The organism is Thalassotalea sp. LPB0316, from assembly GCF_014898095.1.
Classification (GTDB): domain Bacteria; phylum Pseudomonadota; class Gammaproteobacteria; order Enterobacterales; family Alteromonadaceae; genus Thalassotalea_G.
On sequence record NZ_CP062946.1, the window covers coordinates 1,903,155 to 2,133,840 of the forward strand.

At 41.2% G+C, this 230,686-nt stretch carries 191 protein-coding genes, 7 tRNA genes and 2 riboswitches (2 of these 200 only partly in view); of the genes, 98 read left to right on the forward strand and 100 right to left on the reverse strand.

Annotated features, from left to right (window positions below; translation table 11 throughout):
* From LP316_RS08475 to galE, 30 genes are all read left to right on the forward strand, one after another.
* Positions 1–303, forward strand: the 3' portion of a protein-coding gene (locus LP316_RS08475) for a DVU3141 family protein (protein ID WP_193020577.1). Its footprint begins 84 nt before the window's first position; the window shows 303 of its 387 coding nt (coding positions 85–387); its start codon lies off the left edge, out of view; it ends in the stop codon at positions 301–303.
* Entirely contained in the window at positions 293–2,098 is a 1,806-nt protein-coding gene (locus LP316_RS08480; RefSeq protein WP_193020578.1) for a polysaccharide biosynthesis/export family protein, read from the forward strand. The genes LP316_RS08475 and LP316_RS08480 overlap by 11 nt, the downstream gene beginning before the upstream one ends.
* Positions 2,098–2,883 (forward strand): ABC transporter permease, encoded by a 786-nt coding sequence (locus LP316_RS08485; RefSeq protein ID WP_193020579.1) that lies wholly within the window; start codon positions 2,098–2,100, stop codon positions 2,881–2,883. Before LP316_RS08480 ends, LP316_RS08485 begins: the two co-directional genes overlap by 1 nt.
* Positions 2,880–3,530 carry an ABC transporter ATP-binding protein gene (locus LP316_RS08490; RefSeq protein WP_193020580.1) on the forward strand — a complete coding sequence of 217 codons (651 nt, stop codon included), beginning with the start codon at positions 2,880–2,882 and terminating at the stop codon, positions 3,528–3,530. Before LP316_RS08485 ends, LP316_RS08490 begins: the two co-directional genes overlap by 4 nt.
* 2 nt (positions 3,531–3,532) lie before the next feature.
* Positions 3,533–4,984 carry a lipopolysaccharide biosynthesis protein gene (locus LP316_RS08495; protein WP_226960699.1) on the forward strand — a complete coding sequence of 484 codons (1,452 nt, stop codon included), beginning with the start codon at positions 3,533–3,535 and terminating at the stop codon, positions 4,982–4,984.
* Between the two features lie 17 nt (positions 4,985–5,001).
* Positions 5,002–6,126: a non-hydrolyzing UDP-N-acetylglucosamine 2-epimerase gene (wecB, locus tag LP316_RS08500; protein ID WP_193020581.1), complete on the forward strand. Its 1,125-nt coding sequence runs from the start codon at positions 5,002–5,004 to the stop codon at positions 6,124–6,126.
* Between the two features lie 26 nt (positions 6,127–6,152).
* Positions 6,153–7,421 (forward strand): UDP-N-acetyl-D-mannosamine dehydrogenase, encoded by a 1,269-nt coding sequence (gene wecC / locus LP316_RS08505; RefSeq protein ID WP_193020582.1) that lies wholly within the window; start codon positions 6,153–6,155, stop codon positions 7,419–7,421.
* A 154-nt stretch (positions 7,422–7,575) separates the two neighbouring features.
* Entirely contained in the window at positions 7,576–11,634 is a 4,059-nt protein-coding gene (locus tag LP316_RS08510; protein ID WP_193020583.1) for a glycosyltransferase, read from the forward strand.
* A 17-nt stretch (positions 11,635–11,651) separates the two neighbouring features.
* The gene (locus LP316_RS08515) at positions 11,652–13,793 is read left to right on the forward strand and encodes a heparinase II/III family protein (protein ID WP_193020584.1); all 2,142 of its coding nucleotides are present in this window, start codon (positions 11,652–11,654) and stop codon (positions 13,791–13,793) included.
* Between the two features lie 4 nt (positions 13,794–13,797).
* Entirely contained in the window at positions 13,798–15,864 is a 2,067-nt protein-coding gene (locus LP316_RS08520; protein ID WP_193020585.1) for a heparinase II/III family protein, read from the forward strand.
* 81 nt (positions 15,865–15,945) lie between these two features.
* Positions 15,946–19,515, forward strand: coding sequence for a glycosyltransferase (locus tag LP316_RS08525; protein ID WP_226960700.1), 3,570 nt, complete (start codon positions 15,946–15,948; stop codon positions 19,513–19,515).
* Positions 19,505–21,544 carry a DUF6270 domain-containing protein gene (locus LP316_RS08530; protein ID WP_193020586.1) on the forward strand — a complete coding sequence of 680 codons (2,040 nt, stop codon included), beginning with the start codon at positions 19,505–19,507 and terminating at the stop codon, positions 21,542–21,544. Before LP316_RS08525 ends, LP316_RS08530 begins: the two co-directional genes overlap by 11 nt.
* A 54-nt stretch (positions 21,545–21,598) precedes the next feature.
* A complete protein-coding gene (locus tag LP316_RS08535; protein WP_193020587.1) occupies positions 21,599–22,336 on the forward strand; it encodes a DUF6270 domain-containing protein in 738 nt (245 codons plus the stop codon).
* A 56-nt stretch (positions 22,337–22,392) separates the two neighbouring features.
* Positions 22,393–23,148: a hypothetical protein gene (locus LP316_RS08540; protein WP_193020588.1), complete on the forward strand. Its 756-nt coding sequence runs from the start codon at positions 22,393–22,395 to the stop codon at positions 23,146–23,148.
* Between the two features lie 330 nt (positions 23,149–23,478).
* Complete coding sequence (locus LP316_RS08545; protein ID WP_193020589.1) at positions 23,479–25,383, forward strand: glycosyltransferase; 1,905 nt, start codon at positions 23,479–23,481, stop codon at positions 25,381–25,383.
* The gene (locus LP316_RS08550) at positions 25,373–26,557 is read left to right on the forward strand and encodes a glycosyltransferase family 2 protein (RefSeq protein WP_193020590.1); all 1,185 of its coding nucleotides are present in this window, start codon (positions 25,373–25,375) and stop codon (positions 26,555–26,557) included. Before LP316_RS08545 ends, LP316_RS08550 begins: the two co-directional genes overlap by 11 nt.
* A gap of 24 nt (positions 26,558–26,581) precedes the next feature.
* A complete protein-coding gene (locus tag LP316_RS08555; RefSeq protein WP_193020591.1) occupies positions 26,582–27,691 on the forward strand; it encodes a glycosyltransferase in 1,110 nt (369 codons plus the stop codon).
* Positions 27,688–28,872 (forward strand): hypothetical protein, encoded by a 1,185-nt coding sequence (locus tag LP316_RS08560; RefSeq protein WP_193020592.1) that lies wholly within the window; start codon positions 27,688–27,690, stop codon positions 28,870–28,872. The genes LP316_RS08555 and LP316_RS08560 overlap by 4 nt, the downstream gene beginning before the upstream one ends.
* Before the next feature lie 30 nt (positions 28,873–28,902).
* Entirely contained in the window at positions 28,903–30,126 is a 1,224-nt protein-coding gene (locus LP316_RS08565) for a glycosyltransferase family 4 protein (protein ID WP_193020593.1), read from the forward strand.
* 99 nt (positions 30,127–30,225) lie between these two features.
* Positions 30,226–31,125 (forward strand): UTP--glucose-1-phosphate uridylyltransferase GalU, encoded by a 900-nt coding sequence (gene galU / locus LP316_RS08570; RefSeq protein ID WP_193020594.1) that lies wholly within the window; start codon positions 30,226–30,228, stop codon positions 31,123–31,125.
* 428 nt (positions 31,126–31,553) lie between these two features.
* Positions 31,554–32,585: a dTDP-glucose 4,6-dehydratase gene (gene rfbB / locus LP316_RS08575; protein ID WP_193020595.1), complete on the forward strand. Its 1,032-nt coding sequence runs from the start codon at positions 31,554–31,556 to the stop codon at positions 32,583–32,585.
* 360 nt (positions 32,586–32,945) lie between these two features.
* The gene (locus LP316_RS08580) at positions 32,946–34,355 is read left to right on the forward strand and encodes a mannose-1-phosphate guanylyltransferase/mannose-6-phosphate isomerase (RefSeq protein WP_193020596.1); all 1,410 of its coding nucleotides are present in this window, start codon (positions 32,946–32,948) and stop codon (positions 34,353–34,355) included.
* 3 nt (positions 34,356–34,358) lie between these two features.
* Positions 34,359–35,777 (forward strand): phosphomannomutase, encoded by a 1,419-nt coding sequence (locus LP316_RS08585; protein WP_193020597.1) that lies wholly within the window; start codon positions 34,359–34,361, stop codon positions 35,775–35,777.
* Positions 35,778–37,545: 1,768 nt separating this feature from the next.
* Complete coding sequence (cysD, locus tag LP316_RS08590) at positions 37,546–38,445, forward strand: sulfate adenylyltransferase subunit CysD (protein WP_193020598.1); 900 nt, start codon at positions 37,546–37,548, stop codon at positions 38,443–38,445.
* A gap of 108 nt (positions 38,446–38,553) precedes the next feature.
* Positions 38,554–38,955: a four helix bundle protein gene (locus LP316_RS08595; protein WP_193020599.1), complete on the forward strand. Its 402-nt coding sequence runs from the start codon at positions 38,554–38,556 to the stop codon at positions 38,953–38,955.
* 1 nt (position 38,956) lies between these two features.
* Positions 38,957–40,372: a sulfate adenylyltransferase subunit CysN gene (gene cysN / locus LP316_RS08600; protein ID WP_193020600.1), complete on the forward strand. Its 1,416-nt coding sequence runs from the start codon at positions 38,957–38,959 to the stop codon at positions 40,370–40,372.
* Between the two features lie 127 nt (positions 40,373–40,499).
* Positions 40,500–42,242: an SLC13 family permease gene (locus LP316_RS08605; protein ID WP_226960701.1), complete on the forward strand. Its 1,743-nt coding sequence runs from the start codon at positions 40,500–40,502 to the stop codon at positions 42,240–42,242.
* A gap of 119 nt (positions 42,243–42,361) precedes the next feature.
* The gene (cysC, locus tag LP316_RS08610) at positions 42,362–42,970 is read left to right on the forward strand and encodes an adenylyl-sulfate kinase (protein WP_193020601.1); all 609 of its coding nucleotides are present in this window, start codon (positions 42,362–42,364) and stop codon (positions 42,968–42,970) included.
* Positions 42,970–43,926 (forward strand): DHH family phosphoesterase, encoded by a 957-nt coding sequence (locus LP316_RS08615; RefSeq protein ID WP_193020602.1) that lies wholly within the window; start codon positions 42,970–42,972, stop codon positions 43,924–43,926. The genes cysC and LP316_RS08615 overlap by 1 nt, the downstream gene beginning before the upstream one ends.
* Before the next feature lie 587 nt (positions 43,927–44,513).
* Positions 44,514–45,524, forward strand: a complete 1,011-nt coding sequence (gene galE / locus LP316_RS08620; protein ID WP_193020603.1) for a UDP-glucose 4-epimerase GalE — start codon at positions 44,514–44,516, stop codon at positions 45,522–45,524.
* A gap of 609 nt (positions 45,525–46,133) precedes the next feature.
* Here the strand turns inward: galE and LP316_RS08625 are convergent.
* Positions 46,134–47,174, reverse strand: coding sequence for an IS110 family transposase (locus LP316_RS08625; RefSeq protein ID WP_193020570.1), 1,041 nt, complete (start codon positions 47,172–47,174; stop codon positions 46,134–46,136).
* Positions 47,175–47,827: 653 nt separating this feature from the next.
* On the opposite strand from LP316_RS08625, the gene LP316_RS08630 reads away from it, so the two are divergent.
* The 5 genes from LP316_RS08630 to LP316_RS08650 all read left to right on the forward strand — a co-directional run bounded on the left by LP316_RS08630 (position 47,828) and on the right by LP316_RS08650 (position 52,870).
* Positions 47,828–48,343 (forward strand): sigma-70 family RNA polymerase sigma factor, encoded by a 516-nt coding sequence (locus LP316_RS08630; protein WP_193020604.1) that lies wholly within the window; start codon positions 47,828–47,830, stop codon positions 48,341–48,343.
* A complete protein-coding gene (locus LP316_RS08635) occupies positions 48,336–49,049 on the forward strand; it encodes a DUF3379 family protein (protein ID WP_193020605.1) in 714 nt (237 codons plus the stop codon). Before LP316_RS08630 ends, LP316_RS08635 begins: the two co-directional genes overlap by 8 nt.
* Positions 49,050–49,144: 95 nt before the next feature.
* Positions 49,145–50,608, forward strand: a complete 1,464-nt coding sequence (putP, locus tag LP316_RS08640; RefSeq protein WP_193020606.1) for a sodium/proline symporter PutP — start codon at positions 49,145–49,147, stop codon at positions 50,606–50,608.
* 103 nt (positions 50,609–50,711) lie between these two features.
* Entirely contained in the window at positions 50,712–51,938 is a 1,227-nt protein-coding gene (locus LP316_RS08645; protein WP_193020607.1) for an EAL and HDOD domain-containing protein, read from the forward strand.
* A gap of 38 nt (positions 51,939–51,976) precedes the next feature.
* Complete coding sequence (locus tag LP316_RS08650) at positions 51,977–52,870, forward strand: DMT family transporter (protein ID WP_193020608.1); 894 nt, start codon at positions 51,977–51,979, stop codon at positions 52,868–52,870.
* A gap of 188 nt (positions 52,871–53,058) precedes the next feature.
* Here the strand turns inward: LP316_RS08650 and LP316_RS08655 are convergent, their stop codons facing one another.
* Genes LP316_RS08655 through LP316_RS08680 form a run of 6 tightly spaced genes read right to left on the reverse strand, consistent with a single transcriptional unit; the run spans position 53,059 to position 60,059 of the window.
* Positions 53,059–54,753, reverse strand: coding sequence for a BatD family protein (locus LP316_RS08655; protein ID WP_193020609.1), 1,695 nt, complete (start codon positions 54,751–54,753; stop codon positions 53,059–53,061).
* Positions 54,747–56,651 carry a vWA domain-containing protein gene (locus LP316_RS08660; RefSeq protein WP_193020610.1) on the reverse strand — a complete coding sequence of 635 codons (1,905 nt, stop codon included), beginning with the start codon at positions 56,649–56,651 and terminating at the stop codon, positions 54,747–54,749. Before LP316_RS08660 ends, LP316_RS08655 begins: the two co-directional genes overlap by 7 nt.
* Positions 56,644–57,651: a vWA domain-containing protein gene (locus tag LP316_RS08665; protein WP_193020611.1), complete on the reverse strand. Its 1,008-nt coding sequence runs from the start codon at positions 57,649–57,651 to the stop codon at positions 56,644–56,646. The genes LP316_RS08660 and LP316_RS08665 overlap by 8 nt, the downstream gene beginning before the upstream one ends.
* Positions 57,644–58,102 carry a DUF4381 domain-containing protein gene (locus LP316_RS08670; protein ID WP_193020612.1) on the reverse strand — a complete coding sequence of 153 codons (459 nt, stop codon included), beginning with the start codon at positions 58,100–58,102 and terminating at the stop codon, positions 57,644–57,646. The genes LP316_RS08665 and LP316_RS08670 overlap by 8 nt, the downstream gene beginning before the upstream one ends.
* Positions 58,090–59,073 carry a DUF58 domain-containing protein gene (locus LP316_RS08675; protein WP_193020613.1) on the reverse strand — a complete coding sequence of 328 codons (984 nt, stop codon included), beginning with the start codon at positions 59,071–59,073 and terminating at the stop codon, positions 58,090–58,092. The genes LP316_RS08670 and LP316_RS08675 overlap by 13 nt, the downstream gene beginning before the upstream one ends.
* Before the next feature lie 29 nt (positions 59,074–59,102).
* Positions 59,103–60,059 carry an AAA family ATPase gene (locus LP316_RS08680; protein ID WP_193020614.1) on the reverse strand — a complete coding sequence of 319 codons (957 nt, stop codon included), beginning with the start codon at positions 60,057–60,059 and terminating at the stop codon, positions 59,103–59,105.
* Positions 60,060–61,387: 1,328 nt separating this feature from the next.
* Here LP316_RS08680 and fadI point away from each other — a divergent pair.
* The 3 genes from fadI to LP316_RS08695 all read left to right on the forward strand — a co-directional run bounded on the left by fadI (position 61,388) and on the right by LP316_RS08695 (position 65,207).
* The gene (gene fadI / locus LP316_RS08685) at positions 61,388–62,695 is read left to right on the forward strand and encodes an acetyl-CoA C-acyltransferase FadI (protein ID WP_193020615.1); all 1,308 of its coding nucleotides are present in this window, start codon (positions 61,388–61,390) and stop codon (positions 62,693–62,695) included.
* Positions 62,695–64,824: a fatty acid oxidation complex subunit alpha FadJ gene (fadJ, locus tag LP316_RS08690; RefSeq protein ID WP_193020616.1), complete on the forward strand. Its 2,130-nt coding sequence runs from the start codon at positions 62,695–62,697 to the stop codon at positions 64,822–64,824. The genes fadI and fadJ overlap by 1 nt, the downstream gene beginning before the upstream one ends.
* Positions 64,825–65,006: 182 nt before the next feature.
* Positions 65,007–65,207 carry a hypothetical protein gene (locus LP316_RS08695; protein ID WP_193020617.1) on the forward strand — a complete coding sequence of 67 codons (201 nt, stop codon included), beginning with the start codon at positions 65,007–65,009 and terminating at the stop codon, positions 65,205–65,207.
* 239 nt (positions 65,208–65,446) lie between these two features.
* On the opposite strand, the gene LP316_RS08700 is transcribed toward LP316_RS08695, so the two are convergent.
* The 3 genes from LP316_RS08700 to LP316_RS08710 all read right to left on the reverse strand — a co-directional run bounded on the left by LP316_RS08700 (position 65,447) and on the right by LP316_RS08710 (position 73,377).
* Positions 65,447–65,776, reverse strand: a complete 330-nt coding sequence (locus LP316_RS08700; protein ID WP_193020618.1) for a hypothetical protein — start codon at positions 65,774–65,776, stop codon at positions 65,447–65,449.
* A 194-nt stretch (positions 65,777–65,970) separates the two neighbouring features.
* Complete coding sequence (locus LP316_RS08705) at positions 65,971–70,431, reverse strand: EAL domain-containing protein (RefSeq protein WP_193020619.1); 4,461 nt, start codon at positions 70,429–70,431, stop codon at positions 65,971–65,973.
* 159 nt (positions 70,432–70,590) lie between these two features.
* Positions 70,591–73,377 (reverse strand): insulinase family protein, encoded by a 2,787-nt coding sequence (locus tag LP316_RS08710; RefSeq protein WP_193020620.1) that lies wholly within the window; start codon positions 73,375–73,377, stop codon positions 70,591–70,593.
* Positions 73,378–73,623: 246 nt separating this feature from the next.
* On the opposite strand from LP316_RS08710, the gene sixA reads away from it, so the two are divergent.
* The gene (gene sixA / locus LP316_RS08715; protein WP_193020621.1) at positions 73,624–74,100 is read left to right on the forward strand and encodes a phosphohistidine phosphatase SixA; all 477 of its coding nucleotides are present in this window, start codon (positions 73,624–73,626) and stop codon (positions 74,098–74,100) included.
* A 40-nt stretch (positions 74,101–74,140) separates the two neighbouring features.
* Here sixA and smrB read toward each other — a convergent pair whose 3' ends face one another.
* Positions 74,141–74,680 (reverse strand): endonuclease SmrB, encoded by a 540-nt coding sequence (gene smrB / locus LP316_RS08720; protein ID WP_193020622.1) that lies wholly within the window; start codon positions 74,678–74,680, stop codon positions 74,141–74,143.
* A gap of 83 nt (positions 74,681–74,763) precedes the next feature.
* Between smrB and prmB the strand changes: the two genes are divergently transcribed.
* Together prmB and aroC are read left to right on the forward strand one after the other, a co-directional pair.
* The gene (prmB, locus tag LP316_RS08725) at positions 74,764–75,699 is read left to right on the forward strand and encodes a 50S ribosomal protein L3 N(5)-glutamine methyltransferase (protein ID WP_193020623.1); all 936 of its coding nucleotides are present in this window, start codon (positions 74,764–74,766) and stop codon (positions 75,697–75,699) included.
* A gap of 3 nt (positions 75,700–75,702) precedes the next feature.
* Positions 75,703–76,788, forward strand: coding sequence for a chorismate synthase (gene aroC / locus LP316_RS08730; protein ID WP_193020624.1), 1,086 nt, complete (start codon positions 75,703–75,705; stop codon positions 76,786–76,788).
* Between the two features lie 74 nt (positions 76,789–76,862).
* On the opposite strand, the gene lipA is transcribed toward aroC, so the two are convergent.
* The 13 genes from lipA to leuS all read right to left on the reverse strand — a co-directional run bounded on the left by lipA (position 76,863) and on the right by leuS (position 90,075).
* Positions 76,863–77,831, reverse strand: coding sequence for a lipoyl synthase (gene lipA, locus LP316_RS08735; RefSeq protein ID WP_193020625.1), 969 nt, complete (start codon positions 77,829–77,831; stop codon positions 76,863–76,865).
* Positions 77,821–78,486: a lipoyl(octanoyl) transferase LipB gene (gene lipB / locus LP316_RS08740; protein ID WP_193023854.1), complete on the reverse strand. Its 666-nt coding sequence runs from the start codon at positions 78,484–78,486 to the stop codon at positions 77,821–77,823. The genes lipA and lipB overlap by 11 nt, the downstream gene beginning before the upstream one ends.
* Positions 78,487–78,562: 76 nt before the next feature.
* Positions 78,563–78,826 (reverse strand): DUF493 family protein YbeD, encoded by a 264-nt coding sequence (gene ybeD, locus LP316_RS08745; RefSeq protein WP_193020626.1) that lies wholly within the window; start codon positions 78,824–78,826, stop codon positions 78,563–78,565.
* A 175-nt stretch (positions 78,827–79,001) separates the two neighbouring features.
* Entirely contained in the window at positions 79,002–80,105 is a 1,104-nt protein-coding gene (locus tag LP316_RS08750; RefSeq protein ID WP_226960844.1) for a serine hydrolase, read from the reverse strand.
* Between the two features lie 182 nt (positions 80,106–80,287).
* The gene (locus tag LP316_RS08755) at positions 80,288–81,127 is read right to left on the reverse strand and encodes a septal ring lytic transglycosylase RlpA family protein (protein WP_193020628.1); all 840 of its coding nucleotides are present in this window, start codon (positions 81,125–81,127) and stop codon (positions 80,288–80,290) included.
* Between the two features lie 50 nt (positions 81,128–81,177).
* A complete protein-coding gene (rodA, locus tag LP316_RS08760; protein ID WP_193023855.1) occupies positions 81,178–82,296 on the reverse strand; it encodes a rod shape-determining protein RodA in 1,119 nt (372 codons plus the stop codon).
* Between the two features lie 11 nt (positions 82,297–82,307).
* Positions 82,308–84,275, reverse strand: coding sequence for a penicillin-binding protein 2 (gene mrdA, locus LP316_RS08765; RefSeq protein WP_193020629.1), 1,968 nt, complete (start codon positions 84,273–84,275; stop codon positions 82,308–82,310).
* Between the two features lies 1 nt (position 84,276).
* Positions 84,277–84,747 carry a 23S rRNA (pseudouridine(1915)-N(3))-methyltransferase RlmH gene (gene rlmH, locus LP316_RS08770; RefSeq protein ID WP_193020630.1) on the reverse strand — a complete coding sequence of 157 codons (471 nt, stop codon included), beginning with the start codon at positions 84,745–84,747 and terminating at the stop codon, positions 84,277–84,279.
* A 49-nt stretch (positions 84,748–84,796) separates the two neighbouring features.
* Positions 84,797–85,114 (reverse strand): ribosome silencing factor, encoded by a 318-nt coding sequence (rsfS, locus tag LP316_RS08775; protein WP_193020631.1) that lies wholly within the window; start codon positions 85,112–85,114, stop codon positions 84,797–84,799.
* 73 nt (positions 85,115–85,187) lie between these two features.
* Entirely contained in the window at positions 85,188–85,835 is a 648-nt protein-coding gene (nadD, locus tag LP316_RS08780) for a nicotinate-nucleotide adenylyltransferase (protein ID WP_193020632.1), read from the reverse strand.
* Entirely contained in the window at positions 85,835–86,881 is a 1,047-nt protein-coding gene (gene holA / locus LP316_RS08785) for a DNA polymerase III subunit delta (RefSeq protein ID WP_193020633.1), read from the reverse strand. Before holA ends, nadD begins: the two co-directional genes overlap by 1 nt.
* 2 nt (positions 86,882–86,883) lie before the next feature.
* Entirely contained in the window at positions 86,884–87,408 is a 525-nt protein-coding gene (gene lptE / locus LP316_RS08790) for an LPS assembly lipoprotein LptE (RefSeq protein ID WP_193020634.1), read from the reverse strand.
* Between the two features lie 87 nt (positions 87,409–87,495).
* On the reverse strand, positions 87,496–90,075 hold the full coding sequence (leuS, locus tag LP316_RS08795; RefSeq protein WP_193020635.1) for a leucine--tRNA ligase: 2,580 nt from the start codon (positions 90,073–90,075) through the stop codon (positions 87,496–87,498).
* 209 nt (positions 90,076–90,284) lie between these two features.
* Here leuS and LP316_RS08800 point away from each other — a divergent pair, with 209 nt between their 5' ends.
* The 6 genes from LP316_RS08800 (at position 90,285) to hppD (ending at position 98,198) form a co-directional block, all read left to right on the forward strand.
* Entirely contained in the window at positions 90,285–90,770 is a 486-nt protein-coding gene (locus LP316_RS08800) for a zinc ribbon-containing protein (protein ID WP_193020636.1), read from the forward strand.
* Between the two features lie 186 nt (positions 90,771–90,956).
* Positions 90,957–91,292, forward strand: a complete 336-nt coding sequence (locus LP316_RS08805; RefSeq protein WP_193020637.1) for a transposase — start codon at positions 90,957–90,959, stop codon at positions 91,290–91,292.
* Between the two features lie 5 nt (positions 91,293–91,297).
* Complete coding sequence (locus tag LP316_RS08810; protein ID WP_226960845.1) at positions 91,298–92,131, forward strand: IS3 family transposase; 834 nt, start codon at positions 91,298–91,300, stop codon at positions 92,129–92,131.
* Positions 92,132–92,360: 229 nt separating this feature from the next.
* Complete coding sequence (locus LP316_RS08815; protein ID WP_193020638.1) at positions 92,361–94,751, forward strand: Lon protease family protein; 2,391 nt, start codon at positions 92,361–92,363, stop codon at positions 94,749–94,751.
* Positions 94,752–95,071: 320 nt separating this feature from the next.
* Positions 95,072–96,835, forward strand: coding sequence for a DEAD/DEAH box helicase (locus LP316_RS08820; protein ID WP_193020639.1), 1,764 nt, complete (start codon positions 95,072–95,074; stop codon positions 96,833–96,835).
* Between the two features lie 319 nt (positions 96,836–97,154).
* The gene (gene hppD / locus LP316_RS08825) at positions 97,155–98,198 is read left to right on the forward strand and encodes a 4-hydroxyphenylpyruvate dioxygenase (RefSeq protein WP_193020640.1); all 1,044 of its coding nucleotides are present in this window, start codon (positions 97,155–97,157) and stop codon (positions 98,196–98,198) included.
* A gap of 612 nt (positions 98,199–98,810) precedes the next feature.
* On the opposite strand, the gene can is transcribed toward hppD, so the two are convergent.
* A complete protein-coding gene (can, locus tag LP316_RS08830) occupies positions 98,811–99,413 on the reverse strand; it encodes a carbonate dehydratase (protein ID WP_193020641.1) in 603 nt (200 codons plus the stop codon).
* 132 nt (positions 99,414–99,545) lie between these two features.
* Here can and LP316_RS08835 point away from each other — a divergent pair, with 132 nt between their 5' ends.
* Positions 99,546–99,824, forward strand: coding sequence for a peptidylprolyl isomerase (locus LP316_RS08835; RefSeq protein ID WP_193020642.1), 279 nt, complete (start codon positions 99,546–99,548; stop codon positions 99,822–99,824).
* 225 nt (positions 99,825–100,049) lie between these two features.
* On the opposite strand, the gene LP316_RS08840 is transcribed toward LP316_RS08835, so the two are convergent.
* On the reverse strand, positions 100,050–100,220 hold the full coding sequence (locus LP316_RS08840) for a DUF2897 family protein (RefSeq protein ID WP_193020643.1): 171 nt from the start codon (positions 100,218–100,220) through the stop codon (positions 100,050–100,052).
* A gap of 199 nt (positions 100,221–100,419) precedes the next feature.
* On the opposite strand from LP316_RS08840, the gene LP316_RS08845 reads away from it, so the two are divergent.
* Positions 100,420–101,580 (forward strand): methyl-accepting chemotaxis protein, encoded by a 1,161-nt coding sequence (locus LP316_RS08845; RefSeq protein ID WP_193020644.1) that lies wholly within the window; start codon positions 100,420–100,422, stop codon positions 101,578–101,580.
* A gap of 67 nt (positions 101,581–101,647) precedes the next feature.
* Here the strand turns inward: LP316_RS08845 and LP316_RS08850 are convergent, their stop codons facing one another.
* Positions 101,648–102,691 carry an agmatine deiminase family protein gene (locus LP316_RS08850; protein WP_193020645.1) on the reverse strand — a complete coding sequence of 348 codons (1,044 nt, stop codon included), beginning with the start codon at positions 102,689–102,691 and terminating at the stop codon, positions 101,648–101,650.
* Between the two features lie 10 nt (positions 102,692–102,701).
* Positions 102,702–103,298 (reverse strand): PilZ domain-containing protein, encoded by a 597-nt coding sequence (locus LP316_RS08855; RefSeq protein WP_193020646.1) that lies wholly within the window; start codon positions 103,296–103,298, stop codon positions 102,702–102,704.
* A gap of 203 nt (positions 103,299–103,501) precedes the next feature.
* Here LP316_RS08855 and LP316_RS08860 point away from each other — a divergent pair, with 203 nt between their 5' ends.
* Genes LP316_RS08860 through LP316_RS08870 form a run of 3 tightly spaced genes read left to right on the forward strand, consistent with a single transcriptional unit; the run spans position 103,502 to position 106,674 of the window.
* Positions 103,502–104,728 (forward strand): lipoprotein-releasing ABC transporter permease subunit, encoded by a 1,227-nt coding sequence (locus LP316_RS08860; protein ID WP_193020647.1) that lies wholly within the window; start codon positions 103,502–103,504, stop codon positions 104,726–104,728.
* Positions 104,721–105,413: a lipoprotein-releasing ABC transporter ATP-binding protein LolD gene (gene lolD / locus LP316_RS08865; protein WP_193020648.1), complete on the forward strand. Its 693-nt coding sequence runs from the start codon at positions 104,721–104,723 to the stop codon at positions 105,411–105,413. The genes LP316_RS08860 and lolD overlap by 8 nt, the downstream gene beginning before the upstream one ends.
* Positions 105,414–105,417: 4 nt before the next feature.
* Complete coding sequence (locus LP316_RS08870) at positions 105,418–106,674, forward strand: lipoprotein-releasing ABC transporter permease subunit (protein ID WP_193020649.1); 1,257 nt, start codon at positions 105,418–105,420, stop codon at positions 106,672–106,674.
* A 5-nt stretch (positions 106,675–106,679) separates the two neighbouring features.
* On the opposite strand, the gene LP316_RS08875 is transcribed toward LP316_RS08870, so the two are convergent.
* A complete protein-coding gene (locus tag LP316_RS08875) occupies positions 106,680–107,198 on the reverse strand; it encodes a DUF2062 domain-containing protein (RefSeq protein WP_193020650.1) in 519 nt (172 codons plus the stop codon).
* Between the two features lie 23 nt (positions 107,199–107,221).
* On the opposite strand from LP316_RS08875, the gene LP316_RS08880 reads away from it, so the two are divergent.
* From LP316_RS08880 to LP316_RS08915, 8 genes are all read left to right on the forward strand, one after another.
* Complete coding sequence (locus tag LP316_RS08880) at positions 107,222–109,741, forward strand: DNA internalization-related competence protein ComEC/Rec2 (protein WP_226960702.1); 2,520 nt, start codon at positions 107,222–107,224, stop codon at positions 109,739–109,741.
* Positions 109,742–109,799: 58 nt separating this feature from the next.
* The gene (gene msbA, locus LP316_RS08885) at positions 109,800–111,584 is read left to right on the forward strand and encodes a lipid A export permease/ATP-binding protein MsbA (protein ID WP_193020652.1); all 1,785 of its coding nucleotides are present in this window, start codon (positions 109,800–109,802) and stop codon (positions 111,582–111,584) included.
* A 5-nt stretch (positions 111,585–111,589) separates the two neighbouring features.
* Positions 111,590–112,603 carry a tetraacyldisaccharide 4'-kinase gene (gene lpxK / locus LP316_RS08890; RefSeq protein ID WP_193020653.1) on the forward strand — a complete coding sequence of 338 codons (1,014 nt, stop codon included), beginning with the start codon at positions 111,590–111,592 and terminating at the stop codon, positions 112,601–112,603.
* A gap of 73 nt (positions 112,604–112,676) precedes the next feature.
* The gene (locus LP316_RS08895) at positions 112,677–112,856 is read left to right on the forward strand and encodes a Trm112 family protein (RefSeq protein WP_193020654.1); all 180 of its coding nucleotides are present in this window, start codon (positions 112,677–112,679) and stop codon (positions 112,854–112,856) included.
* 2 nt (positions 112,857–112,858) lie between these two features.
* Entirely contained in the window at positions 112,859–113,629 is a 771-nt protein-coding gene (kdsB, locus tag LP316_RS08900; RefSeq protein WP_193020655.1) for a 3-deoxy-manno-octulosonate cytidylyltransferase, read from the forward strand.
* A 29-nt stretch (positions 113,630–113,658) separates the two neighbouring features.
* On the forward strand, positions 113,659–114,324 hold the full coding sequence (locus LP316_RS08905) for an SDR family NAD(P)-dependent oxidoreductase (protein ID WP_193020656.1): 666 nt from the start codon (positions 113,659–113,661) through the stop codon (positions 114,322–114,324).
* Position 114,325: 1 nt separating this feature from the next.
* Complete coding sequence (locus LP316_RS08910) at positions 114,326–114,676, forward strand: MGMT family protein (protein ID WP_193020657.1); 351 nt, start codon at positions 114,326–114,328, stop codon at positions 114,674–114,676.
* Between the two features lie 135 nt (positions 114,677–114,811).
* The gene (locus LP316_RS08915) at positions 114,812–116,989 is read left to right on the forward strand and encodes a S46 family peptidase (RefSeq protein WP_193020658.1); all 2,178 of its coding nucleotides are present in this window, start codon (positions 114,812–114,814) and stop codon (positions 116,987–116,989) included.
* A 459-nt stretch (positions 116,990–117,448) separates the two neighbouring features.
* Here LP316_RS08915 and LP316_RS08920 read toward each other — a convergent pair whose 3' ends face one another.
* The 7 genes from LP316_RS08920 to LP316_RS08950 all read right to left on the reverse strand — a co-directional run bounded on the left by LP316_RS08920 (position 117,449) and on the right by LP316_RS08950 (position 124,365).
* Positions 117,449–118,807 carry an FAD-dependent oxidoreductase gene (locus LP316_RS08920; RefSeq protein ID WP_193020659.1) on the reverse strand — a complete coding sequence of 453 codons (1,359 nt, stop codon included), beginning with the start codon at positions 118,805–118,807 and terminating at the stop codon, positions 117,449–117,451.
* A 2-nt stretch (positions 118,808–118,809) separates the two neighbouring features.
* The gene (gene kynU / locus LP316_RS08925) at positions 118,810–120,081 is read right to left on the reverse strand and encodes a kynureninase (RefSeq protein WP_193020660.1); all 1,272 of its coding nucleotides are present in this window, start codon (positions 120,079–120,081) and stop codon (positions 118,810–118,812) included.
* A gap of 4 nt (positions 120,082–120,085) precedes the next feature.
* The gene (locus LP316_RS08930) at positions 120,086–120,943 is read right to left on the reverse strand and encodes a cyclase family protein (protein WP_193020661.1); all 858 of its coding nucleotides are present in this window, start codon (positions 120,941–120,943) and stop codon (positions 120,086–120,088) included.
* A gap of 5 nt (positions 120,944–120,948) precedes the next feature.
* Positions 120,949–121,485 carry a 3-hydroxyanthranilate 3,4-dioxygenase gene (locus tag LP316_RS08935; protein ID WP_193020662.1) on the reverse strand — a complete coding sequence of 179 codons (537 nt, stop codon included), beginning with the start codon at positions 121,483–121,485 and terminating at the stop codon, positions 120,949–120,951.
* Positions 121,486–121,488: 3 nt separating this feature from the next.
* Positions 121,489–121,914: a RidA family protein gene (locus tag LP316_RS08940; RefSeq protein WP_193020663.1), complete on the reverse strand. Its 426-nt coding sequence runs from the start codon at positions 121,912–121,914 to the stop codon at positions 121,489–121,491.
* A 221-nt stretch (positions 121,915–122,135) separates the two neighbouring features.
* Entirely contained in the window at positions 122,136–123,581 is a 1,446-nt protein-coding gene (locus LP316_RS08945) for an aldehyde dehydrogenase (RefSeq protein WP_193020664.1), read from the reverse strand.
* A 7-nt stretch (positions 123,582–123,588) separates the two neighbouring features.
* Positions 123,589–124,365 (reverse strand): SDR family oxidoreductase, encoded by a 777-nt coding sequence (locus LP316_RS08950; protein ID WP_226960703.1) that lies wholly within the window; start codon positions 124,363–124,365, stop codon positions 123,589–123,591.
* A 210-nt stretch (positions 124,366–124,575) separates the two neighbouring features.
* Between LP316_RS08950 and LP316_RS08955 the strand changes: the two genes are divergently transcribed.
* Together LP316_RS08955 and LP316_RS08960 are read left to right on the forward strand one after the other, a co-directional pair.
* A complete protein-coding gene (locus tag LP316_RS08955; RefSeq protein ID WP_193020666.1) occupies positions 124,576–125,361 on the forward strand; it encodes an alpha/beta fold hydrolase in 786 nt (261 codons plus the stop codon).
* Between the two features lie 4 nt (positions 125,362–125,365).
* Positions 125,366–126,301: a tetratricopeptide repeat protein gene (locus tag LP316_RS08960; protein WP_193020667.1), complete on the forward strand. Its 936-nt coding sequence runs from the start codon at positions 125,366–125,368 to the stop codon at positions 126,299–126,301.
* 69 nt (positions 126,302–126,370) lie between these two features.
* Here LP316_RS08960 and LP316_RS08965 read toward each other — a convergent pair whose 3' ends face one another.
* The gene (locus tag LP316_RS08965; RefSeq protein ID WP_193020668.1) at positions 126,371–126,817 is read right to left on the reverse strand and encodes an Hsp20 family protein; all 447 of its coding nucleotides are present in this window, start codon (positions 126,815–126,817) and stop codon (positions 126,371–126,373) included.
* 342 nt (positions 126,818–127,159) lie between these two features.
* Entirely contained in the window at positions 127,160–127,828 is a 669-nt protein-coding gene (gene tpx, locus LP316_RS08970; RefSeq protein ID WP_193020669.1) for a thiol peroxidase, read from the reverse strand.
* 147 nt (positions 127,829–127,975) lie between these two features.
* Between tpx and LP316_RS08975 the strand changes: the two genes are divergently transcribed.
* Both LP316_RS08975 and LP316_RS08980 read left to right on the forward strand, forming a co-directional pair.
* Positions 127,976–129,034, forward strand: coding sequence for a response regulator (locus LP316_RS08975; protein WP_193020670.1), 1,059 nt, complete (start codon positions 127,976–127,978; stop codon positions 129,032–129,034).
* A 35-nt stretch (positions 129,035–129,069) separates the two neighbouring features.
* Positions 129,070–130,035, forward strand: coding sequence for a diguanylate cyclase (locus tag LP316_RS08980; protein WP_193020671.1), 966 nt, complete (start codon positions 129,070–129,072; stop codon positions 130,033–130,035).
* Positions 130,036–130,155: 120 nt separating this feature from the next.
* On the opposite strand, the gene LP316_RS08985 is transcribed toward LP316_RS08980, so the two are convergent.
* The 8 genes from LP316_RS08985 to LP316_RS09020 all read right to left on the reverse strand — a co-directional run bounded on the left by LP316_RS08985 (position 130,156) and on the right by LP316_RS09020 (position 141,000).
* Positions 130,156–131,793, reverse strand: coding sequence for an amidohydrolase (locus LP316_RS08985; RefSeq protein ID WP_193020672.1), 1,638 nt, complete (start codon positions 131,791–131,793; stop codon positions 130,156–130,158).
* A gap of 134 nt (positions 131,794–131,927) precedes the next feature.
* Positions 131,928–133,457, reverse strand: a complete 1,530-nt coding sequence (gene lnt, locus LP316_RS08990; RefSeq protein WP_193020673.1) for an apolipoprotein N-acyltransferase — start codon at positions 133,455–133,457, stop codon at positions 131,928–131,930.
* Between the two features lie 14 nt (positions 133,458–133,471).
* A complete protein-coding gene (locus tag LP316_RS08995; RefSeq protein ID WP_193020674.1) occupies positions 133,472–134,350 on the reverse strand; it encodes an HlyC/CorC family transporter in 879 nt (292 codons plus the stop codon).
* Between the two features lie 44 nt (positions 134,351–134,394).
* Positions 134,395–134,886 carry an rRNA maturation RNase YbeY gene (gene ybeY, locus LP316_RS09000; RefSeq protein ID WP_413470652.1) on the reverse strand — a complete coding sequence of 164 codons (492 nt, stop codon included), beginning with the start codon at positions 134,884–134,886 and terminating at the stop codon, positions 134,395–134,397.
* Positions 134,858–135,961 (reverse strand): PhoH family protein, encoded by a 1,104-nt coding sequence (locus LP316_RS09005; protein WP_413470653.1) that lies wholly within the window; start codon positions 135,959–135,961, stop codon positions 134,858–134,860. The genes ybeY and LP316_RS09005 overlap by 29 nt, the downstream gene beginning before the upstream one ends.
* Before the next feature lie 36 nt (positions 135,962–135,997).
* A complete protein-coding gene (gene miaB / locus LP316_RS09010; protein WP_193020675.1) occupies positions 135,998–137,443 on the reverse strand; it encodes a tRNA (N6-isopentenyl adenosine(37)-C2)-methylthiotransferase MiaB in 1,446 nt (481 codons plus the stop codon).
* A 322-nt stretch (positions 137,444–137,765) separates the two neighbouring features.
* On the reverse strand, positions 137,766–140,525 hold the full coding sequence (locus LP316_RS09015; RefSeq protein WP_193020676.1) for a triple tyrosine motif-containing protein: 2,760 nt from the start codon (positions 140,523–140,525) through the stop codon (positions 137,766–137,768).
* 22 nt (positions 140,526–140,547) lie between these two features.
* On the reverse strand, positions 140,548–141,000 hold the full coding sequence (locus LP316_RS09020; RefSeq protein ID WP_226960704.1) for a hypothetical protein: 453 nt from the start codon (positions 140,998–141,000) through the stop codon (positions 140,548–140,550).
* 438 nt (positions 141,001–141,438) lie between these two features.
* Here LP316_RS09020 and LP316_RS09025 point away from each other — a divergent pair, with 438 nt between their 5' ends.
* Both LP316_RS09025 and LP316_RS09030 read left to right on the forward strand, forming a co-directional pair.
* Entirely contained in the window at positions 141,439–142,137 is a 699-nt protein-coding gene (locus LP316_RS09025) for a 2OG-Fe(II) oxygenase (RefSeq protein WP_193020678.1), read from the forward strand.
* A gap of 90 nt (positions 142,138–142,227) precedes the next feature.
* Positions 142,228–143,400 carry an FAD-dependent oxidoreductase gene (locus LP316_RS09030; protein WP_193020679.1) on the forward strand — a complete coding sequence of 391 codons (1,173 nt, stop codon included), beginning with the start codon at positions 142,228–142,230 and terminating at the stop codon, positions 143,398–143,400.
* Positions 143,401–143,657: 257 nt separating this feature from the next.
* Here LP316_RS09030 and LP316_RS09035 read toward each other — a convergent pair.
* The 12 genes from LP316_RS09035 to LP316_RS09090 form a co-directional block, all read right to left on the reverse strand.
* Positions 143,658–143,732: transfer RNA gene (locus LP316_RS09035), tRNA-Gln, on the reverse strand.
* A 54-nt stretch (positions 143,733–143,786) separates the two neighbouring features.
* Positions 143,787–143,871 (reverse strand) — tRNA-Leu (locus LP316_RS09040).
* Between the two features lie 9 nt (positions 143,872–143,880).
* A tRNA-Met gene (locus LP316_RS09045) sits at positions 143,881–143,957 on the reverse strand.
* 66 nt (positions 143,958–144,023) lie between these two features.
* Positions 144,024–144,098: transfer RNA gene (locus tag LP316_RS09050), tRNA-Gln, on the reverse strand.
* 51 nt (positions 144,099–144,149) lie between these two features.
* Positions 144,150–144,224, reverse strand: a tRNA-Gln gene (locus tag LP316_RS09055).
* A 40-nt stretch (positions 144,225–144,264) separates the two neighbouring features.
* Positions 144,265–144,349: transfer RNA gene (locus LP316_RS09060), tRNA-Leu, on the reverse strand.
* A gap of 10 nt (positions 144,350–144,359) precedes the next feature.
* Positions 144,360–144,436: transfer RNA gene (locus LP316_RS09065), tRNA-Met, on the reverse strand.
* 239 nt (positions 144,437–144,675) lie between these two features.
* Complete coding sequence (locus tag LP316_RS09070) at positions 144,676–145,023, reverse strand: DUF3718 domain-containing protein (protein WP_193020680.1); 348 nt, start codon at positions 145,021–145,023, stop codon at positions 144,676–144,678.
* 190 nt (positions 145,024–145,213) lie between these two features.
* Entirely contained in the window at positions 145,214–146,305 is a 1,092-nt protein-coding gene (gene ychF, locus LP316_RS09075) for a redox-regulated ATPase YchF (RefSeq protein WP_193020681.1), read from the reverse strand.
* A 20-nt stretch (positions 146,306–146,325) separates the two neighbouring features.
* The gene (gene pth, locus LP316_RS09080; protein ID WP_193020682.1) at positions 146,326–146,916 is read right to left on the reverse strand and encodes an aminoacyl-tRNA hydrolase; all 591 of its coding nucleotides are present in this window, start codon (positions 146,914–146,916) and stop codon (positions 146,326–146,328) included.
* A gap of 17 nt (positions 146,917–146,933) precedes the next feature.
* Positions 146,934–147,551, reverse strand: coding sequence for a 50S ribosomal protein L25/general stress protein Ctc (locus LP316_RS09085; protein WP_193020683.1), 618 nt, complete (start codon positions 147,549–147,551; stop codon positions 146,934–146,936).
* 171 nt (positions 147,552–147,722) lie between these two features.
* Positions 147,723–148,490, reverse strand: a complete 768-nt coding sequence (locus tag LP316_RS09090) for a substrate-binding periplasmic protein (RefSeq protein WP_193020684.1) — start codon at positions 148,488–148,490, stop codon at positions 147,723–147,725.
* A gap of 148 nt (positions 148,491–148,638) precedes the next feature.
* Between LP316_RS09090 and LP316_RS09095 the strand changes: the two genes are divergently transcribed.
* Positions 148,639–149,874, forward strand: a complete 1,236-nt coding sequence (locus tag LP316_RS09095; protein WP_193020685.1) for a sterol desaturase family protein — start codon at positions 148,639–148,641, stop codon at positions 149,872–149,874.
* Here LP316_RS09095 and LP316_RS09100 read toward each other — a convergent pair.
* The 5 genes from LP316_RS09100 to lolB all read right to left on the reverse strand — a co-directional run bounded on the left by LP316_RS09100 (position 149,867) and on the right by lolB (position 154,583).
* Positions 149,867–150,874, reverse strand: coding sequence for an AraC family transcriptional regulator (locus tag LP316_RS09100; RefSeq protein WP_193020686.1), 1,008 nt, complete (start codon positions 150,872–150,874; stop codon positions 149,867–149,869). The two genes, LP316_RS09095 and LP316_RS09100, sit on opposite strands and share 8 nt — an antisense overlap.
* Positions 150,875–151,558: a lysoplasmalogenase gene (locus LP316_RS09105; RefSeq protein ID WP_193020687.1), complete on the reverse strand. Its 684-nt coding sequence runs from the start codon at positions 151,556–151,558 to the stop codon at positions 150,875–150,877. It lies immediately after the preceding gene.
* Between the two features lie 436 nt (positions 151,559–151,994).
* Positions 151,995–152,942, reverse strand: a complete 948-nt coding sequence (locus tag LP316_RS09110; protein WP_193023858.1) for a ribose-phosphate pyrophosphokinase — start codon at positions 152,940–152,942, stop codon at positions 151,995–151,997.
* A 171-nt stretch (positions 152,943–153,113) separates the two neighbouring features.
* Positions 153,114–153,965 carry a 4-(cytidine 5'-diphospho)-2-C-methyl-D-erythritol kinase gene (gene ispE / locus LP316_RS09115; RefSeq protein ID WP_193020688.1) on the reverse strand — a complete coding sequence of 284 codons (852 nt, stop codon included), beginning with the start codon at positions 153,963–153,965 and terminating at the stop codon, positions 153,114–153,116.
* A gap of 3 nt (positions 153,966–153,968) precedes the next feature.
* Positions 153,969–154,583 (reverse strand): lipoprotein insertase outer membrane protein LolB, encoded by a 615-nt coding sequence (gene lolB, locus LP316_RS09120; RefSeq protein ID WP_193020689.1) that lies wholly within the window; start codon positions 154,581–154,583, stop codon positions 153,969–153,971.
* 189 nt (positions 154,584–154,772) lie between these two features.
* On the opposite strand from lolB, the gene hemA reads away from it, so the two are divergent.
* The 7 genes from hemA to kdsA all read left to right on the forward strand — a co-directional run bounded on the left by hemA (position 154,773) and on the right by kdsA (position 161,440).
* A complete protein-coding gene (gene hemA, locus LP316_RS09125) occupies positions 154,773–156,056 on the forward strand; it encodes a glutamyl-tRNA reductase (RefSeq protein ID WP_193020690.1) in 1,284 nt (427 codons plus the stop codon).
* A 26-nt stretch (positions 156,057–156,082) separates the two neighbouring features.
* Positions 156,083–157,174, forward strand: coding sequence for a peptide chain release factor 1 (gene prfA, locus LP316_RS09130; RefSeq protein ID WP_193020691.1), 1,092 nt, complete (start codon positions 156,083–156,085; stop codon positions 157,172–157,174).
* Between the two features lie 5 nt (positions 157,175–157,179).
* Positions 157,180–158,031 (forward strand): peptide chain release factor N(5)-glutamine methyltransferase, encoded by an 852-nt coding sequence (prmC, locus tag LP316_RS09135; protein WP_193020692.1) that lies wholly within the window; start codon positions 157,180–157,182, stop codon positions 158,029–158,031.
* A gap of 40 nt (positions 158,032–158,071) precedes the next feature.
* A complete protein-coding gene (locus LP316_RS09140; RefSeq protein WP_193020693.1) occupies positions 158,072–158,437 on the forward strand; it encodes a SirB2 family protein in 366 nt (121 codons plus the stop codon).
* Positions 158,438–158,509: 72 nt separating this feature from the next.
* Complete coding sequence (locus tag LP316_RS09145) at positions 158,510–159,310, forward strand: tetratricopeptide repeat protein (RefSeq protein ID WP_193020694.1); 801 nt, start codon at positions 158,510–158,512, stop codon at positions 159,308–159,310.
* A gap of 12 nt (positions 159,311–159,322) precedes the next feature.
* Positions 159,323–160,567 (forward strand): DUF819 domain-containing protein, encoded by a 1,245-nt coding sequence (locus LP316_RS09150; RefSeq protein ID WP_193020695.1) that lies wholly within the window; start codon positions 159,323–159,325, stop codon positions 160,565–160,567.
* Positions 160,568–160,597: 30 nt separating this feature from the next.
* Positions 160,598–161,440: a 3-deoxy-8-phosphooctulonate synthase gene (gene kdsA, locus LP316_RS09155; protein ID WP_193020696.1), complete on the forward strand. Its 843-nt coding sequence runs from the start codon at positions 160,598–160,600 to the stop codon at positions 161,438–161,440.
* 663 nt (positions 161,441–162,103) lie between these two features.
* On the opposite strand, the gene LP316_RS09160 is transcribed toward kdsA, so the two are convergent.
* Complete coding sequence (locus LP316_RS09160) at positions 162,104–162,382, reverse strand: hypothetical protein (protein WP_193020697.1); 279 nt, start codon at positions 162,380–162,382, stop codon at positions 162,104–162,106.
* Between the two features lie 318 nt (positions 162,383–162,700).
* On the opposite strand from LP316_RS09160, the gene LP316_RS09165 reads away from it, so the two are divergent.
* From LP316_RS09165 to rlmM, 4 genes are read left to right on the forward strand one after another with little or no spacing between them, the layout of a single operon-like run.
* The gene (locus tag LP316_RS09165; RefSeq protein WP_193020698.1) at positions 162,701–163,624 is read left to right on the forward strand and encodes a transcriptional regulator GcvA; all 924 of its coding nucleotides are present in this window, start codon (positions 162,701–162,703) and stop codon (positions 163,622–163,624) included.
* Complete coding sequence (locus LP316_RS09170) at positions 163,617–164,267, forward strand: alpha/beta family hydrolase (protein ID WP_193020699.1); 651 nt, start codon at positions 163,617–163,619, stop codon at positions 164,265–164,267. Before LP316_RS09165 ends, LP316_RS09170 begins: the two co-directional genes overlap by 8 nt.
* On the forward strand, positions 164,264–164,656 hold the full coding sequence (locus LP316_RS09175) for a DUF423 domain-containing protein (RefSeq protein WP_193020700.1): 393 nt from the start codon (positions 164,264–164,266) through the stop codon (positions 164,654–164,656). Before LP316_RS09170 ends, LP316_RS09175 begins: the two co-directional genes overlap by 4 nt.
* Positions 164,653–165,741: a 23S rRNA (cytidine(2498)-2'-O)-methyltransferase RlmM gene (gene rlmM, locus LP316_RS09180; protein ID WP_193020701.1), complete on the forward strand. Its 1,089-nt coding sequence runs from the start codon at positions 164,653–164,655 to the stop codon at positions 165,739–165,741. Before LP316_RS09175 ends, rlmM begins: the two co-directional genes overlap by 4 nt.
* Positions 165,742–165,795: 54 nt before the next feature.
* Here the strand turns inward: rlmM and LP316_RS09185 are convergent, their stop codons facing one another.
* The 6 genes from LP316_RS09185 to LP316_RS09210 form a co-directional block, all read right to left on the reverse strand.
* Complete coding sequence (locus tag LP316_RS09185; protein WP_193020702.1) at positions 165,796–167,937, reverse strand: diguanylate cyclase; 2,142 nt, start codon at positions 167,935–167,937, stop codon at positions 165,796–165,798.
* Positions 167,938–168,074: 137 nt separating this feature from the next.
* Positions 168,075–169,082: an isocitrate dehydrogenase gene (locus LP316_RS09190; RefSeq protein ID WP_193020703.1), complete on the reverse strand. Its 1,008-nt coding sequence runs from the start codon at positions 169,080–169,082 to the stop codon at positions 168,075–168,077.
* Between the two features lie 245 nt (positions 169,083–169,327).
* Complete coding sequence (locus tag LP316_RS09195) at positions 169,328–169,705, reverse strand: DUF3192 domain-containing protein (protein WP_193020704.1); 378 nt, start codon at positions 169,703–169,705, stop codon at positions 169,328–169,330.
* Positions 169,706–169,780: 75 nt separating this feature from the next.
* Complete coding sequence (gene xni, locus LP316_RS09200; protein ID WP_193020705.1) at positions 169,781–170,593, reverse strand: flap endonuclease Xni; 813 nt, start codon at positions 170,591–170,593, stop codon at positions 169,781–169,783.
* Between the two features lie 3 nt (positions 170,594–170,596).
* Positions 170,597–171,955, reverse strand: a complete 1,359-nt coding sequence (gene ppnN, locus LP316_RS09205; RefSeq protein WP_193020706.1) for a nucleotide 5'-monophosphate nucleosidase PpnN — start codon at positions 171,953–171,955, stop codon at positions 170,597–170,599.
* 45 nt (positions 171,956–172,000) lie between these two features.
* Positions 172,001–173,581: a GGDEF domain-containing protein gene (locus tag LP316_RS09210; RefSeq protein WP_193020707.1), complete on the reverse strand. Its 1,581-nt coding sequence runs from the start codon at positions 173,579–173,581 to the stop codon at positions 172,001–172,003.
* 203 nt (positions 173,582–173,784) lie between these two features.
* On the opposite strand from LP316_RS09210, the gene LP316_RS09215 reads away from it, so the two are divergent.
* The gene (locus tag LP316_RS09215) at positions 173,785–175,602 is read left to right on the forward strand and encodes a M61 family metallopeptidase (RefSeq protein WP_193020708.1); all 1,818 of its coding nucleotides are present in this window, start codon (positions 173,785–173,787) and stop codon (positions 175,600–175,602) included.
* A gap of 460 nt (positions 175,603–176,062) precedes the next feature.
* On the opposite strand, the gene queF is transcribed toward LP316_RS09215, so the two are convergent.
* Entirely contained in the window at positions 176,063–176,914 is an 852-nt protein-coding gene (gene queF, locus LP316_RS09220) for an NADPH-dependent 7-cyano-7-deazaguanine reductase QueF (protein ID WP_193020709.1), read from the reverse strand.
* Positions 176,915–176,969: 55 nt separating this feature from the next.
* On the opposite strand from queF, the gene syd reads away from it, so the two are divergent.
* Complete coding sequence (syd, locus tag LP316_RS09225) at positions 176,970–177,536, forward strand: SecY-interacting protein (protein ID WP_193020710.1); 567 nt, start codon at positions 176,970–176,972, stop codon at positions 177,534–177,536.
* Between the two features lie 9 nt (positions 177,537–177,545).
* Here the strand turns inward: syd and LP316_RS09230 are convergent, their stop codons facing one another.
* The gene (locus LP316_RS09230; protein ID WP_193020711.1) at positions 177,546–177,863 is read right to left on the reverse strand and encodes a hypothetical protein; all 318 of its coding nucleotides are present in this window, start codon (positions 177,861–177,863) and stop codon (positions 177,546–177,548) included.
* Positions 177,864–178,040: 177 nt separating this feature from the next.
* Here LP316_RS09230 and LP316_RS09235 point away from each other — a divergent pair, with 177 nt between their 5' ends.
* The gene (locus LP316_RS09235; RefSeq protein WP_193020712.1) at positions 178,041–178,403 is read left to right on the forward strand and encodes a DUF3192 domain-containing protein; all 363 of its coding nucleotides are present in this window, start codon (positions 178,041–178,043) and stop codon (positions 178,401–178,403) included.
* Positions 178,404–178,423: 20 nt separating this feature from the next.
* Here the strand turns inward: LP316_RS09235 and LP316_RS09240 are convergent, their stop codons facing one another.
* Positions 178,424–178,654 (reverse strand): DUF2789 domain-containing protein, encoded by a 231-nt coding sequence (locus tag LP316_RS09240; RefSeq protein WP_193020713.1) that lies wholly within the window; start codon positions 178,652–178,654, stop codon positions 178,424–178,426.
* Positions 178,655–178,783: 129 nt separating this feature from the next.
* On the opposite strand from LP316_RS09240, the gene LP316_RS09245 reads away from it, so the two are divergent.
* From LP316_RS09245 to LP316_RS09255, 3 genes are all read left to right on the forward strand, one after another.
* Complete coding sequence (locus LP316_RS09245; RefSeq protein WP_193020714.1) at positions 178,784–179,425, forward strand: GNAT family N-acetyltransferase; 642 nt, start codon at positions 178,784–178,786, stop codon at positions 179,423–179,425.
* A 10-nt stretch (positions 179,426–179,435) separates the two neighbouring features.
* Positions 179,436–179,741, forward strand: coding sequence for a DUF962 domain-containing protein (locus tag LP316_RS09250; protein WP_193020715.1), 306 nt, complete (start codon positions 179,436–179,438; stop codon positions 179,739–179,741).
* Positions 179,742–179,883: 142 nt separating this feature from the next.
* A complete protein-coding gene (locus LP316_RS09255) occupies positions 179,884–180,696 on the forward strand; it encodes a tetratricopeptide repeat protein (RefSeq protein WP_193020716.1) in 813 nt (270 codons plus the stop codon).
* A 157-nt stretch (positions 180,697–180,853) separates the two neighbouring features.
* On the opposite strand, the gene yfbR is transcribed toward LP316_RS09255, so the two are convergent.
* Both yfbR and LP316_RS09265 read right to left on the reverse strand, forming a co-directional pair.
* On the reverse strand, positions 180,854–181,450 hold the full coding sequence (yfbR, locus tag LP316_RS09260) for a 5'-deoxynucleotidase (protein WP_193020717.1): 597 nt from the start codon (positions 181,448–181,450) through the stop codon (positions 180,854–180,856).
* The gene (locus LP316_RS09265) at positions 181,437–182,672 is read right to left on the reverse strand and encodes a pyridoxal phosphate-dependent aminotransferase (protein ID WP_193020718.1); all 1,236 of its coding nucleotides are present in this window, start codon (positions 182,670–182,672) and stop codon (positions 181,437–181,439) included. The genes yfbR and LP316_RS09265 overlap by 14 nt, the downstream gene beginning before the upstream one ends.
* Before the next feature lie 154 nt (positions 182,673–182,826).
* On the opposite strand from LP316_RS09265, the gene LP316_RS09270 reads away from it, so the two are divergent.
* On the forward strand, positions 182,827–183,414 hold the full coding sequence (locus LP316_RS09270; protein ID WP_193020719.1) for a hypothetical protein: 588 nt from the start codon (positions 182,827–182,829) through the stop codon (positions 183,412–183,414).
* A gap of 379 nt (positions 183,415–183,793) precedes the next feature.
* On the opposite strand, the gene LP316_RS09275 is transcribed toward LP316_RS09270, so the two are convergent.
* Positions 183,794–185,503, reverse strand: a complete 1,710-nt coding sequence (locus LP316_RS09275; protein WP_193020720.1) for a proline--tRNA ligase — start codon at positions 185,501–185,503, stop codon at positions 183,794–183,796.
* 178 nt (positions 185,504–185,681) lie between these two features.
* A complete protein-coding gene (locus LP316_RS09280) occupies positions 185,682–186,665 on the reverse strand; it encodes an ion channel (RefSeq protein ID WP_193020721.1) in 984 nt (327 codons plus the stop codon).
* A 49-nt stretch (positions 186,666–186,714) separates the two neighbouring features.
* Here LP316_RS09280 and LP316_RS09285 point away from each other — a divergent pair, with 49 nt between their 5' ends.
* Complete coding sequence (locus LP316_RS09285) at positions 186,715–187,200, forward strand: GNAT family N-acetyltransferase (protein WP_193020722.1); 486 nt, start codon at positions 186,715–186,717, stop codon at positions 187,198–187,200.
* Between the two features lie 7 nt (positions 187,201–187,207).
* On the opposite strand, the gene LP316_RS09290 is transcribed toward LP316_RS09285, so the two are convergent.
* Positions 187,208–187,606 (reverse strand): RNA-binding S4 domain-containing protein, encoded by a 399-nt coding sequence (locus LP316_RS09290; protein ID WP_193020723.1) that lies wholly within the window; start codon positions 187,604–187,606, stop codon positions 187,208–187,210.
* A 149-nt stretch (positions 187,607–187,755) separates the two neighbouring features.
* A riboswitch (cyclic di-GMP riboswitch) is annotated at positions 187,756–187,840 on the forward strand.
* A gap of 59 nt (positions 187,841–187,899) precedes the next feature.
* On the opposite strand from LP316_RS09290, the gene LP316_RS09295 reads away from it, so the two are divergent.
* Positions 187,900–188,244 (forward strand): DUF3718 domain-containing protein, encoded by a 345-nt coding sequence (locus tag LP316_RS09295; RefSeq protein WP_193020724.1) that lies wholly within the window; start codon positions 187,900–187,902, stop codon positions 188,242–188,244.
* A 62-nt stretch (positions 188,245–188,306) separates the two neighbouring features.
* Here LP316_RS09295 and LP316_RS09300 read toward each other — a convergent pair whose 3' ends face one another.
* From LP316_RS09300 to LP316_RS09310, 3 genes are all read right to left on the reverse strand, one after another.
* A complete protein-coding gene (locus tag LP316_RS09300) occupies positions 188,307–189,311 on the reverse strand; it encodes a LacI family DNA-binding transcriptional regulator (RefSeq protein WP_193020725.1) in 1,005 nt (334 codons plus the stop codon).
* A gap of 67 nt (positions 189,312–189,378) precedes the next feature.
* On the reverse strand, positions 189,379–190,707 hold the full coding sequence (locus LP316_RS09305; protein ID WP_193020726.1) for a glycoside-pentoside-hexuronide (GPH):cation symporter: 1,329 nt from the start codon (positions 190,705–190,707) through the stop codon (positions 189,379–189,381).
* Positions 190,708–190,740: 33 nt separating this feature from the next.
* Complete coding sequence (locus LP316_RS09310; protein WP_193020727.1) at positions 190,741–192,072, reverse strand: GH1 family beta-glucosidase; 1,332 nt, start codon at positions 192,070–192,072, stop codon at positions 190,741–190,743.
* 340 nt (positions 192,073–192,412) lie between these two features.
* On the opposite strand from LP316_RS09310, the gene LP316_RS09315 reads away from it, so the two are divergent.
* The 3 genes from LP316_RS09315 (at position 192,413) to LP316_RS09325 (ending at position 197,466) form a co-directional block, all read left to right on the forward strand.
* Positions 192,413–193,567 carry a sugar MFS transporter gene (locus LP316_RS09315; RefSeq protein ID WP_226960846.1) on the forward strand — a complete coding sequence of 385 codons (1,155 nt, stop codon included), beginning with the start codon at positions 192,413–192,415 and terminating at the stop codon, positions 193,565–193,567.
* A 9-nt stretch (positions 193,568–193,576) separates the two neighbouring features.
* Positions 193,577–196,165 (forward strand): glycoside hydrolase family 3 protein, encoded by a 2,589-nt coding sequence (locus LP316_RS09320; protein ID WP_193020729.1) that lies wholly within the window; start codon positions 193,577–193,579, stop codon positions 196,163–196,165.
* Positions 196,166–196,287: 122 nt separating this feature from the next.
* Complete coding sequence (locus tag LP316_RS09325; RefSeq protein WP_193020730.1) at positions 196,288–197,466, forward strand: hypothetical protein; 1,179 nt, start codon at positions 196,288–196,290, stop codon at positions 197,464–197,466.
* Positions 197,467–197,501: 35 nt separating this feature from the next.
* Here the strand turns inward: LP316_RS09325 and LP316_RS09330 are convergent, their stop codons facing one another.
* The 6 genes from LP316_RS09330 to LP316_RS09355 form a co-directional block, all read right to left on the reverse strand.
* Positions 197,502–198,200, reverse strand: coding sequence for a DUF6445 family protein (locus LP316_RS09330; RefSeq protein WP_193020731.1), 699 nt, complete (start codon positions 198,198–198,200; stop codon positions 197,502–197,504).
* 3 nt (positions 198,201–198,203) lie between these two features.
* Complete coding sequence (locus LP316_RS09335) at positions 198,204–199,694, reverse strand: tryptophan halogenase family protein (RefSeq protein WP_193020732.1); 1,491 nt, start codon at positions 199,692–199,694, stop codon at positions 198,204–198,206.
* A 9-nt stretch (positions 199,695–199,703) separates the two neighbouring features.
* A complete protein-coding gene (locus LP316_RS09340) occupies positions 199,704–200,720 on the reverse strand; it encodes a cupin-like domain-containing protein (protein WP_193020733.1) in 1,017 nt (338 codons plus the stop codon).
* A gap of 46 nt (positions 200,721–200,766) precedes the next feature.
* Positions 200,767–201,495: a SapC family protein gene (locus LP316_RS09345; RefSeq protein WP_193020734.1), complete on the reverse strand. Its 729-nt coding sequence runs from the start codon at positions 201,493–201,495 to the stop codon at positions 200,767–200,769.
* 38 nt (positions 201,496–201,533) lie between these two features.
* Entirely contained in the window at positions 201,534–203,099 is a 1,566-nt protein-coding gene (locus tag LP316_RS09350; protein ID WP_193020735.1) for a tryptophan halogenase family protein, read from the reverse strand.
* Between the two features lie 190 nt (positions 203,100–203,289).
* On the reverse strand, positions 203,290–206,274 hold the full coding sequence (locus LP316_RS09355; protein WP_193020736.1) for a TonB-dependent receptor: 2,985 nt from the start codon (positions 206,272–206,274) through the stop codon (positions 203,290–203,292).
* A 370-nt stretch (positions 206,275–206,644) separates the two neighbouring features.
* Between LP316_RS09355 and LP316_RS09360 the strand changes: the two genes are divergently transcribed.
* Positions 206,645–207,886, forward strand: coding sequence for an acyltransferase family protein (locus LP316_RS09360; RefSeq protein ID WP_226960705.1), 1,242 nt, complete (start codon positions 206,645–206,647; stop codon positions 207,884–207,886).
* A gap of 296 nt (positions 207,887–208,182) precedes the next feature.
* Here the strand turns inward: LP316_RS09360 and LP316_RS09365 are convergent, their stop codons facing one another.
* The 6 genes from LP316_RS09365 to soxR all read right to left on the reverse strand — a co-directional run bounded on the left by LP316_RS09365 (position 208,183) and on the right by soxR (position 211,321).
* Entirely contained in the window at positions 208,183–208,413 is a 231-nt protein-coding gene (locus LP316_RS09365) for a DUF1289 domain-containing protein (protein WP_413470674.1), read from the reverse strand.
* Positions 208,359–208,694, reverse strand: coding sequence for a PQQ-binding-like beta-propeller repeat protein (locus LP316_RS09370; protein ID WP_193020737.1), 336 nt, complete (start codon positions 208,692–208,694; stop codon positions 208,359–208,361). Before LP316_RS09370 ends, LP316_RS09365 begins: the two co-directional genes overlap by 55 nt.
* Before the next feature lie 51 nt (positions 208,695–208,745).
* Positions 208,746–209,363, reverse strand: a complete 618-nt coding sequence (locus LP316_RS09375) for a LysE family translocator (protein ID WP_193020738.1) — start codon at positions 209,361–209,363, stop codon at positions 208,746–208,748.
* A 130-nt stretch (positions 209,364–209,493) separates the two neighbouring features.
* Positions 209,494–209,961 (reverse strand): c-type cytochrome, encoded by a 468-nt coding sequence (locus tag LP316_RS09380; RefSeq protein WP_193020739.1) that lies wholly within the window; start codon positions 209,959–209,961, stop codon positions 209,494–209,496.
* A 28-nt stretch (positions 209,962–209,989) separates the two neighbouring features.
* Complete coding sequence (locus LP316_RS09385; protein ID WP_193020740.1) at positions 209,990–210,682, reverse strand: cytochrome b/b6 domain-containing protein; 693 nt, start codon at positions 210,680–210,682, stop codon at positions 209,990–209,992.
* A 168-nt stretch (positions 210,683–210,850) separates the two neighbouring features.
* Positions 210,851–211,321, reverse strand: coding sequence for a redox-sensitive transcriptional activator SoxR (gene soxR / locus LP316_RS09390; RefSeq protein ID WP_193020741.1), 471 nt, complete (start codon positions 211,319–211,321; stop codon positions 210,851–210,853).
* 111 nt (positions 211,322–211,432) lie between these two features.
* On the opposite strand from soxR, the gene LP316_RS09395 reads away from it, so the two are divergent.
* The 3 genes from LP316_RS09395 (at position 211,433) to lysC (ending at position 214,202) form a co-directional block, all read left to right on the forward strand.
* The gene (locus tag LP316_RS09395) at positions 211,433–211,855 is read left to right on the forward strand and encodes a VOC family protein (RefSeq protein ID WP_193020742.1); all 423 of its coding nucleotides are present in this window, start codon (positions 211,433–211,435) and stop codon (positions 211,853–211,855) included.
* On the forward strand, positions 211,848–212,381 hold the full coding sequence (locus tag LP316_RS09400) for a flavodoxin family protein (RefSeq protein WP_193020743.1): 534 nt from the start codon (positions 211,848–211,850) through the stop codon (positions 212,379–212,381). The genes LP316_RS09395 and LP316_RS09400 overlap by 8 nt, the downstream gene beginning before the upstream one ends.
* Before the next feature lie 117 nt (positions 212,382–212,498).
* Positions 212,499–212,670, forward strand: a riboswitch (Lysine riboswitch).
* 176 nt (positions 212,671–212,846) lie between these two features.
* The gene (lysC, locus tag LP316_RS09405) at positions 212,847–214,202 is read left to right on the forward strand and encodes a lysine-sensitive aspartokinase 3 (protein WP_193020744.1); all 1,356 of its coding nucleotides are present in this window, start codon (positions 212,847–212,849) and stop codon (positions 214,200–214,202) included.
* 180 nt (positions 214,203–214,382) lie between these two features.
* On the opposite strand, the gene LP316_RS09410 is transcribed toward lysC, so the two are convergent.
* Positions 214,383–215,579 carry an IS4 family transposase gene (locus LP316_RS09410; RefSeq protein WP_193020745.1) on the reverse strand — a complete coding sequence of 399 codons (1,197 nt, stop codon included), beginning with the start codon at positions 215,577–215,579 and terminating at the stop codon, positions 214,383–214,385.
* Between the two features lie 144 nt (positions 215,580–215,723).
* Positions 215,724–217,397 carry an asparagine synthase B gene (asnB, locus tag LP316_RS09415; protein ID WP_193020746.1) on the reverse strand — a complete coding sequence of 558 codons (1,674 nt, stop codon included), beginning with the start codon at positions 217,395–217,397 and terminating at the stop codon, positions 215,724–215,726.
* A gap of 345 nt (positions 217,398–217,742) precedes the next feature.
* Here asnB and LP316_RS09420 point away from each other — a divergent pair, with 345 nt between their 5' ends.
* Entirely contained in the window at positions 217,743–218,915 is a 1,173-nt protein-coding gene (locus LP316_RS09420; RefSeq protein WP_226960706.1) for a hypothetical protein, read from the forward strand.
* A gap of 114 nt (positions 218,916–219,029) precedes the next feature.
* Here LP316_RS09420 and LP316_RS09425 read toward each other — a convergent pair whose 3' ends face one another.
* Positions 219,030–220,664: a LysM peptidoglycan-binding domain-containing protein gene (locus LP316_RS09425; RefSeq protein ID WP_193023862.1), complete on the reverse strand. Its 1,635-nt coding sequence runs from the start codon at positions 220,662–220,664 to the stop codon at positions 219,030–219,032.
* 65 nt (positions 220,665–220,729) lie between these two features.
* The gene (gene gloB / locus LP316_RS09430; protein ID WP_193020747.1) at positions 220,730–221,521 is read right to left on the reverse strand and encodes a hydroxyacylglutathione hydrolase; all 792 of its coding nucleotides are present in this window, start codon (positions 221,519–221,521) and stop codon (positions 220,730–220,732) included.
* A gap of 112 nt (positions 221,522–221,633) precedes the next feature.
* Between gloB and LP316_RS09435 the strand changes: the two genes are divergently transcribed.
* Together LP316_RS09435 and LP316_RS09440 are read left to right on the forward strand one after the other, a co-directional pair.
* Entirely contained in the window at positions 221,634–222,383 is a 750-nt protein-coding gene (locus tag LP316_RS09435; protein WP_226960707.1) for a class I SAM-dependent methyltransferase, read from the forward strand.
* A 453-nt stretch (positions 222,384–222,836) separates the two neighbouring features.
* On the forward strand, positions 222,837–225,650 hold the full coding sequence (locus tag LP316_RS09440) for a M16 family metallopeptidase (protein ID WP_193020748.1): 2,814 nt from the start codon (positions 222,837–222,839) through the stop codon (positions 225,648–225,650).
* Positions 225,651–225,788: 138 nt separating this feature from the next.
* On the opposite strand, the gene LP316_RS09445 is transcribed toward LP316_RS09440, so the two are convergent.
* A complete protein-coding gene (locus tag LP316_RS09445) occupies positions 225,789–228,401 on the reverse strand; it encodes a TonB-dependent receptor plug domain-containing protein (protein WP_193020749.1) in 2,613 nt (870 codons plus the stop codon).
* A gap of 275 nt (positions 228,402–228,676) precedes the next feature.
* On the opposite strand from LP316_RS09445, the gene LP316_RS09450 reads away from it, so the two are divergent.
* Positions 228,677–229,435, forward strand: a complete 759-nt coding sequence (locus tag LP316_RS09450; RefSeq protein ID WP_193020750.1) for a Nif3-like dinuclear metal center hexameric protein — start codon at positions 228,677–228,679, stop codon at positions 229,433–229,435.
* Positions 229,436–229,582: 147 nt separating this feature from the next.
* Here the strand turns inward: LP316_RS09450 and LP316_RS09455 are convergent, their stop codons facing one another.
* Positions 229,583–230,341, reverse strand: a complete 759-nt coding sequence (locus tag LP316_RS09455; protein WP_193020751.1) for a YdcF family protein — start codon at positions 230,339–230,341, stop codon at positions 229,583–229,585.
* A gap of 84 nt (positions 230,342–230,425) precedes the next feature.
* A protein-coding gene (locus LP316_RS09460; protein ID WP_193020752.1) for a CaiB/BaiF CoA transferase family protein crosses the window boundary here: on the reverse strand, positions 230,426–230,686 show its 3' end. Its footprint extends 918 nt past the window's final position; the window shows 261 of its 1,179 coding nt (coding positions 919–1,179); its start codon lies off the right edge, out of view — the gene reads right to left on this strand; its stop codon occupies positions 230,426–230,428.

A 230,686-nucleotide genomic window follows, 5' to 3' on the forward strand; every position in this document is an offset into this window, starting at 1 on the left:
TCACAACCTTTAGTCTCCGAAATCAAGACAGAGCCTAATGTTATCTCAAAACAACAAGCTTCAGTGCTAGATGGCTTAAACATAGGTGATTCGCGAACAGTTAATAATTACAGTTTTGTGGTAGAAGCTAAGTATTTATCGGCCTTAGGTGAAGAGTGCATGAGGTTGAGTATCAATCACTCGAACGTCAATAAACGCATCGTATGTAAAGCGCCGCTTGATGGTTGGAAGTTAGTGCCTCATATTGTGGTTGAGCAGTCACCTAGCGTTTTATTCGAAACGGAGGCTCAATATGCGCAATAAAGCTTACTTGTTTATTCTCTCAACATTGTTTTGTGGCGCTGTAAATGGCCAAAGCGTTGAAGAGCTGCTTCAACTGCAGGAACAGCAAAAAGCAAATGAACAGGCTGGAAGACAAATTAATGTACCTCAGTCTCAAATATTTGCTAATGCCGATGCCAATGTCATAGGTAGTCAACAAGCTAGTGGCTTGCCTTCACAAGGGCAGTACAATTTGCAAGCAAGACAAGGCATTTTATTACCGGGTGAAGCGGATATTCGCCAACTACTTCCTCAGATTGACGACGAATTGTCTCCTCCTTATGGTGCTAATATTTTTGCCGGCGGTTATGAAACGGAGCGCAGCGATGGCTTGAACGACAATTACCTCATTGCTGCGGGCGATAAAATAAATATCTGGATGTGGGGGGCGGTTAGTTTCTCAAATGTGGTAACCGTTGATAATCAGGGCAATATATTTATCCCCAATATTGGCCCTGTTAATGTACTCAATGTACCGGCAAGCCAAGTTAATGCCTTAGTTACCTCAAAAATTAAATCGGTTTATAAGAAAAACGTACAAGTTTACGTTAACTTACTTACTGCAACACCTGTTTCGGTGTTTATTGCTGGCTCAGTCATAAGACCTGGTCAGTATGCAGGCATGGCTTCCGACAGTATTCTTTACTATTTAAAACGCGCTGGCGGTATTGACTCAGATCGCGGCAGTTACCGTGAAATCAATGTGATCAGAAACGGTGAAACAATCCATAGTGTTGATTTATACGATTTTGTAAAAAATGGCCGACTAGCTAACATCAGTTTTAAAGATCAAGACGTGATTTTTGTCTCTGAACAAAAGGCGGTGATCAGCGTGTCGGGTAAAGTTCGCAACCCGTTTAGGTTCGAATTTGGTGATAACACTATCACCGGTGAGCAACTCATCGACTACGCTAAGCCACTCACTATAACGAGTCACGTAGCGGTAATGGGTAAACGCAACAACGAGCCATTTTCAATATATTTACCATTAGCTGATTTTACTAATTACCAATTAGCAGATGGCGACAAACTATTTTTTAACGATGATCTACACGCTCAAATTTACGACATTGAAATTATGGGCAGTTATTTAGGGCCATCATATTTTGCCGTTAATAAATCAACAAAACTTCACGATTTGCTGAGCCATGTAGAAATAGATGAAGCATTAGCTGATTTTGAAAACATTTATATCTTGCGTGAAAGCGTAAAGCTAGAGCAAAAAGAAATCTTAGATAAGTCGCTTGATAGACTAGAGCGTTCAGTATTTTTCGCACCAACAGGATCAACAGGTGAAGCAAGTATCCGCACCCAAGAAGCGCGACTAGTTTCAGAGTTTGTTGAGCGCGCGCGTGAAGTTGAGCCACTAGGGCGGGTAGTTGTTGCCGACAATGGCAAAATCGCCAATATCGCACTTGAGCAGGGCGATAAAATCGTTATTCCGGCAAAAACAGACTTAATTCAAATCGGTGGTGAAGTATTAATGCCACAAGCGGTAGTTTACAACGCACAAGCAACGTTAGAAGATTATATTGCCTGGGCAGGTGGCTATTCAGATAGAGCCGATTATGAAAAGCTGGTTGTTATTCACGCCAATGGTTTGTCAGAGTTTATCGACTTAGAAAGCAACTGGTATGGCTCTTCAGGAGAAACAAAACTGGTTGCTGGTGATAAAATTCTCGTACTACCGAAAATAGAAACCAAAACCATGCAAACGGTTAAAGACATCACTCAGATATTATACCAAATTGCAGTAACGGCAAACGCGATTAACTAATGGCTTCGGTTCAGCGCAGAAATAACTTCCAAATATGGTGTGATGTTGTTTTCGCTTTATTTGTTCGAGAAATAAAAAGTCAATTTAATGACAAAGTGGGTATTAGTTGGGCGGTGATAAACCCATTAATATTTATTTTCTTTTTATCTTACTTTCGAAGCTTAATTAGTGGAAATATTACCCATTACATGCCAACACTGGTGTTTATGATTTATGGCATGTTAATGGTGAGGATGTTCTTATCAGTTTTTGATAGTACAGCAAGTGCAATAAATAAAAATAAGGCTCTATTTGCGTTTAGACAAGTCCAACCTATCAGCACTATTATTGCAACAGCTGTTTTTGAACTGTTAACAATCGTCTTTGTTGTAATCGTCTTAATGTTAATATTGTACTTATTAAATATTGGTATTCACATATCAGATCCGATAACTATTTTGCTCTGTATAGTAAATGTATGGTTGTTAGCAGTAGGTTTAGGTTTGGCTTTTGCTGTAGCAAGAGCCTTTGTTCCTGAAATAGAAAAGTTGAGAGCATTAATTCAACGACCGTTATTCTTTATGTCAGGTATTTTCTTTAGCTTAAAAGACATCCCCAAAGAATATTGGTATATCTTTGATTGGAATCCAATTTTACATGCGGTTGAATTATCTCGTGATGCCGCATATCCGATGTTTAATGCACAAGGTGTTTCTCTGAGTTATATGTACTTATGTACGCTCGTCTTAGTAGCTTTTTCACTGTTTGCCTACCAAGCCTGCTGGAAAAGGGTGCTAAGTAGATGATTAGGTTGAATAATATTACTAAATATTACCCTTCTAAACTCGGTAATCAGTATGTATTTGAAAACCTTTCTTTTGATATACCATCTAAAAGAAATATCGCTATTCTTGGTAAAAACGGAGCCGGTAAGTCGACACTTTTTCGTCTCATCGCTGGCAGTGAATATCCAGAAAAGGGCAACATTATTTCAGAAGTTAGTATTTCATGGCCTGTAGCTTTAGCTACTGGTATTCATCCTGAAATGACAGGTAGAGAAAACACGCGGTTTATTGGGCGTGTTAATGGTGTTAAAGAACTGGCACGCTATGAGCGCAAAGTAGAGTTGTTCTCAGAGCTCGGTATTAAGTTTAACTTACCGGTAAAGAGTTACTCGAGTGGGATGCGTTCTCGTTTAGCGTTTGCTTGCTGTATGGCTATTGATTTTGATATCTACTTAATTGATGAGGTCACTTCCGTTGGTGACCCTAAGTTTAAAAGAAAAGCCAAACAAGCACTCACGGAAAAGAGCCAAAGTGCTAATGTGATTATGGTGAGCCATGATATGATAGAAATTCGAGAGTTTTGCGACAGTGCGATTATTCTGGATAATGGCCAACTTAGCTATATCGATGACATTGAAGAAGCGATTAAAGTTTACCAAGAATTATAAAAATGACAGATAAAAAAGCTGAATTAATAGAACAAAAGTTTAACCGCATAAAGGCGGGGTTAACGGCTAGCCAAATCAAAGATCCGTATTACTTTATTGAATTGTCGAAAACCTATGAAGGCGATGACCTTGATTTAGCCTATAGGTTGGCTCTTCATGCATATCGCTTAGATAACAAATCTGTATCAATCAAAGCAAGAATGACTCAATTAAGAAGACTAATTAATGATGGAGATAACCAGCTATCGCTTTCAAAAATTGACTCTATTATTGAACAAGAAGAGCAACAAAATTCGACTGAAGAGCTTATCGTTAAAACTAACGTTACAGAAGCTGATAAAAGCGATAACAGTATACTGGATACGCTAAAGGCATATAGTAAACAACCCATATTCCTCTTTGTTTTTTTTCCATGGCTCTTATATGCTTTTTACTTAAGTGTATGGGCTAGCCCTAGGTATGAGAGTCATGCAAAAGTAATAATCGAGCAACCTAATGGTATGGCGACAATGGATCCAGCTATGGCTATGCTAACAGGGTTAGGAGTTCCAGGGGGAAGTACAGATAATCATTTGGTGAGAGCATATATATTATCTGCTGATATGCTCAATTATTTAGATGAAAACCTAAGGTTAAGGGAACATTATACGTCTACCAATGTTGATATATTTAGTCGCTTGGCAAGTGACAATACAGCAGAAGAATTTTTAGAGTACTATCAAAACCATGTAAGCGTTGAGGTTGATGATCTCTCCACTATTATTAGTATCAATATTCAGGCTTTCGAACCACAGTACGCACAACAATTGAGTACGTTACTCATTAAACGTTCAGAGTGGTTTATTAACAGTATTGGGCATAAATTAGCCAAAGAACAAATGGCTTTTATTAACGGTGAGCACGATATAGTTGTCACTAAATTACAAGATGCAAAGAAAAACTTGCTTGATTTTCAGCGCGAAAATAAGTTACTTGACCCTGCCGCTGAAGGGGCTGCCTTACAACAAATAGCCTATTCATTAGAAAGTAATATTTCGGTAAAAAAAGCTGAGCTAAAATCGTTGCAACTTACAATGGCAGAAAACTCACCAGAGATTATCGCCACAAAAGATATGATTGCAGCACTAGAGAAGCAACTGGTCGAAGAAAACAAAAGAATATCAGGTGATTATAGTGCAGATAATGTCGCCACTAAATTAGCTGCGTTTTCTGATTATAAGATAGAGCTAGAGCTTGCTTTACAAGCTTATAGTTCTTCTTTAATATCCCTCGAAAAATCACGGATAGAGGCCTATAGAAAGCTACAGTATTTAGTAACTGTCGAGTCGTCGACACTGCCCGATGATAATCAGTATCCCAAGGTTGTGTACAACCTAACATTATTTGCGATTATCTTATTACTACTTTTCGGTATTGTTAAAATATTAATCGCTACCATTAAAGAATTAAATTAATTTTAGGACTTATTTAAATGAAAGTACTTAGTGTATTTGGTACTAGACCAGAAGCCATTAAAATGGCGCCATTAGCTATTGCTCTTAACAATGACGAGCGCTTTGAACATAAAGTTTGTGTAACAGGCCAGCATAGAGAGATGCTTGATCAAGTTCTAGAGTTATTTAAATTAACACCTGATTTTGATTTGAATATTATGAAAGCAGGGCAAGATCTATACGATGTTACTAGCCGTATTTTACTAGGGTTACGCGATGTATTTAATGAGTTCACCCCAGATATGGTGCTCGTGCATGGCGATACAGCAACAACGATCTCTACAAGTTTGGCCGCATATTACAAGCAAGTACCTGTTGGCCATGTTGAAGCTGGATTGCGTACTGGTAATTTACTCTCTCCTTGGCCAGAAGAAGGCAACCGCAAACTAACAGGAGCGATTGCAAACTTGCACTTTGCACCCACACAAACATCAGCCAACAACTTGTTACAAGAAAATGTAGCACAAAGCTCTATTGTTATTACAGGTAATACAGTCATCGATGCATTGCTTAACGTTGTTGACTCAATAAGTAATAACGATGAACTTAGTGCTGAAATTTCTAAAAAATTCGAATTCCTTTCACCACACCGAAAAATTGTGCTGGTAACAGGCCATAGACGAGAAAGTTTTGGTGGTGGTTTTGAACGCATTTGTGAAGCTTTAGCAAAAGTTGCGAGAGAATTCCCTGATATTGATGTGGTTTACCCTGTTCACCTTAACCCTAATGTAAGGGAGCCAGTTGAAAGGTTATTGTCAGAAACCTTAAACGTACATTTAATTGAACCACTTGAGTACTTACCATTTGTTTATTTAATGAATCGCTCAAATATTATCTTAACTGATTCTGGTGGCATTCAAGAAGAAGCACCATCATTAGGTAAGCCAGTACTTGTTATGAGGAATACAACCGAGCGACCTGAAGCATTAGAAGCCGGTACGGTTAAGCTCGTTGGCACAGATGTTGAAGTTATTTTTAATGAAATATCAACATTATTAACGAACCAAGAGGCATATGATGCAATGAGTTTTGCACATAACCCTTATGGTGACGGTAATGCTTGTCAGCGTATTATCGACGCACTTATCCGGTTTAATAAGTAAGTTTTAAAAGTTTAGTAGGAAAGAAAATGAGTTTTAACACTATATCTGTAGTTGGTTTAGGTTATATAGGCTTACCAACGGCCGCTGTATTTGCATCGCGCAAAGTTAACGTAATAGGCGTGGATGTAAATGAACATGCAGTAAAAACGATTAATAATGGTGATATTCATATCGTTGAGCCTGAATTGGATATTGTTGTACATGCTGCTGTTACCGAAGGGTATTTAAAAGCAACGACCACACCAGAACCTGCAGACGCATTTTTAATTGCCGTTCCTACCCCCTTTAAAGGCGATAATCATGAGCCTGACTTGTCTTATATTCAAGCCGCTTCAAATGCAATAGCACCCGTATTAAAAAAAGGCGATTTAGTTATTCTTGAATCTACATCACCTGTTGGTGCAACAGAGCAAATGGCTGAATGGTTAGCGCAAGCTCGGACAGATTTAACATTCCCACAAAATGCTGGTGAAGAATCAGATATTCGTATAGCACACTGTCCGGAGCGAGTGTTGCCGGGCCATGTTATTCGTGAGTTGGTTGAAAATGACCGCATCATTGGTGGCATGACGGTTAAATGTTCTCAAGCTGCTGTTGAGCTTTATAAAATCTTTGTTGAAGGTGAGTGTGTTATTACGAATGCTCGCACGGCTGAAATGGCTAAACTTACAGAAAATAGCTCTCGTGATGTCAGTATTGCTTTTGCTAATGAGCTATCTGTTATTTGTGATAAATTAGACATTAATGTTTGGGAGCTGATTCGACTAGCTAACCGCCATCCTAGAGTTAATATTCTTGAACCTGGTTGTGGTGTTGGTGGTCACTGTATCGCGGTTGATCCTTGGTTTATCGTGAGTAAAACACCCGAAGAAGCACGCATTATTCGCACTGCGCGAGAAGTGAATGATAACAAGCCGAAATGGGTGGTTGAACAAGTTAAGCTAAAACTTGCTGAATACTTGTTAGCACATCCTGAAAAGTCAGCTTCGGATGTCACCATTGCTTGTTTTGGTATCGCCTTTAAGCCTGATATCGACGATTTACGAGAAAGCCCAGCATTGCAAATTGCGAAAGATATTGAAACGCTGCATGCAGGCAATTTGCTCATCGTTGAGCCAAATATTGAAGCATTGCCAACTAACGTTCTTAAAAAAAGTGATTTAGTCTCTTTTGATAGTGCAATTATGCAGGCAGATATTTTAGTGCAGTTAGTAAACCATAAAGAATTTGCCAGTAACGTAGTTACAGACAACCCGAGTAAGTTGGTTATTGATACCAAAGGTACTTGGGGCTAAGTCCCCCTCAATACTTTAAAAACTTCTGTATTAAATTTGTTATTGATGCAGGAGTTTTTGTTCTGCTTTGAGGAGGAAAAGTAGTAACACTCTCCTTAAATTAATTTAGATTACAAAACAAAAAAAGCACAAAGATAGAAGAATTGCAAACCTTATGAAATCTTTACTCAACAAGCCTAATTTGGCTTCAGTTCGAATGGCAGTAATAATGGACGACTTTACTTACCATTCATATTCTCCTGAATGTCGTTTAATGCAGTTATCCCCAGAAAACTGGCAGAAAGAGCTTGAGGATTTTGAGCCCGATTTATTATTTATAGAATCAGCTTGGCGCGGTAAAGATGAAAAGTGGAAAAATAAAATTGGCCATATTTCTAGAGAGTTAGTCGGGATTGTTAATTGGTGCAAAAATAATAGTATCCCCACGTGCTTTTGGAATAAAGAAGATCCTGTTCATTTCTCTACTTTTTTGAATGTAGCGACACTGTTTGACTTTATTTTTACAACAGATATCGATTGTGTTTCTCAATATAAAAAGCAATTAAAGCATGATAACGTGTTTCTTCTCCCGTTTGCATGTCAACCACTCGTAAATAATCCTATTGAACTTCCTGATGAACGAAAAGATGCTGTGTGTTTCGCAGGGGCATATTACGAGCAATACCCAGAGAGAAATGCTAACTTCAATAGCATGATTGACAATTTACAGTCGTTCAAATCTATCGATATTTTTGATCGTAATTTTGGCAAAGATATGCCCGGTTACATGTTTCCAGATGAATATTCTCACCTTATTAGAGGTACATTGCCGTTCGATCAAATCGATAAAGCTTATAAGGGATATTATTATTCTATCAACCTTAATTCAGTTAAAAACTCTCAATCTATGTTTGCTCGAAGAGCATATGAATTAATGGCGTCAAACACCTTAGTATTGAGCAACTTCTCTAAAGGATTAAGGCTGATGTTCGGTGATATAGTGGTTTGCTCCGATAGTGGTGAAGGTATTGCTGATAAGGTCAAGTCTTTTGATCGTGATTCTGATTATAGGGATAAAGTAAGATTGCTTGGATTGCGCAAAGCCATAGAGCAACATACATATAAAGAAAGATTACGGTTTATCGTTGAAAAACTAACTAATAAAGCCTGTGAAATAGAAAAGCCTGAGGTTGTTGTTATCTCAGTTACAAGTAATGAGCTAGAGACAAGAACTATAATGGATATGTTTGCGGCTCAAGTTTATCGAGACAAAAAGCTCATTATATTTGCAAACTATCGCTCTACAATTCCCAATACCGATAGAGTTTCAATAATATCTAAAGGTCGTTTTTCACTTAAAAATCATGATACTAAGCTAATAGCAAACTACGTTAATCAAGAGCAATGGCTTGCAATTTTTGATGTGAATGATTTTTATGGGGGTAATTATCTAAGAGATCTGATGAATGCGACACATTATTCGAGCGCTAATGTCATTGGAAAGGGGACAATGTATCAATATGATAATGGTACGCTAGCGTTGTCAAACACTGGGCTTGAATATCGATATATCAATTCAATTTCATTACGTCAGGCTATCGTTAAATGCAGTTATTTAAGTGCTAACAATTTAAAGGAGCTACTTTTACTTCCTCAGTATTTATCTGAAAATAAACAAGATATACTTTCGATTGATCGGTTCAATTATTGCCAAAACGGTCGCTTAGCAGCCCCTGAAAAATTAGCAAAAATACAAGACCCTCAACAATATAATATTGGTCTTTCTTTAGATGAAATCTTAAGTATTGACTGCCCAGGTGGAGATGCAAATAAACACTCAATAAGCGCAAAAAATCTATGTAGTTCGTTTGCACACCATCGTACAGGTGCGCTTAGGACGCAGAAAACAAATAAAGCATTAATTCTAAACTCAACACTTGACAAAAACAGTTACAAATATATTCACGCCGACAAGCCGTATTTGATCTCTGAATTTGCTCTTCAGCAAAATACTCTAAATAAGGTGTTGTTAAATGGAGCAAGTCAAGGAGACTGTAGAGTTGTAATTTCGCTTTTAAACAAAGAAGAACAAGAAATTTCTAAAAGTATTATAGTGTTAAATGAGGAATCTACTATAGATATCCCTTTTGGGACTGAATATATTGATTTAAGTATACGAGTAAGGCACCCAGGTAAGACTACAATTTTTTCTATTGACTTTGAGCCTCTTTTTAATCGCACATTAGAGTCAGAGGATAGTAAAAATGAAATCAGTTTGGCAACTTTGTTTAAAAGTAAAAAAGAAGGTGAGCTTTCTCTTTCGTCATGTGATGGAGTAGTTTATTTAAAATCGACACTACCAAGTGATAAACATCAATACATATATTCAAATGAACTAATTAAACGCTCTGAATTTTTTGCTAAAAATAAACAAACCCATTGCGTATTTGTTAAAGCTTCAGAAGCAAGTGATAACGCAAACTTAGTGCTGATTTATTTAGACGATGATAATAATCGTTTAGACCATGACATTTTAACTTGTAACCAAAATAATTCGATTAGTATACCTGAATATACAGAGAATATTCGACTAGGTTATAGAATGAGAGGCCCTGGTGGCGCTAGTTTTGAATATATCAGAACGAAAGTTAAACAAACTTATAATAAGTCATCCGAAGCGATTATCGATATTTCGGCATTAAAGAACATGTTTGCTAAATGCAAAACGACCAATGTAGAGCTATATTTTGAGGATGATAAACTGCGATTAGTGTCTTCATTGTCAGATCAAAAACATGAATATGTAAACTCTCCTATAAAACAAGACATTTCGTTATTAAAAGATAATTGTTTGCAAGATTCAAACGAACTTGATATTTACCTTCAAACAACTTCTGGACTCTACCTTAATCTAGTTGTTTATTATTACGCTAGTGACAATGCCAGAATTGCACATGATATGGTACCGACAAACAAAAACTTCAAATTAACAATTCCCGATAGCGCATCGAGTTTCTCCTTAGGTTTTAGAGCTTTAAATAGCGGAAATTGTACAATTGAAGAGATCGCTTTTGCTAAACGAATCCTGCTTCCTTCCAAAATTATTGGCAGATCAGATACGTTAGTACTGACAAATCATTACCCTTCATACGACAATCTTTACCGAAACGGATTTGTACACAGTCGAGTGAACTCGTATAGAGAAAAAAATGTTAATGTTGATGTCTTTAGGTTTTGGCCTGATACTAATATATCACATCATGAATATGACAATGTTGACGTAGTGACTGGTGGTGGGGATGTTTTAGAACACTTATTGAAGTATCACAAATACAGCAATGTTTTAGTCCATTTTTTAGATGCAAAAATGTGGGAAGTACTTAAAAATTTTCCTGATATTAACGTTACGGTATGGGTTCATGGTGCTGAAATTCAGCCTTGGTGGAGGAGGCTTTATAATTATAGTGATGAAGCTTCTTTAGAAATTGGTAAACGTGAAAGCGCCGAACGTATGGCTTTTTGGCAACCATTGTTCAAGGACCTACCTAAAAACTTGAAGTTTGTTTTTGTATCTCAATATTTTGCTAATGAAGTTATGGAAGATGTAGGTATATCGTTGCCTTCGAAATCCTATGTAATAATTCACAACCCTGTAGACACTCAGCTTTTCTCGTATCAAGAAAAAGGTGAAGATCAGAGGCTGAAAGTATTATCCATTAGACCATATGCATCAGCGAAATATGCGAATGATCTGAGTGTGAAAGCTGTTGAATTGTTGTCTAGAAAGTCATATTTTTCTGAGTTTGAATTTCATTTTGTTGGTGACGGTATACTATTTGATGAGCTGCTGGCTCCACTTAAGAAGTTTAACAACGTAAAGATTTCAAAGGGGTTCTTGAAGCAAAAAGAAATAGCCCAGATGCACAAACAATATGGTGTATTCTTGTGTCCAACTAGAATGGATGCACAAGGCGTTTCAAAGGACGAAGCGATGTCATCTGGCTTGGTAGTTATTTCCAATGCTGTAACCGCTATACCTGAGTTTGTCGACGAAAAATCAGGGATGTTAGTTGAAGGAGAGGATTACCAAGGAATGGCTGATTGTTTAAGTAAACTTTACGAAGAAAAAGCTTTATTTAATACACTTTCAAAAAATGCGTCACAAAGAGTTAGGCGTCAAACAGATTTAAATATTATTGTTGAACAAGAGCTTGCTCTTTTTTCACATAAGTAACTGTATTTTGGTTCAATATGACATTATTCTTTTCTGACACCAACTCTTATCTAACGGATAACTACTGCTATCAGTTATGGGGTTATGCAAAGCAAAACAATACAGAAACGAATACCTTTCAAGGGGGAAAATACTTTGATAGGTCAAATTTTATTGGTCATTACGTAACGACCTCACTAGAAGATTCTCTATGCTTTCAGTTTTCAGGGGAGCTGGGCTCTTATCAAATTAATTTTGATTTAAATAAAGCATATTTGGTTCAAGGACTTTTATTTAACTTGAGGTTAGATGATTGGGAGGAGATCAGTTATTTAGCTTTAGGTTTTACAGATGAACATGGGTTTGCTCATGTCAAGGTTGAAAATCCATCGCAAGGACTTCAAATCCCCGTTGATCTAAATTTTGAGTCTTTAGCTTGGAAATTATATCAAACGCACAATGTTGCAAATATTAATGACATTCGTATTTACTTAAGGGGTAAACCTGGACTAAAAGGTGCATCTATAAAACTATATGAAATTGGGTATATAGAGTCGATTAAAGTTCTGGAAACAGCAGAAAACACTCATTTAAGTGATAGTACTTCTACCTCATTATTCGAGTATTTAAAGTATATTTTTCCTAATTATCACAATCAAGCAAAGATTTTTCTGGCGAGTGGGAAATGCCCATTAATAAATAATGTAAATATAGAATGGGATGAACAGCATGTTAAGCCCATTTTTGAAGACGAAAACAACACCCTAAGGTATTCCTGGTTTGCCTTACATCCCGCTCTGATTTTATTGTTAGATTACCATTACCATGACAACAACAATGCTCTGCAAGCTGCTTTTGATATTTTTCTTCACTGGTATAATGAAAGCTTTATCAAACCAGAGTTAGATATTAAGTATAATTGGTATGATCACGGTGTCTCGGAACGCCAAATTGCCACAATTTTATTGAAACAAGCACTGATTAGAGCGGATCAATTACCGACTAATCGGCTCAAAAAACTTGATTATGTTATTCGTCAGCAGGGTGAGTTACTCGCGAGTGAAGTTTTTTACTGTAGAGATCAAGTCGATAGATATCATAATCATGGCTGTTTTCAAGACTTAGCGTTATTAATAAGCTCTGCGCTAAATATTAAAGGCAAAAAAGAGCTTTTTTGGTCAAAGGTGGCATTAACTAGGCTAGAAGATCAAATAACAAATATTGTCTATCAAGTACCTAATTACGCTATTTCACTAGAAAACTCTCTCGGTTATCAATATGTTTTGTATCGCATTTTAGATATGTTTGCTGGTATTTTGTTTGACAATAAAAAATTCTCTGAAATACCTCTTATTGCAAGAGGTATGAAAAACTTTTTAAGGTTGTACAAATATCCAAATGGTGAACTTCCAGCCTTTGGAGACACCTTCAAGTATCACATGGATGATATAGAACCATTACCGTTTAATTCTGGAGTATACAACTTTACAGAAGCTGGTTATGTTCTGTTAAAAGAACTTTTCTATCAAAAAGAATTCTATTTCGCATTTTTTGCAACTAGCTTAGGTAAAGTGCATAAGCACCAAGACAATCTTTCATTTACGCTGTTTTTTGATGGGGTAGAATGGTTTAATGACCCTAGCTTTTATTCTCATGAGTATAGTGACGATGTACCAAAATACTTAAGAAGTGCAAATGCTCATAATAATGTAGTTGTGTTAGATCGTGACTACGACTTAAGTGCTGGTACAGCGAGTATTTCCAATGTTCACTCTGGTGATGCAAAGTTTCATGTATCGGCTTCTCATTCTTGTTACAAACATATTGAAGTAAAACGCGATGTTGATGTGTGTTACAACAATGCATCGCTATTAATTTCAGATGTAGTGAAACGCCTAAAGCGCTCTATTAAAAATCAACCATATATAGTTTTTCAATTAGGTATAGGTGTAGAAGCTAGCCATCAGAATAGAGAAATCAAATTAACTCATCCTAGCACTAATTTCACATTAGTGATTGAGATGAATAGCGAAAATTTCCAAATTGTTAAGGGGCGTGAAAAAAGTTCGCCTTTTCATGGTATATCTGGAGAACGTTTTTTACAGACTAAGGATACCATTTGTATTGTCCATCCCATTCAATTTGAGAAAAAAATTGAAACAAAAATTTCGATAAGGTAACGCTTTGAATAATACAGACTTTAATTCGCTTAAATTACAACACTTTTCAGGGAACTGTAAATGTGAGATCTACAGTGACAATGTTTTAGTGAGTTTTTCTGGTGAGGCAGGGGTTCACTCTTTTACTTATAATTTTACTGAATCTAACATTGTTAATCGGTTTAATATTGAACTAGAGCTAATTGACTGGGAAAGTATCGATTATTTAGCTGTAGGAGTAGAACTTGATGGTAAATTTGAACATATAAAAATTAATCATGTTAGACAGGAAACAAAGTTTAATGTTTCTTTTTCAACAAGCGACCTGTTCTTTTTAATCCAAAATAAAAAACAAAAAAGTGCATTCGAACTGAGCAAACTTAAAGTTTTTGTTAAGGGAAAGCTATCTAAACAGGGTAGTCAAATAGTTTGGTCAAATCTAACTGTTTTTGAAAAAGCGCCACATACTCTAACGGTCGACCAGTTTGATATGTCAGGGCCTGTAGAAGAGTTTCTTTTTGAGCATATGAAGAAATGCTTCAGAGACTATACAGATTATGCTGAAACTTTATTAACACATGGTTGTTATCCAATGCCAGGAGGAAAAAAGCTGAACTGGAAGATCAATGAAAAGTATCCTGAAGGAATCAGTGATGTTAATACGTTTCGCTTTTCTTGGCATGCAATGCACGCAGCCATTTGTCTAATGATTTATGCACGTGAAAACAGGGATACAGAGGCGCTATATTTAGCCAAGTCTTTGATTACCTCTTGGCTTAACGACCATTACTTTCAACAAACTGACGATGTGAAGTTTGCATGGTACGACCATGGGACTTCTGAAAGATTAATCAGCTTTTTAATGCTTTTGTCTTTCGGTTCTGCGGTAAGGTTTGATAAAAGATTTAACGATCAGTTGTTAGATGCGATTTCACAACATTGTGAGTTATTGGCCCATGAAGGCTTTTATGCATACAATCAAAGAGAAATTTACCATAATCACGCATGGTTTCAAGACATCGCGTTAATGCTTTCTTCATTATGCTTTGCTTCAATAAAACAGAGTGAGCACTGGGAAAAGGTAGCTGTTTTTCGTCTTCAAGATCAAATAGATAAGTTGATAGTTCGCGATAATGGATATTCGATTTTCGTGGAAAACTCTATTGGTTATCATCAAGGAATACAGCGTATTTGCTTGTTTGCAGGTCAGTTAGCAAGCCTCTCGAAAATCAAAAATGATATTGCTGATGTGTCGGTGGAACTTGATAAATGGTCGGCATTCTTAAGATACCCTAATGGAAGAAGTCCATCACAAGGGGATACATTTCGACTTGATTCCCTAATCGGAGAAAATATTTTCCAAGGTAAAGCTTACCCTGAAGTAAAAGAAGTAGTTCTACAAAAAGCTGGTTACGCTGTTTCGAAAGGGAATATTGATGAGATACCATATATGTTCTGTTTCTTTTCAACGGCCTTATCCCAAACTCATAAACATGAGGACAATCTTTCGTTTACTTTTTTCTTTGATGGTATTGAATGGTTTATCGATCCAAGCTTTTATTCTCATGAATATGAACAACCTATCCCTAAATTTTTAAGAAGTGCTTGGGCACATAATACCGTGGCAATTGAGAATGAAGAGTTTTCTATTGCTCCAGGTAAAACTGCAATAACTAAGTTTGTTAACAAAGAACAAGTATTGAAAATAAATGCGTTTAGTGATGGTTATCCTACAAGAGTGGAACGAAGAGTTGAATTAAAATTACAGCAATCTAAATTTAATCTAGTTGATAAAGTAGATAATAAAGACTGTAATGCTTTTCAGATGTTTCATTTAGGCCATAAAGTCAACTCGGTAGTTGACGGGAAAAAAATAACTTTGTCTCATCCAGACTCTAAATACTGTATCGTTATGACAGTTGATAGCATTTCAAAAATTGAAAAAGTTATAGATTTTGATGAAGAACGACTTATCAATGCCATTTCTGGTCTTGGTTTTATGGCTACTGAAGAAACTTCAGTTCTAGCAATACCAATAAATGGCACCGAAGCCAAAGTTGAGTTTGAAATCATAGCCAACGTTAACTTATAGATTATTAATACTAACCTACTGCTCATAAATTAATGGATAAATCTGTTTTACTGATGCAGATGGGTATTCAAGTAAAAAACAATGACAGACAAAAAACAAGAAACTAGCAAAGAGCAGCTTGAGCAAGAAATTAAACAACTTAAGCTAGAAAACGCTAAATTACGGCACAGTATTAGGTATCAAATTGGATATCATATTGTTAATGCGAAAACATTAAAGGGCTTTATACGCTTACCTTTAGCTCTATTTCGTGTATACAAACAATATAAAGCGAAACCGAATCAACATGACAACAAACAGTCTAAAAAGTTGTCACCAGTTAAGAACACTATTAATCTGAAAACTGTAGGTGAGCTTGCAGTTTTGGATAGCGATAAAGAATGTTTAAGAATAAAAACGCTGCAAAGTTTATTTAAACAAGCAGGAAAAAAACTGCAAAGTAAATTAAAAGTTGCAGGGGTTATGGATGAATTTACCTTTCATTCATATGCCCCAGAATGCGAGCTTTTAGCTTTAGAACCAAAAAACTTAGCACGCCAATTGAAAACATTTTCACCTGATTTTGTTTTTATAGAGTCTGCTTGGAAGGGCAAAGATGACTTATGGAAAACAAAAGTTAGTAACTTATCAAGCGAAGTGATCGAACTTATTGAATGGTGTCGAAAAAATAACGTTCCAAGTGTTTTTTGGAACAAAGAAGATCCTGTACACTTTTCTACGTTTTTGCCTTTGGCTAAGCTTGTTGACTATGTATTTACGACTGATATTGATTGTATTGCGAAATACAAAAAAGAAATAGGCCATGAGCGTGCCTATTTATTGCCTTTTGCTGCTCAACCTAAAAAACATAATCCAATCGAAATTTTTGAAAGAAAAGACAAATTCTGTTTTGCCGGCTCGTATTACCTGAGGTACCCTGAAAGACAAAGAGACTTTGCTTCAATCATTAACGCGTGCAACGAATTTAAACCTGTAGATATTTACGATAGAAATCATAATAACCCTCACCCTCACTATATTTTCCCTGAGCAGTATAAGGACTTTATCTTAGGAGCTTTGCCATTTTCTGAAATTGATAAGGCATATAAAGGTTATAACTTTGGTATTAACATGAATACCATTAAGCAATCTCAAACAATGTTTGCTAGGCGTGTTTATGAATTATTAGCATCGAATACTGTTGTCGTTAGCAATTATTCGCGCGGTGTTAAGTCTACATTTGGGGACTTGGTTGTTTGCTCTGATTCAGAGCAGGAAATAAAGAAGCAGTTAGCATCAATATGTTCAAGTGAGCAACGATATAAAAAATATAGATTACTTGGGCTACGTAAAGTAATGCTAGAGCACACCTATGCTCATAGGTTGTCCTTTATCGCAAGTGTTTTATCTGATAAGGAATATAAATCTCATTCGCCTAACTTACTTGTATTAGCGTCTGTTAAAAACGGTAATGAGCTTGAAAATGTAATTGAAAACTTTGGCCGTCAGTCCTTTGTTAATCAATCTTTAGTTATACTATGTGAGGAAAAAATTGATAACTGTTCTGTTAAAGGAGTTACGCTTTGTTTATCACATACCGATTTTATTAAAGAAGTAAAAAAACAGGCCGAGCATAATGACTTTATTAGTGTAATGTCGAGCAAAGATTTTTATGGGAAGCAATATTTTACGGACTTGTTGTTGGCAACTAACTACTCAAGCTATCATGGTTTTGGAAAAAAGAGCTTTTATTTGGCTGAGGAAAAGAGCGTTAAGCTTATAAGTAACGGTAAACAATACAAACAGACATCATCATTGATGCTACGACAGGCTGTTATAAGGTTGTCGGAAGATATTTTGAATTATGTCATATCAAACTTGAGTGAACTAGATGAATTGTCGATAGCTAGGCCTACCATGTTAGCTATTGATGAGTTTAATTACTGCCGAAATGGAATGAAGCACTTTGATAGTTCTTTAGTAGAAGAAGTTTCTGATACCCCTCTTACAACAAAAGGTGTTCACTACATTAAAAATTTGGCCTTGTTATCGAAGAGGATAGAACCTAGCAGTCCAGAGTTTAAAGATAGTGACTCAGTAGTTACTATATCAGCAAAGTCCTTTTTCGAATTATTTGAGCAACCAAAAACATCAAAAGTAGATATTTCATTTGATAATAATAAATACCTACTAACCTCAAAATATGCGCCTGATGAATATGCATATTTTTATGCTCGAAAGGCCTTTAATCGAGCAGAACTAAACCTTGAATTGAATAGCTTAGTCAAATTTGTAGCTTATAGTAACTTGGCCGATGTTCGCACTGTATTTGAATTTCAGGATAAATCAGGTAAAAAAATCTCTCATGCAATGCCAAAAGGGGTTGGTGAGCAACATAGTTTGGCAATACCTGAAAATTGCTACTTTATAAGAATTGGTTTGCGTATTCAGGGTAAAGGCAGGTTGGTCATTAATAGAGTGACCTTTGGAGCGCAGGTAGAATTGCCAACGACTGTAATTGGGCAATCTGATACGCTAGTTTTAACAAAACAGTATCCTTCTTATGCTGATTTATACAAATATGGATTTTTGCACAGCAGAATAAGAGCTTATAGAGATCAGGGTACGCAGGTTGATGTATTTCGAATTACAAACGAACCTGGCTGGAATTACAGGGAGTTTGAAGGCGTTGATATTGCTCAAGGTAATGCCGCTTTACTTGATAGAACATTATCAACAGGTCAATATCGCCACGTTCTTGTGCACTTGCTAGACAAAAATATGTGGCAAGTTCTGAATAAATACCTAGACACGGTAAAAGTGACTATATGGGCTCATGGTGCCGAGATTCAATTGTGGCAACGACGAACCTTTGAATTCGAGCTCATGGAAGATAAAGAAGTTGAACGCCAAAAAAGGTTGAGCGATCAACGAAAGACATTTTGGCAAGACGTTCTAGAAAAACCACATAAAAACCTGCATATGGTCTTTGTTTCTAAATACTTTAGGGACGAGGTATTTGAGGACTTTGGTATAACCCTGGCTCCTGAACAATACAGTATTATTCCAAACATAATCGACAGTAATGTTTTTCCATATGTTGAAAAACAGCCGGAAAAACGCCTCAAAATCTTGTCTATAAGACCATATGCAAGTCGAAAATATGCTAACGACTTAACGGTTAAAGCTATCTTGGCATTAAAAGATAAAGCATTTTTCAATGAGCTCGAGTTTACCTTGGTTGGCGATGGTGTTTTGTTTGAAGAAATTACCAAACCACTATTAGGATTGAAAAACATCAAACTCGTTCGAGGGTTTAAGTCTCAGAAGGAAATAGCAGAGCTTCATAAAGAGCATGGAATTTTTCTTACGCCCACAAGAATGGACTCTCAAGGTGTTTCTAGAGACGAAGCGATGTCTTCTGGTTTGGTACCAATAACAACTAATGTTGCAGCTATACCTGAGTTTGTAGATAACTCATGTGGTTATGTTTCCCCAGCTGAAGATTTTGAAGCAATGGCAAGCTCAATTGAGGAATTGTATTATTCACCTGAAAAGTTCCTATCTCTATCAAAAGCAGCATCGGCTCGTGTTAAAGCAACACTTTCTTTTGAACACACGATTAATAAAGAGTTAAGTCTTATCATGAACGGACTAGGTAATGAAGAGTAAGGTTTTAGTTTTTGGTAGTAATGTATCTGCAGATATTGTTAATCATCATTCAGGTGAAGGAAAGTTTGAATTAGTTGAGCACTATACTCGCTCTTCTCTTGCCTCAGTTACAAGTGAGCCTATTAGGAAAAAACCGTCTTTAGAGGGGCTCAGCTCATCGCAAAAACGAGCACTTAAAAGAGACTTCTCTAAGGAGTTTATTCAGCAAGCGGTTTCAAAAGCTAGTTATCATTTATTACTTATCGACTTTCTTGATGAAAGGTTTCACCTTTTGGAAAACAATGATTTTATTGCAACTAGAACTGTTGAGTTTGTTTCCTCTAAGTCACGATTAAATGGCTTTAAACTCATCGAAGCCTATAGTGAAGAGTACTTTCAAATGTGGCTTAAGGGGTGGCATAAGTTTTTAGAAACTATGAAACGTTTAAAGCTTTTAAACCGAATAAGGTTAAATAAAATCTTTAGGGTTTTGCCAGAAACGAAAGTTGATGAAGAAAAATCTGCAGTTGTTAAGCATAATCAATTTCTAGCTCGTCTTTATAAAGAGGCTGAGAAGTCTCTTAATGCCAATCAAGTTTATAATTATCCTGAGAAATTCTTTGATAGAAAAAGCTACGCAAGTGAAAGTCAACTTGGGGATTATTCGGAAGAGTTTTACTTAAAAGGAAATAGGCAGTTAGTTCACGATAAAGGTTTAGCGGATTTGTTGGATAATATTATTACGTCAACACCTAAATTGAAAATGTCGTTTAAAGAAAAAGTCTTAAAGTACATATCACAGGATCTTCCATTTACTCTGTTAAAAAAAAATGCGATAAAAAAACTAAAAACAAGTCACAAAAAAGAGATTGCTACTTTTGTAAAGAGCGAAATATTTAACCCTGGAGTTAATTCACTGTCGTTTGGAACCGGTCAAGTAATAGAGTTTTTGTACAATAATCCCAACAAACTTAATACAAAAGATAGAAAACTACTGGTTTGTTTTAATGCTGCAGTTGGTCAAAGAGATGTTAAGTGTGGACCTTTTTTTTCAGGTATAGGTTTATCTGATGAATTAGGATTGCCTATCTTGAGTATTGCTGACCCTTTAGTATCTCAAAATGAGAATATTGGTCTAGCATGGTATGCCGGAGGAGAGAACTCAAATGGTCTACAATTACAACTGACCGAGTTACTTGAGCAGGTTTATAAGCAACACGGCTTAGAGCTTATTATTTTTGGTGGCTCTGGTGGTGGTTTTGCGTCATTAGTTCAAGCTACTAGATTAACTATTCCAGCCACTATTGTAGTTTGGAATCCACAGACGTCAATTCTTAATTATTTAAAAGAGCCTGTTAGCGATTATGTAAATACAGCATTTAGAGAATTTAGGGCAAAAGCTGATTTTTCCTACAAGCAAACTCTCGATTGGTTTGGTATTCAGCATGAAGTATTTGCTGATCAAGTAAAAGAACAAATAAAATTGGTCTATTTACAAAATCAGAGTGATAACCATAGGAATATACACGCTATTCCGTTTATGAAAGCTGAATGTTGGACTCGAATTGGAAGTGCATCTTTTGAAAGCTCGAATCAAAAGCTTTTGATGTGTTTTGGGAATTGGGGAAGAGGACATGTAGCTCCGAGTAAACCATTACTTACTGCTCTGTTTAATGGTATTGTTTTTGACAAACATCAAAGCCATGTTATCCATAGCTTAGCTGATATAGGTCCATTAATTGATGATCGTTTAGTGCCATATATAAATGTATCTGAATTTTCTCCTAACGTTAAAATAAAATTAAATACATGTAGGAGCGGTGAAACGATTAAATGTTGGGCCGATATAGCAGGAAATGAACTAGATATAAAGTTGCTCAAATACTCTTTCAGATTGCATGTAAATGGTAAACCTATATTGGGATGTGAATATCAAAGTGACTCTAATTATAGTTTTGAATATGACAAAGATTTGAAGAACCTTAGAGTTGAACTTCGAATACAAGATAAGCTTGGTACTATTTTAAGGCTTTATGCTGACGTTAAATAGATATAGTACTCTAGTATATATTAACAAAAAAATTGAGAAAAGAAGTATATTAATATGGTTAAATCATTAGCAATATTAGGTAGTTGTGTTTCTAGAGATGCATATGAGCTAGTAAAAGGGTTAGCTCGACTAGATTTTTATGCTGCTAGATCATCGCTTGCAAGTATTTACGGTGGAAGTTCACTAAATATAAGCGAGGTAGATCTCGAGATTCCTGGTAAGGGAAAATTTGAAATTAGAATGCTTAGTTATGATATCAATAAATATTCAAAGAGATTGATCTTGGAGTCTGATACTCAGTATATCATGTATGACGGTATCGATGAGCGATTTGATTTATTAGAGGTTGGTAATACATTAATTACGAGATCAAATTATCTTGTAAACACTGATTTTGGTAAGTCACTGGAAAGTTCCAAAATAATAAAGAGGAATAGCCCAGATATTTTGTCTATTTGGAAGAGCGCGGCTGATAAATTTTGCCATGATGTAGCTGATAAAAAAGTTATTATTCATAAAGCATTGTGGTCCACTTCGTACAAAAATCATGATTCTAATGAAGTAATAGAGTTTGATGATGAAGAAAGACGTATGGCTGAACAGCAAAATTTAATATTGAACGATTACTATGATTATTTAGAAAGTAAGCTTGATAATGCTTTTGTTATTGATGTTCCTAAGGAACTCGTTTATTCAGATTATGCCCATAAATGGGGCCGTGATTTTTTCCATTATGGACAAGAATACTATGATTATGTTGCGAAAGAGTTAAAAAAAATATTGGGAGATTAGACTTTTTTAGGTTAGCTCTAAAATATAGTTGAATTTAAAAAGGTAATTAAATAAGTATGAGCTTTAATGATGTAAACCCACAAGAAGATAGGTTATTTAAATCTAAGAACCGATATTTAATTTATTCTATTAAAAAAAGAACAGCGTCTAACAAACTAGTTTTCGTTTTTTCTGGAGTAGACGCTACACCAGGGTTCTGTCGAATGTCATATTATTCTCTACACGAAGAATTAAATGAAAATACTGTACATGTAATGGATAATTACGGAACTCATGGCTGTTATCTGCTGAATGTTTCTGGTGATGCTCAAATTAGAAATGTGACTATAAGTTTAATAAAAGAACTACAACAAGAACTCAATATATCATTAGAGAATACGTATTTTGTAGGGACGTCTAAAGGCGGTACTACTGCGCTACTGTACTCGCTAATGTTAGGTGGTGGTAATGTGTTAGCTGGTGAACCACAAATCAAACTCGGAGAATTTATTTATGGTGATAGGTGGGAAGATCTAGAACAGTTTAGAGCGTTAGCTTATGCGATTTTAGGTAGAGTGGACGTTGATGACAAAGAAAAATTAAATCAACTAGTTTTCGAAATTATTGAAAGATATGGCCCTCGATATAAAGGTAAAATAGAGATTATTTACGGAAGTAATACCGGATATGGCCCAACTCATATTTTTCCTTTCTATGAGTTGTCTCAAAAAGTAGAAATTGATGGTCGTATTAAGCTTTTTGAGCAAGAGTTTTCTGATCATGGAGAAGTCGTTCAGCCATTCTTAGATAGACTAACAAAGATTTTTGACTAGCTTTACACTTTTTTCTATTTTTGAGTATAAAGTTTTATTTGCTATTAGGTTTATTGGTATCAATATGGCGAGAAAGCCTATTTATTACGATAATTTTCAATCTGAACTATCGACAAGTAGCTTTAATATTAGGGGACCATTGAGCTTATATATGAATGACTATTTTAAGCAGCCGAATAAACTGTTACTTTTTTCGAGCATTATGGTGAAACATCGTTATCGAAAGCTGAAGAATGTAAAAGAGGTTTTGATTGCTTTTTGTCACAACTTTAGTTTGTATACCAAGCAAATATTTATGAATTTTACTACTCTTTACAGCGTGACATCAAATTGAATGTAAATAACCAAACAGTGGAATGTGAAGATAACCAATCAGATCTTGAAGCTGAGCTAAGAGGTTTGCAAAACGAAAATGACTTTCTTACGCAAAGGCTCAAGGAGCTAAAACACAGTACTACTTATCAACTGAGTTACCACATTAATAAAGCGGGGACGCTTAGAGGCTTTTTACGATTTCCATTAGCTTTTTACAAAGTACTCAAGCAATACAAGCAAAAAGCGGATGCAAAGAAAGCTAAAGAACAAGCCGATAACGCACTATTTATCGAGTTTAAAGGAGATAAGCACGCTGAGCAACTCCGTATAGAGCAAGTAAGGGCAAAGTTTAAACAGTGTTTGGCTAGTGAAAATAAATTAAAGGTAGCCTCAATTCTTGATGAATTTTCATTTGGTTGTTTTGCGCCAGAATGTGAACTTTTTCAACTTTCTGCTGTTAATATTCAAGATCAGCTAGACGAATTTAAACCAGATTTAATTTTTATTGAGTCTGCATGGCAAGGCAAGAATGGTGAATGGTTTAAGAAGGTGCGCCATGTTTCAAAAGAGCTGATCGAAGTATTGAGGTGGGCAAGGGCAAACCATGTACCAACGGCTTTTTGGAATAAAGAAGATCCTGTACATTTTTCAGCATTTTTACCTATTGCTCGATTAGTTGATTTTGTTTTTACTACCGATAGCCGTTGTTTAGAACGGTATAAAGAGGCGCTTCAACATGAGCGGGTGAGTGTTTTACCGTTTGCAGCTCAACCACGTATACACAACCCGATAGAGCAATTCGAGCGTTGGGATAAGGTTTGCTTTGCCGGTTCGTATTATAAAAACTACCCACAAAGGCAGTTGGACTTTGAGTCATTATTCAATGGTGTAACTAAACTTAAGGGTATAGACATTTATGATAGAAATTTTAATGTCGAAAATTCACAAAACGTTTTTCCTGAAAAATTTCAAAAGTACATTAAAGGCAGTTTACCATTTGATCAGATAGCTAAAGCCTACAAAGGTTATAATTTTGGCCTTAATATGAATACTATCAAAGACTCACCAACAATGTTTGCGCGAAGAGTTTATGAGTTGATGGCTTCAAACACTATAGTCGTGAGTAATTACGCTAAGGGTATAGAGGAAGTGTTTGGTGATTTGGTTATAAATAGTGATGATGCAAATGAAATAGCCGATCAGTTAAGAGCTTCTTGTAATGATGTGAGCCAATACCGAAAAATGCGCCTGCGAGCACTGAGGGAAGTTATGAGTAATCACACTTATTTTCATCGCGTGTTATTGCTTCAATCATTGATCGCCGGCCAAGCTATAGAAAGTAAAATACCGTCGGTGATTGTTGTTTGTTTTGCTTCCAAGCAAGAAGAGTGTATGTCGGTAATAGAGCAATTTAGTCATCTTAGTTATAAAAATAAAAGACTTGTCTTTATAGCTACAAGTCATATTGAGCTCGAAGGGTATAATGTCATTAATATTGAGCACGGATGTGAACAATTATTATCGACTATTCAAGAGCACGATTATGTCGCTTTTATGAGTAAACAAGATTGGTATGGCAAAGCATATTTAACGGATCTTACTTTAGCTTTTCAGTATGCCGATATTTCCTGCTCAGGAAAGAACGCTCGGTATGTTAACGAAAACAACCATCTTTCTTTAGTAGAAGAGCATACACAGTATCGTCCTATTGAGCGACTACCTGCTCGATCATCAATGATTGACACAAAAAAGGTGTCATTAAATTGGCTCGACCAAAATATTCAACAAATCGAACAGGCAAGCTTCTCAACTGATCAGGCTCTTGCTATTGATGAATTTAATTATTGTCAACATGGGGCTGAAATTAGTAGCGTAAATGCACGCGATAATAATATCGTGGAGGCAATCAATGTTGAGTAAAAACGAACTAGCAAAAGAGATCAAGCGACTAGAGGCAAAAAATAAATCGCTAAAATCAGAAATATCAATGATTAAAATAAGCGCTAGTTACAAATTGGCTCAGCAAATTGTTGAACGCTGTAAGAGTAAAGTAGGGCTGCTTACGTTACCATTTTTTATTGTTAATCAATTTTTGGTTCGTAAACTGAAAAAATTCATTAAATTTAATGGCCATATACCTAAGCACTTTTCTGAAGAAGATTTGGGTATTGATATTACTACTCAAAGCTACAAACAAGGTGTATCGGTATTAATTCCTTGTTACAACGGAGAGGTATTTGTTAATCGTTGCCTCGATTCATTGGCCAAACAAAGCTTACCTAAAGCGCTTGTTGAAGTGATTATTATCTTAAATGGTAGGTTAGATAACTCACTTAACATAATTAATTCTTTTCAGGAAGAGCACCCAGAGTTATTAATTCGCGTAGAGTCTCTTGAAGAAGCGAATGTCAGCCGAGCGAGAAATCAGGCAATTGAGTCTGCAACCAGAGAGTTCTCAATTTTTTTAGATATCGATGATGAAATATCCGCTAATTATCTCAAAAATTTGCTAGATATGGCGAAGTTAAATACCGTGGTTTTCGCAAATATAAAAGATGTATTAATTTATAGTGACGAAGCTAAAGGCGATTCGGGTAAACTTGAATTAAGTAACCAAAATCATAAGCTGAGCTTTGATGATGTCATGCCATTGGTTAGTAAAAACGCTTGTAAACTTATCCCAACCCAGTTACTAAAGCAGTTAAAATATAATAAGACATTAAAAAGTGGTGAAGACGTAGTATTTATGAGTGAGCTTTTTGCGAAACTAAAGCCACAAATAACTTTATGTAAACACTTTAATGAAACATTTTACATTCGTCATGTAACGGATAACTCAGTTAGTCGTAAAGCGAGTAGTTACGAGTTTTGTGTGAGTCAAAGGCTTGAGGTTATAGCGCAACTCGATAGCTTGTTATCACAACAAACTAATAAATTATCTAAATACTTGTTGCTAAATTTTATTAATTTTCAATTAAACTTTGTTGCTGATTATATTTTAAATAACCAGGAGTCATATAAAATATTGTTGCAAGATAAGCGACTCAATACCATTAACTTTGATATTGAAACGGCGATCAACAGGAAAATATAACGTGACGATGTTGTTTGTTTAAATATGTGTAAGTTAACCATTATTGCTCCTGTCCACAAAGCAACTGATATTAGAGTTGTTAAGAAGCAGTGCGTAACGGCGGTAAAAGCTGGCTTATCTGTCACATTATTCGCGCGAGGTGCGTTAGACCCTGCTTTAGTAGGAAAAGTTGAATACAATGAACTTAAATACAACTCTCGCTTTCAACGCTTTTTGCTACAACCCTCGTTATTTAGACATGCATTAAAAACAAACGCTGATATTTTTCATATTCACAACCCTGATACTTTACTTATAGGTTTGTTGTTAAAGCTCAGTGGTAAGAAGGTTGTTTATGATTCTCATGAGTTTTTTAAAGAAAAAATTATGCTCAGGCAATGGGTCCCTTTAATTGTTAGGCCTCTCTTGGCCTCATTTGTCGACTCTCTCGAAAGATTAAGCTCCAAGCTGTTCGATGCAACTATAGTTACCCAATTACGACAATTAAACCGTTTTCATAACACTGTATTAATTGGTAATGCGCCAATATATAGTGAAAAAGTTTTGCCCCCCAAGCCGCCTGTATCTTCTAAATTAGCATTAGTCTACTTGGGAGGAGTTAGTCAGGATAGGGGGGTCAATTATATGCTTGAGTTAGTAACGAACATGAACAAGCAACAACCGACTCATCTTTATATCATTGGCCCGATTATCAATGAAAAAAATAGCAGCCAAATTTTACATAGGATTCAACAAAATCAATATTCTGAATACTTGGGAGAGTTAGAGCAAAAACGTGCTTTTGACTATGTCCAAAAAAGTCATTTCGGCTTGGCAGTTTTAAAAGATGTGGCCGATTATAAATATTCTGACCCTAATAAGCTTTATGAATACATGATTAATGGTACGTTGTATATTGCTTCATCGTTTAAAAGCTGGAGAGAAAAATTAGAAAAAGATACCGATGGAATATTTGTCGATGTAGCGGATATTAATTCTGAACTTGTTAGTAAGTTGATTAATATTGCTGAATCAGAAGAGCAATATCGCTTAAGCGTTGAGAAAAACCAAAAGTTTATTAAAGATAAGTATAATTGGCAGCTAATTGAAGCCCCTAAATTAATAGCGTTATACGAAGAGTTAATATCACAATGACGAAGCAAGTTTTGTACGTCGCTACATTATTTCGCAAGAAAAACTGTTCTGCATCTATTAGGAACGTCGCATTGGTAAATGCATTACTGAATAGTGGGGTTGCGGTAACGGTTGTCACAGTAAAATACCCACGAGAAGTATTGGATGACTATTTAGTTGAGCAAGTTGATAAAAGAGTGACCTTAATCGAGCTTGATGCGGGCGCTCTTTCAAATTATATCCCCACTAACAGAGCTGTAATTACTACAAATAATAGTTTTAGTGCTCGCGTTAAATCGTTGTTAAAACAAATCTATTATTTCCCAAGTATAGATAAAGGAATATTAAAGCACCTAAATCAGGTTTCACTTGCGCAAATAGACTTGGTTATAAGCTCATCTGACTCAAAAACCTCACATGTTTTCGCTGCACGATTAATAAAAAGCTCTACTGTTGTATGGGCACAAATATGGGGTGATCCATGGGAGCATGACATAGCAATCAAGTCTAATTTTAATAAGTGGAGAATTAGGCTTTTAGAAAAAAAGCTACTTACGAAAGCTAACTATATTTTTTATGTTTCGTTGCCTACGTTAAAACAAATGCAAAAAAAGTATCGTGAGTTTGCTTCAAAAATGACTTTTCTACCACGAAGCTACTTTAAAGAAATTAACTCAGAGATTACCTATAAATGTGGCAATTTAAAACTACTTTATACGGGAGGTTTGAATGGTCGAAATATTATGCCAATTATTCAGTCGATAGTTAGACATAACACAAAGCATGACATAAAAATTGAGTTGACCATACTTGGTAAAGTCACTGATGAACAGCTACGCGAGTTTAAATTGCATCAATGTGTTCGTTATGGTGGTAGCGCCAGCTTGCAAACAACCCTAAAGGCTTATGAAGCAACGGATAGTTTGCTGTTTATCTCTAATTCATCAGGAGCAAATCAAATACCAGGGAAGCTATTTGACTATTTTGGTACCAATAAACCAATACTTGCACTTCTAGAAAATGATGCTGATGAGGTTGGTTGTTATATTAAATCGACTAAACGCTGTTTGGTGTTTAAAAATGATACGACTAGCATTGATTTAGTACAATTTATTGAGAGGTCTCGACTAAAACATGATATATTGACGCAATTCTCTCCAGAAACAGTTGCGCAAAAACTAATAGATATCGTTGATTTTTAATTGTCAGCGTTCAGCAGTTTACATTTTTACATGCATATCCTTTTTTTTACTGATAATTTCCCTCCAGAAAGTAACGCTCCAGCATCCAGAACTTTTGAGCATGCAAGAGAGTGGGTGAACTCAGGACATAAAGTTACCGTTATTACCGGTGTTCCTAACTTTCCTGAGGGCAAAGTCTATGAAAATTACCAAAACAAATGGTATCAAAAGGAGTATATTGAAGGGATAGAAGTACGCAGAGTAAAAACCTATATAGCTGCTAATGCCGGCTTTTTTCGTCGTATCTTAGATTTTACTTCATTCATGGTAACAAGCTTTATTGCTGGTTTCTTTGTTAAGAAAGTCGATGTGGTCGTGGGAACTTCGCCACAATTTTTTACCACTGTTAGTGCTTGGGGTTTGTCGGCGTTAACAAAAAAGCCGTTTGTCTTTGAATTAAGAGATATTTGGCCAGCTTCAATTAAAGCAGTTGGCGCGGTGAATCGTTCATGGGTTGTTAACTGGCTCGAAAAATTAGAATTATTTTTATACCGTAAAGCCGACTTAATTATTGCGGTAACAAATAGCTTCAAGGAAAATTTAATTAACCGTGGTATCGATGGTGAAAAAATAGAGGTTGTATTAAACGGCGTTGATGACAGTAAGTTCAAGCCAGTTAGTGAAAAAAATAGTTACTTTATTGATAAACTCAGCTTAGACGATAAGTTTGTCGTGGGGTATTTGGGCACTCACGGTATGGCTCACGGATTGCCGAGTGTAATAGATGCAGCTGAATTGTTAAAAGGCTATAAAAACATTCACTTTTTGTTTGTTGGTAGTGGTGTGGTAAAGCAACAGTTAATTGCCTTAGCAAAGGAAAAGGAACTAGAAAATATTACGTTTATTCCTAGGCAACGCAAAGAGATGATGCCACAGTTTTGGGGGTTATGTGATGTCTCTTTGATTAGTTTAAAAAAGGATGACTTGTTTACTACGGTAATACCTTCGAAAGTGTTTGAGTCGATGGGGATGGGGTTGCCTATGATAACCTCTGCACCTCCTGGGGAAGTTACTACATTAGTTAAGACCTCAGGATCGGGTATAGTTATTTCACCAGAAAATAGCGAGGAATTAGCGGCGGCTATCTCTAAACTGCACTCAAACAAATCGCTTACAACGAGCTACGCAAAAAGCAGTTATTTAGCATCTAAACTTTATTGCAGAAGAGCATTGGCGAAGGATATGCTTGAAGCTATGGTTAGGCTCATAAAATAAATAAGGCGATTAATAAACTAATTCTTTTCACCTATAAAACCCATGACATCTGAATAAACAACCAATACAATGAGGTAAAAAAGTTGTTAAAGGATGAATATGGTTAGTCAAATTAAAAAAGCAGTAATTCCCGTAGCTGGGCTAGGAACACGAATGTTACCAGCGACAAAAGCCATTCCCAAAGAAATGCTTCCGATCGTTGATAAGCCACTTATTCAATATATTGTCAATGAGTGTATTGATGCCGGTATTACTGAGATCGTTTTAGTAACCCACTCCTCAAAAAATGCGATTGAAAATCATTTTGATAAATCCTTTGAGTTAGAAACTACGCTTGAGAAGCGTGTTAAGCGTCAATTGTTGGAAGAGATCCAAGCGATAACCCCCAAAGATGTAACGATATTACATGTGCGTCAAGGGGAAGCTAAAGGCCTTGGCCATGCGGTATTAAAAGCCCGTCCAATTATTGGTAATGAGCCATTTGCAGTAGTTTTACCTGATGTAGTGTTAGATGATGCTTCTTCTGATCTTAAGTCTGAAAACTTGGCGGCAATGCTTGATCGTTACAGCGAAGTTGGTGGTTACAGTCAGATTATGGTTGAGCCAGTTCCGATGGAACAAGTAAGTAGCTATGGAGTTGTCGACTGTGGCGGTGAAGAGTTAGTTCCAGGTCAATCAACACCGATGACGGCTATTGTTGAAAAACCAGCTATTGAAGATGCTCCATCAAATTTGGCCGTTGTAGGGCGTTATGTTTTAACGGAAAAAATTTGGGATTTACTTGAGTTTACGCCACCGGGCGCAGGTGGTGAAATACAGTTAACTGATGCTATTGCCAGCTTAATGAAGTTGGAAATGGTTGAAGCTTTTCATATGAGTGGTAAATCACATGACTGTGGCTCAAAACTCGGTTACATGAAGGCAAATGTAGAGTATGCATTACGTCATCCGCAATTGGGTGAGGAGTTTAGGGAGTATTTGAAAGGGATGGAACTATAAAGCGCTAGAAGGCTGTAATGCGATAAGGCGGTAATGAAGTTAGGACGACTGTTTTAGGTAAGTTATCGAGATTCCGGCCTAAGCCATCGCCGGAATGACGCCTCATTTATTTACCGCCGGAATGACTTAATTTTAGCTGCTCGTTTGGAGCTTTTAATTTTTAGTGAAAAAGTGTTTTAACGCGATAATGCTTTAATGAAGTTGCTATGGCTGTTTTGGGGTGGTTAATGATGTACAGGCCTAAGCCACCGCCGGAATGACGCCTGGAGCGAGCTCAGGATCTCCCCAGGTTAGAGTGAATAGTAGATAAGAGATTCCGGCCTAAAACACCACCGGAATGACGTCCAATATATTAATTGCCGGAATGACGATTACTATAACATTAGGTTTGTTGCAAACTTTACTCAATTTGTGTCTATTGAGGTTACATGAAAAAAGTTATCTTAGTGACAGGTGGAGCTGGTTTTATTGGTTCAAACGTAGTCCGATTTTTGATAAATGAAACCTCAAACATAGTTATTAACCTCGATAAACTTACCTATGCAGCTGATTTATCTTGGCTAGCAGAAGTAGAACAAAATGATCGATATCATTTTGTTCATGGTGATATTTGTGATCGTGAGCTTGTTAACCGTATATTTGTAAAATACCAACCTAATTATGTAATGCACCTTGCTGCTGAAAGCCACGTTGATCGATCTATTTCTAGCAGTGATGAGTTTATTAAAACCAATATTATCGGTACGCATAACCTACTTGAATGCAGTTTGGCTTATTTTTTAGCGCTTTCAACACAACAAAAATACGACTTTAGATTTCATCACGTATCTACTGATGAGGTTTTCGGTGATTTGGACGTTAATAGTAGCGCAAATGAAATGTTTCCTTATCGTCCTAGTTCACCGTATTCTGCTTCAAAAGCTTCAGCAGATCATTTGGTCAGGTCTTGGTATAGAACTTATGGTTTACCGATAATAGTCACCAATTGTTCAAATAACTTTGGGCCGAATCAATTGCCAGATAAGTTGGTTCCTAAAGTAATTACTCGTGCGCTAGAAGGTAGGGAAATTCCAATATATGGTAATGGATTACAAATTCGTGATTGGTTATATGTTGAAGATCATGTTCGAGCACTTTATTTGGTGATGTCCAAGGGAAAAGTAGGGCAAACTTATAACATTGGTGGTGATTGTGAAAAGCAAAATATTGAAGTGGTTAAGTTTATTTGTCATTACCTCGATGAGGTAATAACCTCAAAGCCTGAAAAACTTAAAAGCTTTTATGAGTTGGTGTCATTCGTTGATGATCGACCAGGTCATGACATAAGGTACGCAATTGATACGAGTAAAATTAAAAAAGAGCTTGGCTGGACCCCTGTAGAGTCATTTGAAACAGGCATGATAAAAACAATTGATGGGTATTTGGATTCCGGTCTAAGCCACCGCCGTAATGACGCCTGATTTATTAATCGCTTGAACGCATCACTTTTCGTCATCCTTAGGAGTAGAGCGAGCCTGGGTTCTCACTGGGATACAGTCATAGTCGATAAGAGACTCCGGCCTAAAACACCGCCGGAGTGACGTCTAGTTGATTCATCGCCGGAATGATGTCTCATATATTAATTGCCAGAATGATGCCTGATTTATTAATCGCTGAAATGACGTGCTATTTTTAATACCCCCATGAAGGTTTTGCTATTAGCTAGCAGTTGTACTTAATAATATTTAGCTACATAATGTCAGGCATTTAGTTTTATTGGTTCGTGAAAGTAATCAGACGCTCACTTAGCAATAAAATCTTCCTAATTTAAAGGTTTATGTATGTTAATTCCTGTGATCATGGCTGGTGGCTCAGGCACTCGTCTTTGGCCGCTTTCTCGTTCTTTATATCCTAAACAATTTTTAGCGCTAAACAGTAAACAAACCATGCTTCAAGAAACGCTAGCACGTTTAGCTGGGCTCGATACCTGTGAGCCTATTACGATATGTAATGAAGAGCATCGTTTTATTGTTGCCGAGCAGTTACGTGAACTTGATAATATTGGCTCTATTATTCTTGAGCCTGCTGGCAGAAATACTGCGCCTGCTATCGCGCTGGCGGCTGAGGTGGCATCACTGAACGCTGGCGGTGATCCGTTGATACTTGTACTTGCCGCTGATCATGTTATTCAAGATGAAGCTGCATTTGTTGAAGCTATTAACCGCGCAACGCCCCTTGCCGAGCAAGGTAAGTTGGTAACCTTCGGTATTGTGCCACAATCTGCCCACACTGGTTATGGCTATATCAAAAGAGGCGTTGAAAGAGGGGATGGTTTTGATGTGGCGAGTTTTGTTGAAAAGCCAGATGGAGAAACTGCTGCAACGTATATTGAAAGTGGTGAATATTATTGGAACAGTGGCATGTTTTTATTTAAAGCATCTCGCTATTTAGAAGAGCTTACGAAGCATCGTCCTGATATAGCGAGTGTTTGTAGTAGTGCGCTAGAAAATAGTTCACGCGATCTCAATTTTATCCGATTAAATGAAGAGGTATTTTTAACCTGTCCTGAAGACTCTATTGATTATGCGGTGATGGAAAAAACAACTGATGCGGTAGTTGTGCCGTTAGATGCTGGTTGGAATGATATTGGTTCTTGGTCGGCACTTTGGGAAATAGATCAAAAGGACGAGCAAGGTAATGCATTGCGCGGTGATGTAATAGCCTTAGATAGTAAAGGTTGTTTACTCCATGGCGGTGAACGCTTGATTGCAACGATTGGCCTTGAAGATATCGTTGTTGTTGATACTAAAGATGCTGTGCTTGTTGCTCATAAAGATAAAGTACAGGATGTTAAAAAAGTCGTAGGGCAACTTAAATCTCAAGGGCGCAGTGAACTGCAACTGCATCGTGAGGTTTATCGTCCGTGGGGTAAATATGACTCCATCGATAGTGGTGAGCGTTATCAAGTAAAACGCATTACAGTGAAACCTGGCGCAAAACTTAGTGTTCAAATGCATCATCACAGAGCTGAACACTGGATAGTGGTTTCAGGTACCGCGAAAGTAACCAATGGCGATAAGACGTTCTTAGTAACAGAAAATGAATCGACCTACATTCCTGTGGGTATTGTTCACGCACTTGAAAATCCAGGTAAGGTGCCACTTGAGTTAATTGAAGTGCAATCGGGCTCTTATTTAGGTGAAGACGATATTGTGCGTTTTGAAGATCGTTACGGTAGAGCAGGAGAATAAGCAATGCTCGTCAGCAATAAGGTAATTAACGCTAGTGGTGTCGCTTTTGGTACGAGTGGTGCTCGAGGGTTAGTGACTCAGTTTACTAACGATGTTTGTGCTGCTTTTACTCATGCTTTTATCGATGTCATGTTAACGCGCTTTTCTTTTGAGCGCGTAGCACTTGGTATTGATAATCGCCCAAGTAGCCTCGCCATGGCGAAGGCTTGTGCTACAGCGTTACAACAAAAAGGCATTGAACCCGTTTATTGTGGTGTACTACCTACGCCAGGGCTTGCCTATATGGCAATGCAACAAGCTATTCCATGTATCATGGTAACCGGCAGCCATATTCCTTTTGATCGCAATGGCTTAAAATTTTATCGCCCTGATGGTGAAATTAGTAAAGGCGATGAACAAGCGATATTAAATGCTCAAATAACTTTCGATAGCATCGAAGAGCTTGTTGAGTTAACAACGGATAGCTGTGCAGCGAACATGTATGTTCAGCGTTATACGTCAATGTTTGAAAATAATCTCTTGCAAGGTAAACGCATTGGTATTTATGAGCATTCAAGCGCTGGCCGAGAGCTTTATGCCGATCTTTTTTCTGCGTTAGGTGCAGAGGTTGTCTCGCTCGAGCGAAGCGATGAGTTTGTGCCGATTGATACCGAAGCTGTTGCAGAGGAAGATTTTGTAAAAGCAAGAAAGTGGGCTGGCGAATATAAACTCGATGCAATATTTTCAACAGACGGCGATGGTGACAGGCCGTTAATTTCAGACGAACATGGCGAATGGCTGCGTGGTGATGTTCTCGGCTTGTTATGCGCACAAGCACTAGGTATTGAAGCACTTGCTATACCGGTTAATTGTAATACTGTGATTGAAGCAAGTGGTAAGTTTACTCATGTTACGCGCACTCGAATTGGCTCACCATACGTTATTGCTGAATTTGATAAATTAACTGCCAAATACATTGCTGTTGCTGGCTTTGAGGCTAATGGCGGCTTTTTACTGGGTAGTGATGTTACTGTTAACGGCAAGGTGTTAAAGGCATTACCTACACGTGATGCGGTATTGCCCGCTATTATGTTACTTGCTTTAGCTGGTGATAAGTCAATATCAGCGGTAGTTGAAACCTTGCCTAAGCGCTTTACCAGTAGTGATCGTATTAAAAACTTTGCTACTGAGAAGAGTAAAAAAATCTTGGCAAGCGGTACTAATGAACCAGAAGTATTGCTTGCAAAATTAGGGTTTAACACTGAGCTACAAAGTGTTGATGTAACAGATGGACTACGAATGACTTTTATGGATGGGCGTATCATTCATTTGCGACCGTCGGGTAATGCGCCTGAGTTGCGTTGTTACGCTGAAGCTGATGAACTTTTGACAGCTCAACGATTGGTGAAACAATCGTTGGATAATGTTCAAAAGCTTGGTTAAGGCTTATACGCTTTAAGGCGTGTAAGCTCGATTGCTCGAAGGGTTTAGGAAAGAGCTGTTAGCTGGCATACTCATCTATACTTTCATTCCCGAGTAGTCAGGAATCTCTCTATAACCCTGTCATTCCCGAGCAGTCGGGAATCTGAAGTCTAAACACTGCTGTACATTTATGAGATTACCGCATTCGCGGCAATGACGTTAAGTGTTGGAGATTACCGCATTCGCGGCAACGACGTTACGGGTTCGAGATTACCGTCTCGATAATTGCTCCTGCATTATTCTACTTACCTATATCCATGTAGGAATACGCGGTAATGACGAGCAGCCTAATACGGGAATCTCTCTATAACCCGGTCATTCCCGAGCAGTCGGGAATCTCAAGTCTAAACACTGGTGTGTATTCATGAGATTACCGCCTACGCGGTAATGAGGTTAAGTACTGGAGATTAGCGCTTTCGCGGCAACGACGTTAAGTGTTGGAGATTACCGCTTTCGCGGTAATGACGAGTAGCCTAATACGGGAATCTCTCTATAACCCAGTCATTCCCGAGCAGTCGGGAATCTCAAGTTTAAACACTGCTGTACATTCATGAGATTACCGCCTACGCGGCAATGACGTTAAGTGCTGGAGATTACCGCTTTCGCGGCAATGACGAGTAGCCTAATACGGGAATCTCTCTATAACCCCGTCATTCCCGAGCAGTCGGGAATCTCAAGTCTAAACACTGCTGTGTATTCATGAGATTACCGCATTCGCGGCAATGACGTTAAGTGTTGGAGATTACCGCTTTCGCAGTAATGATGAGTAGCCTAATACGGAAATCTTTCTATAACTCGGTCATTCCCGAACAGTCGGGAATCTCAAGTTTAAACACTGCTGTATATTTATGAGATTACCGCCTACGCGGCAATGACGTTAAGTGCTGGAGATTAGCGCTTTCGCGGCAACGACGAGTATCCTAATACGGGAATCTCTTTATAACCCCGTCATTCCCGAGCAGTCGGGAATCTCAAGTTTAAACACTGCTGTATATTCATGAGATTACCGCTTTCGCGGCAATGACGTTAAGTGTTGGAGATTACCGCTTTCACGGCAACGACGTTAAGGGTTGGAGATTACCGCTTTCACGGCAACGACGTTAAGGGTTGGAGATTACCGTCTCGATAATTGCTCCTGCATTATTCTACTTACCTATATCCATGTAGGAATACGCGGTAATGACGAGCAGCCTAATACGGGAATCTCTCTATAACCCGGTCATTCCCGAGCAGTCGGGAATCTCAAGCCTAAACACTGCTGTACATTCATGAGATTACCGCTTTCGCGGCAATGACGTTAAATGTTGATGATTACCGCCTTTGCGGCAATGATGCTAAGTATTGGATATCTAAAAGTGGGGGGGGATAAAACAGAGGTGACCTTCCTTGCTCACTAACACTCCCTGTTTTAACCACAGCTCCCTGCCATAGTACGTTTTCCGTAACGTATCCCTAAGTTCACTTCCTGCGAACTGCTGTTGTCAGCAACCATAAAACTAGTAGACGTTTTTTAATTGTGCAAATTATTTTTTGTTTTTAATTTATTGACCGAAACAATTTTAGACAAAGTGGCGTTATAACGTAGAGATTTCTTGGTTGTGATTTGGAGTTAATGAAACAAGGTTTTCTTATTTTAAAATGTTATAACTAGGTTTTTTCTTATATGGAATTATCTTAATGGATGTGGCAAAATCGAGCTTAATTGTTAAACCTATGATGAAAATTAAGCATGAATCTTACGCATTTAAAACAGCTTGAAGCTGAGTCTATTCATATTTTTCGCGAGGTAGCTGCTGAGTTTGATAATCCGGTCATGCTTTACTCTGTTGGTAAAGATTCTGCCGTGTTATTGCACTTGGCGCGCAAAGCCTTTTATCCTGGTAAAATCCCGTTCCCACTACTGCATGTTGATACGACATGGAAATTCAAGGAAATGATTGAATTTCGCGATCGTATGGCGAAAGAGTACGGTTTTGATTTACTCGTTCATATTAACCAAGAAGGTGTTGATATGGGCGTAGGACCATTTACTCATGGCAGTGCTAAGCACACTGATATCATGAAAACCCAAGCGTTGAAGCAAGCGTTAAACAAATACGGTTTTGATGCTGCATTTGGTGGTGCTCGCCGTGATGAAGAGAAATCTCGTGCCAAAGAACGTGTGTACTCATTCCGTGATAAAAACCATCGTTGGGATCCTAAGAGCCAACGTCCTGAGTTATGGAACATATACAACGGTAAAGTGAATAAAGGTGAAAGCATTCGTGTGTTTCCACTGTCGAACTGGACAGAATTAGATATTTGGCAATATATTTACATGGAAAATATCGAAATCGTGCCATTATACCTTTCTGAAAAGCGCCCCGTAGTTGAGCGTGATGGCACGTTAATTATGGTTGATGACGAGCGTATGCCGCTAGAAGAAGGCGAAGAAGTGATGATGAAAGATGTTCGCTTCCGCACACTTGGCTGTTACCCGCTAACCGGTGCTGTTGAGTCAACAGCAAAAACACTCCCTGAAATTATTCAAGAAATGCTATTAACCAAAACATCTGAGCGCCAAGGTCGTGTGATTGACCACGATTCAGCCGGCTCTATGGAGAAGAAGAAGATGGAAGGTTATTTCTAAAGCGGAGCTTTAAAAACAACCTAGCCTTAAGGTTCGAATGCTTTAAGGCTCTAAGGCACTGAGTTTGATGCTACACTGAAGATCTTAAGTTATTTATCAGGGATTGATATGAATTTTGAAAAATTAAACGTATGGAAAGAATCTGTCACGTTATCTTCTCAAGTGTATATTTACTTTGCTCAGTGCCGAGACTTTGGTTTTAAGGACCAGATAACGCGCTCTAGCCTTTCTGTACCAAGTAATATCTCGGAAGGAATGGTTAGAGAAAGTGATAAAGAAAAGTGCCATTACATAAATATAGCCTTAGGGTCATGTGCTGAGTTACGCACACAAATTTATGTTGGTTTAAATATAAATTACATTGATGATACTCAAGCACAAATTTGGGTTAAGCATACAAAATATATTGCAGCGATGTTAATCGGTTTGCGCAAGTCCATAAGGGGAAATATGAATACCTTAAAGCATTCAAGCCATAAAGCCTTACAGCGCAGCATCAAACGGAGTTAATATGTCTCACCAATCAGAATTAATCGATACAGATATTATTGGTTACCTAAAACAACATGAAGAGAAAGAGCTCGTTCGCTTTTTAACTTGTGGTAGTGTAGATGATGGCAAAAGTACCTTAATTGGTCGATTATTGCATGACTCTAAAATGATTTTCGAAGATCAGCTAGCGGCTATTGAAAAAGACAGCGTTAAATCAGGCACTACAGGTGAAACCGTCGATTTAGCTTTACTTGTTGATGGTTTACAGTCTGAGCGAGAGCAAGGTATTACTATTGACGTTGCTTATCGTTATTTCTCAACAGAAAAGCGCAAATTTATTATTGCCGATACCCCAGGCCATGAGCAATACACGCGTAATATGGCAACAGGTGCATCGACTTGTGATTTAGCGATTATTCTCGTTGATGCTCGTCATGGTATTCAAACACAAACGCGTCGCCACTCGTTTATCTGTTCATTATTGGGCATAAAGCACGTGCTGGTTGCGGTTAATAAAATGGACTTAGTTGATTACAGTCAAGACGTATACCAGACGATCAAAAAAGAATACCGTGAATTTGCTGATTCTTTAAATTTTACCGATGTACGCTTTGTGCCTATTTCGGCATTAAAAGGTGACAATGTTGTAGAAGAAAGCAGCAACATGAGTTGGTATCCTGGTTCTACCTTAATGAAGCTTCTCAATGCGATTAATGTTGATGCTGAAGAAGAGTTTGCCGAATTTCGTCTGCCTGTGCAGTATGTAAATCGTCCTAATCTTAATTTCCGAGGTTTTGCCGGTACTGTTGCTTCTGGTCATGTTCGTGTTGGTGATACCATTGTTGCTCTTCCTTCCGGTAAAGAAAGTAAGGTGAAATCGATAGTTACCTTTGACGGCGAGGCAGAAACAGCTGATAAAGGCATGGCGATTACTTTAACCTTAGAAGATGAAATTGACATTAGTCGCGGTGAAATGATCGTGCGCAAAGATATGTTGCCGCATTCATCTAAAAATATATCCGCAACCGTCGTTTGGATGCATGAAGATGCATTAGAGCTCGGCCGTGAATACTATATTAAGCAAGGTTCAAAACTTACAACTGGCTTTGTGAGCAAGTTTAATCACAAGATTAATGTTAATACCCTTGAGACTTCAGATACTCAAGAATTAGGGCTTAATGAGATCGGCCAAGCATCTTTTGCGATGGCTGAAGAGTTACACTTTGACGCTTATCAGCAAAATCGCTTCACTGGCAGCTTTATCGTTATCGATCGCTTAACTAATATTACCGTTGGTGCAGGTATGATAGATACTATTGGTGAAGGTGCGAGTGAACAGCAAATATCTCAGTTCGAGTTAGAATTTAACGCGCTTGTTCGTAAGCACTTCCCGCACTGGGGAGCCAGAGATATTGGCAAATTGTTAGGTCAGTAGCATCTAACTGGTGTAAAACGCCTGCAATAGCAGGCGTTTTTAATATTGATAGTAGATCTGAAAAGAGTATGTATTTACGTTCAATAGTTTTACTATCAATGTTAAAAGATATGGAAAATAAAAATAAATGATGTCAAGCATTGCTAGTCAAAGCCATGTATTAATGCTGCTTATTTTTATTGGCACTTTTATCGGCTTAGTGAAGTATCAAAAAGCCCCTGAGAAGGTTTTTGCTAGCTCATGCTTAATCATGCTACTTTTTTCTTTAACAAACACGGAAAAGTTGTTTCAAAATGCCGTAAACCCTGGTTTAGTAACGCTGATCCTGCTTATTATATGTTCGTTTGCGCTTGAGCGAACAACCTTACTTGCTAAGCTATCTAGTCAATTATTTAACGGCTCTAAGATTAAGTCATCCGTTAAAACGTTAACATTAACGGCTTTGTCTTCTGCACTATTGAATAATACGGCTGTTGTCGCCGCATTATTAAATTCGATCAAAAACAACAAGGTGATAAACCCAGGTAAAATTTTATTACCGGTATCTTATGCCGCCATACTAGGTGGCACACTAACTTTGGTGGGTACATCAACCAACCTTATTGTTAATTCATTAGTTATTGAGCAGGGACTACCTTCTTTAAACTTTTTTGATTTCACTTTAGTTGGGCTGTTTGTCTTATCAACGTGCTTTGTCGTTATCGCATTAACCATGATGCGTTTACCTGATATGGCTAAAGTAGAAGTATCTACCAATGAATATTTTGTTGAAGCGAAAGTGTTGGAAGACTCCAAGCTTATCGGCAGAAGCGTAGAAGATAACGGTTTGCGAAACCTAGACTCGCTGTTTTTGGTTGAAGTTATTCGAAGGGGGCGATTAATTTCGCCGGTTGCTCCAGATGAAGTATTAGAGCAAGGCGATAAATTGATCTTCACCGGTGATGTTTCGAAAGTTTTAACCCTGAAACAATTTGATGGTTTGTCTACGTTCGCTGAAATTGATGGATTATTACAAAACAACCTAACTGAGGTGATGATAAAGCCTGGTGCTACTGTTATTGGTAAAACGCTGAAATCAGCTGGTTTTCGGGCAAGATTTGATGCCGCTGTCGTTGCGATAAGAAGAGACGGTGAAAGGTTGTCGGGCAAGTTAGGTGAGGTGGTTATTAAAGAAGGCGACTTCTTTGTTTTAGCAGTAGGTAATGACTTTAGTTCTCGAACAAACTTGACTAAGAATTTCTATATTTTATCCGGCCACGAGGCTGATAATATGTTAGTTGGTAAGAAAAGTTGGTTAACTTTCATTGGTTTTGTTGGGGCAATTGCGATTTCTGTATTGACTGAAATTTCGTTATTAACCTGCCTCATTTTTTATTTGGCTGCGCTGATCTTTTCTAAGTCACTGGCATTAAACGAGATAAAAAGACGCTTTCCGATTGAAATATGGATCATCGTTTTGAGTGCGTTAACGCTAGCAGACGGGCTCAATAACTCGGGGTTATCAGACATTATTGCCAGTAATGTTGAAGCATTATTAAATGGCCATGATGTTTATTTCGCTTTTATTGCGATATTTATCATTACCTTAATTACCACAGAGTTAGTGACTAACAATGCCGCTGCTGCTTTAGTTTTTCCTATCGCCTATAACATCGCGATTGGTTTAGGCGTTAATCCTATGCCGTTTATTATGGCAGTAGCTTTTGGTGCCAGTGGTAGCTTTATTAGCCCATATGGCTATCAAACCAATGTTATGGTGTATAACGCAGGCAACTACAAATTAACTGATTTTGTTAAGTTTGGGTTACCTGTATCAATTGTTTATAGTGCGTCGGTGTTGTTTATGATACCGCGTGTATTCCCATTTTAAAGATGGGTTCAGAGTAAACATTATTGGAGGGGTCAGAGTCAATTGACTCTGACCCCATTAAAATTTAGCGGGGGGGCAGAGTTAAATGACTCTGACTCCAAAGTTTTTTGGAACGTAGAATGAAAACTGAAAATACGGTTTGGCATACGCAAGTTGTTTCGAAAGAGCAACGCAGTGCACAAAAGCAGCAAAAGCCTTGTTTGCTTTGGTACACGGGGTTAAGTGGTTCAGGTAAGTCAACTATTGCTAATGCGGTTGATGCTTTGTTGTTTGAAAAGGGGTGTCACTCTTATCTGCTTGATGGTGATAATGTTCGCCATGGCTTAAATGGCGATCTCGATTTCAGTGATGAAGCACGTGTTGAAAATATTCGCCGTATTTCTGAGGTTGCCAAGCTTTTTACTGATGCTGGACTTATTGTTTCAACCGCATTTATTTCGCCATTCGCTAGCGATCGTCAAATGGCAAAAGATAAACTTGCCGAAGGCGAGTTTATTGAAGTGTTTATCGATACACCGATTGAGGTTTGCGAATCGCGTGATCCTAAGGGGTTATACAAAAAAGCGCGAGCGGGTGAAATAAAGCATTTTACCGGCATAGACTCAGCTTACGATGTTCCTCAATCACCGAACCTCCATGTGAAAACGGCTGAACAAAGTATTGCAGCGTGCGCAGAGCAAATTGTTGGATATTTAGTTGAACACGGCTTTATTAAGGAAAGTAAATAATGCATTTTGATGTGTTTAACGGTGATGCTGACGGCATTTTAGCCCTTGTTCAATTGAGATTAGCTCAACCAATGCATAGTGAATTGATCACCGGCGTGAAACGCGATATCTCTTTAGTTAAACGAGTCGATATTGATACAGCAACGAGTGTTACCGTGTTAGATGTGTCGATGGAGAAGAATATCGAAGGATTAAACGCACTATTGGCCAAAGGTATTTCAGTTGACTATATCGATCATCACCGCCCTGGTGATATTCCTCAAGCTGAAAACTTAAGTGTGACCATAGATATCGACCCAAATACCTGTACTAGCTTACTGGTTAATGAAAGACTTAACGAACAGTATGTCTACTGGGCTATTGCCGCGGCTTACGGTGATAACATGACCGCTTCAGCTGATACCTTGGTAGCAAAGCATGGCTTGTCTTCTAAGCAAGCTGAGCAGTTGAAGTCTTTTGGTATTTATATTAATTACAACGGCTATGGCCGTGATGTTGAAGATTTACACTTTGCCCCAGATCAATTGTTCAAGTTGTTAGTTCAATTTGACAATCCATTTGATTTAATTAATCAGCCGGATTCGGTATATCATCAATTAGCGAAGGCATATCAAGAAGATATGGCTAAAGCGAAGGCATCTCCGGTGTTATTTGATTCTGATATTTTGTCGGTTGTCGAGCTTATTGATGAGCCTTGGTCACGTCGAGTTAGTGGTGTTTATGGTAATGAATTGGCAAACCAAGCACCGCATAAAGCGCATGCCGTATTCACGTTAAATGCTGATGACACTTACACGGTAAGCTTGAGGGCGCCATTAAATAACAAACAAGGTGCCGGCGATATTTGTGCTCAGTTTGAAACAGGTGGTGGGCGAGCTGCAGCGGCTGGAATTAATAATTTACCAAAAGATCAGTTAGGTAAATTTATTGACGTTGTTGCTGAGTATTACCGCTAAAAAGTTGTAAGGTGTTAAGGCGGAAAGGCTAGAAGGTTGGAAGGTTGGAAGGCGTTAATGTATTCGTTAATAACCTAGTCAAAAATATCACGCCGTCATACCGGTGAATCTCTACATGGATGCAGGTAATTAGAACAATGCAGGAGCAATTGTCGAGGCCGGTATCTCCTGAACAAGTTCTGCAACTACCAAATTCTCAATAAAAACATTTGGGAAAGTCGGTAAAACGCACAGCGATTAAAGTACTCGCAAGGCCAGATAAAACGATAATGATTAAAAAAATGAGATCAGGGTAGGGAACTACTGCTGATCTCCAATCATTAGTTCAAGGACTATGGAAAAAGAGAAAAGCAGAGATAATCATCCATGATTTGTACTACTCCCTGTACGCTTCTTCCCTAAGTAGCATCATGCTACTGTGACTACATTAGCTTAAGCTCCCTGCCTAAAATGTTGGTCACGCGAGTAATAATAGAATACAATTTTGAAAATGCTAAATATAAGATATAACTATTGCTTATAACTTATTCTCTATAGTTGTAAAGTGTTCTGCTTTACAGTCAAACGTGAAATAAAAAGGACTCTTCATGAGCTTATTAATTACTGGTGGAACGGGCTATATTGGCAGCCATACTGTCGTGGAACTTCTGAATTTGGGCGAAGAAGTTGTGATTGTTGATAATCTTTCAAATTCATCAACCAAAGTACTTGATCGTATTAAAACCATCACCGGTAAAATGCCTACTTTTATCAAAGCTGATATTTGTGATGAGCAGGCGATGAATGACGTTTTCGAGCAACACGATATTAGTGCCGTTGTTCACTTCGCTGGCTTAAAGGCGGTAGGTGAGTCTAATGAAATACCACTGAGTTATTATCACAATAACGTATCAGGCTCGGTCACCTTATTTCAAGTGATGGCTAATCACGGCGTCAAGAACCTTGTCTTTAGCTCTTCAGCTACGGTTTACGGCGATAAAAATACATCGCCGCTTGACGAATCAATGCCGACATCGGCAACTAATCCCTATGGCCAAACTAAGTTAATGATTGAGCACATTTTGTTTGATTTAGCTAAAAGTGATAGTGAATGGTCAATAGCTTGTTTGCGTTACTTTAACCCAATTGGCGCGCATCACTCAGGTTTAATTGGTGAAAACCCTAATGGTATTCCAAATAACTTATTACCTTATGTTGCTCAAGTTGCTGTCGGCCGATTAAAGCAACTACAAGTGTTTGGTGATGATTATGATACACCAGATGGTACAGGTGTGCGCGATTACATCCACGTGGTTGATTTAGCGCTTGGCCATGTAAAGGCGTTACAAAAAATTGACGCGATAAAAGGTTGCCAGCCGATCAACTTAGGTACGGGAAATGGCACCTCAGTATTAGAGATTGTGAACACGTTTAAATCGATTAGTGGTCAAGACATTCCATTTGCAATTGCACCGCGCCGTGCCGGTGATATCGCAACAGTTTATGCGAATGCTGACATTGCCAATAACTTGCTAGATTGGCAAGCCGAGCGTGACTTAACGGCGATGATAGAAGACACATGGCGTTGGCAGTCTCAAAACCCTAATGGGTTTGAGTAGGCTTATTTAATATTTTTCGTCATTCCCGCCGAGGCGGTAATCTGTTGTTGTGAGATACCCGACGACTCGGGCATGACGACTTACTTTTCTCTTTCGGTTTTTTCGTCATTCAACCGCTCAAGAATATCCGTCACTCCCGCGGAGGCGGTAATCTGTTGTTGTGAGATACCCGACAGCTCGGGTATGGCGACTTACTTTCTCTTTCGTTTTTTTCGTAATTCAACCGCTCAAGAACATCCGTCATTCCCGCGGAGGCGGGAATCTATTGTTGTGAGATACCCGACAGCTCGGGTATGACGACTTACTTTTCTCTTTCGGTTTTTTCGTCATTCAACCGCTCAAGAACATCTGTCATTCCCGTATATGGACTCCCGGATAATTACAACCTATTTTTTGCAATGTTAAGTAGGAAAGGTGCGTCCGTATATTCGGGCTCTATTTGAGTAGCGAACTCTGGCCCCTGATGTATTCGCACCTCCATGCCTCATCGAGGTGACGGTATTTTATACCGAGGGAATGAGCAGGCTCTTGGAGGTCGGTCTTACCTATTTTTTAATCGCATTAAATAAAGATGTAATTTCCTATAACTTAATTGATGGGTTGTCTAATTTAGTGGTGTAGCTCAGCTGGTTTTTGATATTGACTATCATGGCTTAACATCGCCCAAGCGGTTCGAACCGTTTTGTTGGCTAATGCTACCGCCGCTTTTTTAAGACTACCTTTTGCTATCAACTGTTTAATCCATATTTCTTTGTTGTTTTTAGGTTGCCGTTTATCCACGACTTTCACATAAGCCAAAGCACCTTGGATTAACGTTGAGCGTAGCCGTTTGTTACCACACTTTTTACCTATGGTACCGAGTACAATATTTCCTCCGGTACTATATTGCTTCGGTGTAAGGCCTATACAAGCCGAGGCTTCTCGCCCATTTTTAAAACTACTACCTTGATTTCCAAGGGCAATATAAAGGCCAAGCGCATTAACCGGCCCGACACCTTCTAGTGCCATTAGAGACTGGCATTGCGCTTGCTGTTTAATCAGTAAGCCTAGTTGTTTTTCAATGTGTTGCTCTTGCGCTTCGATAACTAAATACAGTTGATACATATTGCTTATTTGCTCTCGAAAAGCAAAAGGCAGCTCGTTTTCTCCATCCTCGAGTATTTCAGGAATGCGCTTTTTAAATGCCGAAATACCTTTGGGGATGGTGATGCCAAATTCAGATATTAACGCCCTAAGCATATTACTCATTGCTGTTAACTGGTCACTCAGATGTTGACGCATTCTTTCTATCGACTGTAAACCTTGTTGCTCAACGGTTTTGATGGCTACAGACTTTACTCTCGGTTGTTTTGAAGCTACGCCTATTGCCAAGGCGTCGTTCTTATCGGTTTTATGGCCCTGGCGAAAGGGGGTAACGGATTTGGTCGGGATGATTTTTGCCTTGTGACCGTGTTGCTCTGCAAATCTAGCCCAGTAATGTGAAGAGCCACAGGCTTCCATGACAACGGTCGCTGGTTTCTGCTTAATTAACCAATTAGTTAATGATGCCCTAGTAAAACTTCTATCTGTGAGCACTTTGTTTTTATCTGTTATAACACAGGCATGAAAAGAAGACTTTGCTAAATCGATGGCAATAACGTTATTATTCATTTGTATGGACTCCAAGGTAAAAGTTTAGGCACTTATTACGTTACTCCCCCAGAGGGAGGGAGTCCATACATCGCGGAGGCGGGAATCTATTGTTGTGAGATACCCGACAGCTCGGGTATGACGACTTACTTTTCTCTTTCGGTTTTTTCGTCATTCAACCGCTCAAGAACATCTGTCATTCCCGCGGAGGCGGGAATCTATTGTTGTGAGATACCCGACTGCTCGGGTATGACGACTTTCTTTTCTCTTTAGGCTTTTTCGTCATTCAACCGCTCAAGAACATCCGTCATTCCCGCGGAGGCGGGAATCTATTGTTGACAGGCATCAGTTATGGGCACAAAGGGGATCTTTTCCGACTTCGGCGAAATAGCGGGTTAAAGAGGTTTGGGGTCAGAGTTCGCTAACTCTGACCCCGATTAGTACGATTGCTCGGGCATGACGACTTACTTTTCTCTTTCGGTTTTTTCGTGATTCAACTGCTCAATAACATCCGTCATTCCCGCGAAGGCGGGAATCTATTGTTGTGAGATACCCGACAGCTCGGCTATGAATCGTACTGGGTAATCCTTTGCTTTTTCCTTCCTTTGATAAAAATTTGTCATAAAATGAAAATTATCAGAAATTTTTTCTAATGCGCTCAGGTCTATTTCAGCATGACGACAAAACAACACAGATACGAAGCTTTAGTACAGGCTTGGAGTGGTGATTTATATCGCTATGCCTACTGGCTTTGCAAAGACAAACACGTTGCTGAAGATGTCGTGCAAGAAACGTTTTTGCGCGCATGGCGTTCGCTCGACTCGTTAAAAGACGAAAAGGCGGCCAAATCTTGGTTGATTACGATTTTACGTCGAGAGAATGCGAGGCGCTTTGAGCGCAAGCAATTTGATATGGGTGAATATGAAGAATCAGCCATTGATGATACCCGTGCAACATCGAATGAGCAGCAAATAGAAAATCACTGGCTACGAGAAAAAATAGCCTCATTACCCGAAGAGTATCGCGAACCTTTAGTATTGCAAGTACTCGGTGGATTTAGTGGTGATGAAATCGCAAGTATTTTGTCATTAAATAAAAATACGGTAATGACTCGGCTTTTTAGAGCCCGTAATCAGTTAAAAGAATTAGTAGATGAAGAGCCAAAATCAAGAGGTTTTTACAATGGATGATTTGCAATTTAGACGTAATGTATATGCAGATCCGTCTAACCTAGATGAAGAAACACGCCAGGCGATCAAAGAAGATGCTTCACGAGAGCAGTTTGTTAATGAATTAACTGATCTTGATCGCGATATTAAGCAGGCGTTAGCGATTGATGTACCCAGTGACTTAACGCAAAAGCTCATTTTAAAGCAGACTTTTGTCAGTCACAGGCAGCAACAAAAGAAAAAGCGCGTGCATCTTGCCTTAGCAGCATCTGTGGCGTTTGCGCTTGGTCTTAGCCTGAATGTCTTACAGTTTTCTTCGGCGTATAATTCATTGTCGGATCATGCGCTTGCTCACATTCATCACGAAGATGGTGAATTCGCCAATACTATGCCCGCTAATGTCACGCTAGCGTCGTTAAATAACAAAATGGCGACCTTTAACGGCAGCTTTTCAGACCATATTGGTGAATTAATTTCAGCGGAGTATTGCCGGTTTGACGGTATGAAAAGCCTACATTTAGTCTTTAAAGGTGAAACTAGTCCAGTAACTGTGTTTGTTATTCCGCAAAATGACAAACTTACCATTGAATCACAATTTGCTGATGAAAAGTTCAGAGGCCGCGCCGTTGCTTATCAACGTTCAAATATTGTCATTATTGGTGATGAAAATGAAGAATTAACAAAGTGGCAAGAAAGTGTTGAAACGAGTGTGCGTTGGTCAACTTAGCTGAAAATTACCGCAAACCATCTAATAACACTAGAGAGTACAAGCTAAGTTCATTATGATAAATTAACACAAATTATTATAATTAACTTAGCGGTATGACATTCGAACTTCCTACAATTATTACCTTTATCGGTTACCTTTTCGTTACCCTCGGTATTGGCTTCTTTGCCTATAAAGCGACCGATACTTTAAGTGATTACATTCTTGGTGGCCGTCAATTAGGGCCTGCTGTTACCGCTTTGAGTGTCGGTGCGTCAGACATGAGCGGCTGGTTGTTACTTGGCTTACCCGGTGCAGTCTATTTATCTGGGGTCAGTGAGGTATGGATTGGTGTTGGCCTAGTTGTTGGTGCCTTTTTTAACTGGTTGTTAGTTGCGCCAAAATTAAGAAGCTTTACTGAAAAAGCAAGTGACTCCTTAACTATTCCTGAGTTTTTAGAGCGTCGCTTTAACGATACATCACACACACTGCGATTTGTTTCAGCGCTGACCATTTTAGTGTTTTTCACCTTTTATGTTTCGTCTGGCTTAGTTGGCGGAGCTATTTTATTTGAAGAGGTTTTCGGGCTTGATTACTTAAATGCCTTGTTTATTGGTGCGCTAGTCATTGTGTCTTACACCTTTTTAGGCGGCTTTTTAGCCGTGAGTTGGACGGACTTTTTCCAAGGTTGTTTGATGTTACTTGCGCTGATCATTCTTCCGATTGTTGCGATCAACGATTTAGGTGGTCTCGATAACACCACTGCGATTTTAAATGAAATTAACCCCGATTATGCTTCACTGACCAAAGGTTTTACTTGGTTAGGCTTTATTTCGTTATTGGCATGGGGATTGGGGTATTTTGGTCAACCGCACATACTTTCGCGTTTTATGGCTATTCGCTCAACTAAAGATATTCCTAAATCTCGTAATATAGCGATGAGTTGGATGATTATCTCACTTATTGGTGCATTAGGTGTCGGCCTTGTTGGTTCGGCTTATTTTGCTCAAGCGCCGTTAGCTAATCCTGAAACCGTATTTATATTCCTCACACAGGCGGTATTGAACCCTTGGGTAGCAGGTGTGCTAATCGCTGCTATTTTATCTGCGATCATGAGTACAATCGACTCACAATTATTGGTTTGCTCCAGTGTTATTGTGGAAGATTTTTACAAAAATATCGTTAAAAAACCGGCGAGTGATAATCAACTTGTTTGGTTAACGCGCTTTTCTTTATTAGCGATTGCACTAATCGCAACATGGGTGGCAACTAACCCTGACAGTTCGGTACTTGATCTTGTCAGTTATGCGTGGGCTGGTTTTGGGGCTGCGTTTGGCCCAGCCATTTTATTTAGCTTATACTGGCCGAAGTATACAAAACAGGGCGCATTAGCAACAATTGTTAACGGCGCGTTAATCGTTATTATTTGGAAACAGTTATCAGGCGGCATTTTCGATTTATATGAAATAGTTCCTGCATTTATCATGGCAAGTATTGCTGGTTATGTAGTAAGCTTGTTAACACAAGGTGATAATCCAGCGGAAGCGGTTTATCATCAATTAAACGAAAAACAAGAATAAATAGTGTATTTGCAGCAGCTCTAATTAGGCTGTTGCAACTTAAACTTTAATGTAGTACTTGTTCAATGTAGATAAGTTTTAAGGTCAATAGGTTTAACAATTCATGTATTTTTACGCTGCCAGGCAACCCATTTTAAATAAAGAGAAAGAGCTTTATGCCTATGAGTTGCTATTTCGTGAAGGCTTAGACAATGTGTTTCCTGAGCACATCGACGGTGATGAAGCCACCACTAAAATGATTGAAGCGAGTCGTTTTAACGCTGGCGTTGTTGAGTTTACCCATGGTAAACCTGCTTTTATCAACTTCACTTTAGATACCATTTTAAAAGGTTATGCGACTATGCTCGCTACCGATGAAGTGGTGATAGAAATTTTAGAAACGGTTAAACCTGGTAAACGCTTGTTGGCTGAATGTCAAAAATTAAAAGAGCTCGGTTATACCTTAGTACTCGATGACTATAAGCACCAAAAAGTTTGGGCGCATTTCTACCCTTATGTCGACATTATCAAAGTTGATATGCTCGAAACTAGCGTTGAAGAAATTCACGAGATTAAAAATGCCATCCAATCATTCCCTCAAATTACCTTATTAGCTGAAAAAGTTGAAACACCAGAGCAATATCAACAGTGCGTTGACCTTGGCTTTGAGTTGTTCCAGGGCTACTTCTTTTCAAAACCTGAAGTGGTTAAAGCAAGAAATTTATCGCCATCTCAATTGGCTATGGCAGAGTTATTGTACGAAATGTCTAAGCCAGAGTTAGATCTCGTTGCCATTACATCGGTATTTGAACGCGACGTGACCTTATCGTATAAATTATTGCGTTACGTTAACTCGCCATTGTTTAGACGCAGAACAGAAATTTCAACAATTAAGCAGGCTCTGGTTATTTTGGGTATTGCAGAGCTGAAGAAGTTTCTGGGCTTGTTATTCGCATCAAATATGAACCCAGACAAACCATCTGAGTTAGTCAAATTATCAATGGCGCGAGCTAAGTTCTGTGAGAATATTGGTGCGATAATGCCTGATAAAGTGGATACGTCTACTACCTTTTTAATTGGCTTGTTGTCATTGATTGATGCCATCCTTGACGAAGAGATAGGGGTTGTACTCGATAAATTACCACTTGCACAAGAAATCAAAGCGCCATTGATTACGGGCAAAGGTGTTATGGCTGCATTGATTTTATTATCTGAAAAAATCGAAAAAGCGGAATTTGACGCGGTGCAAACGATTATCGATAAATTAGGGCTTAACAAAGAAGATGTGGTTAAAGCGTATCACGATGCTGTAGTTTGGGCAGATGAACAAACACAAATGGCAAATGGATAAGCTAACACGCTTCAATAAGTTGAAATAACAAGCCTTGTATGGAAAAAAATCAACAATCAGCCATCAAGTTTGGTTTGGCGGCTGTGCTACTTTGGTCAACGGTTGCTACCGCGTTTAAGCTGGCATTAGCCCATTTAAGTCCAACCCAGTTACTATTTTATGCTTCGCTGACAACATGGCTGTTATTGTCTTTAATCTTGCTTAAACAAAACAAGTTAAACCAAATACTGCCAAGTTTTAAGTCTGCCCCATGGCGCTTTACTCAACTAGGTCTAATCAATCCAGCGCTGTACTATATGGTGTTGTTTGAAGCTTATGATTTATTACCCGCCCAACAAGCACAAACCCTTAATTATACGTGGGCAATTACCCTGAGTTTATTGGCGGTACCGTTGCTTGGTCAACGTTTAACTAAGTTTGATGGGTTAGCACTCGTGTTAGCTTATTTTGGCGCGGCCGTAATCTCAACGCAAGGCAACTTTACCGAATTGAATTTTACCAGTGGTTTAGGTGTTTGTTTGGCCCTTGCCTCAACCGTACTGTGGTCGTTTTATTGGATTATTAATACTAAAAACAATGCTGATCCCATTGTTAGCTTGTTTTTGTGTTTTAGTATTGGCTTACCGGTTATTGCGGTGATCATGACAGTACAAAACCAATGGCAAATGCCTTCGACGTATGGTTTATTGAGTGCGATATACGTTGGTTTGTTTGAGATGGGCATCACGTTTGTATTGTGGTTATTTGCCCTGAAAAAGGCGACAAATACCTCACAAATAAGTATGTTGATATTCATCTCGCCATTTCTTTCTTTGTGTTTTATTTATCTATTTCTCGGTGAAGCGATTCACCCAGCAACTATTGTCGGCTTGTGCTTCATTGTTATTGGTTTGGTTAGCCAACAAGTGATGAATAAGAAACTACAACGCTAGCAAAAGGTTAACAGGACTTGAATGCTAAAAGGTTGAAAGGCTAGAAGGCTCGAAAGTTTGACGCTCGAAGTTAGCTAGCATTACAGCTTTCGAGCCATACCGCGTACAGCCTGCCTGCTCTCCCGCTTTCCAACCCTACAGCATTAAGACCTTAAAACCTTTAAACCTTGTAACCCTGCAGGGGGCAGCTATGGATTCAAGCTGATCTTTGACTTGGCATTAACACCTAACTTCGTTTTTTGAACCTGTTGTATTGCGCCAAACAATGCTTTGCCATTCCATGGCTTTTGCGTTTTGCTGTAATAACTTTCTTGGAGCTCGTTAAACGCTTTAGTAAAGCGATCATCGTTAATTAATTCACACGCTTGAGCGGTATTACTAATCGTTGCGTGTTGATACCCTTCGTGTGTTATTTTGAGGTTTAACCAAGGCACAAGTAAAGTTTGAACTTTCGCCCCGTCGCCTTGCTTACATGCTGATAAGAGTTGTAAGTAGTATTCATTAACTGTGCTAGCTTGGCTGTTTTCAACCTTGTTTTTGCGTTTACCTAGGTAAGTTGTTAAAGCCCACAGTGCCATCGTCAGTAGCCATAAACCTAAGAATAGCCATTGCAACCACGGCGTCTTTTCTACGGTGACAATTTGCGTTTCAACAGCTGGCGCTGGCATTGGTTGGGTTAATTGCGTGTTATCAGTAATCGCTGGAGCGGCGGGCAGGCTAGCGCTAGCATTTGGATTGGGTTTTACCGTGATAGTTTGGCTAGCAATTTTTGCAACTTCTTGACGATTAGTGACCGTATTCCACCATGGAATTTCAAACGCAGGAATTGTATATTCACCGGGTTTTGACGCTACAACTGCAAAGCTCTGAACTTTTTGTGAAACCAAGCGCGATTGCTTCAGTGACGTATGTAAATTCGCCTGATCTGGATAAAGCTTGAGATCAGCAATTTCAGCTAATTCGATTATTGGCAATTGTTCTTGGCTCAAACCTGCTGCCGTAATAGTGATAGTTCGGGTAATCGGTTCGCCAACAACAAACGCTTGCGGATCAGGTTGCCATTCGTCATGGACTGTCAATAATTCAGCGGGTAACCATGCACCGTAAACCCCCTCTGGAATCGGTTTAACCGCTAGATTGATGTCTTCACCTATCACACTAACCGATTTCGTTTCGCCAAACGAGAAAAAGCTTGAGCGGCCACCGGACGTTTGCAACTGGATTTCACCTGAAAAGAGGGGGGACTTTAACGTAAAGTTGCCACTTTCTTGCGGGCTGATGGTATAGGTGCGCTCAATTACCCGAAAACGTCGGCCGTTGATAATGGCGTCAGACTCTTGATCTTGGCCAATTTGTTTGATGATTGCATTTTCTAACTGCGGTTCAGATAAACTGCCGCGTTTGAGGTTGGCAGCAAAGTGTAATTTAACCGTTAACGTGATATTTTGCTGAACATAAAGCTCGGTATTAGATATTTCATTGGTAATAAACAAGTCGCGATTGTTACTCGCTGAGCTATCTTGCGGCGAATGTACTTTTATCGTAATTGGCTGAGTGTACTTGTCTTCAATTTTTAACGCAGGGATCACAAATTCGCCGGTTCGCTTGGCGATTAACACCGTACTCCATCTGGTTGAACGGGATGTTTTAAAGTTGATCATGCTAGTTTGCGAGCTTACTGACGTTCTGCCAACAATAAAGTCAGTTAATAGGGCTGAAGTGTCCAGGGCATCTGAGTCAACCTCGTCATCGGCAACGACTTCTAAAATAAAAGATTCACCTTTAAATACAGGGTTGCGATCAACGGTTGCTGTAACATTATCGAGTGCATAGCTCGCTATGCAGGTAAACGTAAAAAGAAACGCTGTTAAAAACCTTACCACTTTTTCTTCGCTCCTGAGTTTTGATGACGTCGTTTTTGATATTCCAGTTGCATTTTATTGCGCAACAATAAGTGAGGATCGTCGGTAACTTTATTGAGTAATTGCATGTGCTTTTGCTCGAGCTCTTTTTGTTTTTGCTCGTCAAGTTGAGCTTGTGCCTGACTCATTTGTTGAGCTTTCTGCTCTTGCTCGTTTTGCTGAGCTTGAGCGTTTTGCTCTTGCTGCTCTTGTTGTTTGTCTTGCTGGCTCTGCGACTCTTGATTTTGGTTATTTTGCTGTTGATCTTGTTTGTCGTTCTCTTGCTGTTCTTGGCTTTGCTGGTCTTGTTGCTGACTGCCTTGCTGATCTTCTCTTTGGTCACTATTTTGCTCAGACTGCTCTTGATCACCTTGCTGTTGACCTTGTTGGTCTTGTTGCTGGTTATTCTGGTTGCCTTGCTGCTGAGACTGATCTTGTTGTTGATTCTGCTGCTCTTGTTGATCTTTTAATTGCTCCAACAACTTTTTGTTATTGCTGGCTTGCTCAAAATCGGGTTGTTGTTCCAATGCTTGTTCGTAAGCTGCTATGGCATCATCAAATTTACCTAACTTGGCTAAGGCATTGCCTTTGTTATACAGTGCGCTAGGGTTATTAAGCCCCTCGAGAGCATCGACAGACGCTTGATAGTTACCCGCGCGATAGTGGGCACTGGCTTGCCACATCGGATCTTCAAATTGTTGAGCTGCTTGCGCAAATTGTTGGTTGTTATATTTTTGCTGTGCTTGTTGATTTTGCGTTTGCCACAGGTTTTGCCAGCTTTGTTCTATAGCTGAAGGCTGCTGTGGTGCTGTTGCTTGTGTTGATTGTTCCGGCGCATTTTGCGCAATTGCAGGGGCATTTGGCATAATCAAAAACGCGAGCGGCGCTAAGCTGAGAATAACGCCACGTCGAAAATAACTCAGTACTAAAGGTAAAATTAATAACACGAGATAAGGGCCAAGTTCTTGCCAGCTATCGCCAAGCTGGGATTGCTCTTCATCTTGCTCTTTGGAATCACTTGGCAGCTGATAGCTTGTTAACGCTTCAATATCGCTATTGTTATGACTTATTGTTCGATACTGCCCGCCACTTTGGCTGGCTAGGCCGTTAAGTTTTCCTACAGGTAACTTAGGGATAACGATTTGGCCGCTATCGTCTTTTAATAATTCACCATTTGGCAGGGTGATTGGTGCTCCTTCGGTGCTGCCAATCCCTAAAATATTCAAGCGATGTGGATAATCTTTAATGAATTCTTGGATAGCTTCAAGATCAAAGCGATCAACATCGTCGGTTAGCCAATAAATATCGCCCTTTAAATGGCCGGCATTCACTAACATATCGTTTGCTGTTAATAGGGCAGGAAACGGGTCGCTGCCTACTTCGGGCATGATTTCTGGCGTTAAGCTTGGCAGTAACAGTTTGATATTATTAATATCTTGTGTGAGTGGGCTAATAATAAACGCTGCACCGGCATAGGCCACTAAGCCGATATCACCTTCGTTAATGTTATCGAGAATATCGATGGCTTTAAAACGAGCTCGGGTGAGTCGATTTGGCGCGATATCGGTTGAATACATTGAATAAGACATATCCATTACGATCACTGAGCCGCGCTCTACGTTAAATACTGGTTGCGGCAATTTTTGATAGGTTGGCCCTGCAAGTGCCGTGATCACGAGTAGATAGATAACAACCGGCAAAACCGCAGAGGTTTGCTGTTTGTTGCTATTGTTTGCCATAAGCACTTGTTGTAAGTGCGCTGGAATAACTTGCTGCCAGCCAGAGTATTGATAGCTGAGCTTTTTTAGCAACCAAATGATCAGTGGCAGGGCGAGTAGGGCAATAAACCACAGCGGACGTAAAAAGTGAAAATCAGCCATTGCTCTGCTCCTTTGTTTGGTAGCCGAAACTTGGCAGTGCTTTTAGGATAAGTGCAAGCATAGCAATCGCTAAGGCGGCTGCTAATGAGTAGAAGAATAGTGCAGTACGCGGACGCATTTGCTGCTGCTCTTGCTCGACCGGTTCAAGGTTGTCTAATTGCTGATAAATTTCATTCATGCTTTGGCTATCGCGGGCGCGAAAATATTGGCCACCGGTTTGCTCAGCAATATTTTTCAGTGACTTTTCATCAAGCTCTGCCGATGGGTTAACTTTACGGGTACCGAAAATGGTGCGCTGGAGCATTTCATCAGCGCCAATCCCTATGGTGTAAATTGTCACATTTTGCGCAACCGCTAATTCGAGTGCTTGCTCGGGTGTTATTTTACCTGCGGTATTTTGCCCGTCAGTGACTAATAACAAGACGCGGTTTGACTGATCCTTTTGATTGAAGCGCTTTACTGCCAGTGCCATAGCATCGCCGATTGCTGTTTTCTTACCGACTAGGCCAATCACTGCTTCGTCAAGCATTTGGGCTACCGTTGCTCGGTCAAATGTCATCGGGGTTTGCATGTAAGCGTCATCGGCAAAGAGGATCAAACCTAACCTATCGCCCACGCGACGTTTAATAAAGTCGCCTAACACTTCTTTTAGCATGTCTAAACGATTGACGTTAGCACCGTGTAGTGACATGTCTTCAATTTGCATTGAGCCCGATAAATCAACGGCGATCATCATTTCCCGTGATTGGTTAGGAATATTAATCGGCTCTCCTAACCATTGTGGCCTTGCGGCTGAAACAACTAATAACAGCCAAATAATTATTAGCGTGAAAAGTGATACTTTTGAGCGACTTGGCGCTGTGGTTTGGGTATTCAAGCCATCGAGCTTGATCGGTACTCTTAATGCACTTTGCGTACGAGTGCCTTTACTCGGCAACCAATAAACCAATAGCGGGAGTACACTAAGCGTGAGTAACCATGGCCATTCAAAGCTAAACATCGCTCACTCCTTTAGCTGGCAACGCATGTTTTAACCAAAATGTGGCAGCTGCTTGAAGCGAATTGTCGTCTTGGTTATTGCGTTGGTAAAGGGTTTCAAAGTTGTTTTTAGCTAAGCTTTTAAACTGGCTTTGCTTGTTCGCCGGTAATGTTTTACTGAGAAACTCAAACAAGGCATGGCCGTATAGTTTCGCGACTTGTTGACGAGGAAAATAGGCCAGGGCTGCCCACTTTATTATTTCAATAACCTCTTGATTATTGTTAGTTTGTGCTAGCGCAAGCATGGCTTGTTTTTGCTGTTTACGACGTTTTCTTGCCAGCCAAATAACGCGGGTAATCGCCACTACAGCAACAATCGCTAGTACGATTAGAATATACCAACCGATTGCTAGCGGAAAGCTACCAATGGGCTCTGGTGTTTGAATATCGTGTAACTGTGCTAACGGGTCCACGCGTTAACCTCTGCTTTTATTTGTTCTTCGAGTAATTGCGCCGCCGAAATATTAAGCACGCGCCCGCCCGATCTTTTTAATAGTGCTAATCGCTGTTGGTATAAATTACTCGCCATTGCGTGATATTGCTTGGCTGACGCTTGATCGCCTAACACCATTTGTTGTTGGTTCTCGCCATCAGATAGGGTAACCGCTTGCTTGTTATTCGTTTGCGGCAGCTCTAACTCTAACGGATCTGAAATCAAACAGATCACTAATTCGCAGTGGCGAGAGATCATCATTAAATCGTTAATGTTATCTTGATTTAACTGATGGCCATCGGTGATCAAATAAACGAGTGCCCCAGGCTTAGCTAATTGCCGTAAACGGCGGCAGTTGTCTTGGAAATGGTTTTCTAAGTGAGGTGAAGATAGTGGTTGCTGGATTTCACACAGCGCATGTAAATAATGTAAAACACCTTGTTGACGCGAGCGAGGTTTTAGCTCGATATGCTGTGCTTCATTAAAGACAATACCACCGATGCGATCACCACGTGATTTGGCATGCCAAGCAAGCAATGCGGCTAAATGGCCAGCCTGGACTGATTTAAACAATAATTGACTACCAAAATGCATACTTTGGCTAAAGTCGGTGGCAATCAGTACTGGTCGCTCAACTTCTTCGCGAAATAATTTGGTATGGGTTTCACCAGTGCGAGCGGTTACGCGCCAATCAATGGTCCGAATATCGTCACCGGTTTGATAGTGACGAACTTCATCAAACTCCATGCCACGCCCTTTACTGCGCGCGAGGTAGTTACCTGACATTTTGCCATGTAATTGTTGACGCGGCGCTAAATTTATCAGCGCAGACTTGGCTTGATAAGCGATCAGCTCGTCAATTGATAACGCAATACCATTGGTGTTGGCTGCTTTTAGTTGTTGCTCAACACTTTGTATATTACCGGCAGATGCTTTTTTGTTAAACCACATCAGACTCACCTTTAGCACTCACTCGGTGTTTATCCAACCGCGACTAATGATAATAAGTGATCGAGAATTTGGTTGGCTGTTAGGCCTTCAGCTTCAGCTTGGTAGCTCAATAAAATGCGGTGGCGCAAAACATTGTGAAAAACAGCTTGAACGTCTTCTGGGCTGACGAAGTCACGACCGTGTAACCAAGCTCTAGCACGGGCACAGCGATCGAGGGCAATGGTTGCACGCGGGCTAGCGCCAAAGGCGATCCATTGTTTTAGTTTGTCGTCGTATTTCTCAGGGGTTCGCGTGGCGATAATTAAATCAACAATGTATTTTTCTACTGCATCGGCCATGTGAATACTGAGCACTTGCTCACGCGCTGAAAAGATATCGGCTTGAGTTATTTCTTTAACCGGCGCGGCGGTTTTGTTTAATGCTTCACCACGGTTAAGCTTTAAAATTTCTAATTCACTGGCTGCATCTGGGTAGTTGATATCAAGGTGCATGAGAAAACGGTCAAGTTGGGCTTCTGGTAACGGGTAAGTTCCTTCTTGCTCAATGGGGTTTTGGGTTGCCATGACAAGGAATAAGTCGGGTAATTTATAGGTGTTTCTACCGACAGTAATTTGCCCTTCGGCCATTGCCTCTAATAACGCAGATTGTACTTTAGCTGGCGCACGGTTAATTTCATCGGCTAAGACGAGGTTGCGAAATAGTGGGCCTGCTTGAAATTTGAAACTGCCATCTTCTGGACGATAAATATCGGTACCTGTTAAGTCGGCAGGAAGTAAGTCAGGGGTGAACTGAACGCGGTGGAAGTCAGCTTCTAACCCTTTAGCTAGTTCGTTAACCGCACGGGTTTTGGCTAAGCCCGGAGGACCTTCAACGATAAGGTGGCCATCAGCAAGTAAGGCAATAAGTAAATTTTCAACGAGAGATGATTGGCCAATGATTTGGCTTGCTAAATGCTGTTGCAAGGTATTAAAAGCTTGTAATGACATATCTATTTTAAATCTTATTATTTGTTAATGGCTACGTTACCATTTTATATGGGGCAATTGCGTTTAAACACAAGTATTTGAGCATATTTTTTGGTTAATTTGTAAAGAAAAATGAATCGATTACGTTTTATTTGTAAGTGAAGTGGAATATATCAGCTACCCGATTACTCGGTATGACGAAGTTGGTGTTACTTCCGCTTAATACATTTCGTCATTCCCGAATGTTGTTATCGGGAATCTCTTGGATGGGGGCTATTGTTTTGAGATACCCGACGACTCGGGTATGACGGTGTTTTTTATTTGGTAATGACGGTGTCCATACAATACATTTCGTCATTCCCGAATGTTGTTATCGGGAATCTCTTAGATGGGGGCTATTGTTTTGAGATACCCGACGACTCGGGTATGACGGTGTTTTTTATTTGGTAATGACGGTGTCCATACAATACATTTCGTCATTCCCGAATGTTGTTATCGGGAATCTCTTAGATGGGGGCTATTGTTTTGAGATACCCGACGACTCGGGTATGACGGCGTTTTTTATTTGGTAATGACGGTGTCCATAAAATACATTTCGTCATTCCCGAATGTTGTTATCGGGAATCTCTTGAATGGGGGCCGTTGTTTTGAGATACCCGACGACTCGGGTATGACGGCGTTTTTTATTTGGGTATGAGGGTGTCCATAAAATACATTTCGTCATTCCCGAATGTTCTTATCGGGAATCTCTTGAATAGGAGGCTATTGTTTTGAGATACCCGACGACTCGGGTATGACGGTGTTTTTTATTTGGGTATGACGGTGTCCATACAATACATTTCGTCATTCCCGAACGTTGTTATCGGGAATCTATTGGATGGGGGCTATTGTTTTGAGATACCCGACGACTCGGGTATGACGGTGTCCATAAAATACATTTCGTCATTCCCGAATGTTGTTATCGGGAATCTCTTGAATAGGAGGCTATTGTTTTGAGATACCCGACGACTCGGGTATGACGGTGTTTTTTATTTGGGTATGACGGTGTCCATACAATACATTTCGTCATTCCCGAATGTTGTTATCGGGAATCTCTTGGATGGGGGCTATTGTTTTGAGATACCCGACGACTCGGGTATGACGGTGTTTTTTATTTAAGTATGACGTTGTTTTTTATATGAAGATTGCATTGGCTATTTCAAAGGTTTTGCTTGCTTGACCAGATATTGACTATGCTTGAATGTTAGCTAGTCACTATTGTGTTGTAACAACGAGATTGAAAATTTTTCTCAAGTAAGTAGAATCAAGCTATCTCGACAGAGGTCAGACCTCTTTATTAAGGAATGAGTATGACAAAAAATACATTAACAACTCGCAATGGTGAGCGTATCGCAATTGTTGCCGGTTTGCGTACACCTTTTGCTAAACAGGCAACGGCTTATCACGGCGTACCTGCTGTAGACTTAGGTAAGATCGTCGTTAACGAATTAATTAAAAAACACGACTTAGACCCTAAAATTGTTGATCAATTAGTGTTTGGTCAGGTTGTGCAAATGCCAGAAGCACCAAACATTGCGCGTGAAATAGTCTTAGGTACGGGAATGAGTGTCCACACTGATGCCTATAGTGTTTCTCGTGCCTGTGCTACAAGCTTTCAGTCAACCGTTAACGTTGCAGAGTCTATTATGGCGGGTACGGTTGATGTGGGTATTGCTGGTGGTGCTGATTCATCATCGGTTGCGCCAATTGGTGTCTCTAAAAAGCTTGCTAAAACATTACTTGATTTATCGAAAGCGAAAACGTTTGGTCAAAAGTTTGGCCTAATCAAGCAGTTAGGCTTGAAAGATTTGTTACCTGTACCGCCGGCGGTTGCAGAGTACTCAACAGGATTATCAATGGGCCAAACAGCTGAGCAAATGGCGAAAACCCATAATATTTCTCGCGCTGATCAAGATGAATTAGCCCATCGCTCTCATACTTTAGCGACAGAAAACTGGGCTAAAGGTAATTTAGACGGTGAAGTGATGACCGCGCACCCTGAACCTTACAAATTATTTATCGATAAAGATAACTGCATTCGCGAAAACTCAGTACTTGAAGGTTACGCTAAATTGCGCCCGGTATTTGATCGCAAGCACGGCTCTGTTACGGCGGCTAACTCAACACCATTAACCGATGGCGCGGCGGCGATTTTATTAATGCGTGAAGGCCGTGCAAAAGAGCTTGGTTATCAACCGCTTGGTTATATTAAGAGCTTTGGATTTGCCGCTATTGACGTATGGGAAGATATGCTCATGGGGCCAAGTTATGCGACACCGTTAGCACTTAAACGCGCGGGTATGGAGCTTAAAGATTTAGATCTCATTGAAATGCACGAAGCATTTGCCGCACAAGCATTGGCGAATATGAAGATGTTTGGTTCGAAAAAGTTTGCCAATGAGAAATTAGGCCAAGATCACGCGATTGGTGATATCGATATGAGCAAGTTTAACGTGATGGGCGGCTCACTAGCTTATGGTCACCCATTTGCCGCGACCGGCGCGCGTTTAATTACTCAAACACTTAACGAATTAAATCGCCGTGGTGGCGGTGTTGGTTTAACCACAGCATGTGCAGCAGGTGGTTTAGGTGCAGCTATGATTGTGGAGACAGCATAATGACAGAACAAAAACAAAGTGCATTTGAGTTAATCAAACAAGACTCCGGTATTGCGCATCTCGTTATGGATGTGAAAGGCGATACGATGAATACGCTAAAAGCTGAATTTGGCGATGAAATTTCACAAGTATTAGCCGATATTAAAGCCGATACTTCACTAAAAGGTATTGTCCTTGTTAGTGGCAAGCCTGATTCGTTTGTCGCTGGCGCCGATGTCAACATGCTTGCAGGTTGTCAGTCAAAAGAAGAGGTGTTAGAAATTGCCCTTCAAGGCCACGCCATTTTTGATCAGTTAGTTAATTTACCTATTCCAATTGTAGCTGCTGTCCACGGTGCATGTTTAGGCGGTGGCTTAGAGCTTGCCTTGGCCTGTCATGGTCGTGTTGCTTCTGATAGCCCGAAAACAGTGATGGGCTTGCCTGAAGTTCAACTTGGTTTATTACCAGGTGGTGGCGGTACTCAGCGTTTACCTAAGTTAGTAGGGATCCAAAAAGCGCTTGATATGATGCTTACCGGTAAACAACTACGCGCAAAACAAGCGTTAAAAGCCGGTATCGTTAACGATGTAGTGCCTCAATCAATCTTGCTTCGCACGGCTGAAGAGATGATCTTATCAGGTAAAGTTAAACCTGCTCCGCGTAAAACATCATTGATGGATAAAGTACTTGAAGGCAATGCTTTAGGCCGTAAAGTTGTTTTTGATCAAGCTAAGAAAACGGTGTTAGCGAAAACTAAAGGTAATTACCCTGCGCCGCTTAAAATCATTGAGTGTATTCGTGCGGGCGTTGAGCAATCGCCGGCGAAAGGTTTTCAAGTGGAAGCGAATAACTTTGCTGAGCTTGTGATGACAGCTGAATCTGAGCAATTGCGCAACATTTTCTTTGCTACTACTGAAATGAAAAAAGAGCAGGGCGTTGAAGGTGTTGAACCCGCTAAAGTAAAACAAGCCGGTGTACTTGGCGGTGGCTTAATGGGCGGCGGTATTGCGTTTGTTACAGCAACTAAAGCTAAAGTACCGGTGCGTATAAAAGACATCAATCATCAAGGTATCAGCAATGCGCTTAAATACAGCTTTGATATTTTGAATAAGAAAGTAAAGCGACGCTTTATGCGTCATAGTGAAATGCAGAGCCAAATGGCTCAAATTACAGGTACACTGGATTATTCAGGCTTAAAGAACGCTGACATTATTGTTGAAGCGGTTTTTGAAGACTTATCATTGAAGCAGAAGATGGTTGCTGACGTTGAAGAAAATTGTAAAGCGTCGACAATTTTTGCTAGTAATACCTCGAGTTTACCGATCGGCCAAATTGCTGCAAATGCTAAGCGTCCTGAAAATGTTATCGGTTTACACTATTTTTCGCCGGTAGATAAAATGCCATTGGCTGAAATCATCGCCCATGAAGGGACGAGTGACGAGACGATTTCAACAACCGTTGCCTTCGCCAAAAAGCAAGGGAAAACACCGATTGTTGTTAAAGATAAAGCGGGCTTTTACGTTAACCGTATCTTAGCGCCTTATATGAACGAAGCGGCCATGTTACTGCTTGATGGTGAGCCTGTTGAGAAGTTGGATAAAGCCCTAGTAAAATTTGGTTTCCCTGTAGGGCCTATGCAGTTACTAGATGAAGTGGGTATTGACGTTGGTTCTAAAATTGGCCCTATCTTACAGGCTGAATTAGGCGATCGCTTTGCGCCACCTGCTGCTTTTGACAAGTTAATTGCCGATGGCCGTTTAGGTAAAAAAGCGAAGAAAGGCTTTTACCAATATGGCAGTGGTAAAAAAGGCAAGCAAGTAGATGAGTCTATCTACAACTTATTGGGCATTCAACCACAAGCGAAAATGGGTGAACTTGAAATGGCTAAACGCTGTGTGTACATGATGCTTAACGAAGCTGCGCGTTGTTTAGACGAAGGGATTGTTCGCAATGCACGCGATGGCGATATTGGTGCGATTTTCGGTATTGGCTTCCCGCCGTTCTTAGGTGGGCCATACCGCTATATAGACACCATTGGTGCTAAAAATTTAGTTGCTCAGTTAAACCAGTGGGCGGCAGCTCATGGCGAGCGATTTACGCCTTGTGACGCGTTAGTGAAAATGGCTGACGAAGGGAAAACCTACTATTAAGTTTTTACATTAAAGCGGCAATTTATTGCCGAGCGGTAAATCTTGTATAAAAAAGAGGCAATATTTGCCTCTTTTTTTATTGGGTAACTTTTAACCAGTTAAGACATTTGCTATTATACTCACCCCTTTGGTAGAGCTGTTGCTCTAATTTTTTTGTTGTTCGAAAAGGTTAAGTAGAAGTTATGTTGTTGCTTGTTGTTTTGGTTAGTCTTTTAAGTGCGAGTTATTTTTATGTTCAAGCGGTATGTAATGGCTTAGGTAAAAAGCGCTGGGCGTTCGCCGGCTTGGTTTTTGGTCCTTTATTACTACCCATGTTTAACATGCAAAAACGAATGAAAGCATACCGTCAATACGGCATTCCTGGACTTTTATTTAACGCATAGAGGTGATTGAGCCTTCCGTGATATAGAGGCGCTAACGTCCATGTAGCGTTTCTAGACTTTTGATTTTGGTTGCTTAATAGAGAGCTATTAAGTCTTTTGTTAGCTCCACCAAGTGGTAGCTGATACTTCTTTGATTTCAATTCGAGCTGCAATAGGATTTTCTTTAATCTCTGTTACAAATAAGCTTTTAATAAATTTAATCATAATACTGCCTTATGGATTAATTAAAACGACTTGATTTAAACTTTGATACCGCGACCTTTGGCCACTTTGATTCCACGGCCTTTAGCTGCTTCTTGAAAGTCATTAACTTTGATGCCACGACCTTTAGCTGCTTCTTGAAAGTCATTAACTTTGATACCACGACCTTTAGCTGCTTCTTGAAAGTCATTAACTTTGATGCCTCGACCTTTAGCTGCTTCTTGAAAGTCGTTAACTTTGATACCACGACCTTTGGCTGCTTGTTGAATGGTAGAAATAGTACCTGTATTTGCGATCTCACTTTGTTCTTGAATATCTGATACTGGAGAAGTTGCTAAACCAAGTGCTAATACTAGTGAACTGATCATTTTTATTATTCCTATTAATTGAAAGTCACAATCTATTAAGCAGAAATAATGCCAAAGTGTTAACGCTAGGTAAGTTAAGTGTTCTAGCGATGTTTGGATTGTTTTACATTTTTTTGACGCGGACAATTTTTAGTAAAAAAAAGCGCTGACAAAATATTGTCGGCGCTTTTTACTGGTCTGACTGTTGAAAACAATTAGCTAGTGAATTTAGTCGATTTATCAGTGATACGATACGATAGTAAATAGTTTTGGAAGTCTTTTTCTGATAACGGTTTACTGTATAAGTAACCTTGCATTTGCTCACAGCGTAAACCTGATAGGAAACTCAGCTGTGGCTCTGTTTCAACGCCTTCAGCTACAACGTTTAAGCCAAGGTTATGGGCAATAGTCACAATAGTGGCAACCATATTTCGTCCTTGATCTGAGTGTTCTATGTCGTCGACAAAGGCTTTATCGATTTTTAAGGTATTGAGTGGGAATTTCTTCAGGTAGGCAAGCGAAGAGTAACCGGTACCAAAGTCATCGAGTGATAAGTGAATGCCCATCGAGCGAATTTGTAACATCGTATCGATTGCTTCTTGCGGTGAATCCATAACCGTACCTTCAGTGATCTCGAGCTCTAAATATTTCGCCTCTAGTCCTGTTTCTTCTAGGATACCACTTATCATCTTCACTAAGTTAGGTTGAGTAAATTGCACCGCTGATAAATTGACGGCAATACGGCCTTTAAACAAACCAGCGTCAACCCACTTTTTAGTTGCAACACAAGATTTTCGTAATACAACTTCACCGATGTCAATGATTTGACCCGTCTCTTCTGATACTGGAATAAATACGCCAGGGCTAATTATCCCTTTGGTTGGCGTTTCAAAGCGGACAAGCGCCTCCATACCTGATACTTTGCCTGTACTAATTTCAATCTTGGGTTGATAAAAGACAGAGAAGAAATCTTCTTTTAGACCGTGGCGAATTAGGTTTTCAATTTGCAAGCGCTTAACCGCTTGTTTATTCATTGATTCACTGAAGAATTGGTATTTATTACCACCGAGGTCTTTGGCGTGATACATGGCTGTATCGGCATTTTTGAGCAGTTCCTGCGGCGATGCACCGTCTTCAGGGAACAAAACAATACCAATACTACTGTACAACACTAACTCTTGGTTTTTTAATTTGAGCGGCTGTGCAATGGTTTTTAGGATATCTTTTGCAATACTCGTAATGGTGTGAATATCGTTAGTATTCTCGATTATCAAACTGAATTCATCACCACCTAATCGGTATACCGAATCTTGTTTTCTGCCGATATTCAGAATTCTATCGGCAACTTTACAGAGTAAGACATCACCAACTTCATGTCCCATTGAGTCATTAATTTTTTTGAAGTTATCTAAGTCAAAAACGAGTAGGGCATGAGGGGTTTTGTTGTTAACTAACTTAGCTTGATGTGCCTGAAAATAAGAACGGTTTGGCAAGCCGGTCAAGGTATCTGAGTTGGCAAGCTTACGCAGTTCCGCTTCTGTTTGCTTACGCTCTGTAATATCTGAGAATACGCCAACAAAATGAGAGATGTTGTTGTTTTCGTCACGGATTACGTCAATATTTAAATCGGCTAAGTATAGCTCGTTGTTGTTGCGTAAACTTTCAACTTCACCGTGCCATGAGCCTTTGGTAATCAAATGCTTTTTAACGTTTTGGTTAAAAGCTTCAGAGTAACGAACAAACTTCATTGAGGTGCCAAGCATTGCTTGACGCGATGCCCCCGTAATCTTTTGGTACGCCTTGTTAACGTCGACGGTGATAAATTGACGATCGTAGATGATTACCGCATCTGATATGTTTTCAATACACTTGGCAAAGAGTTTCAGGCGTTCTTCTGCCGTTTTAATGTGGCTAATATCTTTTAATGTGCCCGTCATACGGGTTGGTTCATTATTTTTATCACGCTCAACTATCTTGCCTCTATCGAGGATCCACATCCATTTGTCGTTTTTCCCTTTGACTCGATAGGTTGCCTCAAAGTGTGTTGAGTCGTCGGCAAAATGCTCGTTAAGCGCATCTCTAACTCGCGGAATGTCTTGCGGGTGGATGTTTGTTTGGTCGGTCCCTAAGTTGCGTCGTCCATCTTGTGGAAAGTCTAATATTCCCCAAATATTCGAGCGATAAATTTTTCCTGTTGATATATTCCAGTCCCACATTTCATCGCCACTACCCCATAAAGAGATCTTTAATCGTTCTTCACTTTTTTTAATTTGTAAGTTGTATTGACGCTTGTAGCGAGCTTGCTGAATAAAGTAAGCAACAATGGCCATTGCCATAATCACATATACAAATATTGCTTTAGCTGATAACCACCATGGGGGAAGGATATTTAACTTTATGGAGTTAAATTGTCTAATTTCAGGGTGATATTTATCAAAAGCTTCAACTTTAAATGTGTATAAACCAGCACTTAAGTTTGTATAAGTTGCTCGTTTATTTGTTCGATCTGTCTCTATCCATTCTTCGTCAAGTCCTTCCAATTTGTATCTGTAAACTAACTGCTCTATCAGAGGGGCGTTTGGTGAAACAAACTCAAAAGTAAAGGGGGAATCTTTGTGGTTTAAAGTGAAGATATCTGTTTCACTTAACTGAAACTTTAAAATAGAGTTTGGTTTATTCGATGGCTTAATGTTTTTATTCAACACCCGCAAATTACTTAGAATAGGCTGTTTTATCTCCTGTTTAATCGATAAACCTAAGTCTGTATCCACTTTGTGGATTCCATTTAGCCCACCATAGTAAAACTGTTGGTCTGACGAGATGATGGCTGACGAGTACATTGCTTCATTTGTTTGCAACTTATAATCGGTATAAAAATTAAATATCTTACCATTAGCAGGGTGTAATATACTTACTCCTTTAGTTGTAGTTACCCAAGCATTATCTTTGTTGTCTAATACTAGGGAACTTATCATGTTATTGATCAAGCCAGTTTGAGTATTAAACTCAATACTTTGGCCATCTGTATGGATCAAAAGAACGCCAGTATCTGATGAAGTAAGCCAGATATGGCTATTACCAATAACGATTTTTTCGTAATCAGAGAGGGCGTTTGAAACCTTTGTGTTTAATGTTATCTCTTCAGGCACACTGCCTTTTACAGGTAGGGTATAGATCGCATTGTTATTTAGAACCCAAAGTCTATTCTCACTGTAATAAATGGACTTGCCCACAACAGGGTCTTGATAATAAATAGGCTCTTCTGTATCTAGGCTTATTGCGTTTAAGGTGTTTTCATTATCTAAATACCAAATGACTTCGTCATTCACCGCAATTTGGCTAGATGTTAAGTACGATGGTTGAACATTTATTTTTCCAAGCGATTTGTAAGAAAAGTTATTGGAATTGACTTTGAATAGTTCGCTTTGGTAGGTGACTGCTATAAAAAAATTGTCATCTACTCGTTTTAAAGTATTTATCTCAGATGCAAACGGTACATCTATTTTAGACACTCTATCACCTATTAGCCTATTCAAGCCCTCTGATTCAGAACTCAATAAAATCGAACCATCGGGTAGCTCAAGTAATTTCTCAATAGATGCCCCCCCTTCACTAAGACCAATCGGAACGTGTTCGAATAAAGCGTACATTGGACTAAACACTGAAAGGCCTTTGTATGTGCCAACATACATTTTACCTAAGCTACTTTTTAATACTTTCCTTGTGTTGTTGCTTGATAATGAGGAATTAACAGCAGAGGAACTTTGTAAACTCAATGACTGTGTATTGGCATTGAAGATTAATAATCCGTCAGCACTTGCAAGCCACAATGTGTTTTCGTCATATACAGATATTGATCGGATAGGAAAACCTGAGTTCAGTCGGTTTACTTCTGAGATTGGAGTCAAAACGGTTAACGCATTATTTAATTTAAATACACCTAAGTTTGTGGCTAACCAGTAGTGTTCATCAAAATATTTTATATCGAATAAACTATCTGCATTGAGATGAATACCATATTTATTCGAGTTATCATTCAGTGAAAAAGTAAAAGATAAGCTTTCATTCGAGATGAAAATTCCATTTCCATATGTACCAAACCAGTAATTACCTTTGTGGTCTTGGTATATGTTGATGACTTCTTTAAGTTTGTGCTCGAAACCTCTAATTCTTATTTTTCTGAAGTCATTATTCTCTTTGTCGTACTTGTGAATACCTTCAAGTGTAGACACCCAAATCTCGCCGTTGTTATCTTGATATATATCCCAAACTTCACTATCGATAAGCGAACTGGGTTCATCTTTTATATGATAGTAATTATCAAAGTTGTCGAATTTTCTGTTGTATCTACTTAATCCATTGCCAGTACCAACCCAAAGCGTATTAGTTTTATCAACTAATATTGTTCTAATAAGGTTATCGGCTATCGAATTTGGGTTGTTTTTGTCTTTTTTATAGACGTGAAAATTTTCACCATCGAATCTATTCAAGCCTTCTTCTGTTGCTAACCAGATAAAACCTTGTTGATCTTCAACGATATCTATTATTGTACTTTGTGAGAGTCCATGCTCAGTTAAAAAGCGATCAAACTTCAACTCTTGGGAAAATGTAGAGGCAAAACTCAGGGGTGATAAAACGAGTAACAACGAAAGTTGCAACAAAAAAACGAAACTCAAATTGTTTCTAAAACGGGAAAACAGCACTAATACTACCTTGCTAAACAACAGGAAATTGCAACATCACATCATTGTTATTTTTTTGTAAATGTATATGCCATTAAATGTGATGCGTCGACCTAAGTCAATAAAAATGGCCGATATTATCTTATCGGCCACCTAAAACTTTATTTTACCTGTTTTTTGGAGTTTTTTGCTAACTTCTTGTAAGTCTCTGTCAGTGTTAGATAATACTGATAAATCGAGGTCTTTTGCGGTCATCAAACAGATGTGATCTGCGGCAATGTTTTGTCCTGATTCATCGAGTAAACGTTCACTGACAAAGGCTTTTATTTCATCAAGTTCCATATTACTGATAGCATTTATCAGTTTTGCTTTATTGTTAAACTCGGTATCGTGGCTAGTGATTGAGCCCCAAAAGCGCTGACTTTTAATCCGCAGCGTTGCATCTTTTTCGAGTAACTGACCAGCTAGCCCTGAACGCAAAGCGTACCATTCTTGTTCCGTCAATTGGCTAATTAAACTGTTACTGGTGCTAACAAATTGCTCAATCGCTTCGAGTAATTTTATCGAGTTGGTATGCGGTGATTGAATATATAGCGCCATGCCGGGGTAATAACCCGTGGGTACGTAACCTACGCCTACGAGGTAGCCGAATTGCTTTTCAGTGCGCATTTGTTCAAAAAAGTGCGGTGACAACAACTGACTGACGATCATCGCATAGGCCATGGTCGTCACCGATTTGTCGGCAAAATTGAAGTAAACAATCGTTGCATGATCGTGCTCGTGCAACGTCAAGAAGTGGGTTAAGGTTCCAGCTCCTTGAGTATCAATAACTGGAATTTCTTGTTGCGCGTTATCATGTGTAGAACCATTAAACGCTGTTTTAACAACTGTTGTTATCTCTTCGGCGTGTGAGCGTTGCCAGTTGCCGTGAATAAATAATTCAAGATAGATTTTTTCAAACAAGCGTAGATAGAATTGTTGAAAGTGCTCAAAGGCAACGTTTTCTAAAGCCTTAATATAGGCTTCAGCATCTAGTTTTTGTGGTTGTAACAAGCTGCTGACAGCTGAAAATAGTTGCGATATTGATTTACTATCCTGCGTGTTTTTAATGTGTTTAATTAACTGTTGCTTGAACAAATTAAACTTGTCTTGGCAAAACACTTGATTGGTAAGCGAATGTAGTAGCTTCTCAAGTAATAATGGCTGCTTTTCACTTAAGCCGGAAATTTGCAACGTCATACCACTTTGGTGCGGATATAAGTGGTAGTGCATGCCGGCTAACTCAGCATTGTAATGAGCTTCTGTTACGTTGTCGGTAAATAAGTTGACGAATAGTCGGGTCATCGCGATGGTTTCGTCGCTACTGACACAATACGGGCTGTCTATGTTGAGATAAATATAACCCTTTGGAATGTTAAAGCTTTGGTCCTGTTTAAACCACACGGTTAAACCATTTTCTTTATTAATGATTTCCGGTTGGGTTTGCTCTTTTTCTTTAACGACGATTTCAGGCGCTTTGACAATGTAAGGGTTTTTCTCGGGCAAATGCAATGGTGCTAGCTCAGGCGGGTTTTGCCAAAGCGTCTTTTGCTGTTCGTTAAATGCGCTAACCTTGTATGGAACCTGATACCACTGGCTGGTTTTATCAAAGTTCAATTGTTTTGATACATGCATTACCCGTAGGTTATCAGGCGATAGATAAGCTAATATTTCAGATAAATACTGGTGATTCATGGCGGCCATTATATAGTCGCCGTATATATAATGCTCACTCGGGTAATAGTGCATATTCATTACCAGGTGACTCACCGACTCTATAGGCTTTACTTGCTCTTGAAAATTAAATGACAATGAAGCAATCGCCTTTTTTTCGTCGAAATAAATTTCATCAATTGGCTTTGCTTTTAACAGCTCGATATAACTAAAACAGGCAGCGATAATCTCATCGACATGCGCTTCTCCTTTCTCGGTCAAGGAGATTGAAATGTTAAAGTCTTTAAAATTTGAGCCGTGAATACCTGAGCCGGCACTTAATCTTAATGCCCAGTGTTGCTGTTTGAGGTATGACAATAAGCTACCAGGCCCTTCATGACCAAGTAAATAAGCAATGAGTGCTTCAGGCTTGTGCTGATAGTACCCGTCTAAACATGGCATCGCGAAGCTGACGATTAATTGTCTGTCATCTTTGACAGGGCAAACGTCAATTTTGATGCCCTGATGCTGCTTTTGATAGATTGGCTGTGCTATTTCGGCTTTTGGCGCGTTATTCGAAACAATAGGGCTAAAGTATTGCGTTGCAAGCCGCTCTAGCTCAGCTAGTGGTATTGGCCCCTCGAGCGCTAACGTCATATTTTGTGCATAGTAATGACGCTGATAAAAACTCACCAGCTCGTCGCGCACATTGCTGTTTTCTCTATCGGCTAAGGTGTCGATGTTGCCAACACTAAATTGAGAAAACGGGTGTTGTTGATTTATCGTTTCTTTGTGAACGTCGTAAAGCCTGCGAATATCGTCTTTTAATTTCAGCTTAAACTCGGCGTCGATATTCTGACGCTCTTTTTCGATAAAAGATTGCGATAACAATGGGTTGATAAAAAAGTCACTAAAGCGCTCAAGGGCTGCTTCAAACTGTTGATAAAAAATATCTAAGAAATAACAGGTGTGTTCTGTTGCGGTCCAAGCGTTATGATGGCCACCATTTTTAGCGATAAATTGCTGATACTCGTTGCCATCTGGAAAGTGCTTAGTACCGAGAAAAAGCATATGCTCGAGAAAATGTGCCATGCCTTGGCGGTCAATTGGATCGCTAAAGTGACCAACGTTGACGGCTAGGGCCGCAGCTGCCTTTTGGCTTTCGGTGTTTTCAATCAGCAAAACTCGTAAGCCATTAGCTAGCGTGAGCGAATGATAATTTTTATTGTCATTGGGGCTTTTTATCAAGCGTTTCTCCGAATTGAACTCTTCAATAACCGCTAACCAATTGGTATTAAATATAAAACTATACTAATTCTAGCTTAGTTCAAGCACTAATGTGTATCTAAATTGCTACTATTTGTTGAATAAAAAATTGACAAAAACTTCAAATAGACTTGAAACTACACGAAATCTGGTTACATTCAATTACACTATAGGTAATAATCGCAATTACCGAGCTAAAGCCTCTGGAAAACGCAGTTAGAGAGAAGTATGCATATATTCATCATGCGCCATGGTCACGCGATTGATCAAGCAGCATCAGATTCCCAACGACCGCTAAGTGAGAGTGGTCGTATTGAAGTGGCAAAAATGGCCGCGTTTTTACAAGAGCAGCAGCAATCTTTTGATGTGATTTATCAAAGCCCGTACACAAGGGCACAGCAAACGGCTGCCATTGTTGCTGAGCAGCTTGGTCTTACTGAAAAGTTACAAACGTTAGACATGATTACGCCAATGGGGCGGGCGAAAGATGTTCATGATTTTATCGACGGTACACTAAGTGAAGCGCCGTTCAAGAACATGCTTTTTGTTTGTCATATGCCAATCGTTAGTTACCTGGTTGAGTCGTTAAGTGCTGGTGCGAGCTCGCCGATTTTTCAAACGGCTGAAATTGCAAAAATAGCTTATGATCCCAGGGCTTGCTTAGGTGAGTTAGTCGCGACTTATTCGCCGTCGTCGAATCGTTAACCTAGCTCGGCCCAGTTAGCATTGGTGTTAGTGAAACTGACTAACGGACAAATTTATCTTTTAATTCCACTAGCACCAAAAGCGCGCCGTCACCGCCAAATTCGAGGGGCGCTTGATGGAAAGCCATAACATCAGGGTGTTGAACAAGCCAATGTGGTACTTTATTTTTAAGTATGCGAGAGCCAATACCGTGAACAATACATACACATTGGGCATGTTCTTTTTGGCAGGCGTAAAGTAGCGCTGCAATTTCTTTTTTCGCTTGGTGTTGGTCTAGCCCGTGCAAGTCTAAAATTAAGTCTGGCGGATATACGCCGCGACGCAAATTTTTAGCTTCAAAGCTATCAACATCTTCACGAACATACTTCATTGGCCCTTGTTGATTCAAATTGGGCTCAAATTCGTCGCTAAAGTGGAACTCAGCAAGCTGTTTTCTCGACTTATTTGTGCCGATTTGTGATTTGGGCTTGATGGTTCTTTTCGCTGGGTGTATCTTGTCTTGCACCATAGGCTTTATCTTGCCTATAGCGTCTTTAAACAACTGTTTTTCTTGTTCAGACAAAAGATCTTTAAATTTCATAGGCGCAGTCTAAATCATCTGGCTAAAATAACAAGAATTCAAACACAAGATATAACACAACGTATTTTCACAAGGGGTTTTCGGTGACAGACCAATTAAATGATCAACTACTCTCTGAGCTTTTTACGATCAATGATTTTGTAAGGTTTGGCGCAAGTGCGTTTAATCAGGCGGGGCTCTATTTTGGTCATGGTACCGACAACGCATGGGATGAAGCCGTTTTTCTGACCATGTTTACCTTAAATTTACCTGACAATTTATTTGCTCAAGTAGGTGATTGTAAATTAACCAAGCAAGAAAAGGTTGAGCTAGTTGCTATTTTTAAACGTCGCATTGATGAAGAAATTCCAGCGGCTTATCTCACCAATCAAGCTAACTTTGCTGGTTTGCCTTTTTATGTTGACGAGCGTGTTTTAGTGCCGCGTTCACCAATTGGCGAACTCATTCAGCAACAATTTAAGCAGCAATTACCTAAAGGTTTAAAACCTGAGCGTATTTTAGATTTATGTACCGGCAGCGGTTGTATTGCAATAGCTTGTGCTTATCAGTTTCCCGATGCTGAAGTCGATGCAGTTGACTTAAGTATTGATGCCTTAAACGTGTGTCAAATTAACATTGAAAGCCACGGTTTGATGGAACAAGTTATTCCAATTCAATCTGATATTTTCTCTGGGGTTGAAGGGCAGGTTTATGATTTAATTGTGACTAATCCACCTTATGTTGACCAAGAAGATGTCGATGCGCTTCCCAAAGAGTTTCTTCACGAGCCTGAAATGGGCTTGGGCAGTGGCAGTGATGGCTTAGACATCACCCGAAAAATACTGGCACAAGCGTCAGCGCATTTAACTGAGCAGGGCGTGTTGATTTGTGAAGTCGGTAATTCACAAGTCCACCTACAAGTTGAATATCCAGAGGTTGACTTTACTTGGTTAACTTTTGAAAAAGGTGGCCATGGGGTGTTTATGTTAACCAAAGCACAATTAGAACAACATTTAGCAATTTTTCGAGCAAGAGCGTAATTCATGTCAGGTAATACATTTGGAAAGTTATTCACCGTTACAACTTTTGGTGAGAGTCACGGCTTAGGTTTAGGCGCAATTATCGACGGTTGCCCGCCGGGGATTGAATTATCTGAAGCTGATTTACAACTTGATTTAGATCGCAGAAAACCCGGAACTTCAAGGTATACAACGGCGCGCCGTGAAGCAGACGAAGTTAAGATTATGTCTGGTGTTTTTGAAGGTAAAACCACAGGAACGCCAATTGGTTTAATCATTGAAAATACCGACCAACGCTCAAAGGATTACGGTAATATTGCCCAATCATTTCGCCCAGGGCACGCCGATTATACCTATAGCCAAAAATATGGCTTTAGAGATTATCGCGGCGGTGGCCGCTCGTCTGCCCGTGAAACGGCGATGCGCGTTGCAGCAGGCGCGGTCGCTAAAAAATATTTGAAACAAAAACTCGGTATTGAAATTCACGGTTGTGTCAGTCAAATTGCTGATATTAAAGCAGAGCAGTTCGATTGGCAGCAAGTTGAAGAAAATGCGTTTTTCTTCCCTGATGCAACGAAACTTGAGCAACTAGATGAGTTATTGCGCGGTATTATTCGCCAGAAAGACTCGATTGGTGCCAAAGTGACGGTTGTTGCTAAGCACGTACCTGTTGGCCTTGGTGAGCCTATATTTGATCGTTTAGATGCCGATATTGCTCATGCATTAATGGGGATCAATGCTGTTAAGGGCGTTGAAATTGGCGATGGCTTTGAGGTTGTTAATCAAAAGGGCTCTGAGCACAGAGATGAATTAACGCCCGATGGTTTTGCGACTAATCACGCCGGTGGCGTACTCGGTGGTATTTCGTCAGGCCAAGATATCGTTGCTCATATGGCACTAAAGCCAACGTCGAGTATTGGCGTGAGTGGCAAAACGATTGATGTCGATGGTAAAGAAATGGATATTGTTACCAAAGGGAGACACGATCCGTGTGTGGGTATTCGCGCAGTGCCAATTGCCGAAGCGATGCTAGCACTAACCTTAATGGATCACTTTATGCGCAACCGAGGACAAAATGCTGACGTAAATTGTCAGACACCGAAAATTTAAAGGTTAAAAGGTTGAAAGGTCGGAAAGAAAAAAGGTTAAAAACCTTTAAACCTTCCGACTTTTATCATTGAAACCTATTTCACTTCTTCGCCAGCAGCTTGTTTGTCGGCGTGGTAGCTCGAACGAACAAGTGGGCCACACGCTGCGTGTTCAAAGCCCATTTTTTCTGCTTCTCGTTTAAACATTTCAAATTCATCTGGGTGAACGTAACGTTCAACCGGCAAGTGATGCTTGCTCGGCTGTAAGTATTGGCCAATCGTTAACATGGTGACACCATGGGCACGCAGATCGCGCATTACTTCTAAAATTTCTTCATTGGTTTCACCTAAACCCACCATTAAACCCGACTTAGTTGGTACGTTAGGGTTAGCCTCACCAAATTTTTTCAATAAATCGAGTGACCATTGATAATTTGCCCCAGGGCGAGCCTTAGTATACAAACGCGGCGCTGTTTCAAGGTTATGGTTAAACACATGTGGTGGATGCTGGTTTAAAATCTCTAAGGCTTTATCCATACGACCACGAAAATCTGGCACTAAAATTTCAACCTTAGTATTTGGTGCGTGCTTATCAATTTCTTTGATACATTCTGCGAATTGGCTAGCACCACCATCACGTAAATCATCACGGTCTACTGACGTGATAACCACATATTTTAACGCCATGTCTTTTAGGGTTAATGCGAGTTTTTCTGGCTCATTGGCATCGGGTGCTAATGGGCGACCGTGACCAACATCACAAAACGGGCAACGACGAGTACAAATGTCACCTAAAATCATAAAGGTTGCTGTACCGTGGTTGAAACACTCGGAAAGGTTAGGGCACGAGGCTTCTTCACATACTGAGTGGAGGTTGTGTTTTCTCAAAGATTGCTTGATGTGATCAATACGCTCAGAGCTGCGCGGTAGTTTTATTCGTAACCAGTCGGGTTTACGTAACATGGTTTCGCGCTCAGAAGGCACAACTTTGATTGGGATATGTGCCATTTTGTCGGCATCACGTAATTTAGTACCCGGTGTAATGCGTGAAGATTTAGTTGTCATATTCTGCTTTTAACCCTGATTCATAGCTAACATCTGTAGCTTTAAATAATGTAATGAGTTCTTCAGTCAGTGCTGTGCCTGCCTCTGAAACGGTTTGTGGGCCGTTTAAATTCTTTGTTTGGATCATTTCTAAGCCAGCGTAACCGCATGGATTAATGCGCAAAAAAGGCTCTAGATCCATATCAATATTAAGTGCTAGGCCGTGGAATGAGCAGCCTTTTCTAACTCGAAGCCCGAGTGATGCGATTTTCTTCTCGTCAACGTAAACACCCGGCGCATCAGGTTTAGCGTAGGCGGTAATATCGTACTTTGCTAAACACGCGATAATGGCGTTTTCAATTAACGTGACAAGCTCACGGACCCCCATTTTGCGTCGGCGCAGATTGATCATAAAGTAGATAACTTGCTGTCCTGGGCCGTGATAAGTGACTTGACCACCGCGATCGACTTGCACTACCGGAATATCGCCAGGCATTAACAGGTGTTCTTCTTTACCGGCTTGGCCTTGAGTGAACACTGGCGGGTGCTCTACTAACCATAATTCATCAGTGACAGTCTCGTCACGTTCGTCAGTAAACTTTTGCATAGCATGCCAAACCCGAGTGTATTCCATATCGGCAAGCTGTCGAATAATTAACGAATTTTGCAAGTTTATCTCTCGTTTATTTGGTTTTTGCTGATTATAGCGAAACTTTATATCAATATCATGGTAATTGATGAAGTGTTTGCTGTTATAAAACGTATCTCACTTGTTCGATATCATTAAGTGTTTTATAGATCAGCTCTATGTGCTCTTTTGACGTCACTGTTACGGGTACAGAAACTGAGTGGTAATTACCTTTCGAGCTAGGCTTGATCGTTGTCGTGTAATCGCCAGGCGTGTGTTTTTGCAATTCGGCAATAATTAAGTCAGGCAACTCGTCACAAGCTACCCCCATCACTTTAAAGTTCAATACGGTAGGGAAGTCTAAAAGTTCATCAAACTTAGTTTTCATTGCAGTACTCTTAATCAATCAAGCGTTGTTTACCCTTATATGCAGGGTAAAAATTCGCGATATTTTAACATGGATTGATAGATGGGGCTATGAACAAGTTTTTTAAAGACTGGCGATTGGTTATAAGGCAAAAAAAATCCCAGCTAAGCTGGGATTTTTAGAAAAGTTTTGGCGATTAGTTTTCAAATTGCAGCTTAATATAGTCGACAAACTGCGAGAACATACTACCTTCGTCAACTTCTTTTAACGCTACCAGTGGGTATGAGGCGATATCTTCACCTTCTAACTGTAGGAATAATTTACCAACTACTTGGCCTTTTTGAATTGGGGCGATAAGTTGCTCATTTAACTCAAAATTTGCTTTCAAATTTTTTCGTTGGCCACGAGGAATGGTAATAGGTGTATCCGTTAAAATGCCTAAGCCGACAGTTTCGACATCACCCATCCATACGCGGTGATCAGCAAATTTGTCACCTGCTTTATAAGGTGTAAATGTTTCGAAGAATCTAAAACCGTAGTTGAGTAACTTTTTACTCTCAACTTTACGAGCTCGCTCGCTTTCCGTGCCCATAACCACACTGACTAATCGCATGTCGCCTTTGGTTGCAGAGGTCACCAAGCTATAGCCTGCTTGTGACGTGTGGCCGGTTTTAATGCCATCGACATTCATGCTTTTATCCCACAATAAGCTATTGCGGTTATATTGTTTAATATTGTTGTAGGTGAATGACTTTTGCTTGTAAAGCACATATTCACTTGGTACATCGCGAATTAGTGCGATAGCAAGCGTTGCCATGTCACGTGGTGTTGTAACATGCTCTTGGCTGTCTAAACCATGGCTGTTTTCAAAGAATGAGCTTGTCATGCCCAGCTGTGTAGCATAGCTGTTCATCATATCGGCAAAAGCACCTTCACTGCCGGCAATATGCTCAGCCATGGCGACACACGCATCGTTACCTGAGGCCACAATAATCCCTTGATTTAGCTCATCTACAGTGACTTCAGTGCCGACTTCAATAAACATTTTTGACGACTCAGGAAAGTTTTTTGCCCAAGCCGCTTCACTGATCATGACTTTGTCTGTGGGGCTGATATTACCGAGCGCAATCTCTTTACCAATAACGTAACTTGTCATCATTTTGGTTAAGCTCGCTGGCGCTAATTGACTATCGGCATTACCTTCGGCAATGACTTTACCCGTTGTGTAGTCAATTAATATATGACCTTTAGCATTTACTTGCGGTGGCTCGGGAATAATTGCAGCTTGTGCAATCGACATTGCTGATAAGGTAACTGCGCTGATAAGTGAGAAAAGTGTAAAACGAGATTTTGGTGATTTTCTAGAGGCCAAAGCTTTGGTCATAGTTTACCTTTTTATGTCTAATCTTATGAGGAGTCAAAATTGCCAAGTAGTATATCACTTTTAGACGACTTGGCTATGTGCGATCCAGCGCGAATTTTCTACATTGTGACTTTTTTACTAAAAGCTTCTGGGTAGCCGGAAGATTTTATCATCGCAAGCAGTTCATCGGCTTCATCTTGTGTAGCAATTGGACCAAGCTGAACCCGAAAAATTCCATTTATTTCATCTGTTTGAACTGGTTTTTGATACAGTGAGGTCAAAGCATTGACCAGTGAATCTGCCATTGTTGGATTTTTGGTGGCAAAAATTTGAATTATGTAAGCATCTGTTACGGGCTCGCTAACAGTGGCTGTAACTTCGTTCGACTGTGGGTTTAGGCTAGGCAGTTTTTCTTCACTCGCCTTAACTTGAGCCGTTTGAGAGCGCTCAATAATATCAACGCGGACGTTAGCCGTACCATTTTTTAGCATGTCTAACTTGTAGGCAGCGCTAAAGCTTAAATCGATAACGCGACCCGGATGAAAAGGTCCACGGTCATTGACCCGAACTACAACGGTTTTGTTGTTATCAAGGTTGGTCACTTTAACATAAGACGGCAGTGGCAGGTGTTTGTGAGCCGCACTCATCGCGTACATATTATAAATTTCACCATTTGAGGTTAAATGACCGTGAAATTTTTCGCCATAATAGGACGCGATACCTACTTCCGAGAAATCTTTAGACGACTTCATTACCTTGTAGTGTTTACCCCTGACCGTGTAATCACGGTTGCCACCACGAGAGGGAGGCTCAAAGGTAGGAATAGCATCTTCAAGTTCACTGTTGGTTGGCAAGCGAGACGGTGTGGTGTCGTGTTTCTGACTATAGCGAGAGGTGCTAACACAGCCAGAGAGTAAGCTAGCGACTAGACCAAGAACTAAGACGTTTTTTACGAGCATGGCAACCTTTATCACTGGATTTGAAATCTCGCCGAGGTTTCACTGTTTCTTTAAGCAATAAAGCGTCGGCGCGTACCTATCGCCATAAGCATGCCAAATCCTGCCATCAATGTCACCATTGATGTACCGCCATAACTAATTAATGGCAATGGCACACCAACCACCGGCAACAAGCCAGACACCATACCGATGTTGACAAATACGTAGACAAAAAAGGTGAGGGTAATACTACCGGCAAGCAGTTTAGTAAAGGCATTTTGGGCTTTGACCGCTATCCACAATCCGCGCATCACAATAGCCAAATAAACTAACAGTAAGCCGATCACTCCGATCAAACCAAACTCTTCACTAAAAACCGCGAAGATAAAGTCGGTATGGCGCTCAGGTAAAAACTCTAATTGCGATTGAGTACCTTGTAACCAACCTTTACCCCAGATACCGCCAGAGCCAATTGCGATTTTTGACTGGATAATGTGGTAACCGGAGCCCAAGGGATCTTGCTCAGGATTTAAAAAAGTTAATACGCGTTGTTTTTGATAATCTTTCATCAAAAACATCCACATAATTGGTGTAAATGCTGAAGCAAGGCCAACACAGCTGCCAATTAGCTTCCAACTCGCTCCGGCTAAAAAAATAACAAAAAGCCCTGAACTTGCGATTAGCAAGGACGTGCCCAAATCAGGTTGTCGGGCAATGAGCAAGGTCGGGATTAGCACCAAAATAAAAGCAATTAAAATGCGACTGAGTTTAGCGGGCAAATCGTATTGGCTGATATACCATGCGATCATTATTGGCACGATAAGCTTCATAATTTCTGATGGTTGAAATTTCATAAAACCTAAGTCTAACCAGCGTTGAGCTCCCTTGCCGACATGACCAACAAGCAGCACGGCAACTAACATCAAAGCACCAATAATAAAAAGTGGCACGGCCCACTTGCGATAAATCAGCGGATTGATTTGCGCAATGGCAAACATGACTACCAATGAGATACCTAGCCGAGTTACTTGGCGCTTAACTAAGCCAATATCCTGTCCACCTGCGCTATAGACAATAAATAGCCCAAGTGACATCAATACCAACAGGCCAATAAGTAGCGGTAAATCAATATGGATCTGTTGCCAAAAGGTTGGTTTTTTGGCTTGGTCGTGACCAATTCTTGATGACATTCTTGACGACACTAATGACCACCTTGTCTTGGGTTCATGTGATAATGCTCACTGTGATGCGGATGAATCGCAATGTTTTGGCTTTCGATAACGCGATTGCCAAAGTATTGGTCCATAATTTGGCGGGCTACTGGCGCTGCGTTCGCTCCACCACCGCCTTTGGCGACGTTTTCTATCGCTACAGCAACAACTATTTCAGGGTTTTCATAGGGAGCAAAAGCAATAAACATCGCATTATCGCGTTTGTTTTCTTGAATTTTTTCCGCTTCGTATTCTTCGTCTTCACCTAGGCTAGCAACCTGCGCTGAGCCCGTTTTACCTGCCGCATCATATTGAGTACCAACAAAAGCTGGGTGAGCTGTTGCGCCGACTTTTTGCACCGTATTGTGCATAGCATCTAACACTTCATTCCAGTGTTGATGATTTTTAAGTTGTACCGGTGGCTTATCTTCTATTTGATAAGGGGTTTGCTCGCTAGCTTGATGATCTGTTGCAAATCCCGCCTCAACCTCCGTTGTCGCTCTCAATAGGTGTGGGGTTTTGATTTCGCCTTGATTCACCAATATCGAGGTTGCTTGTGCGAGCTGTAGTGGTGTTACTGTCCAAAAGCTTTGGCCAATACCGACAGATACGGTTTCGCCAGCGTACCAAGGTTGGTTGAAACGGCCGCGTTTCCATTCTTCACTTGGCAGGATCCCGCGCGATTCTTCGTGTAAATCAATGCCCGTGTACTCACCAAAACCAAACTTTGCCATCATAGTACTGATTTTGGTGATCCCGAGTTTGTACGCTAGATCGTAGAAGTAAACGTTACACGACTGTTCAATTGCGGTCGTTAAATCAACCCAACCATGGCCCCAGCGCTTCCAATCGCGATACTTCTTTTCAACACCTTCTATCTGATACCAACCAATGTCGTTAATTTTGCTTTCAGGTGTAATGATTTCATGTTCTAGGCCAGCTATCGCGACAAAAGGCTTGATTGTTGAAGCTGGCGGGTAACCTTGCACTGTTCTGTTGATCAGGGGCAAGTCTTTCGAGTTGAGTAGTTTTTTGTAATTTTTTGAGCTGATCCCGTGCACAAACAGGTTACCGTCGTAGCTTGGGTTTGAATACATGGCTAACACGCCACCATCGCGTGGATCAATTGCAACTACTGCGCCTCGTTTACCTGATAATGCACGTTTGGCGATCATTTGTAGTTCAATATCTAAGGTCAGTGTCAGATCTTTGCCAGGGATCGGCGGTGTTGAACTTAGCGTGCGAATTACGCGGCCTTTGTTATTGACTTCTACTTCTTGGTGGCCGATGGTGCCATGCAGAATGTCCTCGTAATAACGCTCTAAACCTAATTTACCTATATTGCGCGTAGCGGCGTAATTTTCACTCTTACCGGCTTCTTCTAGTTTTATTTCATCACGAGAGTTGATACGGGCAACGTAGCCGAGTGAATGGGTAGTTAAATCGGCAAATGGATAGTAGCGCTTGAGATAGGCTTCAATGGTGGCACCTGGGTATTTGTGCTGGTTGACACTAAATAGTGCTACTTGGTGATCACTTAACCGCGCAAACAGTTCGACCGGTTTGAAACGGCGATTACTGCGTAACCGATTAAAAAACTTGGCTTGGTGCTCTGGTGAAATGTTAAGTAATTCAGATAGTTCAGCGACAGTCGCTTTAATATCGTCAGTTTGCTCCGGAATAATTTCTAACGAGTAAACGGGCTTATTTTCTGCCAGTAAAACGCCATTTCTATCGTAAATAAGGCCGCGATTGGGCGCGACGGGGAGTAGTTTTATGCGGTTTGAATTTGACCGCGTTTTGTATTTTTCGTAGGAGTTAACTTCTAAGTCGTAAATGTTACTAAATAGAATCAAGAGCATGATGATTACGCCAATCAGTGCAATAAATGCACGGCGGGCAAATAAGTTTGCCTCGGCGCTGTGATTTCTGATAGTTACGCGTTTACGACGAGCCATCTCACTCTCTGTGATAAGGATGGTTGTTGTTTAAGCTCCACGCACGGTAGAGACTTTCCGCTAGAAAAATTCTGACCATAGGGTGGGGAAGCGTCAGGTTTGACAGTGACCATTTTTGTTCAGAAGCGGCAATGCAAGCCGGCGCAAGACCTTCAGGCCCCCCAACTAACAGCGCGACATCTCGGCCATCGTTTTGCCACCTGTCGAGTTGCTTAGCGAGCTCTGGCGTATCCCAAGCCTTGCCTAATACTTCCAAAGTTACGATGCGAGAACCTTTGGGAATGGCTGCTAACATTTGCTCACCTTCTTTTTCAAGAATGCGGGCTATATCGGCATTTTTACCGCGTTTGCCCGGCGGTATCTCAACTAAGTGAAACGACATATCTCTTGGAAAGCGCCGGGTATACTCGTTAAATCCTTCAGTAACCCATTTCGGCATTTTGTTGCCGACAGCGTAGAGGGTAATGCGCATAGTTAACTAACAGCCTGTTAAATGAAATGAGTGAGAGGATAATCTACTACTATGACCACAACTGCTCAAGCTGATATCTGTCACGCATTTCGTCAGTCATCACATGAACGATGATATCGCCCAAGTCAACGAGTGACCATTCACCGACATCATTACCTTCAAGGCCAAGTGGTTCATGACCTTCAGCGCGACACTCGATAACTACGTGATCGGCAATCGATTTCACATGGCGATTCGAGTTGCCCGAACAAATAATCATTTGTGAGGCAAAGCTGGCTTTTTCTTCAATATCAATAACGGTTATATCACGGCCTTTCATATCGTCAATTTTGTCGACGACAAATGCACTTAATGCGTCTAATTGCAAAGTTTGTATCCTGTATCGGGGAAAATAAGCCAGAGTTTACCACTTTTCCCCTGTGTTCGTCATCACATTGCCATTAGTTTTGTTGGTACAGTTTATGGGTGTCGATATATTGCTCTATGCTAGGTGGTACGAGCGAGTTTATCGATTTGTTTTGTTCGACTAGTCGGCGAATATCTGATGATGCAATAGCTAAGTTAACTTCTGGTAACAAAATAATGTGGCCGGTTTCATGTTGGTGGTTGGCAAGATACGCTTGATAACTGATTAACCGAGGCTTTAGTTCATCAATAACCTGGCTTAATTGGTAACCTGGTCGGGTGCTAACAATGAGGTTGGTCATCGCCAAAATTTCTTGGTAATCACGCCATAAATGAAAGTTAACTAATGAATCCATGCCAATAAAAAAATACAAGCGCTGGTTTGGCTGATGTTGCTTGAACGCTTTTAAGGTGTTAACGGTATACGAGGTTTCTGTCTGCTCTAGTTCATAAGGCTCGAGGTAAAACCTAGGGTTGTCCTGACAGACCAAGTTGAGCATGTTAACTCTGTGGTGATTGGCGATTGTCGGCTTGTCCTTATGGGGCGGAATATTGGCCGGCATCAAGGCGACTTTGTCTAGTGCTAGTAATTTTGCCCCTTGCTCGACGGTGTCAATATGGCCTAAGTGAATTGGATTAAACGTGCCGCCAAATAGCCCTATTCGTTGAAGTTTTTTGGTCATTATGACTGACTTGAATAATCGAGTGGTAGCTTATTGGTCACATCGCCGTGAAAAACACTAATGCAGGCATCGGTGAGCAAGAGCATGTCATCAAAGTCACTTGACGATTTGATTTGTTGGTCGATGTCGGCCAGTCGACCAAGGGCAATGTAGAGATTGTTCAATGCGGTGTTTTGTAGCGCTTGTTGGTAGACAGGTTTACGTTTCTCCCAAATGCGAAAATCTTTGCATAACTGAGCAAACGCAACGCCTTGCGCGATTTGTTCGTGCATTTGCGCAAGCTGACTGATTTCTTTGTGTAATATCCAAACCAGTTGGCTCGCATGGACACCATCGTGAGCAAGGCTTTCTAGCATTAAAATCAGTTTTTTAAAGTTACCTGTTAGCAGGGTATCAACTAATTGAAAAGGGTTGAATTTAGCTTGCTTGATAGTTAAGGCTTCGACTTGTTCAATATCGAGTTGTTGATTTGGGTAGAGCAGGGCAAACTTTTCTAGCTCTTGTGACATCGCTAATAAGTTGCCTTCCAAAATCGTCACCATATAGTGGTTAGCTTCAGGTGTTAACGATAAACCCAATTGCCTTGCTTGCTGCGTAAGCCACTGGCTTAAGTGGCGACCTTCTACGTCGTAAATAGCGACATAAATCCCTTGCTTATCTAAATGAGTAAACCATTTTTGTTTGGTAATACGCGCTTCTAATTTACCACCGTGAATGATCAGTAAATTATCTGGGGTTAGATCATTGGCTAGTTCGGTGAGTAATTTATTGCCAGCCTCAGACACTTTGTTGTTGGTCAGCTCTACTTCGATAATCTTGCGGCCTGAAAACAAGCTCATCGCGTAATACTCTGCGTGTACTTCTTGCCAGTCAAAGTTTGTATCGGCACTGAATTGGATAGTTTCATCAAAACCTTGGGCTTTGGCGTGCTGTTTTATTTGGTTTAGGCTATCAATTTTTTGCCATGGCTCATCACCAAACACTAAACAAACTAACGGTAATCCTTGGCTTAGAGATTGTGATAGTTTGTTGTGGTAAACCCGCATCGCTAAGCTCCGCTAACGTCTACGGAAGCGAGCTCGCGCAAAATTCTTTCGGCAGCGCGTTTGCGCATTTCACTTAGTAGCAAATTTAACTCGCGTGATTTTGCTAGTGCGAAATTAGGATCGTCTTGATATTCTCGGTATAAATCAAAGCGGAAATTTTGCACCTCTTGCTCAGGCATAGTGATCTGGTAATTGACGGTATAAATCAACTCGTATTCCGCCACCTGACCATTGGGAAATACCGATAAGGTCCTGCGATTTAATTGATCGCGCAGTATTCTCAGCTCTGGCGTGTTACTGGTTGCGCTTTCTAATACGGTTACATCGTTGATGGTCAAATGCTGTTTAACAAGGCGAGTAAGCTCGCCAAAGTTATCTTCCGAGCTGACATAAAGCGTTTGCAACTCTTCGGGTAACAGGTATTGGCCGCGTAATTGAAAGCCGCAACTAGCAATTGAACAAGTTAGAAAAAGTGTAAAAAATAGCTTTTGTAACTGCTTTACAGGCAGTGAAAATATCGTTGGCATATTAGCGTCAATATCCTGAGCAAGTGCTTCCAAATAAAATAAAAAGGAGCGTAAATTACGCCCCTTGTATCTTAGCTTAGTTTTCGTTTAGTTTGCTACTATGTTTAATAACTTACCTGGCACGAAAATAACTTTGCGGATGGTTTTACCTTCGGTAAATTTCGATACGTTTTCGTCAGCCATCGCCAGCGCTTGAACCGCATCTTGCTGAGCATCAGCACTCACGGTGATTTTTGCACGTAATTTACCGTTTACTTGCACGATAATCAGCTTTTCGTCTTCAACGAGTGCTGACTCGTCAACCGTTGGCCATAAAGTGTCTTCGATTGCGTTGCCGTCGCCAATCGCATTCCATACTTCATGAGCAAAGTGCGGTACGATAGGCGTTAACATTAAGATAATACCACGCACAGCTTCTTGCATAACCGCTCTGTCTTCTGGGGTCTCCATCGACTGTTTAGTTACGTGGTTCATTAACTCCATCACGGCAGCAATAGCGGTGTTAAAGGTGTTACGACGACCAATATCATCAGATACTTTCGCAATGGTTTTGTGTAACTCACGGCGCGTTGCTTTTTGCGCTGCGTTTAACGATAAACCGTCAAGTGCTGGCGCATCACCTGATTCGCTAAAGTCATGTGCTAGCTTCCATACGCGTTTTAAAAAACGGTGTGCGCCTTCTACACCTGAATCAGACCATTCTAAGGTTTGCTCTGGTGGTGAGGTAAACATGATAAATAAACGCACCGTATCTGCGCCGTATTGGTCGATAACCGATTGCGGATCAATACCATTGTTTTTCGACTTTGACATTTTGCTCATACCAGCAGAAATTACTGGCTCGCCATCAATTTTTGATTTGGCGGCGATAATTTTGCCTTTGTCGTCGCGTTCCACTTCAACGTCAGTTGGTGAAATCCACTCTTGGGCACCGTTTTCAGCTTCGCGATAGTAGGTATCGGCTAACACCATACCTTGACATAACAAGCTCTTGAACGGCTCGTCTGATTCTACTAAACCAACATCACGTAATAGTTTGTGGAAGAAACGAGCATATAATAAGTGCAAAATAGCGTGTTCAATACCACCGATGTATTGATCAACCGGTAACCAATAGTTGGCTTTTTCTGGATCTAGCATTTGGCCATCGTCTGATGGGCTACAGTAACGTGCGTAGTACCAAGACGACTCCATAAAGGTGTCGAAGGTGTCTGTTTCACGAAATGCTGCTTCACCGTTGTAAGTGGTTTTTGCCCACTCTGGATCGTCTTTGATTGGTGAGGTAACACCGTTCATCACAACATCTTCTGGCAATTCAACCGGTAATTGGTCAGCAGGCACAGGTACCGATTCACCGTTTGCCAAATTAATCATTGGAATTGGTGTCCCCCAATAGCGCTGACGCGAAACGCCCCAGTCGCGTAAACGGTAGTTGACTTGAATTTGACCTTTGCCTTCTTGTGACAACTTCCAAGCAATTTGCTTAAATGCTTTTTTGAAGTTTAAACCGTCAAATTCGCCTGAGTTGATTAACTTACCTTTTTCAGTAATTGCAGCAACACTGATATCGTCGTTTTCTGTGCCTTCAATAACTTGCTTGATTGCTAAGCCGTATTTAGTGGCAAATTCGAAATCGCGTTGGTCGTGACCTGGTACAGACATAACCGCACCTGAACCGTAATCCATCAGGACAAAGTTCGCCGCCCAAACAGGCACTAACTCACCAGTTAAAGGGTGGATCGCTTTAAGACCAGTATCAACACCTTTTTTCTCGATGTTAGCCATATCGGCTTCGGTGGCATTTTGTGCTTTACATTCACTGATAAAGTCAGCTAACTCAGTGTTGTTTTCTGAGGCTTTAATCGACAGTGGGTGAGTTGCCGCTAACGCAACATAAGTAACACCCATAATGGTGTCTGGACGCGTGGTGTAAATTTCAAAGCTGTCGTCTGAATCGGCAACTTGGAAGGTCATCTCGACACCTTCAGAGCGACCAATCCAGTTTTTCTGCATGGTCTTAACTTGTTCAGGCCAACCTTCAAGTTGATCTAAATCGTTAAGTAATTCTTCTGCATAGTCGGTGATTTTGATGAACCATTGTGGGATTTCTTTTTTCTCGACAATGGCACCAGAGCGCCAACCGCGACCATCGATAACTTGCTCGTTGGCAAGTACGGTTTGGTCAACGGGATCCCAGTTAACCGTTGCATTTTTCTTGTAAACTAAGCCTTTTTCATACAGCTTTGTGAAGAACCACTGCTCCCAGCGGTAATACTCTTTTGAACAGGTCGCTAATTCGCGATCCCAGTCGTAACCAAAACCTAGTGATTTTAGCTGATTGCGCATGTAATCAATGTTTTGGTATGTCCATTTAGCTGGCGCCGAATTATTCTTGATCGCCGCATTTTCTGCCGGTAAACCAAAGGCGTCCCAACCCATAGGTTGCATAACGTTCTTGCCTTGCATGCGTTGGTAGCGAGAAATTACGTCGCCGAGTGAGTAGTTGCGCACATGGCCCATGTGTAATCGACCACTTGGGTACGGAAACATTGATAAACAGTAAAACTTCTCTTGACCAGGCTTTTCTTGAGCTTTAAACGTTTTGTTTTCAGCCCAATGCTTTTGCACTTGTGCTTCAATCGCTTGCGGGTTGTAAATGGATTCCATTAAGACTTTCTCGAAATTAATCATTAAATGTCGTATTTAGCATGGTTTAGTATGAAATTTAACCAGTAAATACGGAATAAAATTATCCCGATAGAATACCTTATCTCGACAACTAAAACCAAGCATATTCAGTGAGAGATTTACAAAGCACCAACAAAAATTGTTGAACTATACTCAAAGCAAGAATGATAACTGCAAATGGAGCGGCCATGGCTGACTATAAACAAAAGTTTGAGCAAATTAATCAAAAGCTTGCTGATTGGCTTGAAGATGTTAAAACCCACGAATTAAAAGATTTGGTCGAGGTTGTTGATAAGGCAAAGGAATACTTAAAAAAATCGGAAGAGATGTCAGAAGAAAAGGCTGAACAATTTGTTGAAAACTTAAAATACGACTTAAAAGAGTTTCAAGAAAAGCAAAAAGTTGATATTGAAAACTCACCATCAGTTGATGTTTTTAACGAATCCCTGTGGTTAGCACTAGAAAAAGTGACGGATAAATCACAGGTAGAGTGGGCTGAATTGCAAGAAGACTTTGATCACGATGGCGTATATCACAGCGGTGACTTTATAGGTTTTGGTGTACTTATTTGTCGAGAGTGTGGTCACCCGCATCATCATAGTCATTTTAGTGAAGTGATAGATTGTTTAGCGTGCGGGCATTCGTCATTTACTCGCCAACCTTTGATGCCGTAAAAAGCTATAAGGTAGCAACGCGGTAAGGCTTGAAGGTGGGAAGGTAGGAAGGTAGGAAGGTAGGAAAGAGCGAAGGTAAGAAGGTAGGAAAGAGCGAAGGTAAGAAGGTAAGAAGGTAGGAAAGTAGGAAGTAGAGTGACCCCGTTTTAGTGGACACCTTTTTAAATTTAATATTTAGAGGTGTCTATGCGATACAAATCTCGAAAACAATACAGTGAATGCTGTAAGATGGATGTTGTAAGACAATCTGTTGAAAGCATTGAAACTCTCCCAGAGTTTGCCAAGCGAGTTGGCATAAATGTTCACATGATACAGCGGTGGCGTAAAAAATACCTTTCATCAGATCCAATAGTTCCAGTGGAGTTAAAAAAATTGAAAGGTCCTGATAAAAGCTACAAACAACTTGAAAAAGAAAATGAACGTTTAAAGAAACAACTTGAACGTGCGAATGAAGATATTGAAATCCTAAAAAAGGCGGAAGAGTTCTTCAAGGAAAAACGGCAGAAAAATTCGAGTTCATAGAGCAAATTCGAACGCCTGGAGATACTCTTCACTTGTGTAAACTGCTAGATGTATCAAGCTCTGGTTTTTATGCGTACTTTAAGCGTGGCACATCGAAAAGAGATGCAAGCAACGCTGAGTTATTACGTGCAATAGACAAGATAATTCAAATATCTGAAGGGGCATTTGGCTACCGGCAGATTCATGAGCAATTACTTGCTGAAGGCTATCAAGCAAGCCCTAATAGGGTTCAACGCCTATTACAGGCACAGCACTATCGTGCTGTTATGTCTCGAAAACAAAAGCGCTACCCTAAGGTTAGCCGTATTAACACACGGCCCAATTTATTAAACCGAGAGTTTTTACCTAAATCAGTAAATCAAGTTTGGGCGACGGATATTACGCAAGTTTATTGTCGTGAAGGTTGGCTGTATGTTTGCGTCATTATCGATTTATATTCTCGAGCTGTGCTTGGTTACAGTCAAGGGCGCGCAGCAACTTCGGATTTAGTTAAAAAGGCGTATTTGAATGCAAAGCGTTTTAGTAAGCTCAGTAACTTAAATGGTGTTCTTTGTCATTCAGACCAAGGCTCTCAATATAAAAGTGACTTGATCGTTCGGTGGCTAAATGCTCAAGGTGCTATAATTAGTATGTCTCGTAAGGGAAACTGCTGGGATAATGCTTGTGTTGAAAGCTTTTTCTCACTCATGAAACAACAATGGCTACACCCACAAGGGGTACAGCCATTGAAATACATGAGTCAAAGGGTTACGGGTTATATTGAAAATATTTATAACCGATTTAGAGTGCATGGCACTCATGGAGAAGTACCATTAGCTCGATACTTACGAGAAAGTTAAATGTGTCCATTATTATGGGGTCACACCACATAGAGCCATAGAGCCTTAGAGCCTTAGAGCCTTAGAGCCTTAGAACCTTATAACCTTATAACCTTATAACCTTTGAACCTTAAAACCTTTGAACCTTAAAACCTTTGAACCTTTCAGTATTCAAGTTTTGCGTTTTTCCGTGCTTGCGCAGTACAATAGCGAAAAAACAAGTATTTGTAGTACCTTAAAAGAGTTTTATATGCCTCAAACTGCCCAGAATAACAGGCTAAGTGCCGATCAATTAACGGCTTCGATATCATCTTCGATTTTTGACACCATTGATAATGACTCTATCAATGAGCAGTCGTTTATCGGTCATGAGCGAGCTAAAGAGGCATTGGAATTTGGCTTGTCTATGCCGTCTGTTGGTTTTAACGTGTTTGCCATGGGTGAGCACGGTACGGGCCGCCAAACCTTAATCAAGCAAATGCTGAATCGCTTTGCCAAAGAGCAAGAAACACCAAGTGAGTGGTGTTATACCAACAATTTTGATGATGGCCATGCGCCATTTGCTCTCTATTTAAATCCCGGTGAGGGCAAGTTATTAGTTAGCCGATTGAACACCTTTATTGATGATTTAATTGGCTTGTTTCCTGAAATTTTTGATAACCCAGGTTATCAAAGACAAAAGTCGGCAATTGATCGCGCATTTAATAAGCAATACGACGAAGCTATTGATTTAGTTGAACAACACGCATTTGATATGGGCGTTGCACTCTATGAAGACAAAGGTGAAGTTGGCTTTTCACCTATGGTTGACGGCAAGCCAATCAATGACAAAGAGTTTGCTTTGCTTACCGAGCAACAACGCAGTGACTTTTACCAACAGCTCGCCGAACTTGAGCACTTTTTAGCGGAGCAATTATTAGAATTGCCGCTGTGGAAACGCACTTCAGCTGAGCAGCAACGCAAGCTGCGCTTTGATACCGCCAAACAAAGTATCAAGCCGTTAATTAAAGAGATGGAGCACGAATTTGCCAGTAACTTAGGTGTGCTCAAGTATTTCAAAACAATAAAAAAATATATTGTTGAAGAAGTCCTAGAAGTTTTGGCGAATGAATCGACCGAAACCCGTGATGACAAAGAAACCCGTAAAATCATGGTTGAGCGCTTTGTGCCAAATTTATTGGTTGATCGCAGTAATGACCAAGGCGCACCCGTGGTTTATGAGCAAAATCCAACCTTTCAAAATTTGTTTGGTCAAGTCGATTTTGCCTCGTTCCAAGGCACTACCTATACCAGTTATAAATTAATTAGAGCGGGTGCATTACACAAAGCCAACGGCGGTTATTTGTTGCTAGATGCTGAAAAACTACTCAATCAGCCTTTGGTTTGGTCACGCCTAAAACTCGCGTTAAAAACGGGTCAAATTACCATAGAAAACCCTTACAGTGAGTTTTCTCCACCCAGTGTTTATAGTCTGCAACCAGAAAAGATCCCGTTAAAGGTTAAAGTGGTATTGTTAGGAGAGCCCGATCTCTACTATATGCTACAAGAATACGATCAGGAGTTTACTGAACTATTTCGCGTGTTGGCTGATTTCGATCGTCATTTAAATCACGACGACGAAAACTTAAAAGCCTATGGCACGATTGTTAGGCAACGGGCTCATAAACTCGGCTACCCGCCAATCACCAATCAAGCCTTGGCTGAAATGGTGCGCTATGCCTTGAGAAAAGCTGAACATCAGTCAAAAATTTCTGCCAACATTGTCGTGGTTAATGATCTATTAGATGAAGCGGTTTATTTGTCGAAAAAATCAGGTGATACCGAAGAAATAACCGCAGATCATATTCAACAAGCGCTTTTAGCGAAAAAACGCAGAACCGGCCGAATTAGTGAGACTTGGCTCTCTGACATAAAAGAGCGCCAAGTACTTATTTCAACCCAAGGTAAAGAAGTTGGTAAGGTTAACGGCTTAACGGTACTTGAAATTGGCGAAAGTGTTTTTGGCACCCCAGCCCGAATTACCGCAACGGTTTATGCGGGCTCTAATGGGGTTACTGACATTGAGCGAGAGGTTGATCTAGGCAAAGCGATTCACTCAAAAGGAGTCATGCTATTAACGGGTTATTTAGGCCACAAGTACGGTCAAAACTTTCCAGTATCGATATCAGCCAATATTGCGATTGAGCAGTCTTATGGTCATATCGATGGCGATAGTGCTTCAATGGCTGAGTTATGTGCATTAATTTCAGCGATTACTCACCTGCCAATAGATCAAAGCCTAGCTATCACGGGTTCGATTAACCAACATGGGCAGGTTCAGTCAATTGGCGGGGTTAATGAAAAAATCGAAGGTTTCTATCAGTTGTGTAATGATCGCGGCTTAACCGGCACGCAAGGTGTCATCATTCCACGTACGAATGTCATGAACCTAATGCTTAATGATGATGTGATTAACGCAGTTAAACGCGGTGATTTTCATATATATGCGGTTGAAGATATCGATCAAGCATTGGCTATTTTAATGTCGACAATGGCAGGTGAGATGAACTCAACGGGTCGCTACCCTCGAAAATCTATTCACGGTTTAGCCCTAGATAAACTCAAACAGTTTGCTGATATTTTAGAAGGCGAAGATGAATAATTAACCAGTGCGTTAACATTTAATCGTTAAGGGGTAATTGTAAAGCCAGTGTTAATATGCTGGCTTTTTTCTGGTTTTTGACGCTAATTTGGCGGTTTTACTTGCAATATTTGTAAATGTCAGTATGATTCGCGCCTCACTAATTAGCGCTCAGCAAATAAGCAATTGTTGGCAAGATGTTAATTAGTTATTCGTTGGGGTTAAATCCGCCAAATAGACTGTTCTACTAATCAATTCGAGATTAGTTCTTATCCGCGTGGTCTTCAAGGTGGTTTCCTCTTAGGTTTACGCAGGAAAATCCTGCCTTGAGAAGACAATTTATGACTGAATCAAACAATGCTCAAGTGAGCTTTGACGCTTTAGGCTTGCCTGAAGTTTTATCATCTGCTTTAAAAACAATGGGTTTCGAGAACCCAACACCGATTCAAGCGATGACTATTCCACCGTTATTAGCAGGCAAAGACGTATTAGGTGAAGCACAAACGGGTACCGGTAAAACTGCCGCGTTTGGCTTGCCGGCATTAGCGAGTATCGATACCTCGATTCGCAAGCCGCAAATGCTAGTGATTGCACCTACACGTGAATTAGCGATTCAAGTATCTGAAGCGATTGAACAGTTTGCTAAAAATATGAAAGGCTTGCGCGTGGCAACGGTATACGGTGGTCAATCTTATGGCCCGCAGTTTGCGCAAATTGAGCGTGGTGCCCAAGTGATCGTTGGTACGCCTGGCCGTATGATGGATCACTTACGTCGTAAAAGCTTGAAACTAGAGCACGTTAAATTTTGTGCGTTAGACGAAGCTGATGAAATGCTCAACATGGGCTTTTTAGAAGATATTGAGTGGATCTTAGATCACTTAAGCGACGATACACAAATGGCATTGTTCTCAGCGACAATGCCACCGCAAATTCGCAAAATTGCTAACCGATTCTTAAAAGATCCTGAGCACTTACGCGTAGCGCCTGTTAAGAAAGTTAAGGCAAATATTACACAGTTAGTGTGGAAAGTCAGTGTACTTAACAAGAAAACGGCACTAGAGCGTGTCTCTGAAGTACTAGATTACAAAGCGATGATCGTGTTTGTTCGTACCCGCAACGACACCGTTGAAGTGGCAGAGCACCTTGAGTCGAGAGGATTTGCTGCCGCGGCGATTAATGGTGATATGAACCAAGCGCAGCGTGAACGCACCGTTGATCAATTGCGCAATGGCGCATTAAAAATCTTGGTAGCAACAGACGTCGTTGCCCGTGGTTTAGATATTCCAAGTATCGATCTAGTCGTCAACTACGATTTACCTGACGACAACGAAGTTTACGTTCACCGCATTGGTCGTACTGGCCGTGCTGGCCGTGAAGGTACGTCGATTTCATTTATGCGTCCACGCGAAATGTACCGCATTCGTCATTACGAGCGTTTAACATCGGGTAAAGTTGAAGATTTTGAATTACCAACAATTCAAGAAATTGGTAAAGCGCGTATTGACCGCACTAAGCAAGAATTAGTGGATGTATTAGCCAATAACGATATTAGCCAAATGATGGAAATCGTTGAGAAAATGGCTGAAGAGTCGGAGATGTCGGTTGAGCACTTAGCTGCAGCGTTATTGCACCTTAAGCAGTTAAAACAGCCATTATGTCCGAAAGAAGATCCTAAACCGCGCCGTGAAGCGCGTGATAGAGATGACAGAGGCGGTCGTCGTGACGCCCGTCGTGGTGATAGAGACAATCGTGGTGACCGTGGTGAACGCGCTCCGCGCAAACCAAAAGCTGTGCGCAGTGATGTTGATTGGCAAACATACCGTTTAGAAGTGGGTAAAGAGCACGGTGCTAAGCCTGGTGATATTGTTGGCGCAATTGCTAACGAAATCTCATTAGACAGTAGCTACATCGGTCAAATCAACTTGTTTGAACGTCATAGCTTTGTTCAGTTGCCGAAGAATATGCCTTCAAATATCTACAAGAAGTTAAAAGGTGTTCGCGTACGTCGCCAACAGTTAGATATTTCATTATCTGAAGCGCCAGTGGTTACGCAAAAACGCAAACCTCGTGGTGAGCGCAGCGAGAGACCACGCCGTTACAACTAATAGCTTAGTTAATGTACATAATGAAAAGGAGCCTTAGGCTCCTTTTTTATGCCTTGAAATAAGGCTAATACCACTACTTGTTAAGTCGTCATATTTTGGCTGATTAAAAGTAATGATTACCTTAAAATAATCTGTGTAACTTATTCTTTACGTCGGTTGTCTAGGCATTGTATAGCCTAGCGAGCACTTGATTAATTTTTCGATAAAGGGCTTGTAAATTTAGTTATACAATCCACTCATTAATTGGATTGGCTCTAAGGCTTTTGCTATCGAATTTTCCCGTTAATAATGCAGTCATAATTATTATTAGGAAAAAGATATGACGACAGTGAATAATCCTTTAAAACTTTGCGGTATCGAATTTACCGAATATGCAACTCCAGATAGCGATTATATGGAGCAAGTATTTTACGGTTTTGGTTTTTCAAAAACGAAAAAGTTAAAAGGCCGTGATGTAGAATACTTTGGTCAAAACGACATTCACTTCTTATTAAACAAAGAACAGAAAGGCTTTTCTCGCGAGTTTGCTAAATCTCATGGTCCAGCCATTTGTTCAATGGGTTGGCGCGTAGAAGATGCTCAGTTTGCCTTTGAGCAAGCAATCGAGCGTGGCGCCAAGTCAGCAATGGACGCGGAAAATAAATTACCATACCCTGCCATTTACGGTATTGGTGATAGCTTGATCTATTTCGTTGATAAATTTGGTGACAAAGGTTCAATTTACAACGACGATTTTGAAGATTTAGCTGAGCCTGTGATCAACAAAGATAAAGGCTTTTTACGCGTTGACCACCTAACAAATAATGTTTACCAAGGAACGATGGAGAAGTGGGCTAACTTCTACAAAGACGTTTTTGGTTTTACCGAAGTGCGTTACTTCGATATCAAAGGTGAGAAAACGGCACTTGTGTCTTACGCATTACAATCACCATGTGGCCTGTTCTCTATTCCAATTAATGAAGGTAAAGGTACTAACAACAACCAAATCGACGAATACCTAGACGAGTACAATGGTCCAGGTGTTCAGCACTTAGCGTTTATTACGGACGATTTAGTTGGCTCTTTAGATCAATTAGATAAAGGTATTATTGATACCTTGAATATTGTCCCTGAATACTATGATGATGTGTTTGATCGTATTCCTTGGGTTAAAGAAGATAAGAAGCGTATTCAAGAACACCAAATCTTGGTGGATAGCCAAAAAGAAAATAGCTACTTATTACAGATTTTCACGAAGAATATTTTTGGCCCGATCTTTATTGAGATGATCCAACGCGTTGACGACAAAGGTTTTGGTGAAGGTAACTTCACTGCGTTATTCAAGTCGATTGAATTGAACCAAATGGAGCGTGGCGTTTTATAATCCGCTTGGAAAGCTGGAAAGCTGGAAAGCTGGAAAGCTGGAAAGCTGGAAAGCTGGAAAGCTGGAAAGCTGGAAAGCTGGAAAGCTGGAAAGCTGGAAAGCTGGAAAGCTAGGAAGCAGGAAAGTTATAGCGTACAAAAAAGGCTAGAGATTAAATATCCTAGCCTTTTTTTGATTTTGCTATCAAGCGTTTAAGTATGAGATTCCCGATTCAAACACCTCGGGAATGACGTATTTTTCAGCGTTACAGCCTTATTGCCTTACAGCGAAATTGAAAAGTTTTGCTTTTAAGTATGAGATTCCCGATTTAAACACCTCGGGAATGACGTATTTTTCAGCGTTACAGCCTTATTGCCTTACAGCGAAATTGAAAAGTTCTGCTTTTAAGTATTAAATTCCCGACTAAGACACTTCGGGAAAGACGTATTCTTTTCACCTTTCAGCCTTAAAGCATTACAGCATTTAACTCCTGACTGACAGCTAACAGCTCAAAACTCCAAAGATTCCCTACTAAAACACCACGGGAATGACGCCGTTAAGGGCTTGAATGCTTTAACGCTAGAACGCTTTAATTTACCGCGTTAACGCTTGAAAGAAGGTTTATTGCTATTGCTAACCTCGGCCAGCGCAAGAGACTTCGAGATCTTTTAAAACACCGTCGCCTAAGTTGTACACTACACCGTGTACAGTAACGTTTTGACCACGTTGCCAAGCATTTCTCAATATAGTTGTATTTGAAACATTCGCGACTTGTTCGATAACATTGTACTCACATAACAGATTTACTTTTTCAGTGTGATCAGTAACTTGCGCAAGTTTTTCTTTGTGAAAGCGCTGCACGTCTTTAATGTGTCTTAACCAATTATCAATTAGGCCAAAGTCTTTGTCTTCAAGTGAGGCAGCAACACCACCACAACCGTAATGACCACAAACAATAATGTGCTCAACTTTGAGTACTTCAACAGCGTATTGCAAAACCGATAAGCAGTTTAGGTCTGTGTGGATGACTTGGTTAGCGATATTTCGGTGAACAAAAATTTCACCGGGTGCTAATCCTAACAGTTGGTTTGCCGGTACGCGTGAATCAGAACAACCAATCCACAAATACTTTGGCGATTGTTGTTGGGCAAGGTTGGAAAAAAAATCGGGATTATCTTGTTTGATATTTTCAGACCATTCACGGTTCTGATCAAATAGGTGGCCAATAGAAGACATGTTAACCTTTGGTTTTATGATAAAGCGGTCATTCTAGGTAAAAACGCCTTGAAGTAAAGCAAAACCTAATTGGTCGGAGCAATTAAGGTTTGATAAAATATACCGATTCTTATTCGATGCAGAGATAATTTCATGGCGACAGCATGTGCTCGACACATTTTAGTTAAAACCCAACAACAAGCCCTAGATATTAAAAAACAACTCGATAAAGGCGCTGATTTTGGCTCATTGGCGAAAAAGTTTTCTACTTGTCCGTCAAAGAAAAAAGGCGGTGACTTAGGTGAATTTCGCCGCGGGCAAATGGTCAAGACTTTTGATGATGTCGTATTTAAAAAAGAAGTACTTAAGGTTCATGGGCCGGTAAAAACCAAGTTTGGCTTTCACTTAATTCAAACAATTTATCGCAACTAAGGGGGCATGCGGTAACGCGGTAGGGTTTAAAGGTGTTAAGGCCCTAATGTTTGAAGGCAGAGATAGAGTAGAGTGACTTTAGCATTAGGGCCCTTAAGCATTCGAGCGTTAAAACTTCCAGCAATCTTGTATGCCAGCCTTTTAGCATTCAAGCGCTAAACGGCGTTATGCTCGAGGTGTTTTAGTCGAGAATCTCTGCAGCGTTAATAGCGCTGACTTACCGGGTTAACTATCGTCTTTTTCTTCTTCTGCCTCGAGTGCTTTTTTACGAGCAGCCACTTTAGCTTTTTGCTCATCGGTTAAATGAAATTTAGTCGCCGATTGTTTAAGTAATAATATACCGCTAACAACAGTTCCTAATACGATGACAATTAACAGAATTTCTTGCCAAGTCATGTTCACCCCTCGAGTGTGTTTGTTTTTTTTTATATGTTTGCAACACTGACTAGTCAAATCAAAAAAAACCGCAATCAATTACTAATTATTGATAGCAAAATATCAATATTGCGTGTAACTTAGTCGAATAACTAATAATGATTACCTGATTATACGTTTAAAACAGGTAACAAAGATATAAGTTTCAACAGGATGAATTATGCTAGAACGCTTGAACCTTAAGCTTCTTTTACCACAAGTGATTGTTGGTGTTTTACTTGTCTTACTACTCTCTCTCTTTACCGATGCTTCGGCACTGATTATCAGTTTACTCATTGTGATGTTAATTGTGCAGTTTGTCGCCAGCTATATCTGCTCAAATATTTGGCTTGCTGTTCGTTTAGAGCGGTTAAAAACTTACTTAGATCAAGTCACAAGCACAGAAGAAGCGCCACAAAAGCCCCTGCGCGACGGTATTAATGACGAATTGGGACGTATCATTAATCAGCTCAGTGCGTTTATCGGCAATTTGTCTGATGTGATTAAAGAGATTCGCCAAGAGTCTGAATTGTTGAGTTCGGGTTCTACTCAGTTAGCCGAGCAAATGAGCGTTTCTTCAAATTCAGTGAATACGACGAGTCAACAGATAGAGCAGATGGCAGATTCGATTACTGAAATCGCTAGCACTTCATCGGTGCTGTCGGAAAGCGCTTCGCAGGTAAGTGAAACCACCAGCCAAGTGATGGATATTTTAATGCAGGGCACGCAATCGTCTAATACCAGCCAGCACACCATTGAAGCATTTGCCTCAGAAGTTAATGGTATGGCAAATGATATTGCACTATTACAAGAAGAAAGCGCGCGTATAGGCTCTGTCTTAGATGTTATTCGCGGTATTGCTGAACAAACCAACTTGTTAGCGCTAAATGCCGCGATTGAAGCGGCTCGCGCTGGCGAGCAGGGGAGAGGCTTTGCGGTTGTTGCCGATGAAGTTCGTGCACTTGCCCACCGAACACAAGAATCAACCGTAGAAATTCAGTCGATGGTCGAAGGGCTGCAATCGAAATCAACCAATGCCGTTGATGCGATTTCTCGAGGTCAATCGCTAACTCAAGAGAGTTTAACGCACTCGCAAGAAGTGGTTAGTGCGTTAGCGAAAATTGGTGACGTTTTTGCCGAAGTTGACAACCTAACATCACAAATTGCTAGTGGCACTGAAGAGCAGCAACGCTCAACGGCTTCTATTAACGATAATATGGCGGCAATTGTCGAACTATCGCGTGAAATTAACCACGGGTTAAGCTCGGTTAGCCAGCACGCTGAAATGCAACAAGCAACTGCAGCGGATGTTGATAAAACATTGAACAGAATTTGTGTTTAGGCTTTACTGTCTCAGATCTAAATAACCGTAAAGGCCGCAATTGATGCGGCCTTTTTTGTGCTTAACGTTAATTAAAATAGCCCTTTGGCAACTGCATAGTCAAGCAATGCAAACTGCCGTATTGTTCAATGATCGGTAAGCAGTTAATCGCGATGATTTCGTGCTCTGGAAAAGCTTTTGCCATTTGGCTTACGGCCAATGTGTCATTGATATCTTGATAAACAGGCACAAGTACTGCGTTGTTAATGATCAAAAAGTTAGCGTAGGTTGCTGGTAGGCGATCACCGCTTGCGTCAAATTTTGCTTCAGGTAGCGGCAGTGGCACTAGCTTAAATGGTTGCCCGTTTATCTGTCGAAAGGTTTTTAACTCAGCTTCCATTTTCGCTAGGTCTTGATAGTGTGCGTCTTCTTGGCGGTCACACTGGGTGTAAACAATTTGATTGTTTGGCGCAAAACGGCACAGGGTGTCAATATGCGCATCGGTATCATCACCGATCAAATCGCCGTGATTAAGTATTAGCGCTTTATTTAATCCCAGCAGTGTTAATAAACGCGTGGTCAGCTCCTCTTTAGCTAACTGAGGGTTTCTATTTTGATTAAAAATACATTGGGCTGTGGTCAGTAAATGGCCTTGACCATCGCTTTCTATACCACCGCCCTCTAGCACTAAATCAATAGTTTTACGCTCAATATGATTAAACGACGGGCTCGAAAAAAGCGCACTGTTGATCTGGTTATCGAGCGCCGCATCAAATTTGTTACCCCAACCGTTAAAGGTAAAATCAAGCGCTTTGATTTGATTTCCTGAAGATAAGGTTATAGGCCCGTGATCTCGAGCCCACGTATCATTGGTTGGTGCGATAATAAAAGTCACACGGTTAGTGTCGGCATTTACTTGCTCAAGTAAATTGATAACATGTGCTTTAATTGCTTGGTTGTGGCAAACAATGACTAAGCGTTCAAAGCGTAAAATTGCTTGGCAAATTTCAACAAAAACGGGCTCTACTTTCGTTAGAATTGGTTGCCAATCGGTATCTGGGTGAGGCCATGTTAACATCACCGCGTCTTGCTCTGCCCACTCAGCAGGTAGTGAAAAGTGTCGTGAATTCATTAATGTTTTATTACTCTTTGGCCGACTCACGGCGTTGCTTTGCTAACATTTGTAGCTCTTTAGCTTGAATGTGGAGGCTGGCGCGAACCAAAATATCTTGATCGAGCTCTCTAATTTGCTGAAATATGACGGTGTAACAAGTTTGCTCTGCTTGGCTGCCTTTTTCGATAATTTCTGCATGGCTGTAGATTGCAACATTCTCAACATCGAGAAAAATTTTCAGCTCGACCAGTTGACCAATTTGATAATCTTGCTCACTTAAAAATCTGATCCCGGAACCGCCAAACAGCACACCACTTGCTCGAGTTGATTCGTCGTCGTGTTGCTTGAGAATGTAACCCACAAGTAAGTCGATTTTTCTCGATTGGTGTTGTAAATAATCCGTGAGCTGATTCGACACGCCGCGCATTGACTGAATTGAGCGCAAGGCGCTTTGATCAATCGATGCATTATCTGATGACAGCAGAAAAGGCACGGGAATTAAGCTTTCAAAGGTCTCTTCACTGACGGCTTTTGCTAGTGGTATAACATTGACACTAAACTCGTGAGCGATGGCAAAAAACTCTTCAAATTGCGCTAGCTTTTCGGTTTGGCTTAACTGATTCATAACTGTCCTGCTGATGTTTTTGTTTATTATAATTAAGTATTAAAACAATCCTAGTATTTGTTTTAATTGAGTGGCGGGGAAACAGGTAGTACCGAGATAAAAATCTATGATAAGCTTGCTAAACAATAATAATACTCATTGATATAAGCTAGCATAGTAGTACAGCGCTAGTGAACACTGATAAATCGAGTCTGTTTAATTTCATGTTACAACCCGTAAGTTTATTCATCGGTTTACGATACAGTAAAGCGCGCGCTAAAAGTGGTTTTGTCTCGTTTATCACGTTTTTTTCTATTATTGGTATCCTGCTCGGTGTGAGCGCGTTGATCACCGTCGTATCTGTGATGAATGGCTTTGAAGGCGAGCTGAAAAAACGGGTTTTAGGTATCGTTCCGCATGTTGTTGTAAGCAGTGATCAAGCGATTGACAACTACCCAACACTCATCAACCAAGCTCACCAACACCCTCGGGTAAAAAGCGTCTCACCGATTGTAGAAAGCGAAGCGCTTATTCAATCGCCATCAAGCCTAAAAGGAATTTTGCTGACCGGTATCTTACCTGATTATGAAACAACAAATATGATCAGCGAACACACCGAATACGGCGATTTTAACGCGCTTAACAAAAATGCCTATCACATAGTTATCGGCCGCTCTCTAGCCCGTCAACTCAGTGTCAACTTGGGTGACGAAGTCAGGGTCGTCTTGCCCAATAAAACACGCTTTACGCCGATGGGGCGCGTACCTGTGCAACGCGTATTTAAAGTTGTCGGATTGTTTAACGTTGGCTCGCAAATTGATGATAGTGTCGCTTATATTCATCTTGCCAAAGCAAATAGATTACTAGGCCACCCAACAAGTCGGGTAAGCCAGTTGCGCTTTTACTTAGATGATGCCTTTGTTGCTCAGCAAGTGGTCGATGATTTTGCTGAGCAACTAAGTGACTATCAGGTTAAATATTGGCAGCAATCACAAGGCGCATTGTTTAATGCGGTGAAAATGGAAAAACGCATGATGTGGTTAATGCTAAGTTTGATCGTCGCGGTTGCCGCTTTTAATATTGTTTCGGCACTTGTGATGGTCGTTATCGATAAACAAGGCGAGATCAGTATCTTGCAAACACTTGGCTTAAACCGCCTCGATATTTTAAAGATTTTTATTACTCAAGGTATGGTTAATGGTCTTTGGGGCACGTTTTTTGGTACCTTACTTGGCTTACTCGTAACTTTTAATATCAATGATCTATTAGCTGTGATGAATATCAATTTGTTCGGCGCTGCTTATGGCGACCAACAGTTGCCCATCCTTTTTCAACTTAACGATTTAGCGACGATCATTGTTGGTGCTCTCGCACTGACCTTGCTCGCTACTTTATATCCCGCGTATCGCGCATCACGCACGATGCCAGCACAGGTACTAAAACATGAATAACGTATTAACTTGTCGAGCTTTGTCGAAAGACTATGTGCAAGGGCAAAATGTCACCTCGGTTTTAAAAGATCTCGATTTAACGGTATCGGCAGGTGAAATGGTTGCCGTTGTTGGTCGCTCGGGTTGTGGTAAAAGTACGTTTCTACATATAGCTGGTGCACTCGATAAGCCTACGAGTGGAACAGTGCAAATAAATGATGTTGATATTCATCAGTTAAGTGAAAAACAACAAGCAAAATTTCGCAATCAGCACATAGGTTTTATTTATCAATTCCATCACTTAATGATGGAGTTTAGCGCCGAAGAAAACGTGGCTATGCCGCTGTTGATCAAAGGACTATCGGTACAACAAGCCAGTGCTAAAGCTCGTGACATGCTAACCAAAGTGGGTTTGTCGCATCGGGTTAGCCATCGTCCAGCGCAATTATCGGGCGGTGAACGCCAACGGGTCGCTATTGCACGAGCCTTGGTCAATGAGCCTGCATTAGTCTTGGCGGATGAACCAACCGGTAATCTAGACGCTGAAAGTGCTGAACAAATTTATCAATTACTGCTGAGCTTGAATGAATCGCTTAAAACCAGTTTTGTTATTGTTACCCACGATTTATCGCTTGCCGGTAAAATGCATCGCCAATTAAGTCTCGAGCACGGTAAGTTAGCGCCGCTAACCTTATCTCAGGACTAACGCTATGGCGAGCTCGTTAAGTTTATTTTTAGCTAAGCGTTACTTATTTAGCCGCCACCAAAGTGGTTTTGCTGCGTTTATTTCTGCTTCATCTACCTTGGGTATTATGCTCGGTGTTTGCGTGTTAATTGTCGCGCTCTCTGCGATGAATGGCTTTGAGCGCGTGCTTGCTCAAAAGCTGCTATCGATAGTACCTCATGGTGAGTTAATCAATGTTGAAAGGCCGATGATCCAGTGGCAAGACAACATTAACCAAGCGCTTGAGCATCCGAGGGTATTAGCGGGCGCACCAGTCGTTAAATCGCAAGCGATGTTACAGAAAAAAGGCCAGTTAAAAGGCGTAGAGTTGCGCGGTGTTGATATCCGTCTAGAGCAACAAGTATCAGATATTGCACAGTACGTTAATTCGGGGAGTTGGCAGGATTTAAGCCAAGAAAATGCAATTATTATTGGCCAGGGCATTGCCAATAAACTTAGCCTATCGGTCGGTGATAAAGTACAGCTACTGTTACCTAAAATAGCTAAGCAGCAGTTTGGTCAATCCTTTCCTGCACCACAAGTGTTTAACTTAACGGTAGCCGGTACCTTTAAATTTGGTGGTGTTATTGATGATAGCCTGATTTACTTAAATTTATCGCAAGCCCAAACAATGCTTAATTTGTCATCGGAGCAAGTACAAGGCATTCGATTAAAAGTTGATAGTATTTTTTCAGCGCCACAAATTATGCGTGAAGTGGCTAATCAAATGACGCGAGATTACGTTTATATTTACGATTGGACACGTACGCAAGGTCATTTGTTTTCAGATATTCAGCTCGTGCGCGCAGTGATGTACCTAGCCTTGTCTATGGTGATAGCGGTGGCGAGCTTTAATATAGTGTCAACGTTAATTATGGTGGTTAATGAAAAGCGCAGTGACATTGCGATTTTATTGACCATGGGCGCAAGCCCTGCAACCATTATGAGTTGCTTTATCTTGCAAGGCTTAAGTAATGGTATTTTAGGGACACTACTCGGCACTGGGGTAGGGCTGTATTTGGCGGATAATTTAACTGAAATTGTGCGTTTGCTAGAGTCATTGTTTAACACCCAATTTTTATCGGGTGATGTCTATTTTATTAACTACATTCCTAGCCATATCGTTTCATCAGATATCATTTTTACCGTTGTTATCGCGCTTGTCATGAGTTTGATTGCGACAATTTATCCGGCGTGGCGAGCGACAAAAGTTCAACCTGCGCAGGTGTTAGGGCAGGCTTAACACCATTACTTCTTGCGAGTTGTCTGGCGTTTTTTCCACTCTTTTGATACCGAATGACGCCATAAACTGTGAATACCAAAATAACCAATCAAACTGAATAGCACTGCTAGGGCAGCACAGCCAACCAAAAAGGAAGGGCCAATTGTCGATAGGCTATCAATCACCCATTGCCACGATGCTTCGAATTTAAACGCTTGTTTGGGGGTGTTCAGTAACCAAGCGCCAACCACATAACAGGCGTAGAAAATGGCAGGCATGGTAATCGGGTTGGTGATCCAAACAATAGCGACGGATAACGGTAAATTTCCGTGTACTATAATGGCAGTACCCGCGGCTAAAATCATTTGAAATGGCACTGGGATAAACGCAAAAAATAAACCAATAGCAAATGCCCGAGCAACTGAACGACGATTTAAATGCCATAAGTTGGGGTTGTGTAAAAAGTCACCAAACACCTGCAAGTGTTTATTGTTGCGAATGGTTTGATGATCTGGCATGTAGCGCTTAATAGTCTTTTTGGGCATAAATAAAATGGATTTAAATCACTATGGATAGGTGGTTATTTTGTTTCATACAGGGAGCGTTATTCTCCCTATTTTTTACCGGACAACCAAGTGTTTTTTCACTTAGCTTTGTAATTATACTCAGTTTACTGTGTTTTTGTTTAAAAAAACTGCGGATATTTGGCGTGTTCGGCTTGGGCGTGTTTTGGCTTTGCCTACATGGCTATAGTTACCATGCGATCTTTGATGATAACCAGATTGATCGATTCACTATTCATCAAAGTAAAAGGCTCATTGAATTTGATGTCGTGGAAATTAGCCAACAAAAAGCCAGTCAACTCAAGATCACCGCTAACATTGTTAAGCTTGATGGCCGCCCTCTAGTCAAACCTTTCACTGCTCGATTAAATTATCGAATAACATCAGAAAATAACACTGTCCAGCCAACTTTTTTTCAAGGCCAGCGTTGGCAGGCTTGCGTTAAATTAAAGCCCGCTTATGGTTTTGCTAACCCCGTTGGTTTTGCTTATCAGCGTTGGCTAAGAGAAAAAAATATTCACCTTACTGGTTATATCTATAACAAAACACCAAATACGCTAAAAGCAATAAGTACAGGGCAAACCGTTCGCCAAAAGTTGTTTACCGATGTTGCCAGCTCTATGGCAGGTTCTGCGTATCAATCAATAGTGATGGCGCTAAGCTTTGGTGAACGCTATCAAATATCTCAGGCTCAATGGCAGGTATTTCAATTAACCAACACGAGTCACCTCATTGCCATCTCTGGATTGCATATTGGCTTAGTGTTTTGGTTGCTTGTCTGGTTATTGAGTAACAGTTTTCGGATCGTCAACCATATAGTGTCCTGCTGCTTTGCTAAAAGCTATCTCACTATCAATACTCGGTGGACTGTTTATCCTGTTGTTTTACTGCTCTCGCTTTTAGGCGCTGTATTTTACGCTTATTTGGCAAATTTCTCGATGCCGACAATTCGCGCACTTATCATGCTAGCCATTTATGTATTAGCCTTGGTGATGGCTATACACTTGAGTAAAACACGGCTTATCTTACTCACGGTGGCGGTGATTCTCTTGATTGAGCCGATGGCACTGATCAGCCCCAGTTTTTGGCTGTCGTTCTGTGCAGTGAGCTGTATCTTTTTTGTCTTGTGGCGAACGCAAGCCTGGCGAAACCGTACCAGTAAGTCGCTGCTGCTAAAATTTAATCAATTTGTCGGGTGGCGGTTAACCGATAAACAACAAGCCTATTGGCAAGTAAAACTCCACAGTGTGGTTACCTTAGTAGTGATCCAGTGTGCGCTTAGTACATTACTCGTTCCGATTACTGCGTTGTTATCACAACAAGTTTCTTTAAGTTCAGTTGCGGCTAATTTAGTCGCCGTGCCGTGGATGAGTTTTGTCGTGATCCCCTTGATTTTATTTAATGTTGTCTTGGTTATGTTAAATAGCCAGTGGCTTAATAAATGGGTTAGCCAATGGATCAGCGATACGCTCGATTTGCTTTGGCACTACCTAAGTTGGTTAGCTCAGCAAACGAGTTTAGTGTGGTCAATAAGTAATCTTCAGTGGTTATTGATCCTTAGCGCATTATTGATTTTGTTGGCAATAAGTGTGTTTTCATATAAACGCTGGCTGTTGGTTAGCTTGGTTGTGGTTGCCTCTTTACCTTTGTTATTGACCGAGTTAACACCATGGCATAAAGGTGATTGGCAAGTAAGAGTGTTTGATGTTGGGCATGGGCTAAGTGTGCTTGTCGAACAACAGTACGGGCAAGAGCGAAGAGCGGTGTTATATGATACCGGTGCGGGTAAACCGAATGGTTTTAGCTTTGCGCAAAGTTTTATTTTGCCCTATTTGAAATCGCGAGGGATAAAGCAACTCGATTATTTGGTATTAAGCCATAATGACAATGATCACAATGGCGGTTTTGCAGCGCTCATCTCTGGCATTAGCGTTCAGCAAGTGATTGCCTCTTATCCTGAAAAGTTGAGCTTTGCAGTGCTTGACCAAACAAAGTTAATTACCTGTGATAAAAATAAGCAGTTTGCGTGGCACGCGTTAAACATAGAGATGATCAGCCTTGCACCTAAACCTACAACAAACCCAACACTAACATCGAAAAATAAAAAGCGTAGTGACAATGACAAATCTTGTGTCATCAAAATAGGTGATGGTGAAAAGTCGATCTTATTGCCCGGTGATATTTCGAAAACGGTTGAGCTTGCGCTAGTCGAACAATATCACAATCAAGGCTTGTTAACTGCCAATGTCCTTATTGCGCCGCATCACGGCTCTAAAACCTCATCAACAACGGCATTTATCGAAGCTGTTACGCCAAATATTGTAATTTTTAGTACTGGCTATTTAAATCGCTGGAATATGCCCAATAAAGAAGTTATTAGCCGATATCAAATGTTCGACGTGGCGACATACAATACCGCTGAACTAGGAAGCATATTACTTGAGTTCGACACTCAGGCATACGCAACTAAGGTTAAGGTTAGTACGATGAAGCAAAACCTGCGGCCATATTGGCTTTTTAATTAGTTGGTATCGTTAGGATTTAACGTTAAAATAGCGCCGTATCGAAAAATTGAGAGTGTAAATGCGAACAACGTCAAAAGCTGCGCCCGACGCAGTTGAGCAATTAAACAGCAAAAGTAAACAAGTGCCCAAAGGAACCTTTAAACGCTTATTAGGCTATATGAAGGTCTATAAAAAAGGCTTTATCGCGGCGATTATTGGGATGATTGGTTACGCGTCGGTGGATAGCTTTGTCTTCTCTCAATTACAACCGTTAATCGACGATGGTTTAACAGGCAATAACCCTGACTTTATGAAATGGGCGCCGCTGTTTGTTGTGGTTATGTTTATTTTGCGTGGTAGCTTTCATTTTATCGGCAACTATTGTCTTGCATGGGTGGGTAATCACGTGGTTACCGATTTGCGACAAGAACTATTTCAGCACATTATCAAAATGCCAGTGAGCTATCACGATAAGCACTCTGCTGGTACGCTTATTTCTAAAATTACTTATGACACTGAACAGGTATTAACAGCTTCAAGTAAGGCTTTGTTAACGCTCGTTCAGCAAGGCGCTTTTGTTACCGGCTTATTGATTGTGATGTTTTATAACTCATGGCAATTATCGGCTATTTTTCTGTTGCTAACGCCGGTAATTGCGGTTGTAGTTAGTGCAGTATCTAAGCGTTTTCGCACCATTAGTAAAAACATGCAAGACACCATGGGGGAAGTTACAACCGCGTCAGAGCAAACCATTAATGGTCATAAAGTGGTGTTAACATTCGATGGTCACCAGCGAGAAAGTGAGCGTTTTGCTGAGGTTAATAAGCGCAATCGCCAGCAACGCATGAAAATGGTGGCAACCAAGTCGTCAAGTGTGCCGGTTATTCAAATCATTGCTTCATTTGGTTTAGCTTTTGTTTTGTACATGGCTAATTCTGAGATGATGCGTGAATCATTAACGCCGGGTAGTTTTACTACGGTTATTACCTGTATGGCGATGTTGTTGCGTCCCTTGAAGTTATTAACAACGGTCAATAGTGAATTTCAGCGAGGCATTGCAGCCTGTGCCAGTATTTTTGAAGTACTTGATAGAGAAACCGAAAAAGATACTGGGACAAAAGCACTGGTTCGTGCTCAAGGCAATATCGCCTTTGACCAAGTCAATTTCACCTATGATGGCGAAGAAAGGCCAGCGCTTAATAATATTTCATTCTCCGTTTCGACAGGCCAAACCATTGCTTTAGTTGGGCGCTCAGGTTCAGGAAAATCCACCTTGAGTTCATTATTGTTGCGTTTCTATCACGCCGACAGCGGTAAAGTGTTGATTGATGGCGAAGATATTAATCAATACAAGTTACACGATCTACGCCATCAGTTTGCTTATGTATCTCAGCAAGTGGTGCTATTTAACGACACAATCGCCAATAACATCGCTTATGGTAAACCAGATGCTAGCGAGGAAGAGATCATCGCAGCGGCGAAAAGCGCCCATGTTTGGGAGTTCGCTGAACAATTACCTGACGGTATTCACAGCAATGTTGGTGAAAACGGTGCTTTGCTCTCGGGCGGGCAACGCCAACGTGTCGCGATTGCACGAGCGATTTTATGTGATGCGCCATTCTTAATTTTAGATGAAGCAACGTCTGCTTTGGATACCGAGTCTGAGCGTCATATCCAAGACGCACTAAACACCTTACAACAAAACCGTACGTGTTTAGTTATCGCCCATCGTTTATCGACGATTGAAAATGCCGATAACATTTTAGTCCTAGAACAAGGTGAAATAATCGAGCAAGGCAATCACCAAACGCTAATAGCGCAAGACGGTGCCTATGCGCAATTACACAAATTGCAATTTGGATAATCTTAATGCGATTAATTGAACGGGTATGGTTTGATAAGCATCCAGCGCGCTTTGTGTTAGTGCCGTTATTATTGCCGTTCAGTGCGCTTTTTTATGTGATAAGCCGATTGAGAAAGTTTGCTTTTGATTGCGGACTAAAAGATAGTTTTAAGGCGAAAGTGCCGATTGTTGTCGTTGGTAATATCGGCGTTGGCGGTAATGGTAAAACCCCGATAGTCTTGTGGCTAGTCGAGTTATTGAGAGCACAAGGCTATCAGCCGGGCGTGATCTCACGCGGTTATGGCGGTAAAGCGCCACAATACCCGTATTTACTCGATGAAAACTCGCAAGTGCAATTCAGTGGTGACGAGCCGTTTTTGATTTATCAGCGAACAAAAGTGCCTGTTTGTGTTGGCGCAAATAGACGCGCGAGTGTCGAAAAATTACAACAGCTTGGCTGCGATATTATTGTCGCCGATGATGGTATGCAGCACTATAAACTTGGCCGAGATATCGAAGTCGCAGTTGTTGATGGCAAGCGGCGATTTGGCAATGGCTTACTTTTACCGGCAGGGCCACTTCGCGAATTACCGGCTCGTTTAACCTCTGTTGATATGGTGATTTGTAATTCAGGTCAGCCGCAAGCCGGTGAAATCGCGATGGACTTGCTCCCTAGCCAATTTGTTAACTTAGTAACAGGTGAAAAATGCTCGGTCGCTGAGTTTCTCGCAAAGCATAAAGCGGTTAATGCCATTGCCGGTATTGGCTCACCAGCGCGTTTTTTTAATACCTTAACCGCGTTAGGTTTAACCTTAAATCACAGCCAAGGCTTTGTTGATCATCACCATTATCAAATGGCTGATTTCGACCAATTACCTGAGCCACAGTTACCACTATTGATGACCGAAAAAGACGCAGTTAAATGCCAAGATTTTAATCTAGCACATGCTTGGTATCTGACGGTTGAGGCAAAATTAGATGAGCAGTGTGAACAATTGTTACTCAGCAAAATCAGCGATATTATGGCTAAAAAGGCATGATACTGTTTAACTAGAATTTAGTTGGCTTTACACCCAATAAGTCAATCGATTGTAAAAAGAGAAAGAGAAAATTATGGCATTTGATACACAACTAATGGATATTCTTGCTTGCCCCGTGTGTAAGGGCAAACTTGACTACGATAAAGAAAACCAAGAGTTGATTTGTAAGTTTGATCGACTAGCATATCCGATTGAAAAAGATATTCCCGTACTTTTAGAAAACGAAGCCCGACGCGTAAACCAAGAGGCTTAATTATGTCATTTATTGTTGTTATTCCTGCGCGCTATCAATCGAGCCGTTTACCGGGCAAGGTGCTTGCAGAAATTGCGGGCAAACCGATGATCCAATGGGTTGTTGAAAAAGCCAAGGCCAGTGGTGCACAGCAAGTGATTGTTGCCACCGATAACGACCAAGTCGCCAGCGTTGTTGAAGGTTTTGGCGCCGAAGTTTGCCGCACGCGAGCGGATCATCAATCAGGCACTGAGCGCCTTGCTGAAGTCGTAGAAACCTATCAGTTTAGTGATGATCAAGTGATCGTTAACGTGCAAGGTGATGAGCCGTTTATCCCTGTGGAAAATATCGCTCAAGTTGCTAATAATTTAGCTAATCAGTCGCAAGCGAGAATGGCAACACTTGCCATGCCAATAGATGCCGTTGACGAAGCCTTTAACCCGAATGCGGTAAAAGTGGTTACTGACAAAGACGGCTATGCCCTGTATTTTTCTCGCTCAACCATTCCCTATGATCGCAGTGCCTTTCTCGGCAAAGATACGGTTGAAAGCATTGGTGATTTTTATCTTCGCCATATCGGTATTTATGCTTATCGGGCTGGATTTATTAAAGATTATGTCAGTTGGCCAGCGAGTGAATTAGAACAAATTGAGTCGCTTGAGCAGCTAAGAGTACTATGGCAAGGCGAAAAAATTCATGTCGCGCCCGCGGCAAAACGCTTACCCGTTGAAGGTGTTGACACCCCAGAAGATTTAGAAAAAGCTAGAACGTTTGCCAAAACACTGAACTTATAAAGTCGTTAACAGTAAATAAGGGAAATATTATGACCAAGCACGTTGTTATCACTGGCGCCAATCGCGGTATTGGCTTAGCCATGGTGAGCTGTTTTAAATCACTGGGCTATCGGGTGACTGGCGTTTGTCGCCAAACCAGTGCTGAGCTCGCAAGTGCGGCAGATCAAGTCATTGAGCAGATTGATGTTGCTAAAACCGAAGATGTAGTAAAACTTGCCAACAGCTTAACCGGCCTGCCAATTGATGTCTTAGTGTGTAACGCCGGTATTTTGCGCGATGAAAGTTTAGGGGATTTAAATCTAGCCACTATTCGCGATCAATTTGAAGTCAATGCGTTAGCACCATTAAATATTGTTGATAAATTACAAGCATTGCTTGTGGATGGCGGCAAGGTTGCCATGATCACCTCGAGAATGGGCTCAATCGCCGACAATGGCTCAGGCGGACGCTATGGTTATCGCATGAGTAAAGCAGCATTAAATGCTGCGTCTATGTCACTTGCTCATGATTTAGCGCCACGTGAAATTGCCGTTGGCATTTATCATCCCGGTTATGTGCAAACCGATATGGTCGGTGGCCGAGGTGATATTCCAGCTAGTGAAGCGGCGATGCGTTTAGTCGGGTTAATTGATGGTTTAACTATGGCTGAAACTGGTGTATTTAAGCACTCTAACGGTCAGGTTCTACCTTGGTAAAATGAAAGAAAGTTATCAGCGCATCTGGCAAACCGTGCAAGCTATTCCACGAGGATGTGTTGCTAGCTATGGCCAAATCGCTGATTTAGCGGGGCTCCCCGGCCGTGCGCGCTTAGTGGGTAAAGCATTAAAAAGCAGTGACGATGGCTATTATCAAGGGCAGGTTATTCCTTGGCAACGGGTGGTTAACTCACAAGGCAAGATTTCATTGCCAAAACATTCACCGGAATTCGAGCAACAAGTTGCTTTACTACAAGAAGAACAAGTCGTGGTTATTAACGGCAAAATTAACTTGGCAGCGTTTGGCTGGCAGCCAGATTTGAGCACGTTGTTGTTTGCCTTAAAATTTTAAATGTTAAGTTTTTAGTTTTTCTTAACATTTTTTTAACTTGTTTTTTTAGTGTATCATCTCAAGCGTTTTTACACACACTATAAATTTATATACAAGAACAATTCATTACAGTGGATGTTTATCTAGGAAAATAATATGTTAAACAATAAGTTGTTTAAGGCAGTGTCCTTAACATCGTTGTTATTTGCCGGCGCAGTACAAGCTGACGAAGGTATGTGGCAACCACATCAATTACAAGAAATTAGCACTAAGCTAAAAAGCGCAGGACTTGAGTTAGATCCAAGCCAAATGGAAAACTTAAATCAGTTTCCAATGAATGCCATTATTAGCTTAGGTGGCTGTACGGCGTCTTTCTTATCAAATCAAGGCTTAGTGGTGACCAATCACCACTGTGCTTATGGTTCGATTCAGTACAACTCAACAGAGCAAAACAATTTACTTGAGCAAGGTTTTGTTGCCAAAACAAAAGCTGACGAATTACAAGCAGCGCCGGGCTCTCGTGTTTACGTGACAGAGTCGTTAACTAATGTGACGGACAAAATTACCGGCGCTATTAGTAGCAGTGTTAAAGGCCAAGATTATTTCAAAGCAATTGAAAAAAATGAAAAAGCCTTAGTCGCTGAGTGTGAGAGTTCACAAGATTACCGCTGTGAAGTTTACAGCTTTCACGGCGGTTTAGAGTACTTCTTAATTAAGCAATTAGCACTGCGCGATGTTCGCTTAGTTTATGCGCCACCATCGAGCATTGGTAAGTTCGGCGGCGATACTGATAACTGGATGTGGCCTCGTCATACCGGTGATTGGGCATTTTACCGCGCGTATGTTAACAAAGACGGCAAGCCAGCAGATTACTCGGAAGACAATGTACCGTTTGAACCAAAAGCTTTCTTAAAAGTTAATGCTAGTGGCGTTGAAGAAAATGATTACGTCATGGTGTTAGGTTACCCAGGGCGCACTAATCGCTATCGCATCGCACAAGAAGTGGAAAATCAATTTACTTGGGCGTACCCAACGGCTAAGCGCTACCGTGAAGAATACATTGATGTGATTAAAACAACGGCGCCTGCCGGCAGTGAAGCGCGGATTAAATATGAGAGCACGTTAGCCGGTTTAGCCAATTACGCGAAAAACTATGGCTCAATGATCGAAAGCTTTAACAAAGGCGATATGCTCGAGCGCAAACAGCAAGAGTTGAAAGGTTTGCAGGCATGGATCAATTCATCAAATAAGCGCAAGCAAAAATACGGCCGAGCGCTTGTTAAGCTCAATGAGTTAGTTGCGCAAAGCCAAGAGCACCAACAGCGCGACATGATCTTAGCTTATATTGGCCGTACAAGTATGATGGGCGTTTCCAAGCGCTTATACCGCCTCGCACACGAAAAAACTAAGCCTGATGCTGAACGCAAACAAGGCTATCAAGAACGTGATATGAATCGCTTCACTCAGGGTATGAAACGCGTAAACCGCCGTTACGATGCGCAAGTCGACAAAGCGGTATTAATGCACTTCTTAGCGCAGTACGCTCAATTTCCAGCATCTGAGCGCAATACAACCTTTGATCAGTTCTTTGGTTTAGACAAAGGCTTTGATGCCGATAAGCTTGCGGCAAAACTTGATATGATGCACGAAAAAACATCACTAGATGAAGAAGCTGTTCGCTTAGCTTGGATGGATAAGTCAGTAGAGGACTTTAGAAAGAGTGACGATCCATACATTCAATTTGCCGTTTCACAATATGACAACGATCGCAAATTAGAAGAGCAAGCCGAAGCACTTGCTGGACAGTTGGCGCAAGCGCGCCCAGCATTTATGGCTGCGATGATCGCCTACAAGAAAAGCAAAGGTGAGCCGGTATATGCTGATGCCAATAGCTCGTTGCGTATTACTTACGGTAACGTTAAAGGCTATTCACCACAAGATGGCTTAACTGCTACGCCGTTCACCACGCTTGAAGGTATGTTGGCAAAATACGTAGCTGGCGATGAAGAATTTGATCTGTTTGACAATATTCGCAGTGCAATTGCCAATAAAGATTATGGTAAATACAAGCGTGAGAGCTTAGGCTCAGTGCCAGTTAACTACTTGTCTACGTTAGATATTACTGGCGGTAACTCTGGCTCGCCAACACTTAATAGCAAAGGTGAGTTTGTCGGCCTAGTGTTTGATGGTGTTTATGAGTCGATTATCGGTGATTGGGATTACGATACTAAGCTAAATCGCGCGATTCACACGAGTGTGCCATTTATGCTTTGGACAATGGAAAAAATTGATGGTGCACAAAACATCGTCGATGAAATGACCATTGTCGAATAGATAAGTCGAATAGCTAATTCAAATAGCAAAACCAAAAGAGCAACTTATTAGTTGCTCTTTTTTTTGGCGAATCTAAGCGCATATTGAGGGAGAATATTTGTAAAAATAGTCCTTTCTTATATTGCTACGAAAATATCACGAGCCTTTGATTACACACCATTCCCATGCGCAATAGATTAATTTTTCACTTGCATGTTTATTGCTGGGCGAGGCAGGACGCCGAGCACTGATGTCATACAGGACGTATCTTCTTCAGGAACAGCTAATAAACACAAGTGAAAAATTAATGTTGTCTATTGCGTGGGCGCCGAGGGAGATTAAAGAGGGAATCAGGCGCTTTTTCCCTCTTTAGTGCTGTCGGCACACCGACAATATAACGAGAACGGTTCACAATACTTGAAAGTATTTTTACTGCAAAGCTAACCCATATTTGATGGTTTAGCTCTGATGTTGTCCTAGTTAGCTCATTAAACCAAATTCGCGCAAAAACCTTTGGCCATCTGCTTGAGTTAACGTATTGCCTTGTTGTTGCCAATCATCAATTTTTCGTAATAGCGCTTTATGGGTTTCACCAATACGTTGCGCCTGCGCGTAGGGTAATTCACCAAACATCACCATAGCGTAACGTGGGGTAAAGTGCTCAGGAAACCAGCTTTGAAGTTGTCGAGCTATCTCTTTTTGTCTTAAAAATGTCGGCTCGGCGACGCTTGCGCGCATTTCAATGTAGTTTTCTAAAGCCATATCGGCAATGGCATTGGCGTTGGGCTTGCGCAGCGTTTGCGTGTTGCTAAAAATCTCAAGCCAGTTTGACTCCGCCCCAGCTGGGGGGATTTGGTTGAGCAAATCATAACAGTCCTCAAAGCCACAGTTCATACCTTGGCCGTGAAATGGCACAATGGCGTGCGCGGCATCACCGAGTAACAAGGCAATATCTTGATAGTGCCATTGTTGGCAACGCACGGTGGCTAAATTCCCGGTAGGGTTTTCGTTAAAGTCACGCGCTAGCGAATCGATTAATGGGTAAACATCAGGAAATTGTTGTTTGAAAAACGTCATGATTTGCTCATTTGACGTTAATTGCTCAAAACTCGTTTCACCGGTTTTGGCTAAAAACAACGTCAGGGTAAAACTACCATCTAAGTTAGGCAGGGCGATCAGCATAAAATCTTGGCGCGGCCAAATATGCAGTGCGTTAACCTCGATCTGATGTTTGCCGTTACTATCGGGTAAAATGGCGAGCTCTTTATAACCGTGAGACAGGGTATCTATGGTGACTTGTGTTGGCGTTTGGCTATGCTCAGCAATAGCCTCTCGCAATACCGAATTTGCACCATCAGTGCCGATAACGCGATCAAATAGGTGATTTTGCTGTTGCTCGTCCTTAAAACTAAGTTGTTTGTTATCTAGATCAACGCCAGTTACTCGATGGTTAAAATTGAGGGTAACATTGGGCAATTTCTCTGCTTCATCAAGTAGTAGGGCATTCAGGCCACCGCGTGAAATCGAGTAAATCACCTCATGTTCATTGATGCCATAGGTTTGAAATTGGGCTTGTTGGTCGGTTAAATGGACCATTCTGCCTTTCATTTCGATTAATAAGGGCTTAACTTGATCAAAAATCCCTTGCTGCTCAAGTGCGCGAATACCGCGATTGGCCAACGCGAGGTTAATTGATTTCCCTGCTGAAATATCATTTTTACGCAGATCGGGTCGCGATTCAAAAACATGCACTCGATAGCCTTTTTTTGCTAGGCCTAGCGCGAGTAAAGAGCCGACGAGTCCGGCGCCAATAATACTAATCGACGAGGTTTGTGTCATGGTTACTTCTCCAAACAGCGTTTTAAAATGGCGACGAATTGGTAGACGTCTTCAAAACTATTGTATAGCGGTACTGGCGCAAAGCGCATGACATTGGGCTCGCGCCAATCGAGTACCACACCATTTTCATCTAGGGCATTGAATAGGGCTTTGCCATCTAAGCCTGCTTTGGTCACCATCAGTGATAATTGACAGCCACGCGCCTCTGGCTCCATCGGTGTGATGATCTGAATGTCGCCAGCTAATTCGTGCTGCAATAAATCAACCGCGTATTGGGTAAGTTTTACTGACTTTTCTCTTAAGGGTTTGATACCGCCTGCCATCGCAAAGGTTTCAAGCGAACCGCGAATTGCCGCCAGTGAAAGCACTGGTGGATTAGATAATTGCCAACCTTCGGCGGTTGGAATAGGTGAAAATTGATTATCCATTTTAAAACGGGTTGCTTTATCGTGCCCCCACCAACCGGCAAAGCGGTTAAGCTCGGTATTTTGGCAATGTTTTTTATGAATAAAACAGCCAGCAACAGAGCCAGCACCACTGTTTAAATATTTATAACTACACCAACAGGCGAAATCGACCTGCCAGTCGTGGAGCGCTAATTCAACGTTACCCACAGCATGGGCTAAATCTAAACCAATGGTAATGCCGTATTGATGAGCTAGCTCGGTTAAACGCTGCATCGGCAATACTTGGCCCGTGTAATATTGCACGCCAGGTAATAATATCAGACTAATTTCTTGATGGTGCTTTGCCAGTATTGCTTCAAAGTCTTCAAGGTGTAATAACTCATCGGCTCTTGGCTGCCACAATAAAAGATCGCTTTCATCAAAGCCGTGGTGCTTGAGCTGTGAGCAAACAGCGTAATGATCCGATGGAAAGGCGTGATCTTCAATCAGAATTTTTCGTTTGTCTGAGCTTGGCTGATAAAAACTCACCATCATTAAATGTAAGTTGGCAGTGAGAGAGTTCATCATCACTACTTCATTTGCCTGCGCACCAACCAGCTCGGCACTGTGCTCGGTTAAAAACTCGTGGTAAGGCATCCATGGATAATCGCCTTCAAAATGGCCTTTAACACCATATGTTTGCCAAGCATCGAGCATTTCGATGACGTTTTCTCTGGCTTTTTTCGGCTGTAAGCCCAATGAATTTCCCGTGAAATAAAGGGTGTTTTCACCAGTAGTGTGCTTTGGCAGGCTAAATTGATCGCGCAGGTGTTTTAAGGGGTCTTGGCTATCAAGTGATTGGGCATAGGCTAGGGTTGGTTTAAACATGCTGTTACTCCTTAAAAACGGCGATGTCTTCTTGCTTAATTGGGGTATATAACACCGGATTTGATGGCGCAGCATCGTTAACAAAAGCAGGAAGTTGAAGGTTGAGAAAATAAAAACCATCAGCAATCTCATTACTGATGTAAGCAAGTTCGGTGACAGTGGCATTGACCCGACTTTGTTGTGCGACTTTTCGTGAATTAGGGATTACGTCCCAAAAAATATGATGATTGTTGAGTAAGCCATCGTCATTCATTTTATCAATTGAAGGCATATCAACGACCAAGTGGTTTACACCGCGTTCGAACAAGTAGCGAATTGCTTGTGTGGTGAAAAAAGCATTAGGTGTTTGCTCGCAATAAGCGAGGTGCTTTTTACTCACCGGGTTATCGAGTGTCCGAATGACCAAGCCATGGAGCTGGGCATCTGAATAATCTTGTAACTGCTCGCTTAATGCGGCTTTTGTGATCACGCGATCGTTACTGGCTAATGCCACAGCGTAGCTTTCGCTTTGTTCACAGGCATTAACTGGCGTTACGCTAATCAGCACTGTCGGGATCAGCGCCGGTATATCGAGCTGATCGATAGTCAAAGTATCACGCTCGTCCAAGTGGCAAATATGGCCCAAGGTTTCTGTGTGTGTCCCGTTACAATGCGGGTTAAAGCTAAGCTCATTAACATTGCAACTGCCGTTCTTGCGGGTATTGCCGATAAAGCCGCCAGCTTGCATCGGCCGTTTAGTCGCTTGAGCGGCACCAAAGTGATTGGGTTGCGGTTGATTGAAGTTCAGCTCAATCGCCAAACTTTGACCTTGGCTAATATCGAGTTGATATTGCTGTGATTGATGATTAACTAGCACGTCCATAGGCGTTACTTTTTATATTTGTCAGGAATTTCAAAGCTAAAACCACAGGCTTTACATTGCGCGTGATCGGTAAAAAAGCGCTCAAACACTTTAGGTAAGTCTGTTTCAATATTGGCTAAGGCAAACGCCTCGCGGTACATCAAAGCGTGGCAATCACGGCAGTACCAATGGAGTTCATCGAGTTGCTGCTCGCCGCGTTTTTGCTCAACCACCATACCGATAGTGTTTTCAAAGCGCTGTGGCGAATGCAGTACTTTCGGTGGTAGGAGAAATAATTCGCCTTGTTTTATTGTTATATCTTTAAATATCGGCTGATTGTTATCATCGTGTTCGATAACCTGTAAGATCATATCGCCTTCAATTTGATAAAACAGCTCAGGCGTTTCGTTGTAGTGGTAGTCGCTGCGGTTGTTTGGTCCGCCGACGATCATCACAATAAAGTCATCTTGTTCAAATACTTGCTTATTACAAACGGGCGGTTTTAATTGCTCGCGATGATCTTCAATCCACTGGCTAATATTGATTGGCATGCTATATAACATCAGTTACTCCTTAATATGGGCGATACATTTGAGCTCTATCGCAATTGGCGTGGGGAGTTTGTTTATTTCAACGGTTGTTCGACAGGGCTGATTATCTTTGAAGTACTCAGCATAGATCTTGTTGTAGGTGGCAAAATCATCATCCATATTGGTTAAAAAGACGGTGACATCAACCAAATCCATCCAACTGGCATTAGACGCTTCTAAAATGGTGCGAACATTTTGAAATACGCTGTGGCATTGCGCTTCGATATCGTAGCTCTTTATCTTGCCGTTACTGTCTAGCTCAACACCTGGAATATCGCTTGATGTTGCACTTCTCGGGCCAACGCCTGAGAGGAATAACAAGTTGCCAACGCGTTTAGCATGAGGGTATAAGCCCACTGGTTTTGGGGCTTTATTGGTATTAAAGGTAGTATTTTCTGTCATAATAATTCTCGTTTTTAGACAACGATAAAAGCACCACTTAACAAGTGATGACGAAAGAAGATGGCCTATACAAAGGTTAGGCTAAAGATAGGTAGCTGTTAAGCAGGGCTCCACTTACAGCCTAAGGGGCTAGCAAATATCGCCCCTGAAGATTTGAATTTGTAACAAGTAACGCTCATTTTTTATTATTGGTATAAGTTGTGTTGTTGGTTAATTGTTCGTTATGTGTATTTTATACACACGTTTTTAGCTTCCGTAAAGAAGCGCATAGCTTCTTCACCACCTTCACGGCCTAAGCCCGATTGTTTCATACCGCCAAACGGGGTTCTCAAATCGCGGTGTAGCCAACAGTTGACCCAAACAATCCCGGTTTGTAATTGTTCGGCAATATCGTGAGCATTCGCCAAGTTTTTGGTCCAAACCGTGGCGGCTAGGCCGTAATCACTATCGTTTGCTAGTGTTATCGCTTCATCAATCGAGTCAAACGGCGTTAAGGTCACTACCGGGCCAAATATTTCTTGCTGATTACACTCATGCTCGTTGGCTAAGCCTTCAATAATTGTCGGCTGTAGGTAGTAACCATCAGCTAGTCGGCCTGCTAATTTAACTTGTTCACCACCTGTGAGAATAGTTGCGCCCGATTGCTTGGCTCGCTCAATAAAGCCTAAAACTTTATTGAGATGAGGTTTTGAAACAATCGCGCCCATGGCCGTTTGTTCATTGGCTGGATCGGCGGGCATTAACGCTTTTGCTTTTTCGACTAAGGCACGTTTGAAGTCTTGATAAATTTCTCGCTGAACATAAATACGCGATGCACATAAACAAATCTGCCCTTGATTGGCAAAGCTAGCGCGAAAGATTTCATTTAAGGTGAGTTCCATGTCACAATCGTTTAATACGATAGCGGGGTTTTTACCACCAAGCTCAAGCGATAGCTTTTTAAATTGCGGGGCGAGTTGAGTTGCGATATAAGCGCCGGTTTGCGTGCCTCCGGTAAACGAAATCGCTTTGATGTCTCGATGCTGACAAATTAAATTACCAATGGTTTTGCCTTCGCCGTGTAAGATAGCTAATACACCTTCGGGTAACCCCGCTTGTTGGCATATTTTACCTAGCATACTCGCCGTTTTGGGCGTTACTTCTGACGGCTTTGCAATCACACAATTACCAGCTGCCAGCGCTGGTGCAATCTTCCAAGTAAATAAATACAAGGGTAAATTCCACGGGCTGATACAGCCGACAATACCAACAGGTTGCCTAAGCGTATAATTAATGGCGTTATTGGGCATATGGTGGGCTTGGCTAGCAAATTGTGACGCCGCTGCGGCAAAAAATTTAAAATTACTCGCCGCTCTTGGAATATCAACTGAGCGTGCAAGGCTAATCGGTTTACCATTATCTAGCGACTCAGCTTGGGCGAGCTCTTCAAGGTTTTGCTCAATTAATTGAGCAATCTTGATCAAGATATCACTGCGCTGCTCACTGGGCATTTGCGCCCAAGATTTTTGTGCCCGTTTTGCTGCCACAATAGCCAACTCAAGATCAGCCTCATCACTATTGGGGATACTACCGTAGACTTGGCCCGTTGCCGGGCAAATATTGTCGAGATAATTTTTTGATACCGGCGCAAGGTGCTGATTGCCGATAAAGTTATCAATGTTATCCATTTTACACCTACAAACAGCTAGTTCGGCCACCATCGACTGGTAGGTTGATACCCGTAATGTAACCTGCACTTGGCGACGCTAAAAAGGTCACGGCATTGGCAAACTCTTCTGGTTCGGCAAATCGGTTCATTGGAATAGTGGCTTTCTCATTGATTGTTGCTTGTTCAACGGAGATATTTTGCTTTTTCGCTTTGCCTTCGATAATGGCATCGAGCCTTGCGGTGGCCGTTGCGCCTGGTAACACGTTGTTTACCGTAATGTTATATGGGCCTAATTCATTAGCTAGTGTTTTTGCCCAGCTGGCGACGGCGCCGCGAATAGTATTTGACACACCTAAACCATTAATCGGCTGTTTAACTGATGTCGATATCACGTTGATAATACGACCATAGCCTTTTTCTTTCATTTTAGGGGTGACTAATTGGGCAATATTTTGATTGTTGATCAGGTGTTGCTCAAAAGCTTTGACAAACAGCATAGGATCGCTTTGGCTAGCTAATCCGGGGGCAGGGCCACCGGTATTGTTAATGACAATGTCGATTGAAGGCACTTTTGTTAAATGCTCCTCGAGGGCTTTTTTAACTTGCTCAGGATCGGAAAAATCAGCAACTAAAATGTGGTGCTGCTGTTCAAATGAAGTATCGAGCTGCGCTTTGACTTGCGCCAAGCTTTCAGGATTTCGAGCAAATAGGGTAACGTTTGCGCCGTGAGCGGCAAGGGCAATAGCGCAGGCTTTGCCAATACCTTGGCTAGCCCCGCAAACTAAGGCGTTTTGTTGTGTCATGTTAAGATTCATATAGCCAACTTTTATCTTTTTTCTTATGTGGTTATGATCTTTTTAACACAGCTGATTAAAAAATGTCAGTGTTTTGTGCCAATAATATTTTGTGTTTCTATGGATTGTTTTTCTGTTGGTTAATATTTTGACTTTGTCTCGATAATCAGTAAATTGTTAGTTTGTTAAATTTTATTCAGCGGTTCTATCAGCAGCTCTATGGTTCAGTTTTCAGGTGTTCAGTTACTCGGCGATTTCTCGACAAACCACCCAGTTATTGTACTTTTACACAGTTCGTTAAGTTCTTCAAAACAATGGTGGGCCTTAACATCTCATACTAAATCGGCTTACCGAGTTATCAATGTTGATTTGCTCAGTTATGGCCAGGCAGATAAAGTACAAGATGAAAAAAACTATAGTTTTGAAGTAGAAAAACAAAGGATTACTCAAGTACTTAGGCATTATAATATTGATCGCTTTCACCTAGTTGGTCACTCATTTGGTGGTGCACTGGCATTAAAGCTTGCCGTTGAGCAGCCCAGATCTGTGTTGTCGTTGAGCCTTTTTGAACCCGTCGCATTTCATCTTCTGCCGAAAGATAGCGCTGATTATGATGAGGCGGTCACTTTTTCAACCAATGTGCTCAATAGTGAGCCTTATCAAGCCGCTGAAGTCTTTACCAATTACTGGAATACGCCAGGCTTTTTTGTCGGTTTACCTCAAAAAATGCAAGATTTAATGGCTGCTGATATGCCCAAGGTAAACCTTGATTTTCAGGCTTTAATGGCGGAAAGATATAGTGTCGAAGATGTTAACGTGATTCAAGCACCCGTGCTATTGATGAAAGGCTCCTTGAGCACACATTTGGCACACCAAATCATTAAATTGCTTTTACAATCCTTGCCTCATGCTACACTAAAAACCTTTAAAGCAGGTCACATGGCACCTGTGAGTCATGCACAAGAAGTGCAAGCTGAGATTTATCAATTTATAACTAGTACTTAACGAGATGAAAAAGCACCTTCTTTATGCCTCTTTGATAACTTTAACCGCGTATAGTGGGTTTTTCCCAGCTGTTGCGGCGCAAAGTCAGACTATTCAAGAAGTTTGTATCTCATCACAATTAAAGTGTCTAACTGAAATTGACCAACGCCAACCACTAACTCGACCACAGTCGTTTGAATGGTATCAAATGGAAATGCTCAGGCAGCAAAGTCTGTTTGAATTAGAGCGTTTTGATGAATTGATCGCCGTGTTAGCACCATGGCAAAACTACGATAACTTGCCACATTCATTTGCTTTGTCGGTGGCTATTCACAAGGCAAAAATGCAACTTATGCTAGGCGATAAAGTATCTGCGCATAACGAGCTTAATTACGCTGTTAATGTATTGAGTGAAATTACTAATTTTAACGGTAATCCTATGCTGATCGTGATGATGGCTAACGCACTGTTGGTGATGGACGAGTACGACAAAGGGTATCAAACATTAGTTGCCTTGGAGGCCAAATACCAGCGTTCCCCCGATCCTCTACTCAAGCGAGAAATGTATGCTAATTTAGGTCATTTAGCTTCTCGGTTAAAAAAGCACGAAGAAAGTATTGCTTATCGTAAACTGTCGTTAGAAGGTGCTGAAGGGGTTGGCAATACTCAACAAGTCGGCGTTGCTCACTTTAATTTAGCGGCAGCTTATGCCGAAACCGAGCAGTATTTTGAAGCGATTACGCATTATCAACATGCAATCGACTCGGCCCGCCAGTCATTTGATCAGCAAATGGGCACCAAAGCGAAAATAAGGCTAATTGAGTGTTACTTGGCAATCGGTAACTATGCTAATGCTAAAGAGGTCATAGCTACGATCAACCTATACAATATTGCTAAGTATGACGAGCAACGTTACCAAGCGTTATTAGAGCAATTAAACAAAAAAAGCCCTACTAAGTAGTAGGGCAAAAGTAACACGTTGGGAGGTTGTCAATGAGGCGACCTTGTTGTTCAAGGCCGCAACTAATCGTTAATTTTCGATTAGTTTACTACCGTTAATCGCTATTTTTCTCGGCTTAAGTGCTTCTGGAATCTCTCTTTCTAGTTCGATATGTAATAAACCGTTTTCCAGTTGGGCGCTGATGACTTTGACGTGATCCCCTAATTGGAATTTACGTTCAAAGTTGCGCTCGGCAATACCTTGGTGAAGGAAAGTACGTTGTACTTTTTCGTCAGATGGCGCTTTAGTGCCAGTAACTATCAAAGTGTTTTGTTTTGATTCGATATCTAGTTCATCTTCAACAAAACCAGCGATAGCCATAGTAATTCTGTATTTGTCTTCTGCAATCAATTCTATGTTGTACGGAGGGTACGAAGATTGTTTTTCTTGACGAGAAGCTTTGTCAATTAAGCCAGCTAGGTGGTCAAAACCAATAAAAGAACGGTATAAAGGGCTTAAGTCTGTATTTGTACGCATGTGCATATCCTATCTATTTAGCAATATGTAAAACATTGACACGAGCAATGGGTGATATTCGGTTACACCATAGCAACTCATGCCAACAAGAGGCCTTTCATAAAGAACAGGCGGTTAAATGTGTCCCATTACGGCGACTACAATTAAGATATGTGTATCGGCCAAATAGATTTCAAGGGAAAAATTAAAAAAATAAATACCCTTGGTTTAAGTTGTTGAAATTTAAGTTTTTATTTTTTTTGTTTTTTTGCGCGGTTGTGATCGAACGCGATCAGGAGAGCTGCATTAAAGAGATGAAAAAGGCAGTATCAACTGCCTTTTGTAGGAATATTTGAAAGACAACTATTTCGTCGCGCTGGTATTGCTTTCTTGAGCTGGGCTAGGGCTCTGCACTGGCTCTTCCGATTTCGGCGTCGATAATGCTTTTAACGTTGATAACGCCATATCGTAGTCTGGGTGACTTGAGATATTTTCCACTAATTCTTTATAAGCAATGGTGCCGTTTGATTCGACAATGAAGATCGCACGGGTCAATAGCCCCATATCTTTGATCAATAAGCCATATTTTTGGCCAAAATCACGCCAAACAGCATCTGATAATACCTTGACACTATCGATGTTTTCCATTTTACAAAAACGCTTTTGGGCAAAGGGTAAATCGTTGCTTATGGTCAGCATAACAATATCATCTGGCAAGTTCTGCACTTCTTCATTAAAGCGTTTGGTTTGAATAGAACAAACCCCAGTATCTAAGCTTGGAACGACTGAAATTAATACCGTTTTGTTGGTAAATGAAGTTAATTCAACGGGCGAAAAGTTTTCATTAACAACCTTGAAGTTTGGCGCCTTTTCGCCAACGTTGACTTGAGTACCTAGCAAGGTGACATACTTAGTACCCGCTTTTACTAGATCTGTGGTTTCGGTTAACTGCGCTTCTTCTTGTGCTAAGCTGTAACTATGGCTACTTAAACATAGCAAGGTAAATAAAGCAGCTTTGGTAAAATTTTTCATTTGATACTCTCTTTTCGTGTTGTGAAATTAACTTGCTGATCGTTGCGCTGTTTTTAACAAGCTATTTTTTAAGGTTTTTTTAATTTTACCTTATTCAACTTATGGTATTATTATTGTAATAAATTTGTCCATTTGGAAGCTAGTAAAATGACAACCCAATTATTAATTTGTGACGACTCTAACATGGCTCGCAAACAGGTAGCGAGAAGTTTACCTGATGGATGGGAGGTAGATATTAGCTTTGCGACCAATGGCCAAGAAGCTGTTGAAGCAATTAAGGCAGGTAAGGGCGATGTCTTATTACTTGATTTAAACATGCCTGTTATGGACGGCTACGAAACGCTAGAGGCGATAGTTAAGGAAGATTTACCAACCTTAACCGTCGTTATTTCAGGCGATATTCAACCAGAAGCCCATGAGCGAGTAAAAAAACTGGGGGCATTAGATTTTATTCAAAAACCGGTGAATAAAAAGATACTGACCAAGTTACTCGCCGATTACGGTATCTATTCTCAAGAAAGTGAGCAATCGGTTCCTTCTGCGCCAGTTACAAGCGAGCCAGCGCCAACGAGCGTTGCGACAGAACCGAAAAAACAGCCAAACATTACGCTTACCCAAGATCAGCGAGACTGTTACCAAGAAATCGCCAATGTTGCGATGGGTCGAGCGGGTGATTTACTCGCGCGCTTACTCAATGTGTTTGTTGAACTGCCCATTCCCAACGTCAACTTGATTGAAGTTAGTGAGCTGAGCATGGCGCTGTCGGCGGTAGAGCGCGAAGAGAGTACCTCGGGTATTTGTCAGGGGTTTATCAGTGGGGGGATTTCTGGTGAGGCCTTGTTGATTTTAAACGACTCAAGCTTTCAAGATATTGCGCGCCTGATGAAATACGATGCTGCGATAGATCAGGACGCAGAGTTGGAGTTGTTAATGGATATGGCCAATGTATTAATTGGCGCTTGTTTAAAGGGCTTATCTGAGCAACTCGACTTATCATTTAGCCAAGGTCACCCTGTGGTACTTGGTTTGCACCGAAAAATCTCTGATCTAATCGCCTCAAATAGTGACCGTTGGCAGCGTACGTTAGCAATAGAAATTAGTTATGGTATTGAAAATTATCCAATAAAATGTGATTTGTTATTGTTATTTACTGAAGACTCAATTGTTACCCTCAATAATAAACTTGCTTATTTACTCGACGAATAGCCCATTAGCGTTAAACAGGATTACTGGAAGAAGTTATGTCATTAGAAACAGAACAAATAAATGAAATCCATTGGTTAATGGAAATGCTACACACGATTGATGTCGGTCTTGTGGTGTTAGATCGAGATTACAACGTGCAGATTTGGAATGGCTTTATGGAGCATCATTCTGGCCTATTACCAAGACAGGTTAAGAATAAAAACCTGTTTACCCTGTTCGACGACATTGATGAGCAGTGGTTTACACGTAAAGCAGAAGCGGTGTTTTTATTGAAAAATAAAGCGTTTACCATTTGGGAGCAACGCCCGTATTTATTCAAGTTTCAAAACTACCGTCCGATCACTGGTTCAGCCGATTTCATGTACCAAAATACCACTTTTATTCCGTTGATATCTGCTTCTGGTGAGGTAACCCATTTATGTGTTCTGGTTTACGACGTAACCGATACAGCGATTAATAAATTAAATTTAGAGCAGTTAAATGAAAAGCTTGCTCGCATTAGCCAAATCGACGGCTTAACTAATTTGTTTAATCGCAGTCACTGGGAGCGCTGTTTTCAGCTTGAGTACAAGCGTTGGATTCGCAGTCAACACAAGAGTTGCTTGGTGATGCTCGATATCGACCACTTTAAGCGAGTAAATGATAGCTATGGTCATGTCGTGGGTGATGAGGTTATTCGCGATTTAGCTGAAAACGTGATCAAAGAAGTGCGCGAAACCGATATTACGGGGCGTTATGGTGGCGAGGAATTTGCAGTGCTACTCGTTGATACGCCACTTGAAAATGCCTTGGTGTTTGCTGAGCGATTGCGCAAAAAAATCAGTGAAAGCAAAGTAGAGTATAAGGGCAATACGATTCAATATACCGTTAGCCTGGGGGTTGCAGAGGTCAGCGAAGAAATGAAAACTTATGAGTCGTGGATTGAAGCAGCTGATAATGCACTTTATAAGTCGAAAGAAAACGGTAGAAATCAGGTCAACTTATACAAAGCATCTGCGTAGCAATAGAGTGATAACGCTTGAAGGTCTAAAGGTTTTAAGGTTTTGAGTTTTAAGGTTTTAGAGCCTTCCAGCACTCACGCCTTCCAACCTTTAAACCTTCCAACCTTCAAGCCTTGCACGTTAATAAACCTGCTTACCACCCACCCAAGTTTTTAGCACCTTGGTTTGCCACAGTGTGGTTTCATCTGCGTTGAAGAAGTCTTTATCAACTAAAATAAAGTCGGCCATTTTACCTACTTCGATTGAGCCTAACGCTGTTTCCTGATGGCCGGCATAGGCAGCATCAATACTAAAACTGCGCAAGGCTTCAGCGCGGGTCATTTTTTCTTTTTCTAACCAACCACCTAGCGGTTGGTTATTGTGATCTTGGCGAGTCACTGCCGCGTGTAAGCCAAAAAATGGGTTGGCGTATTCAACTGGGAAATCTGAGCCATTGGCTATTTTAACGCCGGTTGACAGAAGTTTTCGCCAAGCATAAGCGCCGGCCAATCGATCTTTGCCTAACCTGTCTTGTGCCATGTTTTTATCGCTCGTAGCGTGGGTTGCTTGCATTGACGGAATAACGCCGAGCTCTGCAAATCTCGGGATATCTTCTAGTAGCAAAATTTGGGCATGTTCAACGCGATGACGCAGCGCTTTACTTTGATGTTTGGCGATTAATACTTCGTAGTTATCAAGTACTAGCGTGTTGGCTTTATCACCGATAGCGTGAGTATTCACTTGAAAGCCGGCTTGCATCGATTTGTCGATAAGTGCGCTGAGCTCTTTGGGTTTGTGTAAGAGTAAGCCGTGATGGTTTTCTTTATCGCTGTAGCTTTTGTGTAGGGCAGCGCCTCGGCTACCTAGCGCACCATCGGCTGAAATTTTAACGCTGCGCAAGACAAAGCTTTGTTGGTTGTCGGTAACAATGCCGTTTGCGAGTGTTTTATCAAAGGCTTTATCTGTGGCATCTGCCATCGCATAGATTCGAATAGGCATTTCGTCATTTTTTGCTAATAGTTGATAAGCAGCAATCGTCTGGTTTGAAATACCGGCGTCGTGAACACTGGTCAGCCCTTGCTCGGCAAGGGATTGCATGGCCTTTTTCAGTACCTTGGCTTCTTGTTCAATAGTCAGTGGTGCAATCGCTTGATCAATTAAGTACATGGCGTTATCGATAAACACACCCGTTGGTTCGCCGAATTGATCTTTAATGATCTCACCACCATCCGGTGATTTTGTTGCTTTGGTAATGCCTGAAAGTGCTAATGCTTTCGAGTTTGCCCAACCAGCGTGGCCATCAACGCGCTTTAGCCAGACCGCTTGGTCGGGAAATGCCTTGTCTAAGCTTGCTTTAGTCGGGAAACTATTACTTGGCCAGATCACTTGGTTCCAACCGCGCCCCAAGATCCAACCTTGGCTGTTGTTTTCTTGGCTAAAGCGTTTTATTTTCTCAACAGCGGCTTGCTCTGATTCAATTCCCATTAAATTCACGCGTGAAATACCTAGGCCGTAACCCAGCACGTGGCCGTGTGCGTCAATTAAACCCGGTAATAAGGTTTTACCTTGGCCGTCTATTAACTTGACTTTATCGCTTTTAGGAACAGTTTCACCGTCTTGATAGACCTTAGTGATTTTATCGCCTTCGAAGGCGACCGCATTAAATGATGCGATCTTATCACCAAGCGGTGTATAGCCATTTACGTTGTATATGATTTGTGTTTGCGCAATCGCTAAACTCGGTAACAGGGCGAGGGTTGTGAGGCATATTTTTTTCATTATTGACGCTCTAATTGAGGATTATTTCATCATCTTAAAGCTATTTTGTTGACCAAGTAAATGGATAACGCGATGAATTGCTGAGTTTTTGGCTTAGGTCGCTTGGCTTAAGTTAGTAGGTTTAGCTTGCTCGGCTAACGTTTGCGTTGCGTTAGGCTAATGGCAATAAAGCTCAGTAGTGCCACGATAAAAACTGGCACATTACCTAATCGACTATAAGGCGTGAACCCTTGAACTAGCGCAACCTCTGTCTTGAGTACGGCTTGTTCAAACTGAGGTAGTTTATCAATGAATTGGCCTTGATGATCAACAGCAGCGGTCACGCCGGTATTAGTTGAGCGCACTAATGGGCGGCCAAATTCTAGCGCGCGCATTCGAGCAATTTCCATATGCTGATGTGGACCATGCGACGTACCAAACCATGCATCGTTACTCACGGTCAGTAAAAGTTGCGTTTGATTAGTGAAATTGGCGGCAAGTTGGTTTGGAAAGGCAATTTCAAAACAAATGAGCGGCAGAATATCAATACCTTTGGCTTTGAGGTTTTGCTGAACATAGTCACCACGAGAAAACGACGACATCGGCAGATTAAAAAATGGCGCTAGTGGGCGCAACAGATCGCCAAACGGTACGAATTCACCAATAGGTAATAGGTGGTGCTTGTAAAACCGGTTGCTGTGATTGTAAAAATAATCGCCGGTTGTTTTACTTTCAGTTTGGCTGTTGCCAAGTGTAATCAGGGCGTTGTAATAAGATTTAGTTTCAAAGTTGTAATCTAGAATGCCGGTTATAATCGCTGAGTCATTCATCCCTGCAGATTGATTGACTAAATCTAGGTAATCTTGTGCCATTGGCTCTAACGTTGGAATCGCCGACTCCGGCCACACGATAATATCAGCATCGTAGTTGGCTCTTGCCATATCAAGATACATCAACATGGTTGGCCACTCTTGCTCATCATCCCATTTGATCGATTGCGCGATATTACCTTGTGCTAGCGCCACTTTTACGCTGTTACCTGTCGGTTTAACCCACTGTAGCGCACTTGCACTAATTAAGCAGACAGAAAACACTATTAAGCTAACTGCCCATGGTAACTTGTTGCTCGACCTAATTACCCGAACCAATATATAGCTAAGCGCTAACAAATAGGCGGTAATGCCAATTTCGCCGATAACGGGTGCTAGAACAGCAAGAGGTGAGTCAATTTGGCTATAGCCTAATGATAGCCACGGAAAACCTGTTAATACGATACTGCGCAAGTATTCACAGACGAGCCATGTACTAACAAATAAGCCTAAGTGGAGCGTTTTTGTTGCTGATAACTTGCTGGCGAGATAACCGGCGAGCATGGGGTAGAGTGCTAGGTAGAGGCAGAGCAGCAACATTAACAGTAGCGACACGACAAGTGGCATACCACCAAATTGGTCTATTGAAACATGCACCCAGCTAATACCGGCACTAAACCAACCCAAACCAAAGCTAAAACACGCTTGAGTTGCATGCTTAATTGATTTGCCATCAATCAAGGCTAAAAACATGGGTAGGATAATAAGGGGAAGCCACCAATGGCTATAAGGTGCGTAGGCAAAAACTAAAATGAGCCCAGCGACAAAGCTGAGCCCATTGGTTTTGGTGAAAAGTGATTTAACTGCCGCTACCATCCGTTATTATTCAACTAATCAAGGATTTTACCAGTAACTTCGTGCTCTTTCGGCACCGTTAGTTGAATTGTTTGGATCCGGCGGTTATCGGCAGAGACAATCTTGAAGGCAAAATCGCCAATTTCAATTTCTTCGCCTTTTTGTGGCATGTGGCCAAATTCGTGCAGTACGATACCACCAATGGTATCGGCGTCTTCTTCGTCGAATTCGCAGTTAAAGTATTCGTTAAAGTCGGCAAGTTCAGTTAAGGCCTTTAACTGATAGACTTGGCCAGCTAAGTGTTTGATATCTTCTTCAATCTCAGTATCGGTTTCGTCTTCAATTTCACCGACGATCAATTCGAGAATGTCTTCAATCGTTACTAAGCCTGAAACGCCGCCGTATTCATCAACAACAATTGCCATGTGATAACGTTCAGAGCGGAACTCTTTTAACAGCGGCTCTACTTTTTTACTTTCGGGGATAATAATTGCAGGGCGAATAACATCAGACAACGTGAAAGGTTCGTCAGTGCGATTAAAGCCGTAAGAGAGTAAATCTTTTGCTAATAAAATACCTTCAACGTGATCTTTGTCATCGTTGACAACAGGGAAACGCGAGTGGGCAGACTCCAAAATCTTCGGTAAGAACTCTTCTAATGACATGTTGATGTCGAGTGTCACCATTTGCGAGCGCGGGATCATGATGTCTCTAACGCGCATCTCAGATACACCTAACACGCCTTCAATCATGAGTTTGGTTTCAGGATTGATCAGTTCACGGTCTTCAGCATCGTTTAATACTTCAACCAATTCTTCTTTATTTTGCGGCTCTCCGGTAAATGCTTGAACTATTTTATCCAAAAACGATTTGTTCGAGGAGCCGTTGGTAGACTGGGGGTTGTCATCGCTCATAGAGCAGTGTGTTTCCTGTGTTATTAAAAAATATTAGCGTTCATTTAGCTTTCAATATAGGGGTTAGAAAACCCTAATTGCGCTAAAATGTCAATTTCTAAACTTTCCATTTCTTGCGCTTCATCATCACTTATATGATCAAAGCCCAACAAATGCAAGCATCCGTGGATCACCATATGAGCCCAATGTGCGCTCAATATTTTGTTTTGTTCTGTTGCTTCACGTTCAACCACTTGTTTGCAAATAATTAAATCGCCGAGTAAATCGAGCTCAATGCCATCGGGGACTTCAAACGGAAAAGATAGTACATTGGTTGGTTTATCTTTTCCGCGATACTGGTGATTGAGCGTTTGTGACTCTGCGCTATCGACAATACGAATGGTTAACTCAAAGGGTTTACTGTAGCGACTCAGGGCAGCTTCAACCCAGCTCTGAAAGTCACTGGTATTTGGCAAGTTGTCGCTAGATTCGCTAGCAATTTGTAAATCGAGCACGATAGTCACAAGTTTACTCGCGATCCTGAGATGGTGCTGCATTAACGCTACTGATAGTTTGCTGGGCAGCTTCAAGTTGTGCTTTTTCTAGCGCTATCTTTTCTTGTTTTTTCTGCTCTTTAATGCGGCTTACTTTGGCTTCGTGTTTTTCGTAGGCATCAACAATACGCGCAACCACTGGGTGGCGAACAACATCTTTAGATTGGAAAAAGTTAAAGCTAACACCTGGGATATCGTCTAATACTTCAATGGCGTGGCGCAAACCTGATTTTTGGCCTCGTGGCAAGTCAACTTGGGTAACATCACCTGTGATCACCGCGCGCGAGTTAAAGCCGATACGGGTTAGGAACATTTTCATTTGTTCAACCGTAGTGTTTTGGCTTTCATCGAGAATGATAAAGGCATCATTTAATGTACGACCGCGCATATAGGCCAGTGGCGCGATTTCGATAACACTGCGTTCAATGAGTTTTTCAACTTTTTCAAAACCGAGCATTTCAAATAAGGCGTCGTAGAGCGGGCGTAAATAGGGATCGACCTTTTGTGATAAATCGCCCGGTAAGAAACCTAACTTTTCACCAGCTTCAACGGCAGGGCGGGTCAATAAGATACGGCGCACTTCTTGTCGCTCTAATGCTTCTACCGCACACGCGACTGCCAAATAGGTTTTACCTGTACCAGCAGGGCCAATACCAAAGCTGATATCGTTGGTTAACACGTTTTGCACGTAAGTCGACTGATTGCCATTACGCGGCTTGACTAAACCGCGCTTGGTTTTAATGGTGACCATTTTAGCAAAGTCAGCGTCGTGCTCGGTCGGTGCTTGCTCAAGGACATCGGCCTCAAGAATGTTGATATGCACCATCTCTGGTGTTATCGCTTGCTGTTTGCCTTTAACGGTTTGTGTTTCAACGTAAAGGCTTTTTAGCATTTTTTCGACGGCTAAACAGTTTAGTTCTTGGCCAACAATTTTAAATTCGTGGCCGCGATAACTAATTTCTACCCCTAAACGGCGTTCAATGGTTTTGAGGTTATCGTCCATTGGACCACATAAATTAGCTTGTCTGGTATTGTCTACCGGTGCTAATTCAAAGGTAATACTGTGTTGTTTGCTCAATGAATTATTCCATTAAATTAATTGGTTTTAAATTAGTTAAGGCGTAAATGTCGCAACGCCTAATTCGTCAGCATTGCTTGGCTTAGCACCGTGATGGTTATTAGCTAAGATATCGGCTGGTGAATGGGCAATACGCAAGCCCATGTCTTTTTCTTCACGCACTAGCTCGCCGCGCAATGAATTGGCGTAGACGTCGGTAATTTTAACATCAACAAATTGACCAATCACGTGATGTGGCGCAACAAAGTTTACAATGCGGTTGTTTTCAGTACGGCCACGTAGCTCCATTGGATTCTTTTTCGACGGGCCCTCAACCAAGATGCGTTGCTCGGTGTCTAACATTTGGCGAGCAATGCGCAATGCTTGTTGGTTAATTCTGTCTTGTAAAATTTGTAGGCGTTGTTTTTTAACGCTTTCATCGATGTCGTCAACGATATCGGCAGCGGGTGTGCCCGGACGTGCTGAGTAGATAAAGCTAAAGCTCAAGTCAAAGTCGATGGCTTGGATTAAATCCATAGTGGCTTCGAAATCGGCATCAGTTTCACCTGGGAAGCCAACAATAAAGTCAGATGACATACATAAATCTGGGCGCGCTTTTTTCAATTTGCGAATTTTTGATTTGTACTCTAACGCCGTATGACCGCGCTTCATCATGGTTAAAATGCGATCTGAACCACTTTGAACAGGCAAGTGTAGGTGGCTAACGAGCTCAGGTACGTCTTTGTAAACTTCAATGATATCGTCGGTAAACTCAACGGGGTGAGAAGTGGTGTAACGAATGCGGTCGATACCGTCAATGGTAGCCACTAAACGTAATAACTCAGAAAAACGGCAGATGTCGCCATCGTGCGTTGCACCGCGGTAAGCGTTAACGTTTTGGCCTAATAAATTAACTTCACGAACACCTTGCTCAGCGAGTTGAGCAATTTCGTATAACACGTCATCTAATGGGCGTGATACTTCTTCACCACGAGTATAAGGTACAACACAGAATGTACAGTACTTGCTACAACCTTCCATAATAGAAACGAAAGCGGTTGCACCTTCCGCTTTTGGCTCAGGTAAACGGTCAAACTTTTCAATTTCAGGGAAGCTGACATCAACCACGGCTTCTTTGTTTTCACCGCTAGCTTTTTTGATCATCTCAGGTAAGCGGTGCAAGGTTTGCGGGCCAAATACCATATCAACATACGGCGCGCGTTGGCGAATCGCGTCACCTTCTTGTGAGGCAACACAGCCACCCACACCGATAATTAAATCAGGATTTTCATTTTTTAGGTTTTTCCAACGACCTAGCTGATGGAAAACTTTTTCTTGAGCTTTTTCGCGAATTGAGCAGGTGTTTAACAGGATCACGTCTGCTTCTTCAGCTTCTTGTGCTAACTCTAAACCATGCGTTGTGTCGAGAAGTTCTGCCATTTTCTGCGAGTCGTACTCGTTCATTTGACAGCCCCAAGTTTTAATATAAAGCTTTTTGGTCATTGATTACTTGCCTAAATTTTAATCAAAATATACGTGTTGGTATAAAAAGGACACGCATTTTACTCTTTCTTTCGCCAATGTGCCACAGGCTTTGACGGTTGAATGAGTAAATAACCTGAACTTTGGGATAAGAAGTTAGCTAACTTATTGAAAGTAGCAATTTACTACCACTGTTTACACTTCTAGCGAGGGATTTTTTCTTAGTACTAGACAAATTTGTTTGGAATACCCGCTATTGCACACAAATTTAACGACGTAATAAGGAAAAATAACCGCTAGAAAGCAATTTTTTATCCTAAGTTCAGGTTAAATAGTAATCAGGTTAAATATTGTTGGCGATATCGTTTTCTATAAACTCATCGACATGTTCGTCTAGGTTAAAGCTAATACCTAGCTGACTGGTGTTGTCACTGGTTCTATAGGTATTAATTTTTGCCTGATGACGCGCGGCAATCTTGCGAATGGTGTACATTGCCATGTTGAAGTCGATTTTACTGTCAAAGCCGTCAAAATAATCGTTGTCGTCTTCAATCCGCAGCCACAACTTTTGATTAAAGCGCTTGATTGACACCATAAAGTTATTACTTTTGCTGTGAGCAATGGCACTGTCGATAGCGCTATAGATAATTCGATAGATACTTTGCTGAAGTTGCTGTTCTAGATTGTCGATATCAAAATCAATCTGAGTACGCACTTTTACACTGTATTTTTCTTGCCAAAAATCAACCAAGTATTCGATACCGCCCGATAAAGACTGATGATTTAAACTACTCGGCGCTACGTTCGTTTTGTTGTCGGCAATGATACTAGCCGCTTCAGAAAGTAGCTTGCTGGCTTTGGTTTGCTCGCCTTGGTTTAATAGCCTTATCGCAACATTGATATTGCGCTCGAGATGATCAGATAGCAGGCCACGGTTTTTTAGGTCTTCATCCAGTACTTTATAGACAGAACTAATCGAGCGTGCTCGCGTGTAAATTAACCACAAAGATAACACCATTAAAGCTAGCAATAAGAGTAAGTAAATGATCCTGATTTGCGGTGTCCAGTACCAAGGGTAAGCCATATGAATATTGGTATAGGCAACATAATTGCTCCATTGGCCAAGGCTATTCGTGCCCATCACTTCGAGTGTGTAATCACCTGAAGATAAACCGGCAAGGGTAATTTGATTGCCACTGACTTTGGTCCAAACATTATCATTTAATCGATACTTAAATTGTTTATTGGTGTTAGCCCGATAATCTAAGCTGGCCAAATCAAGGGTAATGACATCTTTATTTGAGCCAACGTTAATCACACTGCTGTTAAGGCTCTGCTGACCCGATACGGCTGTTTTACTGATTTTTATTTTGGCGTTATAAAAATTTTTTTGCTTGTGATCAACTTCAATCAAACCTTTGGTGTGCCATGCGAATATTTTTTCGCCCATTAACACCGGCGCTGAACTGAAGTTTTTATCTTCGGTGCCCAAAACAACGGAGAGTTTGTAATTAGCAGGGTCTAACCTATATAGCCCAGGAGTAGCTGCTACCCAAACTTCATTGCCTACCACTAAGTTATAATGAAAGGATGTAGCAGGCCTTAGACGGGCTAACAAAATCCCTTGTAAATCGTAAACGTAAATGCCGCTACCAATTGTAAAAGCAAATATTTTGTTATCGATATGAGCAAGTGAAACGACCTTGTTACTGGTAAACTCACCTATTTGCTGCACAGTGTCGGTTTGGCTCTTATAAAGCTGAACACTATCAGATGTCGCGAGCCAGAGATCACCATTTGCCATTGTAACAATGTCGATAACTTCTAAATTGTGTAGACCATTTGCTTTATCGATAGTTTTGACAATCTTTTGTTGATTCAAATCATATTTTTTCACACCCGCATAGTTGGTACCTATGTACAATAAACTGTCTTTGATATGCAAGGTTAAAACTATCTTAATACTGTCGGTGTTTTTAAGCCGAGAGGCGCTTGAATCGCCTAGTTTATAGTGCCATAGGCCATCGAGTGTCCCGAAAATAATACTATTACCATGTTGGACCATTGTAGTTGTGTATTTGGCTCTATTTGGCAGTGAGATGTTTAATTCTGGATTTAGCCAAGGTGTAGGCTTTAAGGTTGCTAGTCCCTTGCCAAACGTGCCGATAAGTAAATCATCATTTACCGCCAGTAGTTCATTAGTATTGTGCTGGATATCGTAGGCTATTGGCGTGTTCTTAACGATGATTTCGGCAACATATTTGACCCCTTGATTAGTTAGCGCCCATAGGGTTTTTGAATTGTCGTGAAACAGTTTGAGTATTTTACTATTTGAAAACTTAGGGTAGTTAGCGGCAATAGGCTCAAGCGTTTGGCTGTTAAATTGATAAACGCTACCATCATCGCCGGTTGCTAAAATTGCTGTTTTGTCATGACTTGTGGTGATCGCTGTAATGTTTTTGGCAAGTGTTTGTTGGCTAATAACTTGTTTACCTTTTATCGTGATTAGCTTTTTTTCATCTTTAATGACCAAAGAGTCGCCAAGGGTTGCTGAAGACTTGATATCACCACTATAAATGGTGGAAAAGCCATTAGATGTATTTAATTGGATACTCCTATCTGAGATAACATAAAGTGCACCTTTGGTCGCTATAATCTCGCGAACATTGATGTTTTCTATTAATTTCGTGGTTGTCTGGGTGTTTAAGTCAAAGCTATAAAGCGTGCTTTTATCGGTAAAATAAATTTGGTTTCGACAGTAAGTCGCTAAATAAGGTGATTTTATATGGCTCGGCAAGGCGAGCCTTTCATAGTTCCCTGTTTTCGGATCTAAAGAATATAGGCCGTTGACTTGCGTGGAAACGAGGAGCTTACCTTGATAGGGAGATATACTTCTAACCCAAGTAAAAGGCACATGCCAGTCGTCACTATTGTTGGCAAATCGCAGGACATTAAAGCCGTCATACCGATAAAGGCCTTGTTGACCACTCAACCAAATAAAATCATCACGATCTTGGTAGATGCCAGTAATGTTATCTAAATCTTCAATCTCTGTGGCGTTAACACTTTGGTGTGTAATGAGCGCTAAGAAAGGTAAGCACAAGACTGTGCTTACCACAAAAGAGTTAAATAATGCTTTCCGGTGCCTCTTTTGGTGGGTGTACTCTGTTACCACAAACCATATAAACTTGAGGCAAGTCATCATCACTTGCAGGCTTTTGTACCAAAATGTAGGTTGGTTTTCTCGGATCATTAGGTTCTTGTTTTTCTTGCCACGCCTTGGTAATTGAGTCAGCGTATTTTTGTCCGTATTTTGTAGCAAAGGCGGTGGTTAACATTTCAACGCCAAAGTCGTCCATGATCATCATGGTGTTGTCATGGTAGCCACTTGTGGTATCAAAATCTATATCTACCGTTAAAATCTTGTTATTGGGTAAAATTAAATCGGCACGTAGCTTGGCTACTACCGCACGATCGGGTGCTGATTTTAATTGAGTGAGGTTGGGCTTTTCAGTAAAGTCATAGACTAAATTAATGTCTTTGGTAATGCGTTTACTTTCTTTTAATTGCGCCGACATAATGTCTCCTTGCATTTGCTCTTTTTATACTGCTAGGGTTAATTCTCTTGGTATAATACCAATTGAAATAAATATTTGACCGACTCAGAGCTACGTCAGGGAAGTTATAATAAAGCAAATTTATGCAGGTGTAGTCATTCTACATCAAGTAAATTTGTGAAATTATCACTTTTCTGACGAGCTCCCAAGGGCGAGTTTAAAAGGCTTTTATACTTCGTTACTGATTTTGATAAGGGAATAACCATTATCGGCAATCAAAGCCTTGTCTAAAAGCCTTTTAAATCTCGCTGAGTGACCAAATATTTAATTCACTTGGTATAAGTAAAGTTTATCGAAATTGCTATGTAGCAAGTTTTATTAGTAGCATAAAGCGCTTAACATGGAAATAGACAAAGACATAGGAAAGAAACCGATTGATTTCTAGTTGGAATTTTATATTTGTTAATAAAAAAGAATCAAATAGGCACCATGGTGCCACCTATTAAGTGGCATGAACAACTCAGTGATAAAGGTTTTGCCGTTATCGATAACTTCCTGCCTGAAGTAAGCGCTAATGCTTTGCGTAATAACATACTCAAACAACGACATCATCGCGCGTGGTGTTTACTGACAACGCCTTATCGCCCCCTTGCAAGCATCAAAGATGACATTAACAAACCGTATATCGACAAGCTAAGGCACAAACAAGCCGCTGTTGCGTATCGGCGAAAACAGTTTTCTTTCTCATTTTATCGCAGTGCCAACAAGCATCAGAAAAGTCATGACAACCAAAAGATTATGGCCCCCTTTTTAACCCAATTAAAACAGCGAGCACGAGCTGAACTAGGCGTTAGTGGCGAGTTAACTGATGCGTTTTTTGCCTCATTTGTCAAAGGACAATTTATTAGTTACCACACCGATGGCAAAGCAGGGCAGTTTGCTTTTATCTATCAGCTTTCCAAAGGCTGGCAACGCAAAAATGGCGGCCAATTGGTGTTATATCCCAAACAGGGCTCGCGATTTTATCAAAAAATAATTGAGCCGCGCTTTAACACGCTGGTGTTATTGAAGTTAGATCATCCAATGCCACATAAAGTTATACCTTTAAACACCAAATCATACCAACACCGCATCACGATTTCTGGTTGGTTAAAATAATTTTCTTCAGACAAGCAAAACTTGATATTCAGCAACCTTATTTGATTTACCCGTGTTAAGATAGCTGAAAAAATAACAGTGAGATAACTCGTGACAACATATGATTGCGCTATTGTTGGCGGTGGTATGATTGGCGCGGCAACGGCCGTTGCCTTAGCTGATTTAGGTTTGAAAATTGCGTTAATTGAAAGGTTTCAACCCGCTGCTTTTGAGGTAAATGGCACTGAGCCATTTGATCTTCGTATCTCGGCTATTTCGTTAAACTCACAGCAGTTATTAGAAACCCTTGGCGCATGGCCCTATATCGACCAAAGCAGAATATGCCAGTATAAACGCCTTGGGGTTTGGGAGGACGATTTCGCCTATACCGAATTTAATGCCCAAGAAATTGGCCGAGCGCATTTAGGCTATATGATGGAAAATCGCCAAATCCAGCTCGCGCTTTGGCAAGTGATCCAACAACATGCCAGTATTAGTTTGTTAGCGCCTGAACAAGTTAAACAATTTACCAATAAAGCCGATCAAGTGACTATTGAATTAGGTGAGCAAAACATCACGGCTAAGTTATTGATTGCTGCCGATGGTGCCAATTCACAAATTCGTCAGCTAGCCAATATTGGCGTAACGGGTTGGGATTACGCGCAATCAGCGATGTTGATTAACGTGGCAACATCGATTGAACAACAAGACATTACTTGGCAAAAATTTTATCCAACGGGGCCCGTCGCCTTTTTGCCAATGCCTGGCAATAATGCATCACTCGTGTGGTATCACAATAAGGCTGAAATTAATCGCTTAGCTGCATTATCGAATGAACAGTTGGCAGTTGAAATAGCGAACAGTTTCCCTGAAAAATTAGGTGAAGTGAACGTTTTAGGTAAAGGTGCATTTAACTTAACTCGTCGTCATGCTAATCATTATGTGAGTGGCCGAGTTGTCTTGCTAGGTGACGCCGCACATACGATCAACCCGTTGGCAGGCCAAGGGGTTAATTTAGGTTTTAAAGACGTAAAAGCCCTGCAAATGGCAATGGCTAAAGCGATAGGCGAAGGCAAAGCATTTGATGATCCCGCAACCTTAGCGAGTTATGAGCGTGCACGTCGTAGCGATAATTTGATGATGATGTCGGGGATGGATGCGATTTATCAAACGTTTACTCATCAATCACCTGTGGTTAAGTTTGTCCGTAATCTAGGTTTGTTTGCCGCGCAACGCGCGGGCAAGTTGAAAAGTAAAGCACTGGCCTATGCCTGTGGGGTTTAGCGGTTGAAAGTGGGTCATTCCCGAGGTGTGTTAGTCGGGAATCTTGTATTAAAGGTTTAAAAGTTTAAAAGTTTAAAGGTATCAAGGTTTAAAACATTCCAACGTTCCAACATTCCAACGTTACCACTTTCCAGCCTAATACCGTTGATTTCCAACTCATACCACCGAGTAAACCGATTGTTTTTATAAAGCGATATAAAATGACTGAACGAGAAACAATAGAGTAGGGAGTAAGTGTATAGATAACAAGGAAGAAGTGGCTGGGGTATGAGGATTTGAACCTCAGAATGACGGGATCAAAACCCGCTGCCTTACCGCTTGGCTATACCCCAATTAAGGTATGATACTTGTCAACAAAGCAAAGCGATCACTTTGTTGTATTTGAATGGTACGGGAGGAGAGACTTGAACTCTCACATCTTGCGATACTGGAACCTAAATCCAGCGCGTCTACCAATTCCGCCACTCCCGCGTAATTCAATGGTGGCTACACCGGGATTTGAACCTGGGACCCCATCATTATGAGTGATGTGCTCTAACCAGCTGAGCTATGTAGCCTTATACTTCGTATAAAAGTTTACTTGCGTCACTCATAAAAAGCTTAGAGGAAATCAATGGAAGAAGTGGCTGGGGTATGAGGATTTGAACCTCAGAATGACGGGATCAAAACCCGCTGCCTTACCGCTTGGCTATACCCCAACAAGGTAACTTCTCAATAAACATTTGCCAGCATCATTATTAGGAATGAAGTGGCTGGGGTATGAGGATTTGAACCTCAGAATGACGGGATCAAAACCCGCTGCCTTACCGCTTGGCTATACCCCAGCAATGTTCATTTTGCGCAATATAAAATTGCTTTGAATAATGGTACGGGAAGAGAGACTTGAACTCTCACGCCTCGCGGCACTGGAACCTAAATCCAGCGCGTCTACCAATTCCGCCATTCCCGCATTATTCAAATGGTGGCTACACCGGGATTTGAACCTGGGACCCCATCATTATGAGTGATGTGCTCTAACCAGCTGAGCTATGTAGCCATTCCAATTCTTGCCTCTGAGCAAGTGGAGCGTATTTTGCAGATATCGCAGGCTTACGTCAACCGTTTTTTAATAAAAAATTGTAGTTTCGCGACTGTTAGCTCAAAAACTCAACAAAGTTATCATTTGGTGAGCTAAAACGGTAAAGATACAGATTAATATGGCTGAAAAATGTAGACAAAAAAGCCAGAAGTTGCCGCTGTGATGCTTTAATTTCTGGCTTCTTTACAACAGTTGTTTTAATTTACGCGTTTACTCGCCACTTCACCGAGGTGAGCTGATGCCGCTTTAATAGCGTCTAAACTCGCTTCGACATCTGATTTTGGGGTTTTGCCGATCAAAAACTCACCCACTTCTAGCGAATTGTTTTTTGCCGCGAAGACTAAAATATTATCACCGTCGCAACCGACGCTTTCAAAAATCACCTTGACCTTAATCTTTTGATCTTTTAAGTATGATCTTAAGCGTTTTTTATCATTTGCTTTAACGTACTCGCAAACTCGAACTGAAACATCGTTGGCTTGAGCTTTTGGTGCATTAATTAGGACAAATGTAGCGATTAAAATAGTTAAAAATACTTGTTTCATGTTTACCTCATGTTTTCATATTATCCACCCTAAGTATGGTAGATATTTAAAACTTTTCTCAAAAAGTAACAATTTATTTTTTGATAATAAAAAGGTCAGTATAAAAAATCATACTGACCTTGTTATTTTTAAAGGTTTACAGCCTTTGTTGAGCTTAAATCTTTAGTTAAATCTGTCGTTAACCGTTTAGCTAGACATTAAATCTAAAGTGCACGACATCACCATCTTTAACGATATAATCTTTACCTTCTAAACGCCATTTACCTGCTTCTTTCGCGCCAGACTCACCGTTGTATTGAACGAAGTCATCGTAACCAACCACTTCCGCACGGATAAAGCCTTTTTCAAAGTCGGTGTGAATAACACCTGCCGCTTGTGGCGCGGTCGCGTTTTGGCGCACCGTCCATGCGCGAACTTCTTTAACACCAGCGGTAAAGTAGGTGTGTAAGTGAAGCAAAGAATAACCGGCATTGATCACACGGTTTAAGCCTGGCTCTTCTAGGCCCATTTCTTCCATGAAGATCTCGCGATCGTCTTCGTCCATCTCAGAAAGCTCACCTTCAATTTCTGCACAAACGGCAACCACTACAGCATCTTCTGCGGCTGCAATCTCTTTGACTTGATCAAGGTAAGGGTTGTTTTCAAAACCATCGTCATTAACGTTGGCAATGTACATCGTTGGCTTGATGGTTAAGAAGTTTAAGTACTTAACGGCAGCTTTTTCTTCTTTAGATAAATCTAAAGAGCGGATCATGTTACCTTCTTCAACGTGTTTTAAGATTTTCTCTAACACAGGTAATTCGAATTTCGCGTCTTTGTCGCCGCCTTTGGCTTTCTTTTGTTGACGAACGATAGCGCGCTCTGCGGTGTCCATATCGGCAAGGGCTAATTCTGTGTTGATTACATCGATGTCATCAGCTGGGTTTACCCCACCTGCTACGTGAACAATGTTATCGTTTTCAAAACAGCGAACAACGTGGCCAATGGCATCTGTTTCACGGATGTTAGCCAAGAACTTGTTACCTAAGCCTTCACCTTTTGATGCGCCGGCAACAAGCCCGGCAATATCAACAAACTCCATAGTCGTTGCAATAACGCGCTCTGGGCCAACAATTTCTGCTAGCTTATCTAGGCGAGGATCGGGTACTGGCACGACACCTGTGTTTGGTTCAATAGTACAAAACGGGAAGTTAGCCGCTTCAATACCAGCTTTGGTGAGTGCGTTGAAAAGAGTTGATTTACCAACGTTTGGCAAGCCAACGATACCACATTTAAATCCCATGTCTGTATCCTATAAAGTTGTTACTGTGCTTTGAATGAATGTAGACGGTTTTGGGCTTTTTTGAGACCGTCTTTTTGCCAAATCTCAAAACATCGACTGGCTTCATCAACACATTGTTCAATTAAGTTTTGCTCTGTTGCAGGTGCTTTGCCTAGCACATGCCCGGTTACGCGATCTTTGTGGCCCGGGTGGCCAATACCAATGCGTAAACGATAGAAGTCTTTATTATTTGCCATGCGGGCGATGATATCGCGCAAACCATTGTGGCCACCGTGACCACCGCCTTGTTTTATCTTAATGATCCCCGGCTCCATATCGAGTTCGTCGTGAGCGACCAAGATGTTTTCAACAGGAATGCGATAAAAGTTGGCAAGGGGTGCTACCGCTTGGCCGCTTTTATTCATAAAGGTAGTTGGGATCAATAAATGGACAAGTTCTTCGCCAATATAGCCTTTGCCATAGTAGCCAAAGTATTTTTTTTCAGGGCGTAAGGAAATGTTATAGCGCGAGGCGAGTTCTTCTACGAACCAGACACCTGCATTGTGGCGTGTTTTAGCGTATTCGGGGCCGGGATTACCCAGCCCCACAACTAGCTGAATGTTAGTCGTCAAGGAATGTTCCTCGTCGATTATTCTTCAGTAGCTTCTTCTTCAGCTGCTTCGTCATCGCTGCCGCCTTTAGGAGCGTTAGCAGTAACAACAGCTTGGTCGTGATCTTCACCTTTCGCTAATTCATCAGACGTTACGCCTTTTGGTAATTTAACGTCAGATAAGTGTAGCGTTTGACCAACTTCTAAGTCTGCACAGTCAACTTCAATGAACTCTGGTAAGTCACCTGGTAAACAAGTAACAGCGATTTCATTGATGTGGTGAGCAATTACAGCACCTTTCTTAACAACAGCTTCTTCGTTGATGAAGTGAACTGGAACGTTAGTGTGTACTGCGTGAGTAGCGTCAACACGCATGAAGTCTAAGTGCATTACTAATGGCTTGTACGGGTGACGTTGCATGTCTTTTAATAAACACTCAACTTTCTCACCGCCAACGTTTAACGTTAACACTTGTGAGTAAAACGCTTCTTCTTCTTGTGCACGGAACACGTGACGGTGCTCTAATGTTAAAGAAATAGGGTCTTTGCCTTCACCGTAAAGGATCGCTGGAACTTTGTTCGCGTGACGTAGGCGGCGGCTCGCACCTTTCCCTAAGTCTGTACGTACTTCAGCATCCAAAGTCAAAATATCAGTCATGATTTTGTACTCAAATATTAGATTAAAATAAGTGTTGTTTTTTGCGACCAAAAACAACTATGTAGGCCCAATTACCGGCAAAATTGCTAATGCTTAGGTAAAAAAGGCGCGCAATGATAACACTTAGCGCATTGTATTGCCAATGGTTTAATCTAAAATATCCGCAGATTATTACAGGCCGTATTTACTGGCGATGGTTTGATAGCCGTCGTTGGCTTTGAGTGCTTTGATACAGGTATCTACCGCGTCTAAAAAAGCTTGTTTATCTTTAATCGCTGTTCCCTTTTTTGACACAGTCAAGTAATAAGCTTTAGTTTTAACCGTTAACGGATGGACGGTCACCTTGTCTGTAATACCGAGTTGCTTAGCGCGCCACTTAAACGTTTCTTTGGAGTTTGCCATCACTTGAAAGCGCGGTGGGGAGGTCATCATTTGGCCAAACATGGCGTCAATATCGTATCCTTCGGTTACTTCATCATGTAGTCGTTTTTCTTCGATGATTTTAAGAATTTCAGGTGTGTGGGAGATCCCAGATAAATTGCCAAATTGATAACGGTATAAATCATTGATTTGATTTATTTCAATGTTTTGGTCTTTGACGGAAACAAAGCCGTATTCACTCAAAAAAATTGGCTCCTTGCCATAGATAACAAATTGCTCTCGCGAGATTTTGTGCGAATAAACAGCGACATCGAGTTGTCCTGATTTCATATAAAGGTGGGTGCGCTTAACTGGCAAGGTAAGGTAGTTGAGCTGATATTGCTCGTTATTGATACAAGTCGTTAGTAACTCTTTGCCTAACCCCGGTAGTGAGCCTTCAAGATTGGGAAAGAAAAACGGTGGCCACTTTATATCATTTATTGTGACTTGCGTTGGCGCTGCCAAAAGGCGAGTACAAAACAACAGTAAAAGTATGAACGCAGAAATTGACACACGCATAACATCACCCTCATTTGTTGGTCTTTCTTAAGCATAGTAAACAACTTAAGTGTTGTCGCGTCATGTCAATCAATGTCGTTACTAAGTCAATATTTGTCAACTATGCTTGACTTATAGTGGTGAAAACTTGTGACAATCGGGCAGACAGATGGCGATAATCATAGCGGCGATACCTTTCTTTTTATTATTGATAGCAATTGAGCTTTGGTTTGATCACAAGCGCAAAACCCATTACTACCGATTTAACGATGCGATTAACTCGCTGAGCATTGGTATTTTGAGTCGCTTTACCGGGGTATTGAAATCACTGATCCCACTGTCGATTTATTGGCTGATTTATCAAAAATACGCGCTATTTGATTTACCGAAAGACAGTATTTGGGTATGGATTTTTGCTTTTGTTGTTTATGACTTGGCGTATTATTGGGCGCATCGGTTAAACCATCGTATTCACGTGATGTGGGGCTCACATGTTGTTCATCATTCGAGTGAAGAATACAACTTAACAACGGCGCTCAGGCAAACCAGCTCACCGAGCTTGTTGGCTTGGTTGGTTTATTTACCGATCGCGTTAATTGGCGTTGACCCTGTAGTATTTATTGCCTGTGCTTCATTGAATTTGGTTTATCAATTTTGGGTCCACACACGCCACGTTGATAAAATGCCAGCCTGGTTTGAAGCGATTATGGTAACGCCCAGTCATCATCGCGTGCATCATGCGTTAAACCGCGACTACATTGATAAAAACTACGCAGGTGTGTTTATTATTTGGGATAAACTATTTAACTCTTTTCAAGCAGAAAAAGACGAGGTAGACATTGTTTATGGTGTCAGTCATCAGCTTAAGAGTTGGAATCCGTTTTGGGCAAATCTGCAGGTATATTGGAATCTGATAAAAGATGCCTACTATGCTCGGTCGTGGAAAGATAAGTTCAAGGTGTTTTTTATGCCGCCTGGTTGGCGCCCAGAAGATGTCAATGCGGATCACCCGAGAAAATACGCAACCACAAAAACGCTGATAAAATATGAAGTCAGTTTACCTACCGTGATGAAAGTCTATATTTTGTGCCAATTTGTGCTGATTTTAGCGCTGACGATCACCTTCTTATTGACTATGACCCGTTTGAGTGTATTTGAACTCGCGATAGTGGGTGCTTTTGCCAGTATTAATTTGGTGCTTTTTAGTGGATTACAAGAATTGAAGTCATGGATTTTGTGGGTTGAACCTGTACGACTGATGTTTTTATCTCTCTTGTTTTACATTTTACTTGTGCCGTTGGTGAGTTGGCATTTAGAAAGCTTTTTAATCGGTATTACTTTGGTTGAGCTATTAGCTTTTTATAAAACTGTCAAGCTGACAATGGCCAGTGAAGCAACTAGTTAAGCATCAACGGGATGGGCTTTTGTCGATAGGCTTGTGGTGTTAGACCAAACCAGCGTTTAAAGGCGCGTTGAAAAGCGCTTTGCTCTGAATAACCAAGTATCGTCGAGATGTACAACAGTTTGTGGTTAGTTTGGCTCAAATAGCTAATCGCTAGTTGTTGCCTGATTGATTCGATAAGTTGGCTTAAATTGGTTTGCTCTTGTTGAAATTTACGTTGAAGTTGTCGGCTACTTAGTTCTAAATGTTGAGCAACATCATCTAAACTCGGTACGCCATTAGGTAACTGCTCGATAATATATTCACGAATTATATCGATTGAGGCTTTTTGACGTTTCGCTGCCAGTAATTGTTCAGCGTGACTTAATAAAAGCTTTAAGACGTCATCGTTAGCACTAACGATAGGGTGCAACAGTGAGTATTGTTTTATCTTCACGCCATTAAAGTTGTCACCAAAAACCACCTTGCAACGAAAATAATCTTGATACTCTTCAAGTTGTGAAGGGCACTCGTGGGTAAAGTGAACACTGACCGGTGCATCATCATTGCGGGTGTAACTAAAGGCATAAGTTAGCCACGCCGTTATAACATGCTCAATGTTATTGATACTCGCATCAGGGTGTGCGATATAACGCATGATGACACTATCACCGTCAGTTTCATGCTCTGCCTGACCAACGTTGCCAATTAAGCACTGATAGCGTTTTTGATACGCCAACGCGTCAAGTAAGTTGGGTGCCGCAACAACGATATGACCAAGGATCCCCCAAATACCTAAGTCAAATGCCTGGCCAAAATGAAAGCCTAGATTTTTAATTGGTAGGTGTGCTTGACCATAGCTAAACAGTGCCTCGTATTGTGCGAGTGAATAAACGCTTTGCGATTGTATAAATGATTGCTCGTCTGTAGCTAAGATATTGAGTAAAACTTGTTTATCCAGACCTTGCTGGCAAAGATAATTTACGAGCGACTTTACCCCGTATTGCGGCACTTGATATTGCATTTATTCACTCTGCACTTGGCGTTGGTGATAACGGAAAATACCACTGACAATAAAATATTGGGCGCTGTAATAGGTCAACATCACCCAAAGACTCGCTAACGGAATGGGGCTAACAAATAAGTTTAACGCCAATAGGGTATCTGATACCAAAAAGCAAAATACACCAAAGGTAAGTTGGTTATTTATTTGTTTATACAAGGCAATGATCGCCATGCAACTTATCACGATGAGGTAAATCAGCACAGGGACTAACAAACTGCTGGTGTGTGGCAGAATTTGTGAACCGGCGATTAAGCTAAATACGACAACCGCGAACACGGCAAATAAACGATAATCACTTGGCGATGATTTGAGTGAAATAAAATAGACACTATAAAAAATATGAGCAGATAAAAACGCCACTAAACCATATTGAAAGCTCAATGGAAAACTCAGCGCTAAGCAGATATCACCAATAAGACTTGCCAACAGTGCCAAGCTCATGAACCACTTGCTTTTGCCGGTTAATAATTGAAAGCAGGTTAACGCCAGTAGAAAAATAGGTAAGGCTTTGACACTAAACTGATAGGGATAAGGGGTAAAGGGCAAACTGAGTAAATATATCGTGGCCGTGATAATAAATAACAGTCGAATACGATGCTCAACACCACTAGCTGTTATTGGGGGACTCTGTAATTTATTCATATCATTATTATGTTATTTATTTTATTCGCTTTTTTATAGCATTTAATAGTGGCAAATAATAGCGGAGCAGGCCGGCAGGAGTCAGAAAAGGCTGTTTAAGGCTTGAGGGTGGGAAAGTTGGAAAGTTGGAAAGTTGGAAAGTTGGAGGGGGGAAGGTTTGAAGGTTGGAAGGTTGGAAGGTTGAAAGGAAGGGGAGTTGTCAGTTTGGAGCTGTTAGTTGGGAGCTATAAGGCGATAGGGCTTTAAGGTGTTACCGCTTTCCAGCATTACCGCCTTTCACTGAAGTGAGTCATTCCCGAGTGTTTTTATCGGGAATCTCAAGATTGTTACTCAGGTATTGTGTTGGCTAGCGAGTAATTTATCGAAATTGGTATAAGTAGTTAGAAAATAAAAACGGAGCACATGGCTCCGTTTTCTTTACGATCTTTTGCGGCGATTAGTCTTCGAACATCGCAGAGATTGAATCTTCGTTGCTCACGCGACGAATCGCTTCAGACAACATACCGCTCAACGTTAATTGACGTAAGTTAGGTAGTGCTTTTAACTCGTCTGATAATGGGATTGAATCAGTCACGATCACTTCGTCGATGACTGAATCTTTTAAGTTTTGCACGGCGTTACCAGAAAGCACTGGGTGAGTCGCATAAGCATAAACATTTTTAGCACCGTGATCTTTCAACGCAGCCGCCGCTTTAGCTAACGTACCACCTGTGTCGATCATATCGTCTACGATGATACAGTCGCGACCTTCAACGTCACCAATAATGTGCATAACTTGAGCAACATTGGCTTTCGGGCGACGTTTATCGATAATCGCTAAGTCAGCGTCATCTAATAACTTGGCAACAGCGCGTGCACGTACAACACCACCAATGTCAGGAGAAACAACAACTGGGTTGTCTAAGTTCTTCTCTACCATGTCTTCAAGTAAGATTGGTGTACCGAACACGTTATCTACTGGTACATCGAAGAAACCTTGAATTTGCTCAGCATGAAGGTCAACTGTTAATACGCGGTCAACCCCAACACTTGATAAAAAGTCAGCAACAACTTTTGCTGTAATTGGAACACGAGCACTGCGTACACGACGATCTTGACGCGCATAACCAAAATAAGGCATTACCGCCGTAATACGGCCAGCAGATGCACGGCGAAGTGCGTCTACCATGACGATTAATTCCATTAAGTTGTTGTTAGTTGGTGCGCAAGTTGATTGGATGATGAATACATCGGCACCGCGGACGTTTTCAGTGATTTCAACACTGATTTCACCGTCGCTGAAACTACCTACTTTTGCTTCGCCTAGGTTCATGTATAAGCGATCAGCAATTTTTTTAGCCAGTTCAGGGGTGGCGTTACCCGCAAAGATCTTCATGTCAGGCACTGTCAGTTCCTCAGAAACTTTTTTTGACATTAAAATTAACGCTCATCGTCATTAACCTTGAGTCAGTAACTATGAGCAATGAATTTACTTTTTGCCAATAATTGGCAACTTATACCAATTTGATTAAGAAGTTGTTAAGTCAGGCTTTAATCAACTTGGTCATCGCGCTATTTAGAATGACAATTTCTCTATAGCGTGTTTTAAAGGAGAAATATTAGCTCCTTTAGCTACAAACGATTCAATACCTGATGGCAATTTACTTTGAATGTAACGCGCCTCTTGTTCAGTAGCAAAGCTCGAAAAAATACAAGCGCCTGTTCCTGTCATTTGAGACGGCGCGTATTCTATCAACCAAGCCAGTAGCTTGGCAACCTCAGGATAGTGATTTATTACCCAATCTTGGCAATCGTTATGGCATTGTTCGAGTGAATAATTTGTTTTATCAATAACCGGCGTATTACGTGTTAAGTCTTTCGCACCAAAGACTTGCGCCGTTGAGATACTCAAATTTGGCTTAGTGACCAAGTACCAGTGCTCGGTCGGATTTTGTTTCGAAATAATTTCTCCAACTCCTTCGGCAAAAGCGGCATGACCATGCACAAAAATAGGTACGTCGGCGCCTAATTCGAGTCCTAAGTCGGCGAGTGTTTGTGCACTTAACTGCGTTTGCCACAAGGCGTTTAATGCGACCAATACCGTCGCTGCGTTTGACGAACCACCACCTAAGCCACCACCCATTGGCAATACTTTATCGATGGTAATTTTTACTCCTTGGCTAACTTGCCCAACGGCTTGTAATTTTTTGGCCGCTTTGAAGATGAGGTTGTCAGTTACCTCAACGCCTTCAAACGGGGTGAGTAAATCGATTTTGCCATCGTCGGTGAGTTCAAAATGCAGCGTGTCACCGTAATCAAGAAATTGAAACAGGGTTTGTAAATTGTGATAACCATTCGCGCGTTGGCCGGTAATATGAAGAAATAAATTGAGTTTTGCAGGTGCTGGAAAGCTAAAAATACGGCTCACAGGTTAGGTTTCCCATCGATTGATTTGTAGTTTTATCGTTAAATCACCTTGAGTGATATCAACTTTATGCGGCAACATCACATTGTTGACCATTTTAAATTGGCGGTATTTTACCTGCCATTGTTGTTGATTAAAATGGCTAGAAAGTTGATAAGGTAAAACTTGTTGTGCTTGGTAGCTCAGTTTATCTGACGGCAAATAGGGGCTAGCTTTGAGCCAGTGGCTCAAGGCATCAACCGGCAGGGTTAAACCGGTGAGTTGCCAGATGAGTAGGGCGAGATTGTTGCCTTGATGAGTTTCTCCGTCAGCGTGAATTAAATAATGCTCACTAGTTTGTTCGATATCAACAATATTAATGCCCAGAAAGGTCGATAGGCTGAGCTTTTCAACGGCGTGATCTTTTACTTGCCACAGCACATTGGCACTTTGGCGTTCATTCGGACTAATAAATGCCAATTTTCCTTTGATTTGCCAACTGGCTAACTGTGCAACATCAGCTTGATGTTGACTAGATGAACTAACCTGGGGGGATGATATTGGTTTGGTTGTACTACAGCCATAAAGGAAAATAAACAGCGGGAAAAGCAGATAAATTTTACAATTACTAGATAATTTCATTATTTTTAACGTTTTGTTGCGAACAACTTATTTGAACACAGTATGTAAGGTGCTTTCAATCATAAGCGTTTTTTCGTAAAATACCCCGAATTATTTTGTTGGCATTATGTTTTTGATAATTTCATTAAATGATTATCAAGATAACGTGTTTTATTGTTTAAATTTTATTACGGGTAAGTTGTTGCTTCTATGTCAATTGTCGCAGTAGGGATCAATCATAAAACCGCGCCGGTCTCGGTGAGGGAAAAGATTGCCTTTAGTCCTGATTCGCTTACCCACGCATTGCAAGAAATGCTGTCTCAAGTGCAGTGTCAAGAAGCGGCAATTCTCTCTACCTGTAATCGCACTGAATTATACCTTGTCAAGCCCGGTGAGCATGAGTTAACCCAAGAAAAAGTGGTCTTATGGCTTGAACAGCATCACAATATTCCGGCATCAACGCTAGTACCCAGTTTATATTGGCATCAAGACCAAAAAGCGGTTACCCACATGATGCGGGTGGCATGTGGCTTGGATTCACTGGTGTTAGGTGAGCCGCAAATATTGGGGCAAATGAAGCAGGCGTACAGTCAAGCCAAAGCGGCTGGCTCGATGGCCTTAGTGATGGACCGATTGTTCCAACGCACTTTTGGTGTCGCCAAACAGGTTCGAACCGAAACGGAAATTGGTGAAAATGCCGTTTCAGTGGCTTTTGCTTCAGTGAATTTGGCTAAACACATTTTCGGTAAACTCAATAAAGCGCGGGTGCTATTAGTTGGCGCAGGCGAAACTATCGAACTGGTTGCTAAACACTTGTACGACAATCAAGTTGGCCACATTACGGTAGCGAACCGAACCATCTCACGTGCTGAAGGCATGGCTAAGCAAATTGGCGCCGATGTCATAACTTTAGCGCAAATACCTGAGCAAATGGCCAAAGCCGATATCGTGATCAGCTCTACGGGCTCAACGTTGCCGATCATTGGTAAAGGTATGGTGGAAAAGGCGCTTGCTGAGCGCAAGCACAGACCCATGTTTATGGTCGATTTAGCGGTACCTCGTGATATCGAAGAGCAAGTCGCACAATTAGAAGATGCTTTCTTGTATACCGTTGATGACTTGCAAACAATTATTGCGCAAAATATTGAAAATCGTAGAAAAGCTGCAGTACAAGCCGAATCGATTGTTTCAAACCAAGCCGACAATTTTATGCAATGGTTGCGCGGGCTCAACACCCAAGATGCGGTGATCAGCTATCGCAATCAGTGTATGGCTGAACGCGATACATTATTAGAAAGAGCGCATAATCAATTATCAAATGGTAAAAACCCGGAAGCGGTTTTAAATGAATTAGCAACAAAATTAACTAATAAATTAATGCACGCACCAACCAATGCTTTACAAAAAGCAGCACAAGGCGGCGAGTTAGACAAACTTATCTATTTGCGTGATGTCTTTGATTTAGATATTGAAGATATCAGCAAGCAAAAATAGACCTCACAAAGAGAACCTGAATTTCCATGAATAAATCCGTTTATTTAAAACTTGAAGGCTTAGTTGAACGCTTTGAAGAAGTTCAAGCGTTGCTTTCTGATCCAGAAACCATCGCCGATCAAGATAAATTTTTAGCGCTGTCTAAAGAGTTCAAACAACTTGAAGTCGTTGTTAAAGCATTTAACGACTTTCGCGGCGCTGAAGATGATTTAGCCACTGCTGAAGAAATGCTAAAAGAAGACGATCCTGACATGCGCGAAATGGCGCAAGAAGAATTCAAAGCAGCGAAAAAAGCGATTGAAGAGCTTGAGCAAGAATTACAAATTCTGTTGTTGCCACGTGATCCAAACGACGATAACAACTGCTTTGTTGAGATTCGCGCCGGCGCAGGTGGTGATGAAGCGGCTATTTTTGCTGGTGACTTATTCCGCATGTATTCTCGCTATGCCGAGAAAAAAGGCTGGAAAGTTGAAGTAATGAACATGAATGAGTCAGAGCAGGGCGGCTATAAAGAAATCATCGCGAAAATCAACGGTGAAGGCGTTTATGGTGAAATGAAGTTTGAATCAGGTGGTCACCGGGTTCAACGCGTACCTGAAACTGAATCACAAGGCCGTGTTCACACTTCAGCTTGTACTGTGGTAGTGATGCCAGAAATTCCTGAGTCAGAAGCCATTGAAATTAACAAGGCTGATTTAAAAGTGGATACTTTCCGCGCCTCAGGTGCCGGTGGTCAGCACGTTAACAAAACCGATTCTGCGATTCGTATTACTCATATTCCAACGGGCATTGTGGTTGAGTGTCAAGATCAACGCTCACAACACAAAAACCGCGCTCAAGCAATGTCTGTTCTCGCTGCGCGATTGCAACAGGCAGAAGATGACAAACGCCGCGCTGAGGAAGAATCATCGCGCCGTAGCTTAGTCGCTAGTGGTGACCGCAGTGAGCGTATTCGCACCTATAACTTCCCTCAAGGCCGTATGTCTGATCACCGCATTAACTTAACCTTGTATCGCTTAAACGAAGTGATGGAAGGTAACTTACAGTTAGTGATGGAGCCTATTTTACAAGAGAACCAAGCGGACTTACTCGCGGCACTTTCTGAGCAAAACCAATAGGCAACATGTTTAACGCGCCGATTACCGTTAAACAATTAATTGGTCAAGCGAGCCAGTTACTTAACGATAAATCTGACAGTCAGCAACTCGATTGTCAGATTTTGCTTTGTTATGTCTTGGCGAAGCCGAAAAGTTACTTGTTAACCTGGCCCGATGCCGAGCTTACTTCTGAGCAACTCGCAACGTTTTCTCGCTTATTTGAGCGTCGGTTAGCCGGTGAACCCATTGCCTATATTGTCGGTGAACAAGAGTTTTGGTCATTACCGCTCAAAGTCTCGAGTGCTACGTTAATCCCAAGACCTGATACTGAAACCTTGGTAGAGTTGGTGTTAAATCATCATCAAGCTGAGGTTCTTAACGTGCTCGATTTAGGTACAGGTACTGGCGCTATCGCATTGGCATTGGCAAGTGAGCAGTCCCAATGGCAAATTGAAGCGGTTGATTTCAATTGTGACGCCGTTGCGCTGGCTAATGAGAATAAGATAAACAACGATTTAACGAACGTCGAGATATATCAAAGTGATTGGTTTAGTAACGTTAACGGTACATTTGACGTTATTGTTTCAAATCCACCCTATATTGATGAGCAAGATCCTCATTTGAGCCAAGGCGATGTTAGGTATGAGCCTAGCTCTGCACTGGTAGCACCTGAGCAAGGTTTAAAAGACTTGCGACATATTATCGACAATGCTCGCAAGTATTTTAAAGCAACCGGTGGTTGGCTTTACTTGGAGCACGGCTATGATCAAGCAGAGCAAGTTCGAGCGTTATTGAAAGCATATGGCTATCAAGCGCCCAAAACACAAAAAGATTTGGGTGATAACCCTCGTATCACGTATGCTAGCTTTTTGGCTTAGTTTTCTCTATTTAAAAAACAATAATCAATAAGGATAAATAATGAAACATTTACACATGACATTGGCCGCGCTAAGTATCGGATTATTTTTCTTGCGTTTTGTTTGGCTGATGATGGGTTCAGGTCAACTAGAAAAGAAATGGGTGAAAATCACGCCACATGTTATTGATACCGCTTTGTTAACCGTTGGTATTGTTATGGCGGTTAAACTTGCCTTAAACCCACTTGAATATATGTGGTTTGGCGAGAAAATTGTTGCTGTTTTTGCTTACATCTTTACTGGCTATTACACCTTAAAGCTCGCGCGCAACAAAACTATGCAAATTATTGGTTTTCTGGGCGCAATGGGCTGGGTAATGTTGATTGCTCGACTTGCTATCGATAAACAGCCGATATTTTTTATTTAATATTACTAAGCAGTTGAATATTGATGTTTAGGCCTTATATAGCCTGTAAATAATCAGTTTTTGAAGTACTAGATGAACGAATTATTATTAGCCGAACTTAAATCTGAACACATTAAATTGCTCGATACATTAGTATTGATCGAAGAGTTTATTTTCGGACCGGGAATAAAACCTATCCCACAAGTTCAAGCACTTGCCGATCACTGCCTGACTGAAATTGAGTCGATAGAAGGCGAGTTGGCGCAGGCTGAAAATCTAATTAATGAATTGTTCATCAATCAATTGTTTCTCGATAAGCATCACGTTTTATGGCCGGTCACGAGTCATCAAATCGTCCCGAGTTTGCTTTATCGCATTATGTCGCCGTCGCTTAAGTGCATTTTAATTGCACACATCATTCGTCACTGTGGCTTTGAAGCTAACATCGTTTATGTACCAGATAAAATGATGGTACAACTCATTTGTGATGAAGATTATACGATTATCTTCGATCCTATTGTTGGCGAGTCGTTAACTTGGGAAGATCTCAGTGACCGAATGGCCGATAGTGAGCACTTTGTCAGCTATCAACAAGTTGAAGCACTATCTGATAAAGACGTCTTGTTAAAACACCTCTCTAGCTTGAAAGCGGCACTGATCCGCGAGAATAACTATCGCCAAGCACTCAAGTGTATGGATGTTATTTTGGCACTACAGCCAGATGATCCATATCAGCGTCGAGACCGCGGCTTTTTGCTTCAGCAGCTTGATTGTTTTAAAGTGGCGTATGACGATTACCGCTTTTTTGTTGAACAATGTCCGCAAGATCCTGCGGCACAGTTATTAAAAAAACAATTAGAAAACATTACCATCTCAGATACCATTTTACATTAACACGGAGACTTCATGCCTCACACGCCTTTGATCACCAATGACGCAACCGTTCTTGGTTTACTCGTTATTTTACTTGGTGGTGTTTTTTATACTGCGCAGCATGCAAATACTTTTTGGCGAAAGTTTTACTCTGTTGTTCCTGCGGTCTTGCTTTGTTATTTCTTACCCTCTCTACTTAATACATTTGGCGTGATAAGCGGTAAAGAGTCGAATTTATATTACGTCGCTTCGCGTTATTTATTACCAGCGTGTTTAGTCTTACTGACATTGAGCGTTGACTTAAAAGCGATTGCCAAGCTTGGCTCAAAAGCCGTTATTCTATTTTTTACCGGTACTATCGGCATCATTATTGGCGGGCCTGTAGCCTTACTTCTTGTTGGTCAGTTTGCACCAGAGCTCATTGGTGTTGATGGTCCAGAAGCCGTTTGGCGCGGCATGACAACCGTTGCTGGTAGTTGGATTGGCGGTAGTGCTAACCAAGCGGCAATGAAAGAGATTTACGGTGCTGGCGATCAAATATTTTCGGTCATGGTAACGGTCGATGTGATTGTCGCAAATTTATGGATGGCGGTGATTTTAGTGATGGCGGGTAACGCTAAAACGATTGATGCCAAAACCGGTGCCGATACATCAGCTATCAGTGACTTAAAACAAAGGGTTGAACATTTCCAAGCTAAACACGCGCGTATTCCGACATTAGCTGATCTGATGATCATTTTGGCGATTGGCCTTGGTGTTACTGGTTTTGCCCATTTATTTGCCGATCACATTACGCCATTTTTTGTTGAGCACTTTCCTAATACCGATCGCTTTAGTTTCCACAGTAAATTCTTTTGGATGATTGTCTTTGCTACCAGCGTTGGCTTAGCACTCTCGTTTACTCGCGCACGAGAGCTTGAAGGGGTAGGGGCTTCGCGTATTGGCTCAGCGTTCCTTTATATTTTAATCGCCACTATCGGGATGAAAATGGATGTGACCATGATCCTCGATACGCCGATTTATTTCGTTATCGGTGTTATTTGGATGTTGATTCATGCCGGCCTTATGCTATTTGTTGCTAAACTGCTTAAAGCGCCACTGTTTTACATGGCAGTTGGCTCGCAAGCAAATGTTGGTGGGGCGGCATCAGCACCTATTGTGGCAAGTGCCTTCCATCCATCATTAGCGCCTGTGGGGGTGTTATTAGCTGTGCTGGGCTACACCGTTGGAACCTACATGGCGTGGCTGTGTGGTCAAATTTTACAAGCAATTGGCTAAGCCAGTCGCACAAAAGACTTAGGAAAAGTTATGAATCAACAACTTATTAAGCTTAATCAAATTGAAATCGCGAATGATAAGCCATTTGTCTTATTTGGCGGTATGAACGTACTTGAGTCGCGTGATTTAGCCATGAAGATCGCAGAAACGTACAAAGAGACGACTGAAAAGCTCGGTATTCCTTATGTTTTTAAGGCCTCTTTTGACAAAGCTAATCGCTCGTCTGTTCATTCGTTTCGCGGCCCTGGTTTAGAGGAAGGGTTAAAGATCTTTGAAGAAATTAAATCGACTTTTGACCTGCCAATTATTACCGATGTGCACGAACCTCATCAAGCACAACCCGTTGCTGAAGTTGTTGATATTATTCAGTTGCCAGCGTTTTTAGCGCGTCAAACAGACTTGGTTGTTGCGATGGCTAAAACTGGCGCGATTATCAATGTAAAAAAACCACAGTTTTTAGCAGCCCATGAAATGCGTCATATCATTACAAAATTTGGTGAAGCCGATAACGATAAAATTATTTTGTGTGAACGCGGTAGTTGCTATGGTTACAACAATTTAGTGGTAGATATGTTGGCGATGGACGAAATGAAGTCAATGGCGCCCGTGATGTTTGATGCAACCCACGCCTTACAACGCCCAGGTGGCCGAAGTGACTCAGCGGACGGTCGCAGAGCACAAGCTGCTCAATTAGCTCGTAGCGGTATGGCTATTGGTATTGCCGGTTTGTTTATTGAATCTCACCCAGATCCTGATAATGCCAAATGTGATGGTCCTTGTGCATTGCCACTCGATAAACTCGAGCCGTATTTAGCGCAAATGAAAGCCATTGACGAGCTTGTGAAGGGCTTTGAGCCGTTAATAACTGAATAGGGCTTAAGCAACCTACCCGAGTAGTCGGGTCAATCTAATAGCGTCATACCCGAGTCGTCGGGTATCTTTGTTTTCCGAAGCAAACCAAGAGATTCCGGCCTAAAACAACGCCGGAATGACGAACTAGCGTCATAATAGAGTAGCTGGGTCAATCCAACAGAGTCATACCCGAGTCGTCGGGTATCTTTCTTTTATGAGGCAAACCAAGAGATTCCGGCCTAAAACAACGCCGGAATGACGTCCCATATATGACGAACGAGCTTTATACCCGAGTAGTCGGGTCTCTCTCTTTTACGAAGCAAACCAAGCGATTCCGGCCTAAAACAACACCGGAATGACGAACTAGCGTCATAATAGAGTAGTTGGGTCAATCCAACAGAGTCATACCCGAGTCGTCGGGTATCTTTCTTTTATGAAGCAAACCAAGCGATTCCGGCCTAAAACAACGCCGGAATGACGAACTAGCGCCATAATAGAGTAGTTGGGTCAATCCAATAGCGTCATACCCGAGTCGTCGGGTATCTGACTCGTTCAAGCCGAAAATAGATGAATCTGGACTGAGAGTAATAGCTAGCCATTAAGTTACCAAACGCTTAATGGCTAGCTTTGAACGCCTTACTCAAGCGCTCAGCAATGCAGCGAGCATTATGTCGTTTACTGTGGTTATTCTTCCGTTAAGCTAGTAATTTGGCCATGTACATCGGCAAGTAATGCCGGTGTTTGGTTAAGTTTGCCTGCTTTGTTTTCAATTTCGAATACTTGCTTAACCAACATATTCATTTGTTTGTTAATTAAGTTTAAGTCAGCTTTTATTTGTGCATGTGCTTGATCAACAAGTTGTACTTGATTTACCGGTGTAGCTTGTTCTAAGTTAGATGCTTGTGCTGCTGGCAAAGCGATTACGAGTGCTGTAGTAGCAATGAGTTTGTTTAAAAGTGTCATGGTTTTTAATTCCGAATAAAGTTAATAAATCTAATAGATTTTCAGGGCTTTATTCTTTGAACGAAAAAACAATCACAGACCATTTTTTCTCTGCACCATGTCTTTATTCCTTTTTCTCACAAAGGGATATCAAGGTAAAAGAATGTCGCCCTTATCTACGGTGTAAATTTTAGGGCTACACTAGCAAAAGTTAAACTGACATTTTATAATGTTTGTCATTAGAAAAACTAATGAATAAGGTTTGCTGTTAAATTGTTTTTGCATATCTATTCATTGATCTTGTTTAGTTATTTATACGTTAATGTTTGAAGGTAAAAGATGGCTGCACGGTTACCCCCATTAAATGCATTGCGCGCATTTGAAGCATCTGCGCGACACCTAAGTTTTACTAAAGCTGCAGAGGAGTTGTTTGTTACTCAGGCAGCGGTTAGTCATCAAATTAAAAGTCTTGAGGAGCATCTTGGCCTAAAATTATTTATGCGGAAAAATCGCGCCTTATTGTTGACTGAAGAAGGCCAATCTTACTACTTAGATATCAAAGATATTTTCAATTCGTTACACGATGCGACAGAAAAACTACTTGCTCGCGGCGCAAAAGGTGCTATTACCGTGAGTTTACAGCCAAGTTTTGCGATTCAGTGGCTAGTGCCTAGATTAAATGATTTTAACAACTTACACCCTGACATCGATGTGCGTATCAAGGCGGTTGATCAACCTGATAATTCATTGACCGAAGATGTTGATATTGCCATTTACTATGGTCGGGGGCGTTGGTCGAAAGTCCATGCTCAACAACTGCATACCGAGTATTTGATACCCGTTTGTTCACCGCTGTTATTAGCGGGTAAAAAACCACTTAATAATACTGATGATTTACGACATCACATTCTGTTGCACGATACCTCTCGTCGAGATTGGAAACGCTGGGTCAGTCAGGTAGGTGTGAAGGGAATTAATGTTAACCACGGCCCAATTTTTAGCCATTCTTCAATGGTGTTACAGGCGGCCATTCACGGTCAAGGTATCGCTTTAGCTAATAGTTTTCTTGCTAAGGCTGATTTAGATGCTGGTCGCTTAGTCTCGCCTTTTACCGAAGTGCTTGTGAGTAAAGACGCTCACTATTTGGTTTATCGAGCACATCAAGCTGAGCTTGGTAAAATAGAAGCGTTTAATAACTGGATGCTAGAAACCGTTGCCAAAGAGCAAGAAGTGATTGTTGATGGGCATTTAACTGATGAGTGAGTTAATCCTTAATAACGCCAAAGCGCCTGTTGCTAACTTTGTTTTCGCCCATGGTGCTGGCGCAGGAAAAAAACATAGTTTTATGGAAAAAATGGCGACATTACTCGTTGAACAGGGGATTAATGTGATTCGCTTTGATTTTCCGTACATGGCAAAGCGAGCAATCGATGGTAAAAAATATCCGCCAAATAAAATGCCAGTGTTAGTCGAAGCCTATCAAGCGATATTGACTGACATTGGCACAGAGTTACCGCTATTTATCGGCGGCAAGTCAATGGGCTCTCGTGTAGCGATGACATTGCTTGGCGAAGACGAACACATGAGTGAGCGTGTCACTGGCGCGATTTGCTTGGGCTATCCTTTTCATCCGCCGAAAAAGCCAGAGAAACATAGATTGGCACCATTGATGGTAAATCGTGTGCCAACGTTAATATGCCAAGGCGATCGCGATACGCTTGGCAATAAGCCAGAAATCGATAGCTATCTGCTTGCAGCGCATTATCAATTGATGTTTTTGCCTGATGGTGATCACGATTTTAAACCACGAGTTCGCTCTGGTTACAACCAAGAGCAACATTTAGTGTCGGTTGCTCAAGCTATTCGTGGCTTTGTTGAACAGGTGGCAGGACAGGGAGCAAAATGATGCTTGCAACTAATTTTGGCCGCTTTATGGCGTTGTTACCGATATTTATTGGCGTTAGCGGGTCTTTTTCTGTACTATTCGGCGCTTGGTTATCCCATGCGGGTCAAGGGTTATTACCTGCCGATATTGAGCGATTAAATCACGCTCATTTTTATCAGTTTTTACATACCATTGTTTTATTGGTGTTGTACGTTGCATATCAATACCGTTCGCAGCTAATTATTGCCCTGAGCGCCTTGTTAATAACGATTGGCGTTATTTGTTTTAGCGGTAGCTTGTATGTAAAAACATTTTCTTCCTATAGTGAAATCACGGTTATCGCACCTTGGGGTGGGATGAGTTTGGCATTAGGTTGGTTGGTACTTATTTTTTTAGGTAAACGTAAATGACGTGTATTGTCTTATATTGCCGTCCGGGCTTTGAAAAAGAGTGTGGCGCAGAAATCCAAGAAAAAGCCGCGTGGAACGAAGCTTTTGGCTATATTGAAATTTTAAAGAAACAAGGGATAGTCCTTTATCATCTTTACAATGCAGAAGATGGTGAGAAGCTGATTGAAAAACTGCCACTTAAGCGATTGATTTTTGCTCGCCAGTGGTTTTTATCGCTAACTGATCGCATCGAGTTACCCAGTAGTAATCGCGTTGAAGCGATTGTTGAAGCATTGGGTAATGAGTGGCAATACGTTGATTTGCGGATGGAAACAGCTGATACCAATGATGGTAAGGCACTTTCAAAATTTTGTCGAAAGCTTGCCGTACCATTGCGCCAAGCGCTTCGTAAGGAGAAGATTTTAACTGCTCAAGGCGATAACGATGGTGCTAATTTACACGCGTTATTTCTATCTGGCCAAGAGGTGATTGTAGGTTATTCGTTAGGTCACAATAGTTCGCCTCACCCAATGGGTATTCCGAGGTTGAAGTTTCCAAATCAAGCGCCAAGTCGTTCGACCTTAAAATTAGACGAAGCGTTTTTGTATTTTATTCCGAAAAATCAGTGGGAAAGCCGTTTGTGCTCTGGGTTAAGAGCGGTCGACTTGGGCGCTGCACCAGGTGGTTGGACGTATCAACTCGTTCGCCGCGGTATGATGGTTTCAGCCATTGATAATGGCCCTATGGCAGAATCCTTAATGGATACCGGACAAGTCAAACACTACATGGCAGACGGCTTTAAATTTGTGCCAAGTAAATTAAACGTTTATTGGCTCGTCTGTGACATGATTGAAAGCCCAAAGCGCGTTGCTAAATTAATGGTTAAATGGTTATTGCACGGCTACTGTAAAGAAGCGATTTTCAATTTAAAATTACCGCCCAAGGGGCGTTATCAAGAAGTGGTTCAAGATATCCAATTGATCAAAGACGCTTTTAGCGAAGCTGGTGTGCAGTACGAATTATATGCTAAGCATCTATATTATGATCGCGAAGAAGTGACGGTGCATGCAAGGTTACTGAGCCCGCCGCCATTGGCAAGGTCTTAAAAGCACATATCAAATAAAAAACGGCATTTAGCCGTTTTTTTGTGTTTGTTTTCGTTAGCCAACAGTATGTCGGGTTATTTGGTTTCTACCATTGGCCTTACTTTGGTAGAGCATTTCGTCAGCAATATTGGTGAGCTCTTCAAGGGGCTTGCTAAAGTCTTGGTTAATGTGACATAGGCCAATGCTGATCGTGACTTGGAATAGCTGGTCTTCGTGGTTAAAAATATGACTTTCAACTGCTTTTCTGAACTTTTCGAATCGCTGGTAGATTTTGTCGGCATCGCCGTTGATCAGTACGATATATTCCTCACCACCAAATCGAGCAATAATGTCGGTTTCGCGCTTAAAGTGGATGCGCAGTTGCTCTGCTAGGAAAATAATACATTTATCTCCCATTAAGTGACCATAAACGTCGTTCACACGCTTAAAGTGATCGATGTCAAGCATAGCGATGGTGCAAGGGATATTTTCCCTCGTAGACAGCTGATATTGCGTTGATGCCAGATCTTCAAAACTCATTCGGTTTAATAAGCCCGTTAAACCATCCGTTCGGGCTTTGAGCTCTAACTCCTGATTGAGCGCTTGAAGTTGTTGAGTTTTTTCTTCAACCTCCAATGCTAGGTGTTCTTGGTAACCTTGTTGCAATTTATAGGCTTGATTTAGTTTGTTGGACAAAAACTCAAACTCAGCAGGGCTATCCGGCGAAAGCTCCATGTTGAGGTTTGGCTCTTTGCGGCTGAATTGTTCGATAAGTTCAACAAGCGGGCTCGTTAGGCGCTTGGAAACGATCCTAGCGAGGAATAAAAACAACAAAATAATGGCAAATAAACTAAATAGAACGAGGTAAAAGTTACTGGTGATCACGGAGGTGATGACATTGGCCGGTTGGAATACATAAACTTTCCAGTTAACGGTGTCATTGTTTGACTGAAATAAATACTTGATATTATTAATAACAATTTCAAAATCTTTGGCGTTTGGCGCTTTTTCTTTGTTAAGTGCCGCTTGAAAACCGTCGAGCATTTCAGGTTCAGGAAATGAATGATAAATCGTTTTATCGCTACCATCTGTAATTAAAATAAACTCGTCGCTATTATCCCCCAAAATTTCCCGTTCAAAATTGGCAAACTTTGGCAAGTTAAGCGATCCTTCAGCGATACCAATAAATGACTGGTTTACGATAACAGGGCTGCTGATTGCGATGATCATATCTGAGCCAAAACCGCGACCTTGAAATACCTTAGATATATACGGTGTTAACGTCTGTTTCGGTTGGTTGAAATAATCTCGGTCTGTGACAAAGCGTTGCTCTTCTGGTAATTCAATATATTTTTCGAAGAAACTCGTTGGTGCGCCATGGGTAACTTTACCGCGTTGGTCGGTAATTAACATCGTAATAAAGCCGGGATATAGCGCTTGATATTGGTTTAAAATCGATTGCCGCTGTAACTGGGAAATGTCATTGGCTAAGGTACTTGCTAAGGCATCTACGGCAACTTGGTGACGGACTACATATTGATCAATCACCGTTTCAAGCTCGTTAGCATCATTAGACAATTTTGCTAAGGTGACTTTCTCGAACTGACTCACTGACTTTTGCGTTAGCGATAATGCAATGATCAAGCTAGGTAAGATAATAGTGATCACACTAAGACGAAAAATTATCATCGACAACGATGGTCGATGCTGATTCATATTATGTCGAGTCGTTAAACTCGGTATGAAGTAATTTAAAGCGACCGCAATTGACGTATACATTACGCCATTTAGGATCTGCTTACTTAGAATCATCGCATTGGACTCTGCCGGCAAACCTTGTACTAGTAATATACTGTAAGTTATTGGCAAACCGATAAATAACCAGTAGAGAATATCGGCGTTGAGTAACCAAACGCGATATCGACTAAGGATTGCGACGACTACTAATTCTAAATTGAGTGTTAAAAAGAAATAGGGGTTGCCAGTTAAGTACCAAAGTGAGCCGTTGGTTATCGCAGAAGCTATCAACGCACTGGTAAAACCTCGCGTTAGTAAGCACAGGAAAACAAATGCTTGGCCTAAATGAAGCGTAAGTTGGCCGTATAATTCAAAGTTTAAATAGATATTTGTTATCGCACCTAAGATACCGAAGCCGATACCATAGAGATATAAGTCAACACTTTTTAAATCTTTCCAAACTTTTTCTAATATTAACATGAACTTAACAATTAACTATCAATTCTTTATATAATATGATTTTTTGTAACAGAATAAAACTCTGAGCTGTTGCTAATGATATAAAAAAAGCCGGCTCACAATGTTTGCCGGCTTTGATATTTGACACATTGAGGAGATTATAATCTTTCGATTACTGCTTCAGTGAAGTCGGTAGTTCCGTGTGTACCGCCTAAGTCACGCGTCGTTCTGTCACCTGATTCAATCACGTCTTTAACAGCGTTGCGAATTGCGTCAGCTTTATCAGCCATACCCAAGTATTCGAGCATTTGAATCGCGGCTAAAATAACGGATGTTGGGTTAGCAAGGTTCTTACCGGCAATATCTGGCGCACTGCCGTGAACAGCTTCAAAAATAGCGCAATCTTTACCGATGTTAGCGCCTGGTGCCATACCTAAACCACCAACAAGACCCGCACACAAATCAGAAAGGATATCACCAAATAAGTTAGTCGTTACGATGACGTCAAATTGCTCAGGGTTCATCACTAATTGCATACAACAGTTATCAACGATCATTTCACTTGATTCGATATCAGGATAACGCTCGCCAACTTCACGTGCGACTTTTAAAAATAAACCTGAGGTTGATTTTAAAATGTTGGCTTTGTGAACTGCGGTTACTTTTTTGCGACCTTCTTTGCGCGCAGTTTCATATGCAAACTCAACAATACGCTCTGCACCTTCACGCGTGATCAAACTCATTGCTTCAGCCTGTGCGCCGTCTTCTGTTACCGTTTGCCCTAAACCAGAGTACATACCTTGAGTATTCTCACGAATGGTAATGATGTCGATGTTTTCGTAGCGCGCTTTAGTGCCTTTAAACGATAGGACAGGGCGAACGTTAGCGTATAACTGAAACTGCTTGCGTAATGTTACGTTAATCGACGTAAAACCTTCACCAACAGGTGTCGTTAATGGGCCTTTTAACGTGATTTTGTTTTTTTCAATTAACTTCAAAGTTTCTTCAGGAACTAGCTCACCGTGTTTTTCAAGTGCAGTGAGTCCTGCATCAGCAAATTCATATTCAAAATCACAACCTGCTTTGTCTAATACTTTAAGAGTTGCATCGATAATACTTGGTCCGATGCCGTCACCTGGGATGACTGTGATAGTTTGTTTAGCCATTATTTTACCTTTATTTGCTGTTAAGCAATCATGCTAGAAGAACGTGTAATGGTCTAACCACTACAATTGCGGTGCTTTATATCACGCATAAGCGCTGTAAGCTAGCGTGAAAATTTTCACGCTTAATTACATTTTGCTCGAAAAGGTAGCACCAATTTAATAGGTTTTATCAGGCTAAAGTATAGAGTGTTAATTGTGGAACACTAATTTTTTTGTGTGATAGTGAGAATGGCAGGTGACACAGATCAAAGTTGATCGAACATCTCGTGTGCGCTCTTGCCAATCCCCGTAAGAACACCGTCTTTAAATAGTAGGGCAGTGCACTCTTCAATTGTGGTGATACCGTCGGATTTTACATGGTGAGTACGGTAAAACATGACTTGGTAATTGCTGTTATCACTTTTTTTTGCTTCGGTGATATCTGGGCTACCGAGATCTGTTAGCGCTTGTTCAAAAGTGAATTGTTCAAGTTGCAACTTTCCTATGTATTGACGATTGTATTCCTCTCTGTCTTCCCATTTCATATTTGCGGGGTTGTCGTCGTAAAAAGTGACGACTAATGCGACAAAAATAGCGTAAGAAACAAGTGCTAGGGCAATCAAAGAGATAACTTTTTTGTTCATAATAAGAAAATGGCAAAGGAAAAAATAAAGCCATAGAATAGCGCTTCAATTTGTTAATGAAAAGTTTTTTCTAGTTTAACTAGGTGAGCGAGTTGGCAGTCGAATATCTTTTAAATTAAACCCTAGCGGAATGTCTTGTTTAAGCGTTAATAATTGGCGGCTCAAGGTTAAGTTTTCTTGGCATTTGTCGAGTTTTTTCTTGATCGAAGGTTTCAATTGCTCGGCATTTTTGAGCGCTGCTATCGAACCGTATTCATCGAGCAGTTGGGCAGCTGTTACTTGGCCAATACCTTCGACACCGGGGATTTTGTTCGTGGTATCGCCGGTTAGACTCCATAAGTCGAGTAACTTATTGGGGCTAACGGAAAATTTTTCAGCGACATATTGCTCATCTAAATAGCGACGATTAAAGTAATCAAAGACCTTGATATTGTCATTGAGCAACATTAAAAAAGCTTTGTCGGTTGACACTATGGTGACGTCTTGATTGCGCAGCGCCACTTTGATCGACAAGGTTGCAATAACGTCGTCGGCTTCATCCTCTTCAGGCACGAGAGAGTCAACACCTAATTCGAGAAACACATCTTGAATGTCGTTCATTTTATCACTCAAGTGACTCGGCATTTTAGCCCGACCTTTTTTGTAATCGGGGTAAATATCGTAGCGAAAACACGGTACCTCGCTGTCAAATACCGCAAGCGCATGCGTTGGCTTGAGTAGCCCCAGAATATTGCTTAGCGCTTGTGAACAAGCTTGCACAGTGTTGTGCAAAACTTGCTGTTGAGTGTTTGGCGCAAGTTCACCATTGAACAGAAACGGCCGTTCTTGTACGGCATAAATCCGTCTGATTAAATTCAATGCATCAATTAAGACAACATGCGCTGACACTCATTACTCTCCTACGATTTTGTAGCACGGGGTATACGTTGAACCCGGCAACTTCATCCTCGATTGTTCTACAAACGACTGTAACAGCTTGTCGACGCGTTGCATAATTTCTTTTTGTCCCGAAATATGAAACGGCCCGTTTTCTCGGATAGCTTTGATACCTTCTGCTTTTACGTTGCCCGCGACAATACCTGAAAATATCCTGCGCAGGTTTGCGGCTAATGTTTGGGTCGCTAATGATTTTTCAATAGCCAATGCGGCCATGTTTTCATGACTGGGATCAAATGGGTGTTGGAACTCATCATCAATGTGTAATGACCAATTAAAGTGATAGCCGTCGCCAGTTTTACTGCGATATTGCATAACTTCCTCAAGTCCTTTTTTAAGTGATTGAGCGACGGCTTTAGGATCATCAATAATTATTTGATAAAGCGATTGGGCTTCTTTTCCTAATGTTGCACCAATAAAAGCATCAATTTCTTCAAAATAAGCTTTGCTTTCTATCGGACCTGTCAAAATGATCGGTAATCGTTGAGCGGCATTTTTGGGGTGTAGCAAGATACCCAAAATATAGAGCAGCTCTTCAGCGGTTCCCGCACCTCCTGGGAAAATAATAATACCGTGAGACAGCCGAACAAAGCCCTCGAGGCGTTTTTCAATATCAGGCATGATCACCAATTCATTCACGATTGGGTTAGGTGGCTCAGCGGCAATAATACTTGGCTCGGTCAACCCTAGGTATCGACCATCGCTAATGCGTTGTTTGGCGTGACCAATATTGGCTCCTTTCATAGGGCCTTTCATGGCACCTGGACCACAACCTGTGCAGATGTTAAATTTGCGCAGGCCAAGCTCATACCCCACCATTTTAGTGTACTTATATTCGTTGAGGTTAATTGAATGGCCACCCCAACAGGTGATCAAGTTGGCATTAGTTTCTGGTCTAATGGCTTTGGCATTGCGCAGGATATCAAAAACAATATGGGTGTTTTTGTCACTGGGTGAAATGTTCGGCAATGAAACATTCACGTAACGGAAATTGGTGTAGAGAATATCCCTTAAAACCGCACTTAAATGTTCTTTGATGCCTTTGATGATTTTACCGTCAACAAAGGCATCTTTAGGCGGGTTGTGGAGCGCGATTTTAATCCCGCGCTCTCGGCGAATGACATCAATCGCAAAGTCTTTATATTTATCAAAAATCTCTTCTGCATTGTCTGTGTTACTGCCAACATTGAGTACGGCAAGCGAGCAGTTTTTATACAGCTCGTAAAGGTTAGCATCGGTTTGCTTATGTAATAATTGGATCTCTAAATGGGAAAGTAGGCTAATACTTCCTACAGGATTAATTTGAACATGCATAAACGACTCCTTTTTCGACGATGATGACCATAAATTTGCCTCGGCCTATGCGTCGTAGACTACTTTATTTTTTCCTGTGGTTTTTGCTTGGTACATGGCGTTATCGGCTCGTTCGAAACAGATAAACACGTTATCGCCCTGTTTAACGTGAGTAGCACCAATAGATACGGTAATACTGACTTTTTTATTTTTAAACTTAAAGGGTAAGCTGGCGATTTTGGCGCGAACAGACTCAAGTTCTGTTAATAAGTGTTCGTGTTCAATATCGCGATAAATTAGCACAAATTCTTCACCACCATACCTGGCGGCAAATGCACCTTTAGCGATGGTCGCTTGAATGGTTTTTGCGATTACCTGCAACGTTTTGTCACCAGCTGTGTGGCCGAAGGTGTCATTGATCTGTTTGAAATTATCAAGATCCATTACCACAACGGCGGTATTTGCTTGGTTTTTTGCATGATGGTTAAGCGCTTTATTCATCGCGTCGTCGAAGGCTGCGCGGTTGCCTAGTTTGGTTAATGGATCGGTAAAGTTTTTCTGAATCTGTTTTTGCAACTTGCGTTCAAACGTTTTGCTCTCGGTATCGAGCTGTTTAACTTTGGCCTCCATTGCTTTTAATTTTCGCTCTAACTTTTGATGCGTATCTTGTTCAACATCAACTTTCTTTTCAATGATGTTAGCAATCGATAATAGCTTGTGACTGATCTCATCTTTGACTTGGTTGAGTGATTCAGAAACATCAATAGAGTGAGAGATTTCATCGAGTTTACTGTTTAGCGCGCTGTTTAGTTCATGATGCTTTTTCAAATTTTCATCGTTTTCTACCAAGGTTGAACTCACGGCTTTTTGGACCGTGGTGAGGGTTGTACTTAACGAAGATAAAAAGGACTTTGCTGAATCGCGCTCTTCTTTGAGATCAGAAGCAATTAACGAAAAGGCATTAACGATTGAATTTATGATTTCATCAGTGTTATCGCTGTTATTAATTTGTTCTTTCAGTTGAGTTAATTGTTGTTGATAACGAGCAGAAAGCGATAGTTTATTTATCGATTCAATGACTTTCTCAAGTAAGCTTTGATCGATTGGCGCGGGAGCAGGTGAGCCATTATTATTCAGTAAGCCTTGCTTGGGCGCGGTATCTTTGGCGTTAATTGCTTGTGCATAGAGTTCCAACAACTCGCTTAATACAGGCATGTACTGAATTAAGGTATCTTTGCCGTTACCGGTTTCGCTGATTAATTCTCGTAGCTGACGTCGAGTTTGTGGTGGTAGTCCTTTGGATTTTTGTAGCGCGGTACTCGCTTCGTGAAACTTTTCTTGCACCAAACGAATATTGACTTCGTTCTTGGTGGCTTGTTGTTTGAGCAAAATAGAAATGGCATTGATGTGCTGTTCAATAACTTCAATGGGTTCAGATTTGTTAATTAACGAGCGAAAGTTAGCCAGCTTGTTATCTAACTCAAGATCCATGCCTTTACAGACGCGAGACAGTTTATCGATAAATTGGAGAAATAAAGAGGACTGAGCGCTTAAATCTTCCTCAAGTGCCGCCCTAGACGCGATAGCGTTGTTAAGCTTTTCTTGAAGTCTTTTTAATTGTCCTGCTTCAACGGCTTCTGAATTCATAAATTGCGATATTCCTTAATTTGGCAAAAGTATTATAGTCGGCAAACGAGAAAAAGTGATTGACTTGATGAGTGTTAATACAAGTATACGTCATATTCTCAGACATAGACGTTACAGATTAAAATTTTTATGTAACAGAATGACTTATATAATGCTCCTTGTTTGGGTACTATAACGCATTTGTACGATGACGAGATAGCGATATGACGCGATTTTTACCATTTTCTTTTTCAACATTAAACAAACCGCTAGCAACCATTTTCTCTTGTGTTGGCTTGAGTTTAGCCTTTAGTGCTCAGGCCGATGTGATTGTCGATATTAACATTGATAAACCTGAACATCATTTATCACGAATTAGCTTGTCGTTTGAACCAAGCGACCAAAAGCAGGTAGTACTGGAGCTTCCTGTTTGGCGCACAGGCCGATACGAAATCCTCAATATTGCTAACGGTGTTAGACACTTTAGCGCGACAGATGAACAAGGGCAGTTACTTAATTGGCATAAAACAGCAAAAGATACTTGGGTAATTGAAAATACCACAGGGCAAGTTAACGTGAGTTATCAACTGTACGCCAATCAGTTAGCAAAACGCACTCGACATATAGACGACAGTCATGCGTTTTTAGACGCTTCAGCGGTAGTGATGTATTCAAAAGCCTCGCGAGACGAAAAGCACATTATCAATTTAACGGTGCCAGCTGGTTGGAAAAGTGTATCAGGCTTACCGTTTGGTGAGCATGAGCATCAGTTTATCGCCCCCAATTATGACGTACTTGTTGACTCGCCAATAGAGACTGGCGTGTTAAAGCATCACGAATTTAAAGTGGACGGTCGCGACTATGAATTAGCCATTTGGGGCGATGGCAACTATGTCGAAAAAGATATGATTCGCGATTTGAAAAAGTTGGTTAAAACAGGCTATGCGATCTGGCCGGATTACCCCTACGAACGTTACGTTTTCATGGTACATGCAACCAGTGGTGCTCGCGGCGCAACCGAACATTTAAACTCGACCATTATTCAGCGCAATCGTTATTCATTTAACAAGCGAGAAGATTACTTGAGCTTTTTATCAACGGCGTCACATGAGTTTGTTCACACATGGAACGTAAAGCAATATCGCCCTGAAGGGCTGGTACCTTATGATTACCAACACGAAAACTACTCAAATCTACTGTGGTTATCAGAAGGTTCGACGAGTTATTTTCAAAATCAACTATTAGCCCGTGCTGACATCATGACAACACAAGAGTTTTTGCGCGATTTGGCTAAACGGGTTAATGGATATCTGCGCAAACCAGGTCGAGATAGCCAAAGTATTGCTGATGCCAGTTTTGATAAATGGATTGATCAGGGAGGGGACTATGGTAAAAACCACAGTGTTAACATCTATTCTGAAGGTTATTTAACCTCTTGGTTATTAGACTTCGCGATTATCGAAGACACACGGATGAAGAAAAGCTATCGCGATGTTCACAGTGCGCTTTATCAAGAATTTAGATTGCCTAAGAGTTTTAACGATCAAGATGTACTGGCAATATTAAAAGATTTAACGGGTAACTCTTATGAATCTTGGTGGCAGGAAAATGTTGAAGGAACACCAACGCCAGATTTTGATAAGCTGCTAAAAAAAGCAGGCTTGAAAATGAGTTATGGCAGCAAAGACAAAGCTAAGCCGTGGACGGGAATGTCGACACAAGCTGTGCAAAGTGGTTTAAAGGTCACTGCTGTTGAGAAAAATAGCCCAGCATGGCAAGCCGGCTTTACGCTTGATGACATTATTATTGCCATTGACGGTTTGAGAATGGCCGATACTTCGCTAGACAAACGCTTGGACAACTTTGCACCGGAGCAAGAAGTTGTGATTAGCTTTTTTAGACGCGATAAGTTGATGGAAAAAACCGTGCGTTTGGGGGCGTTGCCTGCAGGAAATCTGACCATAGTACCGGTTGATAAACCATCTAAACGCCAAAAACAATTCTTTAAAGCTTGGACTGGCGTTAGCTTTCCAAAGAGCTAAATTAATTGTGCCAACTATAGAAGTAAGAATGTTAGCGCGGTCATCCCGTTGAAGAACGGGATCTCCTCCAATGTTGATCTGACTCTTATCAGCGGCTCAGGGCGAGTAAGTGACTTTACCAAACCCTACTACGGAGAGCCGTCATCCCCTGACGTTTTTACAGGGGATCTCCTGCCATTTAGCAGTGCGTTTTTTCATTAATGATTAAAAGCTCGCTTTGAATTTATGAGGTTCCCGCCTCGATAATTGCTCCTGCATTATTCTACTTACTTACATCCATGTAAGCATTCGCGGGAATGACGTTTTGCTATAGTGAAAAATTGAGTTAATTGCTTTATAGCAATAATTTTATAAAGAAAACTGACTTCCGCTTTTCGCTCATCACCGAACATCAATCCTAGTCAAATAACTAGGTCACTCGGAGTCAGAATTAGCGAAGTCTGACCCCGTGAATCTAGAGTTATTGGCGCAAGGTTCTCGCATTTGGTGCGGTAATATTTTCTGTGCTTCTAAAGGGGTTGATGTCTAAGCCGCCTCTACGGGTATAGCGTGCGTACACACTAAGTTTGTCAAACTGGCCATATTTTTGTAGATCGCAAAAAATACGCTCAACGCACTGTTCGTGAAATTCATTGTGTTGGCGAAAGGAAATCAGATAGGCCAATAACGCTTGGCGATTAACCTGTTTACCTTGATAACTAATGTAAACACTTGCCCAGTCTGGTTGATTGGTGATCAAACAATTTGATTTAAGCAAGTGACTGACTAAGACTTCTTCAACGATCGGCGCTTGAGTTATATGAATATCATCAAGTAACGTGTCATCAAATTGATAATCGTCTACCGCAATATCGCATTCGTCTATACAAATTGCTTCAAGGTGCTTGATGTTAAGTGCTGGGCAGTTGTCAACATCAAAGAGAGTGACTTTTACAGGCGCCTTGGCAATCTCGCTTAGATCTTTTATTAAACGCTCTATTACGTCTTCACGTGTGGCAAAACGGCTTTGATTGAAACTGTTCAAATAGAGTTTGAATGATTTTGACTCAACGATATTTTCGCTGGTTGCTGGCACCCTAAATTCAGCAACGGCTACTACGGGTTTACCTTTACTATTAAGCCAAGATAACTCGTAACCATACCAAACATCTTCACCATAAAAAGGTAGGGACTGTCCTGATAAGTTTATTTGTTCACGGTTTAAACTTCGCGGTACACCTTGCAGAAGATTTGGGTTATATTCACTGGCGTAATCGGTTGATTTACCCAGTGTTAGCCCTTCAAGTGCTTTAGCGTTTTCGTAATTGGTCATTACTATTTTCATTCCTGTTAACTGAACGAGCTATTTTAAAGGATCTTTAATGTCGATGAAATCATCAAATCCGTTATTTGACCCAATCATGGCCTTTGCCAATAACTTTGTTAGCCAATGCGAGCAAGTTTACGGTCATAAACCTTATCTTGAAAAAGATGACGAATGGCCATCGCCGTGTTTGTGTGGTGAACGAGATCAACAAAATGACTACTGGCAACCTGTAGCGATAGAAGAAGCCTTAAGTTTTAGTAATGTTGAAGAAGCTCTCGATATTAAACTTCACCAAAGCATCATCGATTATTACACCGCTATTTATTCTGAGCCGGTGCCTGCACAAACAGATGATGGCTTACTTGAATTGTTATTTGCGTGGAACCTTGAAGATTTTGAAAGGCTACAGCGCAATATTATCGGCCATGTTTTAATGAAGCAAAAACTTAATCAACCGGTGACCATCTTTTTCGCGGTGACCGACCAAGAAGATATTATTTTATCGGTTGACAATGAATCAGGTGAGGTTTGGGCTGAGAAAGTGGGTAAGCTGCCACATAAAAAAGTGGCTAATAGCTTATCTGAGTTTATCGAGTTAATTGATAACTATGTGGCTGAGCCTCAATAATTTATCTTACTATTTCTTTAACAGAGTGATTTGTTGCTTTAATTGCTCAATTTCTTCAGCAAGTGGTTTAATGGCCAACGCCACGGCCTGATCTATTTGCTGCTTGATGTTTTCATCGAGTGCTACTTCGGCTACCTTTTGTTCAGCAGGTTTAGCTGACTTGGGCGCGATGTAATCACTTTGGTGCTGCCAAGTTTTTAATGTTGAAATAATTAATGGCAATGGCACATTCTGCGTTAGCTTTGCTTTTACGAGGGCAACACTTGGCTTTTTGCCTTGGTTAGCCAAGATATTAGCGGTGATGATAATTTCTTCAATGTTGGTCATATTGGTAAAATTTTGATTTTGTAATTCGTTATATTTTAGCGAAATTGACGACTGCTTTCAGCTGTTTATTTTTCAATTTTTATTAATTTCTTTTAAATTCATTAAGTTAAAAACTTGGTCAGTGATTTGCTAACTCTGGTTATCACAGATGACAAGAAAAACTTAACAGAGGAAAATATGAAAAAGTCACTTTTAACTATCGCATTAGTTGCACCATTAGTATTAGGCTTGTCGGCATGTTCTATTAACATTGGTGGCGAAGATAGTTATCACTCGAGTAAGCATGGCGAAGAGTACAACAACAGACAGCAGATTGCTAATTTGCGCGTTGATACGCCATACGTTGAAGTGGTTAACCGTATGGGAGTTGCTGCGTTTAATGAAACCTATGAAAAAAATGGTGAGACTATTCAGGTGCTTTACTACCGTACACAACGCAAGCATAGTGACGGAATGACTACTAAAGATGAATGTACACCACTTATTTTTAAAGGTGGATTATTAAAAAGCTGGGGTGATATGGCGCTAACGCAAATTTAGTCGTTAGAGAACAACCCAGCTTACCGCAGGCGCGCGCTAAGGCCGTCAACAACCTCTGCCCAGTCAGAGTCTTCAGCAAGAGCCTCTTGTAAAAAAGAGGCTTGCGCTTGATTCCAAAACTCAGCTTCATACAGTGCAATGTCATCGGCAATACCTTTGTGTTGCTCAATAAACTGCGCTATTTGCTGTTCACTGTTATTTAACCCTAATTGTGAAAATAAACACGCAAGTGTATGTGATGAACGATCCATAACTCTCTCCATTAGCCAATTTAAAGTATAGGTTAGCAAATAGGTTTGACCAAAAAACGTTCAGGCCTTAAAGTCTATTTATAAGACTTAACAATTATAATAAAACAACAGTGTTGCCAAGGAGTCGAAATGAGTAGTGAAGCCGCAGTGCAAAATAAACCAGAAATTAGGGCGGAGTATTTAAGCGCCGAAGATCTAAAAATAGCCGCGTCGCTGCTTTATCAGGCGTATCACGACGATCCGTTATTTTTAGAAATATTTAACGGTGAAAAAGAAGATTATGAACAACGCTTGCGCGCCGCAATTCGCGAAGAGCTATCGGCCTTTTGGCAAGCGAGTCAGCCGATTGTGGGGTTGTATTTAGGTGAGGCTATGGTTGGTGTTGCTTGTTTAAATAGCCCTGATCAAACCGTTGAGTCAGAGCGTTTTTGGCACTGGCGATTAAAAATGTTGTTGGGTGCAGGTTATTTAAGCACTAAACAAATGATTGAAAAAGAAAAAACAATCATGAGCGCTGTACCGATGAAGCATTATCACATGCTATCTTTTATTGCGATTCACCCTTTACATCAACACCATGGTTTTGGTCACTATTTAATGGCAGCGGTTGATACCATTTTACAAGAGCATTCGCTCAGTGAAGGCGTTGCTGTATTCGCGACCATGCAAAAGTACCGCGAATTTTTTAATGACGTTGACTACCAGGTGGTTAAAGAGCTTTCTTTTGGTAAAGTTTCTGGCGCGTTAATGGTTCACTATCGACATTCTTAAGAGTTTTATTATGTCTGAAAAAAAATATCAAAGCTTTGCTGAGTTCTACCCGTTTTACTTATCTCAACATCAAAACGGTATTTGCCGTGCACTGCATTATTTGGGCAGTGCTATTGCGCTTTATTGCCTATCGAAAGTATTTCAATCTGGCGACTGGAGTTACTTACTCTACGGTCTAATAGGCGGATATGGTTGTGCTTGGATTGGTCATTTCTTTTTTGAAAAAAACAAGCCGGCGACTTTTCAATATCCACTCTATAGTTTTATTGCCGACTGGCGCATGTTGTGGGACTTTCTTACTGGCAAGCTGCGCTAACAGCGCTTTTGTTATTGGATACTCAAAAGCTAGATTTGTACTTGTCAAATTAATCGGTTATGTTTGACTGGTGGTGGTTGTTAATGCTTTGTTAAGCGGTAGGGGTGTTCGACCAAAATTGATTAATTAAAGGATTAAGGCTATGAAAAAAGTACTATCAATATTTGCACTAGCCGGTGCATTTTTACTCGCGCCATCGACAAAGGCAGAACAAATTGAACCATGCCAAACAGATGAGTGCGTAGAGTATTTTAAGCAGTTTAAAAAAGGCGCAAAACGCGGTCATTTGCAGGCTTATGCTACTTTAGGCCAGTTTTATTATGTCGGCTACGGCACCGAAATAGATGAAGATAAAGCGTTAAAGTATTTGAATAAGGCTGCCCGCAAAGGTGAGCAATCTTCACAATATTTAGTTGGCGCAATTTCACTGATCAGCGATGAAAACAAAGATCTCGATAAAGCGGTTAAGTATTTAGAAAAGGTTGCTAAGTCGAATTACAAAGATTCTAATTTTTTACTCGGTACCTTGTATGTTAACGATAAATACCTGCCAAGAGACTTTGAAAAAGCAGATTTTTATTTAGCTAAAGCTTACAAGCAAAGAGATCCGAGAATGCCTGAACTATTGACTTCAGTGGCGGATGACCTAGAAAAACACAAAGCAAGCTTCCCTTTATTGACAAAGCAAATGAATAAGAAGCCGATGCTTAAAACTGACGGGGAAGCATTTGAATGGCCGAAAACCAATATTGAAGTTATTACCATCAATTCACCACCGCTAACCACACGGTTTGACGAGCAAATCGTCACCTTTAAAAAGCGTAAGAAAACTACTGGCTCTAAATTCCAAGGTTCTACGTGTGACGAGCAGGTCAGTTGTTATCAAGTTAAACTAAATGGCCAAAGTGTTGATACCTTCTTTAATGTGACGTCTGCTTTCTCATATTCCAATTAAAGTTGATATGGTGCATAGGAAAAACCAGCTTTGAAAAAAGCTGGTTTTTTTATGTATTGGTATAAGTGGTTTGAAACTATGAGGCCACGACTAACAGCAAACGGAAATCATCTATACGATGCTAACAGGTTCTCGTTTCAAGCGCAGATGAACTTGGTTACATGCCTGATAATTGATCAACTGTTGCTGTACAGCTTTTAGCAAAGATATCTAAAAAGTACTGAACTTCAGGTAGTTCTTGTTTAATTTTTTCTAGCTTATTGTCTAAATTAACTTTTACATGGGCAAACTCTTGGTTACCAAAGTGCAGTTCATCGAGGGTTTTTAGGTAAGCAGAGAGTAAATCGGCAGCTTTTATTAGCTGTTTATACTCCGCGTCGACATTATCTTGAATGATTATCGCATTATAGATGTCGCGAAAATCTTCTGGCAATGAATCAATACACTCTTGCTCTGCAAGCTTTTCTAAGCGTTTAAATTCTCGGGTGATTTCTGGGTTGTGATATTTGGTGTTGTGATTAATATCTTGGTGGCGCGCTTCGCTGCACTCGTGAAATAGCGCGAGGGTAGAGGCCCTGTCAGCATTTAATGTTCCGCCAAATTTGGTATTGCGAATAACGGCGAGCAAATGTGCGATGACCGCGACTAAATGAGAGTGCTCGGCAACATTTTCTGGCTTTATACAATGCATCAGCGCCCATCGTTTGATGAGCGGCATGCGATAAATCCATGCAATAAAATTACTTTGTTTCATCGATATCACCTTGGCGATAGGTTTTGAAGAAGTGCGCCAAGCGCTCGATTGCTGGGATCAGTTCATCTTCGTGCGGTAAAAATACCAACCTAAAATAATTTGGCGCTTTGATGTTGAACCCGCGACCGTGCACTAAAAGGATTTTTTCTTGCATAAGAATATCGAGCACCATTTGTTCGTCGTTGGTAATGTTGAATTTTTCTTTATCAACCTTAACAAACAAGTATAGTGCGCCCATCGCTTTTTTACAGGAGAGGCCGTCAATCGCATTGATGCCCTCATAAGCAATATCGCGTTGTTTCTTTAATCGTCCGCCTTCGCTGATCAGCTCATTAATACTTTGGTAGCCACCTAATGCCGTTTGAATGGCGTGCTGAGAGGGGACGTTGGCACACAAGCGCATTGAAGCAAGCATATTTAACCCTTCAATATAGCTTTGCGCATATTGTTTAGGGCCGGTTATTACCATCCAACCCGCTCTAAATCCAGCAATGCGGTAGTTTTTAGATAAGCCACCCATGGTGATGATCAAAACATCTTCTGCTAAGCGAGCAGTCGGCGTATGGACCGCACCATCGTACAAAATTTTATCGTAAATCTCGTCACTAAAGACAATGAGTTGATGTTCACGAGCAAGGTCAATAATTGCTTCAAGTATTTCTTTTGAATAAACGGCACCCGTTGGATTATTTGGGTTGATTAAAACAATGGCTTTGGTTTTATCATTAATTTTTGCTTTGATATCGTCAATATTTGGAAACCAGTCGTTCTCTTCATCACAGCGGTAATGAATTGGCGAGCCTCCAGATAACGACACTGCTGCCGTCCACAAGGGGTAATCAGGCGCAGGGATAAGCACTTCATCGTCATTATTGAGCAAGCCTTGCATTGCCATTACGATAAGCTCACTAACACCATTGCCGATAAAAATATCGTCAACTTCAACATTTAAAATACCTTGTTGTTGGAAGTATTGCATCACTGCTACGCGCGCTGAGTAAATGCCTTTTGAGTCGCTATAACCTTGAGCGGTCGGAAGTTGGCGTATGACGTCTTTTAAAATATCGTCAGGCGCTTCAAAGCCAAATGGTGCAGGGTTACCAATGTTGAGTTTTAAGATTTTGTGACCTTCTTCTTCAAGCCGTTTGGCCTCTTGGGCAATTTGACCTCGAATGTCGTAGCACACGTTGTCAAGTTTTGAAGATTTTTCGATGTTTTTCATAGGTATGCCCAGTAAGTCAGTCCATTAAAAATAGTGCCTTTGAGCATTGTTACGAAAATTCACTAATTTTGAAATAGTTACTTGCACTTTTTTAATAGCATTTTGATAGAAAACACCTAATGTAGTTATTAGACGATAACAAATGAGGTGAGTTATGCCATTACCGATACTTTGGCTAGGCGCGGCGGCCGTTTCTGCTTTAGCAATAAAGTCGGCCGCTGACGAGCGCAAACAAACTTATCAAGCACGTCGATTGCAAAGTGGTGCTCAGCGCTATGGTGGTGAGCGGGGTAAAGCCGTTGCGATTTATCCAACGGATTTATTTCACAGCGAAGTATGTGTAGAGCCTGCTATTGGTAGTGTTGTTTGCTGTGGTATTGGTGGATTGTTTGAGCATACGGGGATTTGGGTTGGTGATAATACCATCGTCGAGCTCGATGGTAATGGCTTGATAAAACCTGTATCAGCAAGTCGATTTTTAGGTAATCGAAGCGGTGATAACATCTTTGTCGCTTGTGATTCTAACGCGGTGCCACTGGCACTACCTGACATTGCTGAACGAGCACTTGGACAGATTTATCAATATCAAGACTACCATTTGATTGAGAACAATTGTCATCAGTTTGTTTGGCATTTATTTGATCAATTGAAAGCACCGATCACAAGTTTTAGTGCGTTAAATGAGAATTTAGCCAAATACTACGACCGCGTCATTTATTGGGATTTAGCCAAAGTTGAGTGATAAAGTTTGAATGTTGGAAGGTGTGAAGGTTAGAAGGTGTGAATGTTGGAAAGTGTGAATGTTGTATGGCTTGAACGCTAGAAGGCGGGAATGCGGAAACGTTGCCAAGCTTGAACGCGATAAAAGCTAGCCCTAGAAATCGTCATTCCCGAAGTGTTTTTATCGGGAATCTGCTAATAATTCACAGCAGAGCGAACGTTATAAAAGAAATGAAAAAAGGCTAAAGATGTTGCCATCTTTAGCCTTTTATAATGACCTTAAAACCTTAAAACTTTACGGCCTTCCAGCTTTACAGCCTTCCAGCTTTACAGCCTTCCAGCTTTACAGCCTTCCAGCTTTACAGCCTTCCAGCTTTACAGCCTTCCAGCTTTACAGCCTGTTATTTAAAAATTTCAGCCACGCTATCAATGGCAATCAGAGATTTTTCACCCGTAATGCGGTCTTTTAGTTCAACTTCTTGGCTGTCTAAGTTACGCTCACCAACAACAATTAATTTAGGTGTTCCCATGAGTTCGTGATCGTTGAACATGACGCCTGGGCGCTCTTTGCGATCATCAAAAATAACCTCAACACCAGCTTGTTGTAATTGTGTATATAGCTTCTCTGCCGTTTCTTGTACACGCGCTGATTTGTGCATGTTCATTGGTACAATCGCAACTTGGTACGGCGCAATGGCTGCTGGCCACTTGATACCGTACTTGTCGTGATTCTGCTCAATGGCAGCGGCAACAATACGCGATACCCCAATCCCGTAACAACCCATGGTTAAGGTTTGGTTTTTTCCAGATTCAGTTAACACACCGCAGTTCATCGCTTCGGCATATTTTTGACCAAGCTGGAAAATGTGGCCAACTTCAATGCCGCGTTTGATTTCTAATTTACCTTTGCCGCATGGGCTAGGGTCGCCAGCAACTACGTTGCGTAAATCAGCAACTTCATAGTTTTGTGCGTCGCGGTCCCAGTTTGCCCCTGTGTAGTGGAAACCGTCTTCGTTCGCACCACAGACAAAATCAGCTAAATGCGCTGCGCTTCTATCGGCTATTACGCGAATGTTAAGATTTACAGGACCAATTGAACCGGCGTTTGCGCCTGTTGCAGCAACTAATTCTTCGTCTGATGCGAAAGTTAAAGGTGACGCTACGCCTTCAAGTTTTTCTGCTTTTAGTTCGTTTAATTCGTGATCGCCACGTAACACTAGCGCAATAATTGGGGCTTTTTCACCGTCTTGTGCTTCACCTAACACTAACAGGGTTTTAACCGTTGTGTTAGCGTCAATATTTAACAAGTTAGCCACATCTTCAATGGTTTTAGCATTTGGCGTAGCAACCTTTTCAAGCGCTTGGTTTGGCGCAGGGCGCTCACCCGTTGGCGCAAGTGCTTCAGCTTTTTCAATGTTCGCTGCGTAATCGCTTTCGTCACTAAAAGCGATATCGTCTTCACCTGAATCAGCTAAAACATGGAATTCATGTGAACCTTCACCACCTATTGAACCGTTATCAGCAATTACTGGGCGAAAATCTAAACCTAAACGCTCAAAAATACGGCAATAGGCATCAAACATGTCTTGATAGGTTTTCTTTAAACACTCATCGGTTGTGTGGAATGAATACGCGTCTTTCATCAAAAATTCACGGCCGCGCATGACACCGAAACGAGGACGAATTTCATCGCGGAACTTGGTTTGAATCTGAAACAAGTTCATTGGTAACTGCTTGTAACTACTAATTTCGTTACTCACGAGTTTAGTGATCACTTCTTCGTGGGTTGGCCCTAAAACAAATGGACGTTGGTGACGGTCGTTTAAACGAAGTAGCTCTGGGCCGTAATCATCCCAACGACCAGATTCTTCCCATAAGTCTGATGGCTGTACCATTGGCATCAACACTTCGATTGAGCCGGCGCGCTCCATTTCTTCACGAACAATGTTTTCAACTTTTTTCAGTACTTTTAAACCAGTGGGTAACCATGTATACAAACCTGAAGCTAGGTGACGAATTAAGCCAGCTCGTAGCATTAATTGATGGCTAACAACTTCAGCATGTGCTGGTGTTTCTTTTAACGTAGAAAGAAGGTATTGACTAGTACGCATTGAAAATTATGTCCATGTCGGATGAATCAAAAATAAAGTGGCTTATTCTAACAGGGCGTTAATCGAGGCAAAAGGGCTAAATGCAGTTTGATGTGAGAAAATTTTACATTCAACTCACCATTGGAGCACCGAAGCGTAACTTGTGATTTTACTGTACAGATCTGATATTAGGTTGTAATTACCTAGTCATCTTTTTGACAAAGACCACGACGAATAGTGCAATAGTAAAGCTACCGGTAAATGCCTCTAATGCGGCAATAGCTCTCGAAATGCCAATTGGCGTAAAGTCACCGTAACCAAGCGTGGTAAAGGTAACAATAGAGTAATATAAACAACTAAAAAACCATGAGATGTTTTGACGAAAGCTCGCATTGACATCAAAAATATAAAACTCGCCGTGATAATTGAGCCCAGTTACGCTGTATAAAATGGCACAAACAAATATCAATAAAATCGAGAAACCAACGATACGTAGGGGCTCTTCCCCATAGCCACAAAATAAGTCAATCGCCTTTGACATCATGCGTCTGGCAGAATACTTCGGTTGTTGCATTCTGCGCATAGTGAGCTCCTTTTTAATAAAGGCGCCTGCGTAGTTAAATAACCCCTCAGCTTCAGCGTGTTTGCGTAAGTCTCGATAGATTTCTTCCGATTGAATAAAGTATTCAAGTGCATTTTTGTGATGGTTCTTCTCTATAGCGAGTTTAGCTAAACCTTCTTGGAATATAGTTTTGCCAAATTCAACATTCTCAATCTTACACCCTTGCAAGCGCAGACCTAGCATATTGGCATTGAGGAGCGAGGCACAATTGAGGTTGGCGTCACGTAAATCTGCCTTCATCAAACTGGCGTTATCTAACGTGGCGTTGAATAGATGGGCATCACGCAGGCTCGCTCGATATAAATCGCAGTAGGATAAATCGTAACCGGTTTTGTGTCCGTGGTTGACCAAATCAATATCGTCTAGTTGGCAACGCTGCAGTTTTAAACCTCGCATAAAGCCACCGTGCTGAGCGTAATGCTCAAGCTTGTCTTTTATTTCAGGCCCTGATTTATCGACATTACCACTGTGCCAAAAACACAAGCCGTCGTCAGTTGCTTGATTTGGACAAAGGTGCTCTTCTGGGTCGATATATTGACATTTATGCTGATTTTCACTCATACAATCAGTATAGTAAGGTTCTAAAATTATTCATGTTTCTGCTTATATTATGTCAATAACACTTACCTTTGCTGATTATCACAACCCCTCTCATGCTGAAGATATCTTGAGCCTATTAAACGCATACGCGTTAGATCCTATGGGGGGCGGTGAAGCATTATCACAAACAACTAAAGATAACTTGATTGGGGCTTTACAACAGCAACCACAAGTCTTTTCAATTATTTGCTATTTTGATGGTCAGCCTGCTGGCTTGGTTAATTGTGTTAAAGGCTTTTCAACTTTCGCCGCAAAGCCACTGGTTAATATCCATGATGTTGTGGTGCTTGAAGGATTTCGCGGTAAAGGAATTAGCCAGTTGATGTTAGACGAAGTCGAGCGTATGGCTAGAGAGCAAGGTTGTTGTAAGTTGACCTTGGAAGTATTAGAGGGCAATAAAGTTGCTCAAAACGCCTACCGCAAGCTAGGTTTTGCCGGCTATGAATTGGATCCTGAAATGGGGCAGGCGGTCTTTTGGCAAAAGAGTTTAAAGTAACTAACGACTAAAACTTTATTGTTCGGCGTCGACCATTTGTTGGTGTTGGCGCTTCATCTTTACGCTTATTGGTGTTGCCTGTGTTAGCTTTATTACCAGAGGGTTTATGCCTTTTTCTAGGCTTGTTTTCAGGTGGTTTAGCGCTTCTAGGTTTTGGGGTTTTTACGATTTCAGTAGGCGCTTGATGGCAAATTAGTTCAATGATATCGCCATTGAAGGCAATAATATCGCCATGGTAAATCTTTTTGCGTTTTTGGGTTTCTACTTCATCATTTAAATAGACATAGCCTTGACTGATCAACATTTTTGCTTCACCGCCACCGGAAACTAAGTCGGCAATCTTTAATAGTTTATATAGTTCAATCGGTTGTTGCTCTAATTCAACTTGGTAGTGGTTTCCAGACATCGACAGGCTTAACAATTAAATAATGATAAAGCGCTATTTTAGCATGACGTTATGTAATGCGTAATATCTGATTGATAGATATTGAAAAAGTGAATGTATATTATACATTTTTTCGTTGCTTTACATTTCTTTACATGTATAATGCGCGCCATCAGAAACGGCAAGGTTCTTGAAAAAGTTCCACGCAAAGCCACCGGTCTAAGGATATAAATCTAAGATAGCGGGGTCGCCTGAATAAGCACGCCTTTGCACCCGTTTCATAATTTAATTGTTTATCTTTAGGATCTATTGTTATGAAAAAAATGCTCGCTGTATTATCAATTGCTTTAACTTCAACAATCGTTACAACGCCTGTTCAAGCTTCTAGCCTAGGTCAGTCAGTTTGTGAGTTAGTTGCCGCTGATGACAAATCTCGTTTGCGCTCTTTCCTTAAGTCGAACAAATTGAAGATCCGTGATATTTATGACGGTTTAGAGTGCAATGGTGCTAATTTATTAGCGTTTGCTAGTAACAATAATGCCGTAGAAACGGGTTCATTGATCATTGCTAAATTACCTAAGAAAACCGTTGAAGCCCACTTATCAAGCATTACGTCAGCTGAGTTAACGGCAGCAGCGCAAAAACGTGTAAATGGCTAACGAAAGCCTCAAATAAAATAAAAGCGAGCTACGGCTCGCTTTTTTATTGATTAGATAAAAGATTAATGATTAAAGTGAGCCACAGAATCTCTTAAAATAACCGTTGGCTCAAATACTTGGACTATGTCGTGTTTCTTTTGTTGATAGACTTGTTTGAGCACCAACTGAGCAGCCATTCGACCCATTTCATAGACAGGGTTATCAATTGTGGTTAAGGTTGGGTACAAGTAGTTAGCAAAAATAACGTTATCGTAGCCGACAATTGAAAGTTGTTCAGGTAGGACAATATTGTGCTCTCGAGCATATTTCATTGCGCCAGAAGCCATTTCATCGTTAGCGCAAACGAGCGCGGAAAACTGATAATTATTGTCTAAAAAATGCCTTAAGCCATCCATGCCACCTGTTTCTTTGAAATCACCAATAAAAAACAGATCTTCATTAAAACTTAAATTATGCTCTGCTAAAGCGCGTTTGTGGCCCTGTAAACGATTACTGGCATCGGCTTTAAATTGCGGACCAGCGATATAGGCGATTTGGCGATGTCCTAAGTCAATGAGCGTTTTGGTTGCTAAATAGCCACCCACTTCATCATTAAGGCTAATGCATTTATCTTTAATAGCATCTACATGGCGACTCATTAAATAGACAGGAACTTTCCCTTTATTGATGTCAATTAAGTATTCGTCGCTTACTGCCTCGACGTGGGCAATAATGGCATCGCAGTTTCGGCCAATCAAAAACTCTATGCCATCTTTTTCTTTATCTTCTTCTGAGTGACCTGTGGTAATGATAACGTGCTTGCCAGCGGTGCGCAGGGCGGCTTCAATACCTGACATCATCTGACCAAAGAAGGGACCGTGTAGCTCTGACACAAGGATCCCGATACTATTAGAGCGGCTTGACGCTAAAGATTGTGCAATGGCATTCGGGCGATAACCTAGTGTTTGCATCGCGTCTAAAACCTTCTTCTTGGTTTTATCACTTACGCGGGCATTGTTATTCATCACGCGCGATACTGTTGCTAATGAGACCCCTGCAAGTTTAGATACTTCGTAAATTGTTGCCATATAGTGTTATTCAGAATATTAAAACCGTAAAATCATAACAAAAACTACTCAAATAAGTTACCGTTTATTAACTTGCGCTTAACTTAAGCTTGCTTTGAATGTGCTCAAGCTTTTGCTCATTGAGTGTATATTTCGCCATGACCGCTGCCGCAAGATATGAGCCTAGCGCCGGCAGTATGGTAAAGCTGAGTAAGATCCCATCTTTAGTTGCTTGCGTTTGCTCAATATTAGGTTGGTAGTCATAAAATGCCATTAACCAGCCAGCAAACGCGCCGCCAAGTGCCACGCCCATTTTTATGAAAAAGATCACGCCAGAATAGACCAGGCCGGTGATGCGAACACCTGTTTTTTCATGGCCGTAATCTATGGTATCCGCCATTTTGGCCCACAGTAACGGCGTTGCCATATCTAGGAAAAACTTCCATAAAATAAAGGCGGCAAAAGCTAAAACGATTTGATCGGGTTTAATAAAGTAGGCCAGGGCACAAATTGTCGCCGCAATGACTTGCAAGCTGATATACGCTTTAATTTTACAAACTCGCTGTGCTAGTGGTTGTGCAACGGCACAACCTACCATTGAAGCAAAGACACCCGCGGTGATAAATGGCGTCATTAACGTTTCATCACCTAAATAGTATTTTACGTAGTATACGGCTAGGGTGAATTTTAACACTTGCCCTGAAAGCAAAAATAGCGCAACTAAACACAAGATACGCCATTGATCATTTTGCCAAAGATGTTTGAGTGACGCGAAAAAAGCCAGCGATTGATCTTTAGGCTGTTCAATGCGTTCTTTCGTGCCAGCAAAACACAAAATAAACAAAATAAAGCCAAGAATACTCATCGCTGTCATAGCGAGTTGGTAACCTTTAGCATCATCGCCTTGGCCAAAAAATTCAACTAAAGGCATGGTACATGCGGCGACAATTAAGCCACCTAACATACCAAAAACAAATCGATATGACTGCACCGTAACGCGCTCTTTTGCATCTGCGGTTAATACACCGCCTAGTGCACAATAAGGAATGTTAATCGCGGTATAGGCAATCATTAATAAACTGTAGGTGGTAAAGCAGTAGATGATTTTTGCGTTACCTTCTAAATCAGGTGTGGTAAAGGCTAACACGCTAATGATCGCGAACGGTAGTGCTAACCATAATAAGTATGGGCGATAGTGGCCCCAACGGGTTTGGGTTCTATCGGCGATAGAGCCCATTAATGGATCAGTTACGGCATCGAAGATTCTTACTGCTAGAAACATAGTGCCCACAACGGCGGCATCTAAACCGACAACGTCAGTATAATAGAGCATGAGGAAGGTCATCACCGTTTGAAAAATAATATTACTAGCGGTGTCTCCCAAGCCATAGGCGATTTTTTCTTTTACACTGATCATATGCTTTATTCTTATCGTTATTTTAATCGTTGTTTAATGGCGCGATGTGATGAGATCGCGGTAAGCTAAGCCACTTTGTTTTATAGTACGCTGTTGGCTTTGATAATCAACGTAAACAATACCAAAGCGTTTTAAGTAGCCTTCCGCCCATTCAAAGTTGTCCATTAAGCTCCAAGCAAAGTAGCCCTGAATATCAACACCTTGCTCAATTGCGTCGTTAACGGCATTTAAATGGGCTTGATAGTAATCAACGCGATCTTGGTCATTGACTACGCCACGTTCAATAACGTCAGCCATCGCCGCACCATTTTCGGTAATAAATATCGGTGGTAGAGTATAGCGCTGATCGAGATCTGTTAATAAATTGGTAAACGCTTGCGGGTATATTTCCCAGCCAATGTCGGTTAGTGGCGCTGGCGGTGGTAACTGTTCGAAAATTTCTTCATTGTGCGCTCGATAAATAGCACGAGTGTAGAAGTTGATCCCCAAGAAATCGATATTTTGCCCGATTATCTCCATATCGCCATCATGAATGTCAGGCTGATGTGCTTGCGGTAATTGATTGATAATTTCAGGGTAGCATTTGTCAAAAATTGGTTTGATGTACCATTGGTTGAAGTAGTCATCGGCAAAATGGGTGGCGTCAATATCTGCTTGTTTATCAGTCGCGCTGTAACACGGGGTAAAGTTAAGCACGATACCGTTTTTCGCATGAGGTGCATTGCGCTTTAATACCTGCATAGCAAGGCCGTGCGCGAGCAATAAATGGTGAGCGGCTTTTCTACCGTATTCTTTACCGACTTTACCTGGTGCATGTATACCAACTTCATAGCCTAAATACGAGCTACAAAACGGCTCGTTTAAGGTCGCATAGGAATAGACGCGGTCACCAAAAGCTTTAGTGACAAGGTCTACATAATGAGCAAAAGCATAAGCGGTATCTCGATTCAACCAACCACCGTTGTCTTCGTGGTGTTGTGGTAGATCCCAGTGATAAAGGGTGACATAAGGCTTAATATTTCTCGCATTTAACGCATCCAAAATATTAATGTAAAAGTCGACACCTGCTTGATTCAATTCGCCATCGCGAGTAATTAACCGAGGCCATGACAGTGATAAACGGTAGGCATCTACGCCCAAACTGGCAATTAATTCAATATCTTGTTGCCACAGGCTGAAGTGATCACACGCAATATCACCATTAGAGCCGTCTGCTACTTTGCCAGGCGTCGCACAAAAAGTATCCCAAATACAGGGCAGTCGATGCTCAACACCACCTTCAATTTGAAAAGAAGCCGTAGCTACGCCATAGGTAAATTGTTTAGCCAACATTTTAGAGCCTTGTGGCAGGGTGTATTGAGCCATGGTAAAGCCTTTTTATCACAGAGATTGAATTTATTATTTTACTTTTTTGAAAGCGCTTACAAAAATATTTGAAAAAAAATACCAAGTGGTATTTAATGAATGAGTGAAAGCGCTTACATTTTTGTTAGGGTAGTTTGAAATCTAGAAAAGGTCAATAACTTTAGTGCTCGATACCAAAGCAAATACGTCATACACTTAGCGCAATAAATTTACAATTAAAATAATAGGGTTAACTATGTCGGGTTTTTCAGCAAATTCTGTCCATTCCCCAGGGAATGGCAATGCAGCCGGTCAAGCGAATTATACATTTGCGCTCACCTCGCTAACATCACTGTTCTTTATGTGGGGATTTATTACCTGCTTAAATGACATTTTAATACCACATCTCAAGGCAGTATTTGATTTGAGCTATACCCAAGCTATGCTCATTCAATTCTGCTTTTTTGGTGCTTATTTTCTGGTATCGCTACCGGCAGGTAAACTAGTTAAATCGGTTGGTTATCAAAAAGGTATTGTTATCGGGTTAATTATTGCAGCTTGTGGTTGTTTGGGCTTTTACCCTGCAGCAAGTATGCAAAGTTATCCGGTATTCTTATTTGCTTTGTTTGTTTTAGCGAGTGGGATTACGATTTTACAAGTATCTGCAAACCCGTATGTCAGTATTCTTGGTAAGCCAGAAACGGCCTCTTCTCGGTTAACAATGACCCAAGCCTTCAACTCACTGGGCACAACCGTAGCGCCGTTTTTTGGCGCGTACTTGATCTTAGAACAAGCCGGCCATGAAGTGGCTAATTCAGCAGAATCAGTGCAAACTCCTTATCTACTGTTGGCGGCAATGTTACTCGTGCTTGCCGCGATTTTTGCCTATTTAAAGTTACCTAATATGCACGAAGAAGAGGAGCAAGAAGAGCAAGTTCAAGGCAGTGCGTGGCAACACAAGCATTTAGTCTTAGGCGCTGTCGGTATTTTTGTTTACGTTGGTGCGGAGGTATCGATTGGTAGCTTCTTAGTTAACTTCTTAGGTGAAGAAAATATCGCAGGCTTAGAAGAAGCAAATGCGGCGAAATACATCGCTTATTACTGGGGCGGTGCGATGGTAGGGCGCTTTATTGGTGCTGGTGTTATGCAAAAAATTGCAGCGGGTAAAGTGTTGGCATTTAATGCCGTTGCCGCAATGGCGCTATTGCTAGTCACCATGATGACGGAAGGTCACATCGCTATGTGGTCGATTCTCCTTGTTGGTTTGTGCAACTCAATTATGTTCCCAACGATTTTTAGTTTAGCGATAACTGGCTTGGGGCGTCATACGTCACAAGGTTCAGGCATTTTGTGTTTAGCTATTGTCGGTGGTGCGATTGTGCCGCTCTTCCAAGGTATGCTTGCCGATAGCATTGGTATTCAAGCCTCATTCATTTTACCGGTATTTTGTTACGCCTATATCGCGTACTACGGCCTTGTCGGTTCAAAACCACAAGTTAACTCAACGACAGCATAGGACGGGGTAATGAGAACAACACTAAAACCTTTAGCATTATTGGTTGCGCTAGCTGCCGTTTCGGGTTGCTCAAAAGAGCAGGCGACGAATGATGGCCAAGCACTAAAAGCACAAGAACCGCAAGCGAGTGAGCAACAAGCGCTCAATATTGATATTTGGCCAACACTTGATTTCGAAGTCAAACAAGACGCTGAAGTTGAAGCTAGCGTTAAATCACTACTTTCAACCATGACATTAGAGCAAAAAGTTGCTCAGATGATCCAACCAGAAATTCGCGATATCACGGTTGAAGATATGCGCAAATACGGCTTTGGCTCTTATTTAAATGGCGGTGGTTCGTTTCCGAACAATAATAAGCAATCAACACCACAAGATTGGATCAACTTAGCAGAAGCCATGTATCAAGCATCAATTGATGATTCACTTGATGGCTCTACTATTCCAACGATGTGGGGCACTGATGCCGTTCACGGCCACAACAATGTGATTGGCGCGACGTTATTTCCACATAACATTGGCTTAGGAGCGATGAACAACCCTGAGCTCATTGAAAAAATCGCCGAAATAACCGCCAAAGAAGTGATGGTGACGGGTATTGATTGGGTATTTGCACCAACGGTTGCCGTCGCCAGAGACGATCGCTGGGGCAGAACCTATGAAAGTTACTCGGAAGATCCTGCGATTGTAAAAGCATACTCAAAAGCCATTGTTAAAGGCTTGCAAGGTCATGCGGACGGTGACTTTTTAAGCGATAAGCGCGTAATCAGTACTGTGAAGCACTTCTTAGGCGATGGCGGTACTGAAAAAGGTGATGATCAAGGTGATAACATTGCCAGTGAGCAAGCGTTATTTGATATTCACGCTCAAGGTTATGTTGGTGGCTTAACCGCAGGCTCTCAGTCGGTAATGGCGTCATTTAACAGCTGGCACGGCGAAAAAATTCATGGCAAGAAATACCTGTTAACGGATGTGCTAAAAGACAAAATGGGTTTTGACGGCTTTGTTGTTGGCGACTGGAATGGCCACGGTCAAATTCAAGGCTGTACGAACGACAATTGCCCGCAAGCAGTCAACGCGGGTTTAGATATGTATATGGTGCCAACGTCAGCGTGGAAGCCGTTGTATGAAAATACCATTGCACAGGTGAAATCTGGCATTATCAGCCAAGCGAGAATTGATGATGCGGTTAGCCGTATTTTACGCGTAAAAATTCGCGCTGGTTTATTTGAAAAGCCAAGTCCGGCGAACCGTCAGTACTCAGGTAAAACTGAGCTAATTGGCGCACAGGCACATCGTGATATTGCCCGCCAAGCAGTGCGCGAATCTTTAGTCTTGTTAAAGAATAAAGATAACTTATTACCCTTAGCGCCTAAACAACACGTGCTTGTAGCTGGCAATGGTGCTGATAATATCGGCAAGCAATCTGGTGGCTGGACAGTAACGTGGCAGGGCACTGGTAACAACAATAATGACTTTCCAGGTGGTACATCAATCTATGATGGCATTGCTCAAAAAGTAACTGCTGCTGGCGGTAAAGTAACACTTAACGTTGAAGGCGAATACCAAGAAAAACCAGATGTCGCCATTGTCGTGTTTGGCGAAGATCCTTATGCCGAAGGTCACGGCGATCGCGATAACCTTGATTATCAGCGCGGTGAAAAAACCGATTTAGCTTTGTTAACTAAACTAAAAGCGCAAGGCATTCCTGTTGTTTCTGTGTTTATTAGTGGTCGCCCGATGTGGGTTAATGCTGAGCTTAACGCGTCAACAGCATTTGTCGCAGCTTGGTTGCCAGGCTCAGAAGGTGTTGGCGTGTCTGATGTACTATTTACCGAGGCCAATGGCGATGTCGCTTATGACTTCACGGGTAAATTATCATTCTCTTGGCCTAATTCAGCTAACCAAGCCGTGTTAAATAAAGGTGATGATGATTATCAACCATTACTGCCTTACGGTTTTGGTTTGAAGTATGGTGATGAAAATGTCTTAGCAGATAATTTAAATGCTGAATTAGCGATTGATGAAGCAGCATTGCAAAAGCGGGTATTTTTCGACGGTAAAATGCACAAGCCGTGGTTAATGTGGTTGTTTTCTGCCGATCAACAATTACAACCTAATGCCAACACTCATAGCTTGGCAGGGTTAACTTATCGTACGGTTGACCGCCTTGTGCAAGAAGACTCGATTCAATTAACGTTTAACGGCACAGAAAAAGCGGGTATTCGCTTAGTGAGTAAAAGCAACTTTAGAGAAGATTTACGCTCAGCGATAGAGCAAAATGGCAAGCTGTCATTTATGGTGAATGTCTTAGAAAAGCCTACGGCACCTGTTATTGTGAGTATGGCTTGTCAAAAAGCGGAAAGCCCTGATGATAACTGTGGCGCAGCCATCGACGTGACTGAAAATCTCAGTGGTCGTTTACATCACGGTTGGTCACAAGCATCAATTGACTTAGCTTGTTTTGCTAACAAAGGCATGAGCTTTGGTGATTTGGTTGCACCGTTTGAGTTAACAACGACGGGTAAAGCAACAATCCAGATTGGCAGTGTAATGTTCGAGCCTCAGCCAAAATCTGCGGAGAGCATTACTTGCCAGTAATCGAGTCGCTGTAAACACCTCAAAGACAAAAAGGCTAGTGTCGGTAATGGCACTAGCCTTTTTTTTTGCGTATTTGACTATTTCAACTAGTCTGTATTGAAACAATAAATAAGGACGTTGTCATGTATCGTACATATGGTTTTTGCTTTTTACTGATGTGGTTTAGTAATCAGTTAGTCGCGTATCAATTTGAAGTAGAGAATGTTGAGTTGGCGGGCAAGGAGTCGCCTATTCATGAACAAATGACTTTACTAGCTGCTCTATGTTATTTAAACAATACAAGTGAAATGCCCAGGAATTGTTTATCTAAAGATCTGGTAATTAACGATGTTGATCTTGTCTACCCGAATAGTTCTCTTACCACGACCGGTGAGCCTGTATTTGTTCAAGACTTAATGCGAGCATCTCGTTGGTCAGATGATCCAACGAGACTATCTAAAGCCGGTAATAAGCGAAAAACAGCGCTAAAGTCAATTGGTACAACAGCATCTGCTTGTGTCTTTTTGCGGCCTACTTGGCGTTTCCCCTTTGTCTATCGTTCAGATATGAGGAGGAGCATTTTGGGCGGGCTATTTTGCAGTAGCCATTACGGTAGTATGCAGTTTTTGCATTCAATGTCTTCTCGCTCTGCTGACTACAGTTTTAATCCTGAACCTATGACCACTTCGTTAAATAAAGCAAAAGCATGGGGGAGTTTTACTATGGACTTTTTTAGGGATAAAACGTTAAAAAATGAGGACTTTTGTAGTTATTTCGAGGGTATATTAAACGACGACACAAAAATAGCACAACACGAGTTTGCGCAGGTATTTAAACTCAATAGCGCGGTGTTAAGTCAAGGTCGAGATAAAAGCCAATTTCATTGCAACGATGCTGTTACATTGCGTTTTCTATTTAATAATGAGTGTACGGACCCATTCAGTAGTACTGACTGTAACATTATTCATGATGATAAAAAGCTTGAAATAGCTGCCTTAGGTGCCTTGTTACACATGATACAAGATGCTTATTCAACCTCACACACACAGCGTGTAAATGATTTACAACCTGAGCATATCAATACAGTGTATTGTAAAACGGTGAGTGAGTTTTACGAGTATAATGCCCAGCACAAGCATGGTGTGCAACATGCAGACAGTGATAAGCCACCAATTTCTTTCGATGAGTCGTGTTATCAATCAGAAAACCCCATTTTGGATCCTATTACTGCGTCGGCAATTGCAATTTGGTATGCAATGCAAACAGAACAACCTGAATTTTCCATTGAAAGTTTCTTGGCCAAACATGTTTATGGTGAATAATTAAAGCAAAGATAACGCTGTAAACCGTGTATAGGTTATTTGTACTCAATGAAAATATTGCTGGTGAGGCGGGCTAGTTCAAGCTGACTAGTGACGTCTTTGTCAACATCGACCATCGTTGAATGCAGCAATTTACCTGGATAGATCACCACGCGGTTGGCTTTGTATTCAATCTGATAATAGCAGTCAAATTGCGCGGTTGATTGATTCGGGTAACCCTGCTTAGGCTCACCAAAATCCTCTATTTCTTGTTGGCAGATCGATAGGTAGTGTTCAATACGTTGATCATCTATTGATTCAAAGCCGGTTGCTTTATGGCGAAATAAGCCAGTGCCACCGTGTGGTTGCTCATTTAGATAATGCAACACGGCAAAATAGTGCTCGTGGGTGCTATCAAAATGGGGCAGGCGTTGTAATAACGAAAGCTCGCTCTCGTCTAGCGTGATCATCGAATAGTAGGTATCGAGTACTTTGAGCTGTTTGTTTTTCGGGATTTGATAAATGTCGTAAAGGGCTAAATAAATGCTTTGCAGCGCTTTAATGACATACTCTTTTGGTAGTTTTGCTCGTAAGCCGGGGTAATAGCTGTGCTCGTCTGGGGCAAAATTATCCAGCGTCGTTGGCTTTTGGGCAGATATCGGAAAGTTATCAATTATGACAACAGGCGTGTTTTCTATGCCAACACGCACTATTGTCATGGTTATGCCGTTATCTAAGCTTAGGCGCTGTGCCATCAATTACATTGCCTTAGATTTACAATAGTGATTGATAAAATCGAGATGATTTGGCCACTGTGCCACTTTCTTTGCGGTACCGTCTTTAATGCGGTTGAGGAACAGTTTGAGTTCGTCGTCTGACATTTGATCAACAATAGGGTGGTATTGCTCTGGGATCAAGCCCTGACCCACCATCACTTGGATCCATGAATTTAAGCCGAATAAATCGTCTGGTTTTTTATAAACTTGTGCGCTTTTGCCAAAGAGTTCCATACGGTGTTTTAGGCTATCCGTGATCGGCATACTCTTACAGTAACGCCAAAACTTAGAGTCGGTGCGCTCGGTTAAGTGATAGTGCAAAATAATAAAATCGCGAATATTGTCGCACTCGGCTTTGGTTTGTGCGTTAAACTCGTCAATATCAGCTTGGTTGATTCCGCGATTTGGCATTAACTGCATCAAGCGAACGATGGCGCGTTGGAATAGATGAATACCGGTCGATTCTAACGGCTCAATAAAGCCGCTCGATAAACCAACGGCGATACAGTTTTTATTCCAATGTTTTAACCTTGTCCCTGTTTTGTATTTGATCACGCGAGGCTGATTAATCGGTTTGCCTTCAATGTTGTTAAGCAAGAACTCAATCGCTTCGTCATCACTCATATATTTACTACAAAACACTAAACCATTACCGGTTCTATTTTGCAGTGGAATTCGCCATTGCCAACCAGATTCACGGGCAATCGAGCGGGTATAAGGGACTGGCTCACCAACAGATTCAGTTTGCACGGCAACGGCTCTATCGCAGGGTAAGTAGTGGCTCCAGTCTTCGTAACCAGTATGCAGAGCATCTTCAATTAATAGCCCTCTAAAGCCGGTACAGTCAAGGAATAAATCGCCTTCAACGACTTGGCCTGAGGCAAGCGTTAATGACTCGATATAACCACTTTTGGAGCATAAATTTACCTCTTGAATTTTACCTTCAACGCGTTTCGCGCCGTGTGCTTCGGCAATGTTTCTCAAATACTTAGCATAAAGGCCTGCGTCCAAGTGGTAGGCGTGATTAAGATCTTGATTTGCCATTACGGCAAAGCGCCCCTCTCTAGCAGCTAAGTGCTCAGGGCAGTAATCGCCAATGTCGCTAGCAATGCCTTGTTGTAGGCCTTTTAACCAAAAGTGCTGAAAGCCACAAGCCCAGCAATCTTGGCCGAGAAAACCAAATGAGTGAATATAATCTTGATTAACGTCTTTCCAGTTTTCAAATGAAATACCGAGCTTAAAGGTCGCATTAGTTGCCGCCATGAAGTCTTTTTCTTCTATACCGAGCAAGCGATGAAAAATATGCAGGGTAGGGATGGTCGCTTCGCCAACGCCAACGGTTGGGATGTCGTCTGACTCAACGAGGATAACGTCTAGGTTTTTGCCTAGGAGTTTGGCAAAAGCAGCTGCCGCCATCCAACCAGCGGTGCCACCACCAGCAATTACAAGTCGTTTAATGGGTTTGTTATTCATAGGAAACTCTTATCGTTTTAATTTGTTGAGTAAGTCAGCGCGAATTTTTCTCGCTGATGCTTCATCAAGTGGCAGTTGTAATACATCTAGGGCATGCCTTGGAATATGATTTAGATCGGTGTTGTCATGCTCAAAGATATAGTGATTAAAGATTGCCTGCCAAGCTTGTCGCTGTGCTTTGGGTAAACTTCTAATACTTAATATCGCCGCCATCAAAGCGTTATTTGGTCTGCCCATATAGCCGGGTGTATCTCGCCACCAATGAGTAACCAAAACATTGAGTGCGTTTTTTCCTTCAACGTGATGCCACCACATGCTCGGTAAAAATAACGCATCGCCGGCGCCGAGTTCGGCAACTTGAGCGTGTTTTACTGCGTCTTTAAATTTGGGAAATTTATCGAAATCTGGCGCGGCAAAGTCAACTAATGAAATATCCTGCCCACCGGGCGCGAACTCCATCGGGCCGACATACAAATTGTCTATCTGCTCCGGTGGAAAGAGAGTAAAGCGTCTTTCGCCTATGACTGAACAGGCCAAGTTATGCGGAAAGTCGTAATGGGCAGCAATTTTACTTTGATTGCCAATCCAAATACTGGTGAGTGGATTAAACTGGGCTAAACCCGATGGGTTTTCGTTGGTAAAACGAGGAAACCAACGCGAGACTTCGGTTGAGCCCATATACATTGTTGGCGGCTCGGGATCGTCACTATGGGCGAGCAGTTTATCGAGCACGATATTTAAATCAACTTGGCCACCACCATAGTTAAAGCCAGTCATATCATCGTTATAAAACACTCGCCCTTTAGTTTTTGGATCGCCTAAACAGGCTGAAACTGGCTCGTTGCTATATATTTCACGAATATAATTTGCGCCTTGGTCAATGGATGCTTTACCCGCTTTAACGATTGGCCAATGTTGAGCAAAATCTTTAAAGATAATGGGCTCACTCGCATCACTAATGTATTCGAGTACATTATCTGGTGAAACGCCATTAATGACTTTAGTTTTTTGCTCAATTGCTAACACCTAACTTCTCCTGTAAAGCACTAAGTCGTTGTTATAATCCGCGCTGTTATAAGCCCATTAGGGCGTTTTTGCGATTGATTAAATCGCGAATGTTACCTTGTGACGCAAGCGCCATATAGATTGCGTGTAAATAACCCGAGTTGTGGAGCTTGACAATTTCATCATCGGCAAGTGCTTTAAACTTTTCTTCGTTAATCGTGTAGAAGCCGATCATTTCATTCTTTGATTGGTCATTTAACGTGATATCTAAAGTGAATGGCTCAAGTAACTCAAGATCGGTTAGCATATTCACGAAGTTTTCACTGTCTTGAACGCCGTGGTGAATGGTTTCCATCATATCCGCCATGCGATCTAAAAAGTCGCTATTGCCACCGTACTCTAAAAACAATGGCTGGCCTTGTGTTTGGTTGACTCTCGGGTGGTCAATATCGAGGGTTAGTACGCGATGCTCTTTATCAACGCCATCTTCTTTAATGGTTTGGCGGCCGATCATAAAGGGTTGGCGCTGCACCATTAACGGCACGTAGCCAGCGTCCCAGCCTTGTTCTGATAAAAATAGATTTTCGTTATTTTGAAAGCCAAATAGTGCCACGGGTAAAAAGCGCGCTGATTGCGGATCTTTGATAAAGAAAATTGGGTAGTATGCTTGAACAGAGCGAAATTCAAGCGGAAAGGTTTGTGTGTACCAAAGATTATCACCAAACTTTTCATGGCGTTCGGTGTTAATTTTTACATCTTTGTGGTCAATGTTATTCACTAATACATGGTTTGCCATGTTTGCTCCTTTTTAATCAGTCAACACTGATCTTGTTGTTATACGTTGCTAAAGCGCTGCGTTTTTAATTGTTCTAATAGTGCTCTATTACTTGGCATCGCTTGGCTCATTTGTTTGGTTCGTTGTACTTGTGCTCGAAAGATTTCTTGCGCGCGTGCTTGGTTGTTATACCAAATATTGGTTTTGTTAAGCTGGGTTTTATAGCCCATGCCGTAAAGAATAAATTGATTACTCGCACTCGGAAAGAGCTCTTGGGTGTATTTGCTATCAAAAGTATACGGTACTTGATATTGCCAGAGATCAAGCTGCTCTTTTAGCGAGTCACTCAAGTGGCTCAGGTCGCGATTGTCACGCCAATAATTCGAGTCGTCGCGCTCTGATAAGACGTAATGCAGTTTCAAAAAGTCGATAATGTGTTGCCATCGTTGACTAAACTTCTCGTTAAAGCGTTTGGCGACATGTTTTAACATCACTTGATTACGCGGCAGTTGCTCGGCAATCATCTTAGCGGAAAGTTCAACTAAGGCGATAGCAGAGGCTTCTAACGGTTCGATAAAACCTGCTGACAAACCAATGGCAACACAGTTTTTATGCCAAAACGTTTCGCGATAACCCGGTGTTATTTCAATGGTTTTGATGTTGACATCGTCGAGCGTTGTCTGGCTAAACGATTGTCTTATATAGCTATCCAAGGTTTCTAGAGCATCATGTTCACTTTGATAATTTGACGCGTAAACATAACCAATACCGCGGCGAGTGGGTAAACCAATATCCCAAATCCAACCAGCACTTTGACCTGTCGATAGGGTTGCTGAGGCAATAGGGCTATCGACTTGGTCATAAGGAATTTGCACTGCTAAGGCGCGATCGTTAAACAATTGGTGCTGTTGGTTTAACAGGGGGACTTGATAGTGCTCACCTAGCAGTAATGATTTTAACCCCGTACAATCAATAAATAGATCACCCGCTAATTCACCGTGTTGCTTTAAGTTTAGCGAGGCAATGTTGCCATCAGAGTCGCTGTTAATCACTTCTACGTGATCGAGGATGTGGTTAACCCCGAGTTTTTCGCAGCAGTGCTGTTGTAAAAACTGACTGAATTTTCCCGCATCGAGGTGATAGCCGTAGTTAGCGGCAAACTTATACTCTGGGGTGTTGATGGTTTTTGGCGCTTTGTTGTTATCACACAAGGATGCTTGATGGGTGAGGGCGTCGGCAAAACTGATTTCATCTTGAAACGGTAACCAATGCTCTGCCAAGTTCAATTCGTGAAAGTGATGAGGCATTGAAAAAGGGTGGTAATAGCTGTGATTGCTTGGCTTTAACCAGTTGATAAACTTTGAACCTTGTTTAAAGCTAGCATCACATTGAGTTAAGAAGTCAGTTTCGCTAATCCCTAGCTTTTGCAGGCTTTCACGCATTGAAGGCCAAGTACCTTCACCGACACCAATCGGTTTGACATCGGGCGACTCAACAAGGGTAATCGTTAGATTTGATTGCGGGTTGATATGCTCAGCAGCTAATAAGCCAGCAGTTAACCAGCCTGCTGTGCCGCCACCGACGATAATAATTCGATTAATTGTCCTGTTTAACTCACAGTCCATACTACTTTCCCAGCAAAAACCTTGATAAAAATAGTTATTTATCTAACCACTATATCTTGCTCTTGCGCATCAGGCTAGAGCCTTGAGATTAAATAATTATTTTTATCAGTGCTTGATAAAAGAGCCGCTAAATGGGGGGATATTTAGCGGCTCTTGCTTCTATGCAACAGTAATGTCGTCGAACTTACTGTTAGAAGTTGTAACGCGCACCTAAGGTATAACGAGCACCTTGTTGAGTCACGTTAATCACTTGGTGAGTAGCACGGCCGTATTGGCGAGTGTACTCATTAGTGATGTTGATACCTTCGAAGAATACCGCTAAGCCTTCAACTTGAGGAATGTCATAGCTCATATTGAAGTCAACTTGTTGATAGTCTTGCGTATATACAGGGTTTGCACCTGTATCAGTACCTGTTGCGGCTAAGAAATCATCACGCCAGTTATACGCGATACGTGCTTGGAAACCACCATTGTCGTAAAACGCGATAAAGTTTGCTGTGTCACTGATGTTTGTTTCGGCAACTTGTGCATCTAGAACAAAGTTATCAAACTCGTTATCAGTATTCACTAACGTGTAGTTTGCCATTACACCAAAACCTGTCTCGCCGAATAGGTGTTGAACAGTAAATTCCATACCGTCATAACCTTGTTCTTCTGAGCTGTTTTGTGGCTCGTTAATTAAGAAGTTCAATAGTTGATCTTCTGGTACACCTGCAATCTTGATAACACCATTTTCTTCATAAACGGTAACACCGTCTTCGTAGTTATCAAAAATGTATTGGCGAATGTTACCAGCGTCACTGCCTACAGCACCAATTGCTTCACTCGACTTAGGACCGTTTGAAGGGTTGAATAAGCCGTCAAAAGTGTATTCCACTGTGTTTGGATCAATGTTGTTCTTAACTTTTTTATCGAAGTAGGCGATAGCAGCGTAGCTACCTTCAGCGTAATACCACTCAAATGAGAAGTCCCAGTTCTTCGACTCTAACGGTTTTAGATTCGGGTTACCTGATGAACCACTACCATTTAAACGGTTGGCAAGCGTACCTAAGACAGTACCACCTTGCAGATCGCCATACCAAGGTCGACCAATAGTCTCTGAGTATGCCGCACGAACGATAATGTCTTCCGTTACTTCTAAGTTAAAGTTGATACTTGGTAAGATATGATCGTATTTACCCGATTTGGTTTGATATTCAAAACCACCTGTACCGGTTAATTCGATTTCTGTGTCACCAACCCATACTGTACCGTTGTATTCTGGTACTGCTGAGGTAGATTCAACTTCAGTTTGCTCATAACGGAAACCAAAGTGAACATCAAATGGCATGGTGCCCATTTCACCTTGGTAGTTGTATTGCAAGTATACTGAGGTGATGTCTTCTTCTACGTAGCGGTCTGTACCGGCAGCGTAGTTTGTTGAAGGACAGAACATGTTGCCACAGTCACCAATCACGGTGCCCGCAGGGAATGAATCTGGCGTATAAAGCTGTGCAGCGATGTCACGAACAGCATCAAAATCCCACATAAAGAAGCGATCTGCAATTTCATAACTGCCATCGAAATCAGCAAAGTTACCACCGCTAACATCATCGAAACGATCTTGAATGCTAGCCGCTGGGAAGAATGAATCATCAAAATCGCCTTCAGCACCAACACCACCCCAGTCGTTACGTTGCACGTTAACTTGCTTAGAGTGTTTGCTTGATGTCATTAACATCACACCAAAATCAATACTGCCGATCTCTTCAAAATCGTATGTACCGCTTAGGTGTGTTTGGTCAACTTCTGAATAATCTTCTGCGTTTGAGAAAACACTACCGGTTACACGCATATCAGATGGTTGAACATTTGATGAACCACGTACCGCAAGGATAGGTAAGGCACCAGTGAAATCAGTTGCCGCTGCTTCACGAATGAAAGCCGCAGTTGATAATGTGTTGCTCGAACCGTGCGGGCTATTTGGTGTGCGCTCAGCATCTGAGCTGTGGTGATCTAACTCTAAACGGAAGTTAGGTGCTAATTGCCATTCTAAGTTAATACCAAATGAGTTCATCTCATCGCGGGTTGCCGATTTTGATGCCGCCATTGAGTAATCTTGAACGCCTGCACCTGTTGCAATGTAGTCTTCAGAGTAAAGTAAAGGTGAAGATATAGGACCATCTGTCCAAACGTTTTCTGATGGTGCAAACGTGTACCAAGCAGAAACATCGTTAAATTGACGATCGATTTCCGTCTCGTAGTACGTCCAATCTGCTGTTGCAGTGAAGTTATCGTTTGGACGATACTGTAAAACTAACTGAGAGTTTAAACGCGTACGTTGTTGCTCTTCAAACTTGTAAATTGTTGTTTGTGGTACTGAGTAAATATCACCAGGACCTGGACGGTTAACTTGGCCGTCTTGTGGTACACCACCCCAAGCCGCATTTGAACCACTCCAGTCTTGGTCAGTTTCACCCGTAAATGAACGCCAACCTGTACCAACTAACGCTTGTTGGTTACCACTTTCACGCTCTGCGTAGCTCGCATTAATTGAAACACCAAATTTACCGTCGTCGAATGTGTCAGAGTAAATACCTGAAAGCTCTGGTGTGATGCTGCCGTCTGACGCTGACGTGTCATCCATCATCTTGATGCCGAAGCTTGCTTTGCGGCCATCGTGATCAAGCGGCTTTGATGTTAAGACGTTAATTGATGCGCCAATACCACCGGTTGGAATTCTTGCTTCTGACGTTTTGTATACTTCTACACCACTTACACCTTCTGACGCAACATTAGCAAAATCAAATGAACGCGAACCATTGGTTGTCGGTAGTTGGCGGCCGTTTAACATGACTAGGTTACGATCTGGCGCAAAACCACGTACTGTTACTGAGTTACCTTCACCGTTGTTACGGTCGATAGATACACCCGAGATACGTTGTAATGATTCGGCAAGGTTGGTATCTGGAAATTTACCAATGTCTTCAGCGGAAATGGCGTCCATAACACCACTTGATGACCGCTTTAAGTCCATTGATTTTATCATACTGCCTCTAATGCCAGTAACTTCGATAACTTCAATTTCTTGTGCTGCTTGGGCTTCTTCAGCTAATGCTGGTGAGGCCATGCTAGCACCCAAAATCAAAGACAAGCTAGACGCTAACTTTGTTTTGTTAAACTTTTTATAATTCATGTTATTCCCTCGATGCTCTCGTATATCAATCTTATTAGAGTGATTGCTTGTAAGCGCTTACATTATTTTTCAAAAAAAATCGACAGACCCTTCAATTTTATAATTTTTATTGAAAGCGCTTACATTAAGCTAGTTTAAAATTTTTTTTCAGTCAACATTATTTTCATTTTATTAATCTAGTTGACTCAAAAAGCTAACAGGTGTGTCGATATATTATTCGTTTGATTTTTGTTAAGTTAATGATTTAAAGGGGTTTTTGTTGGTCTTTTGATTTTTAGAAATAATAATCATTGTTTTTACTTAATAAAGTTAAAATTTTTGAAAAAAACATGGAAAGCGCTTTCAGCGTTAAATATTGCTCGTGTCACCAATGCAAACAGTAGTTACATTTGTCTTGACCCAAAGCTTGCAAAACCCCAGAATGACACCGCTGTCATTATATTGGAGAGACAAAGAGGCCGTTATGCAAGAGCGCGATACAAACGTTAAAGGGAGTTTCGAGACTAAGCAACGCATCAACTCAATTGATGCCCTACGAGGTTTCGATATGATTTGGATTTTGGGCTTACAAGGCATTTTTGCTGGTTTGTTTACGTTAACCTCATGGCCGTTATTTTCAGTATTATCTACTCAGATGGAACACAGCCAATGGCACGGCGTGACAGCATACGATGTGATATTTCCGTTATTTATCTTTTTATCTGGTATGTCGATTGGCTTGAGTGCAAAGCCGTTAAATAGCTACCCAAAGGCTAAACGGCAGCAATTAATCAATAAAGCTATTAAACGCTTGATCGTGTTGTGTTTATTAGGTGTTATTTATAACCACGGTTGGGGGCAGGGGATCCCGATGAACCTCGATGAAGTGCGCTTTGCTAGTGTGCTTGCTCGCATTGGCATTGCCGGTTTTGTCGCGACACTGGTGGTTTGGTACTGTCGTCCCAGTTATCAATATTACGTGTTGTTTGGCTTGTTATTAGGTTATTTGTTGCTCCTTGCGCTTGCTAATATTGGGCAGTACGGTGCCGGTGACTATAGTGCTGAAGGCGCTTTGAATGTTTGGTTTGATCAAGTGTTACTGCCTGGCGCAACCTATCGAGGCGCGTTGGTTGACCCTGAAGGAATACTGTCTAATTTAGGCTCGATAACCAACGCGCTAGCAGGTGTTTTTATTGGCCGCTTTTTCATTAATCGATATCGAGCAAATCAACCTTACCTGCAATCGCTCATTGCAATGGGGTTATTCGCATTAGTGTTAGGTTATGGCTTAAGTTTTATTCAACCGATAAATAAAACGTTATGGACGACACCGTTTGCATTAGTGACGATTGGCTATAGTTGCCTGCTATTTGTTTTGTTTCACCTGATGTTTGATTTTGATAAGTGGCAAAAGCTATCACTGAGTTTGCGTGTTATTGGTATGAATGCGATTGTTGTTTATTTGGCAAGTGCACTGGTCGATTGGCAGTATGTCAGTCAAAGTTTATTCGGTGGAGTTATTGGGGCGAGTGCTCCGTCAAGCCAAGCGCTGTTATCTGTTATTGCGCTGGTGGCAGTGCAGTGGTGGGGGTTATATTTTCTTTATAAACGAAATATCTTTATCAAGCTCTAATACCAATTGAAATAAATATTTGACCAACTCAGAGCTACGTCAGGGAAGTTAGAATAAAGGAAATTTATGCAGATGTAGTCATTCTCCATCAAGTAAATTTGCGAAATTATCACTTTTCTGACGAGCTCCCAAGGGCGAGTTTAAAAGGCTTTTATACTTCGTTACTGATTTTAATAAGGGAATAACCATTATCGGCAATCAAAGCGTTGCCTACATGGATGTAGGTACTTAGGTTGTGTCTGGAACATACAACCTGTGTCTAAAAGCCTTTTAAATCTCGCTGAGTGATCAAATAGTTAATTCACTTGGTATAACTTGCGCTTGGCGATACGCTGATAAACGTCGATTTTCTCTGCATCAGACATTGAGCGCCATTGGCAAATTTCGTTAATGGTGCGATAACAGCCCGTGCAGACATCTTGTTCATCTAAGCAACAATTATCGATACAGGGGCTGTTCGGTGTTTTGTTCTTTATGATCCTGCTCCCGCCGCTGCTCCTGCTCCCCCCGCGGCGGTTGCCGCCGATTGTGCGGTGGCCGTTGCGTTGGCAACCACATCATTTTGGCTTTCTGTCGCAATAATACAATAGCCGTAGCCTAAGCCTGGTAGTTTATTGGTCCATTCAAGATCGCCATTGTTGGCATTAACGCAAAATAAATGGCCTGCACTGTACGCATAAACAAAACCATCTTCATAGCAAACATTGGTCAGTTGAGATGACTTCAACTTTGTTTTCCAAAGCTCTTTACCTGTTTGTTTTTCAATACAAACAACATGGCCACTAATGCCTAGATATAGCTGTGACATCGTAAACTCCTTTTTCAATAATAACGAATGCGTTTCGTTATATTACTGAGGCTAACGGTTAATTGCCAATGCGCCGGCAAAAAACAAAAAGATACTGCCAGTGAGTTTTGGTAGCCAGCCTTGATTGATGCCATGTAACAGCTTTTGTTTGAATTTATATGCCACCAAAACATAGCCAAAGGTAAAGGCAAAAGCATTGATCAAACTCGTACTGGCGAGCAACAAAAACTGTGGTAAGAGCGGTTTACTCGCTGAAATAAACTGTGGAAATAGTGAGCTAAAAAATACGATGGCTTTTGGGTTAGAAAGTGCAATTAAGAAACTTTTTCTAAATAACGCTGCACTTGTTGGCGCTTGGTTTACATCAACTTGAAAGGCCCAACTGCCTTTACTGCGAATGATTTGAATGCCGACATAAAGTAAATAGACAACACCAATAACTTTAATTACCGCGAAAATCATTGGTGAGGTTAATAACAGCGCGCCAACGCCGGTAGCCGAGATTATTGCGAGTAAAAAAATGGCAAAGACATGACCAATAACCCCTGCTAAGGCTTTCTTACGACCAAAATTAATACCATTACTGGCGGCGAGGATCACCGAGGGGCCAACACTTGCTGAGGCAACGACTGAGATAGTCAGGTATACGAGATATTGAGAGAAATCCATGACAACAACACAAAGATTAAAAACGCGGCGATTGTACAGATTTATCAGCAAAAAGAAATGAGAAATAAGTAAAAAGTAAAAAGTAAAAAGGAGCGAAAACGCTCCTTTTTAACCTAGAATAGCTTGGCTATTAGTCTTTTTTGTAGCTATCGTGGCATGAGCCGCAAGCTTTACCGATTTGGCCCATCGCTTTTTTCACTTCAGCTTCACTGCCGGTTAGGGCGATTTTGCTCACACGCTCAGAAGCCATGACTAAGGCTTTGATCTTCTCAGCGTAATCATCTTGCTCAGTCCAAATACCGTTTAGTGCTTCTGTCTCAACGTTAAACTTAGAGGTGTCGACTTTAGATGTGTCTGCAATCATATTTGCTAAGTGGTTAATGTTTGTTGCTTTTTCTTGCACAACTTCTGCGTTAAATGGCACTTTCCCTTTTAACATACCACCTAGAGGCCCCATGTTATGGCCTAATAATGTGAAGTTTGCTTTGCGCACTTTTGTTGCCCATTCAGCGTGCTTCTGATTGGCCGCAGGTTGGGCAAAAGCGACAGTTGAAACAACAAGGCTAGCAAGTGCTAGTGAGGTGACGGTACGTTTCATATCTCTTCCTTTTTCTAATAGTAGTGTTTTAATAGTAATAATATGCTTCAATGACTGGTGCGTTAATTACCACCAACCAGTATACAAATACGGCCACAATCACGGCAACGACCAATGCGATCAACAATTTTGAGTGTTTAATCGCAGCGCCTTCTTCAACATCGGCTGAAGACTTTTTACCGGTCAGCATTGGTCGGATTAAATCTTTGTGTTTGACAATCTTATAGAAAACAATGGCGACAATATGCAGTGCAACACAAGCCTGCAAGAGTGTAAATGCAATATCATGGGTGCGATTAGCGAGTTTTTGCCAATCACCTTCGAGTACACCGTTATAGGGGCCTGAGGTAAAGATATCATCGGTGATAAATAAGCCACTTACAGCTTGTGCGAGCAATAGGGCTAACATCACGAACACCATAATAGCGCCTAGCGGGTTATGGCCTACAGCACTATTACGCTTGTTTGTGTCTGATGTTAAATAGCCTTTTATCCGCTTGAAGGTGGGGAAAAAGTTTATAAATTTTGCATGCTTGGTACCGACAAAGCCCCAAACTAGGCGAAACCCGATAAGAAACAACATAAAATAACCGCAATACATATGGTATTGCATATACTCGCTACCGAGTTCAGCCGTAAGCCACAGCAAGCCGAACGTCAACACTAATAGCCAGTGAAATAATCTCAGCGGTAGATCCCAGATTAGATAACTTTTATGCATGGGTAAGTAAATGGACTGTAAACACGTTGAGACGTTATAGCGCGTTCAAATTTAATCTTCAACTGCTTGGTTTACTCAATGCGTTCAATAACGCGATTTTAACGGTGTAATTCAATTACCTGTTGGTTTAACAAGGAATGTAAAGTTGTGTAAAAGTTACGACTTAAGCTAGCCGTCATCGTTAATACGCTCAGCAATATCGTTTTGCAAAATTATTGCGCCTTCACCGGTTTCACTGAGTTCATCTTCAGGGTTGTAAATAGGGCACGTACTTAAAGATAAACAGCCGCAACCAATACAGCTACTTATAGAGTCTCGCAGTACTTCCAACGCTTTTATGCGATTATCAAGTAACTGATGCCAACGCTTGCTAAGCTTTTGCCAGTCTTGCTTATCGGGTGTTCTGTTGTTAGGTAGGCTAGATAGCGCCTGTTGCACATCATCTAGGCTCACGCCCATTTTTTGTGCCGCTTTAATTACCGAAATGCGGCGCATTACATCTGGCTTATAACGACGCTGGTTGCCTTGATTACGCCAGCTTCGAATCAACCCTTTTTCTTCATAAAAGTGCAGGGTAGATACCTTAATGCCACATCGTTTAGCGACTTTTCCAACACTTAAGTTTGCTTCTTGGTTCATTGTTGTTACTCGAAAAATAGACTTTTTTTAATTTAGCGAAAAAAATACTTTACCTCAACTTAACTTGAGGTTTTATGCTTGCGGGTAGGTGACATAACAAAGGAGAACAAGATGATTCACTTAGAGCATATAAATTTGGTTGTGAAAAATATGGAAGCAACGCTGGCGTTTTATCGCGCAGCGTTGCCACATTGGCGGGTTAGAGGGAATGGCTTTGATCATTGGCACGGCATGCCTAGGCAATGGTTGCATTTTGGCGACGATTATCAATACCTTGCCTTTAGTGATAATGGCCAAGGGGAAAATCGCGACTTAACAACACTTAATTTGGGTTTGGCGCATTTTGCCTTTGTTGTTGGCAATATCGATGACTTGGTAGCACGTTTGGCTGAAGCAGGATTTAATGCGGATAAACAAGGTGCGGAAAACCCCTATCGCAAAAATTTTTATTATCTCGATCCCAACGGTTTTGAAGTAGAATTTGTTGAATACTTATCTGACTTACCCAAAGAAAGGAATCACTATCATGATTAAAACTGCGATTATTTTGGGATCTGCTCGTTCTGATGGAAATACCGCAAAACTAGTTGAAAGGGTGGCAAGTACGCTTTCAGCGGATGTTTTCGATTTAAACACTTATCGCGTATTGCCTTTTGATTATTGTGGTAGCGCTGATGATGACTTTCGAGTACTTTCGAGTCAGTTACTCGATTATCATCGACTCATTTTCGCGACCCCAATGTATTGGTACAGTGCCAGTGCGCAAATGAAAGCATTTCTCGATCGGTTAACAGATTTCCTGCGTGAAGAAAAAGACAAAGGTCGCCAATTGCGTGGTAAACATGGTTTGTTATTAGCGACCGGTGCATCACAAGCGCCTGCGCCATGTTTTGAGCAAATGTTCACATTAACGTTCAAATATTTAGGTATGACGGATGAAGGAATGCTTTATTGTGACTGTTCAAATGGCTTTGATAACACGACTCACAACGTGATAATCGATCGCTATTTAGCGCAACTATCGACTGAAATGTCGGTTAATAAATCGGCTTGTGTATAAATATGCATCAATTATCACAAAAAGTGTTAATAGACGTCTAAAAGTCTGTTGCAATTTGCCGTTGGATCCGTTTAAATAACGCTCGTTGTTAATGGCCATTGTTTAACGTGAGCCATTAGCTCCAGAAGAGGTGCGATAGCTAGGTATGTGATGTGAAGAACCACAATTCTCATGATCATGACAGAGGGAGACTATCGCCGAGAGTTTTGCGCATGTGGGGCAATAAACTCGGTCACTGAAGGTTGAATCCTCAGGACTGTCACCAATTTGGTGGAGAGCTTCTGGCTGAAATGTCTCAATTTATAGCCTTTGCTACTAACTCATGGCAAAGCTGCTCATATCAGTCGGCTCTTCCTTGTTTTTATTTAGCATGAATTTAGCAATATGCTATTTAGGGAGACAATATGTTTTTCAATCCAACAATTCATTTTCACGGATGTCCGCATCTGTTGGTAGGGGGCGCTCATGGCTAATATCGCTGTCGCAAAATTTGGCGGAACGTCAGTGGCTACTCATCAAGCAATGTCTCGTTGTGCCGCGATTATTAAAGCAAAGTCAACGCGTACATTAGTCGTTGTATCTGCGCCTGCTGGCGTAACTAATCACTTGGTATCTTTAAGTCAACCGGGCTTAGATCTGCAAGAGCAAAGCGAAACCATTCAAGCCATTCGCACGATTGTTTTTAATATTATTGATGATTTATCACAACGCGATGCCGCCGAGCAAATAGGCGATCAAGTTGAAAATATTTTAGCTGATTTGACCGTGAGAGCGGCTAGTCAGTCACTTCAGTTTGACGCTCAAAATGCCGATAGTATTTTAGCGTGTGGTGAACAAATGAGCTCATTGGTTTTCGCTCAAGTACTAAATGAGCTTGACGTGCCAGCACAAAGCTTTGATGTTCGTCGAGTAATGAAAACCAACAGTTTGTACTCAAAAGCTGTGGTTGATATTGAGCAGGTTGCTCAACTAACACAATCAATTTTAGCGCCACTATTAGATAATCAAGTAGTCGTTACTCAAGGCTTTATCGGCCAAGATGGGCTAGGAAACACGACCACTTTAGGTCGTGGTGGTTCCGATTACAGCGCCGCTATTTTAGCCGAAGCGTTAGTTGCGGAAAATCTAGAGATTTGGACCGATGTCGAAGGGATTTTTACCACAGATCCCCGCATTACCGCCCAAGCGAAATCGATTCCCGAAATTAGCTTTGGCGAAGCAGCTGAAATGGCAACCTTTGGCGCAAAAATTTTACATCCAGCCACGTTAATTCCGGCGATGCGAAAAAACATTCCGGTATTTGTGGGCTCGAGTAAAGCGCCTGAAAAAGGTGGAACACGTATTCAGCAAAGTGTTGAATCGAGCCCGACATATCGCTCAATTGCATTGCGTCGAGAGCAGTCGCTAGTGACGGTGCGATCACCTGAGATGTTACACGCCAGTGGTTTTTTGGCAAAAGTTTTTAGTATTTTAGCCAAGCATGAATTGTCAGTTGATTTGATCACTACAAGTGAAATTTCTGTCGCCATGACCTTCGATAACCCAACATCTAATGCGCAAGCGCTGATCACCCATGAAGTGGTGAAAGAATTAGAGCAGTTATGTGAAGTGAGTGTTGAACATGGTCTCTCGCTCGTTGCCGTGATTGGCAATGGCTTACATGCAGCAAAAGCATTAGGTAGTAGCATTTTTGAGAAGATTAACGATTTTAATATTCGTTTGATTTGTCACGGTGCCAGCGCCAATAACATCTGCTTCTTAGTCCCCGAATCTGACGCAAACTCGGTGGTTTCTCAGCTACATAACACCTTGTTTGATTAACCTAACCCATTAAAATTTATACGCTTTGTTTAACTATTGAGCGTAATGAATAAAAAAACCACCTTTTCTGGTGGTTTTTTATTTTATGATACTCGAGTGGTGATTTTATTTTGATCAACAGCTAACAGCGAACTTGGGGTCAGAGTCATTTGACTCTGACCCTGAGGGATCCCCACAAATTTAAGCATCGCAAGTATTCCAGTAGGATATAACGCGATTTATTTGCTCAAAGGCCAGCCGAACTAAGGCTTTTGAGCACTTAAACCGCTTATCTCTTATCAGTCTTCGTCCAAGAAACGACAAGGACAATACGCGTTTATTACGTGTAGTGTTTGCTTGGTACCGTCTCGCAACTCGGCTAATCTCACCACAAACACCCACTATAATCGATAACCAATGAGCAATAGTTGTTAGCAATAATAGGTTGTTGAGTCTATGAGTTTTGTAGCTAAGGTGTAAGTTTAAACTAAAGCCATAGCGCTCACTTTTTACATCTCTAAACGCCTCTTCTTCCTGCATCCGTGTTTTATAAAGCTCAACAATACGCTTTGCTGTGTTTGAAGATGTTATGAGGGATGTAGCTAGTACCCAGGGCTCTCGCCCACTTTTAGCATGTTGTTTAGCAAGCTTACTTTTCCGAGGTAGCCCTTCATTATTCAATGATTTACGACCTTTAGATTTACTTTTATAAACAACAACGTTAACTGCTAATGGGTTAGTTTTAGTTATGTGTCCAATGAAGTATTTTGGTGTCGGTGTTGCAATTTCATGTAGCTTACTAATGTGCAACCATTGATTACCGGTGCAATTATAATAATTATTGCCACGTATACGTCCGATAAAATCCCAACCCAATTTGAGAATTTGTTTAAACCAAGGCACTTTAAAACCGCCATCTGTTACAATGACTGGTCTACAGCACGCAGGTAGTACTTGTGCAAGCGAGATTAAAAACGCTTTATGAGTCGCAGGCTTTTCCTTAGTAGCCATGCCGTGCACCTCTTCATAGACCGTAATACTACGACCATCCAAAGCAACAGATGCTCGAATTAGAAAATTACGCTTGCGATTATCTAAGTCTGACCAATCAACTTGAATGAGCGGGCGACTATAGGGAGATATGTGCAACGAAGTCATTTCCCTATATATATCAACACGTTCTCTATACAGATGCGCATTGGAGAGTAGTCTGTCAGCACGCTTAATTGAATGCTTTTCATAGGCACAACTATCAATACCACGTCCAATTGATGTCACGGTCGCAAAACTATCGAGTAGTAAGCTATCGACACAGCTTTTAATAGCCATTCGGCGCTTGGCGTGAATATTATTAGTGATCTTTAAAAAGGTTTGCTGCAAACTAGTGGTAACTTTCATGTGTGGTTATGGCTTTTCTTTTTGGCGATTGATCAGATCATCAACCGCCATGAAAGTTCCAAATTTTTAAAATAATATAACTGTTTGAAAAAATTAAATTATTTGTGGGGATGGCTCAGACTCTGACCCCAAATTTTACAGAAGTTAATCTTGGTTGTAGCTGTCGTTATGAACACTCATCACTGCGCGACCTGATGGATCTGCCATTTTCTTGAAGTTTTCATCCCAAGCTAATGCCTGTGGTGTACTACAAGCAACTGACTTTCCGCCTGGTACACATTCAGCGGCAGAGGGCAGTGGGAAGTGCTCTTCAAAAATCTCACGGTAGAAGTACGCTTCCTTGGTGTCAGGCGTGTTGTGCGGGAATTTGAATTTTGCATTGGCAAGTTGCTGATCGCTCACTTGGCTTTCAATATACACTTTTAAACTATCGATCCAAGAGTAACCAACACCATCTGAAAACTGCTCTTTTTGACGCCACAAAATTTCTTCTGGCAGATAGCCTTCAAATGCCGAACGCAAAATACCTTTTTCAATTTTGCCGTTGCCACACATTTTATCTTGAGGGTTGATGCGCATAGCAACATCCATAAAGTTTTTATCTAAAAATGGTACGCGCGCTTCAATACCCCACGCCGACATCGACTTGTTGGCACGCAAACAGTCAAACATGTGAAGTTTGTCGAGCTTGCGTAATAATTCTTCGTGAAACTCTTGTGCATTAGGTGCTTTGTGGAAGTATAAGTAACCGCCAAAAATCTCATCGGCACCTTCACCTGATAGCACCATTTTTATGCCCATCGCTTTAATTTTTCGCGCCATGAGGTACATAGGTGTTGATGCTCTAACAGTAGTAACATCGTAGGTTTCAAGGTGATAAATAACTTCTTTTAAGGCATCGATACCTTCTTGCTCGGTAAATAATACGCTGTGGTGAATCGTGCCTATGCTGTCGGCAACTTTTTGCGCCGCTTCTAGATCAGGAGAGCCTGCTAAGCCACAAGCAAATGAGTGAACCTTTGGCCACCAAGCTTCTGATAAGTCATTTTCCTCTACGCGGCGCGCGGCAAATTTTTGTGTAATCGCTGACACCAGTGAAGAATCTAAACCACCTGATAATAATACGCCGTACGGTACGTCAGTCATTAAATGTGACTTAACTGAATCTTCTAACGCTTCGCGTAATTTGGTTTTACTGGTGAAGTTGTCTTTAATTGCAGAGTATTGCTGCCAGTTACGATGGTAATATTTTTGAATACTGCCAACTTTACTGTCGAGGAAGTGACCTGGCGGGAATTCGCTAACTGTTTTACACACTGGCATCAGGGCTTTCATTTCTGAGGCAACGTAAAAGTTACCGTGCTCATCATAGCCAGTGTAAAGTGGAATAATACCAATGTGGTCGCGAGCAATTAGGTAGCTGTTATCGTCTGCATTATATAAGCAAAAGGCAAACATGCCTTGTAGCTTGTCAATAAAGGCACTGCCGTGCTCTTGGTATAGCGGTAAGATCACTTCACAGTCAGAATGGGTTTTAAATTGATAATCAAGGGTGAGCGTTTCTTCTAACGCTTTGTGGTTATAAATTTCACCGTTAACCGCTAACACGTGCGTTTTATCGGCGTTATAGAGTGGCTGAGCACCGTTTTCGGTATCAACAATGGCTAATCGTTCGTGAACTAAAATCGCGTGGTCGTTGTGGTAAATACCTGACCAATCTGGGCCGCGATGGCGTAATAAGCGAGAACATTCTATGGCCGTTGAACGCAATTCTTCGGCGTTGTTTTTTATATCTAAAATACTAAAGATCGAACACATTGAAGCGCTACTCCTTTGTTATTTTCATTTTATTAAAATTAAATCATTGCTGATTTACCGTCAGTTGTTAGGCAAATTTCTTGTGCCAGAGGAATTGGCGAGCGATGGGAAATTTGAATTGAGTTATTTACAATTATTTATCACAACTTCAATACCTACTTTGCCTAGAATTATTTAAATTGCAATAGCTTGGCGTAGAATTTTTACTCTAGATTAGTGCATTTAGTTATAAGTAGGTAATTATCAATAAGTTAGCGCATTGAAGCCGAGGTCTATCGTCACTTAATATTTTGCTTTAATCGTGTATACTGAATCTTACCTTGAACGGAAAGTTAGTTTACGCCTTTGAAAACGTTAAAAAAATACTCGAGTGCATGGATTGCTGCCTGCTGTTTGTTGTCAGCGCCTAGCTATGCTGATTACACCAAACCAACGGTTGAAGAGCTGCGAATTGCCAAAGCAAAGCAGGCGATGCCTACTGTTGTCAGTCAATTAGCTGATCGGGTTGCTGAGTTTGACGATCAAATAAACAAAGCACGTAAATATACGACCTTAATGCAGTTGGTCTTACGTCATAGCGATTTGCTTTGGCGTGATGCAGTGCAAAGTTATAAATCAGCCAATGATCAAGACGATAGAGCCCTGTATTGGGCGCGGTTACAAATGAGCGAATCGCTACGCGGCGCTAGCGCATTTCAATCGCTACTACCAGAGCAACAAGCGAAGCTTTTATGGCAGTTTGAGTTATTATCTCGCGGTCAGATGGATGTAAAATTTGATCGCAACACACAAAAGCGTATTTTGATCACCGGTTTTGATCCTTTCTTTTTAGATAGGCACATCAATCAATCAAATCCATCGGGCGCTACCGCCTTAGCATTAGACGACGTTGTGATCAGTAGTAAAGGTGTTAGCGCGGAAATTGAAACCTTAATTGTGCCCGTGCGCTTTGCCGATTTTGATCAAGGTATGATTGAAACCATACTAACGCCTTATTTTAAAGAGCAAGCCGTCGATATGGTGGTGACCATTAGTATGGGACGTGAGCACTTTGATTTGGAACATTTTCCGGCGCTAAGACGCAGTGCTAAGGCACCTGATAATTTAAATGTATACACTGGCGCAACAAGCGAAAATCCACTAATCCCGCTACTAAACAACAAGCCACTAGCTGGCCCTGAGTTTGTGGTCTATTCACTGCCATATCAAGCCATGCAAAAAGCAACAGGGCAATTTAAGATCAACGATAATCGCTTTGTGCAAACACTAGCAAAAGGTGAGTTTTATCCCAGTGATTTAGCCGAGCTAAATAATGAAACTTCTGTGCAGGGCTCTGGCGGTGGTTATTTGTCTAACGAAATATCGTATCGCAGTATTTTATTGAGAAACGATTACGCGCCGGTAATGCCTGTTGGCCATATTCATACGCCGAAAATAAAGGCCTATGAGCCGCAAAAAACACAAGCCATTATTGAGCAAATTAAGCGAATGTTAGGTTTAGCGATTAGTGAAATTTAATACTTTTTAAGTGATAAAACGGCACTTTATTTAAGTACTAAGTATCGGCGGTTGATCTTGACACAACAAAAAGGGAGCTGATGCTCCCTTTTTCGTTAGTAACCAAAATTTTGGTTAGATGCTGTTGGTCACATCAACTGACAGTTTTAGCATTTGCCCCGGTTGTAGGTAGTCTTTACGGCTAATGCTATTCCAGCGCTCTATTTCTTTGATGCTGACATTAAATTTGTTAGCAATGCGAGAAAATGAATCACCTTTTCTCACGCGATACGTGATATTGCGCATCACAGCTTGTTCGGTTGCTAGGTGTTTGTTATTCGTTGATTTTTGCCAAATCACTAGCTTTTGACCCGGCTTAATAAAATCTCTTGGCGCCATGCCATTCCACTTGGCAATGCTTTTGGTTGAGACTTTATATTCATTGGCAATGTCCCATAGGGTGTCGCCTGATTTCACCGTGTAGTTAATCTTAGTGCCAGCGCGAGTGCGATTTTGCTTAGACGCTAAACGCTGCTCTTGGCTTAAGATATAGCTATCTAGTGATTGTGTTGCCACCGGAATGAGTAAGTATTTGCCGGCGCGAATTTGAGATCCTTTAATATCGTTAACCTGTTGAATTAGCGTAACATTGGTATCAAATTTGTTGGCGATTTTGATTAAGCTATCACCTTCTTTGATCTTGTAACGCTGCCAAGCTAAGCGATCTTGATCGGTCAATTTTGCTAAGCCGGCATTAAAAGTTTCAACCTTGGTTTCAGGTAATAATAAGTAGTGAGGGCCGTCAGGATCGGTTGCCCAGCGATTGAAGCCAGGGTTTAATCGTTGCAATTCACCGAGCGATAAGTCCGCTAATTGTGCTGCTTTAGCCAAATCGAGTTGCGAGCCAATATCGACCTTAGTTAGCACGCTTTGGTTTTCAATCTCGTAAAGTTTAATACCAAATTCATCGGGACGTTTTACGATATCGGCTAATGCCAATAGTTTTGGTACATAGGCTCGGGTTTCTTTCGGTAAATCAAGCGACCAAAAATCCGTTGGTTTATTCTTGCGAGCGTTATTGCGCATTGCTCGACGAACACGGCCTTCACCCGAATTATAGGCAGCAAGCGCTAATAACCAGTCTCCGTCAAAAAACTCGTTTAAATATTTTAGGTAGGCAATGGCACCTTGGGTTGATGCAATAACATCGCGTCGACCGTCATACCACCAGTTTTGCTTCATGCCGAAGCGCTTACCTGTGCCCGGAACAAACTGCCACATGCCAGAAGCGCGACCATGAGAGTAGGCGAATGGGTCAAAAGCACTTTCCACCACAGGTAACAGTGCAATCTCCATTGGGATATCATTTTTCTCTAATTCTTCTACAATGTAGAACAAGAATGGTTCGGCGCGTTTAGCCACGCGATCAAGATAAGACGGGTGTCTAACATACCAGTCGCGTTGAGCTTTCAGTCTCGCGTTTTCGTCAATCGGAAAGCTCAAGCCAGATCTTATGCGTTGCCAGATATCGTTGGTGACATCGACATCTTGGTCGCCCAATGTAAATTCAATATCAGCAACTGGATGTATAACGTCAGCATTAGGATCAGCTAAAATTGCTTGATTAATTTCATCTGGACTAGCGATATCTACTAGAACATCCTGCTGATCAGCGTCATTGTTACTGGTCATTAATGAGGTTGTTTGACAACCGGTTAACAACATAGCAGAGGCAATTGTTATTTTCAGTGGGGAGAATATGTACTTCATTGATATATTTTTCATTGCTTGAACCTAGCAAGTGTTACCGATTTGTTGCATGAATTCAAGCGTATTTACACGTTATCTTTCCATTGCCTAATGGCGGCAAAGGTCTCTATAGAGGTGGTGATAATCGCGTTTTTATAGTCACTAGCTGCTTGTTGTATTTGCGGCAAATGACAACGCAAAAATGGATTAATGGTTTTTTCAAGCCCAATCGTTGACGGTAACGTTGTTTTATCTTGTTTTCTCGCCTCTACGACTTGATTGTAATAGTTTAGTATGTCGAGGTTATTGGGCTCTACCATCAAGGCAAAGGTTAAATTCGCCAGCGTATACTCGTGGCTACAATAGACCTTTGTCGTGTCTTTGAGCTGGGCTAATTGCGCTAATGATTGGCTCATTTGCGCTGGCGTACCTTCAAATAATCTGCCACAACCGGCTGAAAACAAGGTGTCGCCACAAAATAACGAGGCGTCATCAACATAACCAATATGACCCAGTGTATGACCGGGTAGGGCGATAACCTTAAATGTTGTGTTGAATTGCTCCAATACAATCGTTTCGTTGCCCACTAAAGGGTGGGTTGTGCCACTGATTTCATTGAGCTTTGGTGCGTATACTCGAGTCGCCTGATCGCGTTGCTCATTGTATTCAATCAACGTGCTTAGCCCACCAATGTGATCATGGTGATGATGAGTAATTAAGATGTCAGTGAGTATTAGGCCGTGTTGCTTCAAATAATTAATACACACATTAGCGTCACTAGGGTCGACAATAACAGCGTATTGTTGATTTCTTAACAGCCAAATATAATTGTCGTTAAAGGCTTTAATCACATCAATTTGATAAGCAGTTGTTGGCATAGACTATCCTCAGGCTAATTAGCGGGTTATTATCATCGATACAGTAATCGATATAATAACCGATATAGTCGCGAAATCGGTAACATTACGCTATGGAGTGTTTGCAAACGTTATGATGAAACCCGCGTTGTCATACAAAACGCCAATTCGCCCACATCGCTGGCAGGATATGCCAAACGGCGAAGCGATATTGTTTGAGATAAATAAGTCTTTATCGCCATGGTGGCAACGATTTTTTGGTTATCATTTGTTAAAGATTGGTGCGTTAAGCGGTGATATTTCAACGAAAGGCTGCGCGATTAAGCATCAAATGACGCTAAGCCAAGTTAAAGAGAATGCCCAGATCATTGGCGATCTCGATGAATTACCCTTGGTAAAGCATTCGGTTGATGTTTGTGTGTTAGCTCATGCCTTGGAGTTTAGTATTGATCCTCATCATGTCGTGCGCGAAGCATCAAGGGTATTGATCCCCAATGGCTATTTAGTCATAACCGGCTTTAATGCGATCAGCCTAGCTGGCCTTAATTGCTTTTTACCCGTTAGACGACAAAAAACACCGTGGAATGGCCGCTTTTTTACCCCGATGCGAGTAAAAGACTGGCTTAATTTGATGGGCTTTGAGATTTTATCTGATGAGCGGTTATTACACAGTCCACTTGCTTATGAGATGAGTAATAACCTGGTGACTAAAAAATGGCAGCAAATCATGCACACGTTATTGCCAAGTTTCGGCTCTGTTTACGTGATTGTCGCTAAAAAACGCGAATGGCCGCTCACACCCATTAAACCGAAAGTGCGGATCAGGCCAAGTTTTGCGCCGGTTAAAGTATCAACCATGAATCCGCCGCAATGTAAAAAGTAGCCCTTGGGTACTTAACATTAAAGAGATTTACTCAAGTATTAATTCATTTCTGATAACCTCAGTAACGCTAACGAGCGAATGAAGAGCATTGCGCTACAATACACCTGAGCATTGTTTGGTGATTTCGTCTTAAGGTCTTTGTTGCTCGTTTCAATCTCGACAGTAGATTGAAAATCTATTAAAAAGCAATTGTTTAGGTTTTGCTTATCGTGTTATTGTATTTTTTGTGTACTGATGTGGTTATATAAAACAAACGCATTTTTTGTAGGTTAGTACACAGACCAAGGATGGGCTCTATATATCTCTCCACCTGATGTTTTAATCAAATGCGAGCAAAGACAGAGTATTAGCAGTTCTTTAATTAAATAGTGACTTTAACTGTTTAGCCTTGCACGCTAGTGCTTGTATTTGTGCACAATTTTATAACGACTTGACATGATAAAGGAGAAGTCAGTGAAGTATGCGTTGTTATTCATTTTTCTAACTGTTATTCAATTTATTTTACCTGCTAAAGGGGTTAGCCAAGGTTTGACGACACTGCCGGATAAGGTTGAGTTTATTCGGTCAATAAACGGGGTAAATGAATATAAATTAGCCAATGGTATCCAAATTCTATTGGTCAAAGATACTAATACTAAATATGTCGAGCTTGACGTTATTTATCATGTGGGTTCGATGCAAGAAGCGCCAAATCAAAAAGGTCTGGCGCATTTATTGGAGCATTTATTACATAGAACCAACCGAACCGATGTCACGGTTGCAAAAACAGATCTACTTAAAAAAAATATCGAGAGCAATGCGACAACTCGGTATGAACAAACCACATATCATCACAAGTTTACTATATCGGATGAAAAAGTCGCGTTAGTACTACAGTATGAAGCTGAGCGCTTGATAAATGCTAACTTTACAGACGAGGCGTTAAGGCTCGAAAAAGCCATTGTTTTAGATGAATTAGCAAGCAGAACGAGTGGTACATTATGGGTAATTCTTGACGCACTTTTTAAGGCCGCCTACCCACACAGTAATTATGGTTACCATGTTGTCGGCACGAAAGCTGATGTTCAAGCGCTAGAACTAGCAAATGTTAACGCCTTTTTTAACGACTACTACCACGCCAGTAATATGACGATACTGGTAAAAGGTAACTTTGATGATTTCGCCACGTTAACCACTATTCAGCAATTGTTTTTAAAAGCCCCGATAAGCGAGCAGCCGAATACCGAGCACAACCATAACCATAACCAAAACCAAAACCAAAATAGCGTTAACGTTACCCAATCGCCAAACCAAGCGGTTAGTATTGCTCACCACATCGATATTTATGGCTCAGGTAACGAGCAGGTATTAACCTTAGCTTTTAAGCTACCAACCTTTAACAGTAAAGATTATACCAAGTTAACTGTGTTATCAGAGTTTTACTATCGCTATGTCAAGCAACAACTGGCTGAGCTTTTCCCTGACGAAGTACCAACTATTAGTAAACAGACGCTAACAGATAAACAGCGCACGCTATTTTTCTTGCTAATAACCGGCAATATTGATGAAGCGAAAAAAGCGCAAATCTTGCAGGTGCTTGATCACATCGATTGGCAGAGTATTGTCGCTAGCCAAGCAATCAATATAGCAGTAGCTAGCTTTCAGGTAATGAATGATCGAGAGAAAAGCTTACAGCACTATCTTGCTTTGGGTGACTACCGTTATGCTTTTTACCTAAAAGACGAGCGCCTTGGTGATTACACTTTTTGGACGGAAGATATCTACAGAAAGCAAGATGAACAACAACTCGCTAAGTTAGCGTTATTAATGACTCACTATTTCGGCAATGAACATAGGATCACAGTAAGCTACAACCCAAGCCAAAGTGATAACACACGCGAAGTTAGGCCTCAAAGTAAGCGTGATATTTTGGCTCGATACGATAGTAGCCAATATGAAAAAAACGACGTGAATATTGATGCGCCTGTGCGCAATGAGTATTTATTACAAAATGAAATTGAAACTAGGGTGTTTAATTATCAGTGGCCAGAGGGTGGTGAACTTACTTTTTATCAATCGCCAGTCGCCTTTAAAAAGTTTTATTTATTACAACCGATCTCAAAAGTGTTTGATCGAAAAACCTTCGAACTGATCAAGCGATTTGATTTATTGAGTCTATTAGAAACTAGCCAAGCATGTGAGCATTTTAGCGAGAGCGTAAGTTTAATGAACGACAACTACTTGTTAGTAGAGGTTAACACCGCGGCCCTAGCAGAGAACATTGACGCTCAAGATTTGCGTTGTCTGCTCTCACCAGTGTTAGCTCCTTCAATCGATAACAAAAAGTTTACTGCGTATATTCAGCAAGCTAGAGATAATCACGAATATAAGAAAAATACCATTGCCCATAGCCTGGGCTTACAGTACCTACATCAATATTCAGACAATCAGTTAGCGCAATTATCTGCTATTAGCGCTGAGCAGGTGATTAAATTTTTAGCCGATAATACTGACTCGTTTGCGCAAGCTCATATCATTATGTCAGCAGGTTTGGTACCAGATGATGTAAATCAAGCAGTGAAAAACTTCTTTTTAGAGAATAAGTTACTCGCGCGGCAAAAGGTTGAAGTAAACAATACTATTGAAGCTAAACAGCAGCAGCAAAGTGGCGAGCAATTTACCAAAACACTTTACCAAGCCAATAAACTCAATAGCGAGATAAACTTGAGTAATCGCATTAGCTTGAGCCGCTATCACGACGATTTTATCGCGCTAAAAGTTGCGACTAAGCTATTAGGAGGGGGCGAAAACACACAGTTATGGCGAAGTTTACGAGAAGATCAGGGCCTAACTTACTATGTCCAAAGCCAGTTATATGCTGATAATAACGATTTAGTTTTGCTACTCACCGACGTTACTACGGCAAACGAAAATCGACAAAAAGTTATCGATAAATACAAAGAGACAATCGCTTTTATCAGCCAAAATGGTTTTAACGCGGATGACTTCGAGGTATTAAAAGCACAATTATTAGACGATAAAGTATTTGAGACACATGAAGTGCATAAAGCTTTACTTGAAAGCGTGATGACTAAGCAGCCACTATTTCATCAGCAAAACAAAGAAAAGGCGATATTAGCGCAACTCACGCTAGCAAAAGTAAATCAAGTGTTTAATCGCTATATCGCGCCATTAGAGCCGAATATTATTATCCTGCAAGCCGAGCCTTTAGCAAACAAAAAACGCTTAAGCATGGTCAACGATGGTTTGATTCAATCGGTTAGTTAACTTACTATCTCAAGCTCTGGGTTAATAATAAGCAGCCAAGCGCTAGCACACATGATTTTGAACACTGCTTAATGGAAAAAAGGAGACCACTTGGGTCTCCTTTTTGTCATTTTAATAGCTAACAATTAAGCGGTGAGCTTAAAACTTGTAGCTTGCTTTAATGTACGCAAAGCGGCCTTGACCACTGTGAACATTCACGGCAAAGCCCATGAAGTCATGGTAAGCCATTGGTGGTTCTTCATTAAATAAGTTAGTTGCACCTAAAGTTAATACCGTGTTTTCAATACCGAAGTAATTGATTGCCGCATCAACCGTTGTCATTGAACCAACTTTTGGCATGCCGGTCGTTTGTACCGAAGCTTCTTGCTCAAACGCATCAATGTAGTTAATTGCCATATTTGCGTTGAAGTCGTTTTGTGTCCAATCAACAGAGGCTGTCCATCTAAACTCTGGTTGTTCGAAGTCACCTTCTTGAGCGTCGATACGCGTGCCACCGTTTTCACCTGGGCGTCTATCTTCGTACTCAAGCACGTAGTTTAATACGTAGCCAAATCTGAACTCACCGTAGTCACTGGTTAACAAGTAACGCAAGTCTAAATCTAAACCTGAGGTATCTAAGTCACCAATATTTTGGAAGCCGTCGTTAATCGTAACCACTTGGCCCGGATCGTTTGGAATAGCCGTTGGAATACGAACCACTACGTTTGGATCTAAACCTTGTGTATCCATTAAGAACTGGGTGTCAGAGTCGATAATGTCTTCAATTGAGTAGTTGTAGTAATCAAGTGAGAAGTTCAAGTTATCTGTGATGTTGTAAACAACACCTAAGTTGTAGCTTTCTGACTCTTCTGGTTGTAAGTCTGGGTTACCTTCAAATACCGCTGTGTATTCTTGTGGCTCACAAGCGCGATCTTGGTTACCAATCGCGGCACAACGCAAGGTATCGACTAAGTTTGGTGACTCGTCGGTACGACCTAAGCCCATTTGGTGTAATGACGGCGCTCTAAACGCTGTACCCCATGAACCACGAAGATTTAAATCTTCTGTTGGCGACCATAAAAATGATACTTTCGGGTTAGTCGTTGAGCCAAAGTCAGAGTAATCTTCGTAACGCACGGCCATTTGTACTTCTAATTCATCAAGTACAGGGATGGCTAATTCACCAAAGATCGACATGTTGTCACGTGAACCATTAGCTTGCGTTGCTTCTGTACCAAATACTTCACCGCGTAGGAATTGATCGTCTGGGTTGTCAGAGATTGATTCTTCACGATATTCTGCACCCACCGCTAAGAGTAAATCACCGTGGCTCATTTCCATTAATGGCCCTGAGAATTTCACATCGAGTGTACGGTTAGTTGATTTACCAACACGGGTGGTGGTTGTCTCAATGTAATCTAACGATTCTTGTGAGTTGCTTGACGGCTCAAACGGGTCCCATAAGCCTGAATCAATCGCTTCTTGCGTACGACGAGAGTTCGGGAAACCATTAACGCCGCGCTCTACTGATTCACTCTTAATGTAGCTATATGCTGCTTCCCAGCTCCACTCATTAATTTCACCTTGAATACCTAAAATGGCACGGTAGTAATCGGTATCAACGCGCTTTTCACGGTTACCAATATCAACCGTACGGCGACGCATGGTTAAGTCTTGTTGGTAAAACTCGTGAGTTGGCATATCAGCAAATGGGTGGTTGATGTTGTCACCGTCCATTGTTAGCTCGTTAAAGCTCGGGCTACCAGCACCGCGAATGGTTGATTTTGAGTTTTGACCGTTTAACTCAGCAAATACTCGTAAGGTGTCATTTACTTCATATTTACCCATGTAGTTATAGCTAAAGCGCTCGGTCGCTGGGAACATTGTCATGTGAGGCGCATAGTCGTAACGACAAAGGTTGTTGGCTAAGTCAGTATCTTCGGGAGAACAAACATCATTACCAAAGGTGTCGATAATACGGTTTGATGGATCTGCCGCTAGTGCGATAGTGCCAGGAATACCCGATGAACTTCTGAAGTCTGTGGTATATGGATCGTTCGGGCGAAGCGCCGTTTGATTTGCCGACTTTGCGTAATCGCGATCGGCGTATAATACTTCTTCGCGTTTGAAGTAATCTAAAATAAACGTGTGGCTAGCCTTATCACTTGAGGTACCAAATACCATTGATAAGTTTTGTTCTTCACCGCCGCCATCGGCTGTGTCACCCCATTTGCCCGATAGTTCGACACCTTCTACGTCATCGCGTAAAACAATGTTGATTACACCGGCAATAGCATCAGAGCCGTAAGTTGCAGAGGCACCGTCTTTTAGGATGTCAACGCGCTTAATAGCAGATACTGGAATGTTGTTGATGTCAACGAAGGCAGTATCAATGCCTTTAGCAAATGGGCTCACTGATACGCGGCGACCATTGACTAAAATTAACGTTGAATCTGCGCCTAAGCCACGCAGTGAAACACTCGAACCACCGTTAGCGGTATCGTCACTTGAGTTAGCTTGGGTAGAGAAGGTGCCTTGGCCTGAAATCGGTAACTTAGCGAATAAGCCGATTAAATCAGTAACACCTGTTTTTGCAATATCATCAGCAGATAAGCTAGTGATAGGCGATGGGCCTTCCATATTGGTTCGCTTGATGTGCGAGCCAGTTACTTCAATGCGCTCAATTTCTTCTGCAGCTACAGCAGCTTGGCTAGCGATAAGTGCTGATGAGATTGAAAGCGCGAGTGCGGTCTTTTTAGTAAACCTTAACATGTTATATTCCTTATAATATTTCTTTTATCCGTCAAATACTGCTTTCGAAAAATCGATTAGATGACAAAGTGTGCAGTTGCACTAAGCATCTTGCCTGTCAAATATTAATAAAATACTTACTAAATGTAAGATTTTATTTTTACATTGAGATAACAAGTGCTTAACTTATATTACGATGGGTGTCGTAATTTGCAAGCGGGGAAATATTTTTAACGTGTTGTTTATTTTGAATTTAAGTTAAAATGTCAGCAAATCATTACAAAATTGAGCCAAACATGAAAACTAGCGCACTGATTAACTATCTTGATGAATTACTACAAGCTTCGCAGATCAAAGACTTTTGCCCAAATGGGTTACAGGTACAAGGATCTGAGCAAATTAATAAGATTGTTACCGGTGTAACGGCCTCACAAGCATTAATCGACCAAGCAATCGAAGCACAAGCCGATGCGTTATTGGTGCATCATGGTTATTTTTGGAAAAATGAACCAGCGCCACTTACCGGCATGAAGTTTGAACGAATTAAAAAGTTAATCGATAACAATATTAATTTGATCGCTTATCACTTGCCCTTAGATATACATGGTGAATTGGGTAATAACGCTCAACTTGCTAAATTACTCAATATTGAGGTTACAGGCCCTCTAGAAGTTGGCAACCCATTTAGCGTAGCTGTTCAAGGCGAGTTGCCAGAGGCGTTATCTGGTGAGGTTTTTGCTCAGCGAATTAATCAAGCGCTTTTACGTAAAGCACTACACATTTCACCGCCATCAAACAAAACCATCAAGACCGTGGCATGGTGTACCGGTGGTGGCCAAGGTTATATCGATTTAGCTGCTCAGCAAGGTATTGATGCCTTTATTAGTGGTGAAGTTTCAGAGCAAACCACGCATATCTGCCATGAAATGGATATGCACTTTTTCGCCGCTGGCCATCATGCAACAGAGCGCTATGGCGCGAAAGCGCTAGGTGAACACCTCGCTGAAAAGTTCGACCTCGACGTTCAATTTATTGATATTAATAATCCGGTGTAGCCTGTTGGTTGGAAAGTGGGAAGGTTGGAAGGTAGGAAAGTTGGAAGGTAAGAATGTAGGAAGGTAAGAATGTAGGAAGGTTGGAAGGTAGCTAAAACTTTAGAACCTTAGAACCTTAAAACCTTAGAACATATGCGTGCTTCAGCTTCACGTCTTCAGCCACTGCCACAATTGGCCTAGGCTTTCATATAATGCACGTGTCGACTTTTCCAGGGCACTAGGTCTTGGCAGGTAATACCCCAAATTTTTTTCACCATAAAAGTCTTTGACTAAAAAGTGTGTCGGTGCAGGCGTTACATCAACGCCATAGTGCTCAAAATATTTCACTGCCCTTGGCATGTGGTTGGCGCTCGTTACCAATATAACGCCTTTCCCTTGCACGCGAGGGGCGATTAACTGAGCTTCTTCTTCGGTGTCTAATGGATAGTTTTCCGTTAATATTTTACTGCTAGGTACACCAAGCTCGATAGCGGCGCGTTTAACCATTTGCGCATTGGAAATACGCTCGTCAAAGTTTGAGCCTGAAGTGATAATCGTTAAATTGGGTTGGAGTCGATACAATCTAACCGCTTCAACGACACGGGCCAAAGAACAATCCTTCAATTGACTTAACGCAGGCATGGTTTCATCGCTAGTATGTGCACAGCCCAGTACAACAATGTATTCACTATTTTGTGGGATGGTATTTAGGGCATCGTATTGCTGTTCAAAAGGGTAGAGTAACCGGTCGGCAATCGGTGGCATTGATCCTAACAGGAAAACGACAAAACCAAGGCATAGTGTTCTAAAGCTCAATTTGGGTTTTGCTTTATAAAAAATAATAGCGAGTAGCAAAAATATGAGGATCAGGCCGGTAGGGCTAGCGAACATGCCGAAGAGCTTTTTTAAGGTAAAAAGGAAATCCATTATTATACCAAAAACTTAAGTTAATTATTAACTTAGACTATATCAGGGTATGGCTGAAAAACCATCCCCTTAATATAGATGGCACTATTTTATTACTTTTGCTGCTTTTAGCGCGTCGATTTGCTCTGGACTATAGCCACATTCTGATAAGACTTGCTCAGAGTGTTTACCTAATGTTGCACCAGTAAATTTGTATTGCGCTTCGCCAGAGGAGAATTTAATTGGGCAAGCGATTTGTTTGATCGGTGCTGCGTTGTTATTTTCCACTTCAACGATCATATTACGTGCTTGTATTTGCTCGTGTTGGCATGCTTCATTAATTGATAAGGTTGGCTCAACGCAGGC

Coding starts and splice junctions, on each gene's coding strand:
- LP316_RS08480 (WP_193020578.1), top strand. CDS start 293: ATGCGCAATAAAGCTTACTTGTTTATTCTCTCAACATTGTTTTGTGGC.
- LP316_RS08485 (WP_193020579.1), top strand. CDS start 2,098: ATGGCTTCGGTTCAGCGCAGAAATAACTTCCAAATATGGTGTGATGTT.
- LP316_RS08490 (WP_193020580.1), top strand. CDS start 2,880: ATGATTAGGTTGAATAATATTACTAAATATTACCCTTCTAAACTCGGT.
- LP316_RS08495 (WP_226960699.1), top strand. CDS start 3,533: ATGACAGATAAAAAAGCTGAATTAATAGAACAAAAGTTTAACCGCATA.
- wecB (WP_193020581.1), top strand. CDS start 5,002: ATGAAAGTACTTAGTGTATTTGGTACTAGACCAGAAGCCATTAAAATG.
- wecC (WP_193020582.1), top strand. CDS start 6,153: ATGAGTTTTAACACTATATCTGTAGTTGGTTTAGGTTATATAGGCTTA.
- LP316_RS08510 (WP_193020583.1), top strand. CDS start 7,576: ATGAAATCTTTACTCAACAAGCCTAATTTGGCTTCAGTTCGAATGGCA.
- LP316_RS08515 (WP_193020584.1), top strand. CDS start 11,652: ATGACATTATTCTTTTCTGACACCAACTCTTATCTAACGGATAACTAC.
- LP316_RS08525 (WP_226960700.1), top strand. CDS start 15,946: ATGACAGACAAAAAACAAGAAACTAGCAAAGAGCAGCTTGAGCAAGAA.
- LP316_RS08530 (WP_193020586.1), top strand. CDS start 19,505: ATGAAGAGTAAGGTTTTAGTTTTTGGTAGTAATGTATCTGCAGATATT.
- LP316_RS08535 (WP_193020587.1), top strand. CDS start 21,599: ATGGTTAAATCATTAGCAATATTAGGTAGTTGTGTTTCTAGAGATGCA.
- LP316_RS08540 (WP_193020588.1), top strand. CDS start 22,393: ATGAGCTTTAATGATGTAAACCCACAAGAAGATAGGTTATTTAAATCT.
- LP316_RS08550 (WP_193020590.1), top strand. CDS start 25,373: ATGTTGAGTAAAAACGAACTAGCAAAAGAGATCAAGCGACTAGAGGCA.
- LP316_RS08555 (WP_193020591.1), top strand. CDS start 26,582: ATGTGTAAGTTAACCATTATTGCTCCTGTCCACAAAGCAACTGATATT.
- LP316_RS08560 (WP_193020592.1), top strand. CDS start 27,688: ATGACGAAGCAAGTTTTGTACGTCGCTACATTATTTCGCAAGAAAAAC.
- LP316_RS08565 (WP_193020593.1), top strand. CDS start 28,903: ATGCATATCCTTTTTTTTACTGATAATTTCCCTCCAGAAAGTAACGCT.
- galU (WP_193020594.1), top strand. CDS start 30,226: ATGGTTAGTCAAATTAAAAAAGCAGTAATTCCCGTAGCTGGGCTAGGA.
- rfbB (WP_193020595.1), top strand. CDS start 31,554: ATGAAAAAAGTTATCTTAGTGACAGGTGGAGCTGGTTTTATTGGTTCA.
- LP316_RS08580 (WP_193020596.1), top strand. CDS start 32,946: ATGTTAATTCCTGTGATCATGGCTGGTGGCTCAGGCACTCGTCTTTGG.
- LP316_RS08585 (WP_193020597.1), top strand. CDS start 34,359: ATGCTCGTCAGCAATAAGGTAATTAACGCTAGTGGTGTCGCTTTTGGT.
- cysD (WP_193020598.1), top strand. CDS start 37,546: ATGAATCTTACGCATTTAAAACAGCTTGAAGCTGAGTCTATTCATATT.
- LP316_RS08595 (WP_193020599.1), top strand. CDS start 38,554: ATGAATTTTGAAAAATTAAACGTATGGAAAGAATCTGTCACGTTATCT.
- cysN (WP_193020600.1), top strand. CDS start 38,957: ATGTCTCACCAATCAGAATTAATCGATACAGATATTATTGGTTACCTA.
- LP316_RS08605 (WP_226960701.1), top strand. CDS start 40,500: ATGATGTCAAGCATTGCTAGTCAAAGCCATGTATTAATGCTGCTTATT.
- cysC (WP_193020601.1), top strand. CDS start 42,362: ATGAAAACTGAAAATACGGTTTGGCATACGCAAGTTGTTTCGAAAGAG.
- LP316_RS08615 (WP_193020602.1), top strand. CDS start 42,970: ATGCATTTTGATGTGTTTAACGGTGATGCTGACGGCATTTTAGCCCTT.
- galE (WP_193020603.1), top strand. CDS start 44,514: ATGAGCTTATTAATTACTGGTGGAACGGGCTATATTGGCAGCCATACT.
- LP316_RS08625 (WP_193020570.1), bottom strand. CDS start 47,174: ATGAATAATAACGTTATTGCCATCGATTTAGCAAAGTCTTCTTTTCAT.
- LP316_RS08630 (WP_193020604.1), top strand. CDS start 47,828: ATGACGACAAAACAACACAGATACGAAGCTTTAGTACAGGCTTGGAGT.
- LP316_RS08635 (WP_193020605.1), top strand. CDS start 48,336: ATGGATGATTTGCAATTTAGACGTAATGTATATGCAGATCCGTCTAAC.
- putP (WP_193020606.1), top strand. CDS start 49,145: ATGACATTCGAACTTCCTACAATTATTACCTTTATCGGTTACCTTTTC.
- LP316_RS08645 (WP_193020607.1), top strand. CDS start 50,712: ATGTATTTTTACGCTGCCAGGCAACCCATTTTAAATAAAGAGAAAGAG.
- LP316_RS08650 (WP_193020608.1), top strand. CDS start 51,977: ATGGAAAAAAATCAACAATCAGCCATCAAGTTTGGTTTGGCGGCTGTG.
- LP316_RS08660 (WP_193020610.1), bottom strand. CDS start 56,651: ATGGCTGATTTTCACTTTTTACGTCCGCTGTGGTTTATTGCCCTACTC.
- LP316_RS08665 (WP_193020611.1), bottom strand. CDS start 57,651: ATGTTTAGCTTTGAATGGCCATGGTTACTCACGCTTAGTGTACTCCCG.
- LP316_RS08675 (WP_193020613.1), bottom strand. CDS start 59,073: ATGTGGTTTAACAAAAAAGCATCTGCCGGTAATATACAAAGTGTTGAG.
- LP316_RS08680 (WP_193020614.1), bottom strand. CDS start 60,059: ATGTCATTACAAGCTTTTAATACCTTGCAACAGCATTTAGCAAGCCAA.
- fadI (WP_193020615.1), top strand. CDS start 61,388: ATGACAAAAAATACATTAACAACTCGCAATGGTGAGCGTATCGCAATT.
- fadJ (WP_193020616.1), top strand. CDS start 62,695: ATGACAGAACAAAAACAAAGTGCATTTGAGTTAATCAAACAAGACTCC.
- LP316_RS08695 (WP_193020617.1), top strand. CDS start 65,007: ATGTTGTTGCTTGTTGTTTTGGTTAGTCTTTTAAGTGCGAGTTATTTT.
- LP316_RS08700 (WP_193020618.1), bottom strand. CDS start 65,776: ATGATCAGTTCACTAGTATTAGCACTTGGTTTAGCAACTTCTCCAGTA.
- sixA (WP_193020621.1), top strand. CDS start 73,624: ATGCATATATTCATCATGCGCCATGGTCACGCGATTGATCAAGCAGCA.
- smrB (WP_193020622.1), bottom strand. CDS start 74,680: ATGAAATTTAAAGATCTTTTGTCTGAACAAGAAAAACAGTTGTTTAAA.
- aroC (WP_193020624.1), top strand. CDS start 75,703: ATGTCAGGTAATACATTTGGAAAGTTATTCACCGTTACAACTTTTGGT.
- lipA (WP_193020625.1), bottom strand. CDS start 77,831: ATGACAACTAAATCTTCACGCATTACACCGGGTACTAAATTACGTGAT.
- ybeD (WP_193020626.1), bottom strand. CDS start 78,826: ATGAAAACTAAGTTTGATGAACTTTTAGACTTCCCTACCGTATTGAAC.
- LP316_RS08750 (WP_226960844.1), bottom strand. CDS start 80,105: ATGTCGATTGCACAAGCTGCAATTATTCCCGAGCCACCGCAAGTAAAT.
- LP316_RS08755 (WP_193020628.1), bottom strand. CDS start 81,127: ATGCTCGTAAAAAACGTCTTAGTTCTTGGTCTAGTCGCTAGCTTACTC.
- rodA (WP_193023855.1), bottom strand. CDS start 82,296: ATGTCATCAAGAATTGGTCACGACCAAGCCAAAAAACCAACCTTTTGG.
- mrdA (WP_193020629.1), bottom strand. CDS start 84,275: ATGGCTCGTCGTAAACGCGTAACTATCAGAAATCACAGCGCCGAGGCA.
- rlmH (WP_193020630.1), bottom strand. CDS start 84,747: ATGCGCATTACCCTCTACGCTGTCGGCAACAAAATGCCGAAATGGGTT.
- nadD (WP_193020632.1), bottom strand. CDS start 85,835: ATGACCAAAAAACTTCAACGAATAGGGCTATTTGGCGGCACGTTTAAT.
- holA (WP_193020633.1), bottom strand. CDS start 86,881: ATGCGGGTTTACCACAACAAACTATCACAATCTCTAAGCCAAGGATTA.
- lptE (WP_193020634.1), bottom strand. CDS start 87,408: ATGCCAACGATATTTTCACTGCCTGTAAAGCAGTTACAAAAGCTATTT.
- leuS (WP_193020635.1), bottom strand. CDS start 90,075: ATGGAATCCATTTACAACCCGCAAGCGATTGAAGCACAAGTGCAAAAG.
- LP316_RS08800 (WP_193020636.1), top strand. CDS start 90,285: ATGGCTGACTATAAACAAAAGTTTGAGCAAATTAATCAAAAGCTTGCT.
- LP316_RS08805 (WP_193020637.1), top strand. CDS start 90,957: ATGCGATACAAATCTCGAAAACAATACAGTGAATGCTGTAAGATGGAT.
- LP316_RS08815 (WP_193020638.1), top strand. CDS start 92,361: ATGCCTCAAACTGCCCAGAATAACAGGCTAAGTGCCGATCAATTAACG.
- LP316_RS08820 (WP_193020639.1), top strand. CDS start 95,072: ATGACTGAATCAAACAATGCTCAAGTGAGCTTTGACGCTTTAGGCTTG.
- hppD (WP_193020640.1), top strand. CDS start 97,155: ATGACGACAGTGAATAATCCTTTAAAACTTTGCGGTATCGAATTTACC.
- can (WP_193020641.1), bottom strand. CDS start 99,413: ATGTCTTCTATTGGCCACCTATTTGATCAGAACCGTGAATGGTCTGAA.
- LP316_RS08835 (WP_193020642.1), top strand. CDS start 99,546: ATGGCGACAGCATGTGCTCGACACATTTTAGTTAAAACCCAACAACAA.
- LP316_RS08840 (WP_193020643.1), bottom strand. CDS start 100,220: ATGACTTGGCAAGAAATTCTGTTAATTGTCATCGTATTAGGAACTGTT.
- LP316_RS08845 (WP_193020644.1), top strand. CDS start 100,420: ATGCTAGAACGCTTGAACCTTAAGCTTCTTTTACCACAAGTGATTGTT.
- LP316_RS08850 (WP_193020645.1), bottom strand. CDS start 102,691: ATGAATTCACGACACTTTTCACTACCTGCTGAGTGGGCAGAGCAAGAC.
- LP316_RS08855 (WP_193020646.1), bottom strand. CDS start 103,298: ATGAATCAGTTAAGCCAAACCGAAAAGCTAGCGCAATTTGAAGAGTTT.
- LP316_RS08860 (WP_193020647.1), top strand. CDS start 103,502: ATGTTACAACCCGTAAGTTTATTCATCGGTTTACGATACAGTAAAGCG.
- lolD (WP_193020648.1), top strand. CDS start 104,721: ATGAATAACGTATTAACTTGTCGAGCTTTGTCGAAAGACTATGTGCAA.
- LP316_RS08870 (WP_193020649.1), top strand. CDS start 105,418: ATGGCGAGCTCGTTAAGTTTATTTTTAGCTAAGCGTTACTTATTTAGC.
- LP316_RS08875 (WP_193020650.1), bottom strand. CDS start 107,198: ATGCCCAAAAAGACTATTAAGCGCTACATGCCAGATCATCAAACCATT.
- LP316_RS08880 (WP_226960702.1), top strand. CDS start 107,222: ATGGATAGGTGGTTATTTTGTTTCATACAGGGAGCGTTATTCTCCCTA.
- msbA (WP_193020652.1), top strand. CDS start 109,800: ATGCGAACAACGTCAAAAGCTGCGCCCGACGCAGTTGAGCAATTAAAC.
- lpxK (WP_193020653.1), top strand. CDS start 111,590: ATGCGATTAATTGAACGGGTATGGTTTGATAAGCATCCAGCGCGCTTT.
- LP316_RS08895 (WP_193020654.1), top strand. CDS start 112,677: ATGGCATTTGATACACAACTAATGGATATTCTTGCTTGCCCCGTGTGT.
- kdsB (WP_193020655.1), top strand. CDS start 112,859: ATGTCATTTATTGTTGTTATTCCTGCGCGCTATCAATCGAGCCGTTTA.
- LP316_RS08905 (WP_193020656.1), top strand. CDS start 113,659: ATGACCAAGCACGTTGTTATCACTGGCGCCAATCGCGGTATTGGCTTA.
- LP316_RS08910 (WP_193020657.1), top strand. CDS start 114,326: ATGAAAGAAAGTTATCAGCGCATCTGGCAAACCGTGCAAGCTATTCCA.
- LP316_RS08915 (WP_193020658.1), top strand. CDS start 114,812: ATGTTAAACAATAAGTTGTTTAAGGCAGTGTCCTTAACATCGTTGTTA.
- LP316_RS08920 (WP_193020659.1), bottom strand. CDS start 118,807: ATGACACAAACCTCGTCGATTAGTATTATTGGCGCCGGACTCGTCGGC.
- kynU (WP_193020660.1), bottom strand. CDS start 120,081: ATGTTTAAACCAACCCTAGCCTATGCCCAATCACTTGATAGCCAAGAC.
- LP316_RS08930 (WP_193020661.1), bottom strand. CDS start 120,943: ATGGACGTGCTAGTTAATCATCAATCACAGCAATATCAACTCGATATT.
- LP316_RS08935 (WP_193020662.1), bottom strand. CDS start 121,485: ATGTTATATAGCATGCCAATCAATATTAGCCAGTGGATTGAAGATCAT.
- LP316_RS08940 (WP_193020663.1), bottom strand. CDS start 121,914: ATGACAGAAAATACTACCTTTAATACCAATAAAGCCCCAAAACCAGTG.
- LP316_RS08945 (WP_193020664.1), bottom strand. CDS start 123,581: ATGGATAACATTGATAACTTTATCGGCAATCAGCACCTTGCGCCGGTA.
- LP316_RS08950 (WP_226960703.1), bottom strand. CDS start 124,365: ATGACACAACAAAACGCCTTAGTTTGCGGGGCTAGCCAAGGTATTGGC.
- LP316_RS08955 (WP_193020666.1), top strand. CDS start 124,576: ATGGTTCAGTTTTCAGGTGTTCAGTTACTCGGCGATTTCTCGACAAAC.
- LP316_RS08960 (WP_193020667.1), top strand. CDS start 125,366: ATGAAAAAGCACCTTCTTTATGCCTCTTTGATAACTTTAACCGCGTAT.
- LP316_RS08965 (WP_193020668.1), bottom strand. CDS start 126,817: ATGCGTACAAATACAGACTTAAGCCCTTTATACCGTTCTTTTATTGGT.
- tpx (WP_193020669.1), bottom strand. CDS start 127,828: ATGAAAAATTTTACCAAAGCTGCTTTATTTACCTTGCTATGTTTAAGT.
- LP316_RS08975 (WP_193020670.1), top strand. CDS start 127,976: ATGACAACCCAATTATTAATTTGTGACGACTCTAACATGGCTCGCAAA.
- LP316_RS08980 (WP_193020671.1), top strand. CDS start 129,070: ATGTCATTAGAAACAGAACAAATAAATGAAATCCATTGGTTAATGGAA.
- LP316_RS08985 (WP_193020672.1), bottom strand. CDS start 131,793: ATGAAAAAAATATGCCTCACAACCCTCGCCCTGTTACCGAGTTTAGCG.
- lnt (WP_193020673.1), bottom strand. CDS start 133,457: ATGGTAGCGGCAGTTAAATCACTTTTCACCAAAACCAATGGGCTCAGC.
- LP316_RS08995 (WP_193020674.1), bottom strand. CDS start 134,350: ATGAGCGATGACAACCCCCAGTCTACCAACGGCTCCTCGAACAAATCG.
- ybeY (WP_413470652.1), bottom strand. CDS start 134,886: ATGCAGCACCATCTCAGGATCGCGAGTAAACTTGTGACTATCGTGCTC.
- miaB (WP_193020675.1), bottom strand. CDS start 137,443: ATGACCAAAAAGCTTTATATTAAAACTTGGGGCTGTCAAATGAACGAG.
- LP316_RS09020 (WP_226960704.1), bottom strand. CDS start 141,000: ATGTCGGCGCAATTAAAAGAAAGTAAACGCATTACCAAAGACATTAAT.
- LP316_RS09070 (WP_193020680.1), bottom strand. CDS start 145,023: ATGAAACAAGTATTTTTAACTATTTTAATCGCTACATTTGTCCTAATT.
- ychF (WP_193020681.1), bottom strand. CDS start 146,305: ATGGGATTTAAATGTGGTATCGTTGGCTTGCCAAACGTTGGTAAATCA.
- LP316_RS09085 (WP_193020683.1), bottom strand. CDS start 147,551: ATGACTGATATTTTGACTTTGGATGCTGAAGTACGTACAGACTTAGGG.
- LP316_RS09090 (WP_193020684.1), bottom strand. CDS start 148,490: ATGCGTGTGTCAATTTCTGCGTTCATACTTTTACTGTTGTTTTGTACT.
- LP316_RS09095 (WP_193020685.1), top strand. CDS start 148,639: ATGGCGATAATCATAGCGGCGATACCTTTCTTTTTATTATTGATAGCA.
- LP316_RS09100 (WP_193020686.1), bottom strand. CDS start 150,874: ATGCAATATCAAGTGCCGCAATACGGGGTAAAGTCGCTCGTAAATTAT.
- LP316_RS09105 (WP_193020687.1), bottom strand. CDS start 151,558: ATGAATAAATTACAGAGTCCCCCAATAACAGCTAGTGGTGTTGAGCAT.
- lolB (WP_193020689.1), bottom strand. CDS start 154,583: ATGAAATTATCTAGTAATTGTAAAATTTATCTGCTTTTCCCGCTGTTT.
- hemA (WP_193020690.1), top strand. CDS start 154,773: ATGTCAATTGTCGCAGTAGGGATCAATCATAAAACCGCGCCGGTCTCG.
- prfA (WP_193020691.1), top strand. CDS start 156,083: ATGAATAAATCCGTTTATTTAAAACTTGAAGGCTTAGTTGAACGCTTT.
- prmC (WP_193020692.1), top strand. CDS start 157,180: ATGTTTAACGCGCCGATTACCGTTAAACAATTAATTGGTCAAGCGAGC.
- LP316_RS09140 (WP_193020693.1), top strand. CDS start 158,072: ATGAAACATTTACACATGACATTGGCCGCGCTAAGTATCGGATTATTT.
- LP316_RS09145 (WP_193020694.1), top strand. CDS start 158,510: ATGAACGAATTATTATTAGCCGAACTTAAATCTGAACACATTAAATTG.
- LP316_RS09150 (WP_193020695.1), top strand. CDS start 159,323: ATGCCTCACACGCCTTTGATCACCAATGACGCAACCGTTCTTGGTTTA.
- kdsA (WP_193020696.1), top strand. CDS start 160,598: ATGAATCAACAACTTATTAAGCTTAATCAAATTGAAATCGCGAATGAT.
- LP316_RS09160 (WP_193020697.1), bottom strand. CDS start 162,382: ATGACACTTTTAAACAAACTCATTGCTACTACAGCACTCGTAATCGCT.
- LP316_RS09165 (WP_193020698.1), top strand. CDS start 162,701: ATGGCTGCACGGTTACCCCCATTAAATGCATTGCGCGCATTTGAAGCA.
- LP316_RS09170 (WP_193020699.1), top strand. CDS start 163,617: ATGAGTGAGTTAATCCTTAATAACGCCAAAGCGCCTGTTGCTAACTTT.
- LP316_RS09175 (WP_193020700.1), top strand. CDS start 164,264: ATGATGCTTGCAACTAATTTTGGCCGCTTTATGGCGTTGTTACCGATA.
- rlmM (WP_193020701.1), top strand. CDS start 164,653: ATGACGTGTATTGTCTTATATTGCCGTCCGGGCTTTGAAAAAGAGTGT.
- LP316_RS09185 (WP_193020702.1), bottom strand. CDS start 167,937: ATGTTAATATTAGAAAAAGTTTGGAAAGATTTAAAAAGTGTTGACTTA.
- LP316_RS09190 (WP_193020703.1), bottom strand. CDS start 169,082: ATGGCTAAACAAACTATCACAGTCATCCCAGGTGACGGCATCGGACCA.
- LP316_RS09195 (WP_193020704.1), bottom strand. CDS start 169,705: ATGAACAAAAAAGTTATCTCTTTGATTGCCCTAGCACTTGTTTCTTAC.
- ppnN (WP_193020706.1), bottom strand. CDS start 171,955: ATGCATGTTCAAATTAATCCTGTAGGAAGTATTAGCCTACTTTCCCAT.
- LP316_RS09210 (WP_193020707.1), bottom strand. CDS start 173,581: ATGAATTCAGAAGCCGTTGAAGCAGGACAATTAAAAAGACTTCAAGAA.
- LP316_RS09215 (WP_193020708.1), top strand. CDS start 173,785: ATGACGCGATTTTTACCATTTTCTTTTTCAACATTAAACAAACCGCTA.
- queF (WP_193020709.1), bottom strand. CDS start 176,914: ATGACCAATTACGAAAACGCTAAAGCACTTGAAGGGCTAACACTGGGT.
- syd (WP_193020710.1), top strand. CDS start 176,970: ATGAAATCATCAAATCCGTTATTTGACCCAATCATGGCCTTTGCCAAT.
- LP316_RS09230 (WP_193020711.1), bottom strand. CDS start 177,863: ATGACCAACATTGAAGAAATTATCATCACCGCTAATATCTTGGCTAAC.
- LP316_RS09235 (WP_193020712.1), top strand. CDS start 178,041: ATGAAAAAGTCACTTTTAACTATCGCATTAGTTGCACCATTAGTATTA.
- LP316_RS09240 (WP_193020713.1), bottom strand. CDS start 178,654: ATGGATCGTTCATCACATACACTTGCGTGTTTATTTTCACAATTAGGG.
- LP316_RS09245 (WP_193020714.1), top strand. CDS start 178,784: ATGAGTAGTGAAGCCGCAGTGCAAAATAAACCAGAAATTAGGGCGGAG.
- LP316_RS09250 (WP_193020715.1), top strand. CDS start 179,436: ATGTCTGAAAAAAAATATCAAAGCTTTGCTGAGTTCTACCCGTTTTAC.
- LP316_RS09255 (WP_193020716.1), top strand. CDS start 179,884: ATGAAAAAAGTACTATCAATATTTGCACTAGCCGGTGCATTTTTACTC.
- yfbR (WP_193020717.1), bottom strand. CDS start 181,450: ATGAAACAAAGTAATTTTATTGCATGGATTTATCGCATGCCGCTCATC.
- LP316_RS09265 (WP_193020718.1), bottom strand. CDS start 182,672: ATGAAAAACATCGAAAAATCTTCAAAACTTGACAACGTGTGCTACGAC.
- LP316_RS09270 (WP_193020719.1), top strand. CDS start 182,827: ATGCCATTACCGATACTTTGGCTAGGCGCGGCGGCCGTTTCTGCTTTA.
- LP316_RS09275 (WP_193020720.1), bottom strand. CDS start 185,503: ATGCGTACTAGTCAATACCTTCTTTCTACGTTAAAAGAAACACCAGCA.
- LP316_RS09280 (WP_193020721.1), bottom strand. CDS start 186,665: ATGAGTGAAAATCAGCATAAATGTCAATATATCGACCCAGAAGAGCAC.
- LP316_RS09285 (WP_193020722.1), top strand. CDS start 186,715: ATGTCAATAACACTTACCTTTGCTGATTATCACAACCCCTCTCATGCT.
- LP316_RS09290 (WP_193020723.1), bottom strand. CDS start 187,606: ATGTCTGGAAACCACTACCAAGTTGAATTAGAGCAACAACCGATTGAA.
- LP316_RS09295 (WP_193020724.1), top strand. CDS start 187,900: ATGAAAAAAATGCTCGCTGTATTATCAATTGCTTTAACTTCAACAATC.
- LP316_RS09300 (WP_193020725.1), bottom strand. CDS start 189,311: ATGGCAACAATTTACGAAGTATCTAAACTTGCAGGGGTCTCATTAGCA.
- LP316_RS09305 (WP_193020726.1), bottom strand. CDS start 190,707: ATGATCAGTGTAAAAGAAAAAATCGCCTATGGCTTGGGAGACACCGCT.
- LP316_RS09310 (WP_193020727.1), bottom strand. CDS start 192,072: ATGGCTCAATACACCCTGCCACAAGGCTCTAAAATGTTGGCTAAACAA.
- LP316_RS09315 (WP_226960846.1), top strand. CDS start 192,413: ATGTGGGGATTTATTACCTGCTTAAATGACATTTTAATACCACATCTC.
- LP316_RS09320 (WP_193020729.1), top strand. CDS start 193,577: ATGAGAACAACACTAAAACCTTTAGCATTATTGGTTGCGCTAGCTGCC.
- LP316_RS09325 (WP_193020730.1), top strand. CDS start 196,288: ATGTATCGTACATATGGTTTTTGCTTTTTACTGATGTGGTTTAGTAAT.
- LP316_RS09330 (WP_193020731.1), bottom strand. CDS start 198,200: ATGGCACAGCGCCTAAGCTTAGATAACGGCATAACCATGACAATAGTG.
- LP316_RS09335 (WP_193020732.1), bottom strand. CDS start 199,694: ATGAATAACAAACCCATTAAACGACTTGTAATTGCTGGTGGTGGCACC.
- LP316_RS09345 (WP_193020734.1), bottom strand. CDS start 201,495: ATGGCAAACCATGTATTAGTGAATAACATTGACCACAAAGATGTAAAA.
- LP316_RS09350 (WP_193020735.1), bottom strand. CDS start 203,099: ATGGACTGTGAGTTAAACAGGACAATTAATCGAATTATTATCGTCGGT.
- LP316_RS09355 (WP_193020736.1), bottom strand. CDS start 206,274: ATGAATTATAAAAAGTTTAACAAAACAAAGTTAGCGTCTAGCTTGTCT.
- LP316_RS09360 (WP_226960705.1), top strand. CDS start 206,645: ATGCAAACAGTAGTTACATTTGTCTTGACCCAAAGCTTGCAAAACCCC.
- LP316_RS09370 (WP_193020737.1), bottom strand. CDS start 208,694: ATGTCACAGCTATATCTAGGCATTAGTGGCCATGTTGTTTGTATTGAA.
- LP316_RS09375 (WP_193020738.1), bottom strand. CDS start 209,363: ATGGATTTCTCTCAATATCTCGTATACCTGACTATCTCAGTCGTTGCC.
- LP316_RS09380 (WP_193020739.1), bottom strand. CDS start 209,961: ATGAAACGTACCGTCACCTCACTAGCACTTGCTAGCCTTGTTGTTTCA.
- LP316_RS09385 (WP_193020740.1), bottom strand. CDS start 210,682: ATGCATAAAAGTTATCTAATCTGGGATCTACCGCTGAGATTATTTCAC.
- soxR (WP_193020741.1), bottom strand. CDS start 211,321: ATGAACCAAGAAGCAAACTTAAGTGTTGGAAAAGTCGCTAAACGATGT.
- LP316_RS09395 (WP_193020742.1), top strand. CDS start 211,433: ATGATTCACTTAGAGCATATAAATTTGGTTGTGAAAAATATGGAAGCA.
- LP316_RS09400 (WP_193020743.1), top strand. CDS start 211,848: ATGATTAAAACTGCGATTATTTTGGGATCTGCTCGTTCTGATGGAAAT.
- lysC (WP_193020744.1), top strand. CDS start 212,847: ATGGCTAATATCGCTGTCGCAAAATTTGGCGGAACGTCAGTGGCTACT.
- LP316_RS09410 (WP_193020745.1), bottom strand. CDS start 215,579: ATGAAAGTTACCACTAGTTTGCAGCAAACCTTTTTAAAGATCACTAAT.
- asnB (WP_193020746.1), bottom strand. CDS start 217,397: ATGTGTTCGATCTTTAGTATTTTAGATATAAAAAACAACGCCGAAGAA.
- LP316_RS09425 (WP_193023862.1), bottom strand. CDS start 220,664: ATGAAGTACATATTCTCCCCACTGAAAATAACAATTGCCTCTGCTATG.
- gloB (WP_193020747.1), bottom strand. CDS start 221,521: ATGCCAACAACTGCTTATCAAATTGATGTGATTAAAGCCTTTAACGAC.
- LP316_RS09435 (WP_226960707.1), top strand. CDS start 221,634: ATGATGAAACCCGCGTTGTCATACAAAACGCCAATTCGCCCACATCGC.
- LP316_RS09445 (WP_193020749.1), bottom strand. CDS start 228,401: ATGTTAAGGTTTACTAAAAAGACCGCACTCGCGCTTTCAATCTCATCA.
- LP316_RS09450 (WP_193020750.1), top strand. CDS start 228,677: ATGAAAACTAGCGCACTGATTAACTATCTTGATGAATTACTACAAGCT.
- LP316_RS09455 (WP_193020751.1), bottom strand. CDS start 230,341: ATGGATTTCCTTTTTACCTTAAAAAAGCTCTTCGGCATGTTCGCTAGC.